General features: G+C 71.9%; 209 protein-coding genes and 4 pseudogenes (2 of these 213 only partly in view). 104 read left to right on the top strand and 109 right to left on the bottom strand.

Annotation, left to right across the window (positions count from 1 at the left end):
• On the bottom strand, positions 1-227 hold the start of the coding sequence (locus ACFPLC_RS28080) for an alpha/beta hydrolase (protein ID WP_378192910.1). Its footprint begins 1,006 nt before the window's first position; only the first 227 of its 1,233 coding nucleotides appear in the window; its start codon is at positions 225-227; its stop codon lies off the left edge, out of view.
• Positions 228-291: 64 nt separating this feature from the next.
• On the opposite strand from ACFPLC_RS28080, the gene ACFPLC_RS28085 reads away from it, so the two are divergent.
• Positions 292-1,686, top strand: coding sequence for a WS/DGAT/MGAT family O-acyltransferase (locus tag ACFPLC_RS28085; RefSeq protein WP_378192911.1), 1,395 nt, complete (start codon positions 292-294; stop codon positions 1,684-1,686).
• Here ACFPLC_RS28085 and ACFPLC_RS28090 read toward each other — a convergent pair.
• Both ACFPLC_RS28090 and ACFPLC_RS28095 read right to left on the bottom strand, forming a co-directional pair.
• Positions 1,673-2,167, bottom strand: a complete 495-nt coding sequence (locus tag ACFPLC_RS28090) for a nitroreductase family deazaflavin-dependent oxidoreductase (protein WP_378192913.1) — start codon at positions 2,165-2,167, stop codon at positions 1,673-1,675. The two genes, ACFPLC_RS28085 and ACFPLC_RS28090, sit on opposite strands and share 14 nt — an antisense overlap.
• Complete coding sequence (locus ACFPLC_RS28095; protein WP_378192915.1) at positions 2,167-3,018, bottom strand: alpha/beta fold hydrolase; 852 nt, start codon at positions 3,016-3,018, stop codon at positions 2,167-2,169. The genes ACFPLC_RS28090 and ACFPLC_RS28095 overlap by 1 nt, the downstream gene beginning before the upstream one ends.
• 87 nt (positions 3,019-3,105) lie before the next feature.
• Between ACFPLC_RS28095 and ACFPLC_RS28100 the strand changes: the two genes are divergently transcribed.
• From ACFPLC_RS28100 to ACFPLC_RS28125, 6 genes are all read left to right on the top strand, one after another.
• Positions 3,106-4,155 carry an acyl-CoA dehydrogenase family protein gene (locus tag ACFPLC_RS28100; RefSeq protein WP_378192917.1) on the top strand — a complete coding sequence of 350 codons (1,050 nt, stop codon included), beginning with the start codon at positions 3,106-3,108 and terminating at the stop codon, positions 4,153-4,155.
• Between the two features lie 5 nt (positions 4,156-4,160).
• Positions 4,161-5,315: an acyl-CoA dehydrogenase family protein gene (locus ACFPLC_RS28105; protein ID WP_378192919.1), complete on the top strand. Its 1,155-nt coding sequence runs from the start codon at positions 4,161-4,163 to the stop codon at positions 5,313-5,315.
• Positions 5,312-6,220 carry a bifunctional MaoC family dehydratase N-terminal/OB-fold nucleic acid binding domain-containing protein gene (locus ACFPLC_RS28110; protein ID WP_191315799.1) on the top strand — a complete coding sequence of 303 codons (909 nt, stop codon included), beginning with the start codon at positions 5,312-5,314 and terminating at the stop codon, positions 6,218-6,220. Before ACFPLC_RS28105 ends, ACFPLC_RS28110 begins: the two co-directional genes overlap by 4 nt.
• Positions 6,217-6,603 (top strand): MaoC family dehydratase, encoded by a 387-nt coding sequence (locus ACFPLC_RS28115; protein ID WP_191315798.1) that lies wholly within the window; start codon positions 6,217-6,219, stop codon positions 6,601-6,603. Before ACFPLC_RS28110 ends, ACFPLC_RS28115 begins: the two co-directional genes overlap by 4 nt.
• Entirely contained in the window at positions 6,600-7,769 is a 1,170-nt protein-coding gene (locus ACFPLC_RS28120; RefSeq protein WP_378192921.1) for a lipid-transfer protein, read from the top strand. The genes ACFPLC_RS28115 and ACFPLC_RS28120 overlap by 4 nt, the downstream gene beginning before the upstream one ends.
• A gap of 80 nt (positions 7,770-7,849) precedes the next feature.
• The gene (locus ACFPLC_RS28125) at positions 7,850-8,392 is read left to right on the top strand and encodes a DUF5134 domain-containing protein (protein ID WP_378192923.1); all 543 of its coding nucleotides are present in this window, start codon (positions 7,850-7,852) and stop codon (positions 8,390-8,392) included.
• A gap of 101 nt (positions 8,393-8,493) precedes the next feature.
• On the opposite strand, the pseudogene ACFPLC_RS28130 reads toward ACFPLC_RS28125, so the two are convergent.
• The 6 genes and pseudogenes from ACFPLC_RS28130 to kstD all read right to left on the bottom strand — a co-directional run bounded on the left by ACFPLC_RS28130 (position 8,494) and on the right by kstD (position 13,914).
• Positions 8,494-8,949: pseudogene (locus tag ACFPLC_RS28130) on the bottom strand (riboflavin kinase).
• A 31-nt stretch (positions 8,950-8,980) separates the two neighbouring features.
• Positions 8,981-9,829: a MaoC/PaaZ C-terminal domain-containing protein gene (locus tag ACFPLC_RS28135; protein WP_378192924.1), complete on the bottom strand. Its 849-nt coding sequence runs from the start codon at positions 9,827-9,829 to the stop codon at positions 8,981-8,983.
• Positions 9,830-9,838: 9 nt separating this feature from the next.
• Entirely contained in the window at positions 9,839-10,870 is a 1,032-nt protein-coding gene (locus ACFPLC_RS28140; protein ID WP_378192926.1) for a 2Fe-2S iron-sulfur cluster-binding protein, read from the bottom strand.
• A complete protein-coding gene (locus ACFPLC_RS28145; protein WP_378192928.1) occupies positions 10,863-11,120 on the bottom strand; it encodes a hypothetical protein in 258 nt (85 codons plus the stop codon). The genes ACFPLC_RS28140 and ACFPLC_RS28145 overlap by 8 nt, the downstream gene beginning before the upstream one ends.
• Positions 11,117-12,253 carry a Rieske 2Fe-2S domain-containing protein gene (locus ACFPLC_RS28150; protein ID WP_378192930.1) on the bottom strand — a complete coding sequence of 379 codons (1,137 nt, stop codon included), beginning with the start codon at positions 12,251-12,253 and terminating at the stop codon, positions 11,117-11,119. Before ACFPLC_RS28150 ends, ACFPLC_RS28145 begins: the two co-directional genes overlap by 4 nt.
• Positions 12,250-13,914: a 3-oxosteroid 1-dehydrogenase gene (gene kstD, locus ACFPLC_RS28155; RefSeq protein ID WP_378192932.1), complete on the bottom strand. Its 1,665-nt coding sequence runs from the start codon at positions 13,912-13,914 to the stop codon at positions 12,250-12,252. Before kstD ends, ACFPLC_RS28150 begins: the two co-directional genes overlap by 4 nt.
• A 100-nt stretch (positions 13,915-14,014) precedes the next feature.
• Here kstD and ACFPLC_RS28160 point away from each other — a divergent pair, with 100 nt between their 5' ends.
• The 6 genes from ACFPLC_RS28160 to ACFPLC_RS28185 all read left to right on the top strand — a co-directional run bounded on the left by ACFPLC_RS28160 (position 14,015) and on the right by ACFPLC_RS28185 (position 19,832).
• Complete coding sequence (locus tag ACFPLC_RS28160; protein WP_378192934.1) at positions 14,015-15,616, top strand: FAD-binding protein; 1,602 nt, start codon at positions 14,015-14,017, stop codon at positions 15,614-15,616.
• 34 nt (positions 15,617-15,650) lie between these two features.
• A complete protein-coding gene (hsaA, locus tag ACFPLC_RS28165) occupies positions 15,651-16,814 on the top strand; it encodes a 3-hydroxy-9,10-secoandrosta-1,3,5(10)-triene-9,17-dione monooxygenase oxygenase subunit (RefSeq protein ID WP_378192936.1) in 1,164 nt (387 codons plus the stop codon).
• Entirely contained in the window at positions 16,814-17,656 is an 843-nt protein-coding gene (gene hsaD / locus ACFPLC_RS28170; RefSeq protein WP_378192938.1) for a 4,5:9,10-diseco-3-hydroxy-5,9,17-trioxoandrosta-1(10),2-diene-4-oate hydrolase, read from the top strand. The genes hsaA and hsaD overlap by 1 nt, the downstream gene beginning before the upstream one ends.
• A complete protein-coding gene (gene hsaC, locus ACFPLC_RS28175) occupies positions 17,656-18,567 on the top strand; it encodes an iron-dependent extradiol dioxygenase HsaC (RefSeq protein ID WP_378192939.1) in 912 nt (303 codons plus the stop codon). The genes hsaD and hsaC overlap by 1 nt, the downstream gene beginning before the upstream one ends.
• On the top strand, positions 18,564-19,103 hold the full coding sequence (hsaB, locus tag ACFPLC_RS28180; protein WP_191315785.1) for a 3-hydroxy-9,10-secoandrosta-1,3,5(10)-triene-9,17-dione monooxygenase reductase subunit: 540 nt from the start codon (positions 18,564-18,566) through the stop codon (positions 19,101-19,103). The genes hsaC and hsaB overlap by 4 nt, the downstream gene beginning before the upstream one ends.
• 129 nt (positions 19,104-19,232) lie before the next feature.
• Complete coding sequence (locus tag ACFPLC_RS28185; protein WP_378192941.1) at positions 19,233-19,832, top strand: Rv1733c family protein; 600 nt, start codon at positions 19,233-19,235, stop codon at positions 19,830-19,832.
• 1 nt (position 19,833) lies between these two features.
• Here ACFPLC_RS28185 and ACFPLC_RS28190 read toward each other — a convergent pair whose 3' ends face one another.
• From ACFPLC_RS28190 to ACFPLC_RS28240, 11 genes are all read right to left on the bottom strand, one after another.
• Positions 19,834-20,088: a Smr/MutS family protein gene (locus tag ACFPLC_RS28190; protein WP_378192943.1), complete on the bottom strand. Its 255-nt coding sequence runs from the start codon at positions 20,086-20,088 to the stop codon at positions 19,834-19,836.
• A complete protein-coding gene (locus ACFPLC_RS28195; RefSeq protein WP_378192945.1) occupies positions 20,085-20,264 on the bottom strand; it encodes a hypothetical protein in 180 nt (59 codons plus the stop codon). Before ACFPLC_RS28195 ends, ACFPLC_RS28190 begins: the two co-directional genes overlap by 4 nt.
• Positions 20,219-20,524: a hypothetical protein gene (locus tag ACFPLC_RS28200; RefSeq protein WP_378192947.1), complete on the bottom strand. Its 306-nt coding sequence runs from the start codon at positions 20,522-20,524 to the stop codon at positions 20,219-20,221. The genes ACFPLC_RS28195 and ACFPLC_RS28200 overlap by 46 nt, the downstream gene beginning before the upstream one ends.
• A complete protein-coding gene (locus ACFPLC_RS28205; protein ID WP_378192949.1) occupies positions 20,509-21,570 on the bottom strand; it encodes an MBL fold metallo-hydrolase in 1,062 nt (353 codons plus the stop codon). Before ACFPLC_RS28205 ends, ACFPLC_RS28200 begins: the two co-directional genes overlap by 16 nt.
• Before the next feature lie 9 nt (positions 21,571-21,579).
• Complete coding sequence (locus ACFPLC_RS28210; RefSeq protein WP_378192951.1) at positions 21,580-22,596, bottom strand: fatty acid desaturase family protein; 1,017 nt, start codon at positions 22,594-22,596, stop codon at positions 21,580-21,582.
• Between the two features lie 165 nt (positions 22,597-22,761).
• On the bottom strand, positions 22,762-25,119 hold the full coding sequence (locus ACFPLC_RS28215; protein ID WP_378192952.1) for an ATP-binding cassette domain-containing protein: 2,358 nt from the start codon (positions 25,117-25,119) through the stop codon (positions 22,762-22,764).
• Positions 25,116-25,355, bottom strand: coding sequence for an AraC family transcriptional regulator (locus ACFPLC_RS28220; RefSeq protein WP_378192954.1), 240 nt, complete (start codon positions 25,353-25,355; stop codon positions 25,116-25,118). Before ACFPLC_RS28220 ends, ACFPLC_RS28215 begins: the two co-directional genes overlap by 4 nt.
• A complete protein-coding gene (locus ACFPLC_RS28225; RefSeq protein WP_378192956.1) occupies positions 25,340-26,545 on the bottom strand; it encodes an MFS transporter in 1,206 nt (401 codons plus the stop codon). Before ACFPLC_RS28225 ends, ACFPLC_RS28220 begins: the two co-directional genes overlap by 16 nt.
• Positions 26,546-26,577: 32 nt before the next feature.
• Positions 26,578-26,988, bottom strand: a complete 411-nt coding sequence (locus tag ACFPLC_RS28230; RefSeq protein WP_191315778.1) for a VOC family protein — start codon at positions 26,986-26,988, stop codon at positions 26,578-26,580.
• A gap of 10 nt (positions 26,989-26,998) precedes the next feature.
• A complete protein-coding gene (locus ACFPLC_RS28235; RefSeq protein ID WP_086844191.1) occupies positions 26,999-27,442 on the bottom strand; it encodes a helix-turn-helix transcriptional regulator in 444 nt (147 codons plus the stop codon).
• 110 nt (positions 27,443-27,552) lie between these two features.
• The gene (locus ACFPLC_RS28240; protein ID WP_378192959.1) at positions 27,553-28,443 is read right to left on the bottom strand and encodes a LysR family transcriptional regulator; all 891 of its coding nucleotides are present in this window, start codon (positions 28,441-28,443) and stop codon (positions 27,553-27,555) included.
• A 132-nt stretch (positions 28,444-28,575) separates the two neighbouring features.
• Between ACFPLC_RS28240 and ACFPLC_RS28245 the strand changes: the two genes are divergently transcribed.
• Positions 28,576-29,982 (top strand): MFS transporter, encoded by a 1,407-nt coding sequence (locus ACFPLC_RS28245; protein WP_378193164.1) that lies wholly within the window; start codon positions 28,576-28,578, stop codon positions 29,980-29,982.
• Between the two features lie 531 nt (positions 29,983-30,513).
• Here ACFPLC_RS28245 and ACFPLC_RS28250 read toward each other — a convergent pair.
• The 5 genes from ACFPLC_RS28250 to ACFPLC_RS28270 are packed head-to-tail and all read right to left on the bottom strand — an operon-like array spanning position 30,514 to position 34,180.
• Positions 30,514-31,956 (bottom strand): NAD(P)/FAD-dependent oxidoreductase, encoded by a 1,443-nt coding sequence (locus tag ACFPLC_RS28250; RefSeq protein WP_191315776.1) that lies wholly within the window; start codon positions 31,954-31,956, stop codon positions 30,514-30,516.
• A complete protein-coding gene (locus ACFPLC_RS28255) occupies positions 31,949-32,179 on the bottom strand; it encodes a ferredoxin (RefSeq protein ID WP_013224408.1) in 231 nt (76 codons plus the stop codon). Before ACFPLC_RS28255 ends, ACFPLC_RS28250 begins: the two co-directional genes overlap by 8 nt.
• Position 32,180: 1 nt before the next feature.
• Complete coding sequence (locus tag ACFPLC_RS28260) at positions 32,181-32,798, bottom strand: ferric reductase-like transmembrane domain-containing protein (RefSeq protein WP_378192962.1); 618 nt, start codon at positions 32,796-32,798, stop codon at positions 32,181-32,183.
• Positions 32,791-33,591: a DUF4142 domain-containing protein gene (locus tag ACFPLC_RS28265; protein WP_191315774.1), complete on the bottom strand. Its 801-nt coding sequence runs from the start codon at positions 33,589-33,591 to the stop codon at positions 32,791-32,793. The genes ACFPLC_RS28260 and ACFPLC_RS28265 overlap by 8 nt, the downstream gene beginning before the upstream one ends.
• A complete protein-coding gene (locus ACFPLC_RS28270) occupies positions 33,575-34,180 on the bottom strand; it encodes a hypothetical protein (protein ID WP_378192964.1) in 606 nt (201 codons plus the stop codon). Before ACFPLC_RS28270 ends, ACFPLC_RS28265 begins: the two co-directional genes overlap by 17 nt.
• 239 nt (positions 34,181-34,419) lie before the next feature.
• On the opposite strand from ACFPLC_RS28270, the gene ACFPLC_RS28275 reads away from it, so the two are divergent.
• From ACFPLC_RS28275 to ACFPLC_RS28290, 4 genes are all read left to right on the top strand, one after another.
• Positions 34,420-34,980 (top strand): sigma-70 family RNA polymerase sigma factor, encoded by a 561-nt coding sequence (locus tag ACFPLC_RS28275; RefSeq protein WP_378192966.1) that lies wholly within the window; start codon positions 34,420-34,422, stop codon positions 34,978-34,980.
• A gap of 7 nt (positions 34,981-34,987) precedes the next feature.
• Positions 34,988-35,776, top strand: coding sequence for a zf-HC2 domain-containing protein (locus ACFPLC_RS28280; protein ID WP_378235956.1), 789 nt, complete (start codon positions 34,988-34,990; stop codon positions 35,774-35,776).
• Between the two features lie 272 nt (positions 35,777-36,048).
• A complete protein-coding gene (locus tag ACFPLC_RS28285) occupies positions 36,049-37,428 on the top strand; it encodes a DUF1996 domain-containing protein (protein ID WP_378192970.1) in 1,380 nt (459 codons plus the stop codon).
• Between the two features lie 31 nt (positions 37,429-37,459).
• Positions 37,460-38,371: an SCO0930 family lipoprotein gene (locus ACFPLC_RS28290; protein WP_378192972.1), complete on the top strand. Its 912-nt coding sequence runs from the start codon at positions 37,460-37,462 to the stop codon at positions 38,369-38,371.
• Positions 38,372-39,059: 688 nt separating this feature from the next.
• Here ACFPLC_RS28290 and ACFPLC_RS28295 read toward each other — a convergent pair.
• Positions 39,060-40,118 carry an Lrp/AsnC family transcriptional regulator gene (locus ACFPLC_RS28295; RefSeq protein WP_378192974.1) on the bottom strand — a complete coding sequence of 353 codons (1,059 nt, stop codon included), beginning with the start codon at positions 40,116-40,118 and terminating at the stop codon, positions 39,060-39,062.
• Positions 40,119-40,186: 68 nt separating this feature from the next.
• Here ACFPLC_RS28295 and ACFPLC_RS28300 point away from each other — a divergent pair, with 68 nt between their 5' ends.
• Genes ACFPLC_RS28300 through ACFPLC_RS28315 form a run of 4 tightly spaced genes read left to right on the top strand, consistent with a single transcriptional unit; the run spans position 40,187 to position 44,197 of the window.
• Complete coding sequence (locus tag ACFPLC_RS28300; protein WP_378192976.1) at positions 40,187-41,383, top strand: M20 metallopeptidase family protein; 1,197 nt, start codon at positions 40,187-40,189, stop codon at positions 41,381-41,383.
• A 5-nt stretch (positions 41,384-41,388) separates the two neighbouring features.
• On the top strand, positions 41,389-41,586 hold the full coding sequence (locus tag ACFPLC_RS28305) for a hypothetical protein (protein WP_378192978.1): 198 nt from the start codon (positions 41,389-41,391) through the stop codon (positions 41,584-41,586).
• Positions 41,583-42,998 (top strand): sodium:solute symporter family protein, encoded by a 1,416-nt coding sequence (locus ACFPLC_RS28310; protein ID WP_378235957.1) that lies wholly within the window; start codon positions 41,583-41,585, stop codon positions 42,996-42,998. Before ACFPLC_RS28305 ends, ACFPLC_RS28310 begins: the two co-directional genes overlap by 4 nt.
• Positions 42,995-44,197, top strand: a complete 1,203-nt coding sequence (locus ACFPLC_RS28315; protein ID WP_378192982.1) for a metal-dependent hydrolase family protein — start codon at positions 42,995-42,997, stop codon at positions 44,195-44,197. The genes ACFPLC_RS28310 and ACFPLC_RS28315 overlap by 4 nt, the downstream gene beginning before the upstream one ends.
• Before the next feature lie 13 nt (positions 44,198-44,210).
• Here ACFPLC_RS28315 and ACFPLC_RS28320 read toward each other — a convergent pair whose 3' ends face one another.
• A complete protein-coding gene (locus tag ACFPLC_RS28320) occupies positions 44,211-45,008 on the bottom strand; it encodes an alpha/beta fold hydrolase (RefSeq protein ID WP_378192984.1) in 798 nt (265 codons plus the stop codon).
• A gap of 50 nt (positions 45,009-45,058) precedes the next feature.
• Positions 45,059-46,216 carry a steroid 3-ketoacyl-CoA thiolase gene (locus tag ACFPLC_RS28325; RefSeq protein ID WP_378192986.1) on the bottom strand — a complete coding sequence of 386 codons (1,158 nt, stop codon included), beginning with the start codon at positions 46,214-46,216 and terminating at the stop codon, positions 45,059-45,061.
• 231 nt (positions 46,217-46,447) lie between these two features.
• Between ACFPLC_RS28325 and ACFPLC_RS28330 the strand changes: the two genes are divergently transcribed.
• Positions 46,448-47,674: a cytochrome P450 gene (locus ACFPLC_RS28330; protein ID WP_378192988.1), complete on the top strand. Its 1,227-nt coding sequence runs from the start codon at positions 46,448-46,450 to the stop codon at positions 47,672-47,674.
• Here the strand turns inward: ACFPLC_RS28330 and ACFPLC_RS28335 are convergent.
• The gene (locus ACFPLC_RS28335; protein ID WP_378235958.1) at positions 47,646-48,227 is read right to left on the bottom strand and encodes a dienelactone hydrolase family protein; all 582 of its coding nucleotides are present in this window, start codon (positions 48,225-48,227) and stop codon (positions 47,646-47,648) included. The genes ACFPLC_RS28330 and ACFPLC_RS28335 overlap by 29 nt on opposite strands.
• A 35-nt stretch (positions 48,228-48,262) precedes the next feature.
• On the opposite strand from ACFPLC_RS28335, the gene ACFPLC_RS28340 reads away from it, so the two are divergent.
• Together ACFPLC_RS28340 and ACFPLC_RS28345 are read left to right on the top strand one after the other, a co-directional pair.
• Positions 48,263-49,054, top strand: a complete 792-nt coding sequence (locus ACFPLC_RS28340) for a transglutaminase-like domain-containing protein (RefSeq protein ID WP_378192992.1) — start codon at positions 48,263-48,265, stop codon at positions 49,052-49,054.
• Between the two features lie 49 nt (positions 49,055-49,103).
• Positions 49,104-50,123 (top strand): YhjD/YihY/BrkB family envelope integrity protein, encoded by a 1,020-nt coding sequence (locus tag ACFPLC_RS28345; protein WP_378192994.1) that lies wholly within the window; start codon positions 49,104-49,106, stop codon positions 50,121-50,123.
• A 67-nt stretch (positions 50,124-50,190) separates the two neighbouring features.
• On the opposite strand, the gene ACFPLC_RS28350 is transcribed toward ACFPLC_RS28345, so the two are convergent.
• From ACFPLC_RS28350 to ACFPLC_RS28365, 4 genes are all read right to left on the bottom strand, one after another.
• Positions 50,191-51,354: a thiolase domain-containing protein gene (locus ACFPLC_RS28350; protein ID WP_378192996.1), complete on the bottom strand. Its 1,164-nt coding sequence runs from the start codon at positions 51,352-51,354 to the stop codon at positions 50,191-50,193.
• The gene (locus tag ACFPLC_RS28355; RefSeq protein WP_378192998.1) at positions 51,351-52,364 is read right to left on the bottom strand and encodes a thiolase domain-containing protein; all 1,014 of its coding nucleotides are present in this window, start codon (positions 52,362-52,364) and stop codon (positions 51,351-51,353) included. Before ACFPLC_RS28355 ends, ACFPLC_RS28350 begins: the two co-directional genes overlap by 4 nt.
• A gap of 7 nt (positions 52,365-52,371) precedes the next feature.
• Positions 52,372-53,349, bottom strand: a complete 978-nt coding sequence (locus tag ACFPLC_RS28360; RefSeq protein ID WP_378193000.1) for a Zn-ribbon domain-containing OB-fold protein — start codon at positions 53,347-53,349, stop codon at positions 52,372-52,374.
• 81 nt (positions 53,350-53,430) lie between these two features.
• Positions 53,431-54,219: a crotonase/enoyl-CoA hydratase family protein gene (locus ACFPLC_RS28365; protein WP_378193002.1), complete on the bottom strand. Its 789-nt coding sequence runs from the start codon at positions 54,217-54,219 to the stop codon at positions 53,431-53,433.
• A gap of 62 nt (positions 54,220-54,281) precedes the next feature.
• Here ACFPLC_RS28365 and ACFPLC_RS28370 point away from each other — a divergent pair, with 62 nt between their 5' ends.
• Both ACFPLC_RS28370 and ACFPLC_RS28375 read left to right on the top strand, forming a co-directional pair.
• On the top strand, positions 54,282-55,901 hold the full coding sequence (locus tag ACFPLC_RS28370; RefSeq protein WP_378193004.1) for an acyl-CoA synthetase: 1,620 nt from the start codon (positions 54,282-54,284) through the stop codon (positions 55,899-55,901).
• Between the two features lie 69 nt (positions 55,902-55,970).
• Positions 55,971-57,071, top strand: coding sequence for an NAD(P)H-dependent flavin oxidoreductase (locus ACFPLC_RS28375; protein ID WP_378193006.1), 1,101 nt, complete (start codon positions 55,971-55,973; stop codon positions 57,069-57,071).
• Between the two features lie 53 nt (positions 57,072-57,124).
• Here ACFPLC_RS28375 and ACFPLC_RS28380 read toward each other — a convergent pair whose 3' ends face one another.
• Entirely contained in the window at positions 57,125-57,931 is an 807-nt protein-coding gene (locus ACFPLC_RS28380; protein ID WP_378193008.1) for a S1 family peptidase, read from the bottom strand.
• Between the two features lie 125 nt (positions 57,932-58,056).
• The gene (locus ACFPLC_RS28385; RefSeq protein WP_378193010.1) at positions 58,057-59,268 is read right to left on the bottom strand and encodes an APC family permease; all 1,212 of its coding nucleotides are present in this window, start codon (positions 59,266-59,268) and stop codon (positions 58,057-58,059) included.
• A gap of 80 nt (positions 59,269-59,348) precedes the next feature.
• Between ACFPLC_RS28385 and ACFPLC_RS28390 the strand changes: the two genes are divergently transcribed.
• The 4 genes from ACFPLC_RS28390 to ACFPLC_RS28405 all read left to right on the top strand — a co-directional run bounded on the left by ACFPLC_RS28390 (position 59,349) and on the right by ACFPLC_RS28405 (position 62,104).
• Positions 59,349-60,101, top strand: a complete 753-nt coding sequence (locus ACFPLC_RS28390; RefSeq protein ID WP_378193012.1) for a GntR family transcriptional regulator — start codon at positions 59,349-59,351, stop codon at positions 60,099-60,101.
• A gap of 45 nt (positions 60,102-60,146) precedes the next feature.
• A complete protein-coding gene (locus tag ACFPLC_RS28395) occupies positions 60,147-60,656 on the top strand; it encodes a hypothetical protein (RefSeq protein ID WP_378193014.1) in 510 nt (169 codons plus the stop codon).
• 74 nt (positions 60,657-60,730) lie between these two features.
• Positions 60,731-61,246 carry a hypothetical protein gene (locus tag ACFPLC_RS28400; RefSeq protein ID WP_446681636.1) on the top strand — a complete coding sequence of 172 codons (516 nt, stop codon included), beginning with the start codon at positions 60,731-60,733 and terminating at the stop codon, positions 61,244-61,246.
• A 192-nt stretch (positions 61,247-61,438) separates the two neighbouring features.
• Positions 61,439-62,104, top strand: coding sequence for an RlpA-like double-psi beta-barrel domain-containing protein (locus tag ACFPLC_RS28405; protein ID WP_378193016.1), 666 nt, complete (start codon positions 61,439-61,441; stop codon positions 62,102-62,104).
• Between the two features lie 52 nt (positions 62,105-62,156).
• Here the strand turns inward: ACFPLC_RS28405 and ACFPLC_RS28410 are convergent, their stop codons facing one another.
• From ACFPLC_RS28410 to ACFPLC_RS28425, 4 genes are all read right to left on the bottom strand, one after another.
• The gene (locus tag ACFPLC_RS28410) at positions 62,157-63,809 is read right to left on the bottom strand and encodes a fumarate hydratase (RefSeq protein ID WP_191316887.1); all 1,653 of its coding nucleotides are present in this window, start codon (positions 63,807-63,809) and stop codon (positions 62,157-62,159) included.
• Positions 63,810-64,545: 736 nt separating this feature from the next.
• Positions 64,546-65,580, bottom strand: coding sequence for a sigma-70 family RNA polymerase sigma factor (locus tag ACFPLC_RS28415; RefSeq protein WP_378193018.1), 1,035 nt, complete (start codon positions 65,578-65,580; stop codon positions 64,546-64,548).
• A 288-nt stretch (positions 65,581-65,868) separates the two neighbouring features.
• On the bottom strand, positions 65,869-66,294 hold the full coding sequence (dtd, locus tag ACFPLC_RS28420) for a D-aminoacyl-tRNA deacylase (RefSeq protein WP_378193020.1): 426 nt from the start codon (positions 66,292-66,294) through the stop codon (positions 65,869-65,871).
• On the bottom strand, positions 66,291-67,793 hold the full coding sequence (locus tag ACFPLC_RS28425) for a DUF7782 domain-containing protein (RefSeq protein WP_378193022.1): 1,503 nt from the start codon (positions 67,791-67,793) through the stop codon (positions 66,291-66,293). Before ACFPLC_RS28425 ends, dtd begins: the two co-directional genes overlap by 4 nt.
• A 28-nt stretch (positions 67,794-67,821) precedes the next feature.
• On the opposite strand from ACFPLC_RS28425, the gene ACFPLC_RS28430 reads away from it, so the two are divergent.
• Entirely contained in the window at positions 67,822-69,087 is a 1,266-nt protein-coding gene (locus ACFPLC_RS28430) for an amidohydrolase (protein ID WP_378193024.1), read from the top strand.
• A 38-nt stretch (positions 69,088-69,125) separates the two neighbouring features.
• Positions 69,126-69,440: a DUF3099 domain-containing protein gene (locus tag ACFPLC_RS28435; RefSeq protein ID WP_378193027.1), complete on the top strand. Its 315-nt coding sequence runs from the start codon at positions 69,126-69,128 to the stop codon at positions 69,438-69,440.
• A gap of 81 nt (positions 69,441-69,521) precedes the next feature.
• On the opposite strand, the gene ACFPLC_RS28440 is transcribed toward ACFPLC_RS28435, so the two are convergent.
• Genes ACFPLC_RS28440 through ACFPLC_RS28455 form a run of 4 tightly spaced genes read right to left on the bottom strand, consistent with a single transcriptional unit; the run spans position 69,522 to position 72,708 of the window.
• Entirely contained in the window at positions 69,522-70,394 is an 873-nt protein-coding gene (locus ACFPLC_RS28440) for a carbohydrate kinase family protein (protein ID WP_378193030.1), read from the bottom strand.
• Positions 70,391-71,296 (bottom strand): pseudouridine-5'-phosphate glycosidase, encoded by a 906-nt coding sequence (locus tag ACFPLC_RS28445; protein ID WP_378193033.1) that lies wholly within the window; start codon positions 71,294-71,296, stop codon positions 70,391-70,393. Before ACFPLC_RS28445 ends, ACFPLC_RS28440 begins: the two co-directional genes overlap by 4 nt.
• A 9-nt stretch (positions 71,297-71,305) precedes the next feature.
• Complete coding sequence (locus ACFPLC_RS28450) at positions 71,306-71,923, bottom strand: HD domain-containing protein (RefSeq protein WP_378193036.1); 618 nt, start codon at positions 71,921-71,923, stop codon at positions 71,306-71,308.
• On the bottom strand, positions 71,923-72,708 hold the full coding sequence (locus ACFPLC_RS28455; protein ID WP_378193039.1) for a sporulation protein: 786 nt from the start codon (positions 72,706-72,708) through the stop codon (positions 71,923-71,925). Before ACFPLC_RS28455 ends, ACFPLC_RS28450 begins: the two co-directional genes overlap by 1 nt.
• 58 nt (positions 72,709-72,766) lie before the next feature.
• Here ACFPLC_RS28455 and ACFPLC_RS28460 point away from each other — a divergent pair, with 58 nt between their 5' ends.
• Entirely contained in the window at positions 72,767-73,009 is a 243-nt protein-coding gene (locus ACFPLC_RS28460; RefSeq protein ID WP_176176076.1) for a DUF3039 domain-containing protein, read from the top strand.
• A 167-nt stretch (positions 73,010-73,176) separates the two neighbouring features.
• The gene (locus ACFPLC_RS28465) at positions 73,177-74,016 is read left to right on the top strand and encodes a hypothetical protein (RefSeq protein WP_378193042.1); all 840 of its coding nucleotides are present in this window, start codon (positions 73,177-73,179) and stop codon (positions 74,014-74,016) included.
• A gap of 145 nt (positions 74,017-74,161) precedes the next feature.
• Here the strand turns inward: ACFPLC_RS28465 and ACFPLC_RS28470 are convergent, their stop codons facing one another.
• Both ACFPLC_RS28470 and ACFPLC_RS28475 read right to left on the bottom strand, forming a co-directional pair.
• Positions 74,162-77,302 carry an efflux RND transporter permease subunit gene (locus ACFPLC_RS28470; RefSeq protein WP_378193045.1) on the bottom strand — a complete coding sequence of 1,047 codons (3,141 nt, stop codon included), beginning with the start codon at positions 77,300-77,302 and terminating at the stop codon, positions 74,162-74,164.
• An 89-nt stretch (positions 77,303-77,391) separates the two neighbouring features.
• Positions 77,392-78,543 (bottom strand): YihY/virulence factor BrkB family protein, encoded by a 1,152-nt coding sequence (locus tag ACFPLC_RS28475; RefSeq protein ID WP_378193048.1) that lies wholly within the window; start codon positions 78,541-78,543, stop codon positions 77,392-77,394.
• Between the two features lie 227 nt (positions 78,544-78,770).
• Here ACFPLC_RS28475 and ACFPLC_RS28480 point away from each other — a divergent pair, with 227 nt between their 5' ends.
• The 5 genes from ACFPLC_RS28480 (at position 78,771) to ACFPLC_RS28500 (ending at position 85,731) form a co-directional block, all read left to right on the top strand.
• On the top strand, positions 78,771-80,507 hold the full coding sequence (locus ACFPLC_RS28480; RefSeq protein WP_191316875.1) for a DEAD/DEAH box helicase: 1,737 nt from the start codon (positions 78,771-78,773) through the stop codon (positions 80,505-80,507).
• Between the two features lie 543 nt (positions 80,508-81,050).
• Positions 81,051-82,190, top strand: a complete 1,140-nt coding sequence (locus ACFPLC_RS28485) for a sugar ABC transporter substrate-binding protein (protein WP_191316874.1) — start codon at positions 81,051-81,053, stop codon at positions 82,188-82,190.
• 90 nt (positions 82,191-82,280) lie between these two features.
• Positions 82,281-83,054, top strand: a complete 774-nt coding sequence (locus tag ACFPLC_RS28490; RefSeq protein WP_043783645.1) for an ATP-binding cassette domain-containing protein — start codon at positions 82,281-82,283, stop codon at positions 83,052-83,054.
• Between the two features lie 20 nt (positions 83,055-83,074).
• On the top strand, positions 83,075-84,538 hold the full coding sequence (locus ACFPLC_RS28495; RefSeq protein ID WP_378193053.1) for a sugar ABC transporter permease: 1,464 nt from the start codon (positions 83,075-83,077) through the stop codon (positions 84,536-84,538).
• Between the two features lie 11 nt (positions 84,539-84,549).
• Positions 84,550-85,731, top strand: a complete 1,182-nt coding sequence (locus tag ACFPLC_RS28500) for an ROK family protein (RefSeq protein ID WP_378193056.1) — start codon at positions 84,550-84,552, stop codon at positions 85,729-85,731.
• Positions 85,732-85,859: 128 nt separating this feature from the next.
• Here the strand turns inward: ACFPLC_RS28500 and ACFPLC_RS28505 are convergent, their stop codons facing one another.
• On the bottom strand, positions 85,860-86,039 hold the full coding sequence (locus ACFPLC_RS28505) for a DUF7455 domain-containing protein (RefSeq protein ID WP_191316871.1): 180 nt from the start codon (positions 86,037-86,039) through the stop codon (positions 85,860-85,862).
• 341 nt (positions 86,040-86,380) lie between these two features.
• Here ACFPLC_RS28505 and ACFPLC_RS28510 point away from each other — a divergent pair, with 341 nt between their 5' ends.
• From ACFPLC_RS28510 to ACFPLC_RS28520, 3 genes and pseudogenes are all read left to right on the top strand, one after another.
• The gene (locus ACFPLC_RS28510; protein ID WP_378193169.1) at positions 86,381-87,184 is read left to right on the top strand and encodes an EamA family transporter; all 804 of its coding nucleotides are present in this window, start codon (positions 86,381-86,383) and stop codon (positions 87,182-87,184) included.
• Positions 87,185-87,505: 321 nt separating this feature from the next.
• Positions 87,506-88,846: pseudogene (locus ACFPLC_RS28515) on the top strand (type I glutamate--ammonia ligase); the annotation flags it as partial.
• 18 nt (positions 88,847-88,864) lie between these two features.
• Positions 88,865-89,647 (top strand): DUF6885 family protein, encoded by a 783-nt coding sequence (locus tag ACFPLC_RS28520; protein WP_378193172.1) that lies wholly within the window; start codon positions 88,865-88,867, stop codon positions 89,645-89,647.
• Here the strand turns inward: ACFPLC_RS28520 and ACFPLC_RS28525 are convergent.
• Genes ACFPLC_RS28525 through ACFPLC_RS28535 form a run of 3 tightly spaced genes read right to left on the bottom strand, consistent with a single transcriptional unit; the run spans position 89,625 to position 92,934 of the window.
• Complete coding sequence (locus ACFPLC_RS28525) at positions 89,625-91,046, bottom strand: amino acid permease (protein ID WP_446681637.1); 1,422 nt, start codon at positions 91,044-91,046, stop codon at positions 89,625-89,627. The genes ACFPLC_RS28520 and ACFPLC_RS28525 overlap by 23 nt on opposite strands.
• Before the next feature lie 41 nt (positions 91,047-91,087).
• Positions 91,088-91,768, bottom strand: a complete 681-nt coding sequence (locus ACFPLC_RS28530) for a response regulator (protein WP_378193061.1) — start codon at positions 91,766-91,768, stop codon at positions 91,088-91,090.
• The gene (locus ACFPLC_RS28535; protein ID WP_378193064.1) at positions 91,765-92,934 is read right to left on the bottom strand and encodes a sensor histidine kinase; all 1,170 of its coding nucleotides are present in this window, start codon (positions 92,932-92,934) and stop codon (positions 91,765-91,767) included. Before ACFPLC_RS28535 ends, ACFPLC_RS28530 begins: the two co-directional genes overlap by 4 nt.
• A gap of 117 nt (positions 92,935-93,051) precedes the next feature.
• Here ACFPLC_RS28535 and ACFPLC_RS28540 point away from each other — a divergent pair, with 117 nt between their 5' ends.
• The 12 genes from ACFPLC_RS28540 to ACFPLC_RS28595 all read left to right on the top strand — a co-directional run bounded on the left by ACFPLC_RS28540 (position 93,052) and on the right by ACFPLC_RS28595 (position 112,519).
• Positions 93,052-93,615, top strand: a complete 564-nt coding sequence (locus tag ACFPLC_RS28540; RefSeq protein WP_378193067.1) for a hypothetical protein — start codon at positions 93,052-93,054, stop codon at positions 93,613-93,615.
• Complete coding sequence (locus tag ACFPLC_RS28545; protein WP_378193070.1) at positions 93,612-93,806, top strand: hypothetical protein; 195 nt, start codon at positions 93,612-93,614, stop codon at positions 93,804-93,806. Before ACFPLC_RS28540 ends, ACFPLC_RS28545 begins: the two co-directional genes overlap by 4 nt.
• Positions 93,807-93,900: 94 nt before the next feature.
• Positions 93,901-95,883 carry a 4-alpha-glucanotransferase gene (gene malQ / locus ACFPLC_RS28550; protein WP_378193072.1) on the top strand — a complete coding sequence of 661 codons (1,983 nt, stop codon included), beginning with the start codon at positions 93,901-93,903 and terminating at the stop codon, positions 95,881-95,883.
• A gap of 69 nt (positions 95,884-95,952) precedes the next feature.
• Complete coding sequence (glgX, locus tag ACFPLC_RS28555; protein ID WP_378193075.1) at positions 95,953-98,079, top strand: glycogen debranching protein GlgX; 2,127 nt, start codon at positions 95,953-95,955, stop codon at positions 98,077-98,079.
• Positions 98,076-100,352, top strand: coding sequence for a malto-oligosyltrehalose synthase (gene treY, locus ACFPLC_RS28560; RefSeq protein ID WP_378193078.1), 2,277 nt, complete (start codon positions 98,076-98,078; stop codon positions 100,350-100,352). The genes glgX (ACFPLC_RS28555) and treY overlap by 4 nt, the downstream gene beginning before the upstream one ends.
• Positions 100,349-102,085 carry a malto-oligosyltrehalose trehalohydrolase gene (treZ, locus tag ACFPLC_RS28565; RefSeq protein ID WP_378193081.1) on the top strand — a complete coding sequence of 579 codons (1,737 nt, stop codon included), beginning with the start codon at positions 100,349-100,351 and terminating at the stop codon, positions 102,083-102,085. Before treY ends, treZ begins: the two co-directional genes overlap by 4 nt.
• Before the next feature lie 51 nt (positions 102,086-102,136).
• The gene (gene glgX, locus ACFPLC_RS28570) at positions 102,137-104,284 is read left to right on the top strand and encodes a glycogen debranching protein GlgX (RefSeq protein ID WP_378193084.1); all 2,148 of its coding nucleotides are present in this window, start codon (positions 102,137-102,139) and stop codon (positions 104,282-104,284) included.
• 243 nt (positions 104,285-104,527) lie between these two features.
• Positions 104,528-106,510, top strand: a complete 1,983-nt coding sequence (locus ACFPLC_RS28575; RefSeq protein WP_378193086.1) for a maltotransferase domain-containing protein — start codon at positions 104,528-104,530, stop codon at positions 106,508-106,510.
• Positions 106,511-106,551: 41 nt separating this feature from the next.
• Positions 106,552-108,360, top strand: coding sequence for a maltose alpha-D-glucosyltransferase (gene treS / locus ACFPLC_RS28580; RefSeq protein ID WP_378193089.1), 1,809 nt, complete (start codon positions 106,552-106,554; stop codon positions 108,358-108,360).
• A gap of 5 nt (positions 108,361-108,365) precedes the next feature.
• Entirely contained in the window at positions 108,366-109,745 is a 1,380-nt protein-coding gene (locus ACFPLC_RS28585; protein ID WP_378193092.1) for a maltokinase N-terminal cap-like domain-containing protein, read from the top strand.
• Entirely contained in the window at positions 109,742-111,949 is a 2,208-nt protein-coding gene (gene glgB / locus ACFPLC_RS28590; protein ID WP_378193095.1) for a 1,4-alpha-glucan branching protein GlgB, read from the top strand. The genes ACFPLC_RS28585 and glgB overlap by 4 nt, the downstream gene beginning before the upstream one ends.
• A gap of 177 nt (positions 111,950-112,126) precedes the next feature.
• Positions 112,127-112,519: a hypothetical protein gene (locus ACFPLC_RS28595; protein ID WP_191315708.1), complete on the top strand. Its 393-nt coding sequence runs from the start codon at positions 112,127-112,129 to the stop codon at positions 112,517-112,519.
• 54 nt (positions 112,520-112,573) lie between these two features.
• Here ACFPLC_RS28595 and ACFPLC_RS28600 read toward each other — a convergent pair whose 3' ends face one another.
• Together ACFPLC_RS28600 and ppgK are read right to left on the bottom strand one after the other, a co-directional pair.
• On the bottom strand, positions 112,574-113,974 hold the full coding sequence (locus ACFPLC_RS28600) for an RNA polymerase sigma factor (protein ID WP_378193098.1): 1,401 nt from the start codon (positions 113,972-113,974) through the stop codon (positions 112,574-112,576).
• Positions 113,975-114,147: 173 nt separating this feature from the next.
• Complete coding sequence (ppgK, locus tag ACFPLC_RS28605; RefSeq protein ID WP_373309196.1) at positions 114,148-114,915, bottom strand: polyphosphate--glucose phosphotransferase; 768 nt, start codon at positions 114,913-114,915, stop codon at positions 114,148-114,150.
• 64 nt (positions 114,916-114,979) lie between these two features.
• On the opposite strand from ppgK, the gene ACFPLC_RS28610 reads away from it, so the two are divergent.
• The gene (locus tag ACFPLC_RS28610) at positions 114,980-115,798 is read left to right on the top strand and encodes an inositol monophosphatase family protein (RefSeq protein WP_378193100.1); all 819 of its coding nucleotides are present in this window, start codon (positions 114,980-114,982) and stop codon (positions 115,796-115,798) included.
• 206 nt (positions 115,799-116,004) lie between these two features.
• On the opposite strand, the gene cei is transcribed toward ACFPLC_RS28610, so the two are convergent.
• Positions 116,005-116,688 (bottom strand): envelope integrity protein Cei, encoded by a 684-nt coding sequence (cei, locus tag ACFPLC_RS28615; protein ID WP_378193102.1) that lies wholly within the window; start codon positions 116,686-116,688, stop codon positions 116,005-116,007.
• Positions 116,689-117,248: 560 nt separating this feature from the next.
• Here cei and ACFPLC_RS28620 point away from each other — a divergent pair.
• Entirely contained in the window at positions 117,249-117,557 is a 309-nt protein-coding gene (locus ACFPLC_RS28620) for a DUF4193 domain-containing protein (RefSeq protein ID WP_013224476.1), read from the top strand.
• 137 nt (positions 117,558-117,694) lie between these two features.
• Here the strand turns inward: ACFPLC_RS28620 and ACFPLC_RS28625 are convergent, their stop codons facing one another.
• Positions 117,695-118,177 carry a DUF3093 domain-containing protein gene (locus tag ACFPLC_RS28625; protein ID WP_378193105.1) on the bottom strand — a complete coding sequence of 161 codons (483 nt, stop codon included), beginning with the start codon at positions 118,175-118,177 and terminating at the stop codon, positions 117,695-117,697.
• A gap of 24 nt (positions 118,178-118,201) precedes the next feature.
• Between ACFPLC_RS28625 and dut the strand changes: the two genes are divergently transcribed.
• Together dut and ACFPLC_RS28635 are read left to right on the top strand one after the other, a co-directional pair.
• A complete protein-coding gene (gene dut, locus ACFPLC_RS28630) occupies positions 118,202-118,705 on the top strand; it encodes a dUTP diphosphatase (RefSeq protein ID WP_191315713.1) in 504 nt (167 codons plus the stop codon).
• Entirely contained in the window at positions 118,705-119,367 is a 663-nt protein-coding gene (locus ACFPLC_RS28635; RefSeq protein ID WP_191315714.1) for a DUF3710 domain-containing protein, read from the top strand. The genes dut and ACFPLC_RS28635 overlap by 1 nt, the downstream gene beginning before the upstream one ends.
• Before the next feature lie 39 nt (positions 119,368-119,406).
• Here the strand turns inward: ACFPLC_RS28635 and ACFPLC_RS28640 are convergent, their stop codons facing one another.
• Entirely contained in the window at positions 119,407-120,120 is a 714-nt protein-coding gene (locus tag ACFPLC_RS28640; protein WP_378193109.1) for an alpha/beta fold hydrolase, read from the bottom strand.
• Positions 120,121-120,226: 106 nt separating this feature from the next.
• Between ACFPLC_RS28640 and ACFPLC_RS28645 the strand changes: the two genes are divergently transcribed.
• Together ACFPLC_RS28645 and ACFPLC_RS28650 are read left to right on the top strand one after the other, a co-directional pair.
• A complete protein-coding gene (locus ACFPLC_RS28645) occupies positions 120,227-120,607 on the top strand; it encodes an OB-fold nucleic acid binding domain-containing protein (RefSeq protein WP_013224481.1) in 381 nt (126 codons plus the stop codon).
• A gap of 9 nt (positions 120,608-120,616) precedes the next feature.
• Positions 120,617-121,336: a DUF3159 domain-containing protein gene (locus ACFPLC_RS28650; RefSeq protein ID WP_378193112.1), complete on the top strand. Its 720-nt coding sequence runs from the start codon at positions 120,617-120,619 to the stop codon at positions 121,334-121,336.
• 599 nt (positions 121,337-121,935) lie between these two features.
• On the opposite strand, the gene ACFPLC_RS28655 is transcribed toward ACFPLC_RS28650, so the two are convergent.
• Both ACFPLC_RS28655 and ACFPLC_RS28660 read right to left on the bottom strand, forming a co-directional pair.
• Positions 121,936-122,592: a potassium channel family protein gene (locus ACFPLC_RS28655; RefSeq protein WP_003067924.1), complete on the bottom strand. Its 657-nt coding sequence runs from the start codon at positions 122,590-122,592 to the stop codon at positions 121,936-121,938.
• The gene (locus tag ACFPLC_RS28660) at positions 122,589-123,254 is read right to left on the bottom strand and encodes a potassium channel family protein (RefSeq protein ID WP_229903068.1); all 666 of its coding nucleotides are present in this window, start codon (positions 123,252-123,254) and stop codon (positions 122,589-122,591) included. Before ACFPLC_RS28660 ends, ACFPLC_RS28655 begins: the two co-directional genes overlap by 4 nt.
• Positions 123,255-123,346: 92 nt before the next feature.
• Here ACFPLC_RS28660 and ACFPLC_RS28665 point away from each other — a divergent pair, with 92 nt between their 5' ends.
• Genes ACFPLC_RS28665 through ACFPLC_RS28675 form a run of 3 tightly spaced genes read left to right on the top strand, consistent with a single transcriptional unit; the run spans position 123,347 to position 127,152 of the window.
• The gene (locus tag ACFPLC_RS28665) at positions 123,347-125,380 is read left to right on the top strand and encodes an APC family permease (RefSeq protein ID WP_378193116.1); all 2,034 of its coding nucleotides are present in this window, start codon (positions 123,347-123,349) and stop codon (positions 125,378-125,380) included.
• Entirely contained in the window at positions 125,377-126,564 is a 1,188-nt protein-coding gene (locus tag ACFPLC_RS28670; RefSeq protein WP_378193119.1) for a class I SAM-dependent RNA methyltransferase, read from the top strand. The genes ACFPLC_RS28665 and ACFPLC_RS28670 overlap by 4 nt, the downstream gene beginning before the upstream one ends.
• A 33-nt stretch (positions 126,565-126,597) precedes the next feature.
• Positions 126,598-127,152 (top strand): maleylpyruvate isomerase N-terminal domain-containing protein, encoded by a 555-nt coding sequence (locus ACFPLC_RS28675; protein WP_378193122.1) that lies wholly within the window; start codon positions 126,598-126,600, stop codon positions 127,150-127,152.
• A 75-nt stretch (positions 127,153-127,227) separates the two neighbouring features.
• On the opposite strand, the gene ACFPLC_RS28680 is transcribed toward ACFPLC_RS28675, so the two are convergent.
• Both ACFPLC_RS28680 and ACFPLC_RS28685 read right to left on the bottom strand, forming a co-directional pair.
• Positions 127,228-127,659, bottom strand: coding sequence for a hypothetical protein (locus ACFPLC_RS28680; protein WP_378193125.1), 432 nt, complete (start codon positions 127,657-127,659; stop codon positions 127,228-127,230).
• Between the two features lie 44 nt (positions 127,660-127,703).
• A complete protein-coding gene (locus ACFPLC_RS28685; protein ID WP_378193128.1) occupies positions 127,704-129,173 on the bottom strand; it encodes an aldehyde dehydrogenase family protein in 1,470 nt (489 codons plus the stop codon).
• Positions 129,174-129,348: 175 nt separating this feature from the next.
• On the opposite strand from ACFPLC_RS28685, the gene dxs reads away from it, so the two are divergent.
• Complete coding sequence (dxs, locus tag ACFPLC_RS28690) at positions 129,349-131,265, top strand: 1-deoxy-D-xylulose-5-phosphate synthase (RefSeq protein WP_378193131.1); 1,917 nt, start codon at positions 129,349-129,351, stop codon at positions 131,263-131,265.
• Positions 131,266-131,363: 98 nt separating this feature from the next.
• Here the strand turns inward: dxs and ACFPLC_RS28695 are convergent, their stop codons facing one another.
• From ACFPLC_RS28695 to ACFPLC_RS28715, 5 genes are read right to left on the bottom strand one after another with little or no spacing between them, the layout of a single operon-like run.
• The gene (locus tag ACFPLC_RS28695) at positions 131,364-132,812 is read right to left on the bottom strand and encodes a purine-cytosine permease family protein (RefSeq protein ID WP_378193134.1); all 1,449 of its coding nucleotides are present in this window, start codon (positions 132,810-132,812) and stop codon (positions 131,364-131,366) included.
• A complete protein-coding gene (locus ACFPLC_RS28700; RefSeq protein WP_378193137.1) occupies positions 132,809-134,167 on the bottom strand; it encodes an aminobutyraldehyde dehydrogenase in 1,359 nt (452 codons plus the stop codon). The genes ACFPLC_RS28695 and ACFPLC_RS28700 overlap by 4 nt, the downstream gene beginning before the upstream one ends.
• Entirely contained in the window at positions 134,164-135,810 is a 1,647-nt protein-coding gene (locus tag ACFPLC_RS28705) for a thiamine pyrophosphate-binding protein (RefSeq protein WP_378193140.1), read from the bottom strand. The genes ACFPLC_RS28700 and ACFPLC_RS28705 overlap by 4 nt, the downstream gene beginning before the upstream one ends.
• Positions 135,807-136,751, bottom strand: coding sequence for an agmatinase (gene speB / locus ACFPLC_RS28710; protein ID WP_378193142.1), 945 nt, complete (start codon positions 136,749-136,751; stop codon positions 135,807-135,809). The genes ACFPLC_RS28705 and speB overlap by 4 nt, the downstream gene beginning before the upstream one ends.
• Positions 136,744-138,189, bottom strand: a complete 1,446-nt coding sequence (locus ACFPLC_RS28715; RefSeq protein ID WP_378193145.1) for a sodium:solute symporter family protein — start codon at positions 138,187-138,189, stop codon at positions 136,744-136,746. Before ACFPLC_RS28715 ends, speB begins: the two co-directional genes overlap by 8 nt.
• A 96-nt stretch (positions 138,190-138,285) precedes the next feature.
• Here ACFPLC_RS28715 and ACFPLC_RS28720 point away from each other — a divergent pair, with 96 nt between their 5' ends.
• The 3 genes from ACFPLC_RS28720 to ACFPLC_RS28730 are packed head-to-tail and all read left to right on the top strand — an operon-like array spanning position 138,286 to position 141,625.
• Entirely contained in the window at positions 138,286-139,788 is a 1,503-nt protein-coding gene (locus ACFPLC_RS28720; RefSeq protein ID WP_378193148.1) for a PucR family transcriptional regulator, read from the top strand.
• A gap of 35 nt (positions 139,789-139,823) precedes the next feature.
• The gene (locus ACFPLC_RS28725) at positions 139,824-140,504 is read left to right on the top strand and encodes a response regulator transcription factor (RefSeq protein WP_191315728.1); all 681 of its coding nucleotides are present in this window, start codon (positions 139,824-139,826) and stop codon (positions 140,502-140,504) included.
• Positions 140,501-141,625 (top strand): sensor histidine kinase, encoded by a 1,125-nt coding sequence (locus tag ACFPLC_RS28730; RefSeq protein ID WP_378193151.1) that lies wholly within the window; start codon positions 140,501-140,503, stop codon positions 141,623-141,625. The genes ACFPLC_RS28725 and ACFPLC_RS28730 overlap by 4 nt, the downstream gene beginning before the upstream one ends.
• Before the next feature lie 48 nt (positions 141,626-141,673).
• Here the strand turns inward: ACFPLC_RS28730 and ACFPLC_RS28735 are convergent, their stop codons facing one another.
• Complete coding sequence (locus tag ACFPLC_RS28735; RefSeq protein WP_378235762.1) at positions 141,674-142,537, bottom strand: IS5 family transposase; 864 nt, start codon at positions 142,535-142,537, stop codon at positions 141,674-141,676.
• Positions 142,538-142,649: 112 nt separating this feature from the next.
• Positions 142,650-143,348: an alpha/beta hydrolase fold domain-containing protein gene (locus tag ACFPLC_RS28740; RefSeq protein WP_378207608.1), complete on the bottom strand. Its 699-nt coding sequence runs from the start codon at positions 143,346-143,348 to the stop codon at positions 142,650-142,652.
• Between the two features lie 98 nt (positions 143,349-143,446).
• On the opposite strand from ACFPLC_RS28740, the gene ACFPLC_RS28745 reads away from it, so the two are divergent.
• Both ACFPLC_RS28745 and ACFPLC_RS28750 read left to right on the top strand, forming a co-directional pair.
• Entirely contained in the window at positions 143,447-143,773 is a 327-nt protein-coding gene (locus ACFPLC_RS28745; RefSeq protein ID WP_378235959.1) for a hypothetical protein, read from the top strand.
• Between the two features lie 8 nt (positions 143,774-143,781).
• Positions 143,782-144,210, top strand: a complete 429-nt coding sequence (locus tag ACFPLC_RS28750) for a hypothetical protein (protein ID WP_378207611.1) — start codon at positions 143,782-143,784, stop codon at positions 144,208-144,210.
• On the opposite strand, the gene ACFPLC_RS28755 is transcribed toward ACFPLC_RS28750, so the two are convergent.
• The 3 genes from ACFPLC_RS28755 to ACFPLC_RS28765 form a co-directional block, all read right to left on the bottom strand.
• On the bottom strand, positions 144,207-146,318 hold the full coding sequence (locus ACFPLC_RS28755; RefSeq protein WP_378207614.1) for a 3-hydroxyacyl-CoA dehydrogenase NAD-binding domain-containing protein: 2,112 nt from the start codon (positions 146,316-146,318) through the stop codon (positions 144,207-144,209). The two genes, ACFPLC_RS28750 and ACFPLC_RS28755, sit on opposite strands and share 4 nt — an antisense overlap.
• On the bottom strand, positions 146,319-147,509 hold the full coding sequence (locus ACFPLC_RS28760; protein ID WP_378207653.1) for a thiolase family protein: 1,191 nt from the start codon (positions 147,507-147,509) through the stop codon (positions 146,319-146,321).
• 184 nt (positions 147,510-147,693) lie between these two features.
• Complete coding sequence (locus ACFPLC_RS28765; protein ID WP_378207617.1) at positions 147,694-148,323, bottom strand: DUF998 domain-containing protein; 630 nt, start codon at positions 148,321-148,323, stop codon at positions 147,694-147,696.
• Between the two features lie 227 nt (positions 148,324-148,550).
• On the opposite strand from ACFPLC_RS28765, the gene ACFPLC_RS28770 reads away from it, so the two are divergent.
• On the top strand, positions 148,551-149,780 hold the full coding sequence (locus tag ACFPLC_RS28770; RefSeq protein ID WP_378207619.1) for a dTDP-4-dehydro-6-deoxyglucose aminotransferase: 1,230 nt from the start codon (positions 148,551-148,553) through the stop codon (positions 149,778-149,780).
• Between the two features lie 7 nt (positions 149,781-149,787).
• On the opposite strand, the gene ACFPLC_RS28775 is transcribed toward ACFPLC_RS28770, so the two are convergent.
• Genes ACFPLC_RS28775 through ACFPLC_RS28795 form a run of 5 tightly spaced genes read right to left on the bottom strand, consistent with a single transcriptional unit; the run spans position 149,788 to position 157,863 of the window.
• Complete coding sequence (locus ACFPLC_RS28775; RefSeq protein ID WP_378207622.1) at positions 149,788-151,389, bottom strand: allophanate hydrolase; 1,602 nt, start codon at positions 151,387-151,389, stop codon at positions 149,788-149,790.
• Positions 151,386-154,919 (bottom strand): urea carboxylase, encoded by a 3,534-nt coding sequence (gene uca / locus ACFPLC_RS28780; protein ID WP_378207625.1) that lies wholly within the window; start codon positions 154,917-154,919, stop codon positions 151,386-151,388. The genes ACFPLC_RS28775 and uca overlap by 4 nt, the downstream gene beginning before the upstream one ends.
• A complete protein-coding gene (locus ACFPLC_RS28785) occupies positions 154,916-155,551 on the bottom strand; it encodes an urea amidolyase associated protein UAAP2 (RefSeq protein WP_378207628.1) in 636 nt (211 codons plus the stop codon). The genes uca and ACFPLC_RS28785 overlap by 4 nt, the downstream gene beginning before the upstream one ends.
• A complete protein-coding gene (locus tag ACFPLC_RS28790) occupies positions 155,548-156,381 on the bottom strand; it encodes an urea amidolyase associated protein UAAP1 (protein WP_378207631.1) in 834 nt (277 codons plus the stop codon). The genes ACFPLC_RS28785 and ACFPLC_RS28790 overlap by 4 nt, the downstream gene beginning before the upstream one ends.
• Before the next feature lie 12 nt (positions 156,382-156,393).
• Positions 156,394-157,863, bottom strand: a complete 1,470-nt coding sequence (locus ACFPLC_RS28795; RefSeq protein ID WP_378207634.1) for an amino acid permease — start codon at positions 157,861-157,863, stop codon at positions 156,394-156,396.
• A gap of 177 nt (positions 157,864-158,040) precedes the next feature.
• Between ACFPLC_RS28795 and ACFPLC_RS28800 the strand changes: the two genes are divergently transcribed.
• On the top strand, positions 158,041-158,703 hold the full coding sequence (locus ACFPLC_RS28800) for a TetR/AcrR family transcriptional regulator (RefSeq protein WP_378207637.1): 663 nt from the start codon (positions 158,041-158,043) through the stop codon (positions 158,701-158,703).
• 183 nt (positions 158,704-158,886) lie between these two features.
• A complete protein-coding gene (locus ACFPLC_RS28805) occupies positions 158,887-160,368 on the top strand; it encodes a hypothetical protein (RefSeq protein ID WP_378207640.1) in 1,482 nt (493 codons plus the stop codon).
• A 69-nt stretch (positions 160,369-160,437) separates the two neighbouring features.
• On the opposite strand, the gene ACFPLC_RS28810 is transcribed toward ACFPLC_RS28805, so the two are convergent.
• From ACFPLC_RS28810 to ACFPLC_RS28820, 3 genes are all read right to left on the bottom strand, one after another.
• A complete protein-coding gene (locus tag ACFPLC_RS28810) occupies positions 160,438-161,661 on the bottom strand; it encodes an HRDC domain-containing protein (RefSeq protein WP_378207654.1) in 1,224 nt (407 codons plus the stop codon).
• 98 nt (positions 161,662-161,759) lie between these two features.
• A complete protein-coding gene (locus ACFPLC_RS28815) occupies positions 161,760-162,476 on the bottom strand; it encodes a response regulator (protein WP_033261886.1) in 717 nt (238 codons plus the stop codon).
• A 784-nt stretch (positions 162,477-163,260) separates the two neighbouring features.
• Complete coding sequence (locus tag ACFPLC_RS28820) at positions 163,261-163,824, bottom strand: DUF3000 domain-containing protein (protein ID WP_191315740.1); 564 nt, start codon at positions 163,822-163,824, stop codon at positions 163,261-163,263.
• 88 nt (positions 163,825-163,912) lie between these two features.
• Here ACFPLC_RS28820 and hemE point away from each other — a divergent pair, with 88 nt between their 5' ends.
• The 4 genes from hemE to ACFPLC_RS28840 are packed head-to-tail and all read left to right on the top strand — an operon-like array spanning position 163,913 to position 168,487.
• Positions 163,913-165,001 carry a uroporphyrinogen decarboxylase gene (hemE, locus tag ACFPLC_RS28825; RefSeq protein WP_378207644.1) on the top strand — a complete coding sequence of 363 codons (1,089 nt, stop codon included), beginning with the start codon at positions 163,913-163,915 and terminating at the stop codon, positions 164,999-165,001.
• Positions 164,998-166,398, top strand: coding sequence for a protoporphyrinogen oxidase (hemG, locus tag ACFPLC_RS28830; protein WP_378235960.1), 1,401 nt, complete (start codon positions 164,998-165,000; stop codon positions 166,396-166,398). Before hemE ends, hemG begins: the two co-directional genes overlap by 4 nt.
• A gap of 56 nt (positions 166,399-166,454) precedes the next feature.
• The gene (hemQ, locus tag ACFPLC_RS28835) at positions 166,455-167,147 is read left to right on the top strand and encodes a hydrogen peroxide-dependent heme synthase (protein ID WP_191315743.1); all 693 of its coding nucleotides are present in this window, start codon (positions 166,455-166,457) and stop codon (positions 167,145-167,147) included.
• On the top strand, positions 167,147-168,487 hold the full coding sequence (locus tag ACFPLC_RS28840) for a CoA transferase (protein WP_378207650.1): 1,341 nt from the start codon (positions 167,147-167,149) through the stop codon (positions 168,485-168,487). Before hemQ ends, ACFPLC_RS28840 begins: the two co-directional genes overlap by 1 nt.
• 705 nt (positions 168,488-169,192) lie before the next feature.
• Here ACFPLC_RS28840 and ACFPLC_RS28845 read toward each other — a convergent pair.
• The 8 genes from ACFPLC_RS28845 to ACFPLC_RS28880 form a co-directional block, all read right to left on the bottom strand.
• Positions 169,193-169,531 (bottom strand): SCO6045 C-terminal-like domain-containing protein, encoded by a 339-nt coding sequence (locus ACFPLC_RS28845; RefSeq protein ID WP_378205719.1) that lies wholly within the window; start codon positions 169,529-169,531, stop codon positions 169,193-169,195.
• On the bottom strand, positions 169,528-170,328 hold the full coding sequence (locus ACFPLC_RS28850; protein ID WP_378205722.1) for an MbnB/TglH/ChrH family RiPP precursor modification enzyme: 801 nt from the start codon (positions 170,326-170,328) through the stop codon (positions 169,528-169,530). The genes ACFPLC_RS28845 and ACFPLC_RS28850 overlap by 4 nt, the downstream gene beginning before the upstream one ends.
• Positions 170,321-171,232, bottom strand: coding sequence for a TIGR04222 domain-containing membrane protein (locus ACFPLC_RS28855; protein WP_378205724.1), 912 nt, complete (start codon positions 171,230-171,232; stop codon positions 170,321-170,323). Before ACFPLC_RS28855 ends, ACFPLC_RS28850 begins: the two co-directional genes overlap by 8 nt.
• Positions 171,233-171,298: 66 nt before the next feature.
• Entirely contained in the window at positions 171,299-172,201 is a 903-nt protein-coding gene (locus ACFPLC_RS28860; RefSeq protein WP_378205727.1) for a TIGR04222 domain-containing membrane protein, read from the bottom strand.
• Positions 172,202-172,275: 74 nt separating this feature from the next.
• A complete protein-coding gene (gene msrB, locus ACFPLC_RS28865; protein ID WP_191317304.1) occupies positions 172,276-172,698 on the bottom strand; it encodes a peptide-methionine (R)-S-oxide reductase MsrB in 423 nt (140 codons plus the stop codon).
• Between the two features lie 19 nt (positions 172,699-172,717).
• Positions 172,718-173,023: a hypothetical protein gene (locus ACFPLC_RS28870; protein ID WP_378205730.1), complete on the bottom strand. Its 306-nt coding sequence runs from the start codon at positions 173,021-173,023 to the stop codon at positions 172,718-172,720.
• Positions 173,024-173,076: 53 nt separating this feature from the next.
• Positions 173,077-174,702 carry a serine/threonine-protein kinase gene (locus tag ACFPLC_RS28875; RefSeq protein WP_378205733.1) on the bottom strand — a complete coding sequence of 542 codons (1,626 nt, stop codon included), beginning with the start codon at positions 174,700-174,702 and terminating at the stop codon, positions 173,077-173,079.
• A 166-nt stretch (positions 174,703-174,868) separates the two neighbouring features.
• Positions 174,869-175,531 carry a TVP38/TMEM64 family protein gene (locus tag ACFPLC_RS28880; RefSeq protein WP_378205736.1) on the bottom strand — a complete coding sequence of 221 codons (663 nt, stop codon included), beginning with the start codon at positions 175,529-175,531 and terminating at the stop codon, positions 174,869-174,871.
• Between the two features lie 160 nt (positions 175,532-175,691).
• Here ACFPLC_RS28880 and ACFPLC_RS28885 point away from each other — a divergent pair, with 160 nt between their 5' ends.
• Positions 175,692-176,708 (top strand): DNA polymerase domain-containing protein, encoded by a 1,017-nt coding sequence (locus tag ACFPLC_RS28885; protein WP_378205739.1) that lies wholly within the window; start codon positions 175,692-175,694, stop codon positions 176,706-176,708.
• Positions 176,709-176,712: 4 nt separating this feature from the next.
• Here the strand turns inward: ACFPLC_RS28885 and ACFPLC_RS28890 are convergent, their stop codons facing one another.
• Positions 176,713-177,336, bottom strand: coding sequence for a hypothetical protein (locus ACFPLC_RS28890; protein WP_378205742.1), 624 nt, complete (start codon positions 177,334-177,336; stop codon positions 176,713-176,715).
• 337 nt (positions 177,337-177,673) lie between these two features.
• Here ACFPLC_RS28890 and ACFPLC_RS28895 point away from each other — a divergent pair, with 337 nt between their 5' ends.
• Positions 177,674-178,066 (top strand): DUF6221 family protein, encoded by a 393-nt coding sequence (locus ACFPLC_RS28895; RefSeq protein WP_191316262.1) that lies wholly within the window; start codon positions 177,674-177,676, stop codon positions 178,064-178,066.
• A gap of 36 nt (positions 178,067-178,102) precedes the next feature.
• Positions 178,103-179,098, top strand: coding sequence for an LLM class flavin-dependent oxidoreductase (locus tag ACFPLC_RS28900; RefSeq protein WP_378235961.1), 996 nt, complete (start codon positions 178,103-178,105; stop codon positions 179,096-179,098).
• 67 nt (positions 179,099-179,165) lie between these two features.
• Here ACFPLC_RS28900 and ACFPLC_RS28905 read toward each other — a convergent pair whose 3' ends face one another.
• Genes ACFPLC_RS28905 through ACFPLC_RS28915 form a run of 3 tightly spaced genes read right to left on the bottom strand, consistent with a single transcriptional unit; the run spans position 179,166 to position 181,898 of the window.
• Positions 179,166-179,672: an AAA family ATPase gene (locus tag ACFPLC_RS28905; protein WP_378205748.1), complete on the bottom strand. Its 507-nt coding sequence runs from the start codon at positions 179,670-179,672 to the stop codon at positions 179,166-179,168.
• Positions 179,669-180,325 carry a maleylpyruvate isomerase N-terminal domain-containing protein gene (locus ACFPLC_RS28910; protein ID WP_378205751.1) on the bottom strand — a complete coding sequence of 219 codons (657 nt, stop codon included), beginning with the start codon at positions 180,323-180,325 and terminating at the stop codon, positions 179,669-179,671. The genes ACFPLC_RS28905 and ACFPLC_RS28910 overlap by 4 nt, the downstream gene beginning before the upstream one ends.
• 19 nt (positions 180,326-180,344) lie before the next feature.
• Complete coding sequence (locus ACFPLC_RS28915; RefSeq protein ID WP_378205754.1) at positions 180,345-181,898, bottom strand: PucR family transcriptional regulator; 1,554 nt, start codon at positions 181,896-181,898, stop codon at positions 180,345-180,347.
• A 118-nt stretch (positions 181,899-182,016) separates the two neighbouring features.
• On the opposite strand from ACFPLC_RS28915, the gene pruA reads away from it, so the two are divergent.
• Positions 182,017-183,645: an L-glutamate gamma-semialdehyde dehydrogenase gene (gene pruA, locus ACFPLC_RS28920; protein WP_191316266.1), complete on the top strand. Its 1,629-nt coding sequence runs from the start codon at positions 182,017-182,019 to the stop codon at positions 183,643-183,645.
• Between the two features lie 13 nt (positions 183,646-183,658).
• The gene (locus tag ACFPLC_RS28925) at positions 183,659-184,588 is read left to right on the top strand and encodes a proline dehydrogenase family protein (protein WP_378205757.1); all 930 of its coding nucleotides are present in this window, start codon (positions 183,659-183,661) and stop codon (positions 184,586-184,588) included.
• 52 nt (positions 184,589-184,640) lie between these two features.
• Here ACFPLC_RS28925 and trxA read toward each other — a convergent pair whose 3' ends face one another.
• Entirely contained in the window at positions 184,641-185,012 is a 372-nt protein-coding gene (gene trxA, locus ACFPLC_RS28930) for a thioredoxin (protein ID WP_378205760.1), read from the bottom strand.
• A gap of 86 nt (positions 185,013-185,098) precedes the next feature.
• Here trxA and ACFPLC_RS28935 point away from each other — a divergent pair, with 86 nt between their 5' ends.
• The 3 genes from ACFPLC_RS28935 (at position 185,099) to ACFPLC_RS28945 (ending at position 187,035) form a co-directional block, all read left to right on the top strand.
• Positions 185,099-185,341 (top strand): DUF2630 family protein, encoded by a 243-nt coding sequence (locus ACFPLC_RS28935; RefSeq protein WP_191316269.1) that lies wholly within the window; start codon positions 185,099-185,101, stop codon positions 185,339-185,341.
• A 105-nt stretch (positions 185,342-185,446) separates the two neighbouring features.
• A complete protein-coding gene (locus tag ACFPLC_RS28940; RefSeq protein WP_378205763.1) occupies positions 185,447-185,857 on the top strand; it encodes a YciI family protein in 411 nt (136 codons plus the stop codon).
• Positions 185,858-185,892: 35 nt separating this feature from the next.
• Positions 185,893-187,035: an RNA polymerase sigma factor gene (locus ACFPLC_RS28945; RefSeq protein ID WP_378235962.1), complete on the top strand. Its 1,143-nt coding sequence runs from the start codon at positions 185,893-185,895 to the stop codon at positions 187,033-187,035.
• Between the two features lie 165 nt (positions 187,036-187,200).
• On the opposite strand, the gene ACFPLC_RS28950 is transcribed toward ACFPLC_RS28945, so the two are convergent.
• The 10 genes from ACFPLC_RS28950 to ACFPLC_RS28995 all read right to left on the bottom strand — a co-directional run bounded on the left by ACFPLC_RS28950 (position 187,201) and on the right by ACFPLC_RS28995 (position 193,908).
• Entirely contained in the window at positions 187,201-188,748 is a 1,548-nt protein-coding gene (locus ACFPLC_RS28950) for an alpha/beta hydrolase (RefSeq protein WP_378235963.1), read from the bottom strand.
• A 72-nt stretch (positions 188,749-188,820) separates the two neighbouring features.
• Positions 188,821-189,900 carry an ATP-dependent DNA ligase gene (locus tag ACFPLC_RS28955; protein WP_378205775.1) on the bottom strand — a complete coding sequence of 360 codons (1,080 nt, stop codon included), beginning with the start codon at positions 189,898-189,900 and terminating at the stop codon, positions 188,821-188,823.
• Between the two features lie 27 nt (positions 189,901-189,927).
• Positions 189,928-190,527: an alkaline shock response membrane anchor protein AmaP gene (locus tag ACFPLC_RS28960; protein WP_378205777.1), complete on the bottom strand. Its 600-nt coding sequence runs from the start codon at positions 190,525-190,527 to the stop codon at positions 189,928-189,930.
• A complete protein-coding gene (locus ACFPLC_RS28965; RefSeq protein WP_378205780.1) occupies positions 190,524-191,060 on the bottom strand; it encodes a DUF6286 domain-containing protein in 537 nt (178 codons plus the stop codon). Before ACFPLC_RS28965 ends, ACFPLC_RS28960 begins: the two co-directional genes overlap by 4 nt.
• Positions 191,061-191,062: 2 nt before the next feature.
• Positions 191,063-191,413, bottom strand: coding sequence for an Asp23/Gls24 family envelope stress response protein (locus ACFPLC_RS28970; protein ID WP_378205783.1), 351 nt, complete (start codon positions 191,411-191,413; stop codon positions 191,063-191,065).
• Complete coding sequence (locus ACFPLC_RS28975; protein WP_013224542.1) at positions 191,410-191,586, bottom strand: hypothetical protein; 177 nt, start codon at positions 191,584-191,586, stop codon at positions 191,410-191,412. The genes ACFPLC_RS28970 and ACFPLC_RS28975 overlap by 4 nt, the downstream gene beginning before the upstream one ends.
• A 93-nt stretch (positions 191,587-191,679) precedes the next feature.
• Entirely contained in the window at positions 191,680-192,117 is a 438-nt protein-coding gene (locus tag ACFPLC_RS28980) for an Asp23/Gls24 family envelope stress response protein (RefSeq protein ID WP_378205786.1), read from the bottom strand.
• A gap of 86 nt (positions 192,118-192,203) precedes the next feature.
• Positions 192,204-192,617 carry a hypothetical protein gene (locus ACFPLC_RS28985; protein ID WP_378205789.1) on the bottom strand — a complete coding sequence of 138 codons (414 nt, stop codon included), beginning with the start codon at positions 192,615-192,617 and terminating at the stop codon, positions 192,204-192,206.
• Positions 192,617-193,171: an RNA polymerase sigma factor gene (locus ACFPLC_RS28990; RefSeq protein ID WP_378205792.1), complete on the bottom strand. Its 555-nt coding sequence runs from the start codon at positions 193,169-193,171 to the stop codon at positions 192,617-192,619. The genes ACFPLC_RS28985 and ACFPLC_RS28990 overlap by 1 nt, the downstream gene beginning before the upstream one ends.
• Positions 193,168-193,908 (bottom strand): pyrimidine reductase family protein, encoded by a 741-nt coding sequence (locus tag ACFPLC_RS28995; protein WP_378205795.1) that lies wholly within the window; start codon positions 193,906-193,908, stop codon positions 193,168-193,170. Before ACFPLC_RS28995 ends, ACFPLC_RS28990 begins: the two co-directional genes overlap by 4 nt.
• An 89-nt stretch (positions 193,909-193,997) precedes the next feature.
• Between ACFPLC_RS28995 and zapE the strand changes: the two genes are divergently transcribed.
• Positions 193,998-195,017 (top strand): cell division protein ZapE, encoded by a 1,020-nt coding sequence (gene zapE / locus ACFPLC_RS29000; protein WP_378205798.1) that lies wholly within the window; start codon positions 193,998-194,000, stop codon positions 195,015-195,017.
• On the opposite strand, the gene ACFPLC_RS29005 is transcribed toward zapE, so the two are convergent.
• Entirely contained in the window at positions 194,971-195,528 is a 558-nt protein-coding gene (locus ACFPLC_RS29005) for a phosphatase PAP2 family protein (protein WP_378205801.1), read from the bottom strand. The genes zapE and ACFPLC_RS29005 overlap by 47 nt on opposite strands.
• A 63-nt stretch (positions 195,529-195,591) precedes the next feature.
• Between ACFPLC_RS29005 and ACFPLC_RS29010 the strand changes: the two genes are divergently transcribed.
• Positions 195,592-196,473 (top strand): FAD-dependent oxidoreductase, encoded by an 882-nt coding sequence (locus ACFPLC_RS29010; protein WP_378205804.1) that lies wholly within the window; start codon positions 195,592-195,594, stop codon positions 196,471-196,473.
• Between the two features lie 49 nt (positions 196,474-196,522).
• Here ACFPLC_RS29010 and ACFPLC_RS29015 read toward each other — a convergent pair.
• A pseudogene (locus ACFPLC_RS29015) lies at positions 196,523-197,874 on the bottom strand (DUF2252 domain-containing protein).
• Positions 197,875-197,972: 98 nt separating this feature from the next.
• Positions 197,973-199,205 carry an ornithine--oxo-acid transaminase gene (gene rocD / locus ACFPLC_RS29020; protein ID WP_378205807.1) on the bottom strand — a complete coding sequence of 411 codons (1,233 nt, stop codon included), beginning with the start codon at positions 199,203-199,205 and terminating at the stop codon, positions 197,973-197,975.
• A 144-nt stretch (positions 199,206-199,349) separates the two neighbouring features.
• Between rocD and ACFPLC_RS29025 the strand changes: the two genes are divergently transcribed.
• Positions 199,350-199,670 carry an ArsR/SmtB family transcription factor gene (locus ACFPLC_RS29025; RefSeq protein ID WP_378205810.1) on the top strand — a complete coding sequence of 107 codons (321 nt, stop codon included), beginning with the start codon at positions 199,350-199,352 and terminating at the stop codon, positions 199,668-199,670.
• Here the strand turns inward: ACFPLC_RS29025 and ACFPLC_RS29030 are convergent.
• Positions 199,665-199,721 (bottom strand): annotated as a pseudogene (locus tag ACFPLC_RS29030) (hypothetical protein); the annotation flags it as partial. The gene ACFPLC_RS29025 and the pseudogene ACFPLC_RS29030 overlap by 6 nt on opposite strands.
• Between ACFPLC_RS29030 and ACFPLC_RS29035 the strand changes: the two are divergent.
• Genes ACFPLC_RS29035 through ACFPLC_RS29050 form a run of 4 tightly spaced genes read left to right on the top strand, consistent with a single transcriptional unit; the run spans position 199,721 to position 204,115 of the window.
• Complete coding sequence (locus ACFPLC_RS29035; RefSeq protein ID WP_378205813.1) at positions 199,721-200,191, top strand: SRPBCC family protein; 471 nt, start codon at positions 199,721-199,723, stop codon at positions 200,189-200,191. The pseudogene ACFPLC_RS29030 and the gene ACFPLC_RS29035 overlap by 1 nt on opposite strands.
• Positions 200,192-200,208: 17 nt before the next feature.
• Positions 200,209-201,048 (top strand): PPK2 family polyphosphate kinase, encoded by an 840-nt coding sequence (locus ACFPLC_RS29040; RefSeq protein ID WP_378205816.1) that lies wholly within the window; start codon positions 200,209-200,211, stop codon positions 201,046-201,048.
• A 20-nt stretch (positions 201,049-201,068) separates the two neighbouring features.
• Complete coding sequence (locus tag ACFPLC_RS29045) at positions 201,069-203,168, top strand: S9 family peptidase (RefSeq protein WP_378205819.1); 2,100 nt, start codon at positions 201,069-201,071, stop codon at positions 203,166-203,168.
• Entirely contained in the window at positions 203,165-204,115 is a 951-nt protein-coding gene (locus ACFPLC_RS29050; RefSeq protein WP_378205822.1) for an LLM class F420-dependent oxidoreductase, read from the top strand. Before ACFPLC_RS29045 ends, ACFPLC_RS29050 begins: the two co-directional genes overlap by 4 nt.
• A 156-nt stretch (positions 204,116-204,271) precedes the next feature.
• Here the strand turns inward: ACFPLC_RS29050 and crcB are convergent, their stop codons facing one another.
• From crcB to ACFPLC_RS29065, 3 genes are read right to left on the bottom strand one after another with little or no spacing between them, the layout of a single operon-like run.
• The gene (gene crcB / locus ACFPLC_RS29055; RefSeq protein ID WP_378205825.1) at positions 204,272-204,646 is read right to left on the bottom strand and encodes a fluoride efflux transporter CrcB; all 375 of its coding nucleotides are present in this window, start codon (positions 204,644-204,646) and stop codon (positions 204,272-204,274) included.
• Positions 204,643-204,975: a DUF190 domain-containing protein gene (locus ACFPLC_RS29060; RefSeq protein WP_378205828.1), complete on the bottom strand. Its 333-nt coding sequence runs from the start codon at positions 204,973-204,975 to the stop codon at positions 204,643-204,645. Before ACFPLC_RS29060 ends, crcB begins: the two co-directional genes overlap by 4 nt.
• Positions 204,975-205,376 carry a fluoride efflux transporter FluC gene (locus ACFPLC_RS29065; RefSeq protein WP_378205830.1) on the bottom strand — a complete coding sequence of 134 codons (402 nt, stop codon included), beginning with the start codon at positions 205,374-205,376 and terminating at the stop codon, positions 204,975-204,977. Before ACFPLC_RS29065 ends, ACFPLC_RS29060 begins: the two co-directional genes overlap by 1 nt.
• Positions 205,377-205,515: 139 nt before the next feature.
• Between ACFPLC_RS29065 and ACFPLC_RS29070 the strand changes: the two genes are divergently transcribed.
• The 11 genes from ACFPLC_RS29070 to ACFPLC_RS29120 all read left to right on the top strand — a co-directional run bounded on the left by ACFPLC_RS29070 (position 205,516) and on the right by ACFPLC_RS29120 (position 221,497).
• Complete coding sequence (locus ACFPLC_RS29070; protein ID WP_378205832.1) at positions 205,516-207,120, top strand: pyridoxal phosphate-dependent decarboxylase family protein; 1,605 nt, start codon at positions 205,516-205,518, stop codon at positions 207,118-207,120.
• Entirely contained in the window at positions 207,117-208,394 is a 1,278-nt protein-coding gene (locus ACFPLC_RS29075) for a lysine N(6)-hydroxylase/L-ornithine N(5)-oxygenase family protein (protein ID WP_378205835.1), read from the top strand. The genes ACFPLC_RS29070 and ACFPLC_RS29075 overlap by 4 nt, the downstream gene beginning before the upstream one ends.
• Positions 208,391-210,121, top strand: a complete 1,731-nt coding sequence (locus ACFPLC_RS29080; RefSeq protein ID WP_378205838.1) for an IucA/IucC family protein — start codon at positions 208,391-208,393, stop codon at positions 210,119-210,121. Before ACFPLC_RS29075 ends, ACFPLC_RS29080 begins: the two co-directional genes overlap by 4 nt.
• Positions 210,118-211,425, top strand: a complete 1,308-nt coding sequence (locus ACFPLC_RS29085; protein WP_378205856.1) for a type I glutamate--ammonia ligase — start codon at positions 210,118-210,120, stop codon at positions 211,423-211,425. The genes ACFPLC_RS29080 and ACFPLC_RS29085 overlap by 4 nt, the downstream gene beginning before the upstream one ends.
• A gap of 96 nt (positions 211,426-211,521) precedes the next feature.
• A complete protein-coding gene (sthA, locus tag ACFPLC_RS29090) occupies positions 211,522-212,934 on the top strand; it encodes a Si-specific NAD(P)(+) transhydrogenase (protein ID WP_378205841.1) in 1,413 nt (470 codons plus the stop codon).
• Positions 212,935-213,152: 218 nt separating this feature from the next.
• Entirely contained in the window at positions 213,153-215,042 is a 1,890-nt protein-coding gene (locus ACFPLC_RS29095) for an intein-containing Rv2578c family radical SAM protein (RefSeq protein WP_378205844.1), read from the top strand.
• A 156-nt stretch (positions 215,043-215,198) separates the two neighbouring features.
• Positions 215,199-215,801 carry an organomercurial lyase gene (gene merB / locus ACFPLC_RS29100; RefSeq protein WP_191316296.1) on the top strand — a complete coding sequence of 201 codons (603 nt, stop codon included), beginning with the start codon at positions 215,199-215,201 and terminating at the stop codon, positions 215,799-215,801.
• A gap of 141 nt (positions 215,802-215,942) precedes the next feature.
• Positions 215,943-217,718 (top strand): aspartate--tRNA ligase, encoded by a 1,776-nt coding sequence (gene aspS / locus ACFPLC_RS29105; protein ID WP_378205847.1) that lies wholly within the window; start codon positions 215,943-215,945, stop codon positions 217,716-217,718.
• Entirely contained in the window at positions 217,718-218,665 is a 948-nt protein-coding gene (locus ACFPLC_RS29110; RefSeq protein WP_378205850.1) for a DUF389 domain-containing protein, read from the top strand. The genes aspS and ACFPLC_RS29110 overlap by 1 nt, the downstream gene beginning before the upstream one ends.
• 79 nt (positions 218,666-218,744) lie before the next feature.
• The gene (locus tag ACFPLC_RS29115) at positions 218,745-219,926 is read left to right on the top strand and encodes a phosphotransferase (RefSeq protein WP_378205853.1); all 1,182 of its coding nucleotides are present in this window, start codon (positions 218,745-218,747) and stop codon (positions 219,924-219,926) included.
• Between the two features lie 740 nt (positions 219,927-220,666).
• Positions 220,667-221,497: an SGNH/GDSL hydrolase family protein gene (locus ACFPLC_RS29120; RefSeq protein ID WP_378208096.1), complete on the top strand. Its 831-nt coding sequence runs from the start codon at positions 220,667-220,669 to the stop codon at positions 221,495-221,497.
• On the opposite strand, the gene ACFPLC_RS29125 is transcribed toward ACFPLC_RS29120, so the two are convergent.
• The 3 genes from ACFPLC_RS29125 to ACFPLC_RS29135 all read right to left on the bottom strand — a co-directional run bounded on the left by ACFPLC_RS29125 (position 221,469) and on the right by ACFPLC_RS29135 (position 224,196).
• Positions 221,469-222,197: a metallophosphoesterase family protein gene (locus tag ACFPLC_RS29125; protein WP_378208099.1), complete on the bottom strand. Its 729-nt coding sequence runs from the start codon at positions 222,195-222,197 to the stop codon at positions 221,469-221,471. The two genes, ACFPLC_RS29120 and ACFPLC_RS29125, sit on opposite strands and share 29 nt — an antisense overlap.
• Before the next feature lie 62 nt (positions 222,198-222,259).
• The gene (locus tag ACFPLC_RS29130; protein WP_378208101.1) at positions 222,260-223,468 is read right to left on the bottom strand and encodes a cytochrome P450; all 1,209 of its coding nucleotides are present in this window, start codon (positions 223,466-223,468) and stop codon (positions 222,260-222,262) included.
• A 32-nt stretch (positions 223,469-223,500) separates the two neighbouring features.
• Positions 223,501-224,196: a TetR/AcrR family transcriptional regulator gene (locus ACFPLC_RS29135; RefSeq protein ID WP_378208104.1), complete on the bottom strand. Its 696-nt coding sequence runs from the start codon at positions 224,194-224,196 to the stop codon at positions 223,501-223,503.
• 141 nt (positions 224,197-224,337) lie between these two features.
• Between ACFPLC_RS29135 and ACFPLC_RS29140 the strand changes: the two genes are divergently transcribed.
• On the top strand, positions 224,338-225,642 hold the 5' portion of the coding sequence (locus tag ACFPLC_RS29140) for a replication-associated recombination protein A (RefSeq protein WP_378208107.1). 72 nt of this gene lie beyond the right edge of the window; only the first 1,305 of its 1,377 coding nucleotides appear in the window; the start codon lies at positions 224,338-224,340; its stop codon lies beyond the right edge, outside the window.

Genomic DNA, 225,642 nt, shown 5'->3' on the forward strand with positions numbered 1-225,642 from the left:
GCCGCCATCGTCAGGCCTGCCTTCGTCGACCGGTCGCGAACACCGTGGCGGGCCACGTGGAGCAGAGAATCCGCGGCCGTCAGCGCCAGGAACTGGGGCGCCAGCTCCCCGGTCAGCCACCCGGCGAAGAACACCGGGATCGTCGTGGAGCGCGCCCGCAGCGGGCGGAGCGCGTTGGCGGTGAGACCGAGCTGGACCGCGCGACGGATCAGGAAATTCGGCTGCACCACCGCGATGATACCGGCGAGTAGGGTGACGCGCCGCTCACCGGACGTGGCCTACCCTTGGTCCATGCAGAGACTGAGCGGCCTCGACGCGAGCTTCCTCTACCTCGAGACGTCGTCGCAGGTCCTGCACGTCTGCGGGCTGCTCATCCTCGACGGCTCCACCGTCCCCGGTGGCTACACCTTCGCCAAGCTGCAGGAAAAGCTCGAAGAACGCGTCCGGAAGATCCCGGCCTTCCGCCGCAAACTGCACAATCCGCTCTGGAACCTCAGCCATCCCGTGTGGATCGAAGACGAGGAGTTCGACCTCGACCACCACGTGCACCGCATCGGCGTGCCCGCGCCCGGCGACCGCGCCGAGCTGGCCGGGTTGTGCGCCCACATCGCCGGGCAGCAGCTCGACCGCGCGCACCCGCTGTGGCAGCTGTACGTCATCGAAGGCCTCGCCGACGGCCGGCTCGCCGTGCTGCTCAAGATGCACCACGCGAGCGTCGACGGGGTCAGCGGCGCCAGCCTGATCACCTACCTGGCCGGCCTCGAACCGGACGGGCCGATGCCGGTGGTCGAGGAGCCCCGGAACGCCGGGATGCCGTCGCCCCTCGACCTGATCCGGTCCGGGGTGGAGAGCGTCGTGAAGCGCCCGGCCGAGGTCGCGCGGCTGCTGCCCGACCTGCTGGGGCTGATGCCGCGGTGGGTCGGCCGGGCGTTGCGCGGCAAGGGGATGCCGATCCCGTTCACCGCGCCGAGGACGTCGCTCAACGGCACCATCACCGGGCACCGCAGCGTCGCCTTCGCCCAGCTCGACCTCGACGACATCAAGGACGTCAAGAACGCCTTCGGGGTCACGGTGAACGACGTCGTGCTCGCGCTCGTCGCCGGCGCGCTGCGGGAGTTCCTCTCCGCCCGCGGCGAGCTGCCGGAAGACCCGCTGGTGGCGACCGTCCCGGTCTCGGTGCACGACCGGACCGAACGCGAGCACGGCAGCAACAAGGTTTCGGCGTTCTTCGCCTCCCTGCCGACGCACCTGGCCGACCCGGGCGCGCGGGTTTTCTTCCTCGCCGAGGCCAACCGGCGGTCGAAGGACCACCACCACGACATCGACGCCGACATGCTGCAGGACTGGGCGCAGTTCTCGGTCGCGACGGCGTTCGGCCTCGCCGTGCGCGCGTATTCGGCGCTGCGCCTGGCCGAGAAGCATCCGGTGGTGCACAACCTGGTCGTCTCGAACGTGCCCGGCCCGCCGATGCCGCTGTACTTCCTGGGCGCCCGGATCACCGGCTTCTACCCACTCGGCCCGGTCTTCCACGGCGCCGGGCTCAACGTCACGGTGCTGTCCAACGCGGGGAAGGTGCACGTCGGCCTGCTCGGCGCGCGCGAGCTGGTCAAGGACCTGTGGCCGCTCGCCGACGCGCTCCCGGACGCACTGGCCGAGCTGCTGAAGGCCGCGCCTACCGGGGGCTGAGCACCACGACCGGGATCTCCCGCTCGGTCCACGCCTGGTACTTCGCGAAGTCCGCGTACAGCTCGACGAGCCGCGGCCACAGTTCCGCGCGTTCCGAAGGCCCGGCGACGCGGGCCGTGACCGGGACACCACGCCGGCCCTTGAGGTCGATGCGGGTTTCGGGATGCGCCAGCAGGTTGAAGTACCACTGCGGGTGCCGCGGCAGCCCGCCCTGCGAGCCGACGATGACGAAGTCGTCGCCGGAGCGCAGGTAGAGCAGCGGGGTGGTGAACAGCCGCCTGGACTTGCGGCCGCGGTGCTCCAGCAGCAGTGTCGGCACCGGCTTGCGGAACCCCGCCCCGATCCGCCACGTGCCGCCGACGCGGCCACCGGTCAACCGGAAGACCGCCACCTGCGCCTTCGCCGCGTACTTCATGACCTTGGCGGTCACCGGCGAGTCGAGGCCATCGGGCTTGGAGTCGGGCAGGCTGAAGCGTCCCATCAGGGATTCCTTCCTCGGAGGGAGTGGACCGCGGCGAGCAGGGCGGGCACCCAGCGGTCGGCGGCCAGCACGCAGGCGGCGTGCCCGGCCGCGACCTCGTAGGTGGCCGCGCCGGAGATCCGGCGGGCCAGCGACCGCTGGTGGGCGGGGGCGATGAACCGGTCCCGGGCGGTCACCACGACCGCGGCCGGCAGCCGCAGCGTGTGCAGCCACGGCCGCGAGTCGAACCGGCCGATCTCGTCGACGGCGACCGCGATCTCCCACGGCCGGGTCGACCGGAACTCCCGCAGTCCCCACCGGTGGTCGGCGAGGGGTTCGCGGGGGAGCGCGGCGGGCACGACCGGCGGTGGCACGCGCTCGCGCAGCCGCCGCAGCGTCCGGCCGAAGACCTCGAGGGCGGCGCGCTGCCGCAGCCCGCGGCCGAAGTGCTCCGCGGTCGAGCACAGCACCAGCCCGGTAACACGTTCTGGTTCGGCGCGCGCCACGAGCTGCGCGACGAGCCCGCCCATCGAGTACCCGGCGATCGCGAACCGGCCGACGCCGAGCGCGTCCGCGACGGCGGTGACGTCTTCCGCGCAGTCGGCGAGCCGGAACTCCGGCGAGCGGATGCCCCGGCCGTGCCAGCGCTGGTCGAACACGACGACGCGGTGGTGCCGTGCCAGCCGGGGGAGGGCTGGATACCAGGTCAGCAGGCCCGTGCAGGCCACCGAATGCAGCAGAAAGAGGGCGGGTGCGTCCCGCGGTCCGACGTCGGTGACCACGGTGCGGCCGCGGCCCGGCAGCTCCACGGGGACCGGCTCGGGCACACCCGCGGTCGGCGGCACGGTGATCCGCCGCCGTGTCCCCGCCATTGCGCCACCCCCGGGGGTTGCCGTGCCCGCCCTTTCCGGTTAATACTAGAACAGGTTTCAATATTGCGCCCGATCCGGAGGACAGGCGTGGACTTCGCCCTTGACGATACGCAGACCGAGATCGCCGCCCTCGCCGCGAAAGTGCTGGGGTCGCCAGACGATCCCTGGCGCGCGCTCGCCTCGTCGGGCCTGCTCGCCCTGGCGCTGCCCCCGGAGCTGGAAGGCGACGGCCTGGGCGTCGCGGAGGTCGCGCAGGTCCTGACGGAGGTCGGCCGGGTCGCCGCCCCGGTGCCCGCGTACGCCGCGCTCGCACTGGGCGTCCTGCCGATCGAGTCGCTCGGCACCCCCGCCCAGCGCGCGGAGCTGCTGCCGGCGGTCGCGGCCGGGGACGCGCTGCTCACCGCGGCCCTGCACGAGCCGTCCGCGCCGCTGGTCGCCGAGCCCGCCGTGACCGCGCGGGCCGGAGAGGGGAAGTGGCTGATCAGCGGCGTCAAGACCGCTGTCCCGTACGCCGCCGAAGCCACCCGGATCCTCACACCGGTGACCACCCCCCACGGCAGCGCCGTCTACCTCGTCGACCCGCGGGCCGACGGCGTCACGCTCGTCCCGACGCCCACCTCGGCCGGGACCCCCGAGTACACCGTCCGGCTCGACGACGTCGCCGTCGCGGAAACGGACCTCCTGTTCGACCGCGGCGCGGTCGCGGCGCTGCACCGGTTCGCGCTGGCCGGCGCCCTCGCGTTCGGCGACGGCCTCCTGGCCGGCGCGCTGGCGCTGACCGTCAAGCACGTCGGCGAGCGGACCCAGTTCGGCCGGCCCCTCTCCGCCTTTCAGGCCGTGGCCGGCCAGATCGCCGACGTCTACGTGGCCGCGCGGACCGTGCACCTCGCCGCGACCTCCGCGGTGTGGCGGCTGGCTTCAGGGCTCGACGCGGACGCCGAACTGGACGTCGCCGCCTACTGGTTCGCTTCGCAGGCACCGGTCGCGCTGGCGACCTGCCACCACCTGCACGGCGGGATCGGCGTCGACGAAACCTACCCGCTGCACCGGTATTCGTCGGCGGTCAAGGATCTCGGCCGGGCGCTCGGCGGCGCCGCGCACCGGCTCGGCAGGCTCGGCGAACGAGTGGCGGGGTGAGCGGGATGCACGTCGAACTGACCGCGGCGCAACGGCAGTTGCGCGCCGAACTGCGCGAATACTTCGCCGGGCTGATCAGCCCCGACGAGCGCCGGGCGATGCGGCGCGAGCGGCACGGGCCGGTGTTCCGCGAGATCGTCCGCCGGATGGGCCGCGACGGCCGGCTCGGCGTCGGCTGGCCGGTCGAATACGGCGGCCAGGGCTTCGGCGGGATCGAACAGCACCTGTTCGTCGACGAGGCCGCACGCGCCGACGTCCAGCTGCCCTCGGTCACGCTGCAGACGGTCGGGCCGACGCTGCAGGAGTTCGGCACGGACGAGCAGAAGTCCTTCTTCCTGCCGAAGATCCTGGCGGGGGAGATCCACTTCGCGATCGGGTACAGCGAACCGGAAGCGGGCACCGACCTCGCGTCGCTGCGGACGACGGCGGTGCGCGACGGCGACTCCTACGTCGTCAACGGCCAGAAGATCTTCACCACCGGCGGCCACGACGCCGACTACGTCTGGCTGGCCGTGCGGACCGCGCCGGACGCGCCGAAGCACAAAGGCATCTCGATCCTCATCGTCGACACGAGCGACCCCGGCTACTCCTGGACGCCGATCATCACCTGCGACGGCGCCCACCACGTCAACGCGACGTACTATTCGGACGTCCGCGTGCCGGCGAACCGCTTGGTGGGTAACGAAAACGCGGGCTGGCGGCTGATCACGACCCAGCTCAACCACGAACGCGTCATGCTCGGGCCCGCCGGCCGGATCGGCGGCCTGTACGACCGCGTCCGCGCCTGGGCGAGCGCGCACGGCCTGCTGGACCTGGCCGACGTGCGCGCCGTGCTCGCCGAGGCACTGGCCGTGACGCGGGTGAACGAACTGCTGAACTGGCAGGTCGCGGTGTCCTCGGCGAGCGCGCCGGTGGGTGTGGCCGACGCGTCGGCGACCAAGGTGTTCAGTTCCGAGGCCATCCAGCGGATCGGCCGGAACCTCGAAGAAGTCGTCGGGCGGCACGGCGACCTGTCCGATCCGGACACCGCCGAGCTCGCCGAATGGCTCGACCTCACCGCGAAACGCAACATCGTGCTGACGTTCGGCGGCGGTGTCAGCGAAATCCAACGGGAGCTGATCGCCTCGATCGGCCTGGGCCTGCCGAGGGTGCCACGATGAACATCGAAGAGGCCGCCGCGGCGATCGCGGCACGCGGGGAGTGCGCGCCGCGCCTGGCGCGCGATCCGGTCAACCAGGCCATGGTCAACAACTGGGTCGAGGCGATCGGGGACCGCAACCCCGTCTACACCGACCCCGAGTACGCCGCCACCAGCGTCCACAAGGGACTCGTCGCGCCGCCCGCGATGGCGCAGGTGTGGACGATGGGCGGCCTGAACGTCCCGCGCGGCTCCGACGACCCCTTGGGCCTGATGATGGAGCTGCTCGACGAAGCCGGGTTCACGTCCGTCGTCGCGACGAACTCCGAGCAGACCTACCACCGCTACCTGCGGCCGGGAGAACAGGTCGAGGCGCGGACGCGGCTGGAGAACGTCGTCGGGCCGAAGAAGACCGCCCTGGGCGAAGGCTGGTTCGTCACCACGCGGATGACCTGGTACGTCGGCGATGAGGCCGTCGCCGAAATGATGTTCCGGGTGCTCAAGTTCCGCCCGCCCGCCCCGAAGCCGCCGCCGGCGCCGGTGCTGCGGCCGGTGATCAGCCGGGACACCGAGTTCTTCTGGGACGGCCTGCGGGAAGGCGAGCTGAGGATCCAGCGCTGGGGCGAGACACTGCGGCACCCGCCCGGGCCGATGCCGCCCGACGGCTCGCTGGACACGAAACCCGACTACGTCGTCGCCAGTGGCCGCGGGACCGTGTACTCCTATGTCGTGCACCACCACCCGGCGGTGCCGGGCAAGCAGCTGCCGTTCGTGGTGGCCTTGGTGGAACTCGAAGAGGGGGTCCGCGTGATGGCCGAGCTCCTGGACGCCTCGCCGGAGGAAGTCCACATCGGACTGCCGGTGGTCGCGGCGTTCGTCGAGGTGGACGCCGAGCTGACCCTGCCCGCGTGGAAGGTGGCCCGATGACCGTCGCCGAAGGGACCGAACTGCCGCCGCTGACGATCGAGGCGACGCCGACGTTCGTGGTCAGCACGGCGCTGGCCACCCGGGACTTCCAGGACGTCCACCACGACCGCGACTCGGCGGTGGCCCGCGGCTCGAAGGACATCTTCCTCAACATCCTCACCGACACCGGCCTGGTCCAGCGGTTCGTCTCCGAGTGGGCCGGGCCCGAGGCGCTGATCCGGTCGATCAAGATCCGGCTCGGCGTGCCGTGCTACGCCTACGACACGCTGACGTTCACCGGCCGCGTGGTTTCCTGCTCCGGTCGGGACGTCGTGGTTTCGGTGTCCGGTGTGGACAGTCTCGGCGAGCACGTCGCCGGGACGGTGGAGGTGACCCTGCCGTGACGCTCTCGGGTAAGGCGGCGATCGCCGGGATCGGCGCGACGGAGTTCTCCAAGGACTCCGGGCGCAGCGAACTGCGGCTGGCGGCCGAATGCATCTCCCACGCACTCGCCGATGCCGGGATTCATCCGTCCGATGTGGACGGACTCGTGTCGTTCACCATGGACGGCAACGCGGAGATCGCGGTCGCGCGCGAACTGGGCATCCCCGAGCTGAAGTTCTTCAGCCGGATCCACTACGGCGGCGGGGCCGCGGCGGCGACCGTGCAGCAGGCGGCGATGGCGGTGGCGACCGGCGTCGCGGACGTCGTCGTCGCGTACCGGGCGTTCAACGAGCGCTCCGGGCACCGCTTCGGCCAGGTGTCCTCCGCGGCGGCCGGTCAGGTGAACTCCTCGGGCGTGGACAACGCGTTCCACTACCCGATGGGCATCGCGACCCCGGCGGCGACGGTGGCCATGGTGGCGCGGCGTTACCTGCACGACTACGGCGCGACGAGCGAGGACTTCGGGCGCGTCGCGGTGGTCGACCGCAAGCACGCGGCGACCAACCCGAACGCGTGGTTCCACGGGCGGCCCATCACCCTGGCGGAGCACCAGGCGTCGCGCTGGGTGGCCGAACCGCTGCACCTGCTCGACTGCTGCCAGGAGAGCGACGGCGGAGTGGCGCTGGTCGTCACGAGTATCGAGCGGGCGCGCGATCTGGCGCGGCCGCCGGCGGTGATCGCCGCGGCGGCGCAGGGGAGCGGGCCGGACCAGTACGTGATGACCAGCTACTACCGCGACGACCTGGCCGCGCTGCCGGAGATGGGCGTCGTGGGCAGGCAGCTGTGGGCGCAGTCCGGGCTCGTTCCGTCCGATGTGGACGTTGCCGTGCTGTACGACCACTTCACGCCGTATGTGCTGATGCAGCTGGAGGAACTGGGTTTCTGCGGCCGCGGCGAGGCGAAGGACTTCATCGCCGACGGGGCGCTGGAGCTCGACGGCGCGCTGCCGCTCAACCCGCACGGCGGCCAGCTCGGCGAGGCCTACATCCACGGCATGAACGGCATCGCGGAGGGCGTCCGCCAGATCCGTGGCACGGCGGCCAACCAGGTCGCGAGCGCGTCCCGGGTGCTGGTCACGGCGGGGACGGGCGTGCCGACCAGTGGACTCATCCTGACGGGTGACTGAGTGTCACCTCAATGACGGCTGGTGCCCGGCCGGCGTGGGTGTCACGGTGGAGACACCACCCACGACGGAGAGTGAGGCCGATGGCGGTCGACTGGGCTTTGACGGCGCTGTTCGCGGCGCTGGTGCTGCCCTGCGTGCTGCGCCTGGTCCGCCTCGACTACGCGCGGCTGGGTGCCGGGGTGCGCCACGGCGACCTGGCGGAGCTGCTGCTGGTGGTGGCCATGGTGGCGATGGTGTCGCCGGTCGGCGGCCCGATCCCGGCGGCGGGCTGGCAGGCGGTGCTGGTCCTGACGACGGGCTGGTTCGCGGTGGCCTGGTGGCGCCGCCGGACGTGCGCGCACCACGCCCTCTCGGCGGCGGCGATGCTGTACATGGTGACGGCGATGCCGCACGGGGGGATGGACCACGGGCCATGGCTGACGATGCCGGGCATGGACGCCCGGCTGGCGCTGCCGCTGATCGCGGTGCTGGCGGCGGGCTATTTCGTGGTCGACGCGGCTTGGTCGGGGGTGCTGGTGGTGCGCGGCTCGGCGGGGGCGGACTCGGGCCACGCGTCGCGGGCGGTGTGCCGGGCGGCGATGGGGGCCGGGATGGGGTACATGCTGCTGGCCTCGGCTTTGTGAGCCCGGCGCCTGATCCGCACAGCCCCTCGCCCCGCATGGGGTCGTGAGTGTTTAGGCGGGTTAGAACCCGCCTAAACACTCACGACCGGCTGCGGGAGACCTCAGCCCGCGACCCGCCGCACCTCGCCCGGCTCGCTTTCCCCGGGCTCGGGAAGCGAAGCCGCGGGGTTCTCCGCCGTCCACTGGGCCGCCGCCGCGATGTCCTTCTTGAGCGCCGTGATCAAATCCTCCGCCGAGGCGTACTTCTCCTGGTTGCGCAGGTGGGACCCCAGCCACACCACCAGCGTCTCGCCGTACAAGTCACCCGAGAAGTCGAGGACGTGGGCCTCCAGCAGCCGGTAGCCGTCCGCGCCGTAGTACGTCGGGCGGCGGCCTACCGAAATCGCCGCCGGCAGGCGGTAACCGTCCGCCCGGCCGATCTAACCCGCCCACACCCCGTCGCCCAGCGAGCCGGCCTGGTCGCTCAAGGCGATGTTCGCCGTGGGAAAGCCCAGCTCACGGCCACGCTTGTCGCCTGACTCGACCGTTCCCCGCACCACGAAGTATTCCGAAGTCACCCCTCCACGGTAGCGGGCGCGCGACCGGCGTTCAGGGAGTGGACACCAGCACCGTGTCCGCCAGCACCGGCGCGTCGTCCCGCTCGACCGCCGACGTCGTCACCAGGAGCTCGCTGCCGGACCGCCACCCCCGGATCCGCAGCGTCTCGCCCGGGAACACCACGCCGGCGAACTTCGTCGCGAACGACGCCACCCGGGCCGGGTCGCCGTCCAGGAACTCGTTCACCAATACCCGCGCGACGATCCCGTACGTGCACAGCCCGTGCAGGATCGGCCGGTCGAACCCCGCCGCCCGGGCGAACGCCGGGTCCGCGTGCAGCGGGTTCCGGTCGCCGCACAGCCGGTACAGCAGCGCCTGCTGCGGCAACGTCGGCGTCTCGAAGACGAAGTCCGGCTCCCGCGACGGATAGGAAACCCGATCCGAAGGCCCGCGCGAGCCACCGAACCCGCCCTCACCGCGGGCGAAGATGCTCGACCGGGCCGTCCACAGTGGATCGCCCGACGACGAGGTGACCGAGACCTCCTGGACGACCACCGCCGCCTTGCCCTTGTCGTACACGTCCGCGATCCGCGACCGCGCCACCGCCTTGCCGGACGTCGGGATCGGCTGGTGCAGCGTGATTTCCTGCTTGCCGTGCAGCACCTTCGCCAGGTCGATCTCCACCCCGGGGAACGACACCGCGGGTGGGTCGAACACGCGCAGGTTGGCCGCGACCGTCGCGAACGTCGGCAGCACCACCAGGTCCTGCTCGTAGGTGTACCGTAGCTCGTCCGGGCCCGCGCCGAGCGCGAGGTGGTACAGCAGCACGTCCGACGACGTCCAGGCGAAGTTCACTTCGCCGATCTCGGCACCGATGGCGACCGCGGGGTCGATGGGCACGGAAGCTCCCTATTCGTAGCTGATCGAGACCTCGTCGGTGACCGGCAGCGACTGGCAGGCCAGCACGATGCCGTCCGCCATGTCCTCGGCGTCGAGGACCTCGTTGTGCAGCATCTTCACCTCGCCGGACACCACCCGGCAAGCGCACGCGCTGCACTGCCCCTCCCGGCACGAATAGGGCGCGTCCAGGCCCGCGTCCAGCAGGTGGTCGAGGAGCTTCCGCTGCCGCGGCCACCCCATCGACCGCGTCTCCCCGTCGAGGGTCACCGTCAGCGACGCCGGTGCTTCGTCCGAAGGCTCCTCGACGATCTCGACGGGCTCTTCGAACGGGTTCCCGGTCAGCGACGTGAACTTCTCGACGTGCACCCGCTCCCGTGGCACCCCGAGCTGCCCGAGCGCCTCCCGCACGGCCGCCATGAACGGCGCCGGCCCGCACAGGAAAGCCTCGTGCGAGGTGTACGCCGAGGCCAGCCCGCGCAGCTGCGAGACGTCCGGCAGGCCCTGCACGCTTTCCAGCCAGTGCACGACCACCAGCCGGTCGCCGTACCGCTTGGCCAGCGCCGACAGCTCGCCCGCGAAGATCACCGAGCGCTCGTCGCGGTTGGCGTAGACCAGCACGACCCGGCCGGAACCGGTCTCCAGTGCCGTCTTGAGGATCGCCATCACCGGCGTGATGCCACTGCCGCCGGCGAAGAGCAGGAAGTCCTCGTCCACCGAGGCCGGGCAGAACACCCCGGCCGGCGCCAGCACGTCGACCTGCATCCCCGGCCGCAACGACGAGCAGATCCAGCTCGACCCGTACCCGCCGTCGGTCCGCTTGACCGTCACCTGCACGCGGTTCTCGTGCGGCGCGCTCGACAGCGAGTAACACCGTGCCACCGAGCCGGTCTGCTCGCTGGGGATCTTCAAGGTCAGGAACTGTCCCGCCGAATAAGCAAAAGCGGAAGCGTGCTCGGGCGGGATCTCGAAGACCACCGACCGCGCGTCCGGCGTTTCGACGACGACGTCGGCGACGGTCAGCGTGTAGACCCGCTCAGCCATCGGCCACCGCCAGCGTGCCTTCGCGCACGGCGTCGGCGATGCTGTCGGACAGCTTTGGGCACGTGTCGAGCAACGCCGACGGGCCGTCGGCGTCCGCGAACACCGGGCAGGTGTCGGCGGGCCGGCTGGTCCACTGGATGCTCGTGTGCTGGATGCTGTTCTTCTTCACCAGCACGCACGTCCCGCAGCTGCGGCACTCGTGCGGTCGCAGGCCGCCCGAGAGGAACTCGGTCTGTTCGGCGGTGGTCACACTTCCGCCTCGGTCTTCTGCCGCGCCAGGTTCTCCGCGACCTCCGCCGCCCACGCCTCGTTCGCCTTCGAAGTGTCCACTTCGAACTCGAAGCGCCGGGTCATGTCCTCGGTGACGTCGGTGGCGTCGACGTAGAACTGCTGGTACCACCGGCGGAGCTGGTAGACCGGACCGTCCTCTTCGCACAGCAGGGGGTTGTCGATCTGGGTCTTGTGCTTCCAGATCTCGACGTCCTGCAGGAACCCCGCGCCGATCCCGCGCGCCAGCTTGGCGGCGATCTTGTCCGCGTGCTCGTCGGAGATGCCCGGCGGCTTCCGCACCTTCATGCCGTACTGCAGCACGAACGACGTCGGCGTGACGGGGTAGTGGCAGTTGATGAGCACGCTCTCGATTTCGTAGCCCTGGAACGAGTTCACCAGTTTGTTGATCATGTACGACGGCCCGAAGTACGACGCCTCCGACCGCAGCAGGTTCTCCTCGCCGCCGTAGTTCGACGCCATCCCCATGTCCGGGCGGCCCTTGGTGTTGAGGTACTGCGTGGCGATGTGGCCTTCGAACACGTTCTTGAAGTACGTCGGGTAGGCGTAGTGGATGTAGAAGAAGTGGGCCATGTCCACGACGTTGTCGATGATCTCGCGGCAGTTGGAGCCGTCGATGAAGATCTCGTCCCAGGTCCAGTTGCTCCACTCGTCGCTGTGGGCGGCCTCGATCCGCGGGATCGCCAGCTCCGCGGGCGGCGGGTTGCCTTCCGGGTCGTGCCAGACGAGCAGCTGCCCGTTCTGCACCTCCGACGTCCACGACCGCGTCCGCGCGCGCAGCGGAACCCGCTTGGCGTAGGGGATCGAGACGCACTTGCCCTTGCCGTTCCAGCGCCAGTCGTGGAACGGGCAGGCGACCTCGTCGCCCTTCACCGTGCCCTGGGTGAGGTCGCCGCCCATGTGCCGGCAGTAGCCGTCGAGCACGTGCAGCTCGCCCGCCGAGTCCGCCCACACCACCAGCTTCGTGCCGAACGCGGTGATCGCGTGGGGTTTCCCGTCGCGGAAGGTCTCCGCCAGGCCGAGGCAGTGCCAGCCGCGGGCGAACCGGGTCGGCGGCTCACCGGCGTAGATGGTGCGTACCGATTCCTGCGTCATCGCTGCCCTCCCGTGGTCCCCTGATCTTCGTTCGCCAGCCGCGTCGCCGCAAGGTAGCCGAACACCATGGCGGGGCCGATGGTCGCGCCGGGCCCGGCGTACGTCCGGCCCATGACGGCCGCGCTGGCGTTGCCCGCGGCGAACAGCCCCGGTACGGCCGAGCCGTCCTCGCGCAGGACCTGCGCGTGTTCGTCGGTGCGCAGCCCGCCCTTGGTGCCCAGGTCGCCCGGCACGATCTTCACCGCGTAGAACGGCGCCTTGTCGAGCGGGCCGAGGCTGGGGTTGGGTTTGTTGCGCGGGTCGCCGTAGTAGTGGTCGTACTTGCTGACTCCGCGGTGGAAGTCCTCGTCGACGCCTCGCCGCGCGAAGCCGTTGAAGCGCTCGAGGGTGGCTTCCAGTGCGGACGCCGGGACGTCGATCTTCGCCGCCAGCCCGGCCAGTGTCGACGACTTCGCCGCGATCCCGGCCTTGAACCAGCGGCCGGGCAGCGGCTGGCGCGGCCCGATGCCGGTGAACATGTACCGGTCCTTGTAGCGCTGGTCGAACAGGAGCCAGGTCGGGATGTGCTGCCCCGGCCCGTCGCCGGGGCCGTACATCGCGTGCACGGCCTCGACGTACGGCGCCGACTCGTTGACGAACCGCTCGCCGCGCGCGTCGACCATGATGCTGCGCGGCCGCGACCGCTCGGCCAGCGCGAACCACGGCCCGCCGGTGAGCGGCAGCGACGGCCCCCACCAGGCGTCGTCCATCAGGTCGAGGGCCGCGCCGAGCTTGAGGCCGGCGGTGATGCCGTCGCCGGTGTTGGCCTCCGCGCCGACGGTCCAGTCGACGCCGATCGGCGCGCGCTGGTACTTCTCGCGCATCTCCAGGTTCCGCTCGAAGCCGCCGCTGCCGAGGATCACGCCCCGCCGGGCGCCGATGACCCCCTGCGAAGTGACGACGCCGGTCACCCGGTCGTCGTCGACCTGGAGGTCGACCAGGGGCGTGTTCAGCCGGACCTCGACCCCGGCCCGGGCGAGCCCGACCCGGAGCCCGGCCGCCAGCGCTTGCCCCATGCTCAGCAGCTGCTGCCCGCGGAGCTTGCCGACGAGCCACTGCCCGCCCAGCGACAGCAGGCGGACGGCGCCGCGCGGGTGCCTCGCGAGCAGGCTCAGCCAGCGGTAGTCGGCCTGGGTGATCGGCACGCCGAGCGGGGGAGCGCTGTACGGCGGTTCGAGGTGGGCCAGCTCGGCGCCGAGCAGCTTGCCGTCGAGGGCGACGGGCTCGACCGACCGCCCGCCGGGCCGCCCGCCGGGCGCTTCGGGGTGGTAGTCGCTGTAGTCGCGGACCCACCGGAACTTCAGCGGCGTGTGGTCGCAGACGAACTTCAGCACCTCGGGGCCGTGCGCGAGGAACGTGTCGCGCCGGACGGCCGGGACGACGTCCCCGACGATCGAGGCGAGGTACTCGCGCGCCCGTTCGGGGGGTTCGTCGATCCCGGCGGCCCGCAGCGCGTGGTTGCCCGGGATCCAGACGCCGCCGCCGGACCGCGCCGTCGAGCCGCCGAAGCAGGCCGCCTTTTCCAGGACGACGACGCTCAAGCCGTGGTGGGCCGCAGCCAGCGCGGCGGTCATCCCGGCGGCGCCGCTGCCGACCACGACGACGTCGAACTGCTCGCTCATACCACCTCACCTGTAACGTGTTCCACGACAGAAGTATCCAGTTGGGAGCGCCTTTCGGCCACGATAGACGAGAACGTGTTTCAGTTCTAGGGTAGCCACCATGGACGCACTCGTCGCGGACGTGGTCATCGTGGGATTCGGGGCGGCCGGCGCCTGTGCCGCCCTCGAAGCGGCCGACGCGGGCGCCGACGTCGTCATCGTCGAGCGCTTCGCCGGCGGAGGGGCCAGCGCGGTCAGCGGTGGCGTCGTCTACGCCGGTGGCGGCACCAGCCAGCAGCTCGACGCGGGTGTCGACGATTCCGTCGACGCGATGTACGCCTACCTGCGGCTGGAAACCGGGGACGTCGTCTCGGCGCGGACGCTGCGGCGGTTCTGCGAGGGCAGCCGCGAGATGATCACCTGGCTGGAGGGCAACGGCGTGCCGTTCGAAGGCAGCCTCTGCCCCTACAAGACGTCGTACCCGAGCGACCGGTACTACCTCTACTACTCCGGCAGCGAGGCCGCCGGCGGGTTCCGCGACGCGGCGAAACCGGCGCCCCGCGGCCACCGCGTCAAGGGGCCCGGGACCTCGGGGAAGATGCTGATGGCGCGGCTCAAGGCGGCCGTGCGCGCCCGCGGGATCCGGGTGCTGACCCAGACGACCGCCCGAAGCCTGATCCGCGACGGCGCGGGCCGCGTCACCGGGCTCGTCGCCGACACCCTGAGCGACGCGCCCGCGTCGGTGCGGGCGCGGCACCAGCGCCTCGCGCAGTACGCGGCGAAACCCGGGATCTACGTGCCGTCGCTGCGCAAGTCGCTCCACCGCCGGGTCGAGCGCTTCGAGCGGGCGCACGGCCGTGAGCTGCGGATTTCCGCCCGGCGCGGGATCGTGCTCGCCGCCGGTGGCTTCATCGCCGACCGCGAGATGGTGCGCGAGCACGCCCCGGCCTACCGCGGCGGGCTCGCGCTCGGCACGTCCGCCGACAACGGGTCGGGCATCCGGATGGGGGTCGAGGCCGGCGGGGCGACCGGGGAGCTGGACCGGATCTCCGCGTGGCGGTTCGTCACCCCGCCGAGCGCGTTCCTCGGCGGGATCATCGTCGACGCCGCGGGCCGGCGGGTCATCGACGAATCCCGCTACGGCGCCGCGGTCGGCGAAAAGCTCATCGAGGACCACGGGAGCAAGGGCTGGCTGCTGGTCGACGCGCCGATCGTGGCCGAGGCGCGCCGGGACGGCCGCCGGCAGAGCCAGTGGTTCCAGTGGCTCCAGCTGCGGTACCTGCTGCGCCGGGGCCGGGTCGTGGGGCAGACGGTCGAAGAGGTGGCGCGCAAGGCCGGCGTCGACCCGCAGGGGCTGCGCGCGAGCGTCGAGGCCTACCACGGCGACCGGGATCCGGTGGGCAAGCCGACCGAGTTCGTGCGGCGGCTGGACAACCCGCCGTACTCGCTGATCGACATCTCGGTGCGGCCCAACCTCGGGTACCCCACGCCGATGCTGACCCTCGGCGGCCTGGTCGTCGACGAGGACACCGGCGCGGTGCGGAGCACGGCGGGTGCGCCGATCCCCGGGCTGTACGCCGCCGGCCGCACCGCCGTGGGAATCTGTTCCAGGTCCTACGTGAGCGGCCTGTCCCTGGCCGACTGCGTGTTTTCCGGCCGCAGAGCGGGGATCAACAGCGCCCTGGCGCAGGGCGTTCTCGACAAAAACGAGAACGTGTTCTAGTCTCTCAGGTGAGCGAAACGAGAGAGGAACGCGCATGAGCGAGCAGGTGATCGCCGGGGTCCGGGACCTCCTGCCGGTCCTGCGGGAACGGGCCCAGGACACCGAGGACGCGCGCCGCGTCCCCGAGGAGTCCGTCAAGGCCCTGCAGGAGACCGGGTTCTTCAAGCTGCTGCAGCCGAAGCTCCACGGGGGCTTCGAAGCCGACCCGGTGAGCTTCTACACCGCGGTCAAGCTGATCGCGAGCGCGTGCGGGTCCACCGGCTGGGTCGCCTCCATCCTCGGCGTCCACCCGTGGCACGTGGCCCTGTTCGACGCGCAGGCGCAGCAGGAGGTCTGGGGCGATGACCAGGACGTGCGGATCTCGTCGTCGTACGCGCCGATGGGCAAGGCCGAGGTCGTCGAGGGCGGCTACCGCCTCTCGGGCCGGTGGAGCTTCTCGTCCGGGTCCGACCACTGCACGTGGGTGCTGCTCGGGGGACCCGCGTTCAAAGACGGCAAGCCGGTCGACTTCTGCACCTACCTGCTGCCGATCGCCGACTACACGATCGTGGACGTCTGGGACACGATCGGCCTGCGCGGCACCGGCTCGAACGACATCGTCGTCGAGGACGTCTTCGTGCCGCAGCACCGGGCGCTGAGCTTCATCGCGACGTCGAAGTGCAAGGTGCCGGGCCAGGCCGTCAACCCGGGGCCGCTGTACCGGCTCCCATACGGCTCGGTGCACCCGACCACGATCACCGCGCCGATCATCGGCATGGCCCAGGGTGCCTACGACGCGCACGTCGAGCACCAGCGCAAGCGCGTCCGGGCCGCGTACGCGGGCGAACAGTCCAAAGAGGACCCGTTCGCCAAAGTGCGGATCGCCGAGGCGGCCAGCGAAATCGACGCCGCCTGGCTGCAGCTGACCCGCAACATCGAGGAGCTGTACGAGCTGGCCAAGCGCGAGGAGCGGCTGCCGAGCGACCTGCGGCTGCGCGTCCGGCGCGACCAGGTGCGCGGCACCGAGCGCGCGATCGCCGCGATCGACCGGCTCTTCGAAAACTCCGGCGGCCGCGCGATCCAGCGCGGCACGCCGATCCAGCGCTTCTGGCGCGACGCGCACGCGGGCCGCGTCCACGCGGCCAACGACGCCGAGCGCGCGTACGTCATGTATGGCACCGGCGCCTTCGGGCTCCCCGTCGAGAACGCGATGTACTGATGGCTCCTGAGGGAAAGTACGTCCAGGCCGGGTCGCTCAAGCTGCACTACCACGAAGCCGGTGCGGAGCACGCCGAGACGGTGATCCTGCTGCACGGCGGCGGGCCCGGCGCGTCGGCGTGGAGCAACTTCGGGCGCAACCTGCCGGAGTTCGCCAAGCACTACCGGACGATCGCCGTCGACCAGCCCGGGTTCGGGCGGTCGGACAAGCCGACCGAGCACCCGCAGTACTTCCGGCACAGCGCGGACGCCGTCGCCGGGCTGATGGACACGCTCGGCATCGAGCGCGCCCACTTCGTCGGCAACTCCCTCGGCGGGGGTGCGGCGGTGCGGTTCGCGCTGAACCACGGCAAGCGCGCCGGGCGGCTGGTGCTGATGGGGCCGGGCGGGCTGAGCGTCAACCTGTTCGCGCCCGACCCGACCGAGGGTGTCAAGAACCTCGGCCGGTTCGCCGCGAAGCCTTCTCGTGAGCGCATGGAAGCGTTCCTGCGCATCATGGTCCACGACCAGGCGCTGATCACCGACGAGCTGATCGACGAACGCTTCGCCGCCGCGAACACGCCCGAGTCCCTGGCCGCGATGCGGGCGATGGGGATGTCGTTCGCGCAGCCGGACACCTATGAAGAGGGCCTGCTCTGGCGTGAGGCCCACCGCCTGCGCCAGCGCGTACTCTTGGTCTGGGGACGCGAGGACCGCGTCAACCCGCTGGACGGCGCGCTGGTGGCACTCAAGACGATTCCGCGCGCGCAGCTGCACGTGTTCGGCGGCTGCGGGCACTGGGCCCAGCTGGAGAAGTTCGACGAGTTCAACCGGCTGGCCCTCGACTTCCTCGGGAGTTCCTGATGGGCATCCGGTCACTGGGCTACCTCCGCATCGAAGCCACCGACATGGCGGCCTGGCGCGAGTACGGCCTCAAGGTGCTCGGCATGGTGGAAGGCAGCGGCACCGACCCGGACGCGCTCTACCTGCGCATGGACGACTTCCCGGCGCGCCTGGTGATCTCGCCGGGCTCCGCGGATCGCCTCGCGGTCACCGGCTGGGAGGTTGCGCACGCGGCGGAGCTGGCCGAGCTGCGGTCGCGGCTGGACGCCGCTTCGGTGCCGTACAAGGAAGGCACGCCCGACGAGCTGGCCGACCGGCGCGTCGACGAGCTGATCAGCTTCGACGACCCGTCCGGCAACACCCAGGAGGTGTTCCACGGCGTCGCGCTGCAGCACCGGCGGGTGGTGAGCCCGTACGGCCACAAGTTCGTCACCGGCGAGCAGGGCCTCGGCCACGTCGTCTTGTCCACAAAGGACGATGAGGCGTCGCTGCGGTTCTACCGGGACGTCCTCGGCTTCCGGCTGCGCGATTCGATGCGCCTGCCGCCGCAGCTGGTCGGCAGGCACGCCGACGGCCCGCCCGCGTGGCTGCGGTTCTTCGGCTGCAACCCGCGCCACCACAGCCTGGCGTTCCTGCCGATGCCGACGCCGTCCGGGATCGTGCACCTGATGGTCGAGGTGGAGAACACCGACGACGTCGGCCTCTGCCTCGACCGCGCGATCCGGCGGAAGGTGCCGATGTCGGCCACGCTCGGCCGGCACGTCAACGACCTGATGCTGTCGTTCTACATGAAGACCCCGGGCGGCTTCGACGTCGAATTCGGCTGCGAAGGCCGTCAGGTCGACGACGACAATTGGATCGCCCGCGAGAGCACCGCGGTGTCGCTGTGGGGCCACGACTTCTCGGTCGGCGCGCGGCCCCCGGGCGCATGACCTCCGTGGCGGTCGACCAGACCGAGTTCCGCAGCGTGCTCGGGCACTTCTGCACGGGCGTCACGGTCGTCACCGGCCGTGACGGCGACACGCTCGCCGGGTTCGCCTGCCAGTCGTTCGCGGCGCTGTCGCTCGACCCGCCGCTGGTGCTGTTCTGCCCGGCTCGCACGTCGCGGACCTGGCCGGTGCTGGCGGCGGCGGGGCGGTTCGCGGTCAACGTGCTGGCCGAGGACCAGCAGGAGGTCAGCGCGGTGTTCGGCGCCCGCGGCGAGGACAAGTTCGCCCGGTTCGGCTGGACCCCCGCGCCGTCCGGCGCGCCCCTGCTCGACGGCGCGCTGACTTGGATCGACTGCGCCCTCGAAGCCGTGCACGAAGCGGGTGACCACTACGTCGTGATCGGCCGCGTGACGGCACTGGGCGCGCCGTCGGACGCCCGCCCGCTGCTGTTCCACCGCGGCCGGTACGCGGTCACCGAGCCGGCCCGCGACGCGCTCGCGGCCATGCTGCCCTGGCCGCGTCCGGACGACTGGCTGTAACCGCGCTCGCTCCACCGGGTGGTTGTGCACGGTTTCACAGGTGGGCCGCGTCCCATTCACAAGAGAAAGCCGAGCCCGGCGCGCACACTGTTACCGAGAAGACACCTTCCCGGGAGGAGTGAGTCGCGCATGCGCGGGCCCAGCGGACGAATCGCCCGGTTCGGGCGGCGGCTGCGTCCCGGCCGCAACCCCGTGGCCCGGGCAGGCGACCGCGTCGAAGCCCTCCTCCTGCTCTTGGCCGTCGTCGGCGCGTTCCTCGCGATCCCGTTCGCGGCGGCGTTCGGTTCGGAGACGTACGCGGCGCAGAACGCCCGCGCGGCCCAGGAGCGCACCACGCGCCACCCGGCAACGGCGGTTTCCCTCGCGGCGGCGTCCGGCCAGCCGTACAGCACCGACGGCGCCGGCGCGCCGGCCGCCCAGACGACGGTCCCGGCGGCCTGGTTCGACACGCGCGGCGCCCGCCACACCGGCGACGTCCTCACCGATCCGGGCAGCCCGGCGGGCACCCGCGTGCCGGTCTGGCTGGACCAGCGCGGCGAGCTGGCCGGCGAGCCGCTGTCGGCCGCGACCTCGGCGGCGGACGGCGTGTTCGCGGCGATCCTGCTGTGGGTAGCGATCACCGGCGCCCTGGCGGGGTTGTACGGCATCGCCCGGTTCGTCCTGACCCGCTTCCACGCGGCGGCGTGGGACCGGGCGTGGGCCCAGGCCCGCCACGACAGCCGGTTCTGAGTCACTTCCAGCGGAAGTGCACGAACACCCTGCCGAAGTTGTCCTTGTCCTTCTCGACCCGGTGGTAGAGCGCCTTGACGTCCTTGCGCTCGAGGAACCGCAGGACGTGCTTCTTCAGCTGCCCCGAGCCCTTGCCGGGGATGATCTCGACCAGCGGCGCCTTCTTGGCGACGGCTTCGTCGATGATCGCGCGTAGCGCGCGGTCGATCTCCCCGCTCCGGTTGTAGATGTCGTGCAGGTCCAGCTTCAGCTTCACACGCCCTCCCGGGCTCGAAGGGCCGCTGCCCGCACCCGGCGGGTGCGGCCCTGCTCGGCCAGCACGGCGAGCGCGGCCGGAGCCGCGGGCTCGGCGCACGCCCGCCGCTGCAGCCAGTCGGACGCGCTCGTCAGCTCGCCCTCCAGCCAGCCCTCGTCGCGCGCAGCAGCACCCACTCCCTCAGCCGCCGGGCCGGGAAGCGGTGGTCCGCCACCAGCGCGCCCATCCGGGCCGCCCATGCCGGGAAGCCGGGGCCGGTCAGCAGGGCTGCCGCACGCAGGTCGAGGTGGCGCACGATCGCCGACTCCGCCATCACCCGGTCTGGGTCGGTGAGCACCGTGCGGACCAGGTCCGGCTCGCCGTCGTCGGAAACGTTCGCGAACTCGAGCAGTGAACGCGCGTACCGCTCGTGCTCGCCAGTCACAGCGACTGCCACCAGCCGTCCACCGGTGGCGGCTCGGCTGCGTCGATGCGCTCGCCCGGGCGGGGGATCGCCAGCGGGAGGTCGGCCTCCTTCGCCTCGCTCCACACGCGGTCGGCCGGCTCGCCCCACGGGTGCATCGCCAGCTGGAACGTCGCCCAGTGCACCGGGACCAGCAGCTTCGCCCGGACGTCGAGGCCTGCCGCGACGCCTTCCTCCGGGGTCATGTGGATGTCCGGCCACTGCGGGGCGTACGCGCCGATCTGGATCAGGGCCGCGTCGAACGGGCCGTGCTCGGCGCCGATGGCCGCGAAACCGTCGAAGTACCCCGTGTCGCCGCTGTAGAACACCCGGTGTGCCGGGCCCAGCAGCGCCCACGACGTCCACAGTGTGTCGTCGTTCGTGATGCCGCGGCCGGAGAAGTGCTGGGCCGGCGTCGCCACGAAGCGGACGCCCGCCACCGTCGCCTCTTCGTTCCAGTCGAGCTCGATGATCCGGGCGGCCGGGACGTGCCAGCGTTCCAGGTGCGCGCCGACGCCGAGGGGCACCAGGAAGGGGGCGTCGGAGGAGCCGACGAGCGCGCGGACCGTCGCCAGGTCCAGGTGGTCGTAATGGTCGTGCGAGATCACCACGGCGTCGATCCGGCCGAGCCCGGACAGCGGCACCGGCGGCTCGTGCAGCCGCCGCGGGCCGGCGAACGTGGCGGGGGAGACCCGGTCGCTCCACACCGGGTCGAGCAGCACGCGGGCGCCGTCGAGCTCGACCAGCGCCGAGGCGTGGCCGTACCAGGTCAGGTGCAGGCCGTCCGCCGATTCGACCGGCGCCCCCGCGACCAGCGGCACCGCGCCGGCCGGTTTGCGCAGCTCACGGTGCTCGCCGAAGAACATCTCGCGGAAGATCGTGCGCATCGAGGCCGCGGTCATCGGGTGCCGCGGCGCCGCGTTGCGGAACACCTTGCCGTCGAACTGCGGCGACGAGCGGACCCGCTCGGCCCGGGCGCCGGTGGCCTTCGCGCCGAACGCCGCGGGCAGGTCCCGGATGGCCGCGATCGTCTTCCTCATGCCCCGAGTCTACGAACGCTTCCTGAGAGGGGCCCCAGCTTCATGCAGGTGGGTGAGGGCCTGCCGGTAGGACTCGACCAGGCTCGTCTGCAGGTAGGGAAGGCCCAGCTCGGCGCAGTAGGCCTGGACGATCGGCTGCGCCCGCCGCAGGTGCGGCGACGGCATGCTCGGGAACAGGTGGTGCTCGATCTGGTAGTTGAGGCCGCCGAGAGCGACGTCGGTGACCACGCCGCCGCGGACGTTGCGGGACGTGAGGACCTGCTTGCGGAGGAAGTCGAGCTCGGTGCGCCCGGTCAGCGTCGGCATGCCCTTGTGGTTGGGCGCGAAGATCGATCCCATGTAGACATCCCACAGTCCCTGGTGGACGGCGAAGAACAGCAGCGCCATGCCCGGGCTGAGCACCGTGAACAGCGCGGTGAAGTAGAGGACGAAGTGCCCGGCGAGCAACGCGGCTTCGGCCGTCCGGTGGCGCAGCCCCGGCTTGCGGACCGCGCGGATGCCGGACCAGTGCAGGTTCAGGCCTTCGAGGGTGAGCAGCGGGAAGAACAGGAAGGCCTGGTACCGCCCGATGAACCGGGGGACGCCGCGGCTGGCGCGGGCCTGGTCCTTCGACCAGACGAGGATGTCCGGGTCGACGTCGGGGTCGAGCTCCTCGTGGTTCGGGTTGGCGTGGTGACGGGTGTGCTTGTCCATCCACCAGCCGTAGCTCATCCCGATGCCGAGGTTCCCGGCGACCATCCCGGCGACCTCGGTGGGCCGCCTGCGCCGGAACACCTGCTTGTGCGCGAGATCGTGGGAGAGCAGGGCGATCTGCCCGAACATCACGGCCATGAAGGCCGCGACGGCGAGCTGCCACCAGGAGTTCCCCAGCAGCGCGAAGGCCACCCACCCGGCGGCGAACAACCCGGTGACGACGGCGATCCGTGCGGTGTAGTAGCCGGGACGGCGGTTCATCAGGCCGGCGGCGGAGATGCGGTGGCTCAGCCGGGCGAAGTCGCTCCCGACGCTGTTCTCGGTGGTGGTCACCCACCCGAGTCTTCGCGGTGGGGGGCCGTGCCGGAATGCGGTGCGCTCGAAGGACTTTCCGGGGGCCAGCCCTACCGCCCACGCTGGTATGGGGGCCCGCCCGATGCAGTGAATGACTCATTCCTGGCATCGGACGCCAGGAATGAGTCATTCACTGCGGTCCGGTCAGCCCACGTACTCCGCGAGGTGCTTCCCGGTCAACGTCTTCTTCCGCGCCTTCACCAGCTGTGCCGGGGTTCCCTCGAACACGATCCGGCCGCCGTCGTGACCCGCGCCCGGTCCGAGGTCGATGATCCAGTCCGCGTGGGCCATCACCGCCTGGTGGTGCTCGATGACGATCACCGACTTGCCCGCGTCCACCAGGCGGTCCAGCAGGCCCAGCAGCTGCTCGACGTCCGCCAGGTGCAGGCCGGCCGTCGGCTCGTCCAGGACGTACACCCCGCCCTGCTCCGCCATGTGCGTCGCCAGCTTGATCCGCTGCCGCTCACCCCCCGAAAGCGTCGTCAGGGGCTGCCCCAGCGTCAGGTAGCCGAGGCCGACGTCGGACAGGTGCGTGAGGATCTTGTGCGCCGCGGGCAGCGCCGCGTCGCCGGAAGCGAAGAACTCCAGCGCCGAAGACACCGACATCCCGAGCACCTCGCTGATGTCGCGGCCGCCGAAGGTGTACTCCAGGACGTCGGCGTTGAACCGCTTGCCCTCGCACACCTCGCACGGCGTCGCGGTGCCCGCCATGATCCCCAGGTCCGTGTAGACCACGCCGGCGCCGTTGCAGTTCGGGCAGGCGCCTTCGGAGTTCGCGCTGAACAACGCCGGCTTGACGCCGTTGGCCTTGGCGAACGCCTTGCGGATCGGCTCCAGCAGGCCCGTGTAGGTCGCCGGGTTGCTGCGGCGCGAGCCGCGGATCCCGGTCTGGTCGACCGTCACCACCCCTTCGCCGCCGGACACCGAGCCGTGGATCAGCGAGCTCTTGCCCGAGCCCGCCACCCCGGTCACCACGACCAGCACGCCGAGCGGGATGTCGACGTCGACGTCCTGCAGGTTGTGCGTCGAGGCCCCGCGCACCTCCAGGAAGCTCGACGGCGTGCGCACCGACGGCTTCAGCGACGCGCGGTCGTCCAGGTGCCGCCCGGTCAGCGTCTTGCTCTTCCGCAGACCGTCCACAGTGCCCTCGAAGACGATCTCGCCGCCTTCGGTGCCGGCGCGCGGGCCGAGGTCGACGACGTGGTCGGCGATCGCGATCGCCTCCGGCTTGTGCTCGACGACCAGCACCGTATTGCCCTTGTCGCGCAGCTGCAGCAGCAGGTCGTTCATGCGCCGGATGTCGTGCGGGTGCAGGCCGATCGTCGGCTCGTCGAAGACGTAGGTGACGTCGGTCAGCGACGACCCGAGGTGGCGGATCATCTTGGTGCGCTGGGCTTCCCCGCCGGAAAGCGTCCCGGATGGACGGTCCAGCGAGAGGTAGCCGAGCCCGATCTCGACGAACGAGTCGAGCGTGTGCTTCAGCGCGTCCAGCAGCGGCGCGACCGACGGCTCGGACAGCTTTCCCACCCACGCGGCGAGGTCGCTGATCTGCATCGCGCACGCGTCGGCGATGCTGATGCCGTCGATCTTCGACGACCGCGCCTCCTCCGACAGCCGCGTGCCGTCGCAGTCCGGGCAGGTCTGGAAGGTCACCGCCCGCTCGACGAACGCGCGGATGTGCGGCTGCATCGCGTCGACGTCCTTGGACAGGAAGGACTTCTGGATCGCCGGGACCAGCCCCGAGTAGGTCAGGTTGATGCCCTCGACCTTGATCTTCGTCGGTTCCTTGTAGACCAGGTCGTTGAACTGCTTCTTGGTGTACTTCTTGATCGGCTTGTCCGGGTCGAAGAAGCCGGAGCCGCGGAAGATGCGGCCGTACCAGCCCTCCATGCTGTAGCCCGGGATGGTGATCGCGCCTTCGTTGAGGGACTTGTTCTCGTCGAACAGCGCGGTGAGGTCGATGTCGTTGACCTTGCCGCGGCCCTCGCAGCGCGGGCACATGCCGCCGGTGATGCTGAAGCTGCGCCGCTCCTTGATCTGCCGGCCACCCTTTTCGATGGTGACCGCGCCGGCGCCGCTGATCGAGGCGACGTTGAACGAGAACGCCTGCGGGGAGCCGATGTGCGGCGTCCCGAGCCTGCTGAAGAGGATGCGCAGCATCGCGTTCGCGTCGGTGGCGGTGCCGACGGTGGAGTGCGGGTTGGCGCCCATCCGCTCCTGGTCGACGATGATCGCGGTGGTGATGCCGTCGAGCACGTCGACGTCGGGGCGGGCCAGCGTCGGCATGAACCCCTGCACGAAGGTGCTGTAGGTCTCGTTGATCAGCCGCTGCGACTCGGCGGCGATCGTGCTGAACACCAGCGAGCTCTTGCCCGACCCGGAGACCCCGGTGAACACCGTCAGCCGCCGCTTCGGCAGCTCGACGCTGATGTCCTTGAGGTTGTTCACGCGCGCGCCGTGGACGCGGATGAGGTCGTGGCTGTCGGCGGCGTGCTTGCTCATCGGGTACTCCAGTTTCCGGTCCGGGCTTCGGCGGCTTGCCGGTATTCGTGCGGGGAAAGGCCGTAGGCGTCGCGGAAACGGCGAACGAATTGCGCGACGGGCAGGCCCGCTGTTCCCGCGAGCGTTTCGACGTCGAGGGGAGCCGCGCATTCACGGTCGATGCGGTCGCGGACGCGGCGCAACACCACCAATTCACGCAAGTGATGGTGCGCGGCGGCTTTCAGGCTGAGGCACACGGGGAAATCCCTTCGGGAATGCGCCCGAGCACCGCCCGGGCCGCGATCGGGAGCAGCAGGAGCGTCAGCACGCCGGACAGCACGAGCCCGCCCGTGCTGCCGGCCAGTTCGATCAGCGGGCCGCCCAGGGCGAGCCCGAGCGGGGCGGCCACGGTGGCGCCGGTCGTCCAGAGCGTGACGATCTGCTGCTGCTCCCCGGGCGCGAGCCCGGACTGCAGGAAGCTGTACGCGACCGGGGTGAACGGCGCGTACACCAGGCCGCCCAGGCCGAAGACGAGCAGGGCCACGGTGAGGTCGCCGGTGACGGCGAGCGCGATCGGGCACAGCGCCCACAGGCCGATGATCGCGACCAGCAGCGGCCGCTGCGGCAGGTTCCGCAGCCGGCTGACGAGGGCGGCGCCGAGGAACGCGCCGACCCCGAGCGCACCCCACAGCACCCCCAGCCCGGACGCGCCGGCGTGCAGCGTCCCGCTCACATACAGCGGGAGCGCGACTTCGACCGGCATGTACAGGAAGTTGAAGAAGAACTCGACCACCAGCAGCCGCGCGGCGACCGGACGGCGGCGCAGGATCCGCCAGCCCGACTCGGGGGTGCCTTCCTCGCGCAGCGCGTCCCGGTCCCCGGCCTCGCGGGGAACGCAGGCCAGCAGGATCAGCGCTCCGGCGGCGTCGACGAAGAGCGCGAAACCCGCACCGGCGGTCGCCACGACGACCCCGCCCAGCACCGGCCCGGCGATGTAGAGGGCGAACGTCGTGTTGAGGCCCAGCAGGCCGTTGACCGAGAACCGGCCGGCCTCTCCGGCGGCGGACGTCGCCAGCAGGCGGCGGCTGCTCGAGCCGGCCAGCCGGAACGTCGCGCCGAAGAGGAGCCCCGCGACCAGCACCGGCAGGGTGAGCAGGCCGGTGACGGCCAGGACGCCGAGGGCGGCGAAGGTGGCCGACCGCAGCACGCAGTCGGCGACGAGCAGCGTGCGCGGCGGCACCCGCACCCGGCCGAGGCCGACGGCCAGGGCCAGCACGGTGGACAGGACGAACGGCGCGGCCTCGACGAGCCCGATGGCGATGGCCTTCGGGACGCTGCCGTGCAGGGAGAGCGTCTGCACGGGCATGGCCACCAGGAGCATGCCGGTGCCGACGTTGGCCAGGAGGTCCCCCAGCAGGAGCCCGGCGATCCGCCGGTCGCGCAGCACCTCGCGGTAGCCGTGCGCGGGGGCGGTCGTGGTCAGCGCAGCTCCTGGATGCGCAGGAGGTTGCCTGCCGGGTCGCGGAACGAGCAGTCGCGGATGCCGTAGGGCTGCTCGACCGGCTCCTGGACGACTTCGGCGTTGCCGGCCTCGAGCTTCGCGAACAGGGCGTCGAGGTCCTTGGTGGCGAGGTTGACCCCGGCGTAGGTGCCCTTGGCCATCATCTCGTTGATCATGCGGCGCTCGTCGTCGGTCAGGCCGGGCGTCGCGGCCACCGGCGTCAGCACGATCGCGGTGTCCGGCTGGTTCGGCGGGCCGACGGTGATCCACTGCATGTCGCCGTACTTGACGTTCTGGCGGACCTCGAAGCCGAGGAGGTCGCGGTAGAAGGCGAGCGAGGCTTCCGGATCGGTGTGGGGGAGGAAGCTCGAGTGAATGGTGACGTCCATGGTGGTCACCCTAGGTGGCCGCCGAGGGCCGCGCTTCTCGATTCCTGATCGGTCTGGTGACCTGTTTGGCGACGCACGGCGGCATCCCGACGGTGGCCTCGGCCTGCTGCTCGCGGTACACGCTCGGAGGCATCCCGACCAGCTCGGCGAACCGGGTGCTGAAGGTGCCCAGCGACGAGAAGCCGACGGTGAAGCACACCTCGGTGACGCTCAGCTCGCCCTTCCGCAGCAGGGCCATCGCCCGCTCGATCCGCCGCGTCATGAGGTACGAATACGGTGACTCTCCGTAGGCTCGCCGAAACTGCCGGCTGAGGTGCCCGGCGGACATGTTCACGCCACGGGCCAGCGCCTCGACGTCCAGCGGCTGCGCGTACTCCCGGTCGATCCGGTCCCGCACGCGCCGCAGCAACGCGAGGTCACGCAGGTACTGCGCCGTGGCGGCCGAGCTGGTCACCCCTGAATCCTGCCACGCGCACGGCCTCTCGCGTGTCCGAATCCGCGTTTCGCGTGATCAGGAGCGGATCTCGCGTGGTCAGGGGCGGATCTCGCGTGCTCGGGGACAGGTCAGGGGAGGGCGTCGCGCAGGGTGGTGCGGAGCCATTGCTGGGCCGGGTCCGCGTCCAGGCGGGCGTGCCAGGACAAGCGCACGTCGAGCTCCGGCAGGTCCGCCGGGACCGGGAACCAGCGCAGGCCGAGCGCGCCCGCGTACTGCTCGGCGAGGCGCTGCGGCAGCAGTCCCACGTACGGGCTCGACGCGATCACCAGGGCGGCCACCGCGGCCGTCGGCACGACCGCGGCGACGTGCCGGTGCAGGCCGGCCGCGGCAAGCACGTCGTCCAGCGGCCCGCGGGCGAGACCGCGGCGGGAGGCCGAGACGTGCGGGTGGTGGCACAGCTGCGCCAGGGTCGGCCGCCGGTGTCGTCCCAGCGGGCTGTCCGCGCGCACCGCGGCCACCAGGCGTTCGCGGTACAGCACCGTGCTGCGGATGTCGGGCGCCGGGTGCGTGCCCACGCCGATGTCCAGGTCGATCGAACCGTCGCGGAGGGCCTCGGCGCTCTCGCTGCCTTCGGCCACGAACCGCAGGGTGACGCCCGGAGCGGCGGCCGCCGTGGCTTCGGCCGCCGCCGTCGCCAGCGTCGCGGCCACGCCGTCGTTGATGCGGATCGTGAACGTCCGGTCGAGGGCGGCGAGCGAAAACTCGGTGTTGACCAGCGACGCCGCTTCCTCCAACAGCGAGCGGACCCGGGGCGCGGTGTGCAGCGCGAACGGCGTCGGCGCCAGCCCGCGGCCGGCGCGGACCAGGATCGGGTCGCCCATCGCCCGCCGCAGCCGGCCCAGCGCCCGGCTGGTCGCCGGGATGGACAGGTGGAGGCGCTCGGCCGCCGCCGTCACGCTCCCGTCCCGCAGGAGCGCGTCGAACACGCGCAGGAGGTTCAGGTCGAGCTGCTCGGACACAGTTGCAGCATACGCAAAGCACTCTTGTCGAAGTTGCGTCGCGCGCAGTGGTCGATCGTCCCTAGCGTCGGGTTCATGTCCACTTCCCTTTCCCTGCGCGCCCCGGTGTCCCACCGTGGGCTGCTCACGCTCATGTGCGCCGCTGTGGTGCTCGTCGTCGGGATGGTCGCCGCGATCAACCTCGCGGTCCCGCCGCTCGCCGCGAGCGGGCTGCACCCGTCCGCGCCGGCGCTGGTCTGGATCGTCGACACCTACGTGATCGTGTTCGCCTGCCTGGTGATCCCCGCCGGTGCCGCCGGCGACCGGTTCGGCCGCAAGGGCGTCCTGCTGACCGGCCTCGGGCTGTTCGCCGCGGGCACGCTGCTGTCGGCTCTGGCACCGGACGTCGCCGTGCTGCTCGCGGGCCGGGCGCTCACCGGGGTCGGCGCGGCCGCGGTGCTGCCCAACTCGCTGGCCGTCCTGCTGCACGCCGTGCCCGCCGGCCGCCGGGCGGGCACGATCGCCACCTGGGCGTCGATGACCGGCATCGGCGGCGTCGCCGGCAACGTCGGCGGCGGCCTGGTCCTGACGGCCGGCTCGTGGCGCTGGCTGTTCACCGCCGCCGCGGCGGTCTCGCTGGGGCTGGGCGTGCTGGCCGCCCGGTACGCGCCGGTGTCGTCGCGCCACGACCGGCCGCTCGGCGCCGGGTCCGCGACGCTGCTGACCGGCGCGTCGGTCGCGCTGCTGCTCGCGATCGTCCAGGGCCCGGAGGCGGGCTGGGGCAGCGTGGTCGTCGTGGGCGGCTTCGCCACGGCCGCCGTGCTGTTCACGGCCTGGGTGTTCGCCGGGCTGCGGTCCGCGCACCCGCTGCTGGACCCCCGGCTGTTCCGGGACCCGCGCCTGCGCAGCGCGTGCCTCGGGCTCACCGCGATCTTCTTCGGCATGTTCGCGCTGTTCTACGTCAACGCGTCGTTCCTGCAGTACGCCAAGGGGTTCGGCGTGCTGGCGACCGGGCTGGGGATCGTCCCGCTGACCGTGCCGGTCATCCTCGGCGGGCCGCACGTGGGCCGGCTGACCGGGCGGATCGGGCTCGACGCGACCATCGCTTGCGCATTCGCGTTCGTCGGCGGTGGTCTGCTGGGATTGTCCACAAGCGACGCCCACACGCCGTACGGCGTCTATGCCGCATGGCTCGTGGTCGCCGGGATCGGGGTGACGCTGGCGTTGCCGGCCCTGTCGGGCGTGATCGCGGGTGCGCTGCCGCCGGCCCAGGCCGGGGTCGGCACCGGGCTGCAGGCCACGACCCGGGAGTTCGGCAGCGCGCTCGGCGTCGCCGTGATCGGCACGGTGTCCACCGCGCGGTTCGCCGCCGCGCTGCCGCCGGACGCCCGCGGGGCGCACACCGTGGCCGAAGCCCTGACCCGGACGTCTCGCCCGGCCGACGTCGTCACGGCGTTCGTCTCGGGGGCGGACGCCGGGCTGCGCGTCACCGGGGTGGCGGTGCTCGTCCTCGGCGCGCTCGTCGTGGGGGAGTCGTGGTGGTCGCGGCGCCGCGCGTGACGGGGAAGGCATCACACGTGATTGGAAGGGCATCTCGCGTGATTGGGAGGGCATCACACGTGATTAGAGGGGCATCACGCGTGATCAGAGGGTCGACTTGCGAACCTCGGGGGTCGGGTTGCGTGCCTGGAGGGTCGGGTTGCGTAGCTGGAGGGTCGGGTGGTGGGGCCGTCCCGGGAGTTCCCGTGCTCCCGGGACGGCCGTGCACCGGTGCTGCTTGACCGTGGCGTTCCTTCCGGCGGCATACCCTTCCGCCGGAACGACCGCCACGGCCCGTGCGCCCCGGCGGAGTGACCCGCCGCGGCGCCTCGACCCCGGGCCCCCGCCCGGTGCGCCGGAAGAAGGCCACCCCGGGGGCGTCGGGTTCCCTCGGGATGGCCCTCTCCTGGCCCGCCGGGCGCTTCGCTTGGCAACAGCGCGAGGCAGGCACGGGGACGCTGGGGCCGGCCACCACACCACCCAGCCGCGGAGGGAGTGTGGTGGCCGGCAAGGGGACGGAGACCGCCGCGCGCAGTTCCGTCCCGGCTTTCTCTACCTCCCCATCGGGATGGCCATGGTCGGCAGCGCCGCCCCCGGCTGCGCGGCGAACGCCGTGGTCGGCGGGGCCGGCAGCGACTGCGCGGGGAACGCCGTCGTGGGGATGTCGTTGGCGAACTCGCTTTCGAACTCGCGCTCGAAGGCCTGGTGGTCGAACCCGCTGTCGAACTCCGGCGGCACGTCGGCCGCCAGCGCGGCGAGCGACGGTTCGACGGTCGGGACCTCGGGGACCTCCGCGACGGGCGCGGGCTCCGGCTCGGGCACGTAGTCGGGTGCGGGCAGCCGGCGGTCGAGCTCGGCCATCCAGTCGAGCATCGCCCGCGGCTTGTCCCACGCGGAGATGCCGACGAGCCGCCCGTCGCGGATGAAGCCGGTGATGCCGTCGGCCAGCGACACGGTGTCCTCGGCCAGCGAAGGCATCCCGCACATCTGCAGGCGCGTGTCGTAGAGCGTCGACCACGCGCGGGGGAGCGGAGTGAACGGGATGGCGCTGGAGTGGCCCATCAGCAGGTTGTCCGCCGCGTGCCGGGCCGACTCGACGGCGTTGATCCAGTGCTCGACCCGCCGCGGGGTCTCGTCGAAGCGCAGGTTCGGCCAGCGCGCGATGTCGCCGGCGATGACGACGTCGGAGGCGCCCTCGGCGAACAGCTTCGAGTCGCAGAGGACGCCGTCGCTGATGTCGAGGCCGGAGCCGCGCATCCAGTCGACCGACGGGACACTGCCGATGGCGAGCACGACGACGCTGGCCACCAGCAGCTGGTTGTTCGTCAGGTGCAGCCCGACGGTGTCCTTCGTGCTGATCCAGTGCCGGACTTCGCTGCGCATGGCCAGGTTCGCGCGGTGCTCGTGGTGTGCCTCGACGATGCCGCTGGAGACGCGGTCGCCGAAGCGGTGCAGCGGCGCCTTCGCGTGCCCGATCAGGGTGACGTCCCGGCCGATGTGCCGCATGCTCGCGGCGAACTCGTTGCCGATCAGGCCGGCGCCGATCACGACGGCCGGCTTCTTGCTGGCGTTGAGGCAGCGCCGCACGGCCATCGAGTCCTCGACCGTGCGCAGGATCCGCACCCGCGGGTCGTGCCGCGGCGCCCCGGGCAGGTGCCGCGGGTAGACGCCGGTCGCGGCGATCAGGCCGTCGTACCAGAGGGATTCGCCGCCGGGCAGGTGCACGACCCGCTCGGTGGTGTCCAGGTGGGTGACCCGCGCGCCGAGCCGCCAGTGCACGTCGAGGTCGGGCAGGTAGTGCGAAAGGCCGACGTCGCTGGGCCGTTCGGTCCCCATCACCAGCGCCTTGGAGACCATCGGCCGGTGGTAGGGCCGCCGGGCCTCGTCGCCGATCAGCACGATCTCGCCGTCGAACTTCTGTTCCCGCAGGCGTTCCGCGGCGCGCAGCCCGGCGACGCCCGCACCGACGATGACGATCCGGTCGCCGTCAGCCATCGAGGTCCCCTCTCATCACGACCGCCTGCATCGGGCAGCAGCGGGCGGCCATCTTCGCCTGTTCGATAGTGGTTTCGTCCAGCAGTCGCGTGTGGAAGCGCAGCCGGCCGTCCTGGCCGAGGTCGAACACGTCCGGGGCCTCCATGGCGCAGATGCCGTAGAGCTCGCACCGGTCGTTGTCGACGCTGATCCGGGGCCCGCCGCCGGGCAAACGGAAGGGCATGTCAGGCCACCTGCTCTTCCACGAGGCCGATGCGCTCGAGCGTGCGGGCCGGCATGAACCGCAGCATCGACACCGTCACAGCCGGGACCAGCAGCGTGATGCCGCCCAGCCAGGTGACCGACAGGTGTCCGTTGGCGATGGCGCCGAACCAGGAGTGGATCGCGATCAGGCCCACCGCCGGGTACGCGCAGCGGTGCAGCCACAGCCAGCGCCGGTAGGAGGTGAAGCGCTGCAGGCCCGCGGTCAGGAAGATGGCGAACATGACCTCGAAGCCGACGATGCCCGCGATGTGGCGCGTCTCCTGGCCGGAGCCGAACGGGATGAACATGTAGCCGAAGCTGTACGGCTGGACCGTCAGGTAGGTGAAGCCCAGCGCGTGGACCAAGCCGAAGATGATCGTCGCGGTGGCCAGCACCATGTGCGTGCTGCGCAGGCCCTTCCGGCCGGTGACCGAGCGGATCCAGCCCGTCGCGGTGAGCACGCCCCAGGTGAGCGTCAGCATCGTCGCCGCGTAGGACGTCCGGGCGGCGAACGCGGCGAGGCCGCGGGCCGCCGGGTCGGTCTTCGGCTGGAACTGCTGGGTGAGGAAGATCGTCGCTTCGTGCCAGGTCTCAACCATGGCTACCCCCGGTTCTCGCAGCGGCCGGCCGGGACGTCCTGGCGCGGCCACGGTTGCTCTTGATCTGGCGCAGCACGTAGAACAGACCGCCGCCGACCAGCAGGAACAGCGCTCCCACCACGGCCATCTGGGACGTGTCGAGGCCCAGCTGGATGCCGGTGGGCGCGGCGGTCGTGGAGACGACCGGAGCCGGCAGCGCCGTGTAGTCGACCATCCCCGTGCTTTCGAGCATCGTCATGTGCCGCATCACGGCCTGGTTGCCGACGGTCGCGAAGGCCCGCACGTCGTCGTTGCGGGTACCGGCCCGCAGCTGCGCGAGGACGGCGAACACCTGGCCGTGCGCGGCGCGCAGCCGGTTGGCGAAGACGCGGTCGAACTCCGGGCCGGGGGAGGCGGCCATCTCTTCGGCGAGCCAGCCGCGCTGCTCCTCGGAGGGCTGGTCGGGGACCGGCGAGTTCAGCTTCTGCGAAAGCGCGCGGGTCGCGACGTCGAGGCGGCCGTGGTCCATCATGATCGCGAAGCCGACCTTCTGGACGATCGGGCTGCCCTTCTCCATCGCCATCATGCCCGACGGCATCTCCCACAGACCGGCCTGGCGGACCTTGGTCAGCAGCACCGCGTCGGTGTCGGAGACCGAGTTCACGGCGCCGGTCTGGGCGAGCGAGGCCGAGCCCGGCGCGAGCAGTGCCAGCACCAGTGCCACGACGAAGAGGATCCGGACCAGCGGGCGGGAACGCTCGAGAACCGACGCGGGTTCGCAGTCGAACCCGGCCAGCTCAGACGCCGAACGCATTTTGCCTCCACTCGTCCTGGGTCAGCGTGATCTTCTTGCCGTCCGGCGCAATCGGGTACCACGCCTGGTCGAGGCCCTGGCCGGAGGTGTCGGCCGGTTCCTCGTCGCCGGTGAAGTGGTAGAGGGGCCACCCGGCGAGGGTGAGCTGCTGGGAACCGTCGTCGCGGGTGATCTCGCCGATCAGCGACTGGTCGACGTCGATCGGGGCCAGGTTGCCGCCGGCCTTGACCGGGATCCACTTGGTCGCGCAGGCACCGGTGCAGTTCGACCGCGAGGGCTTGGGGGTGTCCCGGTCGTACCGGTAGATCGTGTACCCGGTGCCGTCGACGAGCAGGAGACCGAGGTCGAACGTCTTCGCGGCCCTGAGCTGGCTCTTCGCCGGGTTGTTCGGGTCGGCGGTGATGCCCTGCGGCATCGGCAGGACGACCTGTCCCTGCTGTTGCATGCCGGGCATCTGCATCCCGGCGGCACCGCCGGCGGCGTACCCGCCACCCGAGGTGGTGGCGGCACCGGCGGTACAGGCAGTGAGCAAGGCGAGTGCGGTGAGGCACACGGCGGCGGGGACCACCGGGCGGGGAATGCGGATCACTGCTCCTCCGTGGGGCATGACTACGCGCTGTTGCCGGTAGTGCAACGGAAAAGGGCGCGAAAGATCCACAGTGGACATTCGGTCCGGAGTGGATGCGGAGCGTTGCGGGGGACAACGCCTGGTCGGGGTCTTCGGTAGGGGATACGGACACGGTCCGGAAACGGTTCAAAAAAGTTTTGGGCCGGTTCGCGAGCCTGAAGTACTGGACTTGGGCCGTCCGGCCCACCAGGATGTCCCGCGTGGGACGGCACACCCGAGCGCTGAGGTCCGTCGGGGACCAAGAAGCCGTCGTCGAGCTCCGCGACGGTTCCGACGATCTGGCGAAGGCGCTCTACCAGGAGTTCGGCGGGGCCCTCATGGCGTTCGCGCTGCGGCTGACCGGCCACGACCGGCAGTGGGCCGAGGACGTCGTGCAGGAGACCCTGATCAAGGCGTGGCGGAACGCCGACAAGCTCGACCGCCAGCCCGAGATGCTGCGTGCCTGGTTGTTCACGGTGGCCCGGCGGACCGTCATCGACGGCTGGCGCAGCCGCAGCGTCCGGCCCCAGGAGCTCGAGGAGATCGAGTCCGACGCGATCGCGGTGTCCGACGAATCGGACCGGACGCTCGCCGCGATGATCGTTTACGAGGCGCTGCAGGGTCTTTCGCCCGAGCAGCGGGAGGCCATCCAGCAGACCTACCTGCGCGATCGCACGGTGAACGAGGTCGCGGCCACCCTCGGCGTCCCCCCGGGCACCGTCAAGTCCCGCATCCACCACGCCGTGCGCGCGCTGCGCCGGGCTCTGCGCGAGCGGGGGTGAACTGAGCGTGGCCGGATCACCGCACACCGACGTCGCCGCCTACGTCCTCGGCGTCCTCAGCGAGGCCGAGAACTCGCAGTTCGAAGCCCACCTGATGAACTGCCCGCACTGCCAGCTCGACCTGATCGAGCTCTACCAGCTGCCGGACGTGCTCGACCTGGTGAAGCGCAGCTGGCCGGAGCCCCCGATGCCGGCGCCCAGCCCGCGCACGCTGTCGCCCGGCCCGCGGGTGCTGCGCGGCCTCATGGAAGAGGCCGCCGTCAAGCGCCGCCGCCGTCGCCGGATCGGCATCCTCGCCGGGGCCGCGGCCGCGGCGGCCGTGATCGCCGGCCCGCTGGTGACCCTCGCGGTCCGGCCGGCCGACGCCGTCCCGCCCGCTTCGCTCGCCGCTCCGAGCAACAAGCAGCCACCGCCGGCCACGAGCGTGCCGGCGACGTCCACCGCGCCGCCCGGTGGCGCCCAGGGGCAGCCCGGCGGCGGCCAGACCTACGGCCGCGGCAGCGGCGGGTCCGCCGTCAGTGCCCTGGTCACCGTTTCGCCGGTGGAGTGGGGCAGCCGCGTCGAGCTCGAGCTGCGCGGGATCGTCGGGCCGGTGAAGTGCCAGCTGGTCGCCGTGCCGACGACCGGCGCCGAGCGGGTCGTCTCCAGCTGGTCGGTGCCGCCCAAGGGGTTCGGCATCCCCGGCTCCCCCGAACCGTTGCGGCTGCAGGGTTCGGTCTCCCTGGCGATGGACCAGATCAACCGGTTCGAGGTCCGCGGCGAAGACGGCACCGTTCTCGTCGTCATCCAGCGCTAAGCCTCTTTCTTTCGGTGAACCCTCGTGACCTGGCTTTTTGCCGACTGGTTGCTTGCTCGCAGATAACGAACAGATAACGGGCCGATCGCTTTTGAACCTCGGGGCACTCGGGTCCGTATCCCCCAATGCATCCCCCGATGCATCCCGACAGCCGGAACCGCAAGCATCCCCGACGGGTTCCGTGAGATCTCGAGCTCCATCAACGGTAGTTCTTGCCCGGGCCGCCGCGCTGCTGGCGCGCGCCCGGAAAAACGAACGAGGTGAACTAGTCTATGGCCCGGAATTCTCGGCCCCCCGTGACCGGCAAACACCGCGTCGCCCGCCGAACCAAGATCGCGATGGGCGCGATCGGCCTGGCGATCGCCGTCGGCGGCCTCGCCGTCGCGGTCACCGCGGGACGCACGGGCGAGGCCAGCGCGGACCCCGCGGACCCGTCGTTCTTCATCGACATCACCAAGGTTCCCGCCGGCAGCAACGTCAACGCGGCCTTGAAGAAGAAGGGCGCCCGGGGTTCCTTCACCGTCGACTGTGGAACGAACGCGGACGGTGCGCACCACAACCCGGACAACTTCATCGCCCAGCCCGGGATCAAGAACGGCGCCCAGCACCTGCACGACTACGTCGGCAACGTGACGACGGACGCCGACTCGAGCCTCAAGAGCCTGCTCGCCGGGGGGACCACCTGCAAGAACGGTGACAAGTCCGCCTACTTCTGGCCCGTCATCCGGGTCGACCGCGAAGACAAGGCCCAGGACCAGCAGAAGAACCAGAAGGCCAAGCAGGAGCAGCAGGGCAAGACCGGCGACGTCCAAGAGGACAAGAGCGCCCAGGACGCCAAGGACGCGCAGGATCAGCGCGCCGGCCAGGGCGGCGGTCAGTCGGGCCGGAGCGCGCGGCAGCAGCAGGGCGACCAGAACGACGGTCAGCAGCAGGACGGCCAGCGCCGCCAGCGCAACCAGCAGCAGGACCAGAACGGCCAGCAGCAGGACCAGAACAAGAACCAGCAGAACCAGCAGAACAAGAACCAGCAGCAGGGTCAGAACAAGGACCAGAACAAGGACCAGGGACAGCAGGAAGAGCTCGGCGGCCCGCAGGGCGCGAACGAAGAGGTCGGCGACAACGACGGCGAGATCATCGAGCCCGAGTCCGCGACGCTGAAGTTCATCGGCGGCGGCGCGCAGAACGTCGTCGCGATGCCGCTCGGCCTGAAGATCCTCTACGGTGACGCCAAGCAGAGCACCAACGGCCCGGCCAACGCGCGGCCGAGCTGGACCTGCACCGGGTTCGAGGACCGGCTGACCGACAAGTACCCGATCTGCCCGCAGGGCAGCAAGGTCGAGCGCATCCACGCGTTCCCCAACTGCTGGGACGGCAAGAACACCGACAGCGCGAACCACCGCACCCACATCGTGTTCGCCGACAAGCAGGGCAAGTGCCCGCAGGGGTTCAAGAACGTGCCCCAGCTCGAGGTCACCCTGGTGTACAACGTTCCGCAGGACGTCCAGCAGAACAAGGAGTACAAAGTGGACGCCTTTGCCCAGGAGGAGCACAACCCGAAGTCCGACCACGACGACTTCGCGAACGTGATGAACAAGCAGATCATGGGCCGCCTGGTCAACTGCATCAACTCCGGCAAGGTCTGCGCCGAATAGCGCTCTTCGCCAGCGGGAAGGAGAACTTCCGATGAACCGTGCTCGCCCGGCTGCCGCCGCACCGATCGCCTTAGCCGGACTCGCGCTGGTCGCGGCCTGCGGGACCAACCCGTACGCCACGTCCGGTGCCGTCCGACCGGTGGTGCTCGGGGCGCAGCAGCAGCCGGCGAGCGCGGTTCCGGCCGGCTCCGGCGTCCAGCTGATCTCGTCCACAGTGGACGGACTGGGCACGGTGCTGGCCGACGCCGAAGGGCACACGCTCTACCGCTACGCGAAGGACGCGGCCAAGCCGTCGAAGGCGACCTGCGCCGGTCCGTGCGCGATGACGTGGCCGCCGCTGGTCTCCGACGTCCCGGTGCCCGGCGCCGGGGTCGGCCTGGTCACCCGGCCCGACGGCCGCAAGCAGGTGACGGTCGGCGGCTGGCCGGTCTACCGGTACGCGAAGGACACCGGCCCGGGCGTCGCGCTCGGCCGGGAAGCCGGCGCGGACTGGGCGGCGATCACGCCGACGGGGGAGAAGGCGGGCAGCGAGCCGGCCACCCTCGGTACCACGGACGTCGACGGCCTCGGCCCGGTCCTCACCGACTCCGGCGGCCGCACGCTCTACCTCTTCACCCAGGACGGCAAGGGATCCGGAAAGTCCACTTGCGACGCAGCCTGCGCGCGGAAGTGGCCCCCGCTGCCGGCCGACGGCCGCATCACCGTCGCCGACGGGATCGACGCCGGACTGGTCGGCCGCATCCGCCGAGCGGACGGCACCAGCCAGGTGACGGTCGGCGGCTGGCCGGTGTACACCCACGCCCAGGACGGCGCGCCCGGAGAGGCGAGCGGCCACGGCGCGGGCGGCACCTGGTACGCACTGGAACCCAACGGCTGCAAGGCGGACCCGGCCCGACGGCCCGCGGTCCGGCAGGCAGTGGCGACATCCCCCGGCGGGTACTGACCCGCCCCTCGATCCCCGGCCCGGCGGACACTTCCCTCCACCTCACCCCCCTTGAGTCCGCCGGGCCGGTTGCTTCACCCCGAAGATCGCGGGAGGTTTTCTCCCGCACCCCGAGCCCCGGTCCGGTGGACGCTTCCCTCCACCTCACCCCCCTTAGTCCGCCGGGCCGGGATTCTTCACCCCACCGATCCGGCTCTGCCGGATCAGCGAAGGAGGAGAAGGCGGGAGTCGCTCCCGCCCGCGAGTTCCGGCCCGGTGGACGCTTCCCTCCACCTCACCCCCGTCCACCGCGCCGGAACCCCCCTTCCGACCCGACCCTCCACCTACGCAACCCGACCCTCCAGGTACGCACCCCGACCCTCCAGCGCGCGAGATGCCCGCCCAGTCACGCGTGATGCCCTTCCGATCACGCGAGATACCCCTCCAAGCACGCGAGATGCCCCTCCCGGCACGCGACTTCCGTCCCCAAGCACGCGACTTCCGTCCCCAATCACGCGAGATCCGCCCCTGATCACGCGACTTCCGTCCCGAGCCCCGCGAGTCCCGCCCGAAAGCCCCGGCGAGCCCCGCGAGTCCCGCCCCGAAGCCCCGGCCGGTGGCCGCCCCTCGGTCACCGAGCCGGACCTCCCGGCGGAGGCGTTACCCCACGAACCCCGGTCCCGGAGGATGCTTCCCTCCACCTCACCCCTCATCCCCCGGGCCGGTGAACGCTGCGGTCCCCGTGCTCCGGCACGGGGACCGCGGCCCAGAAGTCCAGCGGCACCCTTCCCGTCCCGCGGCCCGCGGCGTCGAGCACCCGGCCCATCAGCTTGACGCTCCGCAGCGTCACCGCCCGGCCGGTGATCTCCAGCCACGGCAGCTTCGCCGCCAGCTGGGCCTCCACGGAAACCACCTCGTACGACGAAGCCAGCCACAGCACCAGCATCAGGTTCGCCGCCCCGGTCAGGGCCGCGCACATGCGGACCTCCGGCACCATCGCCAGCGAGCGGGCCGTCGTCTCCAGCTTGTCCGGGGGCACGCGCAGCCACAGCGTCACCGTGACCGGCGCCGGCGACACCGACCGCGCGATCTCGCAGCGGACGCGGATCGCGCCGCGCCCCAGCAATCCGTCCAGCCGGCGGCGGACCGTCGTCGCCCCGATGCCGAGTGACTCCGCCAGCGCCGCCGCCGACGCACGGGGGTCCGTGCCCAGCGCCAGGATCAGGGCCCGGTCCGCCGCGTCGAACCGCAGCGGGGCGCGGTGGCGGGCCGGCTTCGCCGACAACGCCTCGCGCTGGCCCGGAGAGATCGCCCGCACCCGCCAGCGGCTGCCCTCGGTGAACATCCGCGGGGACAACGTCGTCCGCAGCCGCGTCACGCCGGGGACCGCCAAGGCCGCCACGTGCGCCCCCAGCTCTCGCAACGACGGCGCCACCACGTGCGCGAGCAGGTCGCACGACCCCGCCACCTGCTCGACCGTCGCCACGTGCACGTCCGAGGCCAGCTCGTAGGCGACGGACACCGCCGCGCCCGGCTCGCAGTCGATCGAGACGAACGCCAGCACCAGCTGCTCGATCAGCTCCCCGCCGGCGTAGGCGGTGAGCCAGGCGTCCCCACGCTCGACAAGCGCGTCCCAGCGGCGGGACACGGTCACCGCGCCGAGGCCGAGCGCGTCCCCGAGTGTCGACCACGACGCCCGCGGCGCCGCCTGGAGCGCGTCGGCCAGTTTGAGGTCCTGCTCGGACAACATGGCGGATTCTTCGCTCATCGGCCCTCGGATCGGTGGTTTCGTCGATTTTCCCCGGCCATTGTGCTCGACTCTCGCATGATCGGCGGATGACCCTGCGTTCCGATGCCGCCGCCCTGCTCGACGACCTGGTCACCCTCCGCCGCGACCTGCACCGCATCCCCGAGATCGGCCTGCACCTGCCGCGCACCCAGGAACGGGTCCTCGCCGCCCTGGACGGCCTGCCCCTCGAAATCACCCTCGGCAAAAACCTGTCGTCGATCACCGCCGTCCTGCGCGGTGGCGGCGGCAGCGGCGGCACCGTCCTGCTCCGCGGCGACATGGACGCGCTGCCGGTCACCGAGGCCAGCGGCGAGGAGTTCACCTCGACCCTCGACGGCGCCATGCACGCCTGCGGCCACGACCTCCACACCGCGGGCCTGGTCGGCGCGGCCCGGCTGCTCGCCGCCCGGAAAGACGACCTCCCCGGCGACGTCGTCTTCATGTTCCAGCCCGGCGAAGAGGGCTGGGACGGCGCCGGCCGCATGATCGACGAAGGCGTCCTGACCGCCTCCGGCAAGCCCGTCGACGCCGCCTACGGCCTGCACGTCTCGGCCGCGAGCTACGCCAAGGGGCAGTTCACCGCCCGGCCGGGCACGCTGATGGCGGCCTCGGGCGCGCTCGAAGTCCGGGTGATGGGCGACGGCGGCCACGGCTCCTCCCCGCACGACGCCCGCGACCCCATCCCGGCGGCCTGCGAGATGGTGACCGCCCTGCAGACGATGGTCACGCGCACCTTCGACGTCTTCGACCCGGTTGTCATCACCGTCGGCTCGTTCCACGCCGGCACCCGGCGCAACATCATCCCGGACGACGCCGTCTTCGAGGCCACGCTGCGGTCGTTCTCTCCGGAGGTCGCGGCCCGGGTCGGCGAGCGCGCGGTGCAGGTCTGCCGCGGCATCGCCCAGGCGCACGGCCTCGACATCGACGTCACCTACGAACCCGAGTACCCCGCGACGATCAACGACGCCGGCGCCTACGACTTCGTGGCCGACACGATCCGCGACGTCTTCGGCGAGGAACGCTTCACCGAGATGGCCGATCCGATCACCGGTTCGGAGGACTTTTCCCGTGTCCTGGACCGGGTTCCGGGCGCGTACCTCTTCCTCGGCGCGTGCCCGACGGACCCGGCGACCGCCCCGGACAACCATTCGCCCCGCGCCCGCTTCGACGACAGCGTGCTCGGCGACGGCGCCGCGCTGCTGGCCGAGCTCGCCGTCCGCCGCCTCGCGCTCCTGGCCGGGTGAAGTCCGTGCGCAGGTACCACTGGCCCCCGCTGCTGCCCGTCGTCGCGCTGGTCCTGATGCCGTTCCTGCCGTTCGTCAACACCACCGGCCTGTGGCTCGGCCTGCCGCGGATGATCGTGTGGGGCGCGTTCTGGTGCCTCATGTTCACCCCGGCGCTGCTGCTGTCCGAACGCCTGATGCGCGCTGAGGAGGACGACGGATGATCCTCGCCTTCACCCTCGCCGGCATCGTGCTGATCGGCGTCCTCGGGTTCATCGGGCGGCGCAAGCCCGTCGCGGATCTCGCCGAGTGGACCGTCGGCGGCCGCCGCTTCGGCGCCGTGACGATGTGGTTCCTGCAGGCCGGGGAGGTGTTCACCACCTTCACCTTCCTCGGCATGGCCGGCTTGGCGTTCTCCGGCGGCGTCGCCGCGATGTACGCGCTGCCGTACGTCCCGATCGCCTACGTCGTGCTGTTCTTCCTCGCGAAACGCCTGTGGACGATGGGGAAGGAGCGCGGCTACCTCACCCAGGGCGACTTCCTCGAGGATCGCTACCGCAGCCGGACGCTCGGGACGCTGTCCGCGGTGCTCGGCGTCGTGTTCGTGCTGCCCTACCTGCAGCTGCAGATCACCGGGCTCGGGCTGATCGTCCGGCTGGTCACCGGCGATACCGCGTCCGGGACGCTGAGCATGGTGACCGGCAGCGTGCTGGTGGTCGCGTTCGTGCTGTGGGCCGGGTTGCGCGGCGTCGCGGCGACGTCGTACTTCAAGGACGGCATCATGCTGGTCGCGCTGGTGGTGCTGATCATCGCGGTGCCGACGCACTTCGCCGGCGGCATCCCCGCGGTGTTCCACCGGATCGAACAGCTGCACCCCGAGAAGCTCATCGTCCACAGTGGAGCGAACGATCACGTCTGGTTCGTGACGAGCATGCTGGTCAGCGCGATCGGCGTCGGGCTGATGACGCTGCCGCACTCGTGGCCGGCGCTGATGTCGGCGCGCGACCCGAAGGTGCTGCGCCGCAACTACGCGTGGATGCCGGTGTACGAGCTGAGCCTGCTGCTGCCGATGGTGATCGGCTTCGCGGCGATCCTCGTGGTCCCGAAGGGAAGTGACCCGAACGGCGTATTGCTGACGCTGTCGAAGGACGCCTTGCCCGGGTGGGTGACCGGGATCGTCGTGGTCGCCGCGACCGCCACCGCGATGGTCCCGGCGGCCGGGATCCTGATCGGCATTTCGTCGCTGGTGGCGCGGAACATCGTGCGCGTCCGCAGCGGACGGCGGCAGTTCTGGATCAACCACGGCACGGTTGTCCTCGCGTGTACGCTGGCCCTCGTGCTCGGGATCTTCCGGCCGGACCTGCTGGCCAACCTGCTGCTGCTGACCTATTCGGGGTCGGTCCAGCTGGCCCCGGCCAACCTGCTGGGCTTCCTGCGGCGGGTGCCGGTCGGCAAGGGCCCGGTGCTGGCCGGGCTGGTCGCCGGCGAGCTGGTGGTGATCTGGCTGACCTTTGTGGACACTCATCTGGTGGGCACGGTGAACGTCGGCCTGGTCGGGCTCGGCGTCAACGTCGTCGTGCTCGCACTGGCCGCGGTGGTGGCGCCGCGCCGGACGGCTCTCGTGGAGGCGGCGTGACGCGCACGGTGTTCACCGGCGGCTCGGTCTTCGACGGCACCGGCGCGGACCCGGCGCCGGCCGACGTCGTCGTCGAGCACGGCCGGATCGTCGACGTCGGGACCGGCCTCGACGGCGACGAGGGTGTCGACTGCACCGGCACGGTGCTCCTGCCGGGGCTCTTCGACTGCCACGTGCACGTGACGGTCTCGGACATCGGGCTGCTGTCCCGGGTGCAGAAGCCGTTCTCCTACCAGTTCTACGAGGCGGCGCGGAACCTGTGGGCCACGCTGGGACTGGGCATCACGACGGTCCGCGACGCGGCGGGCGCGGACCTCGGCATCAAGCAGGCGGTGGACGACGGCCTGATCCCGGGCCCGCGGCTGCAGATCTCCATCGGGCTGATCAGCCCGACCGGCGGCCACGGCGACGCCTGGCACCCGTCCGGGTTGTGCGTCCCGCTGATGGTGCCGCACCCGGGCCGTCCGGAGACCACGGTCGACGGCCCCGACGAGATGCGCCGGGTGGCCCGGACGCTGCTGCGCGCGGGCGCCGACGTGCTCAAGGTGTGCACGACCGGCGGCGTGCTGTCCCCGCGCGACGACCCGCGGCACTCCCAGTTCACCCCGGAGGAACTGGACGTCCTGGTGACGGAGGCGGCGATGCAGGGCCGCCCGGTGATGGCGCACGCCCAGGGCGCGGCGGGCATCAAGAACGCCGTCCGCGCGGGCGCGCGGTCGATCGAGCACGGCATCTACCTGGACGACGAAGCGATCGAGCTGATGCTCGGGCACGGAACCTGGCTGGTCCCGACCCTGATCGCCCCGGTCAACGTGGTCCGCGCGGCCGACGCGGGCGTCGACCTCCCGGCGGCGGTGGTGGCGAAGGCGCGCGAAGTGGTGGAGGCGCACCGGGACTCCGTCCGCCGCGCGTACGCGGCGGGGGTCCGGATCGCGATGGGCACGGACAGCGGAGTGGGCCCGCACGGGACGAACCTCGAGGAACTGGCGTTGATGGCGGCGTGCGGAATGCCACCGGGAGACGTCCTGGAGGCGACGACCTCCTCGGCGGCCCGCCTGATGGGCCTGGACGGCGAGCTCGGCCGGCTGGAGCCGGGCCTGCGCGCGGACGTCGTGGTGGTGGCGGGGGATCCGTACGACTTCCCGGCGCTGGCGTCGAACGTCCGGGAGGTCTGGAAGGACGGCATCCGGGTCGTCTGACGCCGGTCGTCCGTCAGGACTCCGGGCTCAACAGGTCCTTCAGCGCCGCGGCGAACTTCGCCGGGTTACGTTGCGGCGCCAGGTGCGCCCCCGGCAGCTCCGTGAACGGCAACCCGAGCTCCAGCGCCAGGATCTTCGCCGGCTGGTAGTGGTAGCGGCCGCGGCTGCCCTCGCCCGCCACCGGGAAGATCTCCGTGCTCGCCTTCCGCAGCGCCCGCAGATCGGGCAGGTAGTCGAAGAACTCCGTCAGCTCGCGGTCGAACAGCCGGAGCCAGTCGGCTTCGTGGGGGAGGCGGAGGTTCGGCAGGTCCGGCAGCGCCGCGCCGGCGATCGCGTCCGCGAAGCGCGTCACCGCGGTCATCAGCTCACCCGAACGGGCCAGCCGGACCTGTTCGGCCGCCGCTTCGAGCCAGCCGCCCGCGTCCGGCATCAGGTGGACCGCCGGGGGTTCGTGCGCGACCAGCGTCGTGACGCGGTCCGGGTACCGGGCGACGAGGTCGAGGCCGATCAGCGCGCCCGCGCTCGAGCCGAACACCTGCGCCGGGCCGTCGGCCGCGTGGTCGAGGACCGCCAGTGCGTCGTCCGCCTGCAAGGAAACCGAGACCGGGCCGGTGGTGGTGTCCGTACTGCCGAAGTGGCCGCGGCGGTCGTAGGTGATCACGGTGTAGTCCGCGTACAGCTGCTTCGCCAGCGCGCGGTAGGCGTCGCCCGATCCGGTGCCGCCCGAGATCAGCAGCAGTGCCGGGCCCTCACCGCCGCGGCGGACGAGGAGCTCACCGTTTTCCACCGGGCAACGGCTTTCCGAGATCATGCCCCGAAGTGAAGCACAAGGCCCGCGAGCCAAGGTGCCCGCCCGCCGGGCTAGAGCCGTTCGATGATCGACGCCGTGGCCAGCGCGCCGCCCGCGCACATCGTCACCAGCGCTGTCGAGGCGTCCCGGCGCTCCAGCTCGTGCAACGCCGTCGTCAGCAAGCGCGCGCCCGTGCTGCCCACCGGGTGACCGAGGGCGATCGCGCCGCCGTTGACGTTGACCCGGGACGGGTCCGGCGACACCACCTGCTGCCACGACAACGCCACCGAAGCGAACGCCTCGTTGACCTCGAACAGGTCCACGTCACCCACGGTCATCCCTGTCCGGGCGAGCACGCGTTCGGTCGCGCGGATCGGGCCGTCCAGGTGGTAGTACGGCTCCGCACCGACCAGCGCCTGCGCGACGATCCGCGCGCGCGGGCGCAGGCCCAGCGCCGCCGCCCGGTCCGCGTCCATCAGGAGCAGGGCCGCCGCGCCGTCGGAGATCTGCGACGACGTGCCCGCCGTGTGGACGCCGTCCTCGACCACCGGCTTGAGCCGGGCCAGGCCTTCGACCGTCGTCTCGCGCAGGCCCTGGTCACGGGTGACCAAGCGCGTTTCGCCGGTCAACGCCCCGTCGGCCGCGAGGACCGGGGCCTTCACCGGCACCACCTCGCGGTCGAAGTGACCCGCCGCCCACGCGGCCGCCGCCTTCTGCTGGGACGCCGCGCCGAACCGGTCGACGTCCTCGCGGGTCAGCCCGCGGCGAACCGCGATCCGCTCGGCCGCGCCGTACTGGTTGGGCAGGTCGATCGACCACGACGACGGCCGTGGTGACGCGCCGGCCCGGTTCGTGCCCAGCGGTACCCGGCTCATCGCCTCGACCCCGCAGGAGACGCCGACGTCGATGGCGTCCGCCGCGATCAGGCCGGCGATGAGGTGGGTGGCCTGCTGCGCCGAGCCGCACTGGGCGTCGATCGTCGTCGCGCCCGCCGTTTCCGGGAGGCCCGCGTGCAGCCACGCCGTGCGCGTGACGTTGTTCGACTGCTCACCGGCCTGCGTGACGCAGCCGCCGATGAGCTGCTCGACGACGGCCGGGTCGATCCCGGCCCGGTCGAGCAGGGCGAGCTGCGCGGCACCCAGCAGCTCGGCCGCGTGCAGGCCGGCCAGCAGCCCGTTCCGCTTGCCGATCGGAGTTCGCACGGCTTCGACGATGACCGGCACGCCCATGTCGTCCCCTTCGTCGGGAAACACTGTTCACTGACCCAAAAACTAGAACAAGTTATTATTTTGTGCAAGTCTGCGCAGGCTCCGCCACTTCTTGATCTTCTCGGGGTGAGCGCGCGCTCACCTGGCCTCATCGGTTAAGTAAACGGGTATCACTTACGGTCTTCCCTTGGTTAACGCCGTATGCTTCAATCCAAGGTAGAACGTGTTACAAGCCGAACCGTGGGAGGCAACGTGGCCGCTCCGCTCATCCCCGCCGGGTTCGACTTCACCGATCCCGATCTCTTGGCCGAGCGACTTCCCGTCGCCGAGTTCGCCGAACTGCGGCGGACCGCCCCGGTGTGGTGGAACCCCCAGAAGCACAACACCGCCGGCTACCGCGACGACGGCTACTGGGTCGTCTCGCGCCACGCGGACGTCAAGGAGGTCTCCCGCGACAGCACGCTGTACTCGTCCCGGGAAAAGACCGCCATCATCCGCTTCGACGAGAACATGACCGAGGACAACCTCGAGGCGAACCGCCTGGTGCTGCTCAACATGGACGCCCCGCAGCACACGAAGCTGCGGCGGATCGTTTCGAAGGGCTTCACCCCGCGGTCCATCGCCAAGCTGGAGGACACGCTGCGCGACCGCGCCGAGCGGATCGTGCACGAGGCGCGGAAGAAGGGGTCGGGCGACTTCGTCACCGACGTCGCCTGCGAGCTGCCGCTGCAGGCGATCGCCGAGCTCATCGGCATCCCGCAGGACGACCGGCTCAAGATCTTCGACTGGTCCAACCAGATGGTCGCCTACGACGACCCCGAGTACGAGGTCGCGCCCCTGGAGGCGTCCGCCCAGCTCGTCGGGTACGCCTGGAACATGGCCGAGGACCGGCGCAAGTGCCCGATGGACGACATCGCCACCAAGCTCATCCAGGCCGATGTCGACGGGGAGTCACTCGGCTCCGACGAGTTCGGGTTCTTCGTCATCCTGCTCGCCGTCGCCGGCAACGAGACCACGCGCAACGCCATCACCCACGGCATGAAGGCGTTCCTGGACCACCCGGACGAATGGGCGCTGTTCAAGGAGCAGCGGCCGAAGACCGCACCCGACGAGATCGTCCGCTGGGCCACGCCGATCGTCGCCTTCCAGCGCACCGCCACCCGCGACACCGAGCTCGGCGGCGCGCAGATCAAAAAAGGCGACCGCGTCGGCATGTTCTACAGCTCGGCGAACTTCGACCACGAGGTCTTCGACAACCCGGAGAAGTTCGACATCCTCCGCGAGGACAACCCGCACGTCGGCTTCGGCGGCACGGGTTCGCACTACTGCATCGGTGCCAACCTGGCCCGGCTGGAGATCGACCTGATCTTCAACGCCATCGCCGACGTGATGCCGGACATCGCCGAGGCCGCACCCCCGGTGCGGCTGCGGTCGAGCTGGATCAACGGCATCAAGCACTACCCGGTGCACTACGGCTGAGGAACTCCTCGACGCGTTCCCAGGTGAGTCCGGCCGCGGCGGCGTCGTATTCGGGGCCGTCCGCGTCGGTGTAGAAGTGGCCGACGCCCGGGTAGGTGTACACCCGGGCGTCGGCGCCCGACCGCGCCGTGGCCTCGCGCCAGGCCGCGACCTGCGCCGGTGGTGCGATCGGATCGGGGTCGGCGACGTGGACCTGCACCGGCAGGCCCGCACGGACCCCGGCCGGGAGCGCCCCCAGTGCGTGCAGCAGCAGGACGCCGGCGGTGCCGAGCCGGTGCGGCAGCACTTCCTGGACGACGCCGGCCCCCATCGACACGCCCACCAGCACGGTCTCCGCGGGCAGGTCGCGCACGGCGTCGAGCGCTCGCCGGGTGATGGTCTCCCAGCCGACGGCGTCCTTCAGCGCGAAGCCTTCGTCGAGGGTCGACACCGTCCGGCCGGCGTACAGGTCGGGGGTGGTGACCCGGTGCCCCGCCGCTCGAAGCCGATCGGCGAAGCCGAGTTCGACGGGCCGCAGTCCCAGCACGGAGTGGAACACCACGAGGTCGGTCACCCGGCGATTCTGCCAGGGGGTGGCATCATGGGGCGATGGCCCCGCGAGCGACCGTGGACGTCGAGTTCGCCATCCGCGTCACCGAACCCGGGCCCGCGGCGATCTCGGTCGCCGCGGCGCACGCCGACACCGAGGAACTCCGCGTGTCCTGGCACGGGGACAGCCGGCCCGTCGAGTTCGAGCACGGCACCCGGGCCGAAGTGTTCGACCTCCCGGCCGGTGAACACCGCGTGACCTACCACGCCGAACGCGTCCTGGGCGAAGCGGAACCCGAGCCCGTCACGCTCGCCGACGTCGCCGTGTTCACCCGGCCGAGCCGGTACTGCCCGTCCGACCGTGTCGCCGGGCTCGTGCCACCGGAGCTTGTCAAGCTCAAGAACCCGCGCAGGCAAATCGAAGCGATCGTGCGGCACGTCCACGACCGACTGTCCTATGTGGTCGGTGCCAGCCGTCCCACCGACGACGCGGTCGACACGCTCTTGGCCGGCGAAGGCGTCTGCCGGGACTTCGCGCACGTCTGCATCACCCTGTGCCGGTTCCTCGACATCCCCGCGCGGTACGTCGGCGTGTACGCGCCCGGGCTCGCGCCGATGGACTTCCACGCCGTCTTCGAGGCCGCGGTCGAGGGCCACTGGTACGTCTTCGACGCCACCCGGCTCGCGCCACGCCAGACCATGCTGCGGATCTCGACCGGCCGCGACGCCGCCGACACCGCGTTCCTCGCCACGCTCGGCGGCGAACTCGACTTCCTGGGCAGCACCGTCTTCGCCACGACGGACGCCGCCCTGCCCGTCGACGACGGTACGGGATTGGTCGTTCTGGGCTGATCCGCGTGTTGCCTGCGCAAAGACGGCCCCGGCTGGGTAGACAGTCTTCGTGAAGAGTTCCCCCAAGGCGCCGAGCCCCTGGGCCCGGGCGCGCGCCCGGTACCGGTGGCTGGACCACCTCGCCCGCGCGACCAACCGCTACATCGACTCCGGCGGCTACCACTACGTCGCTTCGATCACCTACTTCAGCCTGCTGTCGCTGGTGCCGCTGCTGATGGTCGCCTCGTCGGTCGCCGGGTTCGTGCTGGCCACCCAGCCGCACCTGCTCGACACGCTGGTGCACGCGATCGTGTCCACGTTGCCCGGCGGGCTCGGCGACAAGGCCACGGAACTGCTCACCGGCTTCGTCGAGCAGCGGACCAGCGTCGGCGTGGTCGGCTTGGCCATCGGCCTCTACTCCGGCTGGAACTGGATGAACGCGCTGCGGGACTCGCTGACGGCGCTGTGGGGGCAGAACCGGTCGGACCAGTCGCTGCCGCGGCTGATCCTGGTCGACCTGCTCGCCCTGCTCGGCCTGACCGCGGCCCTGCTCGTGTCGTTCACGCTCACCATCTCCGGCACCGCGCTCGGCAGCTACCTGCTCCGGCTGGCCGGCCTCGACGACACGAGCTGGGGGCACCAGCTCGTCTCGGCGTCCTCGGTGCCGCTCTCGCTGGCCGCGGACTGGCTGGTGTTCCTCTGGGTGCTCACGCGGCTGCCGCGCCAGAAGGTCGGCGTGCGCAGCGCGGTCCGCGGCGCCGTCGCACTGGCCGTCGGGTTCGAGGTGCTCAAGCTGGCCGGCGGGTTCTACCTCCGGCTGATCGGCGACTCGCCGACCGGGATCGCCTTCGGCTCGATCATCGGTCTCATCTTCTTCATCTCGCTGGTGGCGCGGCTGCTCGTCTACGTCACGGCGTGGACGGCGACCGGCTCCGACGCACCCCCGAAGCCGGTCCAGCCACCGGCCCCGGTGGTGCTGGAGCCGACGGTCGTGGTGGACCCGCCGATCGCGGTGCCCGCCACGGTCGGCGTGGTCACCGGCGTCCTCGGCACCCTCCTGGCCCTCGCCTGGCGCCGCTCCCGCCGCTGACCCGCCACTTTCCCTAGGAAAGCTCCACTTTGCGCCGCAAAGCCACACTTTCATAGGGAAAGTGGCGTCAGGCGGGCTTGTCGGAGCCGACCAGCCACATCGAGAAGTACTGGGAGCCGCCGCCGTAGGCGTGGCCGAGCGCGCGGCGGGCGCCGTCCACCTGGTAGTCCCCGGCCCGGCCCATGACCTGCTTCGCCGCCTCGGAGAACCGCAGCATGCCGGACGCGCCGATCGGGTTGGAGGACAGCACCCCGCCCGACGGATTGCACGGCAGCCGTCCGCCGATCGCCGTCTCGCCCTTCTCGGTGACCTTCCAGCCCTCGCCTTCCGGCGCGAAACCCAGGTTCTCCAGCCACATCGGCTCGAACCACGAGAACGGCACGTAGATCTCCGCGACGTCCACTTCGGACATCGGGTCGGTGATCCCGGCCTCGGCCCACAACGCGGCCGCGGCCTCGCGCCCGGCCCGTGGGTTCACCTGGTCACGGCCGGCGAACGTGGTCGGCTCGGTGCGCATCGCCGTCGCGTGGATCCAGGCCGCGCCGCCCTCGACCGCGTCCCCGGCGGCCTCGTCGCCGAGCACCATCGCGCACGCGCCGTCCGACGACGGGCACGTCTCGTCGTAGCGGATCGGGTCCCACAGCATCTGCGACGCCCGCACCGACTCCACGGTGATGTCCGGCTGCCGCAGGTGCGCATAGGGGTTCAGCGCCCCGTTGCGCCGGTCCTTCGCCGCGACGATCGCCCCGACGTGCTCGGGCGCGCCCGAGCGGCGGATGTAGGAGCGTACGTGCGGCGCGAAGTAGCCGCCCGCGCCGGCCCCGACCGGCATCTGGAACGGCGGCAGGATCGACAGGCCCCACATCGCGTTCGACTCGGACTGCTTCTCGTAGGCCACCGTGAGCACGCGCCGGTGCACGCCCGCCTGGATGAGCGAAGCCGCCACCAGCGCGGTCGAGCCGCCCACCGACCCGGCGGTGTGCACGCGCAGCAGCGGCTTGCCGGTCGCGCCGAGCGAGTCGGCGAGGAACAGCTCGGGCATCATGACGCCCTCGAACAGGTCCGGGGCCTTACCCAGCACGACGGCGTCGATGTCGGCCCACTCCACCTGGGCGTCGAGCATGGCGCGGTCGATCGCCTCGCGCAGCAGGCCCGGCATCGAGACGTCCTGCCGCTTGGCGCGGTGGTGCGTCTGGCCGGTGCCGAGCACGGCGGTGAGCTGCTTGGTCATCGGGCCTCCAGCACGGTCACCAGGTTCTGTTGCAGGGCCGGCCCGCTCGTCGCGTGCGCCACGGCCTTGCGGGATTCGCCGCGGTGGATTCGGACCGCCGCTTCGCCGATCCGGGCGAGCCCCGCGGAGAACATCGGGTTCGCGGCCAGCGCCCCACCGGAGGGGTTGATCTGCACGCCGTCGCCGAGCCCCAGCGCGGTGCGCAGGATGAGCTCCTGGTGTGTGAAGGGCGCGTGCAGCTCGGCGAGGTCGACGCCGTCGAGGTCGAGCGCCTTCGCCGCCGCCTCGGTGGACGGCGAGCACGTCAGGTCGCGGGCGCCGAGCACGGGGGAGTCGACGCGGTGCTCGATTCCGGTGATCACCGCCGGCCGCTCGACGATCTCCCGCGCCCGTTCCACAGCGGACAGGATGACCACGGCAGCGCCGTCGGTGATCGGAGCGATGTCGTGCCTGCGCAACGGGTCGGCGTAGTACGGCGTGTCGAGCAGCTCGGCGACGTCCTTGCCCGTGCCGCGCGCGGCGACCTCGGCGAGGTCCTTTTCGGACCAGAGACCGGCCTCCAGGCCCAGCCGCGCCTGGATCCCGGCGATCGAGACCGAGTCCGGCCACAGCGGCGTGACGACGTACGGGTCGAGCTGCAGGGCGAGCACCCGGCGCAGCTGCCCGGCGCTGGACTTGCCGAAGCCGTAGACGAGCGCGGTCTCGACCTCGCCCATCTTGATCTTCAGCCACGCCTCGTAGAGCGCCCAGGCGGCGTCCATCTCGACGTGGGACTCGTGGATCGGCGGGAACGCGCCGATCGCGTCGACGGCGGCGATGAAGGAGAACGCGCGGCCGGCCAGGTAGTCCGACGACCCGGAGCACCAGAACCCGATGTCCTGTTTGGACAACCCGGTCTGCGCGAAGACCTCGGCGAAGATCGGGACGAGCATCTCCACGCCGTTGGTGGTACCCGGCGTTTCGCGGACGTTGGGGGCCTTCGCGAAGCCCGCGATCGCGACGTCTGGCATCAGGACCTCACAGGTGGTGGGCGAAGGTTTCGTAAGCCGCGTCCGGCTCGCCGGTCGGCTCGAAGTGGCTGATGTTCTCCAGCGACGTCCACCACTGATCGCGCGGCTTCCACGCGGCGCGTACGCGCATGCCCATCTTGACGTCTTCGGCGGCGCAGCCGAGGACGAGGTGCAGGAAGGCGATGTCGGCGCCGTCGAGCAGGATGTACGCGGCGACGTACGGCGGCTTGATCCGCTGCCCGAGGAACGGGACGTTGACGATGCAGAACGTGGTGACGATGCCGGTGTCGGGCAGCTCGACCTCTTCGGTGGTCGGCACGCCGTCGGTCGGGCAGGCGCCGCGCGGCGGGATGTAGACCTTGCCGCAGGCGGGACACCGCTGGCCGATCATCTTCCCCTCGGCGAGCCCGCGCAGGTACGTGCTTTCCTCGGGGGAGGCGGAGTGCATGTACTTCAGGTGCACCGGCGTGATGACGACGCTGATCGGCGCGCCCTCCTCGCGCTCGGCGACCGGGGGAGCGGGCTCGGTGGGCGTGGTGTCCTCGGCGTCCGCGGGCAGGAAGTAGGCGATGTCGCGGATGTGCCCGACGACCTCGTCGGCCCACCGCACGCGCACCCGCTGTCCACTGTGGATGTTCGACGGCGACCCGGCGTCGACGGCGTGCAGCATCGGGGTGTCGGCGCCGTCGAGCTGCACCAGCGCCCAGGCGAACGGCCGGCTCAGCGGCTGCCCGTCCAGCGGCTCCGGGCACCACGACCAGGAGACGACCGTGCCCTCTTCGCTCACCGGGACGAATTCACTGAGCTGTTCGGCGGTCACCGGGTCGTATTCGACCGGCGGGACGTGCACCCGGCCGTCGCTGCCGCGGATGCCTTCGATGCGGTGGTCGCGCAGCGCGGTGACGAACCGGCCGAGGACGGGCCCGGTCGAGCGGGTGTAGTCGAAGCCGACGTTCAGCGGTGCCGCAAGCGGTGTCTCGGTCACGTCCTTGAGTGAAACACGTTCTCGTTCTGCCGACAAGGTTCCTCCGCGAGCTGGTCCGGTGGGAAAAGAACGCGTTCTCGGTCAGCGGCCTTTGAAGTCCGGTTTCCGCTTCTCCGAGAACGCCCGCGGCCCCTCCTTGGCGTCCTCGGACGCGAACACCTCGATGCCGTACTGCGAGTCCAGTTTGAAGGCCTCTTCCTCGTGGAGCCCCTCCGTGTCGCGGATCGTCCGCAGGATGGCCCGCACCGCCAGCGGCCCGTTCGCGTTGATCAACGCGGCCAGCTCGAGGGCCTTCGTCAGCGCCTGGCCGTCCGGCACCACGTGGCCGATCAAGCCGATGGCCAGCGCCTCGTCGGCGGTGATGTGACGTCCGGTCAGCAGGATGTCCGCGGCCACCGTGTACGGGATCTGGCGGGGCAGCCGCACCGCCGACCCGCCCATCGGGAACAGGCCCCAGCGCGCCTCCGACACCCCGAAGCGAGCCGAAGAGCCCGCCACCCGGATGTCGGTCCCCTGCAGGATCTCGGTCCCGCCCGCGATCGCCGGGCCCTCGACCGCCGCGATCAGCGGTTTCGTCAGCCGACGCCCCTTCAAGAGGCCCGGAATGCGCGAAGGGTCGAACTTGCCGGAGGCGAACGACTCCGACGGCGAGTTCCGGGACATCGACTTCAGGTCCGCGCCCGCGCAGAAGGCCCCGCCCGCGCCGGTGAGGATGCAGCTGTGGATCGAGTCGTCGGAATCGACGCGGTCCCAGGCGTCGACCATGATCGACATCATCTCGCCGGTGATCGCGTTGCGCGCCTCGGGCCGGTTCATCGTGACGACGAGCGTCTGCCCCTCCTGCGTCACCAGCGCGTGCGGTTCACCCACGGAAGACCTCCTGAAGGAGCAGTGCCATTGCCCGGAACGATAACATGTTCTACTTTGAGGGCGTGGCACTCAACATCGCGGATCTTCTGGAGCACGCCGTCGACGCCGTGCCGGAGCGCGTCGCGGTCGTGTGCGGCGACCGGCAGGTCACCTTCGCCGAACTGGAGGCGCGGGCCAACCGGCTCGCCCACCACCTCGCCGCGCACGGCGTGGGACGCGGATCCCACATCGGGGTCTACTCCCGCAACTCGATCGAGGCCTTGGAGGCGATGATCGCGGCGTACAAGCTGCGCGCGATCGCCGTCAACGTCAACTACCGCTACGTGCACGGCGAACTCGTCTACCTCTTCAACGACGCCGAGATCGTCGCCCTCGTGCACGAACGCAACTACGCCGACCGGGTCGCCGCGGTGCTGCCGGAGGCGCCGAAACTGAAACACGTTGTCGTGATCGACGACGGCAGCGACGGCGACTACGAGAGCTACGGCGGCGTCGAGTACGAAGCCGCCCTCGCAGCGCAGAGCCCCGAGCGGGACTTCGGGGAGCGCAGCGGCGACGACCTCTACATCCTCTACACCGGCGGCACCACGGGCTACCCGAAGGGCGTCCTCTGGCGGCAGGAGGACGTCTGGCGCGCGCTCGGCGGCGGGATCAACTTCGTCACCGGCGAGTACGTCCCGGACGAATGGACGCTCGCCGAGCAGGGCAAGCTGGGCAGCCTGAGCCGGCTGCCCGCCGCGCCGCTGATCCACGGCGCCGCGCAGTGGGCCGCGTTCGGCGCGCTGTTCACCGGCAGCCCGGTGATCTTCGTGCCCCGCTTCGACCCCCACGAGATCTGGAAGGCCGTGCAGAAGCACAAGGTCCAGGTCCTCACGATCGTCGGCGACGCGATGGCGCGGCCGCTCATCGAGGCCTACTACGAGGGTGGCTACGACGCTTCGTCGATCGTCGCGGTCTCGAGCCACGCGGCGCTGTTCTCGCAGTCGGTGAAGCAGCAGTTCGTCGAGCTCGTGCCGCCCCACGCGCTGGTCACCGACGCGATCGGCGCGTCGGAGAGCGGCTTCACCGGCATCGGCGCGGTGGCCAAGGGGTCCGACCACAGCGCCGGCCCGCGGGTGAACTTCGGCCAGGACGCCGTCCTGCTGGACGAAGAGGGCAACATCGTCGAGAAGAAGCCCGGCGCAACCGGGCTGATCGGCCGCCGCGGGCACGTCCCGCTCGGCTACTACGGCGATCCCGAGAAGAGCAAGAAGATCTTCGTCGAGGTCGACGGCGTCCGGTACGTCGTCCCGGGCGACTACGCCCGCTACGAGGAGGACGGCACCGTCACGCTGCTCGGCCGCGGCTCGCAGTGCGTTAACACCGGCGGCGAGAAGGTCTACCCCGAAGAGGTGGAAGGGGCGCTCAAGTCGCACCCCGACGTCTTCGACGCGCTCGTCATCGGGGTCCCGGACGAGCGGCTCGGCCAGCGCGTGGCCGCCGTCGTCCAGCTCCGCGAGGGCGCTTCGCCGGACCTGGCGGCGATCGAGGAGCACGTCCGCGGCGAGATCGCCGGGTACAAGGTGCCGCGCACGATCTGGCTGGCCGATGAGATCGGCCGGTCGCCCAGCGGCAAGCCGGACTACCCGTGGGCCCAGCGCTACGCCGCCGAGCACGAACCGGCCACGGCCCAGCCCGTCTGAGCCTGCTGACTACTGATCCAGAAGCGTCACTTTCCCTATGAAAGTTGCGCTCGGAGGAGGGCTACTAGAGTGCGGACAGCTCTGTGCGACCGGCTCGGCATCGACCTGCCGATCGTCGGGTTCACCCCGTCGGAGCACGTCGCCGCGGCGCTCAGCCGCGCCGGCGGGCTCGGCGTGCTCGGCTGCGTGCGGTTCAACGACGCCGCCGAGCTCGACCGGGTGCTCACCTGGATGGACGAGAACACCGGCGGAAAACCGTACGGCGTCGACATCGTCATGCCGGCGAAGGTGCCCGCCGAGGGCACGCAGGTCGATCTGGCGAAGCTCATCCCGGACGGGCACCGCGCGTTCGTCGACCGCGTCCTGAAGGAGCTTTCGGTCCCGCCGCTGCCGGACGACACCGACGAGCGCGCGGGGGTGCTCGGCTGGCTGCACTCGGTCGCCCGGTCGCACGTCGAGGTCGCGCTCAACCACCCGATCAAGCTGATCGCCAACGCGCTCGGCTCGCCGCCGGTCGACGTGATCGGCCAGTGCCACGATCGCGGTGTGCCGGTGGCCGCGCTCGCCGGGAAGGCCGAGCACGCGGTGCGGCACGTCGAAAACGGCGTCGACTTCGTGGTGGCGCAGGGCTACGAAGCCGGCGGGCACACCGGCGAGATCGCGTCCATGGTGCTGGTGCCGGAGATCGTCGACGCGGTCGACGTGCCGGTGCTCGCCGCGGGCGGAATCGGTTCCGGCCGCCAGATGGCCGCCGCGCTCGCGCTCGGCGCGTCCGGCGTCTGGATGGGCTCCATGTGGCTGGCCACCGAGGAATACCTGCAGACGATGGGCGAATCGGTGGCGATGCAGCAGGCGCTCGTCGCGGCTTCGTCGTCGGACACCGTGCGGACGCGGATCTACACCGGCAAACCGGCCCGGCTGCTCAAGACCCGCTGGACCGAGGCGTGGGCCGCGCCGGACGCGCCCGAGCCGCTGCCGATGCCGCTGCAGAACCTGCTGGTTTCCCCGGCCCACAACCGGATCCACGCGGCGAACGACCCGAGCGTGGTGTCGATGCCGGTCGGGCAGATCGTCGGCCGGATGAACCGGGTGCGGCCGGTCGCCGACGTCGTCGCGGAGCTGGTGTCCGGCTACGAAGAAGCGTTGTCCCGCTTGGACAAGACGCGCTGAATCCGCGAGAAGGGCCCCCGCCGCGGCGGGGGCCCTTCGGCGTGCGGAAGTGGTTACAGCGTGGCAGCCGCAGCGGCGATCTTCGATGCGAACGTGCTCACCTCGGTGTAGACGCCGGGCGCGTGCGGGCGGGCGCAACCGTCACCCCAGGACACGATGCCGACCTGGATCCACGCGTTGTTGTTGTCCCGCCGGAACATCGGGCCGCCGGAGTCGCCCTGGCAGGTGTCGACGCCGCCGGAGGCGAGGTTGCCCGCGCAGATCTCGGCGCTCGGGATCAGGTCGGGGTAGCTGCCGCCCTGGGCGGCGCAGGTGGCGTCGTCGACGAACGGGACCGTCGCCTTGAGCAGGTACCGCTGCTGCGCGCCGCCTTCGCGGGCCGCGCCCCACCCGGCCACGGTGAACGTGCCGGTGTTGTACGCGCTGGTCGTCGCGATCGGCATGGTGGCCAGGCCGCTGACCGGGCTGGCGAGCTTGATCAGCGCCCAGTCGCCGCCGGTCGAGGTGCCGTAGGTGGGGGACTGGTAGACGTAGGTCGAGCGGATCTTCTGCGCGCTGGTGCTCTGGAGGTCGACGACGCCGACGGTCGCCGTGATCGAGGTGTTGGCCCCGGTCCGGCTGACGCAGTGCGCCGCGGTCAGGACGATCTGCTTGGTGTACAGCGCACCGCCGCAGCCCATGGAAAGCCGGACCATGAACGGGAATTCACCCTGGGCGGCCCGGGTGCCGCCGACGACGTCGGTGGACGGCGGCTGGGCGGCGGTGGCGATCGCCGGGGTGGCGAACGAGGCCGCGGCGGCGACCGCGGCGAGTGCGGTGGTGGCGTTTCTGAGCACGGTGAACCAGCGCTTGGGGGCCAAGGGGATCAGTCCTTCCAGTGTCCACAGTGGAAGCGATTGCCGTGAGCGGCCCCACGACTACACCAGGTGCGCACAGACCGGGACAACCGACTTTCTTCGGATCTTTCGGGCGGTTGGGTGATTTCTCACCGGCGGACCCGGCGAACGCCGTAGGCCAAACCGCCCAGTGACAACACCGCGCACCCGGCGAGCACCGACGGCAGCGGCAGGCTGAACGCGAGCACCACGCACCCGGTCAGCCCCAGGACGGCTCGCGCCTTCCCCTTCAGCGTGAGCGCGGCCGCGTTGGCGATCGCGTAGTAGGTCAGCACGGCGAAAGACGAGAAGCCGATGGCCGCGCGCAGGTCGATCGTCGCGGCGAGCACGGCGACGACGAGCCCGACGGCGAGCTCGGCCCGGTGCGGCACCCGGTAGCGCGGGTGCACGGCGGCGAGGAAGCGAGGCAGGTGGCCGTCGCGGCTCATCGCCAGCGTCGTGCGCGAGACGCCGAGGATGAGCGCGAGCAGCGAGCCGAGGGCGGCGATGGCCGCGCCCGCCCGGACCACCGGGGCGAGCCACCCCGGGACGGCCGCGGCGATCGGGTCCGGGCTCGCGGCGAGCGCGGCCGGGCCGAGCCGGACGAGGAGCAGCACCGCCAGCGCGGCGTAGACCACGAGGGTGACGCCGAGGGCGAGCGGGATGGCGCGGGGGATGGTGCGAGCCGGGTCGCGGACCTCCTCGCCGAGGGTGGCGAGCCGCGCGTACCCGGCGAAGGCGAAGAAGAGCAGCCCGGCCGCTTCGAGCACGCCCCCGCCACCCGGCCAGGCGACGAGCGGGCCGCCGCCGGACGGCCCGGCGGCCATCGCCACTCCCGCGACCGTGAGCACGAGCAGGGTGCACGACACGATCACTCGGGTGGCGAGCGCCGACCGGTGCACGCCGAAGTAGTTGACGGCGGTGAGCGCGGCGACCACCGCGACCGCGAGGAGGCTCCGCCACGGCTGCCCGAGCCCGGGCGCGGCGTAGGCGACGACGGTCAGCGTCATCGCGGCACAGCTCGCCGTCTTGCCGGTGACGAATCCCCAGCCGGCCAGGTATCCCCAGAATTCACCGAGCCTTTCCCGGCCGTAAACGTAGGTACCGCCGGATTCCGGGTGAATCGCGGCCAAGCGCGCCGAGGACATCGCATTGCAGTAGGCGACGACGGCCGCGAGGACCAACGCGATGAGCAATCCGGCCCCCGCCGCGCGCGCCGCCGGGGCGAACGCGGCGAACACACCGGCCCCGATCATCGAGCCCAGGCCGAGGAAAACGGCGTCGCCGAGGCCGAGCCTGCGGGTGAGGGAAGTCGGGGGCATCCGGGTGATCCTCCATGCGGCGGCAGTGGTTCGTGCCACAGCGAACCACGGCGCACCGGAAACCCAATAGGGTCGATTCCGTGCCCGCCCCCACGCGTCATTCCCGCCTGTCCGCCGACGGTCCCGTTCTCGACGGGATTCCCGAACACGGCCGTGTCCCGCGGTACTACGCGGTCAAGGTCGAACTGCTGGCGGTGATCGCGGAACTCGGCGAAGGCGCGGTGCTGCCCACGGAACGGGAATTGTGCGAACGCTTCGAAGTGTCGAGGGCGACCGTACGGCAAGCGGTCGGCGAGCTGGTGCTCGAGGGCAGGCTCAGCCGCCGCCAGGGCAGCGGCACCTACATCGCCGGCCCGAAGCTCGTCCAGCCGCTGGCCACGGAGAGCCGGCGCCCGGGCATCCGGCCGGGCCGCCGCGCGATCACCCTGGAGCGGCGCGTGGCCGGCCGCGCACTGGCCGCCGACCTCCAGGTGACGTCGGACACCGAAGTGTTCCACCTCGAGCGGGTCCTGCTGGCCGGCGACGAGCGCGTCGGGCTCGAGTCGACATATCTCCCGGCGGCGCGGTGCCCGGACCTGCTCGACGTGTTCACCCCCGAGCAGCCGTTGAGCGAGCAGCTCGGCATGGAGCCCGCCGGGGCGGAGGAGCGGGTCGAGACGGTGCTGGCGACACCGCGCGAGGCCATGCTGATCGGGACGAACCCGGCGCTGCCCATGCTGCTGACCCACCGGATCTCGTGGGGCCCGGACGGAGTGCCGTTCGAGCGGGTGCGGTCGCTGTACCGGGGTGACCGGCTCAGCTTCACGACCCGCCTCGGGCGGCCCGCCGGCTGAGCGGCCCCGATGCAACCCCGGGCGCGTCCGCTCCGTCTGGCAGGTATGCGTACCACGGTGAAACTGCTGGGCGCGGGCCTGCTGCTGCTCACGGCGACGGCCTGCGCCGCGAATTCCGGGGCCGGCGCCCCGGCGGCGGGTCCGGGTTCGGAGCCCGGCACGCCCACGACCTCGACGAGCGCGCCGGGGACGGTGACCCCCACGGTCGGCCCGCCGCCCTCCCCGACGGTCGGGCGGCCGACGCAGGGCATCGCGCCGGGTGACGACGTCGTCGCCGAGTCCCAGGTCGACGCCCGCGAGCTGCCCGAGGGGTATCCGCGCAGCCTCACCCGCAGCCTCGACGGCCGGACGGTGATCCTGCAGGCCGAGGAGGGCGGCTGCCGCCGCATCTCGGCCCACGTCGGCGAGCAGACGGCGCAGCAGGTGGTCGTGCTGGTCGCCGTCGGGACGGCGCCGAAGGGCCAGATGTGCCCGGACTACATCAAGGAGATCAAGATCCCGCTCGCCCTCACGGCACCGCTGGGAACGCGCACGGTCGTCCTCCGCCGGGGCTGACCGCCGTCGACGCCGGGAGGCAATCCGGACGATTCCGGTGCAACCCCCGGCCACCCCCGTTCCGTCCTGACGGCATGAGGTACTCAGCGAAGGTGGTCGGAACAGGCGCGCTCCTGTTGATGGTGACGGCCTGCGCCGGCCAGGACATGCCCACCAGCCAGCCTGCGGGATCGACCGGCAGCGTGTCGGTCCCCGCACCGGCGTCGCCGTCACCGAGCGAGTCCGTGCTGCCGGCGCCGCCGGAGCCGAACCCGCCGGGCAAGCCCCGCCTGACCGTGCCCGAGGGCAGCATCCAGGTCCCGGCGGACAAGATCGACGCGTCCGCGCTGCCCGCCGGGTTCCCCCGCGAGGTGTGGACGGCCGACGGCGGCACCGTGCTCAACATCCGCGCCCAGGAAGGCGGCTGCGGGCACGCGCTCGGCGAGGCGGCCGAGCAGGCGGGCGACCACGTCGTCGTGAACCTGAGCGAGACGAAGGCCCAGACCAATCAGATGTGCACGATGGACATCCGGTACCCGGTCGTCTCGGTCACCCTGGCCGCGCCGCTGGACCAGCGCACGGTGGTGCTGAAGTCCACCCCGCCGAAGTAGGCCAGGGCACTTTCACGTGAAAGTGCCCCCCTGCGGGCGGCACTTTCATACTGAAAGTGCCGTGGTCCGGACCACGGGCTGCGCGTGGTCCGCTCATCGTCGAAGTTGTCGAAAATTGTCAGGGCTCCCGCTGAACCGCCACCGTGACCGGCCCGTGTCCCGGGTGAGGTGGCGATCAGAGAGGAGGGGCCCATGCCCCGGTTGAGCAGTGGCCGGCACCGCAAGAAGGCGACCGTCGGGTTGGCGGCGTTGCTGGGTGTTTCCGGTATCACCGCGACCGCCATCGCGCTGAGCAGTCCCGCGGGCAACGCGGCCGAAGCGCCCAAGGAGAACTGCGGCGGGCTCGACACCGCCCTGCAGAACAACCTGAACTTCATCGCGGGCCAGCAGGCGAACCCGGACGCGCAGTCGGCCGCGCGGATCGCCAACCGCCAGGCGGTGGTGGACCTGATCCAGCAGCGGCGGCAAGTTGCGGGCTGCACGGCGAACGTCGCGGCGAACAACGGTCAGGCCGCGGCGGCGCCGGGCAACTCCGGCAACGCCCCGGGCAAGGCGCAGGCGCCCGGGCAGCAGAAGAAGCAGGAGCAGCCGGGCGCCGGCGGTGCGGTGGGCGAAGTCGTCTGCGCCGGTTCGACCGTGACGCTCTCCGGCGAGGGCGGCGCACCGGCCGCGTCGAGCAACCAGTTCCCGGCCGGGACGAAGCTGAAGGTGACCAACCTGGACAACTCGAAGTCCACGACGGTCGAGGTGACGTCGGTGTCGGGCAGCTGCACGCTGCTCAACAACGCGGCCTTCGAACAGGTCCGGGAGCCCGGCAAGTTCCTCATCCGGCGCGCGCGGATCGAGCGCGTCGGCTGAGCGAAGGAAAAAGGGGACACCGGCGGCGGGCCGGTGTCCCCTTTTCCGTGCGTCAGCGGAAGCTGATCTGCAGCACCGGATCGCCGGTGCTGGCGAAGAAGTCGTTGCCCTTGTCGTCGATGACGATGAACGCCGGGAAGTCCTCGACCTCGATCTTCCAGACGGCTTCCATGCCGAGCTCGGCGTACTCGAGGACGTCGACCTGCTTGATGCAGTCCTGCGCGAGCCGCGCCGCCGGGCCGCCGATCGAGCCGAGGTAGAAGCCGCCGTGCGCCTGGCACGCGTTCGTCACCTGCTTCGAGCGGTTACCCTTGGCCAGCATGACGAGCGAGCCGCCGGCGGCCTGGAACTGCTCGACGTAGGAGTCCATCCGCCCGGCCGTCGTCGGGCCGAACGAGCCGGACGCGTAGCCCTCGGGCGTCTTCGCCGGGCCCGCGTAGTACACCGGGTGGTTCTTCAGGTAGTCCGGCATCTCCTCGCCGGCGTCGAGGCGCTCGGCGATCTTGGCGTGCGCGATGTCCCGCGCGACGACCAGCGGCCCGGTGAGCGAAAGCCGCGTCTTGACCGGCAGCTGCGAGAGCTGGGCGCGGATCTCGGCCATCGGCCGGTTGAGGTCGACGGCGACGACGTCGTCGGAGAGGTCTTCTTCGGTGATGTCGGGCAGGAACCGGGCCGGGTCGCGCTCGAGCTGTTCGATGAACACACCGTCGGCGGTGATCTTCGCCTTGGCCTGGCGGTCGGCGGAGCAGGAGACGGCGACGCCGACCGGGCAGCTCGCGCCGTGGCGGGGGAGCCGGATGACGCGGACGTCGTGGCAGAAGTACTTGCCGCCGAACTGCGCGCCGATGCCGAACTGCCGGGTCATCTCCAGCACCTGCTGCTCGAGGTCGCGGTCGCGGAAGGCGTGACCCAGTTCGGAGCCCTCCTGCGGCAGGTTGTCGAGGTAGCGGGCGGAGGCGAGCTTCGCGACCTTCAGGTTGAACTCCGCGGACATCCCGCCGACGACGATCGCGAGGTGGTAGGGCGGGCAGGCCGCGGTGCCGAGGCTGCGCAGCTTCTCGTCGAGGAAGCGGGCCAGCCGCTTCGGGTTCAGGACGGCCTTGGTCTCCTGGTAGAGGAACGTCTTGTTGGCGCTGCCGCCGCCCTTGGCCATGAAGAGGAACTCGTACGTCGGGTCCCCTTCCTTGTGGTAGAGCTCGATCTGCGCGGGCAGGTTGGTGCCGGTGTTGCGCTCGTCCCAGAAGGTGACCGGCGCCATCTGCGAGTAGCGCAGGTTCAGCTGCTGGTAGGCGTCGAAGATGCCCTGCGAGAGGGCGCGCTCGTCGTCACCGCCGGTGAGCACGCCTTCGCCGCGCTTGCCGATGACAATGGCGGTCCCGGTGTCCTGGCACATGGGGAGCACGCCCCCGGCGGAGATGGCGGCGTTGCGCAGCAGGTCCATGGCGACGAACCGGTCGTTTCCGGATGCTTCGGGGTCGTCGACGATGGCGCGCAGCTGCTGCAGGTGTGACGTGCGCAACAGGTGTTGGATGTCGGTGATGGCGGTGCGCGCGAGGGTGGTGAGCGCTTCCGGGGCGATCTTCAGGAAGGTCCGCCCGGCGGCTTCGACGGTCTCGACGCCTTCGTCGGTGACCAGCCGGTATTCGGTGGTGGTGTCCTTGCCCAGCGGGAGGACTTCGGTGTGCTGAAACGTGGTGGACGGCACTGCCAGGCTCCTTTGCCAGCTCCGGGATCGGTCCACCTTATGCGGCGGGGAAGGGCACGCCGAAGAGGCATCCGGTCACTGTGGGCCACCCCACGCCCGTTCCTTTTCGGGCTGGGGCCCGCCACCCCGAAGCCCGATTGTGACGACGGACGGTGGTGCCGGGTCAAGGCGGGAAAGCGTGCCTTGACCCGGCACCACCGTCCGTGTTCTGGCTTCGGATCGGGGTGGCGGGGGAGGGCTGGGTGCGGTGCCGGTGGCGTTGCCGGGCCGCCGACCGTTCGGGTACGCAGTCCGACTGTCTGGGTACGCAGCCCGACCGTCTGGGTACGCGGGCCGACCGCCCGGGTGCGCGGCCGATCGGCTGGGCGAGTGCAGTGAATGACTCATTCCTTGCGTCGGACGTCAGGAATGAGTCATTCACTGCATCGGCGGGCAACGGCGGGAAGCTGGTCGGGAGGCCGGGTCCACCCCGACGGACCCGACCTCCCGGGGAAAGCTCCCGGATGCGTGCACACCCGGTTGCGAGGCCTGCGCCGGCACTTCGAGGCTGTCGTGACGCAGGTCATAAGTCAACGCCGCCGAACGGGTGCTGGCGGAGGGTTGCTACCCAGGCCCCCCAGCGGCGAAACCCGCTTTTCGTGGAAAATTTTCGTTCTCGGTCGAACGCCTGGTCAGCGCGGTGCGGAAACGACCGAGGGCGGGTGCACCCAGTGCACCCGCCCTCGGACAAAAGCGATCAGCTGGCGTACGCGCGGAGTCGGTCGGCCCGCTCGCCCTGGCGCAGCTTCGACATGACCTCGCGCTCGATCTGGCGGACGCGCTCGCGGGACAGCCCGAAGTGCTTGCCGATCTGGTCGAGCGTGCGCGGCTGGCCGTCGTCGAGGCCGTAGCGCAGGCGGATCACGTGCTGCTCGCGGTCGTCCAGCGTCGCCAGGACGCGGCGCAGATCGTCCTGCAGCAGGCCCGAGATCACGGCGCTCTCCGCGTCGGTCGCCTCCGAGTCCTCGATGAAGTCGCCCAGGGGGGCGTCTTCCTCGGTGCCGACCGGCATGTCCAGGCTTACCGGGTCACGCGAGTGGTCGAGCAGGTCCGAGATCTTGTGCGCCGGGATGCCCGACTCGGCCGCCAGCTCCTCGTGCGTCGCGTCGCGGCCGAGCTGCTGGTGCAGGTCGCGCTTGATGCGGGCCAGCTTGTTCACCTGTTCCACCAGGTGGACCGGCAGCCGGATGGTGCGGCCCTGGTCGGCCATGCCCCGGGTGATCGCCTGCCGGATCCACCAGGTGGCGTAGGTCGAGAACTTGAACCCCTTGGAGTAGTCGAACTTCTCCACCGCGCGGATGAGACCCAGGTTCCCCTCCTGGATCAGGTCGAGCAGCGGCATCCCCCGGCCGGTGTAGCGCTTGGCGAGCGAGACCACCAGGCGGAGGTTGGCCTCCAGCAGGTGGTTCTTGGCCACGTGGCCGTCGCGCACCAGCGCGGCCAGCTCGGTGCGGCGCTTGGCCGTGAGCTCCTCGGCGGTATCCAGCATGTGCTGGGCGAACACGCCGGCTTCGATGCGCTTCGCCAGCTCGACCTCGTCGGCCGCGGACAGCAGGGCCGTCTTGCCGATGCCGTTGAGGTAGACGCGGACGAGGTCGGCGGCGGGGCTCTGGGCGTCGAGGTCGGCGTCGGTGAGCGTCCCCACGCCCAGCGTCGTCGGCTCCTCGGTCGTCTGAGCCGGGATGCGCTCGCGAATCCCGCGCGACTCGCGTTCGAGAGTCTGGACTGACATTCTGCCTCCCCGGTCACGGGCTGAACGTGCTGCTGCGGTCGTCCACCGGGTGCGCACCCGCGGACCGGGGCCTGTGGATCCCGGTACGCCGGTCCGGCCGGCTTGGCTGGACATCTGGCACAACGCTCCGGGTTCCCAAAACGTTCCCGGCCCGTCATAGGAGAAGACGGATGCCGGAGCGATCCGGTTGCTCAACCAATGCTGAGCTTTTGCTGAGAACGTTCCGTGACCGGGGAACCTGAGAATTCCATATGAATCCGGTCAGAATGTGAACCAGATCCTAAAGGTCTAGACCTCTACGAGAACGGTGAACGGACCGTCGTTCACGCTCGACACTGCCATCATCGCCCCGAAACGACCGGTCGCCACGGTGGCGCCGCGGCCGCGCAGCTCGGCCACGACGGCGTCCACCAACGGCTCGGCGACCTCCGGCCGGGCCGCCTGCGTCCACGACGGCCGCCGTCCTTTCTTCGTGTCGCCGTAGAGCGTGAACTGGCTCACCACGAGCAGTGGCGCATTCGCCGTGGCGCATGATTCCTCGTCGCGCAGCACCCGCAGTTCGTGCAGTTTGCGGGCCATCGTGACGGCCTTCGCCGGATCGTCGCCGACGTGAATTCCCAGCAGCACAAGCAAACCCGGCTCGTCGATCGCGCCGACGACCTCGCCGCCCACCGTCACGTCGGCCCGCGTGACGCGGGCCGCGACCGCCCTCACCGGCCCGCGGGGACGAGCATGCCGTGCCGGACGAGCTCCCGGACGACGGGGAGCGCGGCGGCCGCCAGTTCCTCCGACGACAGGCCCTGCGCCGCCGCGAGGAGCTCGATCAGGTCCTCCAGGGGCAGAACACCGCGACAGCCCGCGAGCAGCCGCGTGGCCAGTTCGTCGACCTCGTGCTGCCAGCCCGGCCCGTCGGTGCGGTGCAGCCGCCGGACGGTCGTCGCCCAGCCCTCGTCACCGGGTTCTTCGACGCTTTCGAGCAACACCGTGTCCGGCACCACAAAACGGACATCCAGTAATGAATCACCCGATTCACGCAGCCATTCCACCCGGTCGAGCCAGCCGGCCGCTTCCGGGCCCAGCGGATCGTCGTAGGCCTGGCGCAGGTCCTCGCACACGACGGTCGGTGTCCGCCCGGACGCCCGCCGCAGCGTGACGAACCCGAAGCCGATGCCGCGGACGTCGTTGGCGGCGAACCAGTCGAGCCACGCCGCCGCCTTCGCCCGGCCTTCGGGCGAACGCGGGTCGAGGCCGGCGTCACGCAGCCATGTGCCGACGTAGAGCGCCGGATCGGCGACGTCGCGCTGCACGAACCAGGCGTCGGTCTCGGCGGGCAGCCAGCGGCTCACCCGATCGGCCCAGTCCTCCTTCCCGGTGTGCAGCCAGGACGCGAGCAGGTGCCCGGTGCCGCCGTCGGTGAGGAACCCCGGCAGCTGCCGCACGACCAGCGCGCTCGCGTCGTCGCCGGCCAGCCCGGAGTCGCGGTAGGTGTAGTCCACCCGCGCCGGGCCGACCACGAACGGCGGGTTGCACACGACCTGGTCGAACTTCCGCCGCGCGACCGGCGCGAACCACTCGCCGCGGACGAGTTCGACGTCCAGCTCATTCAGCCGGAAGGTCGCCGCGGCCAGGGCGAGGGCCCGCGAGGAGACATCGGTGGCGGTGACGCGCTGGGCGTGCCGGGTCGCGTGCAGCGCCTGCACGCCGTTGCCGGTGCCCAGGTCGAGCAGGGTGCCGACCGGGCGGCGGCTGGTCGCGCGGATCAGCGACAGCGACGCGTGGCCGACGCCGAGCACGTGGTCCTCGGGAACGGTGTGGCCCAGCAGGCCGGCGTCGAGGTCCGACACGACCCACCACGAGCCCTCTTCGTCACCGTGCGGCCGGATGTCGAGGGCGGCCCGGTAGCCGCCGTCGACGGCCGCCAGCACACCGGCGGCGACGGCGTCCTCGACCGCGAGCGGCGCGAGGGCGGCCTTGACCGCGGTCTCGGGTTCGGTGCCGCCCAGCAGGAACAGCCGGATCAGCGTGCCGAGGTCACCCGCGTCCCGGGTCGCGCGCTCGGCGGGCACCGGCTCGCCGCGGCCCAGCGCCGCGTGCGCGGCCCCGCCGAGGGCCGCCACCACGCCGTCGGCGTCGTAGGAGGTGCGCCGGAAGGCCTCGCGCAGCCGCGCGCAGACGTCGTCGGACAGGGCGGGCAACTCGCTTCGCGTGCTCACGGTGGGTAATGCTGCCACGATGGCCCCCGTGACCCTTGAACGCGTCCTCGCCCCGCTCGACGCGGCGCTGCCCGAACTCGAAGCGCTGTACATCGACTTCCACCGGCACCCGGAGCTCTCCTTCGCCGAGACCCGGACGGCGGCCGAGCTGGCCCGGCGGCTGGAGGGCGACGGCTACGAGGTGCACACCGGTATCGCCGGCACCGGCGTGCTGGGCGTGCTGCGCAACGGCGAAGGGCCGGTGGTGCAGCTGCGGGCCGACATCGACGCGCTGCCGGTCGAGGAGAAGACCGGGCTGTCCTACGCCAGCACCGCCCGCGCCACCGACGAGCACGGCACCGACGTCCCCGTCATGCACGCCTGCGGCCACGACATGCACGCCACCTGGCTCTCCGGCGCCGCCGCGCTGCTCGCCGAGGGCCGTGACAGCTGGTCCGGGACGCTGCTGGTGGTGTTCCAGCCGGGGGAGGAAGGCGCGGGCGGCGCGGCGGCGATGGTCCGCGACGGGCTCTTCGACATCGCGGGCAAGCCGGACGTCGTCTTCGGCCAGCACCTGGTCCCCGGCCCGGCCGGCTGGGTGCTCACCCGGCCCGGCGTGATCATGGCCGCCACCGACACGCTGCGCGTCACCCTGCACGGCCGCGGCGGGCACGGCTCGCGCCCGGAGACCACCGTCGACCCGGCCGTGCTGGCCGCCTCCGTGGTGCTCAAGCTGCAGACGATCGTCTCGCGGGAGATCGCCGCCACCGACTCGGCCGTGGTCACGGTCGGTTCGCTGCACGTGGGCACCGCGGCCAACGTGATCGCCGACGACGCCGTGCTGGAGGTCAACGTCCGGTCGTTCGACCAGGCCGTGCGCGAGCGGGTGCTGGCGGCGGTCGAGCGGATCGTCCACGGCGAGGCCGCCACGGCCGGCGCGCCGAAGCCGCCCGAGATCGAGCGGTCCGGCGCCTATCCGGTCACCGAGAACGACGAGGCCGCCAACGAGGCCCTCACCGAGGTCTTCCGCGGCCACTTCGGCGCCGACGTCGTGCTGCCGGCGCCGCTGATCACCGGCAGTGAAGACTTCAGCGAGTTCGGCCGGGCGGCGGGTGTGCCGTCGGTGTTCTGGCTGGTCGGCGGCTTCGACCCGCAGACGGTCATCACGGCGATGACCGAGGGCCGGTTCGAGCGCGACATCCCGTCCAACCACTCGCCGCGGTTCGCGCCGATCCTGCACCCGACGCTGCGGACCGGCATCGAAACCCTCGTGGTGGCCGCGTTGAGCAAGATGCGTCACCCCGGTGTCGGATGAACCGCGCAAGTGGGACGATGGAAGGCGGAGGTGGTGCAGTGACCATGCCCGCCAACGACTCGGACCCGGTGCTGATCACCGGGGCGGCCCCGTCGTACGAAGAGCAGTTCGCCGCGCGCAAGCGCAAGTACGTCATCATGATGTGCTGCCGCATCCCGTGCCTGATCGCGGCCGGGCTGACCTACCACGTGTGGTGGCTGGCGCTGGGCTTCCTGGCGATTTCGGTGCCGCTGCCGTGGATCGCGGTGCTGATCGCCAACGACCGCCCGCCCCGCAAGACCGAGCAGATCTCGCGGTACGAGCGCGAGGCGAAGGCGATCGAAAGCACCAGCCACCGCGTCATCGACGGCTGAGCGGGTCCCGCGATGCAGTGAATGACTCATTCCTTGCGTCCGACGCCAGGAATGAGTCATTCACTGCAACCGGGGGATGCGTCAGACCGGCTGGGGGCCCACCTTGCCGACGGCCAGCGCGCCCAGCCGGGTGCCGTGGCATAGGACGTCCACAGTGGACTCCCCGGCCAGCCAGCCGGTGAGCACGCCCGCGTCGAAGGCGTCGCCCGCACCGGTCGAGTCGATGCACTCCGCTTCGACCGCGGGCACGCTCGTGACGCCGCCCGCGTCGACCCAGCTGGCCCCGTCGAGGCCCGCCGTGACCACGACCGCGCCGACCGTGCCGAGCAGTTCCTTCGCCGACGCCGGATCCGCCGAGCCGGTCAGCGCGACCAGCTCTTCGGTGTTCGGCATCAGCAGGTCGACCCCGCGGACGTCGGCCAGGAACGCGGCCGGGTCGGTGATGTGCGCGGCGGCCTGCGGGTCGACCGACGTCGTCAACCCCGCTTCGCGAGCCGCGGCCAGCGCGGCGAGGCCGGCCGCGCGCGACGGCGGGTCGAGCAGCACGTACCCGGACAGGTGCAGGTGGCTCGCGCCTGCCAGGGCCTCGGGGGTGACGTCCTCGGGCACGAACCGCTGGTTCGCGCCGCGGTCGGCCAGCATGCTGCGCTGCCCGGACCCGTCGACCATCACCACCACGCAGCAGGTCGGCGCCTCGGGGTCGACGGCGAACGCGCACCGCACACCGGCGGCCTCCAGCTCGGCCCGGATCAGCCGGCCGCCCGGGTCGTCGCCGATCCGCGCCAGCAGCGTCGTCTCCGCGCCCAGGTGCCGCAGCCACAGCGCCGTGTTGGCGCCCGCGCCGCCGCCCGTGAACCGGATCTTCGCGCGAGCGTCGCCGCCGTGCGGCAACGGCTTGTCGTGCCGGGCGATCACGTCGAGAGCGGCGTCGCCGACCACCACGATCCCGCTCATGCCAGCGCCACCGCGACCTCGGTGGCCAGCTTCGCGTTGTTCAGCACCAGCGCCTCGTTCGCGTCGATGCTCACCCCGCCGCTCGCGGTGTGGAAGTGCTCGAGCAGCACCGGCGTGACGTCGGCGCCGTGCACGCCCTGCTCCTCGACGAGCGCGAGGCCCTCGGCGAGCAGCCGGTCGTGCAGCTCTTTGTCCATTTCGGACGCTTCGGGAATCGGGTTCGCCAGCAGGACACCGGAATTCGCGTACGCGCGGTGTGCGTCGATGACGGCGGCGGCCTGCTTCGGGTCGTCGACCCGCCAGCCGACCTGGTGCCCCGACGAGCGAAGGTAGAACGCCGGGAAGTCGTCGGTGCGGTAGCCCAGCACCGGCACCGAGTTCGTCTCCAGGACTTCCAGGGTGGCCGGGATGTCGAGCACCGACTTCACGCCGGAGCAGACGACCACGGTCGGCACCTTCGCCAGCACGCCGAGGTCGGCCGAGACGTCCCAGGACTGCGCGGCCCCGACGTGCACGCCGCCGAGCCCGCCGGTGGCGAACATCCCGATCCCGGCCGCGGCGGCCAGCGCCGACGTGCTCGCCACCGTCGTCGCGCCCGAGCGGCCGAGGCCGACGGCCGGGCCGAGGTCGCGCAGCGAGAGCTTGTCCAGGCCGGCGTCCGGCGCGCAGACGCGCTCGAGCTCGGCGGGGGAGAGGCCGACGACGACCCGCCCGTCGAGCACCGCGATCGTGGCCGGGACGGCGCCGCCGTCGCGGACCACGCCTTCGAGGCGGCGGGCGACGTCGAGGTTGCGGCCCGGCGGCAGGCCGTGGGACAGGATGGTGCTCTCCAGCGCGACGACGGGGTGCCCGTCACGCAGCGCCGAGGCGACCTCTTCGTGCAGCGAGAGTGCGGTAGTCACGAGGGACCATCATCGGTGATCGGTTCGCTCGCCGCGCCAGTGGGTCAGCTCGGTGGTGAGGTTGCTTTCGGCGGCGTTCGCCCAGCGTGTCCGGGCGGCTTCGCTGCGGTAGAGCGGCCGGGACAGCAGGCGCTCGAGGACGGCGATTCGGCCTTCGCGCCAGACGTCGTCGGGGTACTTCGCGTACTCCTGGCGGACCCCGTCCGCATACGCCGCGTACTGGTCCGGCGGCGCGCCGAGAACGGCGAGGTCGGCGTCGAGGAGGGCGGTGGCCAGCGGGTCGTCCGGTGGGGCGTCGTGTCCGATGGTGGTGAGGATCAGGCCTTCGACGCGCTCGACGTGCGCTTCGGCCACGCCTTCGAGCGCGTCGCGGGCCCAGGCGGCGCTGGCTCGTTCGTCTTCGCCGGGCTTCGCGTCGTACACGACGTCGTGTGTCCAGGCCGCGACGGCGACGATGGCGCGGTCGGTGTCGCCGAGGCCTTCGGCCAGCCAGGCGGAGTCGCGCGCGACGGCGGCCGCGTGCGTGAGCGTGTGGTAGCGGCGGTGCGGCTCGGCGTACCGGGCCCGCAGCCGCGGCCAGGCGTCGGACGTGCCGCCGAGCACCGCGACCGCTTCGGACCACTGCATCAGTCGAAGATCCCGCGTGGCCGCGCGAGGAGGTCGAGCCAGTCCTCGAGCTGCTTTTCCCAGTTGACGTCCGGCTTCATGGTGAACATCCCGAGGAAGTCCTGGCCGCGGCCGCCGAAGCCGCCGGTCTTGCTCACCCGGACCCGCTTGGTGACCTCCAGCACGACGTCGGTGCGTTCGGCCGAGGTCAGGAAGGTGACCGCGACCTGGGAGAAGATGCTCGCGAAGCGCGGCGAAGGCGTGAAGCGGATCTCCTGGAAGAACGGCAGCTGCTGGCGGGCGCCGTCGACCCGGCCCTGTTCGAGGACCGCCTCGCGGAAGGTGAAGCCGAGCCGGCTGAGCGCGTCGAGGATCCGCTTCTGCGCCGGAAGCGGCTCGATCGCGACGGCGTCGGCGTCGAAGGGGTCGCTGACCGCGGCGGCCAGGTCGAGCTCGGCCCGGACGCCGACCGCCATTCCCGTCAGCGGCTTGGCGTAGACGCTGGTCACCGGCGTCTCCCAGGGCAGCGGCACCTCGAACGGCACCCGGATCTGCTGGCCGGCCCGGATGACTTCGCTGCCGACCAGGTGCTGGGAGCCGAACGGGAGGTCTTCGGTCCGGCCGCCGGGCACCTGGACGCGGGCCAGCAGCGTCACGCCCAGCCCCTTGATCTCCTGGTCGACCTCGCCGCCGAGCAGCAGCACCTCGCCGTGGAGCGGGCGGCCGGGGGCGGCGGTGCGGTCGAGCAGGCGGGCATCGATCCGCGCCCCGCCCGAGCCGAACGTCGCGAGCACCTTCTGGAACATGCCGGGGATCCTGCCAGGCCGGAGACCTCCCGCGCGGGGACTCGGGCACAATGGCCGGGTGAGCACCGAGACGCTGACGAAGCCGGAAACCACGCCCGAGGGCACGGACACCACCGACGACGACTCGCCGAAGATGTTCCACTACGTGAAGAAGAACAAGATCGCCGAGAGCGCGGTCATGGGCACTCACGTGGTGGCGCTGTGCGGCGAGGTCTTCCCGGTGACGAAGTCGCCGAAGCCCGGGTCGCCGGTCTGCCCGGCCTGCAAGGAGATCTACGACAGTCTCCGCCCGGGCAACTGAGCCGGGCCGGGAGTCCCCGGCGGGGTGCCCCCGCCGGGGTTTTCTGCTGTCCGGAATGAGACAACTCGTCGAACAAACGTGAAAAACCTTCATTCGGCGGGTGTGCCGGGTGCCCGGGGCCTGGTAAATCCAGCGGGCCAGGTCCCTCTCACCCACCGGAGTCGCACATGCGCAGAACCGGGATCGTGCTCACCCTCGCCGCCCTGCTCGCCGTGGTCTCGCCCGCGCTGGCCCAGGCCGTCACGGGCTGGACGGAGGTCGGCTCCGACAACGCCCGCGCCCTCGACGAGAGCCAGGGCCTCGCGACGATCGTGCGTCCTTCGGGGACGACGATCCGCTACACCGGGATCGGCACGATCCCGGCCGACCTGAACGCCCAGGGCTGGAACCACGTCGGCGACCCGGGCTCGGCCCAGGGCTGGTACGTCGAGCCGTACCAGCGTGACGACCGCGGCGCGAAGCTCTTCCGCGTCCAGGCCCCGGACGGTTCGTGGGCCAACTACAAGCACAACCTCGAGTCGTGGGAGGCGAACAACAACTCCTTCGCCGCGGTGTCGCCGGACGCGCGCTGGCTGGTGGCGGGGGAGTGGGGCACGATGGACCGGCTCCTGGTCCACCCGATGCCCGGCGTGGTGGCCACGAACCCGGCGCAAAACCTGCCGCTGGCCGGGGCGATCCGCTTGGACCACGCGGTCCGCGACGTCCAGGGCTGCGACTTCCAGACCGCGACCCGCCTGCTCTGCGCGTCCGACGACCCGGACGGCAGCCTCTTCGGCACGACGAAGCCGCTCCTCCAGGTCGACCTGGCTTCGTCGTTGAACGGCTCGGACGTCACCGCCCACGTCACGTCCCTGGGCCAGCTCCCGCTCCGCAGCGGCTGCTCGGGCTCGTTCGAGGTCGAAGGCATCGACTTCGACGAACGCGACAACACCCTCCGCGTGGTGGTCATGGCCCCGAGCATCTGCATCCTCTGGGACAGCAAGACCTACCGCTTCCAGCAGCGCTGACCCCGTGATCGAAGGGGCGACACGCGTGATTGCGGAGTCGACACGCGTGATTGAAGCGACGACACGCCGGGCCCGCCTTGGACCCGGCGTGTCGTCCGTCTGATCACGCGTGTCGACCCTCAAATCACGCGTGTCGGCGTTCCGATCACGCGGGTTCGGGGTTGAGGGACTCCGAGTCGGGGGCCTGGGACGGGGTTCGGCGAGCTTCGCGGCGGGCGCGGCGGCGTTCCTTGCGGGTCTCGACCATCGTGTAGAGGGTCGGGACCAGGACCAGGGTCAGCAGGGTGGAGCTGACCAGGCCGCCGATCACCACGATCGCCAGGGGCTGGCCGATGAACCCGCCCTGGCCGGTGATGCCCAGGGCCATCGGGACCAGGGCGAAGATCGTCGCTGCCGCGGTCATCAGGATCGGGCGCAGCCGGCGCCGGCCGCCTTCGGTGACGGCGTCGGCGACGCTCATGCCTTCCGCCCGGTACTGGTTGATCAGGTCGATCAGCACGATCGCGTTGGTCACCACGATCCCGACCAGCATCAGCATCCCGATCAGCGCCGGCAAGCCGAGCGCGGTGCCGGTGGCCAGCAGCAGCCCGATCGCGCCGGTCGCCGCGAACGGGATCGACACGAGCAGGATCAACGGCTGAATCAGGCTGCGGAACGTCGCCACCATGATCAGGAACACGATCGCGATGGCCGCCAGCAGGGCCAGGAACAGGTTCGAGAACGCCTCCTGCTGGTCCTGGCTGACGCCGCCGAGCGAGTACGCCGCACCGCCGGTGAACGTCAGTCCGTCCAGTTTGGACTTGATGTCCGCGGTGGTCTTGCTCAGGTCGTCCCCGGTGTTCTTCGCGGTCACCGTGGTGCTCAGGTCGCCGCCGGTGCGCCGCACCGACGCCGGTCCGTCCACAGTGGACACGCGAGCCACCTCGTCGAGCCGGACGACGCCGCCCGGGCCCGGGATCGGCAGCCCGCGCACCTGGTCCACCGTGGCCGGAGCCGTGCCGGCCCGCAGCACGATGTCCGTGCGCTGCCCGCCGACCGGCAGCTGGGTCACCGTGCGCCCGGCGATCGCCTGGTTGGCGATCTGCCCGATGGTGCTCGCCGACAGCCCGCGCGCGGCGGCCGCGGCGTCGTCCACCTCGACCTGCACCCGCGGCGAGCCGACGCTCAGGTCGCTCGACACCTCGGTCAGCCCGGCCACCCCGCGCAGCGCCTGCACCACCTGGTCGGACGCCGGCTTCAGCGCGGCCTCCGACGGTGCGGTCACCGTCACCGAGACCTGGTCGGAGTTGAACCCGGACGCGTCCGCGCCGATCTTGATCTCGCCCAGCTCGGGCCGGGACGTCAGCTTCGACCGCAGCCGGTCCGACAGCGCGTCGAGGTCGGTGTCCTTGGCCACGGTGACGGAGATGCTCGTGTTGGTCCCGCCGCCGAAGCCGAACGTCCCGCCGCCGCCGATGCTGACCTGGTAGGTCTGCACCGCGGACTCGGCCGCGAGGGCCTGCTCGACGGCCGTGGCCGCCTTCTCCTTCGCCTCGACGCTGGTGCCGGCGGGCAGCTTCTGCGTCATGTTCAGCGTGGTGCCGCCGGACTGGTCGAGGAAGTTCGTGTTCAGCCGCGTCGCGAGCCCGACCGTGCCCGCGAAGATCAGCAGGGCCAGCAGGACGACGGTCAGCCGCCGCCGCGTCGCGAACCGGATCACCGGCAGGTAGGCGCGCTGCAGGACGCTGCGACGCTCCTTCTCGACGGCGGCTTCGCGCGCCCGCTCGGCCTCGACGGGGTCCGCCGGGACGGCGGGCCGCTTCAGGAACCAGTACGCCAGCACCGGAACCACGGTCAGCGAGACGAGCAGCGACGCCAGCAGCGCCACCGTCACCGTGATCGCGAAGGGCGAGAACAGTTCGCCGACGAACCCGCCGACGAACGCGATCGGCAGGAACACCGCGACGGTCGTCAGCGTGGACGAAGTGACCGCGCCGGCCACCTCGCGGACGCCGTCGAGCACCGCCCGGTCCTTTTCCTCGCCGTACGCGAGGTGCCGTTTGATGTTCTCCAGCACGACGATCGAGTCGTCGACCACCCGGCCGATCGCGATGGTCAGCGCGCCGAGGGTGAGCAGGTTCAGCGACAGGTCGCCGGTCCACAGCGCCAGCAGCGCGACGACCACCGACAGCGGGATCGAGACCGCGGTCACCAGCGTCGAGCGCACCGAGAGCAGGAACAGCAGGATGACGACGACGGCGAACGCCAGGCCCAGCAGGCCTTCGGTGGTCAGGCCGCTGATCGCGTCCTTGACCGGGGTGCCCTGGTCGAACACGACGTTCATCTCGGCGCCGGTCTTCTTCGCCAGGTCCGGCAGCTTGTCGCGCACCGCCTGGGAGATCGCGACGGCGTTCCCGTTGTCCACCATGGTGATCGAGAGGCCGAGGCTGGGCTTGCCGTTGGTGCGCGTGATCGACGTCGGCGGCGCGAACCCGGGCTGGACGTCGGCGACGTCACCCAGCTTCACCGGACCGCGCGCCGGAGTACCCGGGCGCGCCGCCGAAGCACCCGGCGTCAGGTACAGGTTGCGCAACGTGTCCACAGTGGTCTGTCCGCCGCCGACCTGCACCGACAGCGTCTTGCCGTTTTCGGTCAGCGTCCCGGCCGGCACCGCGGCGCCCGCGGTCTGCAGCGTGGTCGCGACCGAGGCCGGGTCCACCCCGGCCGCCGCGAGCTTCGCGTAGTCGAGCGTGATCGTGACCCGCGGCTGCTGCACGCCGGTGACGGTCACCGTGCGGACCCCGTCGATCTTCCGCAGCTCCGGCGCGACCTGGTCGGTCAGCGCGGGCGCGAGGGCCTGCGGGTCGCCGGTGGTGCCCGCGGCGACCAGCACCACCGGCAGGTCGTCGGTGCTGCCGGCGGACACGGCGGGCTCGGTGTTCTGCGGCAGCCGCGGCCGGACCTGGTTCACCACCTGCTGGATCTGCGAGACGGCGGCGTCGATGTCCGTGCCGAACTCGAACTGCGCGACGACGCGCGAGACGCCGTCCGACGACGTCGAAGTGATCTGCTCGAGGCCCTTCAGCCCCTGGAGGCCGCCTTCCAGGGGCTCGGAGACCTGCCGGTCGACCGCGTCCGGCGACGCGCCCGGGTACGCGGTGACGATCTGCGCCTGCGGGAACTGCAGTGACGGGAAGAGCTGCTGCTTGAGCTGCGGCAGCGCGAAGGCGCCGAAGCCGACGACGACCAGCGCGAGCAGGCCGATCAGGCTCCGGTTGCGCAGGCTCAGTCTGGCCAGCACGGACATGACTCGGAAAACCCCCTCGGGAACGACGCGGCGACCGACGCCTGCGTCAGTGACGGGGGAAGCGTCCCATGTCCGACCTGAGGAGCGACTCAGTCTGGGGGTGGATTCCGGGTCCCCCCTTCGGTGGACCCCCGACCCTGAGCCGCACTGGGTGCCGGTTCCGGTGCGCTCGGTGACGAGGTGTCCTCTTCGGACGGCTCCGGCTCGCCGCCGCCGGGGGAGACGTCCTCGGCGCGCGGGCGCCGCAGCGGCGTGGTCGAGCGGTCCCACAGCTTGCGGCCCTCTTCCGAGCGCAGCCGCTCGGAGGCGCGTTCCATCTCCAGCCGCCGCCACTTGCGCCGCTGCCGCCGGGTCGCCTTCGCCGGCCACAGCTCCTGGATCGCGCTGTTGAAGTACGCGCCGCCGACCACGGCCAGTCCGATGAAGAACATCAGCAGCAGGAACGCGATCGGCGCGGCCAGCGCGCCGTAGGTGTAGCCGGTCTTGGTGATCCAGTTCAGGTAGACGCGCAAGCCGACCGAGGACAGCAGGAACACGACCATGGCGAGCACCGCGCCGGGCAGCCCGCGATGCCACGGCAGCTTCCGCGGCAGGGCGAGCTTGTACAACGTGGTCAGGGCGAGGGTGATCATCGCGCCGAGGGCGGGGAAGTACAGCGCGCTCACCCACGACGTGACGGTCGGGCGCCAGGCCGCCGGGAAGAACTCCGGCAGCAGGTCGGGGCCGATCGCCAGCAGCGGCAGCCCGACCACCAGGATCACCAGGCCGCACAGGTACAGCAGCAGCGCGAAGATCCGCTGCCAGACGTCGTTGCGGACGCCGTACTGGTCGTGCGCGACGGTGATCGCGTCCACGAACGACGACATCGCCGACGAGCCCGCCCACAGCGAGATGAGGAAACCGACCGAGACGATCTCGCCCTTGCCGACGGTGAGGATGCTGTTCACGGTCGGTTCGATGATGTCGTGGACGGCGTTCTGGCTGAACACCGTCCGGCAGAACCCGATGATGCGGTCGTGGACCGCGCCGACGACCCCTTGGCCGAACCATTCGCCGACGAAGCCCAGGCTGCCGAGCAGCCCCAGCAGCAGGGGCGGGAGCGACAGCGTCTGCCAGAAAGCCGCCTCCGCGGCCTCGGAGAAGATGTTGCCCTCCCAGGCCTTGGCGAAGGTGCGCGTGACGAGCCGCCACGGCCCCTTGCGGGCCACCTTCGTCGCTGCGGACGGCTGCACCTCACCCATGACGTGTCCAGCATGGTCCATCCGTGCTGATTTGGCTCGTCACGCCCCCTGCGGCCGGGCGTGTCGGGGGACATCACCCGTGCCGGTGCCCGGAACTGTCGGACCCGGCCGGTAGACTCGGTCCAGTGCCCTCACCGCAGTCGCCGACGGAAGCAGTGCAGCAGAAGTCGGTACCACAGTGAGGGTTTTCGCACGTCACAGCACTTAAGCGAGGGGGAGGACCGGCGATGACGGAGACGCAGCTCGGGGCGCCTCCCGCGGAGAAGGACTCGACCGCGCGCCCGCTGCGGGCGTGGCAGCGGCGGGCGCTCACCAAGTACCTGACGCAGAAGCCGAAGGACTTCCTCGCGGTGGCGACACCCGGCGCCGGCAAGACGGTGTTCGGCCTGCGGATCGCCGCAGAGCTGCTCAGCGACCGCACGGTCGAGGCGATCACCATCGTCACCCCGACCGAGCACCTGAAGCACCAGTGGGCGGCCTCGGCCGCGGCGGCCGGCATCGCCATCGACTCGAACTTCCGCAACACCACCGGCGTCACCTCGTCCGACTACAACGGCGTCGCGCTGACGTACGCGCAGGTCGCGGCGCACCCCACGCTGCACCGGGTGCGCACGGAGAACCGCAAGACCCTGGTCATCCTCGACGAGATCCACCACGGCGGCGACGCGAAGAGCTGGGGTGACGCGATCCGCGAGGCGTTCACCCCGGCCGTCCGGCGGCTGTGCCTGACCGGGACGCCGTTCCGGTCGGACGACTCGCCCATCCCGTTCGTCACGTACGAGCCGGACGCGGGCGGTTTCCAGCGCAGCAAGGCCGACCACGCGTACGGCTACGCGGACGCGCTGGCCGACGGCGTGGTCCGGCCGGTCGTCTTCCTGGCCTACTCGGGCGAGGCCTCCTGGCGCACGAGCGCGGGGGAGGAGTTCACCGCCCGGCTCGGCGAGCCGCTGACGGCGGAGCAGAACGCCCGGGCGTGGCGCACGGCGCTCGACCCGGCCGGCGAGTGGATCCCGGCGGTGCTGCAGGCCGCCGACACGCGGTTGTCGCAGGTCCGCCAGAGCGTGCCGGACGCGGGTGGCCTGGTCATCGCGACGGACCAGGAGTCGGCGCGGGCGTACGCGAAGATCCTGGAGCGCATCTCCGGGGAAATGCCGACGCTGGTGCTCTCGGACGACCCGAAGGCCTCGGGACGGATCAAGGAGTTCTCCGAGACGAACGAGCGCTGGATCGTGGCGGTCCGGATGGTCTCCGAAGGCGTCGACGTCCCCCGCCTGGCGGTGGGCGTGTACGCGACGAGCGCGTCGACGCCGCTGTTCTTCGCCCAGGCGATCGGCCGGTACGTGCGAGCGCGGAAGAAGGGCGAGACGGCGAGCGTGTTCCTGCCGTCGGTCCCGGTGCTGCTGGAGCTGGCCAGCGAGCTGGAGGCCCAGCGCGACCACGTGCTGGGCAAGCCGCACCGCGAGAAGGAAGGCTGGGAGGACGAGCTCCTCGCCCAGGCCAACCGCACCGAGGACGAGCCGGGCGAGGAGGAGAAGGCGTTCACCTCGCTGGGCGCCTCGGCCGAGCTCGACCAGGTCATCTACGACGGCAACTCGTTCGGCACGGCGGTGTTCTCGGGGTCGGACGAGGAACAGGAGTACCTGGGGCTGCCGGGCCTGCTGGAGCCGGACCAGGTGCGGGCGCTGCTGCGGAAGCGGCAGGAAGAGCAGATCGCCGACGAGAAGCGCCGCAAGCCGGCCAAGGAGGAAGCCCCGCCGGCGGCGGCCCGCCCGCAGTCGGTGAGCGAGCGGCTCGGCGCGTTGCGCAAGGAGCTGAACGCGCTGGTCGGCATGTACCACCACCGCACGAAGAAGCCGCACGGCGCGATCCACAACGAGCTGCGGCGGGTCTGCGGCGGCCCGGTGACCGCGATGGCGACCGTCGAGCAGCTCGAAGAGCGGATCGTGACACTGCGGTCCTGGTGAGGTGCCGGATCCCGGGCGCTGTCGCCCGGGAGGCTGAAGTTCCGGCGGTCACCGTCCGTTCCCGGCGGGGCGGGATCACCGCACCGCCGGGCTTGTGACGCTGCGTATCACGTTGTCACCGGCGGGCCGCCCGTCCGTCCCCCGCCGAGTGGCCTTCCGGGCACTTCCCCGCCCGAACTCCGCAAGTCGGCGACGGGTCACGCCGCCATCCCGTGGATTCGCCACGGGTTGCGCTCGGTGCACACGACCGGCCCAACGTCACGGCTCGATGAAACCCCGATGTAACTAACGGTGAGTGCTGGCGATCACATCGTCAGCGGATCTACTCTTTCCGGGCGAGGTTCAGCCTGTGTTGCCGAACCGTGTCCAATTGGTGTCATTTAATCGATCCAGCTATCTTCCCCGCAGCCGCTCAGCGGCATATGTTGTCGCCCACAACATATGCGCGACGGTGCGCCGGGCCTCCCGGATCGCCGCCTCGCTGGCCCGACGCACACGCCGACGGCCGCTCGTCACCACTGCTTGGATCCGGAAGGAACGAGGATGCGCAGCAAAACCCTTACCCTCCTCGCCGCCACGGTGAGCGTCGGCCTCGCGCTGACCGCCTGCGGCAACAACAGTTCGAACAGCGGGGGCACGGGGAGCAACTCCGCTTCCTCGTCGGCCCCGGCCGCCGGGGGCGGCGCCAACGGCAAGGTCGGCGTCATCCTGCCGGAGACCGCCAGCTCGGCCCGCTGGGAAGCCTTCGACAAGCCGATGCTGCAGGCCGCCCTCGCGGCGCAGGGCTTCGAGGCCGACGTCCAGAACGCCCAGGGCGACGCCCAGAAGTTCTCGACCCTGGCCGACGGCTTCATCAGCGCCGGCGTCAAGGCCCTGATCATCGCCCCGTCCGACCCGGCCGTCGGTGCCGCCGTCGAGAACAAGGCGAAGAACGCGGGCATCCCGGTCATCGATTACGACCGCCCGAGCCTCGGCGGGTCCGCCGAGTACTACGTCTCGTTCGACAACGAGAAGGTCGGCCAGCTCCAGGGCCAGGCCATGGCCGACGCGCTGAAGGACAAGGCCGGCGCGGGTGTCGTCCAGATCGAGGGCGCCCCGACCGACAACAACGCCACGCTGTTCACCAACGGCCAGGACTCGGTGCTCGAGCCGCTGTTCTCGGCGGGCAAGCTGAAGCGGATCCAGAAGCAGCCGATCAACGACTGGGACAACCAGCTCGGCGGCACGACGTTCGAGCAGATCTTCCAGGCCAACGGCGGCAAGGTCGACGGCGTCGTCGCGGCGAACGACGGCCTGGCCGGCGCGGTCATCACCATCCTCAAGAAGAACGGCCTCAACGGCAAGGTCCCGGTCACCGGCCAGGACGCCACCGCCGACGGCCTGATGGCGGTCATGCGCGGTGACCAGTACATGACGGTCTTCAAGCCGATCAAGGAAGAGGCCGAGGCGACCGCGAAGCTGGCTGCCGCCCTGGCCAAGGGCGACAAGGCCGCGGCCGACGCCATCGCGACCGGCAAGCTGCACGACCCGAAGAACAACCGCGACATCAAGTCCGTGCTGCTGACCCCGACGACGATCCTGGCGAAGGACATCAAGACCGTCGTGACCCAGGGCTACGTGAAGGCGAGCGAGATCTGCGGTGGCGACCTCGCCGCCAAGTGCACCGAGCTCGGCATCTCCTGAGCCCCGGCAACACCCCATGAACAGCCGGGCCGGGACGCGCACCCCGACGGCGCGTCCCGGCCCGGTCCCCACCCAGGAGAAAGCCCATCCATGAGTGAGCCCATTCTCGAGATCAAGGGCCTGAACAAGAGCTTCGGGCCGGTCCACGTCCTCCACGACGTGGACTTCGACGTGCGTGCGGGCGAAGTCACCGCACTGGTCGGCGACAACGGCGCCGGCAAGTCGACGCTCGTCAAGTGCATCGCCGGCATCCACCCGTACGACTCGGGGGCCGTGCGGTTCAACGGCGAGGACGCCCACATCCGCGGCCCGAAGGACGCGGCGGAACTCGGCATCGAGGTCGTCTACCAGGACCTCGCGCTGGCCGACAACCTCGACATCGTCCAGAACATGTTCCTCGGCCGCGAACGCGGCAGTTCCTGGAAGCTCGACGAAGCCAGCATGGAGAAGGCCGCCCGCGAGACGCTGGCCTCCCTGTCGGTCCGGACCGTGAAGTCGGTCCGCACGCCGGTCTCCTCGCTGTCCGGTGGCCAGCGGCAGACCGTCGCCATCGCGAAGTCGGTGCTGTGGAACAGCAAGGTCGTCGTGCTCGACGAGCCGACCGCCGCCCTCGGTGTCGCGCAGACCCGGCAGGTGCTCGACCTGGTCCGCCGCCTGGCCGAGCAGGGCCTTGGCGTCGTGCTCATCAGCCACAACATGGCCGACGTGTTCGAGGTCGCCGACCGCATCGCCGTGCTCTACCTCGGCCGGCTGGTCGCCGAGGTGCACACGAAGGACGTCACCCACGGCCAGGTCGTGGAACTGATCACCGCCGGTCGCTCCGGTGACCTCGGCCTGGCCCGGCCCGAAGCCGTGGTCCTGTGAGCGGGAAGAAAGAACCGGAAATGACTGAAACCCCTGCCAAGCACGAGGTCGGCGCTTCCGCCGACGCGCTCGCGCAGACCCAGGCCCCGACCGGGGCGATCTCCGACTTCGGCATCGACACGACATCGATGTCAACGGGCGAAGCGGTCCGCGACTACTTCGCCCGCCTGCGGGCCGGTGAACTCGGCGCGCTGCCGTCGCTGTTCGGCCTGCTCGTGCTGGTCATCCTGTTCAGCGCGCTGTCGGACAACTTCTTCACGCTGGCCAACATCGCCAACGTGTTCCCGCAGGGCGCGGGCGTGATCATCATCGCGATGGGCATCGTCTTCGTGCTGCTGCTCGGCGAGATCGACCTCGCCGCCGGTGTGGCTTCCGGCACCGCCGCGTCCGTGATGGCCCTGCACTACGTGCACGCCGGGAACCTGCTGGGCTCCCTGGGGACCGGCGTGTTCGTCACGTTCATCGCGGTCCTCGCCGTGGCCATGCTGCTGTCGGCCTACCAGCGGATCTGGGCGGGCGCCGCGCTGTCGCTCATCGGCCTGCTGATCGTCGCGATCGGTGTCCCGGCCAACGCCTGGCTCGAGATCCTGCTGGCGATCTGCGTCGGCACCGCGATCGGCTGCATCACGGGGTTCCTCGTGTCGAAGATCGGCATGCCCTCCTTCGTCGTGACGCTGGCGCTGTTTATCGTGTGGCAGGGTGTCCTGCTGCAGTTCATCGGTGAGGGCGGCACGATCGGCATCAGCAACTCCGACATCCTGTACAAGATCGCCAACGGCAACCTGAACATCCTGGGCAGCTGGATCTTCTTCCTCGTCGCGGCCGGCGGGTTCGCGGTGATCACGCTGACCAGCCACTTCAAGCGGCTCAAGCGCGGCCTCGTCGTCCAGCCCACGGCGCTGGTGATGGTCAAGGTCGGCGCGCTCGTCGTGCTGTCGGCGCTGGGCACCTGGCTGCTGACGATCAACCGCTCGCCGAACAAGGCGGTCGTCACGATCGAGGGCGTCCCGTACGTCATCCCGATCATGCTGGCGCTGCTGGTGGCCGGGACCTACGTGCTCAACCGGACCAAGTACGGCCGGTACGTCTACGCGGTCGGCGGCAACAAGGAAGCCGCCCGCCGCGCCGGTATCGACGTGCCGAAGATCCGGGCGAGCGTGTTCGTCATCGGCTCGGCGATCGCGGCGATCGGCGGCATCGTCGCCGCGTCGAAGGTCGGTTCGGTCAGCCCGCAGTCCGGTGGCCTCAACACGCTGCTGTTCGCGGTCGGTTCGGCCGTCATCGGCGGCACGTCGCTGTTCGGCGGCAAGGGCCGGGTGTCCGACGCCGTGGTCGGTGGCCTCGTGATCGCCGTCGTGATCAACGGCCTCGGCCTGCTCAAGCAGCCGGCCGCGGTGGTCAACATCATCACCGGTCTGGTCCTGCTCCTCGCCGCCACGGTCGACGCGCTGTCCCGGCGCCGCGCGGCTGCGTCGACGCGCTGAACCAGCATGGGATGATAAAGCCCGTGACCAGCACGCCCGTTGCACGACCGGACGAGGTGCGCCGGCACAACCGCACGACCCTGCTCCGCCTGCTGCACGTCGGCGGGCCGAGCACCCGGGCGACCCTGGCCGCCGAGCTGGGGCTCAACCGGAGCACGATCAAGACCCTCGTCGACGGGCTCGCCGAAGCCGGCGTCGTCGAGGAGAAGGTGCCGAGGCCGGGACGAGGGGCGGGCCGCCCCTCGCTCCTGGTCCTGCCCCAGCCGCACGCGGCGGTCGTGCTCGCGGTCGACCTGCAGGTCGAGCACGTGGCGATCGCGCTGGTCGGGCTCGGCGGGCAGATCCTGGGCCGCAACAGCTGGAACCTGCGCGGCCGGATGGGGCAGCCCGGCGAGGTCATCACCCACGTCGTCGAGTCGACGGCCATCCTGGCCGGCGACCTCGGCGTGACCCCGGTGGCGGCCGGGGTGTCGGTGCCCGGCGTCGTGCGGCGCGCGGACGGGCACGTGCACGAGGCCCCGAACCTGCGCTGGACCGACGTCGCGCTCGGCGACCGGCTCGGCGGGGTGCTGCAGATCCCGATCCTCGTCGGCAACGACGCGGAGTTCGGCGCGGTCGCCGAGCACCTGCGCGGCGCGGCCCGCGGGGCGTCCGACGTGGTGTACATCTCGGCGGACGTCGGGGTCGGCGGCGGCGTCATCGCCGAAGGCTCGGCGCTGCGCGGCGGCTCGGGCTACGTCGGCGAGATCGGGCACATGGTCATCCGGCCGGACGGGCGGCCCTGCTACTGCGGCAGCAGTGGCTGCTGGGAGACCGAGGTCGGCGAGGCGGCGCTGTGCCGGGCGCTCGGGCTGCCCGAGGACACCCCGCGCGGGGCGATCCTCTTCGAGCTGCGCGAGCTGGGCCGCGACCCCGAGGCGTCGATGACGCGGCTTGCGGAGTTCGCGGAGTGGCTGACGCTGGGGCTGATCAACATCGTCAACCTGCTCGGGCCGCAGCTGGTGATCCTCGGCGACCTGCTGACGGTGCTGCCGGAGGCGGTGCTGCGGCACGTCGGCGCCGAGGTGCGCCGGCGCAGCCTGGTGAGCCGCGCGGTCGGTGGCACCCGGATCGTCAGCTCGGCTCTGGGGGCCGACGGAAGGCTGCTCGGCGCCGCGGAAGTGGCGTTCGAAGTGGTCTTGGATTCTGTCTGATTTCTTGTCCGGTTCCGTGTCCGGAATACACACGGTTCGGGACTGAATCGTGATTTCCGACACGCAATCTGCAAGATGCAGAAAGGCGGCCGGTGCCTGTGCACACCGGCCGCCTTTCGCTCGTCTGGTTACCGCTGGATGTCGGCGGACAGTTCCTTGAGCTTGGCCTCGTGCTCGCGGGCGTGGTGCCCGCAGAAGAGCAGTTCGCCGCCTCCGGAGAGGACGGCACGTACCTGAGCTGCTGCTCCGCACCGGTCACAGCGGTCGGCGGCGGTCAGTTCGGGGCGGGTGAGCGTCGGCGATGTCATGGGGGTCTCCCTCCGTCCCGGCACCGGTCGCCCGGTGCCATCGATCCAGCTACGCCCACTTCGGGACTGATGCCGGTGGCGGCGATCGCCTCCGGCTCCGCGTGTTCGTGCTTCCACTGTTCCAGACGTTTCGCGGCTCGCAAGTGTTCCCGCGCCGGTGGGACCTGAGTCACGTCGATTTACCCCGGATGCCGTAGCGGCCTCCCGCATTCCAGGAGACGATTACCCGGAGAGTTACGTTTTCCGTGGTCAGGCACCATGGGCTGGTGAGTACGGTGACTTCCCCGCGACGGCTTTCCGCGGTGCCCGCTCCGCTCTTGTTCGTTCTCAGCGGAATTTCGATGTACGCCGGAGCGGCAGTGGCGGTCGACCTTTTCGGCCACGCATCCCCCGCGGGGGTGGCCTGGCTCCGCTGCCTGGGGGCGGCGGTGGTCCTGCTGGCCTGGCGCCGCCCGGGCCGAGCTGCCTGGCGCGGCCGCCGTCTCCTGCTGGCGGTGGTGTTCGGCGTGGTGACGGCGGGCATGAACGTCCTGTTCTACGAGGCGATCGCCCGCCTGCCGCTCGGGACGGCGGTGGCGATGGAGTTCGCCGGCCCGGTGGTGGTGGCGGCTCTGGGGTCCCGCACCGTGCGCGACGTCGCGGCGCTGGTGCTGGTGGCGGCGGGCGTGGTGGCGATCGCGGACGTCCGGATCGGCGGGAGCTTTTGGGGCGTGGTGTTCGCGCTGGGAGCGGCCGCGGCCTGGGCGGGGTACATCTTGCTGGGCAAGAGGGTGGCGGTGGGTGGGGACGGCATCGACAGCCTGGCGATCGGCTTCTTCGCCGGGACGGTGGTGTTGTCCCCGCTCGCGCTGGGCACGGGGCCGGTGTGGTCTTCGCCACGGTTGCTGCTGCTGGGAGTCGGGGTGGGGGTGCTGTCGACGGTGGTGCCGTACGCGCTGGACCAGGTGGTGCTGCGGCGAGTGGGACAGGCGCGGTTCGCGACGCTGCTGGCGCTGCTGCCGGTGACGGCGGGGGTGATGGGGTTCGCGTTGCTCGGTCAGGTGCCCTCGGTGCCCGAGGCGGTGGGGACGCTGGCGGTGGTCGCGGGAGTGGCGCTGCGGAGCCGGGACGGGGCTGGGGAAGGCACGGCCGAGCCCCCGGGCTGAGGGTGGGCGGTTCGGCACCACGCACCGGCGGCGCTCGAACACCTGCGACGGGTTGTCCACAACCTGCCCAGCGTGTGGACAACCGGCCCTCGGCAGGCACTTTGCGGCCGTTTTCCGTCAGCCGCCCTCGATAAGCTGAAGCGGGGCGGATCCCCCAGGGAGGGTGGGCCTGCGCTGGTGAGCCTGGGCTGAGGAAAGCCGAGCGCGGGCACGCTGAGCCAGTGGCCGAGCCTTGGCCCTTCCGGCGCCCGGTCCGGTTCGTGATGGCCCTCACCACACGCACCCGGGATACTTACCCCGGGCGGCAGGAAGCGGGTGGCCATGACCAAAGCGGCGTCGGCCGCGGCGAAGGACTTCGCCGCCGCCGGAGTGGGTGGGGTTCACCTGGCCTGGGCCGACAACAACGGCATCCCGCGCTCGCGGATCGTGCCCGTCGCCGGTCTCGCCGATGCCGCCACGCGCGGGGTCGGAGCGACCTCGCTCTTCGCCGTCTTCGACAGCCATGACTCCATCACCTACCGGCACGAAGGCCTGGCCACGCCCTCCGGGGACATCCGGCTCGTGCCCGTCGTCGAGCGGCTGCGGCGGCTCGCCGGGCAGCCCGCGCTCGCCTGGGCGCCCGTCCGGCAGCTCACCCGCGACGGTGACCCCTGGCCCTACTGCCAGCGCGCCGTCCTCGAAGCCCAGGTTGCGGAGGCCGCCCGGCGAGGGCTCGAATTCCGGGCCGGCTACGAGCTCGAGTTCGCCGTCGCCCCCGCCGGCAGCCCCGACATCCTCCTCACCCCCGGACACCCGGGGCCCGCCTACAGCCCGCACGCCCTCGTCCCGCTCGACGGCTTCGTCGGCGCCCTCCTGCACGACTTCGCCGCCAACGGCCTGCGGATCGGCCAGCTGCACGCCGAGTACGGCGTCGCGCAGCTCGAGCTCTCCCTCGCCCCCGCCGATCCCGTCTCCGCCGCCGACGACCAGCTGCTCGCCCGGCAGACCATCCACGCCGCCGCGCGGGTGCACGGGCTCGCCGTCAGCTTCGCGCCCCTCGTCGGCCTCGGCGCCGCCGGCAACGGGTGGCACCTGCACACCTCGGTGCGCCGCGGGGGCCGTCACCTGCTCGACGGAGACGGCCGTCCGGACGGCGAGGGTGCCGGGTACCTCGCCGGGCTGCTGCGCGACTTGCCCGCCCTGACCGCGATCACCGCGCCCAGCGTCCCGTCGACGCTGCGGCTGCGGCCCGGCTCCTTCGCCGGCGCGTACGCGTTCTGGGGCGTCGAGAACCGGGAGGCGCCGCTGCGGTACGTCCCGGGCTCGGCGCTGCTGGGCGACGGCCACGCGAACGTCGAGCTCAAGACGTCCGACGCCTCGGCCAACCCGTACCTCGCGCTGGCCGCCGTGCTCGCCGCCGGGATGGCCGGCATCGAGGACACGCCCGCGCTGCCCGAGCCGATCGGCGAAGACCCGGGCGGCTGGACCGACGATGACCGGGCGGCTCGCGGGGTGCACCCGCTGCCCGCGAACCCCGCCGAACAGGACGCCGCGCTCGTGGCGTCGCCGCGGATCGCCGGGGTGCTCGGTGCCGAGCTGCTGGGTGCCTTCCGCGCCGTCCGGGCCTCCGACGCGGCGTGGGCCGCCGATCGCACGGTGGACGAGATCATCGCTGCTCATCTTTGCGTTATTAAGGAGACCATGTCTTCGGGGATCGACGGGGGACAGCTCGACCTGTCCGGGGTGCGGTGGCTGCCGGGCGGGGCCCGGCTGGCCGCGGTGGCCCAGGCGGAGCTGCCCCAGAAGGACGGCCTGGCCGCGGCCTTCTGCGGGCTCGCCGCGTTGCGGGCGGCCGGGCTCGACGTGGCCGACCAGGACGCCGTCGCGGCGGCCGCGGGCACGGTCCGCGGGCCGGCCGTGCGCCCGCCCGGCGAGCCGGGCCGGCGCGACTTCCGGCTGCCGCTGCCGGTCGTCGACGACCCGGCCGCGGCCGGCACCCGGGTCTCCGTGCTGGCGGCGGCGATCGGGTCGCTGTCGCGAGGCGCCCTCTCGGCCGTGCCGGTGACGGGGGAGTGGACCACCGAGGCCCTGTTCGACCTCCTCGTCGGCTTGTGGGACGTCCCGCGCGTCGCGGTGCTGGCCCGGATCGACGCCGCCGAGCTCGGCGCGCACGACACCCCGGAACGCGCGCTGCTCGACTACCTCGACACCGGCGTCCCGCCACTGTGGACATCCCGCTGGCGCCCGCCCGGCGGCCACTTCGTGCTCTTGGCGGGCATCCGCATCGGCGCCGAGGGCACCCTGCTGTCCGTTGTGGACACTTATCCGTCGCTCGGCGACCACGGCCGCCACGACCAGCCGGTCGAATGGGTGACGGCGGCGCTGGCCGGGCTCGGCGTCCTCGTGGTCGTCGACGCCGACCAGGCGGCCGGGGTGCGGAGAGCGGCCGCCGACGCCGGGCTCACTCCGTCCTATTGGGACTGAAACGCGAGTGGCGGCGGCCGTAGGCGAAGTAGATCACCAGGCCGATCACCAGCCACGCGGCGAACCGGATCCACGTCAGCACGTTGAGGTTGAGCATGAGGTACAGGCACGCCAGCGCGGCCACGACCGGGACCGCCGGGGAGAACGGCACCTTGAACGGCCGGTCGAGGTCGGGACGGCGGCGGCGCAGCACCGGGACCGCCACGGCCACGATGATCATCGCCGACAGCGCGCCGATGCTCACCATGTCGGCCAGCTCGGAAATCGGGATGAACGCGGCCAGCACGGCGATGAGCGCCGCGCCGCCGATGGTCATCCGGTGCGGAGTGCCCCAGCGCGGGTGCGCGGTGCCGAGCGCCTTCGGCAGCAGGCCGTCGCGGCCCATCGCGAACCCGATCCGCCCGATCGTGACCAGCTCGACCATCATCACCGACGTCAGCCCGGTCACCGCGCCGAGCGAGATCAGCGCGCCCACCCAGTGCTGGCCCACCCGGTCGAACGCGTCGGCCAGCGGCGCGCCCGTGTCGATGTCGGTGAACGGGACCATGCCGGTCAGCACGATCGAGACGCCGATGTAGAGCAGCGCGCACACGCCCAGCGCGCCGAGAATGCCGACGCGCAGGTCCTTGCGCGGGTTCAGCGTCTCCTCGCCGAGGTTCGCGAGCGCTTCGAACCCGGTGTAGGCGAAGAACACCACGGCCGCCGCGGTGATCATCCCGGCGATGCCGTAGACCGACTGCTCCAGCCCCAGCACCGCCTGGACCGCCGGCTGTTCCAGCACCGTCGTGCCGGCTTCGGGCGCCTTGGCCGGCGGGATGAACGGCGTCAGGTTCGCGCTCTTGACGAAGAACAGCCCGACCCCGAGCACCAGCACGCAGACCGCGACCTTGACGCACACCAGCAGGTTGGTCAGCCAGGCCGATTCCTTGATGCCCAGCACGGCGACCACGGTCAGCACGGCGATGATCAGCACCGCGCCGATGTTGACCTTCGCGTCTTCGCCGAACCACTCCGGCGACAGCCCGAGCAGGTTCGCCAGGTACCCCGACCAGCCCCGCGACACCACCGCGGCGCCGAGCGCGAACTCCAGCAGCAGGTCCCAGCCGATGATCCAGGCGAACACCTCGCCGAGGGTGGCGAAAGCGTAGGTGTAAGCACTTCCGGCCGTCGGGACGCTGGAGGCGAGCTCGGCGTAGCACAGGGCCGCGAGCCCGGCGACGACCGCGCCGAGCACGAACGACAGCGTCACCGCGGGCCCCGCGTGGGTCTTCGCCTCGACCCCCGCCAAGGTGAAGATGCCGGTGCCGATGATGATCCCGACGCCGAACCCGACCAGGTCGCGTCCGCGCAGCCGCCGTTTGAGCTCCCCGGAGTCCTGCCGTTCCAGGACCTCGTCCACGTTCAGCGTTCGCCGCTCACCCATGAGGAGAAGTTAGAAGGTCACGGGTCTTTCCGCAGATCGACGCCGGAGTCGGGCAAGGTGAGGCCGGCCTCCTGGGCGAGGATCGCGGCCTGCACCCGCGAGCGCAGGCCGAGCTTGGCGAGCACGCGCGAGACGTGCGTCTTCACCGTCGCTTCGCCGATGTACAGCCGGGCACCGATCTGGGCGTTGGACAGGCCCTCGCCGAGGCAGCCGAGCACCTCGCGCTCGCGGTCGGTGAGGTCGCCGAGGCCGTGCGGGAGGGCTGCCCGGTCCGGGGCCGACGCGGCGAACGCGGTGATCAGCCGCCGGGTGACCTGCGGGGCGAGCACGCCGTCGCCGGCCGCGACGAGCTTCACCGCTTCGATCAGCCGGGGCGCTTCGACCGATTTGAGCAGGAAGCCGGCGGCCCCGGCCCGCAGCGCCCCGTGCACGTACTCGTCGAGGTCGAAGGTGGTCAGCACGAGCACCTGGGTCAGGCCCGCGGACACCAGTTCCCGGGTGGCGGCGATGCCGTCGGTGCCGGGCATCCGGACGTCCATCAGGGTGACGTCCGGCCGCAGCGCCCGCGCCTGGCGGACGGCGGCGGCGCCGTCGGCGGCCTCGCCGACGACCTCGATGCCGTCGGCGTGGCCGAGGATGGTGGTGAGGCCGAACCGGACGGCGCTGTGGTCGTCGGCGACCAAGACTCGGACGCTCACCGCGGTGTGCCTACCGGGAGTTCCGCGCGGACCAGCCAACCGCCGCCCGCCGGGCCCGCGGTGAGCTCGCCGCCCACCGCGTCCGCGCGTTCACGCATGTTCAGCAGGCCCGTCCCGCCGCCGGGAGCCGGGAGCGGACCGGGGACGTCGTTGCGCACCTCGACCGCGAGAACGCCGTCGAGGCAGTGGACGGCGACGTCCACCCGTGCGCCCGGGGCGTGCTTGACGGCGTTGGTCAGCGCCTCCTGCGCGATCCGGTACGCGGTCAGGTCGACCGCCGCCGGCAGCGGCACGTCGGCGTCCACAGTGGACTCGATGTGCACCTCCAGCCCGCTGGCCCTGGCCGACTCCGCCAGCTTGGCCAGGTCCGCCAGCCGGGCGGGCGCGGTCGTCTCCGCGTCCCCGCCGTCGGCTCTGAGCAGTCCGATCATCGCGCGCATCTCCTCCAGGGCGCTGACGCTGTTCTCCCGCACCGACTCCAGCACCGCCTTCGCCAGTTTCGGGTCCGGCAGCGACAGCGCCGCCTCCGACTGGATGGCAATGGCCGAGAGGTGCCCCGCGATCACGTCGTGCAGGTCGCGGGCCATCCGCCCGCGTTCGGCGGCGACCGCGGCCCGCCGGTCCAGCTCCGCGATCTTCGCCAGCTGCGCGGCGTTGGCGCGTTCGGCCTCGGCGACGTCGCGTTGCTGGCGGATGTTGGCCGCCCACCACACCGGCGTGATGACGAAGGGCAGCACGCCGACCGCGGCCAGCACCGCCGCCCGCCACTGCTGGGCGAAGACCAGCACCGCGGCGAGCACGCCCACCACGGTGAACGCGGCGAGGCCGATCATCACCCGGCTGGTGCGCCGGGAGCCGTAGAGCGTCGCCGCGTACAGGAAGTCGGTGTAGATGATCAGCACCGGCAGCGACGGGCCGAGCCCGACGTCCACCGCGACCACCGCCGTGGCCAGGACGAGGGCGAGGGGCACCCGCCGGCGCAGCAGCTCGAGCCCGCACAACGCGGACAGCTCCAGCAGCCGCACCGCCAGCGGCCCGTGGTCGTACGCCGCGACGAGCCGGTGGATCCCGGTCGCGTAGACGAGGAACCCGAGCAGCCAGGTGGCCAGCGCGATCAGGCCGTCCTGCTGCCACACCGGGAGCGAGCGCAGGCGGGGCAGGGGCACCCGGTCATCCCAGCACACCGCGCGCCGGCCCGCGTCCGACGAAGTGATGACCCCGGGTCCGCCGCTTCGCCGACGCGGCCGGCCGCGAGGGCGCGCGAGCGTGGCGGGGTGGACGAGATGGGGAAGTTCTTCGCGGAGAACCCGATGGCCGCCGTCATCGCGGCGGGCGAGATCGGGTTCTGGGTGTTCATCGCGGCGGGGCTGGCGGTGCGGTACCTGCTGCGCGCGCGGCGCGTGTCGGCGGTGCTGCTGGCCATGGTGCCGCTGGTCGACGTCGTGGTGCTGGTGGCGACCGTGCTCGACCTGTCCGGCGGGGGCCGGCCGGGGTTCACGCACGGCCTCGCGGCGGTCTACCTCGGCTTCAGCGTGGTGTTCGGGCCGAGCATGGTCCGGTGGGCGGACGAGCGGTTTGCCCATCGTTTTGCCGGCGGGCCGCCGCCACCGCCGAAGCGGCAGGGGCGGGAGCGGGCCCGGTACGAGTGGCGTGAGTGGGGCAAGTGCCTGCTGGCTTGCGGGCTCGCCGCGGTGGCACTGCTCGCGGCGATCTTCGCGATCGGCGAGCCCGACCGGGTGGCGCCGCTGTGGGAGTGGTTCCCGCGGCTGGGGACCGTCTCGGCGGTCTGGCTGTTCGCCGGGCCGGTGTGGCAGGAGCTGTTCGGCCGGGAGGAGGTGCGGCCGTGAGGGAGCTGCTCGGGATCCTGCTGGTCGTCCAGGGCGGCGGCGGGCTGCTCAACCGCCTGCTCGGGGCGCGCTCGCCGAGCTGGTTCGTCCAGTTGCACCTGCTGCCGGCGTCGTGGCACGTCGTCGCCAGCGCGGTGATGGTGCTCGCGGGGGTGGCGGTGCTGGCCGGCGGCAGGAGGCGCCGGGGTTGACGGGTGGCGACGCAGTGAATGACTCATTCCTGGCGTCCGACGCCAGGAATGAGTCATTCAAGACGCCGGAGCCGGGGTGACGTAGGCCGCGCAGATGGCGGGAACGGCCGGGCACCGGAATGCTGGTCCCGTGCCCGAACAGATCCCCGCCCTGCACGAGCTCGCCGACTCCTACGGTGTCGCGACCCGGTACGAGAACGCCGACCGGGTCTGGGTCGACGTCGACGACGACGTCGTCATCGCCGTCCTCGGCCAGTTCGGCGTCGATGCCACCAGTGACGAGGCCATCGCCGCGGCGCTGGCCGCCGTGCGCGAAGCCCCGGCCGCCCTGCCGCCGACCATCGTCGTCCGGGAGGGCACCGGCAGGACGCTGGGTGTCGACGCCGAAGTCGTCCTCGAAGACGGGACGCGGCGGCGGGCCGACGGGGAACTGCCCGCGGACCTGCCGCTCGGGTGGCACCGGGTGGTCACCGCCGACCAGGACGTCGTGCTGGCCGTGGTGCCGGCGAAGCTGCCGCGGGTGCGGCCCGCCTGGGGCTGGATGCTGCAGCTCTACGCCCTGCACTCGGCCGGGTCCTGGGGCATCGGCGACTACGCCGACCTCGCCACCTTCGCCGCCCGGTCGGCCGCCGAACTGGACGCCGGCGTCCTGCTGGTGAACCCGGTGCAGGCGATCAGCCCGGCCCACCCGATCGAACGCTCGCCGTACTCGCCGGCGAGCCGCCGGTTCGCCAACCCGGTCTACCTGCGCGTCACGGCCACCGAGACCTTCCGGCAGGCCGACGCCGCGACGCAGGAGGCCGTCGAGTCCCTGGCCCCGGACCGCGAAGGCGAGCTGGTCGACTACGACGCCGTCTGGACGGCCAAGCGCGCCGCCCTCGAGCTGCTGTGGCCCCACCGGGTCGAGGAGCTGCCCGAGGACGCCGACCTGCTGGACTTCGCCCTCTTCTGCGCCCTCGCCGAGCGGCACGGCGGTGACTGGCGCGACTGGCCGGAAGACCTGCGCGACCCGGCCGGACCGGCGGCGGCGAAGGCGCGCGAGGAGCTCGAGGACCGCGTCGCCTTCCACGCGTGGTTGCAGCACCTCTGCCGGGTCCAGCTGGAAGCGGCGCGGACCGCCGCGCGCGAGGCCGGGATGACCGTCGGGATCGTGCACGACCTGCCGGTCGGGGTGCACCCCGGTGGGGCCGACACGTGGGCGCTCGAAGACGTCTTCGCCGCCGACGTGCGGGTCGGCGCGCCGCCGGACGCCTTCAACCAGCAGGGGCAGGACTGGAACCTGCCGCCGTGGCGGCCGGACAAGCTGGCGGAGGCCGGGTACGCGCCGTTCCGGGACGTCATCCGGGGTGTCCTGCGCTTCGCCGACGGCATCCGCGTCGACCACATCGCGGGCCTGTGGCGGCTGTGGTGGATCCCGCCGGGCGAGCCCGCGCACCGCGGCACGTACGTCCACTACGACGCCGAGGCCATGGTCGGCGTGCTCGCGCTCGAGGCGCACCGGGCCGGCGCCGTCGTCGTGGGGGAGGACCTCGGCACCGTCGAGGAGGTCGTCACCGACACGATGCACGATCGGGGGATGCTCAGCTCGGCCGTGCTGTGGTTCGAGCGCGACTGGGACGCGCCGGGCCAGCCGTTCACCCGACCGGAAAGCTGGGACCCGGACGCGATGGCCAGCATCTCCACGCACGACCTGCCGACGGTGCCGGGCTGGCTGAAGAGCGAGCACGTCCGGGTCCGGGCCGAGCTGGGCCTGCTGGACCGCGGGGTCGAGGCCGAAGAGGAAGCCGCCGCCGGTGAACGCCAGGCGTTGCTGGAACTCGTTGCGCGGGAAGGCATCCCGGACGACGACCCGGTCGTCGCGCTGCACACCCTGCTCGCGAAGGCCGCGTCACGGCTCGTGCTGACCTCGCCGGCCGACGTCGCGGGCCAGGTGCGGCAGCCGAATCTGCCCGGAACCGTCGACCAGTACCCTAACTGGCGGATTCGCCTGCCCGTCAGCGTGGACGGCTTCTTCACCGCGCAGGGGGTCCGCGCCGCGGTCGCACCGCTGGCGGCGGCCCGGCCGCTGCCCCGGTAACGACCACCCCGGCGCGCGCGACCCCCGGTGATACGGCACCGGTACGACCCAAGCTCGAGGAGACACCCAGTGCGGCCCTGGCCCGGAACGCCCTACCCGCTCGGCGCCACCTACGACGGAGTCGGGACGAACTTCGCCCTGTTCTCCGAGGTGGCCGAGCGCGTCGAACTGTGCCTGTTCGACGCCGAGGGCAAGGAGACGCGCTACGCGCTCGAAGAGGTCGACGGCTTCGTCCACCACGGCTACCTGCTCAACGTCGGCCCCGGGCAGCGCTACGGGTTCCGCGTGCACGGCCCGTACGACCCGAAGCGCGGCCTGCGCTGCAACCCGAACAAGCTGCTCATCGACCCGTACGCGAAGGCCGTCTCGCACGGCGTGAAGTGGGACGAGTCGCTGTTCGGCTACCAGTTCGACAACCCGGCCGAGCGCAACGACGACGACTCCGCCGGCCACGTGCCGTATTCGCTGGTGGCGAACCCGTTCTTCGACTGGGGCAACGACCGGCAGCCGAAGCGGCCGTACAACGAGACGGTCATCTACGAGGCCCACGTCAAGGGCATGACCGTGAACCACCCGTTCGTGCCGGAACAGCTGCGGGGCACCTACGCCGGCCTCGCGCACCCCGCCGTCGTCGAGCACCTGCAGAAACTCGGCGTCACCGCGGTGGAACTGCTGCCGGTGCACCAGTTCGTCACCGACCACGGTCTCGCACAGAAGGGCCTGACGAACTACTGGGGCTACAACACGATCGGGTACTTCGCGCCCCACGACTCCTACGCGGCGATGCCCGGCGAGGGCGGCCAGGTCCAGGAGTTCAAGGGCATGGTCAAGGCGTTCCACGAAGCCGGGATCGAAGTGATCCTCGACGTGGTTTACAACCACACGGCCGAGGGAAACCATCTCGGGCCGACGCTGTCGATGCGGGGCATCGACAACGAGGCCTACTACCGGCTGGTGGAGGGGGAGCCCGAGTACTACATGGACTACACCGGCACCGGGAACTCCCTCAACGTCCGCAACCCGCACACCCTGCAGCTGATCATGGACTCGCTGCGCTACTGGGTGACGGAGATGCACGTCGACGGCTTCCGGTTCGACCTCGCCTCGGCGCTGGCGCGCGAGTTCTACGACGTCGACCGGCTGTCGACGTTCTTCGACCTGGTCCAGCAGGACCCGATCGTCAGCCAGGTGAAGCTGATCGCCGAGCCGTGGGACGTCGGGCCCGGTGGCTACCAGGTCGGCAACTTCCCGCCGCTGTGGACGGAGTGGAACGGGCAGTTCCGCGACACCGTCCGCGACTTCTGGCGCGGCGAGCCGTCCACGCTGGGTGAGTTCGCGAGCCGGATCACCGGCTCGTCGGACCTCTACCAGGACGACGGCCGCCGCCCGTTCGCCTCGATCAACTTCGTCACCGCGCACGACGGCTTCACGCTGCGGGACCTGGTGTCCTACAACGAAAAGCACAACGAGGCCAACGGCGAGGACGGCCGCGACGGCGCCGACGACAACCGCTCGTGGAACTGCGGGGTCGAGGGCGAGACCGACGATCCCGAGGTGCTCGCCCTGCGGGCGCGGCAGCAGCGGAACATGCTGGCCACGCTGATGCTGTCCCAGGGTGTGCCGATGATCCTGCACGGCGACGAGTTCGGCCGCACCCAGCAGGGCAACAACAACGTCTACTGCCAGGACTCCGAACTGTCCTGGATGGACTGGGAACTGGCCAAGGAGAACGCCGACCTGGTCAAGTTCACCGCCGGGCTGGGCGCGTTCCGGCACCGGCACCCGGTGTTCCGCCGCCGCCGCTTCTTCCAGGGCGGCCCGGTCGGCAAGGGCGCGAAGCTCGGCGACATCGCCTGGTTCACCCCGGCCGGCGAGGAGATGACCGAGCAGAACTGGGACGACGGCTTCGGCAAGGCGGTCGTCGTCTTCCTCAACGGCAAGGCGATCCCCGACCTCGACCAGCGCGGGATGCACGTCGAGGACAACTCGTTCCTGCTCGCCTTCAACGCCCACTACGAGGACATCGACACCACGCTCCCGGGCAACGGCTACGGGGAGAGCTGGACCGTCGTGGTCGACACCGCGACCGGGGAGGTCGAGCCCGCCGACACCAAGCCCATCGAAGGCGGCGGACGGCTCACCCTCCCCGCCCGGTCCCTGATCGTGCTGCAACGGACGGAAACGGAAGCCGAATGACGGTGCCGGAGTCGACCTACCGGGTGCAGCTGCGCCCGGAGTTCACCTTCGCCGACGCGGCCGGCATCGCCGGCTACCTGCGCGACCTCGGCATCGGGGCGCTGTACGCGTCGCCGGTGCTGGACGCGGCCCCCGGGTCGACGCACGGCTACGACGTCGTCGACCCGACGCAGGCGCGGCCCGCGCTCGGCGGCGAGGCGGCGCGGCAGGAGCTGTCCGCGCTGCTGAAGGAGCTCGGCCTGGGCCTGGTGGTCGACATCGTGCCCAACCACATGTCGGTCGAGGTGCCGAAGGTCAACCGCTGGTGGTGGGACGTCCTGAAGCACGGCCGCGACTCGGAGTACGCGGCCTTCTTCGACGTCGACTGGGAGCGCGGCCCGCTGCTGCTGCCGGTCCTCGGCGACGACGACGCCGTCGGCGAGCTGACGGTCGAAGGCGACGAGCTGGTCTACTACGACCACCGCTTCCCGATCGCCCCCGGCACGGAAACCGGGACACCGCAAGAGGTCCACGAGCGCCAGCACTACCGCCTGATCGGGTGGCGCCGCGGCAACGCGGAGCTGACCTACCGCCGGTTCTTCGACATCACGACGCTGGCGGCGGTCCGCGTCGAGGACCCGAAGGTGTTCGCCGAGACGCACGGCGAGGTGCTGCGCTGGGTCGCCGACGGCGACGTCACCGGCCTGCGCATCGATCACCCGGACGGCTTGGCCGACCCGGGCGGCTACTTCCGGCGGCTGCGCGAGAACGCGCCGGACGCGTGGATCGTGGCCGAGAAGATCCTGCACCCGGGCGAGCCGCTGCCGCAGAGCTGGCCGGTCGACGGCACCACCGGCTACGACGCCCTGCGCGAGATCGCCGGCGTCTTCGTCGACCCGGACGGCGAGCCGGGCTTCACCGAGCTGGCGACCGAGCTGGGCGTGCAGACCGGCTACCACCGCGTCGAGGCCGAGGCCCGGCGCCTGGTCACCGACCGCATCCTGGTCGCCGAGGTGCGGCGGATCGCCGCGCTGCTGCCGGACGTCGACCCGGAGCAGGCCCGGCAGGCGGTGGCCGAGACCATGATCGCCTTCCCCGTCTACCGCTCCTACCTGCCCGAGGGTGCTTCGCACTGGGCGGCCGCGATCGCCGGGGCCCGTGAAACCCGGCCCGACCTCGCCGACGCGCTGGCCCGCCTCGACACCGCGGTGCGCGAGAACCCGGAGAGCGAGCTGGCCACCCGGCTGCAGCAGACGTCCGGCATGGTCGTGGCCAAGGGCACCGAGGACACGACGTTCTATCGCTACACGCGCTTCGCCGCGCTGAACGAGGTCGGCGGCAACCCGGACCGGTTCGGGCTCGGCGTCGAGGAGTTCCACCGGCTGGCCGCCGAGCGCGAGGCCGGTTACCCCGCGGCGATGACCACCCTGACCACGCACGACACCAAGCGCTCGGAGGACACCCGCGCGCGGATGGCGGTGCTGGCCGAGGTGCCGGGCGAGTTCGCCGAGGCCGTCCGGCGGTGGACCGCGCGGCGGGGGATCGACGAGCCGTCGCTGAACCTGCTGGCCTGGCAGACGCTCGTGTCGACCTGGCCGATCGAGCCGTCCCGGCTGCGGGACTACCTCGACAAGGCGGCCAAGGAGGCCAAGCTCCGGACCAGCTGGACCGACCACGACGAGGCCTTCGAGGCCGATGTCGCCGCGTGGCCTGAAGACGTCATGAACAACGCCGAACTGGCCGCGGACGTCGAGGCGTTCGTCAAGCGCATCGAGGGGCCCGGGTACGCGAACTCGCTCGGCCAGAAGCTCGTCCAGCTGACCGCGCCCGGCGTCCCGGACGTCTACCAGGGCACCGAGCTGTGGGACTTCTCCCTGGTCGACCCGGACAACCGCCGCCCGGTCGACTACGTGGCCCGCCGGGAGATCCTCGCCCGGATCACCGACGGCGAGCTGCCGGAGATCGACGCGTCGGGCGCGGCGAAGCTGCTGGTCGTGCACAAGGCGCTGCGGCTGCGGCGCGAGCACCCGGCGCTGTTCCGCGGCTACCGGCCGCTGCGGGCCGAGGGCCCGGCCGCGGCCCACTGCCTGGCCTACACGCGCAGCCCGGACCTCGCCGTGGCGGTGACCCGGCTCCCGGTCGGTCTCGAAGCCGGCGGCGGGTGGCGCGACACGGTGCTGCCGCTGCCCGCCGGCGTGTGGACCGACGTCCTGACCGGCCGCGAGGTCACCGGCGACCTGGCCACCCTGTTCGACCGTTACCCCGTCGCGTTGCTGGTGCGAGGAGACGTATGAGGTTCAGCGTGTGGGCCCCTTCGGCCCGCCGGGTCCGGGTGAGCGTCGACGAAGGCGTGCACGAGATGACCGAAGGCGACGGCGGCTGGTGGCACGCCGACGCCGACGGCGTCAACTACGCCTTCCACCTGGACGACGACGAGAAGCCGCTGCCCGATCCGCGGTCGCGGTGGCAGCCGCACGGCGTCCACGCGGAGTCGCGCGTCTACGACCACGCCGAGTTCGCCTGGACCGACGACGCGTGGCACGGCCGCCAGCTGCCCGGCGCCGTCCTCTACGAGCTCCACATCGGCACCTTCACCGAGGGCGGCACCTTCGACGCGGCGATCGACCGGCTCGACCACCTCGTCGAGCTCGGCATCACGCACGTCGAGCTGCTGCCGGTCAACGCCTTCGACGGCACCGCGGGCTGGGGCTACGACGGCGTTCTCTGGGGCGCGGTCCACGAGCCCTACGGCGGGCCGGACGGGCTCAAGCGGTTCGTCGACGCCGCCCACGCGCGCGGCTTGGCCGTCGTGCTCGACGTCGTCTACAACCACCTCGGGCCCTCGGGCGCCTACCTCGACAAGTTCGGCCCGTACTTCGCCGGGCAGAACGACTGGGGGCCGGGTCTCAACCTCGACGGCGCCGGCTCCGACGAGGTCCGCCGGTACGTCATCGACAACGCGCTGAGCTGGTTCCGCGACTTCCACATCGACGCCCTGCGCCTGGACGCCGTGCACGCGCTGCTCGACCGGCGCGCGGTCCACCTGCTCGAACAGCTCGCCACCGAGGTCGACGGCTTGTCGGCGGCGCTGAACCGGCCGCTGACGCTGATCGCCGAGTCCGACCTCAACGACCCACGCCTGGTCACGCCCCGTGAGCGCGGCGGCTTCGGCCTGCACGCGCAGTGGTCGGACGACTTCCACCACGCCCTGCACGTCAAGCTGACCGGCGAGACGACCGGGTACTACACCGACTTCGCCGCGCCGGACGCCGTCGAGCGGGTCCTGCGCGAGGTGTTCTTCCACGCGGACACCTGGTCGTCCTTCCGCGAGCGGACCCACGGCCGCCCGGTCGACACGCGGACCGTGCCCGGCCACCGCTTCCTCGGCTACCTGCAGAACCACGACCAGATCGGCAACCGCGCCACCGGCGACCGGCTTTCGGCGACGGTCTCCCGCGACCGGCTGGCCTGCGGCGCGGCGATCCTGTTCTGCTCGCCGTACACGCCGATGGTGTTCATGGGGGAGGAGTGGGCGGCGAGCACGCCGTGGCAGTTCTTCGCGTCCTTCCCGGACCCGGAGCTGGCCGAGGCCGTCCGCACGGGCCGCCGTCGCGAGTTCTCCCGGCACGGCTGGGGCGAGTCCGACGTACCGGACCCGATGGACGCGGCCACGGTCGAGCGCTCGCGGCTCGACTGGGCCGAGCCGGAGCGTCCCGGTCACCGGGACGTGCTCGAGCTGTACCGCGCGCTGATCCGGCTGCGCCGCGAGCGGCCCGAGCTGGCCGACCCGTGGGTCGCGGACCTGCGCGTCGACTCCGCGCCCGACGGCTCCTGGCTGGTGCTGCACCGCGGCGGGCTGCGGCTGGCCGTCAACTTCGGCGCCGGCCCGGTCACGCTGCCCCTCGGGGCCACCGGGTCGCTGCTGGCCTGGGGAGAGGCCACCGTGGACGGTGGGGCCGCCCACCTGCTGCCGGACACCTTCGTCATCGCCGAAACGACCACCCCGCCGGCGGTTGCCGCCGGGTAACTCATCGGTAATGGCGCGCACGGACCACCTCCGATCTGGGACGATTCAGGAATGGCCACACGACCCTCCGCCGACCACGTCCTCGCCGGCCGCCCCTTCCCCCTCGGAGCCCACCCCGAGGCCGGGGGAGTGCGGTTCGCGATCACGTCCGCCGTCGCGGACGCCGTCGAGCTGTGCCTGATCGACGCCGACGGTTCGGAACGCCGGATCGCGCTGACCGAGCGCACCTTCGGCGTCTGGCACGGCCTGGTCCCCGGGGTCACGCCGGGGCAGCGGTACGGCTACCGGATCCACGGCCCGTACGACCCGGCCCGCGGCCTGCGGTGCAACCCGCACAAGCTGCTCGTCGACCCGTACGCCCGGCAGATCACCGGCGGGCTCACCGACCTGGCCGCGGCGCAGGGCTTCACCGGCGACCCGGAGCGCGGGCCGATGTCCACTGTGGACTCCCTGGGCAGCGTGCCGCTGTCTGTGGTCACCTCGCCCGGCGGGCCGGACACCGGGATCAAGCCGGAGGTGCCGTTCGAGGAGGCGGTGGTCTACGAACTGCACGTCAAGGGCTTCACGCAGCAGCACCCGTTCATCCCGGAGGCGCTGCGCGGCACCTACCTCGGCCTGGCCCACCCGGTGGCGATCGAGTACCTGACCCGGCTCGGCGTCACCTCGGTCGAGCTGCTGCCGGTGCACGCGTTCCTCGACGAGCCGTCCCTCATCCGGGCCGGGCGCCACAACTACTGGGGCTACTCGCCGCTGGGCTTCTTCGCCCCGCACGCCGCCTACGCCAGCGAGCCCGGCCACGAGGTCGAGGAGTTCCGGCTGATGGTGGCCGCCCTGCACGCGGCCGGCATCGAGGTGATCCTCGACGTCGTGTTCAACCACACCTGCGAGGGCGGGCCGGACGGGCCGACGCTGAGCTTCCGCGGGCTGAACGCGCCGGTGTACTACCTGCACACCGAGCGCGGGCACATGGCCGACATCACCGGCTGCGGCAACACCCTCGAGGCCGGCTCGCCGACCGTGGTCCGGCTGGTCACCGACTCGCTGCGGTACTGGACGCAGGAGATGGGCGTCGACGGCTTCCGGTTCGACCTCGCCAGCACGCTGGGGCGCCCTCGCGGCGGTGCGTTCGACCCGGCGTCGACGCTGCTCACCGCGATCACCACCGACCCGGTGCTTTCGCGGTGCAAGCTGATCGCCGAGCCGTGGGACGCGACCGGCGAGGGCTACCGCGTCGGCGGCTTCGGCGCCCAGTGGGCGGAGTGGAACGGCCGCTACCGCGACACCGTGCGTGACTTCTGGCGCGGCGCGACCGGCGTCCGCGACCTCGCCTACCGGCTGTCCGGCTCGTCGGACCTGTACGACCACAACCTGCGGCGGCCGTGGCAGTCGATCAACTTCGTCACCGCGCACGACGGCTTCACGCTGCGGGATCTGGTGTCCTACAACGAAAAGCACAACGAGGGCAACGGCGAGGACAACCGCGACGGCACCAACGACAACCGCTCGTGGAACCACGGCGCCGAGGGCGACACGGCCGACCCGGCGATCCGGGAGCTGCGCGCCCGGCAGGCCCGCAACCTGTTCGCGACGCTGCTGCTGTCCACCGGCACCCCGATGCTGACCGCGGGTGACGAGTTCTGGCGGACCCAGGGCGGCAACAACAACGCGTACTGCCTCGACGACGAGACGTCGTGGTTCGACTGGACCCCGGACGACCCCGCGGCCGAGGCCATGCTCGCGTTCGCCCGCCGGGTCGTCCGGCTGCGCGCGAACAGCCCGGCGCTGCGGCAGCCGGAGTTCTTCGAAGGCCGGACCACCCCGACCGGCAAGCCGGACCTGGTCTGGTTCCGCCCGGACGGCGAGGAGTTCGGCGAGAGCGACTGGTTCGAGGACCGCCACACGCTCGGCATGTGGATCGACGGCTCGAACAGCCAGGCCCGCAACCGCGAGGGCGCGCTGGTGCCCGACCACTCGTGGCTGCTCTGGCTGCACGCCGGCGACGCCCCGGCCGAGGTGATCCTCCCGGGCCGCGAGTACGGCGAGACGTTCAAGCCGACCCTCGACACGAGCACCGCCGACGGCAGCCCGGCCCACCCGGGCGTGCTGGAGGCGAAGAGCCGGTTGACGCTGCAGTCCCGCTCCCTACTCCTGCTGCGGGCCCCGCGGCTGGCCGCAGAGCCGCACCCCGAACCCTACTGACCCGTATCTCGCCGGAAGGGCACTTTCACGTGAAAGTGCCGGAGTGCGCCGGGGCGGTGGTGGGGCTGGGGGGAGCGGGCGGGCGTAACCTGCCGGACACGCGCCCGGAACTCGTTGCCCCGAAAGTGTTTCGGTTGATCCGTTTTGGGTACAGGGATAGAGAACCCTGCCTCGTGGGCGCTTGATCGAGTCAGGCAGACTGTCGCCGTCTGCGTCCAACCGACACATCGAAGGGCGTTGCCCATGACCGGCCGGCTCGGCATCGACGACGTCTCCCCCAGCGTGAGCTGCGGCCGGTATCCGGCCAAAGCCGTTGTGGGGGAACACATCCCGGTCTTCGCGACCGTCTGGCGCGAGGGCCACGACGCCGTCGCGGCGACCGTCGCGTGGCGCGGTCCGGAAGACCGGCTGACCCGCCAGACGCGGATGGTGCCGCGCGGCCCCGATCACCCGGACGAGTTCGCCGCGGTGATCGCCCCGGACACCACCGGGATGTGGACGTTCCGGGTCGACGCGTGGGGCGACCCGTGGGCGACGTGGGAGCACGCCGTCGAGGTGAAGGTCGCCGCCGGGCAGGGCCCCGAGGACCTCGCCAACGACCTCGAGAACGGCGCCCGCCTGATCGAGCGCGTCTCCCGCCGCCCCGACCGGCGGGGCGAGAAAGCGCTCCTCACCGGCGCGGTGAAGGCCCTGCGCGACGAAGAGCGCAGCCTCGCCGAGCGGGTCGGGCCCGCGCTCTCGCCCGAGGTCCGCCAGGTCATGCACGAGTTCCCGGTGCGGGAGCTGATCACCAAGGGCAAGCCGCAGAAGATCTGGGTCGACCGCCGCCGCGCCGCGTACGGCTCCTGGTACGAGCTGTTCCCCCGCTCGACCGGCGGCCTCGACGCCGAGGGCAAGCCGGTGCACGGCACCTTCGCCACCGCCGCGACCGCCCTGGACCGCGTCGCCAAGATGGGCTTCGACGTCGTCTACCTGCCGCCCATCCACCCGATCGGGCGGGTGAACCGCAAGGGCCCGAACAACACCCTCGACGCCAAGCCGGAGGACGTCGGCTCGCCGTGGGCCATCGGCGCCGACGAGGGCGGCCACGACTCGATCCACCCCGAGCTGGGCACCTTCGACGACTTCGACGCCTTCGTGGCCCGCGCGGAAGAGCTCGGCATGGAGGTCGCGCTCGACTTCGCGCTGCAGGCCGCGCCCGACCACCCGTGGGTCCTCAAGCACCCCGAGTTCTTCACGACCCGGCCGGACGGCTCGATCGCGTACGCGGAGAACCCGCCGAAGAAGTACCAGGACATCTACCCGATCAACTTCGACAACGACCCCAAGGCCGTCTACGAAGAGATGCTGCGGGTGATCACCGTCTGGATCGACCACGGGGTGAAGATCTTCCGGGTCGACAACCCGCACACCAAGCCACCGGACTTCTGGGCCTGGCTGATCCAGTCGGTCAAGGACGCCCACCCGGACGTGCTGTTCCTGGCCGAGGCGTTCACCCGCCCGGCGCGCCTGTGGGGCCTGGCCCGGCTCGGCTTCACCCAGAGCTACACCTACTTCACCTGGCGCACCGGCAAGCAGGAGCTGATCGACTTCGCCATCGACCTGCGGGAACACTGGAACGAGGGCCGGCCGAACCTGTTCGTCAACACCCCGGACATCCTCCACGAGTCGCTGCAGCGCGGCGGCCCGGGCATGTTCGCGCTGCGGGCCGCGCTGGCGGCGACGATCTCGCCGACGTGGGGCGTCTACTCCGGTTACGAGCTGTTCGAGCACGTCCCGGTCCGCGAAGGCAGCGAGGAGTACCTCGACTCCGAGAAGTACCAGCTGCGCCCCCGCGACTTCGAGCGCGCGCTCGCCGAAGGGCGCTCGCTCGAGCCGTGGCTGGCGAAGCTCAACGCCGTCCGCAAAGCGCACCCCGCGCTGCAGCAGATGCGCACCCTGCACTTCCACCACATCGACAACGACGCGCTGCTGGCGTACTCCAAACAGGACCCGGCCACCGGCGACACCGTGGTCACGGTCGTCACCCTCGACCCGTACGGGCCCCAAGAGGGCACGCTCTGGCTCGACACCGGCGCACTCGGTTTCGAAGCGCACGAACGGCTGATCGCCCACGACGAGGTCACCGGCGACACCTGGGACTGGGGCCCGGCGAACTACGTCCGGCTCGAGCCCTGGCGGGCGGTCGCGCACGTCGTGTCGGTGAGACGGCGGCTGGCCGGCTGAGAAGGGGAAGGACAGGAATCCGAGAGACTGAGGTGGAACACATGGCGGATGAATCCCGGCCCGACGCGGCGTTGGGGCTGGAGGGCGTGCCGCACACCGGCGAGGCGATGACCGCCGACGGCATGCTCGTGGAACCGCAGGCCGGCGACTTCCGGTCGGCGCAGCAGGCGCCGAGCAACCCGGAGTGGTTCAAGGGCGCGGTGTTCTACGAAGTGCTGGTGCGCGCGTTCGCCGACTCCAACGGCGACGGCACCGGCGACCTGCGCGGCCTGGCCGGGAGACTCGACTACCTGGCCTGGCTGGGCATCGACTGCCTGTGGCTGCCGCCGTTCTACGCCTCGCCGCTGCGCGACGGCGGGTACGACATCAGCGACTTCCGCGCGGTGCTGCCGGAGTTCGGCAGCGTCGAGGACTTCGTCTTCCTGCTCAACGAGGCGCACCGGCGCGGCATCCGGGTGATCACCGACCTGGTGCTCAACCACACCTCGGACGCGCACCCGTGGTTCCAGCAGTCCCGCAGCGAGCCCGACGGCCCGTACGGCGACTACTACGTCTGGAGCGACGACGACTCCCGCTACGCCGACGCGCGGATCATCTTCGTCGACACCGAGACGTCGAACTGGACCTACGACCCGGTCCGCGGCCAGTTCTACTGGCACCGGTTCTTCTCCCACCAGCCCGACCTGAACTACGAAAACGTCGACGTCCAGAACGCGATGATCGACGTCCTGCGGTTCTGGCTCGACCTGGGCATCGACGGGTTCCGCCTGGACGCCGTGCCGTACCTGTTCGAGCAGGAGGGCACCAACTGCGAGAACCTGCCGCGCACGCACGAGTTCCTCAAGCGCTGCCGCAAGGTCGTCGACGACGAGTACCCGGGCCGGATCCTGCTCGCCGAGGCCAACCAGTGGCCCTCGGACGTCGTCGAGTACTTCGGCGACCCGGCCGTCGGCGGCGACGAGTGCCACATGGCCTTCCACTTCCCGCTGATGCCGCGGATCTTCATGGCCGTCCGGCGCGAGTCCCGGTTCCCGATCTCGGAGATCCTCACCCAGACCCCGGAGATCCCCAGCGGCACGCAGTGGGGCATCTTCCTGCGCAACCACGACGAGCTGACCCTCGAGATGGTCACCGACGAAGAGCGCGACTACATGTACGCGGAGTACGCCAAGGACCCGCGCATGAAGGCCAACATCGGCATCCGCCGCCGGCTGGCCCCGCTGCTGGACAACGACCGCAACCAGCAGGAGCTGTTCACGGCGATGCTGCTGTCCCTCCCCGGTTCGCCCGTTCTGTACTACGGTGACGAGATCGGCATGGGAGACAACATCTGGCTCGGCGACCGCGACGCGGTGCGCACACCCATGCAGTGGACCCCGGACCGCAACGCCGGGTTCTCCTCCTGCGACCCGGGCCGCATCTACCTGCCGGTGATCATGGACCCGGTGTACGGGTACCAGGGCCTGAACGTCGAGGCGCAATCGAACAACGCGTCCTCGCTGCTCAACTGGACCCGGCGGATGATCGAGGTGCGCAAGCAGCACCACGCGTTCGCCGAGGGCGAGTTCGTCGACCTCGGCGGGTCCAACCCGAGCGTGCTGGCCTACAAGCGCCAGTGGCGGCGCCCGGACGGCGGCGAAGACGTCGTGCTCTGCGTGAACAACCTCTCCCGGTTCCCGCAGCCGGTGGAGCTGGACCTGTCGGCGCACCGCGGGTGCACACCGGTGGAGCTCACCGGTGGCGTGCGGTTCCCCAGCATCGGGGACCTGTCGTACCTGCTGACGCTGCCCGGGCACGGCTTCTACTGGTTCCAGCTGACCAACCCGGGAGACGAAGGCGAAGCGAGGTGAGTTCCTTGTCCGACCCGCGTGAGCTGGTCGACGACCTGACCGAGGACCTGAAGCGCTGGCTGCCGGAGCAGCGCTGGTTCGCCGGCAAGGACCGGCCGGTGACCGGCGTCCGGCCGCTCGGCGTGACCGAGCTGGTGTCCGGCGATCCGCAGCTGCTGCACGTGGTCGTCGAGGTTGCCCAGGACGACCGGCGCGAGCCCTACCAGCTGCTGGTGGGCCGGCGGACGCACCCGCCGGAGATCGCCTCGACCAGCTGGATCGGCGCCGTCGGCGACCTCAACGCCTACGAGGCGTCCGGCGACCTGGACGTCACCGGCGTGCTGCTGGACCTGATGGCCCGCGAAGAGACCGTGGGCTCGCTGGTCTTCGAGCACGAGCCCGGGGTGGAGCTGGAAACCGGCCTGCGGGCCCGGCCGATCACCTCGGAGCAGAGCAACACGTCCCTGGTCTACGGCGGGCAGTACATCCTCAAGCTGTTCCGCAAGCTGACGCCGGGCAAGAACAAGGACCTGCTGCTGCACCGCGCGCTGCAGGGTGTGGGCAGCAAGCACATCGCGGTCCCGCTCGGCTCGATCACCGGCGACCTGGACGGCGAGCCGACCACGGTCGGCATGCTCCAGCAGTTCGTCTCGGACGCGGTCGACGGCTGGGCGATGGCCACCACCAGCGTCCGCGACCTGATGGCGGCGCCGGAACTGCACGCCGGGGAGGTCGGCGGCGACTTCGCCGGCGAGGCCGAGCGGCTCGGGCGCGCGGTCGCCGAGGTGCACGCCGACCTGGCCGAGGCCCTCGGCACCGAGCCGGTCGACGCCGAAGAGCTGGAACGCTCGGCGAAGGCGATGCTCGACCGCCTCGACACGATCGCCGCCCGGGTACCGGAGCTGGCCGAGCACGCTCCGAAGCTGCGGGCGGCGTTCGAGAAGCTGCGTGCGCTGCCGCTGGACGCGGTGACCATGCAGTACATCCACGGCGACCTGCACCTCGGCCAGGTGCTGCGGACGGTCGGCGGCTGGCTGCTGATCGACTTCGAGGGCGAGCCCGCGGCCCCGGTCGAGGAACGCCACGCGCTGCGGTCGCCGTTGCGCGATGTGGCGGGCATGCTGAGGTCGTTCGACTACGCGGCCCAGCAGATGCTGGTCGGCCAGCCGGACGAGCCGGCGCTGGCCGAGCGCGCCCACGAATGGTCGGAGCGCAACCGGGCGGCGTTCTGCGAGGGCTACGCCGCGGTCGCGGCCGACCCGCGCGAGCAGGGCGAGCTGCTGCGCGCCTTCGAACTGGACAAGGCGGTCTACGAAGTGGGTTACGAGCACGCGAACCGGCCGGACTGGCTGGGCGTGCCGCTCGCCTCGATCGCCCGGATCACCAACGGAGGGACGACACCGTGAACGCGGTTCCCGAAGACCTCCCGGCCGCGGCCCCGCCGGCCGCGGACATCGACCGGCTGCTCGCCGGCTCCCACCACGACCCGCACTCGGTGCTGGGCGTGCACGCGGTGGGCAAGGGCTTCGCGGCCCGGGCCCTGCTGCCCGGCGCGAAAGCCGTCACGCTGTGCGCGGGCGGCGAGAAGTACCCCATGGAACCGGTGATCGACGCGCTGTTCGCCGTCGCCGTCCCCGAGCACCCGGGGGACTACCGGCTGGAAGTCGATTACGACGGGCACACCGCGACGGCCGACGACCCGTACCGCTGGCTGCCCACGGTCGGCGAGCTGGACCTGCACCTGATCGGCGAGGGACGGCACGAACGGCTGTGGGAGGCGCTGGGCGCGCACGTCCGGTCGTACGAGACCCCGGGTGGGGTCGTCGAAGGGACGTCGTTCGCGGTCTGGGCGCCGAACGCGCGCGGCATCCGCGTGATCGGCGACTTCAACGGCTGGGACGGGCGCGGCCACCCCATGCGCTCGCTCGGCGGGTCCGGGGTGTGGGAGCTGTTCGTGCCGGGTGTCGGCGCGGGCACCTGCTACAAGTTCCGGATCCTCGGCGCCGACGGCAACTGGCACGAGAAGGCCGACCCGCTGGCGTTCGCCACCGAGCAGCCGCCCGCGACGGCGTCGGTCGTCACGCAGTCGGCCCACCTGTGGGAAGACGACGAGTGGGTCGCCCAGCGCGAGGCGACCCAGTGGGCCGCGGCGCCGATGAGCGTCTACGAGGTCCACCTCGGCTCGTGGCGGCCCGGGCTCGACTACCGCGAGCTGGCCGACCAGCTGGGCGACTACCTCGTCGAAACCGGTTTCACGCACGTCGAGCTGCTTCCGGTGTCGGAGCACCCGTTCGGCGGCTCGTGGGGCTACCAGGTGACGTCGTACTACGCGCCGACGTCCCGCTTCGGCTCGCCGGACGACTTCCGCTACTTCGTCGACCGCCTGCACCAGCGGGGGATCGGCGTGCTGGTGGACTGGGTGCCGGCGCACTTCCCGCGCGACAGCTGGGCGCTGGCCCGCTTCGACGGCACGCCGCTGTACGAGCACGCGGACCCGCGCCGCGGCGAGCAGCCCGACTGGGGCACGCTCGTGTTCGACTTCGGCCGCAACGAGGTCCGCAACTTCCTGGTCGCCAACGCGTTGTTCTGGCTCGACGAGTTCCACCTCGACGGCCTGCGCGTGGACGCCGTCGCGTCGATGCTGTACCTCGACTACTCCCGCAAGGAAGGGGAGTGGCTGCCGAACCAGTACGGCGGGCGGGAAAACCTCGACGCGGTGCGGTTCCTGCAGGAGCTGAACGCGACCGTCTACAAGCGACACCCGGGTGTCGTGATGGTCGCCGAGGAGTCCACGGCCTGGCCGGGCGTCACGCGCCCGACCCATCTCGGCGGGCTCGGGTTCGGCTTCAAGTGGAACATGGGCTGGATGCACGACACGCTCCGGTACCTTTCGCACGAGCCGATCCACCGCGCGTACCACCACAACGAGATGACGTTCTCGCTCGTGTACGCGTGGAGCGAGAACTTCGTCCTGCCGCTGTCGCACGACGAAGTGGTGCACGGCAAGGGATCCCTGTGGGGCCGGATGCCGGGCGACGCCTGGAACAAGGCGGCCGGGCTGCGGTCGCTGCTGGCGTTCATGTGGGCGCACCCGGGCAAGCAGCTGCTGTTCATGGGCGGCGAGTTCGGCCAGCCGGGGGAGTGGTCGGAGTCGAAGTCGCTCGACTGGCACCTCATGGACGAGCCACTGCACCTCGGGGTGTGGGAGCTGCTGCGGTCGCTGAACACGGTGTACCGGTCGTCGCCGGCGTTGTACAGCCAGGACACCTCGCCGGACGGCTTCCGCTGGATCGACGCGAACGACTCGAGCGGCAACGTGCTGAGCTTCCTGCGCATCGGCGCCGACGGCTCGCGGCTGGCCTGCGTGGCCAACTTCGCCGGGGTCCCGCACCACGACTACCGGGTGGGCCTCCCGGCGGCGGGCCGCTGGCTGGAGGTCGTCAACACCGACGCCGAGGCGTACGGCGGCTCCGGCGTCGGCAACATGGGCGCGGTGGAGGCGACGGAAGAGCCGTGGCACGGCCAGCCGGCCTCCGCGGTCCTCCAGCTCCCGCCCGCCGGCGTCCTCTGGCTCGTCGAAGAAACCCCGGAGACCCCCGAACTCCCGTGACTGAAGGGTCGACACGCGTGATCAGGAGGTCGACACGCGTGATTGCGGGGACGACACGGCGACGGACTTCGTGTCGACCCTCCAATCACGCGAGTCGACTCTCCAATCACGCGTGCTGACCCTTCAATCACGCGAAAGGCCTCCGCGGGGTGGGCCTGGCGGGCTTACCATCGGGGGATGGGCGGCAGTGGTGGCGTCCTTGCGAACCTGATCCTCTTCGCCGTGGTGTGTCTCGCTCCCACGGTGTTGTTCTGGTGCGCGCTGCGCGTGCCCAAGCTGGTCGGCTGGGTGCGGGAGAAGCGGGCGCAGCCGCAGCCCGAAGGGCCGCCGATCGAACGCGTCGCCGCGGACCTGCGCCGGGTGCACCGGCTGCTGGCCGGCTACCCGTCCGGGACGCCGGCCGCGCGCCGCCTCGGCACCCGGCAGGCGTACGACGAACTCCTCACCGTGGCCTGCCGCCAGGTCGGCGTCCCGCACCGGCTCGGGGAGCTGCCCGAGGGGATGGACCGCGAGATCGAACGGCTGCGGGTCGAGCAGTCGCTGCGGGAGCGCGGCCTGGCCGTGCCCTGAACGCGGAAAACCCCGCCACCGAAGTGACGGGGTTTCCGTTGTGCCGTAACGAACTCAGTCCAGGTAGTCGCGCAGGACCTGGGACCGCGACGGGTGACGCAGCTTCGACATCGTCTTCGACTCGATCTGCCGGATGCGCTCCCGGGTGACCCCGTACACCTGGCCGATCTCGTCGAGCGTGCGCGGCTGGCCGTCCGTGAGGCCGAAGCGCAGCCGGACCACGCCGGCCTCGCGCTCGGACAGCGTCTGCAGCACCGACTGGAGCTGGTCCTGCAGCAGCGTGAACGACACCGCGTCGACCGCGACGACCGCTTCGGAGTCCTCGATGAAGTCGCCGAGCTGGCTGTCGCCCTCGTCGCCGATCGTCTGGTCGAGCGAGATCGGCTCCCGCGCGTACTGCTGGATCTCCAGGACCTTCTCCGGGGAGATGTCCATTTCCTTCGCGAGCTCTTCCGGGGTCGGCTCGCGGCCGAGGTCCTGGAGCAGTTCGCGCTGGATGCGGCCCAGCTTGTTGATGACCTCGACCATGTGCACCGGGATGCGGATGGTGCGGGCCTGGTCGGCCATCGCGCGGGTGATCGCCTGGCGGATCCACCACGTGGCGTACGTCGAGAACTTGTAGCCCTTGGTGTAGTCGAACTTCTCCACCGCGCGGATCAGGCCGAGGTTGCCCTCCTGGATCAGGTCCAGGAACGCCATGCCGCGGCCGGTGTAGCGCTTGGCCAGCGAGACGACCAGCCGGAGGTTCGCCTCCAGCAGGTGGTTCTTGGCGCGCTCGCCGTCACGCACGATCCACTTGAGATCGCGGCGCATCTGGGTGACGAGCTTCTCGCCCTCCTCCTCGGCGGTGCGCACGCGCTCGGCGGCGTAGAGCCCGGCCTCGATCCGCTTGGCCAGCTCCACCTCCTCCTCGGCGTTCAGCAGCGCGACCTTGCCGATCTGCTTGAGGTAGGCACGCACGGAGTCGGCGGACGCGGTGAGCTCGGCGTCCTTGCGCGCCTGGCGCAGCGCCTCGGACTCCTCCTCGTCCCAGACGAAGTCCGGGTTGTCGGAGCCGCCCTTCGACTTGTCGGCCGCGGCGCCCCGGCGGCGGGCCGCCGGGGTCTCCTCGTCGGCTTCCTCGTCGTCATCGTCGTCGTCGGCCGAGTCGGTGTCCGGCTCGTCGTTGACCGTTTCGTCGACGACGTCGACCTCGACCTCTTCCAGGTCCGACAGGTCGGGTGCGCCCAGTTCGTCGTCCTCGAGCTCGCCGGGACCGTCCGGCTCGCCGTCTTCGGTCTTGACGCCCTTGGTCACGGCCTTCTTCGCCGGTGCCTTCTTGGCCGGCGCCTTCTTGGCGGTGGTGGTCTTGCGGGCCGCCGGCTTCGCCGTCCCGGTGGCTGCCTCTTCGGCCGGCTCGCCGGCTGCGGTCGCGGTCTTCGTCCCGCCTCGGGTTGCGGTTCTTGCGGCTGCCACTTACGCCCTTTCGCAGCGGTCGATCACGACGAGCAACGGCACGGGTGCCACTGCTGCCTCACATTCGGGGATCACGCCTCGGCCTGCGGTTTTGCCCTCCGCAGCCGTGGGCCGTGTTCCATTGTAACGACGGTACGCGCATGCGGTGCGAAGCGATCACCCTCAGAGCCGAATCAGTGCTGAATGCCCTCCGCCGCGGCGGCCGCGGCGCCGACGATCCCGGCGTTGTTCTGCAGGCTCGCCACCAGCACCGGAGTGCGGATGTCCAGCAGCGGCACCCATTTCTCCGACTTCTTGCTGACCCCGCCGCCGACGATGAACAGGTCGGGCCAGATCAGGTTCTCGAGCACGGTCAGATAACGGTGCACGCGCTTGGCCCATTCGGGGTAGGAGAGCCCCTCGTTGTCCTTGACCGAGGCGGCCGCGCGCTTCTCGGCGTCGTGACCGTCGATCTCGAGGTGGCCGAATTCGGTGTTGGGGACGAGCTTGCCGTCCTGGAACACCGCGCTGCCGATGCCGGTGCCGAAGGTGAGCAGCGCGGTCACGCCCTTGCGGGCGACCGGGTCGCCGAAGCGGATCTCGGCCATGCCCGCCGCGTCGGCGTCGTTGAGCATCGCGATCTGGTCGACGCTCCGGCCGAGCCGCTTGGCGAACAACGCGTCGGCGTCGGTGCCGATCCACTGCTTGTCGATGTTCGCCGCGGTGTGCGCGACGCCCTTCTTCACGACGGCCGGGAGCGTCACGCCGACCGGGCCGTCCCAGCCCGCCTGCGTGACGATGTCGTGGACGACGTCCGCCACCGCCGACGGCGTGGACGGCTTCGGCGTCTCGATCCGGATGCGGTCGCCGATGAGCTGCCCCTTGTCCAGGTCGACCAAGGCGCCCTTGATCCCGCTGCCGCCGATGTCGATGCCGAAACCTCGGCGGGTCGCCTCCACCACGGACGTGGTCCCTTCTCGCACGATTCAGAAGCCTGCCTCGGAGACTTTAACCGGATGTGGTGACATGTCGGACGTGGGAGTTGACGAGTCGTTGCTGAAAAGCGTCGCGGTGCAGGTCGCGACGGAGGCATCCGCCCTGGTCCGCGAGGCCTGGGAGGGCATGGCGGCCGGGCGTTCGGTGGCCGTGGGCACCAAGTCCGGCGCCACCGACGTGGTCACCGCGGTGGATCACGAGTCGGAGCGGCTCGTGCGGTCGCGGCTGGCTTCGCTGCGGCCGGGGGAGCCGGTGCTGGGCGAGGAAGGCGGCGGCGCCGCGGGCGACGGCGTGACCTGGGTGGTGGACCCGATCGACGGGACGGTCAACTTCCTGTACGGGCTGCCGTGGTTCGCGGTGTCGGTGGCCGCGCAGGTCGGCGGGGTGTCGGTGGCCGGCGCGGTGGTCGAGCCGGCGAGCGGCCGCGTGTGGTCGGCGGCCCGCGGGCAGGGCGCCTACCTCGACGGACGGCGGCTGGCCGTGTCGGCGCCTTCGAGTCTCGAGGTGACGCTGGTCGGAACCGGTTTCGCGTACTCGCCTGAGCGGCGGACGCGGCAGTCGAAGTTCGCGGCCGGGCTCTTGGGGCGGGTGCGGGACATCCGCCGCAACGGGGCGGCGTCGCTGGACCTGTGCGCGGTGGCGGCGGGCTGGCTGGACGCGTACGTGGAGCACGGCCTCAACCGCTGGGACTGGGCGGCGGGGGCGCTGATCGCGGCGGAGGCGGGCGCGGAGGTGTCACTGCCGGGATCGGCCCCGGAGCTGGGCGCGGACGCGACGTACGCGGCGGCGCCGTCGATCGCGGACCCGCTCCGGAAGGTCCTGGCGGAGTGCGGCGCGGCAGAGGTCTGACCGGGTTGCGAGCGGCCCTTTCGCGCTCGGCTCGTGCTGTCTTGAATGACTCATTCAGGGCGCCGGAGGTCTTGAATGAGTCATTCAAGACGTGCGGGGACCCGGGGCCGGGGCGGCGGGGCTGCGGCGGGCGACCGGAATTGTCGGTGCCGTCCGGTAGCGTGGAAAACGGGGGGCGCCCCCGCGGGCGGGGTGATCGGCGCAGGTCAGCAGGCCACGTCGCGGGCCGAGGCCAGCAGGGTCTGGTCGACCACCGGGGCCTTCGCGCCCGCGGACTGCTCGTCGCCGCCGCCGCCCTGGTGGGTCTTCGACCAGTCGGCGAGCTGGGTGATGATCTGGCGGGCTTCGGCGCGGGGCCGGAGGTCGCCGAACAACGTGCCCGTGACCACGTCGACGCTCGCGTCCTTGCGGTTGTCCTGGACCAGCTCGGCGCACGGCACCACGAGGCTGATCGTCCGGGCCGCGGTGACCCCGTTTTCGCCGAAGCGGATCTGGCCGCGGCACTTGGCCTCGCGGTTTTCGTACGCCGGGTCGTTGGCCGGCTCGGCGCCGCTGGTGAACCCGAGCTCCTTCAGCGCGGTCGTGGTGATGCCGCCCTGGCCGCGGCTGCCCGAGGCGTTGAGGACCCGGTAGGCGACCTTGTCCGGCGGGATGGGCGCGCGGTCGTCGAGCGCGTTGTGGGGCAGGCTGCTGAAGGTCACGCCCGGCGGCGGGCTCGCGGGCGGGTCGCACTTGACGGCTTCGTCGACATCGCCCTTGCCGATGGCGGCGTTCACCCAGACGACGATCGCGCCCACGGCGAGCACGCCGATCACGATCAGCGCGGGCAGCGGCTTGTGCTTGCGATACGGCCGCGTCCCACGGTCCCCGATGCCGTTCCCCGACGCCACCTGCCCGTCCCTTCCCCAACACGAAACCGACCGTGCGTTCCGGCCACCGCCGTGTCCGCTCAGCCTAGGCGCTGCACCCGGCGCGCGTGGTCCCGGGTCACCCCGGAGCACACGGGCCCGGAGGCCCCGCCACCCGGACCCCGGAAGACCTGGTCGTTCCCGTGCCGATCCTGCGGTACCGGGCCCCGACCGGGCCGATCCCCGTGGCACCGATCGCACCACGCCGGGGCGGCGCCGGGCAAGCGGACACCGGCCGCGCGTGAAGTTCTCCACCCCCGCGCAACCCGAACGGACGACAACGCGTCTTACCTGCGGGTTCCCCCTGTCGGGTGACGATTCCCCGGCAATGTCTGACTCGTTGCAGAACCCGGACAGCGGTGAGCTACCCTTCCCGGGCTCCGGCCGCAGGAAGAGGCCCGAAAAGAAGAGACCTCGGTCACTTCGGCCGTCGGGCACAAACGAGGGCCCTGGGACGTTGACCAGCGGCACGGCGGACTCACGGGCGCATCCCGGGGTCCGGGAAAACGACTACACAAGCTGATCGCAGGGGTGAGGGACACATGGCTACCGACTACGACGCTCCGCGCCGCAGCGAAGCCGACGAGCTGGCCGAAGACTCGTTGGAGGAGCTCAAGGCCCGGCGGAACGAGAACCAGTCCGGCGTCGTCGACGTCGACGAGGACGCGACCGCCGAGAACTTCGAGCTGCCGGGTGCCGACCTCTCCGGGCTTTCCGGTGAGGACATGACCGTGAAGGTGGTGCCGAAGCAGGCGGACGAGTTCACCTGCTCCGTGTGCTTCCTGGTGCACCACCGCAGCCGGCTGGCCGAGGACAACGGCGGACGCCTGATCTGCCGCGACTGCGCCTGAGCAGCGCGGAGGGGTTCTCGGACACAGGGGACGAACAGACGCGGCGGAGAGCCTCGAGGGAACGGGGGAGGCTCGAAGCGCGCTGGGGACAAGGGGGCCGGCCGGCAGGCCGGCCCCCTTCCATGTCCAGAAGAGTTTCAGGCGCCTTTGAGCAGCTCGGCGACCTTTTCCGGGTGCCGGGTGCTGAACAGCCAGTACGGCGTCGGGTCGTTCGCGTCGGTCAGGTGCACCTTCACGACCGGGCCGACCCAGCCGCGGTGCAGCACGTAGGCGGCCGGGTCACCGTCGCGGCCGAGGGCCTTGCGCTTGGCTTCCTTGTCGAAGATCTCCACCTCGCCGGCGTACCGCAGCGGCAGGTGGGCGTCGCCGACCCACAGCTCCGGCTCGTCTCCGCCGGTGATCCGGACCTTCGACCGGCCCAGCGACAGCAGCAGTGCCACGACGACCGGCAGCGCGATCACGTACGGCAGCCACGCCCGGATCCCCGGGTAGCCGAGGTCGATCTCGGCCGCGAGCAGGACCGCCCCCAGCACCGGCAGCGGCCAGCCCCACCACGGGACGTACAGCCGTTCGGAGTGCCGGACCGCGGCGTTCGCGGCCGTCTTCGCTGATTCACCCACGGGTAGAGAGTAATCTCGCCGCCCGTGTCCAGCGTTCAGGTACTCCTCTCCCGGCTCGATCCGGAAGTCCCGCTGCCCGCCTACGCCCGACCGGGCGACGCGGGCGCCGATCTCGTCACCACCTCGGATATCGTGCTCGGACCCGGGGAACGCGGCGTCGTCGGCACCGGCGTCGCGATCGCGCTCCCGCCCGGGTACGCGGGGTTCGTCCACCCGCGGTCCGGGCTGGCCGCCCGGGCGGGCCTCTCGGTGGTGAACACCCCCGGCACGATCGACTCGGGCTACCGCGGCGAGATCAAGGTCTGCCTGATCAACCACGACCCGGTGCACCCGCTGGAGCTGACCCGCGGCGACCGCATCGCCCAGCTGGTCGTGCAGCGGGTCGAGCACGCCGAGTTCGTCGAGGTCGACGCGCTCGACGCGACCGAGCGGGGCGACGGAGGCTACGGATCGACGGGCGGACACGCCACACTGGGAGCACCGGCGCTCGCCGCGAGCGCCGCCACGGGGGAAGGAACGGAGAAGTAGTGGGGATTTTCGGACGCAAGCGGCGGACCGAGGGCGGGTCCGCCGGACGGCACGCCGCGCCCGAGGCCGACGACACGATCGAGGACGAGGCGTACGACGAGGAATCGGAGCTTTCGGACGTCTCCGACGGCCCGTACGACGTCGCCGACTTCGAAGACGACGGCATCCCGCGGATCGACCTCGGCTCGGTGAAGGTGCCGGTGCCCGACGGTTCCCAGGTCCAGGTCGAGATGGACCCGGAGGCCGGGGGCGTGCGCGCCGTGCACGTCGTCACCGAGCAGGGCCAGATCACGGTCAGCGCGTACGCCGCGCCGCGCTCGGGCGGGCTGTGGCGGGAGGTCAGCTCGGAGCTGGCCGACCAGCTGCGGTCCGACGGCGCCAAGGTCAGCATCGGCCGCGGCGTCTGGGGCCTGGAGATCTCGGCCATCATCGGCGACGTCGCCCTGCGCTTCGTCGGCGTCGACCGGCCCCGCTGGATGCTGCGCGGCGTCATCGCCGGGCCCCAGTCGGAGGCCGCGGCGGCGGTCGAGGTGCTGCGCGAGATCGTCCGCCGGACGATCGTCGACCGCGGCGACGCGCCCATGCCGGTCCGGACCCCGCTGACCATCACGCTGCCCGAAGCGGTGGCCGAGCACATCGCGGCCCAGCAGCAGCAGGGCTGACCCGCTCCCGAAGGGCGTCCTCGCCGTCGAGGGCGCCCTTCAGCGCGTCTTCAGGGCCTTCAGGAAGGCGAGGACGGTCGCCCGGCCGAGGGACTCGCGGTCCGCGCCCAGCGCCGTGAGCGTCGTCTCGCCGAGGGCCGCGCGGGGGAGTGCGGCCGCCCACTCCGCTGCGACTTTCGTCGGGTGCACCGGGTCGTCGGTGCACGTGCCGATTCCGGCCGGGACGGCCAGCGCCGCCAGCTCGGCGAGCGTGGGGGAGGGACGGCCGGCCGCGGCGCGCAGGCTGCCCGCCAGCCCGTCCCCGTGCCGCCGCCACGCCCGGGCCAGCTCCGCCCGCAGCCAGTCCGGGCTGCCCTCGGTCTGCGCCAGGGCCGCGTCGACGCCGTGGCGGGCCACCAGATCGGCCGTGAGCGTCGCGGCCAGCGAGGCGGGTGCCGGGCCCGGCGCGCCGTTCCAGGCCGGGAGCGCGGCCATTAGGCCGCCGCAACGGCCCGGGTTGCGCACCGCCCACTCCGCCGCCAGGTGGGCGCCGAACGAAATGCCCCCTACGAGCAGTTCGCCGTGTTCGTCCGCCAGCGCGTCCAGCGTGGCCAGGTAGCCGTCGGCGAGCGCCGCGCCCGGGGGCGGGGGTGGCGCGATGAGCGGGACACCGAGGGCGCGCAGGGGCCGCTCGAAGACGGCCCGGACGAACACCTCGTCCGAGCCGGTGCCGGGCAGCAGCACCACGGGGGGAACTCTGATTGCGGACGTCACGTTGCAATCCTTGCGCAAAGGCGTTTCCCTGACGGGGACCGCAGCTACGCTGGAAATCGCACGGGCCGCATGCACACGTCGGGGGCCCCGGAGCACAGGAGTACCTATGTCCGCCAAAGACGGCGGCTACTTCAGCCGGTTGGTTCGCAAGCTGACCAGCGACGTCGAGGAGCTCGACGCCGACGAGATGTCGATGAGGTCCGGCGCCGAAGGGGCGCAGCGGGCGTGTGACTGCCGCTCCGGCGAAGAGGTCACCGTGATGGGCCGGCTCCGCAGCGTCGAGCTCTGCCCGACCAACGAGGCCGCCACGCTGGAGGCCGAGCTGTTCGACGGAACACAGGGCGTGACGCTAATCTGGCTCGGCCGCCGCCGGATCCCGGGCATCGAGCCTGGCCGGACGATCAAGGTGCGCGGCCGGATGGCCGAGCGCGATGGCCAGAAGGTGCTGTACAACCCCTATTACGAGCTCCAGAGCCCAGTGAGTTGATCACCCATCGTGACTGAACCCGCCCCGAGCGAGAAGAAGACCGACGGCGAAGAGCCGCAGCCGACCCTGCTCGAGCAGATGGGCGGGGTGTCCGGCCTGATCTACTCGTCGGTGCCGGTGATCGTGTTCGTGCTGGCGAACTCGTTCTTCGGCCTGACCGCGGCCATCTGGACGTCGATCGGCAGCGCGGTGGCCATCACCGTGCTGCGGCTGGTCCGCAAGGAGCCCCTGCAGCCGGCGATCTCCGGCTTCTTCGGCGTCGCGATCGCGGCGTTCATCGCCTACCGCACGGGGTCGGCGAAGGGCTTCTTCCTGTTCGGGATCTACGCGAGCCTGATCTACTGCGGCATCTTCGTGCTGTCGGTGGTCGTGCGCTGGCCGATCGCGGGCGTGGTCTGGAACATGCTCAACGGCACGGGCCAGGCGTGGCGGCGCGACAAGCCGTCCCGCTACGGCTACGACATCGCGACCCTGGCCATGGCGGCGATCTTCGCGGCCCGGTTCGTGGTGCAGCGCTGGCTCTACCAGGAGGACTACACCGGCTGGCTGGCCTTCGCGAAGATCGCGATGGGCTACCCGCTGTACGCGCTGGGCCTGCTGGTGGTCGTGTGGGCGGTCCGCCGCTCGGACAAGCGCCTGAAGGCCCTGGCGGAGTCCGAGCCGGCCCCGGAGACGGACGCCGAGGTCGAGGCCCGGCTCCGCGAGAAATACGCAACCCCGGAAGCCTGAGCCCCGCAACCCGCGCGCGAGGGGGACCCCCCGGTTCCAACGTTACCGGCAAGCACCGACAGTTTTCGGCGTACCGACCGCCTGATCAGGCGAGATGCCCCGCCAATCACGGATGATGCCCCGCTGATCACGCGAGACGCCCCTCCCGGCACGTGAGATCCGGCTCCAATCACGCGAGATCCGATCCCAATCACGCGAGGCCGGATCCCAATCACGCGAGTTCCGCCTCTGATCACGCGAGCCCCCGCGGCGCAGGACGACTGCGGCACTCGGAAAAAAACCCCGGCAGCAAACAAACCGGACGACATCCAGACCCCCCCGCAACCCCGATCCGAAGCCCCAACACGGCCGACAGCGCCGGGTCAAGGCACGCTTTCCCGCCTTGACGCGGCGCTGTCGGCCGTAGTCACAATCGCGGCTTCGGGGTGGCGGAGAAGACCCCAGACGAGACCGCAAAGCGCGAGAGCCCCCGAGTACGCAACCCGCGCGCGTAGGGGCGCCCCCCGTTTTCCACACTACCGGCAACCACCGACATTTCCGGTCCCCCACCACCCGCGAAAAGACCCCCGGCGAACTCACCGGGGGCCCAACGCACAGCCTCAATACCCCAAAGCCGTCCGGATCTCCGGCTCCACATCCGCAGTCGCAACGAACAACAACTCATCCCCCGGCTCCAGCGGATCCTCCGGCTGCGGCACGATCACCCGGTCCCCCCGCAGGATCGTCACCAGCGCCGCGTCCCGCGGCAGCGTCAGCTCGCTCACCGGCTTCCCGGCCAGCGGCGTCTCCGCCGGCAGCGTCAGCTCGACGAGGTTCGCGTTGCTCTGCCGGAACGTCATCAGCCGCACCAGGTCGCCGACGCTGACCGCCTCCTCGACCATCGCCGCCAGCATGCGCGGGGTCGAGACCGCCACGTCGACGCCCCAGGCGTCGGTGAACAGCCACTCGTTGGCCGGGTTGTTCACCCGGGCCACCACGCGCCGCACCGCGAACTCCGTCTTGGCCAGCAGCGACACCACCAGGTTGGCCTTGTCGTCGCCCGTCGCGGCGATGACGACGTCGCACTGCTCGATCCCGGACTCCTCCAGGATCGACACCTCGCACGCGTCGCCCAGCACCCAGTCGGCCTGCTCGACGGCGTGCGGCTCGAACTGGTCGGCCTCACGCTCGATCAGCATCACCTGGTGCCTGCCGTCGATCAGCTCGGCGGCGATGGAACGGCCGACCGCCCCGGCGCCCGCAATCGCGACCCTCATGCCTCGTCCTCCGGTTCGCGGTGGGCCACACTGGTCACGTCGGTGACGGTGCCGGACCGCGCCGCCACCCACACGACGTCGTCGGCCTGCAGCACCGTCTTCGTGTCGGGCAGCACCCCGGTGCCGAAGCGCATGATGAACGCCACCCGCGCGCCGGTCGCCTCCTGCAGCGACTTCACCGAGTGCCCGACCCAGCCCTCGTGCAGCGGCAGCTGCAGGAGCGCCACGTTGCCCGACGGGTCCCGCCACGCCGACGCGACGCCGTCCGGCAGGAGGGTGCGCAGGAACCGGTCGGTCGTCCACGGCACGGTCGCGACCGTCGGGATGCCCAGCCGCTCGTACACGGCCGCGCGCTTGTGGTCGTAGATCCGCGCGACGACGTGCTCGACGCCGAAGTTCTCGCGCGCGACCCGGGCCGAGATGATGTTCGAGTTGTCGCCGCTGGACACCGCCGCGAACGCGCCGGCCCGCTCGATGCCGGCCTCGATCAGCACCCGGCGGTCGAACCCGACGCCGACGACCTGCTGGCCGTGGAAGTCGCTGCCGAGCCGGCGGAACGCCTGCTGGTTCTTGTCGATGACGGCCACCTCGTGGCCGAGCCGCTCCAGCGCAGCGGCCAGGGACGCGCCGACCCGGCCGCATCCCATGATCACCACGTGCACGCCCTGCCTCCTCCTCGGCGGTTTACCCGTCCGTCGTACCCCCGACATACCAGCGCCGAACCTACCGTGCCCGGTACAGCTACGCTTTCGTGGTGTCGAAGTTCCCGACCGTGCTGAAACGCCTGGTCCTCGGACGTCCGTTCCGCAGTGACCGGCTGTCCCACACGCTGCTGCCCAAGCGCATCGCGCTGCCGATCTTCGCCTCGGACGCGCTCTCCAGCGTCGCCTACGCCCCCGAGGAAATCTTCCTGACGCTGAGCGTGGCGGGTCTGTCGGCGTACGCCCTGGCGCCCTGGATCGGCGTCATGGTCGCCCTGGTCATGCTGGTCGTCGTCGCCTCCTACCGGCAGAACGTGCACGCCTATCCGAGCGGCGGCGGCGACTACGAGGTCGCCAACACGAACCTCGGCGGCAAGTTCGGGCTCACGGTGGCCAGCGCCCTGCTGGTGGACTACGTGCTGACGGTCGCGGTGTCCACTTCGTCCGGTGTGGCCAACATCGGCTCGGCGGTCCCGTGGGTCGCGCAGCACAAGGTGCTGGCGTCCATCGTCATCGTGGTCGTCTTGACGTCGCTGAACCTGCGCGGCATCCGCGAGTCGGGCAAGGCCTTCGCCATCCCGACCTACGGGTTCATCATCGGCATCCTCGCCATGGTCGTCTGGGGACTGGTGCAGGCGGCCACCGGCACCGAGATGAAGGCCGAAAGCGCCGGCTTCACGCTGAACGCCGAAGGCACTTTCGCCGGCGTCGCGTACGCCTTCCTGGTGCTGCGGGCGTTCTCCTCCGGCGCGGCGGCGTTGACCGGGGTCGAGGCCATCAGCAACGGCGTCCCGGCGTTCCAGAAGCCGAAGTCGAAGAACGCGGCCACCACGCTGCTGATGATGGGCGTGCTCGCGGTCACCATGCTGGTCGGCATCATCACGCTGGCCACGATCACCGACGTCAAGTTCGCCGAGGACCCGGCGACGCAGCTCGCCGGGGCGCCCGCGGGCTACGAGCAGAAGACGATCGTCGCGCAGATCGCGCACGCGGTGTTCGCCGACTTCCCGCCGGCGTTCTACTACATCTCCTTCTCCACCGGCATCATCCTGCTGCTGGCCGCGAACACCGCGTTCAACGGCTTCCCGGTGCTGGGCTCGATCCTGGCGCAGGACCGCTACCTGCCCCGGCAGCTGCACACCCGCGGCGACCGGCTGGCCTTCTCCAACGGCATCCTGTTCCTCGCCGCCTTCGCGCTGGTCCTGATCATCGCCTTCGACGCCGAGGTGACCCGGCTCATCCAGCTCTACATCGTGGGTGTGTTCGTGTCGTTCACGGTGAGCCAGGCCGGCATGATCCGGCACTGGAACCGGTTGCTGGCCAGGGAAACCGACCCGGGCGCGCGGCGGCGGATGCGGCGCTCGCAGACGGTCAACGCGATCGGCCTGACCATGACCGCGACCGTGCTGGTGATCGTCCTGATCACGAAGTTCCTGCTCGGCGCCTGGATCGCGATCGCCGCGATGGTCGCGATCTTCGTGCTGATGACGGCGATCCGGCGGCACTACGACCGGGTCGCCGACGAGCTGAAGGACCTCGGCGACACCCCGACCGTGCTGCCTTCGCGCAACCACGCCATCGTCCTGGTGTCCAAACTGCACCGGCCGACGCTGCGGGCGCTGGCCTACGCCAAGGCGATGCGCCCGGACGTCCTCGAAGCCGTGACGGTCAATGTGGACGATGCCGACACCCGCAAGCTCACCGCCGAGTGGGACGCGCACAACTTCAAGGTGCCGCTGAAGGTCGTCGAATCGCCCTACCGCGAGATCACGAAACCCGTTCTCGACTACGTGAAGCGCGTGCGCGGTGACAATCCGCGCAACGTGGTCACCGTGTTCATCCCCGAATACGTGGTCGGGCACTGGTGGGAGCAGGTGCTGCACAACCAGAGCGCGCTGCGGCTCAAGGGCCGCCTGTTGTTCCAGTCTGGGGTCATCGTGGCGAGCGTGCCGTGGCAGCTCGAGTCGTCGGCGAAGGCGGCCGCGCGCGTCCGGAACGAGTGGCCGGCGGCGGGCGACGTCCGCCGCGGGTTCTCGCCCGACGCCAAGCCGGCCGTCGCGCCGAAGCCCAAGGAGCCTGCCGAATGACGAGCTGGCTGGGCCGCGTCCTCGAGGTCGAGGTCGGCGCGGTGGCGCACGGCGGCCACTGCGTCGCCCGCGCGGACGGGCGGGTCGTGTTCGTCCGGCACGCGCTGCCGGGCGAACGGGTCCGCGTCGAGATCACCGAGGACAACGGCGGCTCGTTCTGCCGCGGCGACGCGATCGAGGTGCTGTCGGCGTCCCCGCACCGGGTTCCGCCGCCGTGCCCGCTGGCCGTGCCGGGCGGCTGCGGCGGCTGCGACTGGCAGCACGCTTCGCCGGACTACCAGCGTTCGCTCAAGGCGTCGGTCGTGGCGGAGCAGCTGCAGCGGCTGGCCGGGATCGAGCGCGAAGTCGTCGTGGAGGCCCTCGACGGCGGACCGCTGGACTGGCGCAGCCGGGTCCGGCTGGTCGCCGGCCGCGACGGGCGCGCCGGGCTGCGGGCGCACCACAGCCACCGCGTGGTGGCCCTGGACGACTGCCCGATCGCCGTCCCCGGCGAGCTCGACGACGTCCTGGCGCGGCGCTGGCGGCCGGGCAGCGAGCTGGAGATCACGACCGACGGCGACGGTGAAGTGCACGTCCGGGAGCTGTCGACGGTCCGCGGCAAGGTCCGGGCCCGGCAGCTGACCGGCGGCGTCGCGGTCCAACACGCGGCCGGCCGCGACTGGCGCCTCGACGCGCACGGGTTCTGGCAGGTCCACCCGGCGGCGGCGTCGACGCTGGCCGCCGTCGTGGGGGAGTGGGCGGAGGCGCCGTCCGGCGGCACGGCCTGGGACCTCTACGCGGGGGTCGGGCTGTTCGCGTCGGTGCTGGCCGCGCAGGTCGGCGCGGCGGGGCACGTGCTGGCGGTCGAGTCGGGACGGCGAGCGGTGGCCGACGGGGAGAAGAACCTGGCGGACCTGCCCCAGGTGTCCTGGCAGGCCGGGCGCGTCGAGCACGTGCTGGCGTCGGCGGCCAAGCCGGTCGACGTGGTCGTGCTGGACCCGCCGCGCAAAGGCGCGGGCAAGGCGGTCGTGGAGTCGATCGTGGCGGGTTCACCCGATCGGATTGTCTACGTGGCGTGCGACCCGGCGGCCCTGGCTCGTGACCTGGCGTTCTTCGGGACGCACGGGTACTCGCTGACCGACCTGCGGGCGTTCGACGCGTTCCCGATGACCCACCACGTGGAGTGCGTGGCGCTGCTGTCGTGAGGTTTTGTCGGTGGTGGTCGCCACACTGTCCGCATGACGGCTCTCGACGACTTCGACCTCGCAGCTTCGACGGTGATCGGCCTGGTCACCGCGGTCCGTGCCGACCAGTGGGCGCTGCCCACGGCGTGCGTGGACTGGGACGTGCGCGCGGTGGTGAACCACCTGGCCCACGGCAACGCCAAGGTGGCGTTCTGGGCGGGCACGGGCCCACCGGCGCCGGACGGTGATCACCTGGGTGCTTCGCCGGTCTCGGCCTTCGCCGCGTCGGTGGCGGCGGCCCGGGCGGTGCTGGCCGAGCCCGGGCTGTTCTCGCGGCAGGTGACGACGCCGCTCGGGGAGGTACCCGGGGTGTTCCTGGTGCACATGCGGGTCAACGAGTACCTGGCCCACGGCTGGACATCGCGGACGCGACGGGGCAGCCGACGGACTGGGCGCCCGAGCTGGCGGCGCGGGCGCTGGAGCAGTGGCGGTCCCGGTTCGGAGCGGCGCCACGGCAGCCGGGCGGGCCGTTCGGCCCGGAGCTCCCCGCGCCACCGGAAGCCACGGCGGCCGACCGGCTGGCGGCCTTCCTGGGGCGGAAGGGGGTGAACGGCTAGTTCGAGTCGGCAGAGAAGCTGCTCGGTGGGTTCGGCGATCGCCTGTGCTTCGGCACGGGGCGGCTGCTCACCCTGCCCGGCGCACCGCGAACGCCGCGGCGAGCCCCGTCGCCGTCATCGCCACGCCCGACACCAACAGCACCCACGCGCCCGCTCCCGGGACCACCCGCGCCGCCGGCTGGATGCGCGTCACTCCGGGCAGCGTCACCACCAGGTGCCGGAGGATCACCCCCGTCACCACGATCCCCGGCAGGCACGCCATGGCCAGCGGCTCGTCCTGGCGGCGGGCGAACGTCAGGTACGCCAGCGTCACCGCGATCAGCACCGCCGCCGCGCACACCAGGCGCAGGCCCAGGTCCAGTTCCGGGTCCGGCGTCCCCGGCGGCAGCATCCCCGGGTACTCGGCCGTCCGGAGGGTCAGCCCGGCGAGCACGCCCAGGGCCGCCGCCCCCACCAGCACGGCCCGCGGGCCTCGGAGACGCTTGCGCCGCTCGTCCACTCCGGCCTCCCCTGCGTCGCCGTGGACGCAGCATAAGGCGGCCGTCAGCCGGAGAACCAGCGTTGCGGCGCCGGCCGCAGGTTCTGGTACACGTGCTTGACCTCGGTGTACTCGGCCAGCCCCGTCGGGCCCAGCTCGCGGCCGAACCCGGACTGCTTGTAGCCGCCCCACTCGGCCTGGGGCAGGTACGGGTGGAAGTCGTTGATCCACACCGTTCCGTGGCGCAGCCGCCCGGCCACCCGCTGCGCCCGCGAAGCGTCGTTCGTGAACACCGCGCCGGCCAGGCCGTAGTGCGTGTCGTTGGCGATGCGGACCGCGTCGTCCTCGTCGGTGAACGTCTCGACCGTCAGCACCGGGCCGAACGACTCGTCGACCACCGCCGACGAGCCCTGCTTCACCTCGTCGAGGATGGTCGGCAGGTAGTAGAAGCCGTCGGCCAGGGCCGGGTCGTCCGGACGGCGGCCGCCCGTGCGCAGCACCGCCCCCTCGGCCAGCGCGGCGGCCACGTACGCCTCGACCTTCTCGCGGTGCGCCGCCGAGATCAGCGGGCCGGTCTCCGCCTGCTCGTCGAACGGGCCGCCCAGGCGGATCCGCTCGGCGCGGCGCACCAGCTCGCCGACGAACTCGTCGTGCCACTCGCGCTGCACGATCAGCCGCGCGCCCGCCGAGCACACCTGGCCGGAGTGCAGGAACACCGCCGTCAGCGCGTAGTCGACCGCGGTCTCGAAGTCGGCGTCGGCGAACACCACGTTCGGGTTCTTGCCGCCCAGCTCCAGCGCCACCTTTTTGACCGTGGCCGCGGCCGCCGCCGCGATCACCTTGCCGGTGGCCAGGCCGCCGGTGAACGACACGAGGTCGACGTCCGGGTGCGACGCCAGCGGCGCGCCGGCCTCGGCGCCCGCGCCCAGCACCAGGTTGCCCACGCCCGGCGGCAGGCCCGCCTCGGTGAGCAGCTTGAGGAACCGGATCGCGGTGTGCGGGGTGAGTTCGCTGGGCTTGAGCACGAACGTGTTGCCCGCGGCCAGCGCCGGCGCGATCTTCCACACTGTCTGCAGCAGCGGGTAGTTCCACGGCGTGATCAGCCCGCAGACGCCGACCGGCTCGTGCACGATCCGGCTGATCGCGTCCGGGTTGCCGGTGTCCACGACGCGCCCGGCGTCCTGGCCCGCGAGCTTGCCGAAGTAGCGCAGGCAGGCGGCGATGTCGGCCATGTCGTACCGGCTCTCGACCAGGCGTTTCCCGGTATCGAGCGACTCGGCGCGGGCGAACGCCTCCGCGTCGCGGTCCAGCAGCTCCGCCGCCCGCACCAGCAGGTCGCCGCGCAGCTGGGCGGGGGTGCCAGGCCACGGGCCGGTGTCGAACGCCCGGCGCGCCGCCGCGATGGCGGCCTCGGTGTCCTTGGCGGTGCCCTCGGCGACCGTCGCGACCAGGGAGCCGTCGGCCGGGCAGCGGATCTCCCGCCGGCCGCCGTCCACCGCGTCCACCCATTCGCCGCCGATGAAGAAGTCCGCCATGCGACCCATTCTCGTGGCCACGCCGCGTGACCGCCACAGCGACGCCGGGAGACGAGGTTCACCCCGGGTGCTGACCCGCGGTCGCGCTCCGGTTGTGATGCCGGACGCGGCCTGCGGTGCCGCTCTGGCGGGTCTCCGTAGACTGGCCGGAACCGAGCGAGTGAGGTGGAGACGAGTGACGATGCTGGAGTCCGTGAGCGGACCGGCGGACCTGAAGCGCATGAGTGTCGAGGACCTCGGCGAACTGGCCGCCGAGATCCGGGACTTCCTCGTCGACAAGGTCCGGCGGGCGGGCGGCCACCTGGGGCCGAACCTCGGCGTCGTCGAGCTGACCCTGGCGCTGCACCGTGTGTTCGACTCGCCGCGCGACGCGATCGTGTGGGACGTCGGTCACCAGGCGTACGTCCACAAGCTCGTCACCGGCCGCGCGGCCGGGTTCGACCTGCTGCGCCAGACCGGCGGGGTCACCGGGTACCCGTCGCGCGCGGAGAGTGAGCACGACTGGGTGGAGAGCAGCCACGCGTCGTCCGGACTGTCCTATGTGGATGGCTTGGCGAAGGCGTTCGAGCTGGCCGGCGGCGGGCGCCACGCGATCGCCGTCGTCGGCGACGGCGCGCTCACCGGCGGCATGTGCTGGGAGGCGCTCAACAACATCGCCGCGCACAAGGACCGTCCGGTCGTCATCGTGATCAACGACAACGGCCGGTCGTACTCGCCGACCATCGGCGGCCTGGCCGACCACCTCGCGGCACTGCGCCTGCAGCCGGGTTACGAGCGGCTCCTCGACGGCGGCCGCGAGATCCTCAGGCACACCCCGGTCGTCGGCAAGCCCATCTACGCCGCGCTCCACGCCGCCAAAGCCGGCCTGAAGGACGCGCTGAGCCCGCAGGCGATGTTCTCCGACCTCGGCCTGAAGTACCTCGGCCCGGTCGACGGCCACGACCAGGTGGCGCTGGAGAAGGCCCTGCACAGCGCGCGCTCCTTCGGCGGCGCCGTCATCGTGCACGTGGTCACCGAGAAGGGCCACGGCTACGCGCCGGCGGTCAACAACCAGCACGACCAGATGCACCAGACCGACCCGATCGACCCGGAGACCGGCCTGCCGCCGGTGAAGGGCCCGAGCTGGACCGGCGTGTTCGGCGACGAGCTGGCGGCGATCGGCGCCGAGCGTGAAGACGTCGTCGCGATCACGGCGGCGATGCTGCGCTCGACCGGGCTGGACAAGTTCGCCGAGGCCTTCCCGGACCGCTGGTACGACGTCGGGATCGCCGAGCAGCACGCGGTCACCTCGGCCGCGGGGCTGGCCATGGGCGGGCTGCACCCGGTGGTGGCGATCTACTCGACATTTCTGAACCGGGCGTTCGACCAGGTGCTGATGGACGTCGCGCTGCACCGGCTGCCGGTGACGCTGGTGCTCGACCGGGCCGGGATCACCGGGCCGGACGGCCCGTCGCACCACGGTATGTGGGACCTGTCGCTGCTCGGGATGGTGCCGGGGATGCGGGTGGCCGCTCCCCGTGACCCGGGGACCCTGCGCGAGGAACTGCGGGAAGCCGTCGCGGTGTCCGACGGGCCGACGGCGCTGCGCTTCTCGAAGGGCAAGGTCGGCACCGATGTGGCCGCCGTCGAGCGGATCGGCACGGTCGACGTGCTGCGGCGCCCGGCCGAAGGTGCCGACGTGCTGCTGGTGACGGTCGGCTCGTTCGCCACGCTGGGGCTGGCGGCGGCGGATCGGCTGGCTGATCAGGGGATCGGCGTGACCGTCGTGGATCCCCGGTGGGTGCTGCCGGTTCCTGCCGAGCTGGTTGCGCTGGCGTCTCAGCACAAGCTCGTGGTGACGGTGGAGGACAGCGGCCGCCACGGTGGCTTCGGCTCGGCGCTGGCGGCGCTGTTCCGCGACGCGGAGTGCGATGTCCCGCTGCGTGACTTGGCGGTGCCGCAGTCGTTCCACGACCACGGCAGCCGTGACGAGGTGCTGGGACGGATCGGCCTGACGGCTCAGGACGTGGCCCGGCGGGTGACGGAGTGGGCCTCGGGACGGCTCGGTACTTCGGAAGAGGAACCGGCGAAGAAGAACGCCGACCGCAGCTGAGCGAACGCCCCCGCTCTGCGGGGGCGTTCGCGGCCGAAACTGTCGGTGGTCACCGGTAGAGTGGAAAACGGGGGGCGCCCCCGCGCGGGGGGGTCGGCTCAGGCTTCGGCGGGGAGGGCGTCCGCCACCGGCCGGGGCGCCGAAGCGAAGACCTCCGGCGGTTCCGGGAACAGCTTCACCAGCACCGGGTACGCCACCGCAGCGGTCGCCAGCGTCACCAGCAAGCTCACGTCCACTCCGCCGGCCACCTCCCGCCACGGCCCCGCGATCATGGGGGTGTTCGCGCACAGCAGCCCCAACGTCGTCGCCGGGATCCAGGCCGCCATGGCTCGCCAGTTCACGCCCCGGGCGAACCAGTAGCGCCCGCCCTTGCGGCCTTCGTTGAACACCTGCAGGTCCGCCACGTCGTAGTACCCCCGCCGCTGGACGAAGCCGATCATCATGATCACCATCCAGGGTGAGGTGCACAGGACGATCAGCGTGGCGAAGGCGTTGATGCTCGACACCATGTCCAGCACGAAATTGCCGACGAAGATGAACGCCACGCTCAACGTCCCGATCAGCAGCGTCGCCTGGACCCGGGACAGCTTCGGGAAGATCGAACTGAAGTCCAGGCCCGTTCCGTACAGCGACGTCGTTCCGGTCGACAGGCCGCCGATCAACGCCACCACGATCAGCGGGATGGCGTACCACAGCGGGGAAATCGCCGTCAGGCCGGTAATGTAGTCGGCCGGGTTCGCCACCAGCGTCGCCGTCGCGATGCCGAAGCCGAACGGCAGCAGCGTCGCCACCTGGGCCAGGAACGGCGCGGCCAGCAGGGAACGCTTGCTGTGCGACGCGGGGATGTAGCGGGCCCAGTCGCCGAGAAAGGCGCCGAAGGAGATCGGGTTGGCCAGGGCCGTCAGTGCCGCCAACGTGAACGTCGGCCAGAACGTGCCCAGCGCGTACGTTCCCGTGCCCGCGTAGCCCGGGTCGAACGTCCCGCCGTAGGCGAACACGCCCAGCAGCATGATCGCCGTGCCGAGGGCCACCGCGATCCGGTTGACCAGCAGCATGAACCGGTAGCCGTAGATGCACACCACCAGCGTGGCGATCGCGATCACGCCGTACGCGAAACCGCGCAGCACGGGACCGCCGTCGAAGCCGAACAGCCGTTGAGCCGCCCCGGCCACCGCGTCGCCGCTCACCCACACCGAGATAGCGAAGAACGTGATCGCCGTCAGCAGCGACAGGAACGAGCCCACGCAGCGGCCGACCACGCCGAAGTGCGCGCCCGACGACACCGCGTTGTTCGTGCGCGTGCGCGGGCCGAACAACGCCATCGGGGCCAGCACCGAGCCACCCACCACGACGCCGAGGGCGGTGGCCAGGACCGCGTCGCGGAAGCTCAGTCCGTACGCGATCGGCAACGTGCCCAGGATGATCGTGGCGAAGGTGTTCGCGCCGCCGAACGCCATGCGGAACAGGTCGCGCGGGCGCGAGGTCTGCTCCTCCGGCGGGATCGGGGCGATGCCGTGCTGCTCGACCTCGGTGATCTTCTCGCTCATGCGAACCTCGTCATCACGTGCTTGACCCGCGTGTACTCGGCGAAGGCGTACGCCGAGAGGTCCTTTCCGTGGCCGGAGTGGCCGAAGCCGCCGTGGGGCATCTCGGCGACCAGCGGCCCGTGCGTGTTCACCCACACGCAGCCGAAGTCCAGCTCGGCCGACACCCGGGCGGCGACGGCGAGGTCGCGGGTCCAGACCGAGGAGGCCAGCCCGTACGGGACACCGTTGGCCAGGGACACCGCCGTGGCTTCGTCCGAAAAGGACTGGACGGTGAGCACCGGGCCGAAGATCTCCTCCTGGACGATCTCGTCGTCCTGGCGCACTCCCGAGATCACCGTGGGGGAGAAGTAGAACCCGCGCGTACCGAACCGGGTCCCGCCGGTTTCGAGGTGGGCGTGTGCGGGCAGCCGCGCGATGAGGCCTTCGACGCGCGAGAACTGCGCCGCGCTGTTCAACGGCCCGTAGTCGACGCCCGGGGTCTGCTCCGCAGCGGCCTTCGCCAGCGAAGCGACGAAGTCGTCGTGGATCGACTCGTGGACCAGGACCCGGCTGCCCGCCGTACAGTCCTGGCCCGCGTTGTAGCACGCCGCGCCCACGATGCCCTCGACCGTCGACGCGAGGTCCGCGTCCGGGAAGACCAGCAGTGGTGCGTTGCCGCCCAGTTCCAGGTGGGTGCGCTTGAGGTCCGCGGCCGCCACGGTGGCGACGTCGATGCCCGCGCGCGTCGAGCCGGTGATCGAGACGAGTGCGGTGATCGGGTGCCTGACCAGGGCGCGGCCGGTGTCGCGGTCGCCGGTCAGGACCGTGAACGCCCCCGCGGGCAGGTACTCCGCCGCGACGCGGGCCAGCAGCACCGCCGTCGACGGGGTCGTCTCCGCCGGCTTGAGGACCACCGTGTTGCCCGCCGCCAGGGCCGGGGCGATCTTCCAGACCGCCATCATCAGCGGGTAGTTCCACGGCGCGATCTGCGCGCAGACGCCGACCGGCTCGCGGCGGATCACCGACGTGTGACCCGGCGCGTACTCCCCGGCCGCGGTGCCCTCCAGTTGCCGCGCGGCGCCGGCGAAGAACCGCAGCGCGCTCACGCACTCCGGGATCTCCTCTTCGAGCACCACCGACCGGATCTTGCCGGTTTCCCGCACTTCGAGGTCGGCGAACTCGGCCGCCCGGGCCTCGAGGGCGTCGGCGATCTTCAACAGGGCCAGCTGCCGCTGCGCCGGAGTACTGCGGCGCCAGGTCGCAAACGCTTGCGCGGCCGATTCGAGCGCCGCGTCCACCTCGGACTCGGAGGCGACGGGGCTGGTGCCGAAGACCTCGCCGGTCGCCGGGTCGGTCAGGTCGAGGGTGCGGGTCATGCCTTCTCCAGGTGGGTCGGCGCGAACAGCTTCAGCAGGGCGGGGAGGACGACGACGGACGGCCCGGGCGTGCGCAGCGCTTCGGCGAGGTCCGCGCCCACTGTGTCCAAAGAGGACACCCGGGCGGGCACGCCGAACGAAGACGCCAGTGCGGCGAAGTCGGGCCGGGCCAGCTCGGTGGCCGTCGTCCGGCCGAAGGCGCCGGTGAGGTATTCGCGCAGGACGCCGTAGCCGCCGTCGTCGACGATCAGCCACGTGACGTCGAGGCCGTGCTGCACCGCCGTGGCCAGCTCGGCGACGCCGTACATGGCGCCGCCGTCCCCGGACACCGCGAGCGTGGGACCACCACCGGCCGCGGCGCCGCCGAGCGCGCCCGGCAGGCCGTAGCCCAGCCCGCCCGCGCCCTGCGCGGTGTGGATCGGCGCGCCCTCGGGGTTCCACGCCGACCAGGCCCAGTACGCCGCGATCGTCATGTCCCAGAACGTCTGGGTGCCGTCGGGCAGCGCCGCGCGGATGTCGTCGATCAGCTTCCGTTCGGTGGCCAGGTCCTGACTGTCCAACCGGGACTCCACGGCGGACAGCAGCCCCGACACCGCCTTCTCGGCCCGTCCGTCGGACGCCCGCATCGGCACCCACTCCAGCAGGGCCTGCAGCGTGAGCCGCACGTCGGCGTGGATGCCCAGGCCGGGGTAGTTCGACTCCAGCTTCCCGAGGTCGGCCTCGACCTGGATCACCCGGCCGCGCGGGGCGAACTCGCGGTAGTTGCTCGACAGCTCGCCGAGGCCGGAGCCGAGCACGAGCAGCACGTCGGCGCCGGCGAGGAACTCCGTGGTGTGCCAGTCCTCCAGCCACGACCGCCCGGACAGCTCGTGGTCCCAGCCGAAGACGCCCTTGCCGCCGAACGTCGAGATCACCGGCGCGCGCAACGCCTCGGCCAGCGCCGTCAGCTCGGCGGAAGCACCCGACCGCAACGCCCCGCCGCCGGCGAGGATGACCGGGTTGGCCGCCGCGCCCAGCAGCTCCGCCGCCGCGGTGACCAGCTCTGGCAGGGGTTCCAGGGCCGCGGGGGTGGCCGACACCGACGTGATCGGCGGGAGCCCGGCCGGGCCGAGCAGCACGTCCTGGGGGATCTCGACCCACAGCGGGCCGTAGGGCGCGGTCGCCGCCGACGTCCACGCCTCGCGCAGCGCCGTCGGGAGCTGGCTCGCCCGCCGCACGACGTGCACCGACTTCACGACGTCCCGGAAGCTCGCCTGCTGGTCGGGCAGTTCGTGCAGGTAACCGTGCCGCCCGCCGCCGAGCCCGGCGACCGGGACCTGGCTGGAGATGCCGAGCACCGGCACCGAGGCCGCGCGCGATTCCTGCAGCGAAGCCAGCGTCAGCAACGCACCCGGCCCGGTCGACACGACCAGCGGCGTCACCGGCACCGGCCCGTCCGGGTCCGCCGCGAGCCGCGCGCGGGCGAACCCGTCGGCGGCGAAGGCGAGGTTGTTCTCGACGCGCCCGCTGATCACCCGCAGGTCGTCGGCGCGCCGCAGTGCCTCGAACAGGCCGAGCGCGTGCTGGCCCGGCAGGCCGAACACCGTGTCGGCACCCAGCGCCCGCAGGGTTTCGACGACGACGTCGCCGCCGATGCGGGTCATGCGCCCTTCCCCAGCGCCAGCAGGCTCACCAGGTCGTAGGCGACGTGGGAGGCCGCGATGGCGGTGATCTCGGCGTGGTCGTAGGCCGGGGCCAGCTCGACGACGTCCGCGCCGACCAGGTTGAGGTCGTGCAGCCCGCGCAGGATCTCCAGGAGCTCGCGGCTGGTCATGCCGCCCGCTTCCGGCGTGCCCGTGCCGGGCGCGTGGGCCGGGTCGAGGACGTCGATGTCGACCGAGACGTACAGCGGCCGGTCGCCGATGCGCTGCCGCAGCGCGTCGACCGTCTCGGCGACGCCGCGGCGCAGGACGTCGCCGGAGGTGACGATGCCGAAGCCGAGGCGGCGGTCCTCTTCCAGGTCGCGCTTGCCGTACAGCGGCCCGCGTGTGCCGACGTGCGACAGCGCGCTCGTGTCGAGGATGCCTTCCTCCGACGCCCGCCGGAACGGGGTGCCGTGGGTGTACGGCTCGCCGAAGTAGGTGTCCCACGTGTCGAGGTGCGCGTCGAAGTGCAGCAGCGCAACGGGTCCGTGCTTCTTCGCCGCGGCGCGCAGCAGCGGCAGTGCGATCGTGTGGTCGCCGCCGACGGTCACCAGCCGCGTCCCGTCCGCTTGCAGTGCTTCGGCTTCCTGCTGCAGCGTCTCGATCGCTTCGCCGATGTTGAACGGGTTGACCGCGATGTCGCCCGCGTCGACGACCTGCTTCTCTTCGAACGGCGAGACGTCCAGCTCCGGGTGGTACGGCCGCAGCAGCCGGCTCGCCTCGCGGACGGCCGCCGGGCCGAACCGCGCGCCCGGCCGGTAGGAGACTCCGGAGTCGAAGGGCACCCCGACGACGGCGACGTCGGCGCGCTCGACCTGGTCGATCCGCGGCAGCCGCGCGAAGGTCGCGAAGCCGGCGAACCGGGGGACGCGCGACGAGTCGAGGGGTCCGATGTTAGGCACTGGTGGGCTCCTGTTCCCGGTTCTCGATGGGGGTTTCCGCGCCGCTCAAGCGGCGGGTCCAGACGGAGAGGATGGTGTCGGAAGTGCGGGGCGTGGCCAGGCTGACCGCCAGGTAGACCACCAGGCTCGCACCGAGGCCCCAGTAGATCGGGGTGTTGGCGTCGACGCCGTCGATGATCATGAAGGCGATGACCGAGATCGTGCCGGCCACCATCGACGCGTACGCGCCCTGCCGGGTGCCGCGCTTCCAGAACAGCGCGCCGACGATCGCGACCAGCAGGCCGCCGACCAGGATGTCGTAGGCGATGGTGAGCGCGTTGACGACGTCGTCGACGACCATGGCGATGCCGATCGCCAGCAGGCCGAGCAGCAGCGTGGCGAGCCGGTTGCGGCTGACCTCGCCGCCCTTCTTCAGGCCCAGCTTGGTGAGCAGGTCGGACGTCGTCGTGGTGGAGCAGGCGATCAGCGCGCCGCTGGCCGTCGACATCATCGCCGACAGCGCGGCGGCCAGGACCAGGCCGCGAACGCCGGTCGGCAGCAGCCGCTCGACGATGGTCGCGAAGGCGTCCTGCGCGCTGGCGATGTCCGGGTACAGCGCGTGGGCCGCGGTGCCGATCAGGGCGCCGGCCAGGCCGTAGACCAGGCAGTAGACGCCGGACGTGATGCCCCCGGACGTCGCGATCGCGGGCGTGCGGGCGGTGAACACGCGCTGCCAGATGTCCTGGCCGATCAGCAGGCCGAAGGTGTAGATGACGAAGTAGGTGATGATCGTGTCGGTGCCGATCGAGGTGAAGCTGAAGAAGCTCGCGTCGAGCTTGGCGCTCATGCCGTCGAAGCCGCCGGCCGAGCTGATCGCCACCGGCAGCAGGATGGCCAGGATGCCGATGGTCTTGATGACGAACTGGGCGATGTCGGTGAGCGTGATCGACCACATGCCGCCGAGCACCGAGTAGAGGACGACGATCGAGCCGCCGATCGCGATCCCGGCCCAGTTCGGCAGGTCGAACAGCACCTTGAAGATGGTCGCGAAGGCCAGCGTCGAAGTCACCGTGAGCATCAGCGTGTAGCCCCACATGACGACGCCGGACACCGCGCTGGTGCGGCCACCGTAGCGCAGGTCGAGCATCTCGCCGACGGTGTAGACCTTCAGCCGGACCAGCCGCCGCGCGAACAGGGCGTGCAGCACCAGGATGCCGACGCCGATGCTGACCACCAGCCACATGCCGGAGATGCCGTAGGTGTAGCCGAGCTTCACGCCGCCGACGGTCGACGCGCCGCCGAGGACGACGGCCGACATCGTGCCGGAGTACATGAACCAGCCCAGCCGCCGCCCGGCGACGAGGTAGTCGGACTTCGTCTTCGCGAGCCGGAGGCCGTACCAGCCGACCCCGAGCATGCCCGCGATGTACAGCGCGATCACCGCGTAGTCGCCGGTCACGGTGTCCTCCTCACGTCGTTTCGGGTCACCGTAGGTTCGCCCGGCACCTCCCCGGCATGGGATGATTCGTCCCCAGTCGACTTCGATAGGGACGAAATGACCGCGAACACGGATCCGCTGTCCACGGAGGTGAATGTCCCGTTACGGGACGTGGTCGGCAACCGGGAGCTCGCGCTCGAGGTCGTCCCGGAAACCCTGCGGCCGGGTGCGCTGGACACCCCGGTGCGCTGGGCGCACGTGAGCGAGCTGCAGGATCCCGCGCCCTACCTGCTGGGCGGCGAGCTGATCCTCACCGCCGGGGTCGACCTGCCCGAGCGGATCGACCGGTACGTGCGCGGGCTGCGGGACGCCGGCGTGACGGCGCTGGGCTTCGGGCTCACCCCGAACGTGCACGAAACCCTGCCGGAGGCCCTGCGCCGGGCCTGCGCGCGCCACGGGCTGCCGCTGCTGGTGGTGCCGCCGCGGACGCCGTTCCTGGCGATCAACCGGGCCGTTTCGGTCGCGCTGACCGAGGCCGGACAGCGGGAGCAGCGGCGGATCACGGCGGCGCGCGAGACGCTGACCCGCGCCGCGGGCGGCGGGCTCGGCGAGCTGACGTCGGCGCTCGCGGCGGTGCTGCGGTGCTGGGTCGCCCTGGTCGGCGCCGGGGACGTGCTGGCCGCGGCGCACGACGCGCCCGTGCCGCTGCCGCCGTCGGTGCGGGAGTTGATGGCGACCGTGCGCGCGGGCAGCGGGATCCGGAGCGCGACGACCGAGACCGGCGGCGGCTTCGTCGTCGTCCAGCCGGTGTACCCGCAGGCCACGGCGTCGCACCTGGTGGTGGTCGGCCGGTCCCGGCGGCTCGACGGCGCCGAGCGGACGATCCTCGCCGTCGGCGCGGCCCTGCTCGGCCTGGTCGGCCGCGCGGGCTCGGACGCGGCCGAGCTGGGCGCGGCGGCCACCGGCCTGCTGCTCGGCCGGACGTCGCCCGGGGAGGTCGCCCGGGCCCTGCTGGGGTCGGAGGTCGTCCGGCTGGTCGCCGGGACGGCGTACCGGCGCGGCCCGGACGAGGTGGCCCAGCGCCCGGACTGGCTGCGGGCGCGGCTGGACACGCCCCTGGTTTCGGTGTCGCCCGGGCGGTTCGTCGCGATCGCCGAGTCCGCCCCGCCCGTCCCCGTGTTGGAGGACCTGCGTGCGCACGGCTGGCTGGCGGCCGTGGGCACGCCGTCGCCCGCTTCCCGGGCGGCTTCGGCCGGGGCGGAGCTGGAGGTGCTGCTTTCGCGGGCTTCCGCGCTCGGCCGTCCGGTCGTGGCGGGGGATTCACCGCTGGATTTCGACGCGCTGCTGGACCCGGGCGCGTCCCGCGGATTCGCGTCGAAGGCGTTGGAGCCGCTGGTGGCGCTGGACCGCGCGGGCGACCGGGCGCTGGTGCCGACGCTGCGGACGTGGCTGGCCCACCACGGCGGCTGGGAGCCGACGGCCGCGGAACTGGGCGTGCACCGCAACAGCGTCCGGCACCGGATCGCGCAGGTGGAGAAGGCACTGGGCGTGGACTTGGCGGACCCGGAGACCCGGATGCGGCTGTGGTTCGCGCTCCGCTGGATCGCCCCTGATCCTTAAAGGGCACTCTCAGGAAAATATGGGATTGTGGGTTCGTGCGAGTTTTGGTAGTCGAGGACGAAGAACCCCTGGCCGACGCGATCGCCCGCGGGCTGCGCCGGGAGGGGATGGCGGTGGACGTCGCGCTCACCGGGGACGACGGGCACGAGAAGGCCGCCGTCACGCGGTACGACGTCGTGCTGCTGGACCGCGACCTGCCCGGGATGTCCGGCGACGAGCTGTGCCGGGAGATCGTCGCGTCCGGGGAGCTGACCCGGGTGCTGATGCTCACCGCGAGCAGCTCGGTGTCCGACCGCGTGGACGGGCTGTCGCTGGGCGCCGACGACTACCTCGCCAAGCCGTTCGCCTTCCCCGAGCTGGTCGCGCGGGTGCGGGCGCTGGGCCGCCGGGCCACGCCGGCCGCGCCGCCGCTGCTCACCGCCGGGGACGTCGAGCTGGACCCGGCCAAGCGGACGGTCCGGCGCTCGAGCGGGCCGGTCGAGCTGACGCGCAAGGAGTTCGGCGTCCTCGAGGTTCTGCTGCAGGCCGCCGGATCCGTGGTCAGCAGCGAGGAGCTGCTGGAGCGCGTCTGGGACGAGAACGCCGACCCGTTCACCACGACCGTCCGGGTCACCGTGATGACGCTGCGCAAGAAGCTCGGCGAGCCGGGGATCATCGAGACCGTCGTCGGTTCCGGGTACCGGGTGCCGGAGCCCGGCACACCGCAGCGCGCGTGAACCTGCCGGGCACCCGCACCCTCCGCGCCCGGATCACCCTGCTGGCGACCGTGCTGGTCGCCGCGGTCAGCCTGCTGCTGCTCTGGCTGGCCTGGACGCTGGTGCGGGACTCGCTCGACACCGTCCCGCAGATGCCGCCGGGCAGCGTGGTGGTCGTCGACGGCGTCCAGGTCGACGCGTCGGCGCTGGCGGAGCACCTGCGGGTGCACGCCCGCGACCGGATGCTGCTGTTCGGCTCGATCGCGTTCCTGCTGGTGGTGGCGGCCGCGGCGATCCTCGCCTGGACGTTCACCTCGCGGGTGCTGCTGCCGCTGCGCGAAATCACCGGCACCGCGCGGCGGCTGTCGGTCGAGTCGCTGGGGGAGCGGATCGGCGAGATCCGCTCCCGCGACGAGCTGGCCGAGCTGGCGAGCACGTTCGACGACATGCTCGACCGGCTCCAGGCCGCGTTCGACGCGCAACGCCACTTCGTCGCCAACGCGAGCCACGAGCTGCGGACGCCGTTGTCGGTGATCCGCACGGAACTGGACGTCACCCTCGCCGACGACAACGCCGACGAAGCCGAGCTTCGCCGGATGGGCGGCGTGGTCCGGGACGCCACCGAGCGGGCCGGGCAGCTGGTCAACTCGCTGCTGCTGCTGGCCCGCACCGACGGCGCCGGGCTGGGCGTGCACGAGCCGGTGGACCTCGCGGTGGTCGTCGACCGGGCGTGGCGCGCGGTTCAGCGCGAAGCCTCGCAACGCGGCATCCGGGCGACGTTCTCCGTGGTGTCGGCGTCCGCGTTCGGCGACCCGGCGCTGCTGGAGCGGATCGCGGGGAACCTGCTGGAGAACGCGGTCCGCCACAACGTCGACGGCGGCTGGCTGGAGGTGGTGACGCAACCGGGGCCGCGGTGGTCGATGCTGCGCGTCCGGTCCTCGGGCGGCCTGGTCGACCCGGCGGCGGTGCCGGAGCTGTTCGAGCCGTTCCGCCGGGCCGGCGTGGCCCGCACGGCCCGCTCGGGCGCGGGCCTGGGGTTGTCGATCGTCCGCGCCGCGGTGGCCGCCCACGGCGGAACGGTCACGGCGGAACCCATCGTGGGCGGCGGCCTGGGCGTGACGGTCCACCTCCCGGTCCACTGAAAGCCCTCGTGAGTGAGAAACAGTGTTAGAGCCTGTCTTGGATCTTGGTTAGGTGGTCCTGGCCCGCTGTTTCTGGCGGGTCAGGCGCCTGGTCATGATAGTGATCATGGAGAGGTTGATGAAGGCTGCGGAGTGCTCGGGCAGGCGTTCGTAGTCGCGGACGTTGCGGCGGGCTTGGGTGATCCAGGAAAAGGTGCGTTCGACCACCCAGCGCCGGGGCAGGATGACGAAGGTTTTCTGACCGACGATTTTCTTGACGATGTCGAGTGTCATCCGCAGGGTTTTCCTGGCCCAGTCGACGAGGTCGGCGCTGGTGTAGCCGCCGTCGGCCCACACCCATCGCACGCCGCGGTGGGCGGCGTGCAGCGCGGGCAGCAGCAACCGGGCGGCAGTGCGGTCTTGCAGGTTGGCCGCGGTGACCAGCACGACCAGCAGCAATCCTTGGGTGTCGGTGGCGATGTGGCGTTTGCGGCCGTCGATCTTCTTCCCGCCGTCATAACCCCGGCCGGCGCGGGCGACGGTCTCGGCGGCCTTGACCGACTGGGAGTCGATCACCGCCGCGCTCGGGGCGGGATTGCGTCCCGCTTTCACCCGGATCCTCTCCCGCAGCCGGTCCCGGATCCGCTCGAACACCCCGGCCTTGGACCAGCGGGTGAAGAACCCATGCACCGTCTGCCACGGCGGGAAGTCCGGCGGCAACGCCCGCCATTTGATGCCGTTGTCGGTGACATAACGCAAGGCGTCGACGATCGCGCGGCGGGGATGTTTCTCCGGACGGCCACCTGCCGCGGTCTCGCACGCGGGCGTGGGCAGCAGCGACTCCAGCAGCGCCCACTCGGCATCGCTGGTGTCGGAGGGGTAGCGACGCGGACGACAGCCCGCTGACGTGGCCTTACCGGCGGCAGGGTACAAAGAAGACCGGGCCTCTGCTGGTCGTGATCATGATGTGGTGTCAAGATCATTAGCAGAGGCCCGACCCATACCCACAGACGGCATCAAAAACAGGCTCTTAGAACACTGTTTCTCACTCACGAGGGCCGCGGGAGAGGGCGAGGGCGGCGCGGAGGACTCCGGCTGCGTGGACCATCGCCGCGCGGGCGTCCGGGTCTATGCCCACTCGGTTGGCGAAGCCGTGGAGCTGGCCTTCGTGACGGCGGTGGACCACGGGGACTCCCGCCGCAGCGAGGCGGGCCGCGTAGGCCTCGCCTTCGTCGCGGAGGAGGTCGAAGCCGCACGTGGCCACGAACGTCGGGGGCAGGCCGTCGAGGCTGTCGTCGTACAGGACCGAGGCGCGCGGGTCGCGGTAGCGGGCCGGGTCGCGGACGTACTGGTCCCGGTACCAGGCCCATTCGTCCCGGTCGAGGCGGAAGCCCGAGCCGAACTGCCGGTGCGATTCCGACGTGCCGAGCGCGTCCGTCGCCGGGGTGAGCAGGAGGCTGAACGCCGGGCGGGGCAGCTCGCCGCGGGCCGCCGCGTGGGCGACCACCGCCGCCAGGTTGCCGCCGCTGCTGTCGCCGCCCACCGCCAGGCGGGCCGGGTCGATGCCGAACTCCGCCGCGTGCTCGTAGACGAAAGCGAACGCCGCGACCGCGTCCGAAGCCGCCGCCGGGAACGGGTGTTCCGGGGCGAGCCGCCGTGGAAGTACACGATCGCCGGGCCGGGCGCCGGGACGCCGGCCGGTGCGTAGAGCCGCAGCGGCAGCGGGCCGGCCGGCCCGGGCCACGAGAGGTCCCGGGTCCGCACGCCGGGGCAGATGCCGGCGCCGGCCAGCGCCCCCGCCAGGTCCAGTTCGGCCCGGGTTCGCACGAGGCTGCCGTTGCGGTGCGGCGCGTCGAACGGCGCGAACCGCGAAACCCGCATGAGCACCTGGGCGGTGAGGACTGGCTGACGGCCGTCCACCAGCACCGGACGGCCCGCGATCACCCGCAGCACGGGCGAAGGCAGCCGCAGCAGGAAGCGCAACCCGGCCATGATCGACCGCACGAGCAGCCGGCGGGACAGTCCGTTCAGCACAGGTCCACGAAAATCGGCTTCGCGTCCCGCCACAAGTCCTCGAACGGGTTCGCCTGCCCGATGCGGTGTGGTCACCGGCGGACGCTGGGCCGCCGGGGTGAACGGGCGGTGTTCCGGCGGCCGGCTGTGCTGTGATCTCCGGTGTGGAGGAGAACCGCCTGACCCGGGTGCTGCCGCCGGTGATCGCGCTGGCCGCGGCCGCCGGAGTGGGGCTCGCGTTCTTCATCGATGCGCTGGTCCGCCCACCCGAGCTGCCGATCGACACAAATCCGGCGCCCCTGGAAGGGCACACGCTGTGCGCGGCGGTAGTCGTGACGTATGCGTCCGAAGAGGACATGCGGGCCGCGCTGCCGGTGCTGCGCGACGATCCGAAGGCCCGGCGGGTGTTCGTGGACCCGCCCTCGGTCGACCTGCTCGCCGTCCCGGGCACCGACCTCAAGGCGTGGGCGCTCCAGCTGCACGCCCGCTACCGGACCGCCGAGCGGGTCACGGTGATCGACTCCGACGCGACGGCGGCGCAGCTGAAACTCACTGCGCCGCCGCCGAAGTGCCCTCGCGAGGGCGAGTACTAGGCCGTCGGGACCGAGGCCACACCCGGGGCGAGGAAAGGCTTGCCGTTCACGCGCTCGGACACGCCGGAGCGGTCCAGGTACGGCGTGATGCCGCCGTTCCAGAACGGCCAGCCCGCGCCCAGGATCAGGCACAGGTCGATGTCCTGCGCCTCGGCGACCACGCCCTCGTCGAGCATGATCCGGATCTCCTCGGCGATGGCCGACAGCGCCCGGTCGCGCACCTCCTCGGAGGTGGACGGCTTGTCACCCTGCGTCCAGAGCTCGACGACCTCGGGGTCGGCCGACTGGTTGCCCTGCGCGTCCCAGATCCAGACGCCCTTCTTGCCCGCCTTGACGAACTTCGCGAGGTTCTCGGACAGGGTGAACCGGTCCGGGAAGGCCTCGTGCAGCGTCTCGCCGACGTGCAGCGCGATGGCCGGGCCGACGAGCTGCATCAGCGTCAGCGGCGTCATCGGCAGGCCCAGCGGCTCCAGTGCCTTGTCGGCGACCTCGAACGGCGTGCCCTCGTCGACGGTGACCAGCACCTCGCCGAGGAAGCGCAGCAGAAGCCGGTTGACGACGAACGCCGACGCGTCCTTCACCAGCACGCTCGACTTCTTCAGCTGCTTGCCGACCGAGAACGCCGTCGCCAGGGCAGCGTCGTCGGTCTTCTCGCCGCGGACGATCTCCAGCAGCGGCAGCACGGCGACCGGGTTGAAGAAGTGGAAGCCGACGACCCGCTCGGGGTGCTGCAGCTTCGACGCCATCGCGGTGATCGACAGCGACGAGGTGTTCGTCGCCAGGATCGCCTCGGGCTTGACGTGCTGCTCCAGCTCGGCGAACACCTGCTGCTTGACGCCGAGTTCCTCGAAGACCGCTTCGATGACGAAGTCGGCGTCGGCGAACGCGGCCTTGTCGAGCGAGCCGGTGACGAGCGCCTTGAGCCGGTTCGCGCCGTCCGGGGACAGGCGCTTCTTGCCCAGCAGCTTGTCGATCTCGGCGTGGACGTAGCCGACGCCCTTGTCGACGCGCTCCTGGTCGACGTCGGTCAGCACGACCGGCACCTTCAGGCGGCGCACGAACAGCAGCGCGAGCTGGCTGGCCATCAGGCCGGCGCCGACGATGCCGACCTTGTTCACCTTGCGCGCCAGGGACTTGTCCGGCGCGCCGGCCGGGCGCTTGGCGCGCTTGTTCACCAGGTTGAACGAGTACAGCCCGGCGCGCAGGACGTCGGACATGAGCAGCTCGGCGAGGCCTTCGGTCTCGGCCGCGTACCCGCGGTCGAGGTCGTTTTCCTTCGCGAGTTCGAGCAGCTCCACGGCCTTGGTGGCGCCCGGCGACGCACCGTGCGTCCGACCGTCCACGATGGACTTGGCCCGCGCGATGGCCGCGTCCCAGGCCGAACCGCGGTCGATCTCGCGGCGCTCCGGCGTGATCTCGCCGTTGACCACCTTCGCCAGCCACAGCAGCGACTGCTCGAGGTAGTCGGCCGAGCCGAAGACCGCGTCGACGATGCCGAGCTCGGCCGCCTGCTTGACGTTGAGCATCTTGTTCTGCGCCAGGGCGTTCTCGATGATCACCGTGACGGCCGCGTCCGCGCCGATCAGGTTCGGCAGCAGCTGCGTGCCGCCCCAGCCCGGGAACAGGCCGAGGAAGACCTCGGGGAACGCGATCGCGGCGGTGTTCTCCGACAGCGTCCGGTAGTGGCAGGAGAGCGCCAGCTCCAGGCCGCCGCCCATGACCGCGCCGTTGACGAACCCGAACGTCGGGATCTTCGACTCGGTGAGGCGGCGGAACACGTCGTGCCCGGTCTGGGCGATTTCGCGCGCCAGCTTCGGGTCGCTCACGGCCTCGACGCCGGAGAGGTCGGCGCCGACGGCGAAGATGAACGGCTTGCCGGTGACGGCGATCGCGGCCGGCTCGGCCTCGAAGGCGACATCGAGCGCGGCGTTCAGGGAGACGAGCCCCTGCGGGCCGAAGGTGTTCGGCCGGGTGTGGTCGTGGCCGTTGTCGAGCGTGATCAGCGCGACGGGCTTCTCGAGCCCGGGCACCTTCACCAGGCGCGTCACGGCGTGCGTGACGACCTCGTCCGGGAAAGCGGCCTTCGCTTCTTCAGCGGTGAACGTCATTTACTTCGCCCCCTCGAAGGCCGGGTTCTCCCAGATCACGGTGCCGCCCATGCCGATACCGATGCACATCGTGGTCATGCCGTACCGGACGTCGGGCCGCTCGGCGAACTGGCGGGCCAGCTGCGTCATGAGCCGGACGCCGGACGAGGCCAGCGGGTGGCCGCACGCGATCGCGCCGCCCCACTGGTTGACGCGCGGGTCTTCGTCGTCGATGCCGAAGTGGTCGAGGAAGGCCAGCACCTGCACGGCGAAGGCCTCGTTGATCTCGAACAGGCCGATGTCGTCGATGGACAGGCCGGTGCGCTTGAACAGCTTCTCGGTGGCCGGCACCGGGCCGATGCCCATGACCTCCGGCTCGACGCCGGCGAAGGAGTAGCCGACCAGCCGCATGGCGACCGGCAGGCCCAGCTCGCGGGCGGTCTCCTCGTCGGCGAGGATCGAGGCGGTGGCACCGTCGTTGAGGCCGGCCGCGTTGCCCGCGGTGACCCGGCCGAACGGCCGGAACGGCGTCTTGAGGTTCGCCAGCTGCTCGACCGTGGTGCCCGGCCGCGGCGGCTCGTCCTCGGTGGCCAGGCCCCAGCCGAGTTCCTTGGAGCGGGTGGCGACGGGGACCAGCTCGGGGCCGATCTTGCCGGTCTTGACGGCTTCGGCGTACTTCTCCTGGCTGCGCGCGGCGTAGGCGTCGGTGCGCTGCTTGGTGATGGCCGGGAAGCGGTCGTGCAGGTTCTCGGCGGTCTGGCCCATGACCAGGGCGGTCGGGTCGACGAGCTTGTCGGCGATGATCCGCGGGTTCGGGTCGACGCCTTCGCCCATCGGGTGACGGCCCATGTGCTCGACGCCGCCGGCGATGGCGATGTCGTAGGCGCCGAAGCCGATGCCGGACGCGGCGGTCGTCACGGCCGTCATGGCGCCGGCGCACATGCGGTCGATGGCGAAGCCGGGGACGGACTTGGGCAGCCCGGCCAGCAGCGCGGCGGTGCGGCCGATGGTCAGGCCCTGGTCACCGGTCTGGGTGGTGGCGGCGATGGCCACCTCGTCGACGCGCTCGGGCGGCAGCTCGGGGTGCCGCCGCAGCAGCTCGCGGATGGCGTTGACGACGAGGTCGTCGGCCCGGGTCCCGGCGTACATGCCCTTGTCGCCGGCCTTGCCGAAGGGGGTGCGGACCCCCTCGACGAAGGCGACGGTGCGCACGCCTCGCGCGGTCGGCGCGAGCGGCGTTGCTGGTGCGGCCACTGAAGCTCCATGAAGTAGACAGGTCTTCTTGCGGGGGTCCGGGTGGCGGAGCCCCCGGCCGGGGCGGAGCCCCGGTTGTCACTGTCCGCACGATAGCCCTTGTTACCCACCGGTAACCAGTGGTGTGGCCCGGTCGAGTGGGCTACGGCACACTCCGGGGCTCCAGCGACCGTCCTTTCACGAGCCACGCGACCCCGAACGCCTCCACCGCGATCGCCTCCAGCCACAGCGCCGGGTGCAGCGATGGCGCGAGGGCGAGGTACTTGGCCAGGGCGATCAGCACCAGGCAGGCGAGGATCACGGCCCCGCAGACCCGGTAGAGCGCGCCGAACCGCTCCGGCTGCTCGCCGTCGTGGGGGAACAACCTCAGGCAGAAGTAGGCGAGGGAGAGGAAGAACACGGCCGCGAACGCGAGGTGCAGGACGCCCGCGGTCTTGTCCCAGGCCGTCACGTCGTGGTCCGGGGTGGTCGGGAACAGCGCGAGCCCGATCGCGCCCAGCCCGGCGACGGTGCTCACGATGTTGTCGACGTAGTCGTGGCCGTAGTAGGCGAGGAGGAACACCCCGACCGCGCACATCGCGCCGACGAGCACGTCGCGCAGGTCGGTGTAGTAGTAGCCGCTCAGCGAGCCGAGGAGGTCGCCGCCCTGGACGAGCTGCTTGCCGAGGATCAGCACGACCGGCAGGGCCAGGCCGATGAGGCCGATGGCGCGCCGGAGGAACAGGTACGAGTGGACGAGGGTGTTCTGCGGGGATGTGGTCGCCGTGGTCATGGCCGCCTCCGGGGGTTCACTGAGGTGGATCGGCGTCCAAGTGCCCAGGGATGAGGCTTGTTACCCCGGAGTTGTCCAAGTCCTCGGCTGATCGTTACTGGGGAAAGTCCCACACAAGCCCGGCATCCGGCCGGGATCGGCGCCGCGCCGCCCTATGTTGGGGGACACCTTCAGCCGAGACAGCATCAGCGTGCCGCCGGCGATGAGAAGCATTCCCGGGAGACAAGTTGAAACGTTCGGTAAGCGATCTCGCCGTGTTCGGCGGACGCCCGGAGTTCCTGAATCCGATCCTCGTCGGTCAGCCGAACAATATCGATCGCCGTCGGTTTTTCGACCGGATGAACTGGGCGTTGGACAACCAATGGCTGTCCAACGGCGGTCCGCTCGTCCAGGAGTTCGAAGAGCGCGTCGCCGATCTCGCAGGGGTGCGCAACTGCGTGGCGACCTGCAACGCCACCGCCGCCCTGCAGCTCTACGCGCGGGCGGCGCGGCTCACCGGTGAGATCGTCATGCCGTCGATGACCTTCGTGGCCACCGCGCACGCCATGCGGTGGCTCGGCCTGAAACCGGTGTTCTGCGACGTCGACCCGGACACCGGCTGCATCGGCGTTCCGCAGGTCGAAGCGGTGCTGACCGAACGCACCGCGGCGATCCTCGGGGTCCACCTCTGGGGGCGCGCGTGTCCGGTCGACGAGCTGGAAAAGGTGGCGGCCGACCGGGGGATCCCGCTGTTCTTCGATGCCGCCCACGCGATCGGGTGCAGCACGTCCGGCCGCCCGGTGGGCGGGTTCGGCGCGGTCGAGGTGTTCTCCTTCCACGCCACGAAGGTCGTCAGCGCCTTCGAGGGCGGCGCGGTCGTCACCGACGACGACGAACTCGCCGGGCAGATCCGGGCCTTGCACAACTTCGGCATCGGGCCGTACGGGCACGAGGCGGGCGGGACGAACGCGAAGCTCAGCGAGGCGGGGGCAGCCATGGGACTGACGTCCCTGGACGCCCTTCCCGAGGCCACGCGGCGGAACGAGGAGAACTACGACCTCTACCGCGCGGAGCTGGACGAGCTGCCCGGGGTGAGCCTGGTGGAGTTCGATCGCCGCGAGCGCAACAACTACCAGTACGTCATCGTGAAGATCGACGAGAGCGTCACCGGCATCGGGCGGGACCTCCTGCAGGAGCTGCTCGCGGCCGAGAAGATCGTGACCAAGCGCTACTTCTCGCCCGCGTGCCACGAGCTGGCGCCCTACGCCACCGAGAACCCGGTCGAGCTGCCCCACACCGAGAACCTGGCCAGGAGCGTGCTGGCCGTTCCCACCGGCACGAGGACCACCGCCGAAGACATCCGGCGCGTCTGCGGCGTGATCCGCCTGGCCGTCACCGAGGGCCGGACCGTCCGCGAGCGCTGGCGGCGCCGGGAGAACGCCGAGCACGCCTTGGCGGACCCCGGCCGGGTGGTGTGACGACCGTTCACCGGACGCCGAGGTGCGCCAGCCAGCCGCCCTTCGCCGAGATGTCCTCCGCTCCCTCCGCGGCCACCGGTTCGCAGAGGAAGCCGGACACCGAGCGGCCGTCGGCCAGTTCGAGCTTGCCGATGGCCAGGGGGGCCGGGATGCCGGCCACGAACTCGCCGAACCCCTTCGGGGGCAGTTCCCAGACCTCAGCGGCCACCGCCACCCCGCCGGAGGCGACCCGCACCAGGCCGGGTTTCGGCGGCACCGTGTCCAACGCGTACAGCCGGTACGCGGCCGCCGTCGAAACCGCGGACACGAACCGGCCGCCGCGGGAGGTCAGCTCGTGGTTCAGCGGCTGGCCGTGCAGGTGCGCGCCGACCACCACGATCGGGATGCCGGGCGCGCGCAACCCCGCCAGTGCCGCCAGCTTCAGGTCGTCGTGCGGGGCGCCGAGGAACATCACGCCGAACGGGCGCCCGGCCACCGAGCCCGCGGGGACGGCCAGCGCCGAGAGCCCGAACAGGTTGGTGGAGTTGGTGAACCGGCCCAGGCGGGCGTTGACCGCCACCGGGTCCGCCGCCACCTCCGCCAGGGTCGGGTGCTCGGTCGTCGTCGGGACCAGCAGCGCGTCGACACCGGCCAGCGCGGCCAGTGCCTCCGCCCGCAGGCCCGCCAGGGTCACCTGGTCGGCGAACAGCCGGTGCGCGGGGATGTCCCGCGCCGGGCCGATGATCGAGCGCACGACCGGGTCGACGGCGCCGGGGTGGGTGTCGATGAACTCGCCGACCGCGGTGTACCGCTCGGCGACGAACGCGCCGCCGTAGAGCAGCTGCGCCGCCTCCAGGAACGCCGAGATGTCCACAGTGGTCACTTCGGCCCCCGCCGCGGCGTAGTCCGCCACCGCCGCGTCGAAGGCCTCGGCCCAGCCGGGCGCCAGCGGGCCCAGCTGCTCCGGGGACGGCACGCCGAGCCGGAACCGTCCCGTGTGGACCTGTGCGGGCTCGGCCAGGCAGGTCAGCGCGAACGACGCTTCCTCGACCGTCCGCGCGAACAGCGACACGCAGTCGATGCTCGCGCAGGCCGGGACGACTCCTTCGGTGGGCAGCAGACCCGGGGTGGGTTTGAGCCCGACGATCCCGTTGAACGCCGCGGGCACCCGGCCGGACCCGGCCGTGTCCGTGCCCAGGGCCAGGTCGGCGATGCCCAGCGCGACCGCCACCGCCGAACCCGAGCTCGAACCGCCCGAGACGAACGCCGGGTCGACCGCGTTGCGCACCGCGCCGTACGGGCTGCGCGTCCCGACCAGCCCGGTCGCGAACTGGTCCAGGTTCGTCGTGCCCAGCACCAGCGCCCCGGCCGCCCGCAGCCGCGCCACCACCGGGGCGTCGGCCTCCGGCTGGTACGCGTAGTCCGGGCAGCCCGCGGTCGTCGGCAGCCCGGCGACGTCGATGTTGCCCTTGACCGCGACGAGCTTGCCGCGCAGAGGCAGGCCGGTTCGCTCCAGCGCCGCGGCCTCGGCGAGGACGTCGGCCTCCGGCCGGAGGCCGATCCAGATCTCCGGCCGGTCGACCTGCTCGATCCGCCGGTAGGCCGCCCGCACCCGCTCCACCGGGCTCATCCGAGCACCACCAGCGGCGTGCCGGGGGCCACCTGATCGCCGGGCGACACGAGCACCTCGAGCACCTCTCCGTTCGCCGGGGCGGGGATCCGCGCCTCGGTCTTCATCGCTTCGAGCGTCACCAGCGACTGCGTGTTCTCGACGCGCTCGCCCGCGGTGACGTCGACCCGCCACACCGTCGCGGCGAACGGCGCCTCCACGACGTGCCCGCCCGGCGGGGCCTCGACCCGCGCGGGCGGCCGGGTGACCGGCTCCGGTTTCGGGTCGAACTCGCCCGCCGCGGCCCACGCCCGCCGCTCCGCCTCGAACGCCGCCGCCTGCGTCGCCCGGAACCCGGCGATGCTCTCGGCGTTGTCCGCCAGGAACTGCTGGTAATCCGCCAGGGCGAAGGTGCCTTCGGTGGTGTCGAGCTCCAGCGTTCCGGACGCGCTCTGCGCCCGCAGTTCGAGGAGTTCCCCGGCGGACACCGGGTACCAGGAGATCCGGTCGAAGAACCGCAGGTTCCACGGCTGCTCGCCGTCGCGCCAGCTGTTCCACACCTGGACCGTGCGCCCGACGAACTGGTAGCCGCCCGGGCCCTCCATGCCGTAGATGCAGAGGTAGGCGCCGCCGATGCCGACGGAGTTCTCCGCCGTCCACGTCCGCGCCGGGTTGTACTTCGTCGTCACCAGGCGGTGGCGGGGGTCCAGCGGCGTCGCCACCGGCGCGCCGAGGTAGACGTCGCCGAGGCCGAGCACGAGGTACTCCGCGTCGAACACCGTCCGGTAGACGTCGTCCACACTGGACAGCCCGTTGACGCGCCGGATGAACTCGATGTTCCACGGGCACCACGGGGCGTCGTCGCGGACGCCGGTCATGTACCGCTCGATCGCCTCGCGGGTGGCCGGGTCGTCCCATGACAGCGGCAGCCGGACACTGCGGCTCGGCACCACGAGGTCGTGCGTCGGCGGCAGGTCCCGTTCCAGTTCGCGCACCAGCCCGAGCGCCTTGCCGACCGGCAGCGCGTCCGGGTCGACGTGCACCTGGAGCGACCGGATGCCCGGTGTCAGGTCCACGATCCCCGGCACGCCTTCGGCTTCCAGGCGCTCGGCGAGGGCGTGCACCCGCATCCGCAGGGCGAGGTCGAGCTTCATTTCGCCGTACTCGACGAGCAGGTTGTCGTCGCCGCTGCGGCGGTAGGTGACCGACGGCTCGTCATCCGAAGAGGACAGTCGCGTGAGGACGCCGCCGTCGTCGCGCGCGGGACGGCTCGGCTCGACCGCCGACGCCGGCCGCGTCCGCAGCGCCGCCGCGTGATCGGCGTCGATCGGCACGAACCGCACGGTGTCGCCGGGCCGCAGCTGCCCGAGCTTCCAGCGCTCGCCGGTGGCGACCGTGGCCGGGCAGACGAACCCGCCCAGGCTGGGCCCGTCCGGGCCGAGCAGGATCGGCAGGTCGCCGGTGTAGTCGACGGCGCCGATCGCGTACGGCGTGTCGTGGATGTTCGACGGGTGCAAGCCCGCCTCGCCGCCGTCCGGCCGCGCCCACTCCGGCCGCGGGCCGACGAGCCGGACGCCGGTGCGCGCCGAGTTGAAGTGCACCTGCCAGTCGGTGGCGTAGAACGTGTCGACGTCCTCGGGCGTGAAGAACTCCGGGGCCGCGTGCGGGCCTTCGAGCGCGCCGATCGTCCACTGCGCGGCGATGGCCGGCCGATCCGGCTCGGCGACCGGCCCGACGACCGGGTCCGCCGGAGCCGGCCCCGGCCGCAGCACGTCCCCGGCGGCCAGGGCGCGGCCGCCGTGCCCGCCGAACTTGCCCAGCGTGAACGTCGCCGCGCTGCCGAGGAACGCCGGCACGTCGACGCCGCCGCGCACCAGGACGTAGCTGCGCAGCCCGGCCGTGCACGCCCGCACGTCCAGCGTCGCGCCCGCGGGCACCTTGATGGGTGTCCACAGGGGAACCTCGGTGCCGTCGACGAGCACGGTCGTCGGCGCGCCGGTGACGCAGACCTCGGTGGCGTGCGAGAACCGCAGCGCGACGCCGTCCACCGTGCACTCCAGGCCGGGTGCCCCCTCCGGGTTGCCGAGCGCGAGGTTGCCCCGGCGCAGCGAGAGGTCGTCCATCGGCCCGCTCGGCGGCACCCCGACGGCCCAGTACCCGGTGCGGCCCGGCCAGTCCTGCACGGTCGTCATGGTCCCGCCGCGGACCACGTCGATCCGCGGTTCCGCGTCGCCGATCCCGTCCAACGTGGACGTGTCGTGTCCGGCGGTGCCGAAGGCCGTGTCGGCGGCCGCCGCCCGCAGCTGCCCGAGGTTGGTCTGGACGCCGTCGAAGCGGGTCGCGGCGAGCGCCTCCCGAAGGTGCGCCAGCGCCTCGGCGCGGTCGGCGCCGGTGCAGACGACCTTGGCCAGCAACGGGTCGTAGTGCGTGGTGACCGCCGTGCCCGGCTCGACCCACGTGTCCACGCGGGTGCCCTCCGGCAGCGTGACGCGGGTGACGAGGCCCGCGCTCGGCCGGTGCCCGGCGGCCGGGTCCTCGGCGTACACGCGCGCTTCGACGGCGTGCCCACGCGCGACCGGCACCGCGCGGAACATCGCGCGATCGCCTTGGGTCAGCCGCAGCATCCAGGCGACCAGGTCGACGCCGTAGACCGCCTCGGTGACCGGGTGCTCGACCTGCAGCCGCGTGTTGACCTCGAGGAACGCCGCTTCGCCGCGCTCGGCGTCGTAGACGTATTCGACGGTACCGGCGGACCGGTACCGCACGGATGAGCACAGTGCGACGGCCGACTCGACCAGGTGCTTGCGGACGGCCTCGGGCAGGTCCGGCGCCGGGCACTCCTCGACGACCTTCTGGTTGCGCCGCTGCAGCGAGCAGTCACGCGTGCCCAAGGCCAGGACCTCGCCGAAGCCGTCACCGAACACCTGGACCTCGACGTGCCGGGCGCGGGTCACCAGGCGTTCGAGGAAGACGCCGGAGCTGGCGAAGCTCTTGGCCGCGACACTGCGCACGGTGTCCCAGGCGGCGCGCAGCTCGTCCGGCGACGCGCACGCGCGCATCCCGATCCCGCCTCCGCCGCCGGTCGCCTTGAGCATCACCGGGTAGCCGATGTCCTCCGCGCGCGCCAGTGCTTCGTCCACATCGGACAGGAGGCCGGTGCCGGCGAGCAAGGGAACGCCCGCCGCGATCGCCGCCTCGCGCGCGGTGTGCTTGCTGCCGAACACCTCCAGGTGCTCAGGGGACGGCCCGGCGAACGCGATCCCGGCGTCTTCGCAGGCCCTGGCGAACGCCGCGTCCTCCGAGAGGAAACCGTAGCCGGGGTGGATCGCGTCGCAGCTGGTGTCGAGCGCGGCCTGGATGATCGCCTCGGCCCGCAGGTAGCTCTCCGCCGCGGGCGCCGGGCCGAGCCGGACGGCCCGGTCGGCGAGCCGCACGTGCGGGGCGAGGCGGTCGGCGTCGGAGTGGACCGCGACGGTCTCGAGGCCCAATTCCTTGGCGCTGCGCAGGATCCGGACGGCGATCTCGCCGCGGTTGGCGACCAGCAGCCTCACGCGCCGACTCCCGGGGAGATGACGACCATCCGCACCGGCGTGGGGTCGAACCCGTTGCACGGGTTGTTGATCTGCGGGCAGTTCGATACGAGGACCAGCACGTCGGTCTCCGCACGCAGCCGGACTTCCAGGCCCGGAGCGGAGATGCCGTCGACGATACCGAGCGTGCCGTCTTCTTCGACCGGGACGTTCATGTACCAGTTGACGTTGCTGACCAGGTCGCGCTTGCCCAGGCCCCACTTGGCGCCCTCGATGAGGAAGTTCTCGACGCAGGCGTGCTGGTGGCGGGTGTGCTGGCCGTAGCGGAGGCTGTTGGACTCCTTGCTGCACGCGCCGCCGAGGGTGTCGTGGCGGCCGCAGGTGTCGGCCACGACGGTGAGCAGTGGCGCGCCTTCCTGGGTGCGCAGGACGCTGCCGGTGGTGAGGAAGATGTTGCGCTGCGCGGCGATGGTCGCGGCCGCGCTGTAGCGCTTCGACGTGTCGTTCGCGTCGTAGCAGAGGAAGTCGACGGCCTGGTTGCCGCCGAGGTCGATGATCGCCAGCTCCTGACCCTGCTGCAGCACCGTCGAATACGGCGCTCGCGCGGGAACGTCGACGCTGACTTCCAGCTGGGATTCGTAGGCCGTGCTCATGCGATCCCCCGGGCGGTGAGGTAGTCGGCGGTGTTCTCGAACGCGCGCTGCGCCTCCGGCGTGTGTGTCCACTCCGGACTGTCCGGGGTGGTCGGCCGGTCCCGCCAGGCAAGGACTTCGAGCTTGCTCACCGTGTACTCCGGGCGCGGGTCGACCGGGTGGGCGACGTTGGCGATCAGCACGATCGACGGGATTTCGATCCGCAGGTCGACGGTCTTGCCCGGGCCGGCGGAGCCGGTGAACTCCAGCCCGCCCTCCGGCTGGACCCGCACGCCCTGGAAGAAGGACAGGCTGGGCGGCAGGTCCCGCGGGCCGAGGCCGTTCTTCGCCGCGGCGAGGGTGAACAGGCCCAGCCCGGCGGGGGAGGGGCCCTGCGGGGAGCCGTCGCCGTACCGCTCGGTGTTGCCGTCCACAGTGGACGTCCCGCACAGCGCGTCGTGGCGCCCGCCGGAGTCCGCGACGATCGTGGCCAGCACCCGCCCCTGGTCCGAAAGCAGGGCCACGGATTCACCCAGGTAGGCGTTCCACTGCACCTTGACCGTGTCGGCGACGTTCAGCCGCTCCCACGGCTGGTCGGCGTTGTACAGCAGCACGTGCGCGCAGGCGTCGCCGTCGACGTCGGTCAGCCGCAGCCGCGTGCCCCGGGCCAGCACCTTGTGCGTGTACCCGCCGCCGGCCACGGTTTCGGCCCAGGTCAGCGCCTCGGGGGCGACGTCGGCCGGTGGGGAGGGCCAGGTGCTCGCCGGGATCGACGGCATCGTGTCGACCACGGTGCCGGCCTGGGCGCGGGCGTGGTCGCGCGCTCCGTAGGTCGTCGCGGTGGTGCTCATGGTCGTCCTCTCTCAGGTCGCGGGTTCGAGGGCGGGAGCGGGGCGCAGCCGCAGCCAGCAGAGCCAGCCGATCACCAGTGCGCCGCCGACGAACTCTATCGGGAACAAGAGCATCAAGGGGGAGCCCGAACCGGCGAGATCGTAAATCTCCGCACGCGGCCAGCCGATGTTCACGATCATGGCAATTCCGTACAGGACGGCTGCGCCATTCAGCGGTACACCCCAGCGGCCGAGGGAAAACCGGCCCGGCTCGGCGGGGAATTGCCCGCGGAGCCGTTTCACCAGCAAAGGTCCGGTTACCAGCAGGTAGGCCAGATAAACGACCACCACCGAGGTCCCGGTGATCGTGCTGAACAGCGTCGGGTTGCCGACGTTGAGCAACAGCAGGCCGATGGCGAGCGCGCCGGACAGCAGCGCGGGCGCGACCGGCGTCCCGGTGCGCGGGCTGACCCCGGCGAGCCGGGTGGACACGGGGAGCGCGCCGTCGCGAGCCATCGCGAAGATCAGCCGCACGGTGCCGGTCTGGATGGTCAGGGTGCAGACGACGACGGCGACGGCGACATCGGCGAGGAAGACCCGGCCGAGGGTGTCACCGAAGACGGCGGTGATCACGTACGGCAGGCCCTTGCCGGCGAGCTGCCCGTCGGTGAGGCTCGGCGCGGCCATCAGCGCGGTGACGACCACCGCGAGCCCGCCGATCCCGGAGACCAGCACAGCGCGCAGCACCGCCCGCGGCGCCGTCCTGCGCGCGTCCTTCGTTTCTTCGGCGACCGAAGCGGCGGTGTCGAAGCCGTAGAGGACGTACGCGGCCATGAGCGCCGAAGCGAGCACGCCGCCGATTCCGGCGCTGGTGCCGGGTGCGTCGTGCAGCACGACCTGCGGGCCGCGGACGGCGAACAGGAGCAGCCCCGTGACGAGGACGACGACGCCGAGGAGCTCGGCCGCGACGCCGACGTCGTTGATCCGCGCCATCAGCCGCACCCCGCCGGCGTTGACCGCGGTGGTGAAGACGAGCAGCACGGTGCCGAGCAGGACGGCGTTGGCCGCGCCGGTCGGCGACGTCACCGACGGGTCGCCGCCGACGAACTGGAAACCGTCCCACACCGACGGGAGCACGACCTGCAGCGCGATCGCCGCGGCGGCCAAGGCGACGATGCAGCCGATCAGCATCATCCAGCCGGCGAGCCAGCCGAGAAAGCCCTTGCTGAGCTGTTTCGCCCACTGGTACACGGATCCGGCCAGCGGGTAGCGCGCGGCGAGCTCGGCGAAGTTGAGGGCGACGAGCAATTGGCCGGCGAGCACGACCGGCCACGTCCAGAAGAAGAGCGGGCCGCCGAAGGTGTAGCCGAAACCGAAGAGCTGGAAAACGGTGGTGAGGATGGAAACGAAGGAAAAGCCGGCGGCGAAGGCGGAGAACCCGCCCAGCGACCGGCGAAGCTCTTGGCGGTAACCGAAGGAGGCGAGTTCGTCGGGTGGCGTCATGCGGGGTCTCCTTGTTTCGATCGCATGACAGAAATTAGATTTCCGCCGCGACGCGATGATCTCCGCCGTGTTAGTAGTCCGTTAACGCCAGGATCGACACGGCGTCAATGACGACATCCGGGCGTAACCGCACCTCCGTGCGCGTAATGCGGCCGGAGACCTGGCAAGATCACGTCCGTGGTCAAAGGGTCGGGAGTCGGCAGGCCGAGGGCGAGCGGAGCGGCGGCGAGCCGCCCGGACGCGCGCCAGGCGGTGCTGGAGGCGGCGGGCGAGCTGTTCACCGGAGCCGGGTACGCGGCCACGACGACGAGGGCGATCGCCGAACGCGCGGGCTTGCGCCAGGCGTCGCTGTACTACCACTTCCCGGCGAAGGAAGACATCCTCGCGGCGCTGCTGGCCGAGACGGTCCGCCCGTCATTGGCCCTGGCGGCCCGGCTGGTGGCCGGCGACGCCCCGGCGGCGGTCCGGTTGTGGGCACTGGCGTACGCGGACATCGGCCTGCTGGGCGGCGCCCGGCACAACCTGGGCGCGTTGTACCTGCTGCCCGAGGTCGGGTCGCCCAACCTGGCCCGCTTCCGCATCGAGCGAGCCGAGCTGAAGGCGGCCTACGGCCGTCTGGTGGCGGCTTCGGGCGTGGAACCGGCGGCCGTCGCCATCCGGACGGATCTGGTGTTCGGGTTGGTGGAGAGCATCGCGGTGATCCGCCGCGACGACCCGGCGCTGGACGTCGAGGCCCATGTGCGCGAGGGCGCCGATGGCGTGGTCCGGCTGGTGGGGACCGAGCCGGTGGACGCCTTCCGCGCGGAGGCGCACGAACTGCTGGCGACCCTCACCGACTGACCCGAACAGCACGGGTCTCGGGCCGGACAGCGCCGGCTCACCGGCCGATCACCGCACCCCGCGCTGCTGCACAGGCAACGGTGGGGAGCCCGATCGGCGCACCGAAGCCACCCGGACGGCCGTCACGTACCGCGGTCGAACGTACTAGCGTCGAGGTGAACGGCGTCCTGAGGGAGTGTGGACATGCGGCCGTTCGACGAGCTCCGGAGCACCGGGACCCGGCAGCCCCCGGTTCCCCGGCCGAGTGGTGACGCGGCCCGATTCGCCGGCACCCCCGCCGGCCGCCTGCTCTGGCTCCAGCGCGCGGCGGGCAACCGCGCCACCGCGAACGCCCTGCGGGGAACCGACCCCCGTGTCCTGCAGCGGCTCATCGGCTTCGAGTTCGAAACCCCGTGGATGCTCAAGGGGCCCGGCGGCACGCTGGGCTCCGACGAGGCCGCCGTGGAGGGCCTTGCGCCCGCCGCGGCGAGGGACCGGCGCGAGTCGGCCGAGGAGCGCAAGGCCCGGCGGCGCTGGCACGTCTCCCCGGACATGCGACCACCGCCCTTCAAAGCCGGGAAATGGCACGAAGATTTCATGCCCCGCCGTGAGGAGACCCGCTGGGCTCCCTGGCTCCGCGCGCTCAGCCCCGTCGAGACGGTCGTTCACCCACCCAAGTACAGCGGGTACGGCAACGTCGAGTTCATCACCAAAGCGGTCGAGGAGACCCCCGAGGGTGGCGAGGAGATCCACGAGATCGTCACCGCGATCGAGCAGGCCGTCGAGTGGATCGGCCGGGCCCGGCCCGCCGACGCCGTGCCCCTGCACGGCCTGCTGCCTGCTATGCCTTCCGTCGAGTTAGGCCCCCACCTGCGCGAGCACCCCCGGCGGCACGACGTCGTCGTCGACCGCACCGCGGTCGACCTGGCCTCCTTCGGTGGGGCCATGCAGATGACCGCGGGCGTCAAGCTGGAGCAGATCGCCACGCTGGTCGAGGAACTGGCCCGCCGGCCGCAGGACGGCACCGGTGTGCGCGGCCGGCTGATCACCCGCTTCGCCGACGACGAGCGCAATCAGTGGCACCGAGACGGCTTCGCCGCGGCGTTGCCGGCGGCGAAGAAGGCGCTGGCCGGCGATTTGATGTTCAAGTGGATGGCGACCGAGGTCGAGCAGCGGCGACTCGTGGGCGCGCTCGCCACGTTCGTCTCGATCCTGTCCGCCGCCGAGCACAGCACCGACGGGGATTCTCCCGGCTCGTTCCGCCCGAAGTACACCTCGGCGCTGCTCAGCCGTACCGACCTGGGCAGGTATCAAACCTGCATTGCCCTCATCGGCGCGGACGCCTTCGTTCGGCTCGCTTTGGAAGCGGCCGGTTGCGCTCCGGACCGGCCGCTGTTCCCCGCGCTCGCCCCACAGCACCACCCCAGCTTGGTCAAGTGGACCGCACGGGATTGGCTGACGGCGATCGCGCGGAACGGCACGGACCCGATCGACTGGGGCCAGGACAAGGCGGACCCGCGGTGGCAGCCGCAACAAGTCGGTCTGCCTGGCGAACGGGCGCTCGGCCACGTGTTCGAGCTGCGCGCACTACCCGGCAACCTGCCGTACCGCGAGTGGGCGCGCACCGCCCGCGACTACCACCGCTACGTCAGGCTGATCAACTCGGACCGCCTCCACCGGCTTTGACCGAAGGCGCTCACCCCACTGCGCAACCGGCACCGGATCCGCGCTCGTTTCCAGGAGCCGCCTCGGTCCTCAGGACGCGGTGGCCTGCAGGGCCTTGCTCAGCGCCGCGACGGTCAGCTCGATCTGCCAGGGCCGCGCCCCGCCCGCGCGCAGGACCTCCGCCACCGCGTCCTCGTCCGTCTCCGCCGGCGGGCGCCAGCACGTGCGGCGGACCAGGTCCGGCAGCAGCAGGTTCTCCACCGGGAGCCGGCGGTCCTCCGCGATCGCCGTCAGCGCCGCGCGGGCCGCCGACAAGCGGGCCGCCGCGTCCGGGTCCTTGTCCGCCCAGCGGTTCACCGGGGGCGGGCCGTCCGTCGGCTGGGACGGCGACGGGAGCTCCGAAGCCGGCAGCGCCTTCGCCGCCTGCAGGTGACGCAGCCAGTTCGCCGTGTACTTGCGCTGGACGCGGCCGCTGAACACCGGCAGCGCCTGCAGCTCCTCGACCGTCTTCGGGTCGGCCGTGACGGCGTTGACGATGGCGCTGTCCGGCAGGATCCGGCTCGGGGCGCGGTCGCGCTTGCGGGCCAGCTCGTCGCGGGCCTGCCACAGCTCGCGGACCGCCGCCAGCCCCCGCGGGCTGCGGATCTTGTGCACCCCGGACGTCCGGCGCCACGGCTCGGCGCGCGGGGGCGGCGGCGGGGCCGTCCGCACGTTCTCGAACTCCTGCCGCGCCCACTCCAGCTTGCCCTGGGCGCCCAGCTCCGCTTCCAGCTTTTCGCGCAGCTGGACGAGCAGCTCGACGTCGAGGGCGGCGTAGTTCAGCCAGTCGACCGGCAGCGGCCGCTTCGACCAGTCGGCCGCACTGTGGCCCTTCTCGAGGGTGTACCCCAGCAGCAGCTCGACGAGCGTTCCCAGCGCGACGCGTTCGTAGCCCGCCAGCCGGCCGGCCAGCTCGGTGTCGAACAGTGCCGCCGGGCGCAGGCCCAGCTCGGCGAGGCAGGGGAGGTCCTGGGAGGCGGCGTGCAGCACCCACTCCAGGTCGTTGAGGACGTCGCGCAGCGGCTGGAGGTCGTCGGCCAGTGCGATCGGGTCGATCAGCACCGTGCCGGAACCCTCGCGGCGCAGCTGCACGAGGTAGGCCTTGGGCCAGTAGCGGTAGCCGGACGCGCGTTCGGTGTCGACGGCGACCGCGCCGGTGCCCGCCGCGAGCTTCGCGCAGGCGTCGGCCAGCGCGGCGGGGTCGGTGATCACCGGGGGCGTGCCCTCGGCGGGTTCGCGTAGCAGCACGGGGCCGCCCGTGGACTCGATCTCCATCCCGGTGTCCTCGGCCTCTGTGCTTCCCATGGTTGACGACCCTACGGGACGGGCATACCGCGCCTGGTCTGCCCGCCCCGCAGGGCTGTTCGCTTGCGTCAGCGGATCACGCCGGCTCGCATGGCCAGCGCCACCATCTGGGCCCGGTCGCCCGTGCCGAGCTTGCGCCCGATCCGGGACAGGTGGGACTTGACGGTGAGGGCGGAGAGCGAAAGCTCCTCGCCGATCTCCTTGTTGGACTGCCCGTCGGCGACCAGCTGGAGCACCTCCACCTCACGAGCGGACAGCTCGCGCGGGGTGTTGTCGGTGCCCGCGACGCGGGTCCCGGTGGCCAGCACCGGAGCCACGCTCGGGTCGGCGTAGACGCCGCCCTCGAGCACGCGCCGCACGCCGTCGGTCACCACGACCGGCGACGCGGACTTCAGCAGGTACGCCTGGGCCCCGGCCTGGAAGGCCGAGCGGACCGCGTACGGGTCGTCCGAGGATGCGAGGACCACCACGCGCGGCCAGCCGTGGCTACGGAGTTCCGTGACCAGCTCGATGCCGCTGCCGTCCGGCAGTCCGAGATCGAGGATCGCCAGGTCACAAGGCCCGGTGGCCTGTGCTCGCGCCCTCGCCTCGGCCACCGTGGCGGCTTCGTGGACGGTGCCCGCACCCATCTGTGCGAGTCTTGCTGCGATTGCCTCCCTCAACAGCGGGTGGTCATCGACCACCAGTACCGAAAAGAGCTCTTCCCGCGGGTGCGGAACCATGCTCGCCGGCAACGCGCCGGCTGGCGTGGATCGGACGGCCTGAGAAATGCCGACGGTAGCCACGTCACTACCTCCCTGGAGTCGGTCGTGCCCCCCGACCGGCACCGGGACCTTCGGCCGTTCAGCCGCGCCAGCTTTAGACCGAAAGTGGTGTCGTCGAAGGCACTGTAGCCGTCCTGAGGCCGTTGCGGGGGGATCGAATGGGTATCTATCTCAAACGAACAGTCACTCAGTGGGTTCGTAGTAACACGATCGGGCTAGTACACGGCCGGTTGCTAACGGATAGCCCAGCGAACACGATGCAAAGGAGTTACCGGCGCCCAAATGGCCGTGCAGATGAGGCGTGCAGCTTCCGGTGCGCCTAGTGACGAGGGGCCGGATGGGCTCCCCCGAGCCGTGGAATGTGGCTCCGGCCGGGGCGTGGATCAACTCCACCACGAGGCGCCGCGGGCGCCTGTCCGAGCCACGAACTGTGACTGTCCGTGTCCGTTCGGGAGTGATCGCGGCAGCCGGACCAGTGTTTTGATCTTGTCGCGGTGCGTGACCGGCCGGGGTCACGAACGAGGAGACGTGAAACGGCCTCACGGACCCGAGCGGCCTTTCGTCGGTCCCAGGTGGTCCTCCGGGCTGTTCCGGGCCTCTGGCGGCCACTCAGGGCTCGATAGCCAGGTGAACGGCGTTCAGCGGACGTGAATTTTGCTCACATCCGTACAAGCCGAGGTCCCGGAACGCCCGCGCGCGGGCCGTCGTTGCCGATTCGTTGCCGAAGATTGCCCAGACAGCCGCTCGCCCTCGTGAGTGGTAAGGCGGGTTAGAACCCGCCTTACCACTCACGAGGGGCGTGGGGTCAGGAGCCTTGGCGTTGTTCGAAGAGGGTCACGCCGACCGGCGGCAGGCCGACGACGCTTGCCATCACCTGGCAGAAGGCCTGCCCGTGGGGCAGCAGGCCCGCGTCCGTCGGCGTCCACGACGCCCGCAGCTCCAGGTCGTCGGTCCGGGCCGGCCCGGAGATGTCGCCGAAGCGGGCCGACGACGTCTCCGTCACCGTGCCGCCGAGGGCCGTCCAGCTCGCGCCGGACACCTCCAGCGCGTCGGTGAGCCACGACCAGCCGACCGCCGGCAGGAACGGGTCGGTCGCCAGTTCCCGGTCGAGCTCCGCGCGCACGTACATGACGAGGCGCAGCACGCCGTCCCAGCCGTCCTGGCCGTCCGGGTCGTGCAGCAGGACCAGCCGTCCCGAGGCGAGCACGTCGGCGGGCCCGGACACCTCGCAGCTGACCGCGTACGACCACGGCGCGAGCCGCTGCGGAGCGCGCATCGGCTCCAGCAGCACCTCCCGGCGGGGCCGGACGGACTGCAGCGCCGCGACTGCTTCGCGGAAGAGTTCGGGCACTGGCGTCATCGCGGTCACGCTTCGACTTTAGGGCGGGCACGGCCCGTTGCGGGCGCAGGCGCGCCGAGGGAACGGCCTGCTCGGGCTCGTGGCACGATTGACGGCGATGTCTCAGACCACGCCCCTGCCGCGCCAGTCCGCCCCGTCCGGCCGCCGCGAGCTGCCCGAAGCCCCGTTCCTGGCCGCCGCGCGCGGCGAACGCCCGGCCCGCACGCCCGTCTGGTTCATGCGCCAGGCCGGCCGCTCGCTGCCCGAGTACCGCGCGCTGCGCGAGGGCGTGCCGATGCTCGACGCCTGCTTCGACCCGGAAATGCTCGCCGAGATCACGCTGCAGCCGGTGCGTCGCCACGGCGTCGACGCGGCGATCCTCTTCAGCGACATCGTGGTGCCGCTGAAGGCGGCCGGGGTGGACATCGACATCGTGCCCGGCACCGGCCCGGTGGCCGCCGCGCCGGTGCGCGACCTCGCCGCCGTGAAGGCGCTGCCGGAGCTCGAGCCCGAGCAGGTCTCGAAGGTCGCCGACGGCGTCCGGCTGCTGGTCGAGCGGCTCGGCGAGACCCCGCTGATCGGCTTCGCGGGTGCGCCGTTCACGCTGGCCAGCTACCTCATCGAGGGCGGCCCGAGCCGCAACCACGAGCACACCAAGGCGCTCATGCACTCCGAGCCCGAGCTGTGGCACCAGCTGGCCGGTCGGCTGGCCGACGTCGCCCTGACGTTCCTGCGCGCCCAGCTCGACGCCGGCGTCGACGCGGTCCAGCTGTTCGACTCCTGGGCCGGCGCGCTGTCCGAGCGGGACTACCGCGAGTTCGTCCTGCCGCACTCGGCGAAGGTCCTCGCCGGTGTCGCGGACCACGGCGTGCCGCGGATCCACTTCGGCGTCGGCACCGGCGAGCTGCTGGCCGCGATGCGCGACGCGGGCGCCGACGTCGTCGGCGTCGACTGGCGGATCCCCCTCGACGAAGCCGTGCGGCGCCTGGGCCACAGTGGGCGTGCACCCGAGAAAATCGCTGTGCAGGGCAACCTGGACCCGGCGCTGCTGCACGCCTCCTGGCCGGTGCTCGAGGCCGAGGTCCGCCGGATCGTCGAAGAGGGCAAGGCGGCCGACGGCCACATCTTCAACCTCGGCCACGGCGTGCTGCCCGGTGTCGACCCCGACGTGCTGACCCGGGTGGTCGGGCTGGTGCACGAGCTGTGAAGCGCGTCGCGGTCGTCGGCGGCGGTGTCTCCGGGCTGACCGCGGCGTACCGGCTGCGGCGGCTGCTCGGGGCGGACGCCGGGATCACCGTCTTCGAGAAGACGACGGCGCCGGGCGGGAAGCTCCGCACCGCCGAGCTCGCCGGGGTGCCCTACGACGTCGGCGCCGAGGCGTTCCTCGTCCGCCGCCCCGAGATGCTCGCGCTGGTCCGCGAACTCGGGCTCGACGTCGTGCATCCCACGAAAGCCCGCGCGAAGATCCACGCGGGCGGCGCCGTCACCGGCCTGCCGCCCGGCACGGTGATGGGTGTTCCGGCGTCCGCGGAGTCGGTGGCCGGGGTGCTTTCCGAGGCGGGGCGGCAGGCCGTCGAGGCCGAGCCGTCGCTGCCCGAGCTGCGGCTGCCCGGCGGGGACGTGCCGCTGGGGCCGCTGCTGCGCGAGCGCTTCGGCGACGAGCTGGTGGATCGGCTGGTCGACCCGCTGCTCGGCGGCGTCTACGCGGGCGGGGCCGACGGCCTCGGCCTGCGCGCGACCATGCCCGGCCTGGCCGCCGCGCTGGCGTCCGGCGCGGGCTCGCTGACCGCGGCGGCCGCCGCCCAGCTGCCGGCGAACCCGTCGGCGGCGCCGGTCTTCGGCACCGTCCCGGGTGGCCTCGGCGCGGTGATCGACCGGCTCACCACGGCGTCCGGCGCCGAGCTGCGGACCGGCCTGCCGGTGTGCGAGATCGGACGGCACGGCACCGGCTGGCGGCTGCGCATCGGCGCGGCGCCGACCGCGCACGCGCCGGCGGACAACACCTTCGAAGCCGACGCGGTGGTGCTCGCCGTGCCCGCGCCCTCGGCCCGCCGGCTCCTGGCCGACCTCGTCCCGGCCGCTTCGGCGGCCTTCGGCGAGGTCGAACTGGCGTCGATGGCCGTGGTCGCGCTGGCGCTGCCGCCCGGCACCGCGCTGCCCGAGGCGTCGGGGATCCTGATCGGCGCCGGCGAAAGCGACGCTTCGGGCAAGCCGTACGCGTCGAAGGCGTTCACGTTCTCTTCGCGCAAGTGGGCGCACTACGGCACCGGACCGGTCCTGGTCCGCGGCTCGGTCGGCCGGTTCGGCGAGCCGGGTGCGCTGCAGTTCGACGACGTCGAGCTGGTCCGCGTGGTCCGCGACGACCTCGCCCGGCTGACGGGGGTGACGGCGGCGCCGGTGGAGACGCTGGTGACGCGGTGGGGCGGCGGGCTGCCGCAGTACGGCACCGGGCACCTGGAGCGGGTCGAGCGGATCGAGAAGGCCGTGGCGGCGGTGCCGGGCCTGGCGATCGCCGGGGCGACCCTGCACGGCGTCGGGCTGCCGGCCTGCGTGGCCACCGCGGAAGCGGCGGCCCAGCGGATCGCGGCCCACCTCACCGCGTGAGTGCTCTCACCTGACCCGTGGCGGCAGCTCGTCCGCCGCGGTGACAGGATGGACCCATGGCGCGGGTCAACTACAACGAGCTCAACGACACCATCCGCTACACCACCTGGTCGGTCTTCCGGATCGAGCCGGGCAGGCTGGGCGAGGACCGCGGGACCGCCGGCCGCGAGACCGCGGAGTACCTGGACGGCCTGGAGGCCAAGGGCGTCACCGTCCGCGGTGTCTACGACCTCTCCGCGCTGCGCGCCGACGCCGATTTCATGATCTGGTGGCACGCCGAGGAGATCGAGCAGGTCCAGGCCGCCTACGCCGGGTTCCGCCGGACGCCGCTCGGCCGCGCGTCGACGCCGGTCTGGAGCCAGACCGCGCTGCACCGGCCCGCCGAGTTCAACAAGAGCCACATCCCGGCCTTCCTGGCCGGCGAAGAGGCGCGCAAGTACATCTGCGTCTACCCGTTCGTGCGGTCCTACGAGTGGTACCTGCTGCCGGACGCCGACCGCCGCAAGATGCTCGCCGACCACGGCAAGGAAGCCCGCGACTACCCGGACGTCCGCGCGAACACCGTCGCGTCGTTCGCGCTGGGCGACTACGAGTGGATCCTCGCCTTCGAGGCCGACGAGCTGCACCGGATCGTCGACCTCATGCGGCACCTGCGCGGCACCGAGGCGCGGCTGCACGTGCGCGAAGAGATCCCGTTCTACACCGGCACCCGCGTGCCGCCCGCCGAGCTCGTCGCGGCGCTTCCCTAGTGCGCGACATCGTTTCGGGTGTCTGGGACGCCCTTACGGAGTCTTCGCCGGGACCCTTCGAGCTGACCGGCACCGAGGACGTCCTGCCGGGCCCGTACCGGGTGGCGGCGGCGGCCACCGCGTCGATCGCGGCGGCGACCCTGGCGGCCGCGGAGATGCTCCGGGTGCGGGACATCGAGCCGGGCGTGGTCACGGCGGACACGCGGCACGCGGCGGCGGCGTTCCGGAGCGAGCAGCTGCTGCGCGTGGACGGCGTCGGCGCGGAGTCCGTCTGGGCACCGCTGTCGGGCGACTACCGAGCGGCCGACGGCTGGGTGCGCCTGCACTGCAACTACCCGCGTCACGAAGCGGCGGTGTGCTGGGGACTGGGCGTGCCGGGGGCGCGCGAGGCCGTCGAGAAGGCGGTCGCCGGGCGTCCGGCGCGCGAGGTGGAGCACGCCGTGGTCACCGCCGGCGGAGCGGCCGCCGAGCTGCGGTCGCCGTCGGACTGGGCGGCGCATCCGCAGGGCGCGGCGGTGGTGTCGTTGCCGCTGGTCTCGCTTTCGCCGATCGCGGACGCGCCGAAGCGGACGTTGTTTTACTCGGACCGGCCGCTGGGCGGCATCCGGGTCCTGGAGCTGACCCACGTGCTGGCGGGCCCGGTGGCCGGCCGGGTGCTGGCGGCGCACGGGGCGGACGTCCTGCACATCGGGGCGGCGCACCTGCCGCGGGTCGAGGCACTGGTGCGCGACACGAACCAGGGCAAGCGTTCGGCGTTCGTGGCGCTGGACACCGAGGGCGGGCGCGCGCGGCTGAAGAAGCTGATCAGCCGGGCCGACGTGCTGGTGCAGTCGTTCCGGCCGGGGGCGCTGGAGCGCATTGGTTTCGGGCCTGAGGAGCTGGCTTCGCTGCGGCCGGGGCTGGTGATCGCGGACCTGAGCGCGTACGGCTGGGAGGGCCCGTGGGCTCGGCGGCGGGGGTTCGACAGCCTGGTGCAGATGTCGAGCGGTTTGGCTTTCGGCTCGGATGAGCCGTCGCCGTTGCCGGTCCAGGCTCTGGACCATGCGACCGGCTGGCTCACGGCGGCGGCGGTGATGACCGCCCTGCGTCGGCAGGTGACCGATGGTGGGACGTGGCGGGCGCGGCTTTCTCTGGCGGGGACTGGCCACTGGCTGGATTCCTTGGGACGCAAGGATCCTGCGGCTGTCGACGTTGACTTCGGGGATTTGCTGGAGGAAGTGGACAGCGGGTATGGCCGGTTGACTCGGGTCCGGATGGCGGGCGGGTTGCCGGGTGCGGAGCCTTATTGGGAGTTCGGGACTCGGGTGCCGGGTGTCGACAAACCGACCTGGACGCCTTGACGCTGGACCCGGTTGCCGGGGCTGGGGGTTGGTTCTGACGCGGGACCTGGTTGTCGGGACTTGGGGTCCTTCCTGACTCAGGCCCGTCCTCCCTGGGCGCCGGTCCGGTGGTCATCTGCCGGGGCGTCCGATGAAAGCTCTGGTCAGAGCTCGGTTTCCACACCTCGCCGCCCCCGACACAGGACCCGCCCTCCCTCTGGGGGCCGGTCCCAGTTCCAGTCTACCGGTGGTGGCCGACGAAATTGCTGGTCAGAGGCTGGTTGTCCACACCGTGGGGAGATTGTGGGTGACCGGCAGTTGCGGCCGTGGGGACCAGCCGTTGGCAACTCGCCTTGGCCTGCCGGTGGCTCGGGTGCCCGCCACCCCGAAGCCGCGATTGTGACTACGGCCGGCAGTACCGCGTCAAGGCGGGAAAGCGTGCCTTGACCCGGCACTGCCGGCCGTGTGCTGGCTTCGGATCGGGGTGGCGGGGGAGGTCTGGGTGGGGTGCAGGTTCGGCGTGAGCGTCCCGTTCGCGCCGGGTGAGGCACCCGAGAGGCGTCCCACCCCTCCGACACAGAACCCGCCCACCCCAGGGGGCCGGGCCCAGTTCCAGTCTACCGGCGGCCGCCGATAAAACCGCTGCTCAGAGCCTGGTTGTCCACACCCCGCCAAGCTTGTGGACGACCAGCAGCCTCAGCCGCGAGCGACCAACCGAACCCCGGCTCACCGACGCCGCAAGCGGTCTACCAACCGGCGCTTCGGCTTCGGCAAATGCCCACCCTCGATCAGCCAAGCCGCAAACTCGTCGGCATACGCCCCCGACCGCTCCGCCGCCTTCTTCGGCCGCCCGGCGCTGAACTCCGCGAACAGCGGTCCGTACCGCTCGCCCAGTGCCTCCGCCAGCTCAGGTCGCTGGTAGGCCAGCACCCGGCCGTGCTTCCGCCGCAGCACGGTCGCCTCCACCCGCAACCGGGCCGGGTCGAAGCCCGCCGGTGCCGGGCCGTCGGCGAGCAATGCGTGCAGCAGCTGTGCCTGGCGCGCGGCCAGGTCCTCCCGGCTCACGTCGTCACCGCCGCCCGCAGCGCCGAAAGCTCCGCCGCCAGCTCGGCGTCCGTCGGGTAGTCGTCGTCGCGCTCCAGCAGCACGCCCGGTGGGTCGGTGCGGCGGCGCAACTCCGTCAACAACGCCAGCACCTCCGGCAGCACCGGGTGCGCGTGCGTGTCGTGGTAGACGCCGTCGCGCTCGATGCCGCCCGCCATGTGGACGTACGCCAGCCTCTCCCAGGGGATGCCGTCCAGGAACGCCACCGGGTCCGTGCCGATGTTGCGCGCGTTGGCGTACAGGTTCGCCACGTCGATGATCAGCCGGCAGTCCGTCCGCTCGGTCAGCTCGGTGAGGAACTGCTCCTCGGTCAGCTCGGCGTCCGGCCAGTCGAGCACCGCGGCGATGTTCTCCAGCGCCAGCGGCACGTCCACGATGGACTGGGCCAGCCGGACGTTCGCCACCAGCACGTCCAGGGCCTCCCGGGTGCGGGGGAGGGGCGTCAGGTGGCCCGAGTCGAGCCCGCCCGCGCGCACGAAGCACACGTGGTCGCTGACCAGCGGCGCGTCCAGGGCCCGCGCGATCTCCGCGAGGTGCTGGACGCGGCCGGTGTCCAGGGGTTCGGCGCCGCCGAGGGACAGCGAGACCGCGTGCGGCAGCACCGGCAGGCCCCGCTTGCGCAGCGCCACCAGCGTCTCCGGCAGGTGGTCGGCGTGCAGGTTCTCGGCCACGACCTCGACCCAGTCCACGCCCGGCAGCCGCGCGATGGACAGGTCGAGCTCGTGCCGCCAGCCGATCCCGATCCCGAGCTCACCCACCGCAACCCCCGCCGCCGCACGACGAACCGCACGAAGACCCGCTGCTGCACGACGAACTCGAGCACGACGAGCCGCTGCTGCACGACGATCCGGACGAGCCCCCGCCCCCGTAGGACGTCACCGGTGGCGTCAGCGCCGCGCTGATCTCCTCGTCCGGGTACATCGCCCAGCCGCCCAGCGCGACCGCGGCCGCCGCCCCGCCGAGCAGGACGCCGCCCGCCAGCATCCCGGCCGGGACCGGTCCACTCGCCGCCGCCCGGGCCTGGCCGAGCACGCGGTGCCCCGCGGCCGACGGCTGCCGGGCGCCCGTCTTCGACCGGCGGACCGCCGCCACGATCGCCAGCACCGCCGCGACGATCACCAGGAAGACCAGGATCCCGACCGGACGGCCGAGGGAGATGCCGTTGACCAGCCGGACCACGCCGACGGCCAGCACGGCCAGCTGCAGGAGGAGCCCGAACGTCCGCGCCTGCCGCTTGGCGGCCGCCGACGCCAGCAGCCCGCGCCACTCGAGCCCCTCCTCCAGGGCCCGCATCGCCGCGGAGCCGCGGACGGACGCCCGGATCGTCGCGGTCGTCTTCAGGTGCGCCACGTCGTAGACCGCCTGCTCCAGCGGCTCGGCCGGCCGTGCCGCGGTCCGGCTGATCTGCTGGTGGCTGTTGACGCGCAGCTGCCCGCGCTCGACCAGGGCCGCGATCGCCGCGTCGACGGCCCGGTCGGGGCCGCCGGCGAGGAAGGCGAGCTGGTAGACGGTCGGCGGCGGGCCGGGCGCGACGGCGTCCGCCCGCATCGCCCGGCTGTTCACGATCCCGGACACGACGACCCTGACGAGCAGGACGGCGCCGAGCAACGCGATGTACAGGACCACGAAATCCGGTCCGGAGATGCCCCACGGGTCGGTCATCGCCCGTCTCCCCTCAGTGTGTCGCGGTTACCGTAGCTGTGAGACGCACGCGCGCGCGTCGGCGTTTCAACCGCCGCAGCCCCCGCCGCCACCGCCGCCGCAGCCCCCACCCCCGCCACCGCAGGAGCTGCTGCCCCCGCTGCACGAGCTGCCACCCCAGTAGCCGACGGCGGTGCCGCCGCCGGCGCCCGCGAACCGGGCCCGGCGCCGGGTCCGCGCGGCCGCCTGCTGCGTGGCGCGGCTGACGGCCAGCCGGACGTCCTTCTCGGGGTGCCCCTCGAAGCCGCCCGCCGCGACCGCCCCGGCGGGGCCCGTGACGAGGGTGCCGGCGCGGCGCGCCTCGGCGGCCGCCGCCCGTCCGGCCGCGGTGGCCTTGACCGCCGGTGCGTTCCGGGCCTTGACCGTCACGACGATCGCCGCGGCCACCCCGGCCGCGAGCAGGGCGAGCAGGTAGCCCACCGGGTGCCCGGTGCTCGCCCCGGCGATCAGCCGGACCACGCCGAAGACCACCAGGAGCCAGTACGCCACCGCGGCGAACACCCAGGTCGAGCGCACCTTCCGCGCGTCGGCGAGCAGGCCCCGGCCGATCAGCCCGGCTTCCAGCTCCCGCATCGCGGGGTGGTCGGCGACCGTCGCCCGGACCCGGTCGATCGAAGTGCCGTGCTTGCCGACCTTCAGCAGGGCCGCGCGGCCCAGGTCGTCGGACGCCGAGCCCTTGACGCGCGAAAGCCTGCCGGTGCCGTCGAGCCGGACGACCTGCTGCTCCAGCAGGCGCGCGACGACGAATTCCGCCGCCCGCGCCCGCCCGCCGGTCAGCAGCGCGAGCTGTTCGCCCCGCTCGGGCGCGCCGCCGGCGCGGCCCCGCCCGAGCAGCACGCGGCCGATCAGCAAGGCCAGCGCCGGCAGGAGCAGCAGGCCCCCGTAGAGCCCCGCGAACACCGGTCCGGGAACACCCCAGGTGTCGGTCATGAGTCCGCCCTCCCTCGTCCGTGTGCGGAGACTACGTTCGAGGAAGGGCGGCGGGTTGTCGGCTTAAGGGAGATTTAGGACTCGGGCACCAGCTTGAGCGAGATCGAGTTGATGCAGTAGCGCTGGTCGGTCGGGGTCGGGTAGCCCTCGCCCTCGAAGACGTGCCCGAGGTGGCTGTGGCAGGAGCCGCAGAGGACCTCGATCCGCTTCATGCCCATGGTGCGGTCTTCGCGCAACAGCACCGCGTCGGAGTCGGCCGGGTCGTAGAACGACGGCCAGCCGCAGTGGCTCTCGAACTTCGTGTCGCTGCGGAACAGCTCGGCACCGCAGGCGCGGCACTCGTAGACGCCGGTGGTCTTGGTGTCGGTGTACTCACCGGTGAACGGCCGTTCGGTCCCCGCCTGGCGGAGCACGGCGTACTCGTCGGGGCTGAGCTGCGCCCGCCATTCCTGCTCGGACTTCACGACGCGCGGGGTCGCGCCGACAACGGGTTTCATACCTTTCACCCGATCCACGTTACGCCGCGAGCCAGGCGAGGGCGTGCACCACGATGTCCCATGCGGCCACGATCACGCCGAGCACGATGAGGACCACGATCAGGGCGGACACCCAGTAGCGCAGCCCGCCGAGCCGGTTGCTGGAGTCGGCGAAGTCGGCCACGCCGTCGAGGGCCGCTTCGATGGTGAAGTTGGGGCCGCACCGTTCGATGCGGTCGAGGTGCTCGGCGAACGCGCGCGCCTCCGGGTCGTACGGGTCCAGGCCGACCAGGTCCTCGTGGAAGCGAGGATTCTGGCCCGGCAGCGCAGCTCCGTCGTCGGCCATGCCACCACGGTAGGCCATCCGGCCCGCTCAGCCCACCGGACGCGCGTTACGTCTCACTGGTTCGCGATGGCAGGCGCATCGAGCCTGGTGTTGCTGTCGATCAGCATTTGCCCACCGACCATCACGATGTGGTACGGCCGGCGAACACCGTTCAGGTCCATCGAAAGGTTCAGCGAACCGTCGCTGCCAGGGCTGCCCTCGGCACGCGCCTGCTTGTAGCCCTTGATGTTGCCCGCTTGCTCCGCCCAGTACGACTGGTAGTCCTGCTGCGAGCCGTAAACGGCCTGCGCCGCGGGGGTCAGCAGGTTCCAGCCGTTCTCGGGGTTGGGGTAGAAGTTGTCGGTGAGCAGCCTGCCGGCGGAACCGTAATCGGAGATCTTGCCCTCGGACGGGGTCTTCCCCAGGTCGGCGGGCGCGGCCGACTTGCTCGGGGTGCTGGGCTTGGTCGAGCTGTGGCCCGTGGTCGGCTGGTTGCCCGGCGTCTGGGCGGTCTGGTTGCCACCCGAACCGCCGTTGCCGGAGTTCAGGACCAGGAACACGATGACCGCGACCACCACGACGGCCGCGCCGGCCCCGGCGAACAGCGCGTACTTGCGCTTGTTGTCCGGCTTCGCGGCGGCCTGCGAGTACTGGGGCGCCCTGGCCGACGGCGCGGCCGCGGGCATCGGTCTGGGCGGGGTGTTCGGCGGCGCGTCCGGGGACCGCATCGGCATGAACGCCGCGGTGGGGCGCGGCGGGTTCGACGGTGCCTTGTTCGCGGCCTTGTTCGCCGGCACCGGCGTGCCGACCGGCGGCGACGACGGCGCCGCGCCTGCCGTGCGCTGCCACGGCGGCCGCTCGCCGTCGTTCGCGGAGGCGGGGCCCGCGGGCTTGCGGCCCGCGCCGCCGGAGAGCAGCGGCGGCGACGCCGTCATGCCACCCGGCTCGGTGCGGGCCAGCGCGGCCAGCCGCTCACGGGCCTCGGCCATGCTCGGCCGCTCGCCCGGCTCGCTGCGCAGCAGGCTCATCAGCAGCGCGGTGGCCCCGCCCGCCTGCACCGGCGGGTTGATCTGGCCGTTCGCCGCCGCGTAGAGCAGCGCGAGCTGGTTGGTCGTGTTGCCGTACGGCGTGGTGCCCTCGATCGCCTGGTAGAGGGTCGCGCCGAGGGCGAAGACGTCGGAGCTGGGCACCGGGTCGGCGCCGCGGGCCAGCTCGGGCGCCAGATACGCGGGCGTGCCGCCGATCAGGCCGGTGGCGGTCAGCGTCATGTCGCCGGCCGCGCGGGAGATGCCGAAGTCGGTGATCTTCGCCGTGCCGGTCTGGTCGATGAGGATGTTGCCCGGCTTGACGTCGCGGTGCACGATCCCGGCGCGGTGGGCGGCCACCAGCGCGGACGCGACCTGCTCGCCGATCCGGGCGACCCGCCCGAGCGGGAGGGTGCCCTCCTCGGCGAGGATCGTGGAGAGGCTGGGCCCGTCGAGGTACTCCATCACCAGGCACGGATCGCCGTTGTGCTCGGCGATGTCGAACACGACGATGGCGTTCGGGTGCTGGAACCGGGCCGCGTTCTTCGCCTCGCGCATCGCGCGCTGGCGCATGTTGTCGCGTTCGGTCTCGGAGACACCCGGCTGCGGGAGGATCTGCTTGATCGCGACGGTGCGTTCGAGGCGCACGTCGGTGGCGCGCCACACGACACCCATGGCACCGCTACCAATGTGCTCGACGAGGCGGTAGTGCCCCGCGATCAGCTGACCGGTGTCGATGGCGACTGCTCCTGACGAAATTCCCGGTGGTGGTGGCCCTGCTCAGCGCGTTACCGCTTCGCGCACCCGATCGAGTGTAGCGGGCGGGCCTGTGCTGTTCTCGTCAGCCAGCCGGTGCGGCGGGCTGCGGTTCGGCCGGTGCCCGCTTCTTGAACACCTTGACCAGCCCGATCGCTCCGGCCAGCGCGAACACGCCGTAACAGGCGAGCAGCGCGGGCGGCGTGTCGCCGGTCAGGGCGTCGCCGAGGACGACCACGGCGACCGTGCCGGGCACGCTCCCGAGCAGCGTACCGGCCAGGTACGGGGCGAGCCGCACCGAGGACACCCCGCAGAGGTAGCTGAAGGGCGCGAACGGCACCACCGGGATCAGCCGCAGCGACGTGACGGCGAGGACGCCGCCGCCGGACAGGCGGTCGTCGACCGTTTTCACCGCGGACCGGTGCAGGTGCCGGGTGACCAGGTCGCGGCCGAGCAGGCGGGCCAGCCCGAAGGAGAGACCGGCCGCGACGGTGGTGGCGACCAGGCCGATCGCGATCCCGGCCGCGGTGCCGACGAGCAGGCCGGCGGCGAGGTTGAACACCGTCCGCGGGATGGGCACCACGGTGAGCAGCGAGTACGCGACGAACAGCACGAGCGGGGTGGCGGGGCCGGTGGCGGCGGCCCAGGCCCGCAGTTCGGCCGGACCGGGGATCGGCAGCAGCACCGCGGCCGCCGCGAAGACGGCGAGCACGGCGAGCGCGACGATCAGCTTGGTGCGGCCGGACACCGTTCGAGCCTACCGGCCGTGCCGACCTGCTTCCGGGGCCGGTCCGGGCGCAGTGAATGACTCATTCCTGGCGCCGGACGCAGTGAATGAGTCATTCACGGCATCCGGGTGGGCGGTTTCGCGGGCGCCGCGGAGACGCGATCACCGCTAGCGTGGCCGCATGCCCAAGCACGGAGACCCGGTGGAGTACGAGGTGGGCGGGCGCACGGTCCGCGTCTCGAGCCCGGACAAGGTGTACTTCCCCCAGCGCGGCATCACGAAGCGGCAGGTGGTCGAGCACTACATCACGGTCGGCGGGCCGCTGCTGCGCGCGATCGGCGAGCGCCCGACGACGCTGAAGCGCTACGTCGACGGCGTCGAGGGCGACTGGTTCTACGCCAAGCGCGTGCCGAGGGGCGCGCCTTCGTGGGTCGACACCGCCGAGATCACGTTCCCGTCGGGCCGCAAGGCGGACGAGGTGTGCCCGACCGAGCCGGCGGTGTTCGCGTGGGCGGCCAACCTGGGCACGTTCGACTTCCACCCGTGGCCGGTCCGCCGCCCGGACGTCGACCACCCGGACGAGCTCCGGATCGACGTCGACCCGCCGGACCGGGCGGGCTTCGCGGACGCGGTCGAGGTGGCCATGGTGGTCCGCGAGGTCCTGGCGGACGCGGGCCTGACGGGCTGGCCGAAGACCTCGGGCGGCCGCGGGGTGCACGTGCTGGTCAGGATCCGGCCGGAGTGGGACTTCGTGGCGGTCCGCCACGCGGTGATCGCGCTGGGCCGCGAAGTGGAGCGCCGCCTCCCGGCCAAGGCGACGATCTCCTGGTGGAAGGAGGAGCGCGGCGGCCGGGTGTTCCTCGACTACAACCAGGCGGCCCGCGACCGCACGGTGGCCTCGGCGTGGTCGGTCCGCGGCACCCCGCGCGCGACGGTGTCGACCCCGCTGACGTGGGACCTGCTGGGCGAGGTGGACGCGGACGACTTCGACGTGCTGACGATCCCGGCGTTCCTGAAGGAGCACGGGGACCTGCACGCGGGGATGGACGAGGAAGCGTTCGGCCTGGAGACGGCGCTGGAGTGGTACGAGCGGGACCTGCGTGACCACGGGCTGGGGGATCTGCCGTACCCGCCGGACTACCCGAAGATGCCGGGGGAGCCGAAGCGGGTTCAGCCGAGCAAGGCCCGTCCCGGGTGAGACTTCATGGCTTGCGGCAACTGACCGCCGTCACGGTCGCCTTCGGAACGACCTTGGTGCTCTTGGTGGTCATGATCGTGCGATCGACGCGGTAGGAGGTGCCGCCTTGGGCGTAGGCGGTCTCGATGAGGTCGCCGGACTCGTCGCCCGAGATGCTGTAGGTGATGTCGCACTCCCAGAGCAGGGTGCTCGCGCCGAGGAAGCTGAGCTTCGGCTCGACGACCACGTTGCACCCCGCCGAACCGAAGCACTGCTTGGACTGAACGGCCAGGTCGACCGAGTAGTCCTTTGCCGTGGGCTCGGGCAGGAGCGGCTCCGTCGTGGTCGGAACGGCGAACGCGGGGACCGACGGACTGGTGGTGGCGGGCGCGGCGGCATCACGCGGCCGGGCGGCGCCGTCGGCGGAGATCCACGTGCCGCCGGGGCCGACGCACGGGGCGTGCTGTGACTTGTCCTGGCAGGGACTGGTCGAGACCTTGCTGTACGCGAGCGCCAGCACGACGCCGCCCGCCAAGGCGGGCAGCACGGCCAGCGCGCCCACCACCCACGGCCACTTCCTGCGCCGGCGTTGCGGGGCGACCGGCGGGAAGTACGGCATCTGCGGGCCGGGTGAAGCCGGAACGGACATGACCACCTCCGTAACTGTGCTGCGGGGACAGACGCGGCGGCGAAACCCGGCGTTACGGAGCGACACGAACGAGATCGTCATCCGGCACGAACTGTAATCACGGCCACAGCAGTGGCGGTCATCACCGGATCTCCCGATAGCTGGGAAATGGTCCTCCTCCAAAGGAACCAACCGGAACGCCGAGTGATCACGCAAGCGCCCGCTGTCGCCTTTCGGGTCACAAAAGTTGCACGGCCGATCACGATGTCACGATCTTGGTCTCCGACGGCGTAACGTGCGGTCCCGAATCGACGACTCCCCGGACCATCGGGGAGCGGGTTCGAGGAAGGAGGCCGTCGTGGACGACCTGATCGCTTTCCTCGCGGCGCGCGTGGGCGCGCGGCAGGCGTTGATCATGCAGGCCGTCAACAAGGCGAAGGCCGGCGAGGCGATGAACCGCGGCGAGACCAAGGTCGCCGTGGAGCAGAAGATCCGCGGGCTCACCGACCTGGAGCTCGACGTGGTCAACCAGATGATCAACGAGATCGAGGCGACCCGGCGGATCCTGCTCGCCCACCGCACCACGGTGTCGGAGAAGGTGCCCGGTTTTCCGCTCTACGGCAGCGAATACTGGTGTGACACCTGCCACGTGCCCGCCGACGAGGCCGGCTCCAACTGGTGCCTCACGCTGCGCCTGCTGGCCCTGCCCTACGCCGACCACCCGGAGTACAGCGAGCGCTGGCGGCCCTGACGGGAATCCCGCCGGACGCCGGGCGTTGCACCCGGCGTGAGGTTTTCCGTGCTCGACCGCTCGCCCGTGCGGCGCGATCGCGGGCCCGCGCAGGCGCTGCGGGACACCGTCGCCTTCGCCGCCGGCATCGAACGGCTGGGCTACCACCGGTTCTGGGTGTCCGAACACCACGGCGTGCCGGGCGTCGCCGGGTCCGCGCCGACCGTGCTGGCCGCCGCCGTCGCCGGGGCGACGGCGCGGATCCGGGTCGGCACCGGGGGCGTGATGCTGCCGAACCACCGGCCGCTGGTCGTCGCCGAGCAGTTCGGCGTCCTGGAAGCGCTTCACCCCGGCCGGATCGACATGGGGCTCGGCCGGTCCGTCGGCTTCACCGGCGGCGTCCGATCGGCGCTGGGGCACGGCAAAGAGGCCGCCGACGACTTCGGCGCGCAGGTCCGCGAGCTGCTCGGGTTCTTCACCGGGGAACACGCCTACCCCGGCGTGCACGCCTACCCCGCCGAGGGGCTGCGCGTGCCGCCGTTCCTGCTGGCCACCGGCTCCGGCGCGGACCTCGCCGCGGAACTCGGGCTGCCGCTGGTGATCGCGCCGGTGCGTGGTGAACGGGCGCTGGCCGACGCCGTGACGCGCTACCGGGACGGGTTTCAGCCGTCCGAGTGGGCCCGCGAGCCGTACGTGGTGGTCTCGACGGCGATCGCGGTGGCGGACTCGGCGGCGGACGCGCGCCGCCTGCTCGTCTCGGAGGCCTGGGCCACGGTGTATTCGCGCTCCCACGGCGTCTTCCCGCCGCTGGACCTGCCCGGCGCCGTCCTCGCCGCGCCGATGACCGAGCGCGAGCGTGGGCGGCTCGAGGAGACTTTGGACAGTCAGATCTGGGGGACGCCCTCCGATGTCGAGGACCGGCTGGGTCGGTTGGCCGCGGTCACGGGCGCCGACGAAATCCTCGCGACGACCGCCGCGTACGACCAATCCGCGCGGCTGGATTCTTTCGCCGCGCTGGCCGAGCTGGCGGGATTGCGCGTTGCCGTGTCGTGAATTGTCGTCCCGGTGTCGGGTAATCGTGTCGGTTATTGAATGCCGGACAGCTCGAACACCCCGTCGGTCAATTGCGGATGCGTCCGGCAATCCCGCGCGCCACTTCGGCCGGCGTCCGCCCGTCCGTGGGCACCAGCGTCGCCGACCGGCGCAGCCACGGCAGGGCGTCGCCGTAGCGGTCGACGTGGTCGAGCCGCCACTGCCGGGCCACGGTGTCGGCCGACTCTTCGATCCGGCGGCGCAGCTCGGCCGGCTCGGCGTGCAGCACGAAGTGGGCGACGGGGGCGCCGCGCTCGGCCAGGCCGTCGAAGATTTCCCGCGCGTACGCCTCCACCAGGAGGGTCTGGGGGACGACGAGCGTGCCGGCGTGTTCGTGCACGCGAGCCGTGTTCTCGACGACGAGCGGCCGCCACAGCGGCAGGTGCTGGAAGTCCCCCTGGTGCTCCGGGAACGCCGTGCGCAGCAGGTAGCCGACGAACTCGGTATCGAACGTGCGGGCGCCCAGCAGGCCCGCCAGCTCGGCCGCGGTCGTCGTCTTGCCCGCGCCGAACGTGCCGTTCAGCCAGACGATCACCCGAGCACCAGCGGCAGCCGCGCGGCCAGGTCGCCCAGCGCCGCCGTCTCGGCCTCCGTTGCCGCCCGCCGACCGGTCCCCACCAGCAGGACGTCGGCGTCCGAGAACGACGCCGGGAACTCCGCTCCCGCGATCTTCTCCAGCATCACCCGCGCTCGCGCCAACCCTTCCGCCGGCGGCCCCGCCACCGAGGACACGTGCGCCACCAGATCCAAGTGGTGCAGCGTCCACTCCAGCACGTACGCCGACAGGTAGTCGCCCGCGGTCAGGACCATCTCCTGCGTCGACACCCGCTCGCCCGGGTCCACCAGGTCCGCCGCGCGGCCCGCCGCCGCGCCCACGTCGTCCAGGTGGAACTTCAGCAGCTCCGGGTCTTCGTACGCCGCTGCCAGGCGGACGATCAGCGCCGAGAGCGGGTCTTCGCCCGAAGGGAGCGCGGAAGACACCGCCCAGTACGTGATCGCGTCGTGCGTCAACGCCGAGGACGCCGGCGTCGCGAGGGTGATCAGCACGTCCTGCGCGTCGATCACCAGGTGGCACACCAGGTCCCGGACCAGCCACCCGCGGCAGCCCGAGGGCCGGGAAAACTCCGCCGGGGGAAGGGAAGCGACCGCGGCGCGCAACGCCGCCCACGTGCGCGAGAAGAGATCCACGCGCGCGAAGCTAGCAGCTTCACAACCGCAACTGCAGCTGAGTTAGCAGCCGCTGCGCCGGGTCGTCGAAGTCGACTCCGGACACCTCGGCCGCCCGCCGGACGCGATACCGCACCGTGTTCGGGTGGATGTTCAGCACCCGGGCCGCCGCCCTGACGTCGCCGAATGCGTTCAACCAGGCCAGGACCGCCGGGACCAGGATGCCGCCGTGCTCGGTGTCGTGCTCCACGAGCGAAACCAGCCGCGGGTCGCGGATGCGCGGCTGCGAGCCCAGATAGGCCAGCACCTCCGACAGCAGCACCTCGGCGCGGACGTCGGCCAGCGAGGCGACGTCCGCCGCCCAGCGGCCGCGGGTCATCGCCGCCAGGACGCGGTCCGCGTCGCCGCGGGAGGCCGCCGCCTCCGACAGCCGGGGGACCACGCCGCCGAGGGCCGCGCGGACCGGGACGTCCAGGTGACGGCGGGCCGTCGCGGTGATTTCGCGGGCCAGCGCCAGCACCGCCGCGTCGGAGTGCTCGGGCAGGTCCGGCAGCAGCGCGTAGACGCGGCCGCCGATCACGCTCACCAGCGCGCTGCGCCGGTAGGCCGCCGTGTGGACGGCGATCAGGTGCACCAGCTCGGCCCGCCGGAGCTGCCGGTTGTCCGAACGCTCCAGCGAGAACGCCAGCACCTGCGCCGGCCGCGCCGGGTCGGCGCCGATGTCGTCGGCGACGGACTCCGCGTCGAGCCGCCCTTCCAGCAGGCTCGCCAGGAGGTCTTCGCGCAGCCGTAGCTCCGGGCTCGGCAGCGTGCGCGCCCGGATCAGCTGCGGCGCCAGGGTGCGGCTCGCCCCGAGCAGCGCCGTCTCGGCCCGTTCGGTGAGCGGCTGCGCGCCCTCCTGGACCCAGATCGTGCCGAGCGGCTGCTGGCCCGCGTGGATGCCGGCCGCGATCCGCCGCCGGATGCCCAGCTCGGGCCGCTCGTCGATCCGGACGATCCCTTCCCCGGCGCGCAGCCGCTGGTAGACGCCCCATTCGCGGAGCATCGCGAGGTAGCGCTCCGGGCCTTCGCGGCCGAGGATCGACAGCCGGCGCAGCTCGTCGACCTCGTCGCCCGCCCGCGAATACGCCAGCACGCGGTTCGCCGTGTCCTCGATGCTGACCAGGCCGCCGGTGAGCGTCGCGATCGTCTGGGCCAGCGCGAACAGGTCGCCGAGCACCTCGCCGCTGGCCGCCTCGCCGCCCGCGCGGGCCGCCTCGACGACGCCGCGGGCCAGCGCTTCCACCTGTTCCCAGCGCGCCTCCGCGCCGACGGTGAGCAGCGCGACGCCCGCGTCGGCGGCGACGTCCGCACCGGTCGCGCCCTTGACCGCCACCGCGGCCGCCCCGCCGCGCCCGGCCGCGCGGATGGCCGGCGCCGCCGCCCGGCCGCGCGCGCCGATCACCAGGACCAGGTCACCGGGGGAGGCCTCCAGGGGGTCCTCGGGGTCGAGGATCACGACGTCGGTGACGTCGACGCCGAGGCCGCGCGGCGCCACGACGACCTCGACGAGCGGCTCGCCGAGGGTCGCCAGGACATGGCGCAGCGACGTCACGAGAGCCTTATTCGATCGGCCAAGATCATACGGGCGATTTTAGCCGATCGGACAAGCCGTCGGAGCGTGTCCGGAGTTACCGTTCGGGGCATCTGGACTAGAGAGCAGAGGAGCCGCCGTGGACGCCGTGACCCAGACCCCCGCCCCGACGAACGAGCCGGTGCTGACCTACGCACCCGGCAGCGCCGAGCGCGCCGAGCTCGAGGGTGCGCTGCGTGAGCTGGGCCAGGCGGAACCGGTCGACCTGACCGTCACCATCGGCGGCGAGCAGCGCCCCGGCGGCGGCGAGAAGATCGACGTCGTCCAGCCGCACAACCACAAGCACGTGCTGGGCACCATCCACAGCGCCACCCAGCAGGACGCGACCGACGCCATCGCGGCCGCCGCGAAGGCCGCGCCGGAGTGGCGCGCGCTGTCCTACGACGACCGCGCCGCCATCCTGCTGCGCGCCGCCGACCTGCTCACCGGCAAGTGGCGGGCCACGCTCAACGCGGCCACCATGCTCGGCCAGTCGAAGACCGCGACCCAGGCCGAGATCGACTCCGCCTGCGAGCTCGCCGACTTCTGGCGCTTCAACGTCGAGTTCGGCCGCCGCATCCTCGCCGAGCAGCCGATCAGCTCGCCGGGCGTGTGGAACCGGATGGAGCACCGGCCCCTGGAAGGGTTCGTCTACGCGATCACGCCGTTCAACTTCACCGCGATCGCCGGCAACCTGCCGACCGCGCCCGCGCTGATGGGCAACACCGTGCTGTGGAAGCCGTCGCCGACGCAGTCGTTCGCCGCCCACCTCACCATGCGGCTGCTCGAAGAGGCGGGCATGCCGCCGGGCGTGATCAACCTGCTGCCGGGCGACGGCAAGGCCGTCTCCGAGGTCGCCCTGACCCACCGCGATCTGGCCGGCATCCACTTCACCGGCTCGACCGCCACGTTCCAGCACCTGTGGGGCACGGTCGGCGCGAACATCGCGGGCTACCGCGGCTACCCGCGGCTGGTCGGCGAGACCGGCGGCAAGGACTTCGTGCTCGCGCACGCCTCCGCCGACATCGACGTCCTGCGCACGGCGCTGGTCCGCGGCGCCTTCGAATACCAGGGCCAGAAGTGCTCCGCCGCTTCGCGCGCGTACATCCCGCGCAGCGTCTGGAACGAGCTGAAGGACGGCCTGGTCGCCGAGACCGAGGCGCTGACCTACGGCGACGTCACCGACCTGTCGCACTTCGGCGGCGCGGTGATCGACCGGCGCGCGTTCACGAAGCACTCCGACCTGTTCGACCGCGTGCGGGGCGACGCCTCGGTGGAGATCCTCACCGGCGGCACGGCCGACGACAGCGTCGGCTACTTCGTGCAGCCGACGATCCTCGTCTCGGACAACCCGAAGCACGAGATCTTCTCGACCGAGTACTTCGGCCCGATCCTCTCGGTGCACGTCTACGAGGACGGCGGCTTCGACGACGTCCTGAAGCTGATCGACTCCTCCGCGGCCTACGCGCTGACCGGCGCGGTCATCGCGAACGACCGCACCGCCGTCGCGAAGGCGTCCGAGGCGCTGAAGTTCTCGGCGGGCAACTTCTACGTCAACGACAAGCCGACCGGCGCCGTCGTCGGCCAGCAGCCGTTCGGCGGCGCGCGGGCCTCGGGCACCAACGACAAGGCCGGCTCGATCTTCAACCTGCTCCGCTGGACGAGCCCCCGCTCGGTCAAGGAGACGTTCGTGCCGCCGACCAGCGTCCGTTACCCGCACCAGGGCTGAGGAGGGAACCGTCATGCTGCGTGCCCCGTTGCTCGCCGCCGCCCGGTCCAAGGGCATCCGGCGGCTCGTGGAGGCCGTGCCCGCCACGCGGTCCGTGGTGCGCCGGTTCGTGGCCGGGTCCGAAACCGCCGACGCCGTCCGCGTGGCCAGGGAACTGGCCGCGGACGGCCGCCGGATCACCCTCGACCACCTGGGCGAGGACACCACCGACGCGGCGCAGGCGGCGGCGACCGTCCGCGCCTACGAGGCCGTGCTGTCGGCGCTGGCCGCGGAAGGCCTGGCCGAGGGCGCGGACGTCTCGGTGAAGCTGTCGGCGGTGGGCCAGTTCCTGCCGTCGAACGGCGAGGACGTCGCCTTGGAGAACGCGCGGAAGATCTGCGCGGCGGCCGAGGCGGTCGGGGCCACCGTGACGCTCGACATGGAGGACCACACCACCACGGATTCGACGCTCGGCATCCTGCGCGAGCTGCGCGGCGAGTACCCGTGGGTGGGCGCGGTGCTGCAGGCCTACCTGCGCCGCACCGAGCAGGACTGCCGGGAGCTGTCCGGGCCGGGGTCGCGGGTGCGGCTGTGCAAGGGCGCGTACGCCGAGCCGGAGTCCGTGGCGTTCCAGGACAAGTCCGAAGTGGACAAGTCGTACGTCCGCTGCCTGCGCGTTCTCATGGCGGGCCAGGGCTACCCGATGGTGGCCTCGCACGACCCGCGGATGATCGAGATCGCCGCCGCGCTGGCCGAGGAGAACGGCCGCAAGGACGACGACCACGAGTTCCAGATGCTCTACGGCATCCGGCCGGAGGAGCAGGCGCGGATCGCGGCTTCGGGCGCGCGCATGCGCGTCTACGTGCCCTACGGCGACGAGTGGTACGGCTACTTCATGCGGCGGCTGGCCGAGCGCCCGGCGAACCTGGCGTTCTTCCTGCGCGGGCTCGCGACGAAGTCCTGAAGACATGACGAAGGCCGCCCCCGCGGGGGCGGCCTTCGTCATGTGGTGGTGGTCAGGCCTGGTCGGCCTCGGCTTCGGCGGCCTTGCGCTTGACCTCGTCCATGTCGACGTCGCGGGCCTGCTTGATGAGGTCCTCGAGCGCGGCTTCGGGCAGCGCACCCGGCTGGGCGTAGATCAGCGTCTTGTCCCGGATGATGGCCAGCGTCGGGATCGAGCGGACGTCGAAGGCCGCGGCGAGCTGCTGCTGCGCTTCGGTGTCGACGCTCGCGAAGACGATGTCGTCGTGCTTCTCGGAGGCCTTCTCGTAGACCGGCGCGAACTGGCGGCACGGCCCGCACCAGCTCGCCCAGAAGTCGATCAGGACGAACTCGTTGTCGGTTACCGTCTGGTCGAAGTTCTCGGCGGTCAGCTCAACGGTGCTCATGCCCTGGTCAACGATCCGCACCCGGCGGGAATTCCCGGGGGCGGGGTAGCGTCTGGAGCGAGCGCACCCTTGACGAGGAGGAACAAATGGCCGACGGCGAAATCCTGGGCCGGATCGACGAGCTGATCGCGGAGGAGCACGAGCTCCGGTCGCGCTCGGTCGGCGTGGGGCTGAGCGGCGGCGACAAGGAGCGCCTCACCGCGGTCGAGCAGCAGCTCGACCAGTGCTGGGACCTGCTGCGGCAGCGGCGCGCGAAGACGGAGTTCCACGAGAACCCCGACGACGCCGCGGCCCGTCCGGTGTCCGAGGTGGAGTCCTACCGCCAGTAGGTCCCCGAAATTTCTTCGGCGGCGATGTCGAAACGCCGGGATCGGCTCCGTCCCCGGGGTGCGAGCGGCCAGAATGGGGCCGCCACACACCGAGGGAGCACCACGATGGCCAAGTACCTGCTGCTCAAGCACTACCGCGGCGCGCCGGCCCCGGCGAACTGCGACACGACCATCGACCAGTGGACGCCGGAGGAGATCTCGGCGCACATCCAGTACATGCGGGACTTCGGGGACAAGCTCGTCGCCACCGGCGAGTTCGTCGAGCACCAGGCGCTCGCCCCGGAAGGCACGTTCGTCCGCTACGACGGCGAGGGGCGGCCGCCGGTCACCGACGGCCCGTTCCCCGAGACCAAGGACCTCATCGCCGGCTGGACGGTGATCGACGTCGACAGCTACGAGCGCGCCCTCGAACTGGCCGCGGAGCTGTCGGCGGCGCCCGGCCCGAACGGGGAGCCGATCCACGAGTGGCTCGAGCTGCGCCCGTTCCTGGCCGCGCCGCCGACCATCACCGAATGACGGGGAACGCCAGGGGCGAGGGAGACGGCTGAGCCGTGGACGAAGCCCTGCTCCGGAGCCTCACCCCGGGGGTGCTGGCCGTCCTCGTCCGCCGCGGAGCCGAGTTCGCGGCGGCCGAGGACGCCGTCCAGGAAGCGCTCGTCGAAGCGCTGCGCGTGTGGCCGGCCGACCCGCCGCGGGACCCGAAGGGCTGGCTGGTCACCGTGGCCTGGCGCAAGTTCCTCGACGCGACCCGGGCGGACGCCGCTCGCCGCAAGCGCGAGGACGTCGTCGACGCCGAGGTGGCGCCCGGGCCCGCGGCGGCCGTGGACGACACGCTGCAGCTGTACTTCCTGTGCGCGCACCCGTCGCTGACGCCGTCGTCGGCGGTCGCGCTCACGCTGCGGGCCGTCGGCGGGCTCACCACGCGTCAGATCGCGCAGGCGTACCTGGTGCCCGAGGCGACCATGGCGCAGCGGATCAGCCGCGCGAAGCGCACGGTGTCGGGCGTGCGGTTCGACCAGCCCGGCGACGTCGCCACCGTGCTGCGCGTCCTTTACCTGGTCTTCAACGAGGGCTACTCCGGCGACGTCGACCTCGCCGCCGAGGCCATCCGGCTGACCCGGCAGCTCGCGGCGGCGATCGACCACCCCGAGGTCGCGGGGCTGCTCGCGCTCATGCTGCTGCACCACGCGCGGCGCGCCTCCCGGACGACCGACGGCGGCAGCCTGGTCCCGCTGGCCGAGCAGGACCGGGCCCGCTGGGACACCGCGCTGATCACCGAGGGCGTCGCGCTCCTGCAGCGGGCGCTGTCGCGTGACCGGCTGGGCGAGTTCCAGGCCCAAGCGGCCATCGCGGCCCTGCACGCCGACGCGCAGGACGCCGCGGAGACCGACTGGGTGCAGATCGTCGAGTGGTACGACGAGCTCGTCCGCCTCACCGGCAGCCCGGTCGTGCGGCTCAACCGCGCGGTGGCCGTCGGTGAAGCGGACGGCCCGCGTGCGGGCCTGGCGGCACTCGCGGAGGTGGACCCCACGGTCCCGCGCTACACGGCGGTCTCGGCCTACCTCCACGAGCGCGACGGCGACCTGGAAACGGCGGCCGAGCTGTACGCCGAGGCCGCGGCGAAGGCCACCAGCCTCGCCGAAGTCGACCACCTCACCCGCCAGGCCGCCCGCCTCAACACCCGCCGCGCGTGACCGGAGGGGTCTCTCGCGTGTCCGGAGGGGCATCACGCGTGTCTGGAGGGGCATTTCGCGTGATTGGACGGGCATCACGCTGATGCCCGCTCAATCACGCGTGATGCCCCGCCGATCACGAGTGTGTCCCTTCTGATCACGCGAGATACCCCTTCGAACACGGGGTCAGGCGGGGCAGAGGGTGCCGTCGGTGGGGATTTTGCCGTCGACGAGGAAGGCGCGGGCCGCCTCGGTGACGCAGGGGGAGACGCCGAGGGCGCCGTGGCCCGCGCCCTGCCAGGTGATCGTCACCGCGGACGGCATCTGGTCGGCCGCGCGGGTGCTGCCGACCTGGGGGGTGACCGGGTCGGTCGCGGTGGCCGCGACCAGGATCGGCGGGGCGCCGGGCGCGCCCGGCGCCGGCAGCGGCTCGGTGCGCACCGGCCACGGGCCGCACCAGGCCAGCTGCTGGGCGAGGACCGCGCCGAACTGCGGGTACTTGCCGCGCATCCCGGCCACGACCTGGTCGAGCTGGTCGGCCGAGAGCCGGGTCTGGCTGTCGTTGCAGCGGGTCGCGATGGTGGCGTCGATCCGCGACGGCTGGGCCCGCGAGTCGTTCAGCACCGGCGCCGCGAACGCGGCCAGCGGCGCGATGTTCCCGGCGCGCGCGGCGGTGATCGCGTCGGCCAGCTCCGGCCACCGCGCGCGCTGGGTCAGTCCCGTGTAGACGGCGAACATCGCGACGCCCGGGCCGAACGCGACGTCCTCCTCGGTCGACGCCGGAGTGCTCCGCAGCTGGTCGGCGAGGGCGGCCAGCGCCGCCTTGGAGTCGCCGAGGGCGCAGTGCCGCGACGCGCAGTCCGCCGCGAAGGCGTCCAATGTGGACTGTGCGCCGGCGGCGACCGCGTCGAGGACCGCCGCGGTGTCGGCACCCGGGTCGGGGACGCCGTCGAGGACCATGCGCCCGACCTGGCCGGGGAAGCGCACCGCGTATTCGGCCAGCACCTTCGAGCCGTCGCCGTGGCCGAGTGCGTCGAGCCGCTCCATGCCCAGCTGCTTGCGCAGCTCGTCGAGGTCGCCCGCGCCGCGCCAGCTGTCCAGCGCGGTCTGGGAGTCGTCCAGCTCGATGGCGCACTGCTGGCCGGCCTTGCGGGCCGCGTCCAGCACGTCGCCAAGGCCGCCCTGCGCCGGGTCCGCGTCGACGAGGTCGTGCCGGATGTCGGCGGGGACGCACTGGGCGGCGCCCGACAGCCCGGTGCCGCGCCGGTCCAAGCCGATCAGCGAAAACTTCTCCAGGAACGCGGGCGGCAGCGTCGCGGCCAGCCGCGCGGCGTACACCGTGCCCGGGTCGCCGTCGACGTCGTTGACCACGACCAGCGGCACCGGGCCGCTGCCGACCTTCAGCGCCAGCAGCCGCACCACCGAGCGCCGCGGCTCGCCGGGGGCGTCGAGCGGCGCGGTGACGCGGGCGCAGCTGAAGTGCAGCCCGTCCGGGACGCCGGGGGCGCCGATGCGCTGGCGGGTGTCCTCGTCGCAGTCGGCCCACTTCAGCGTGGCCGACTGCGGCTCGCCCAGCGGCGGCAGCGGGACCCCGGGGGTCCGCGACGGCGCGGCGCCGGTCGTCTTCCCGTCGTTCTCGACCAGCGCCGGGCGGACCGACGGCCCCGCGGCGCAGCCCGCGGCGGCGGTCAGGGCGAGCAGCGCGGCCAGGAGACGGGTACGGCGGCGGCGCACGGGCGGGGTCCTCACGTCGAACGTCGATCAAGGGGGCAGGCCGAGCTTCGCACGGCCGGTGTGGGACGCGGGTTAGCGGGTGCGCACCACCTGGCCGCGGAAGACGGCGTCGAGGTCGTAGCGGGCCGGCTCGTCGAGCTGGCCGTAGTCGCACGACGCGGGTTCGCGGTCCGGCCGCCACCGCACGAACCGCGCGTTGTGCCGGAACCGCGACGGCATCCCGCCTTCGGTGTTCTCGTAGGCGACCTCGACGACGCGCTCGGGCCGCAGCGGCACCCATTCGTGCTCGGTGGCGCGCCAGCGGGTGGTCCCGCCCGGGATGCGCTGCGCCTCGCCGGTGGCCCGGCCGCCCCAGGGGTGGTCCTCGCCGTCGGTGATCAGGGGCGCCAGCTCTTCGGCGAGCTCGCGGCGGCGGTCCTTCGGGAACGACCCGACGGTCCCGACGTGGTGCAGCACGCCGTGGTCGTCGTGCAGGCCGAGCAGGAACGAGCCGACGAGCTCGCCGGGGCCGCCGTCGACGTGCCAGCGCAGCCCGGCGAGCACGCAGTCGGCGGTGCGCAGGTGCTTGTACTTGAGCATCGCGCGCTTGCCCGGGGTGTAGGGCTCGTCGAGGGGCTTGCCGATGACGCCGTCGAGACCGGCGCCCTCGAACAGCTCGAACCAGTGCCGTGCGGTGTCCGGATCGGTGGTCGCCGGGGTGAGCGGGAACCGGTCACCGGCCAGGTCCGCCAGGCGTTCCCGGCGCACGGAGGTCGGCTCGTCGAGCAGCAGGTCGCCGTCGAGCGCGAGGACGTCGAAGGCGACGAACTCGGCGGGCTGCTCGGCCGACAGCAGCTGGATCCGGCTTTCGGCGGGGTGGATGCGTTCGGTGAGGGCGTCGAAGTTCAGCCGCCCGTCCCGCGCGACGACCAGCTCACCGTCGAGCACCACCCGCGGCGGCAGGATGTCCAGCAGCCGGGCGACGGCCTCCGGGAAGTACCGGTTGAGCGGCTTTTCCGCGCGCGACTGCAGGTACAGCTCGTCGCCGTCGCGGAAGACGATGCAGCGGAAACCGTCCCACTTGGGCTCGAACAGCAGGCCCCCGGAGTCCGGAATGGCCTTGGCGGGCTTGGCGAGCATCGGCTTCAGCGGCGGCTGCAGCGGTAGGGGCATGCCCCGCATTCTGCGGAAAACCCCGGCTCAGCGCACGCGTTTGGCGGGGCTCGTGTCGAGCTCCATACGGACCGCGGTGGGCAGCGACGCCAGCCCGAGCGATTCGCGGGCCCTGGTCAGCACCCGCGCGTCCAAATCCGACCACACCGCCTTCAGGTCCGTGCCTTCGTGCAGCCACACCGTGATGCGCAACGCCGGGGAGGTCCGCGAGCCGACCGCCCGGACGCGGGCCCGGCTGACGCCGTCGAGCTGCGCCGCGTCCGCCTCGACCGCACCCGCGATCGCGGCCGCCGTGACCACCAGTTCCGCGCCCTCCGTGCGGTCCAGATCCAGGTCGGGCCGGGGTTCCGGGCGCAGCGAACGCACCACCCACCGCAGGCCCAGCACGAACAGCAGCACCCCGAGCACGATCGCCGCGATGCGGGCCGGGGTCGCGTGCGAACCGAGCCACTCGAGCGCGATCGGGTCCAGCAGCGGGCGGCGGCCGCGGAACTCGCCGAGCCCGCCGAAGCCGACCACCAGGGCCAGTGCCCCGCCGAGGAACGCGAGCAGGCCGACCAGGAATGTCAGGGTGCGCTCGCCGGTGTACGACCGGGAAAGGGCCTTCGTGGCGACTGAGCGGCTCATCGGCGGTCCTTAGGCGAGTCGACGACGACCGTGACTTTCGGCCGCCGCACCAGCGGGATCTCGTCGAGCAGCGCGGACACCGTCGCGAGCAGCCGCGGCCGCAGCTCGGCTTCGGCCTCGAGGGTGCTCTTCGCCCGGACGCGGATGCGGCGGGCGCTCGCGGTGACCGACGCGCCCGCGACGTTGTCCTGCGCGCGCACGGTCATGCCGACCAGCCGGGCCAGCGAGCGCGGGGACGTCGAGACGCTGACGTCGGCGGCCGGGTCGGTCAGCCGCACCGCGCGGTTGCCGGCGGCGAGCGCGCACCCCACCAGGATCAGCCCCGCCGCGGCCAGCACCCCGGCGCCGACGCGCACCGCGTAGGCGTCCCAGCCCAGCGACGCCAGGCCGGCCTGCCAGCGCGGCCACGGCACCACCAGCGGCGCCGAACCCGGGCGCCACCAGTGCCAGCCGACCTCCAGGGCCAGCAGTGCGCCGGCCACCGCGAAGGCCAGGCCCAGCAGGGTGGCGAGGATGCGGACGAACGGGCGCACGGCTACCGCACCCTCGGTGCGACGGCCGGGAGCAGCGCGGACACCGTCACGGCCATGCTCCGCACGCGGTAGCCGGTGATCAGCTCGACCTCTTCGGTGACCTTCTCGCGCACGTCACCGACGACCGCGCGGACCGCCGCCGGGTAGTGCAGGGCCAGGTCGAGCGCGAGGTCGACGTCGTTGTCGTGGCCGCCGACCTTCGCCTTCGGGCCCTTCTTGCCGTCGCGGGTGGTGCCGGGCACCCGGCCGGCCGCGTGCTGGGCGACCTTGCGGACCACGGCGTGCCCGATGGTGAGGGTGCCGCGCTCGGCCGGTTCGGCGAGCTCCCGCGGCACGTCCAGGGCCGGGCTCACTTGTCGCGGCCCTTGCCGAACAGCTCGCCGAGGTCGAGTTCGCCGTCGAGGACCCGGCCGGCGACCAGGCCGATGATCCCGACGGCCAGGGTCACCAGGAACGCCGTGAACCCCTGGGTCGCGGCGAGGCCGAGGATCAGCCCGGCCAGGAGCCCGGTCTGCGTTGCGTTCACATGTCCTCCTTGGACGGGGGTGGCTGGGACGCAGTGAATGACTCATTCCTGGCGTCGGACGTCATGAATGAGTCATTCATGGCGCCGCAGCGGTCATTCGACGCGCGTCGATTCGGGTTCTTCCTCGCCCGGCAGGTAGATGTCGTTGACGGCGATGTTCACCTCGATCACCTCGAGGCCGGTGATCTGCTCGACCGCGGTGATCACGTTGCGCCGCACCGCGCGGGCGACGTCGGTGATGCGCGCGCCGTACTCGACGACGACGTCCAGGTCGATCGCGGTCTGCTTCTCGCCGACCTCCACCGACACGCCGGTCGTCGTCACCGTGCCGGAGCCGGGGATCCGCTCGCGCAGCGCGCCGATCGCCCGGGACACCCCGCCGCCGCCCAGCGTGTGCACGCCGGCGACTTCGCGGGTGGCCAGGCCGGCGATCTTCTGCACGACCAGTGACGAGATGGTGGTGCGGCCGGCGGCGCCCTCCTCGTTGAGCGGTGTCACCGTGCCGGGGCTTTCGGTCCGTTCCGGATGCATGCGTACGGGCTCCTCTCGGCTGTTCACGCCCTTACGATGCCCGGGGGCGCCAAACCCTCACGCAAGGTCCCCCGAACGGGGTAATCTCACCCCGGGTGGACGTCCACGACGTGCACGTTCACCACCGCGGCGATCCCCAGGTGCCGGGACAGCCCGGCGGCGATTTCCCGCCGGAGCGCTTCGGCGGCCGCGTCGGCGATCAGGCCGAACCGGACCGACACCAGCACCTGCACGACGCCGCCCTCGACGGCGACGGCCGAGATCCGCACGCCGAACGGGGCCCGGTCCGCGGCGATCGTCCGGGCCAGCCGGTCGACCACGCCTTCGGCGACCCGCAGCCCGCCCGCTTCGCCGGGCACCTCCACCGCCGTCCGGCGGCCGCGCGCGACGGCCCGCAGCACCCGTTCGACCAGGCCCGGCGGGGTCGGCACCCGGTGCCGGGCGGCGGCGCGCACGGCGTCCCAGCGGGGGTCCCGCTCGGGATCCGCTCCTTCGGCCATCACCGCTCCCTCAGCTCGGCGAGCAGCGCCACCCTGGCCCGGTGCAGCCGGGAACGCAAGGCGGTCACGTTCACGTCGAGCACTTCGGCGACCTCTTCGTAGCTGAGCCCCTCCAGTTCACGCAGCACGAGCGGGACGCGCTGGGACACCTCCAGCCTGCCGACCGCCCGCAGCACGGCGTCGACCTCTTCGGCCCGCACGACGCGGCCTTCGGGGCCGGGCACGGCCGCGGCCAGCAGCGCGCTGTCCACAGTGGACTGCGGCGCGGGGTCGTCGAGCGAGACCGTCGGACGGCGGCGGCGCAGCACGGCGAGCGCGCTGTTGGTGACGACCCGGTAGAGCCACGTCGACACCGCCGACTCCCGCCGGAACCCGGCCAGTGACCGCCACGCGGCGAGCCACGCCTCCTGCACGACGTCCTCGGCCTCGGCCGCGCTGCCGGTGATCCGCAGGGCCACCCGGTACATCCGGGGCGTGTGCTCCCGCACCAGCGCCCCGAACGCGGTGGCGTCGCCGTCCGCGGCCCGGGCGAGCAGCTCGGTGTCGTCGCTCACCCGGCGTCCCGGCGGTAGCGAAGGAGCGTGAAGCCGTCCTCGACGAGGATCGACGCCAGCGCGAGCCGGCGCGGCACGGCGGGCGTGGCGCCCGCGGCGATCCGGCCCGCGGTCCCGGCCACCAGCAGCGGGGCGACGGTCAGGCACAGCTGGTCCACCAGGTCGGCGGCGACGAGCCGGGCGAACAGGCCGGGGCCGCCTTCGCAGTCGATCCGGCGCAGGCCGCGGGCGGCCAGCAGGTCGAGGGCCCGGGCGAGGTCGACGTCGTCGCCGCCCGCCCGCAGGACCTCGGCCCCGGCGGCTTCGAGGGCGCGCGTGTCCGCGGTGTCCGTGGTGACGACGATCGGGGGCACGGCGGTTTCGGTGAACAGCCGGGAGGCGGGGTCGAGATCCGCCGTCCGGGTCACGACGGCGATCGGCGGGACACCGGTGAAGCCGAGCCGTCGCCGGCGCTCCAGGCGTTTCGCGCCCGCGACCACCCCGCGGTAGTTCTCGGCGCGGACTGTCCCGGCACCGACCAGGATGACGTCGGCGAGGTCGCGGCCCAGCAGGAAGACCTTCCGGTCGGCGGCGTGCGAGAGCCCCGCGGACGTCGTGTCGATCTCGACGGCACCGTCGGCGGACGCGACGAAGTTCACCTGCACCCAGGGCCGGTCCAGGTTTTCGGGGTAGGCGTAGACCGCTTCGAGGTCCGAACCGCTCAGCTCGCCCGTCCGATCGGGCCACACACTCTGCACCCGATCATCCCAACACGAGCGTGAATCACGTCTCTACCGGGGGATATCCCCGCTGATCGGTACCCGGGGCGCGGATAGGCTCTGCGACCATGCCCGCGCACCTGACCGATCGCCGTCCCGAGCTGTCCGCCGACGAGCTGATCGGCGCGCTGGTTCCGCCGCCGCGCTTCGGCGCCGTCCGGTTCGAGACGTACCTCCCGAACCCGGACGAGCCCAGCCAGGCCGCTGCGGTCGAGGCGTGCTCGGCGTTCGCCGCCAAGATCGGGGCGCGCAAGGAGAAGAAGCGGTTCAAGCTGTTCGGCGGGTCGCCGGAGCCGTCGGGGCCGATGGGGCTCTACCTCGACGGCGGCTTCGGCGTCGGCAAGACCCACCTGCTCGCTTCGACGTGGCACGCGGCGCCGTCGCCCAAGGCGTACGGCACGTTCGTCGAGCTGACCCACCTGGTGGGCGCGCTGGGCTTCGCCGAGGCCGTCCGGCGGCTGTCGGCGCACCGGATCCTGGCCATCGACGAGTTCGAGCTGGACGACCCGGGTGACACCACCCTGGTCACCCGGCTGCTGCAGGAGCTGATGGACGCCGGGGTGTTCATCGCGGCGACGTCGAACACGCTGCCGGAGAAGCTGGGCGAGGGCCGGTTCGCCGCCGAAGACTTCCTGCGCGAGATCCAGACGCTGTCGGCGCGCTTCGGCGTGGTCCGCGTCGACGGCCCGGACTACCGCCACCGCGGCCTGCCGGACGCGCCGCCGCCGGTTTCGCCGGAGGAGCTGGCCGCGTCGGCCGCGGCGCACGAAGGGTCCACTGTGGACGACTTCGACGCGTTGTGCGCGCACCTCGCCCAGCTGCACCCGTCCCGCTACGGGCGGCTGCTCGACGACGTCGGCCGCGTGCACCTGCGCGGCATCCACCCGGCGCCGGACCAGAACGTGGCGCTGCGGCTGGTCGCCTTCGCCGACCGGCTCTACGACCGGGCCATCCCGCTGGTCGTGTCGGGCGAGCCGCTGCCGTCGCTGTTCACTGAGGAGATGGTCGAAGGCGGGTACCGCAAGAAGTACCTGCGCGCGGTCAGCCGGTTGACGGCGCTGGCTCGTGACGCCGTGCCGGCCAGCTGACCAACACGACCGCGACGGCGAACAGCGTCCCGCCGACGACGTCGGTCAGGTAGTGGTAGCCCAGGCCGACCAGCCCGGCGGCCGCGGCGAGCAGCGCCACCGCGGACAGCACCACCACGACGACCCGGCGGGTGACCAGGACGAGCACGGTGAGCACCGCCACCAGGCTCACCGTGTGGCCGCTCGGGTAGACGAGGGTGCTGTTCTTCCACCGGTCGTACAGGGGCTTGAGCAGCCAGCTCGTCAGCAGGATCGCCAGCACCGGGACGGCCAGCGCGAGCCCGGCCTCCAGCCGCCGTCCGGCGCGCAGGCACAGGAAGACCGCGAGCAGGCCCAGCGCGAGCACGACGTACGGCTCGGTCGGGAGGACCAGCGCCCGCAGCACGCCGGGGCTCAGGTGCGCGACGGCCCCGGCCGCGGCGGCGTCGACCGCGCCGGGCGTGGTCCCGCCGGCGAACGGCAGGCCCAGCAGCAGCGCGAGCAGGCCGCAGACGGCGGCGATCGTCCTCACCCGCGCGAGGGTAGCCGGGCCCCCGGGACGACGCCGGGGCCGCGGGTGCGTCACGATGCGGGGATGCGAGTGACAGTCGCCGGGGCCGGGATCATCGGGCTCAGCAGCGCGTACCGGCTGGCGGAAGCGGGATGCGAGGTCACGGTGGTGGCGTCGGCCCCGCCGCGGGAGTCGACGTCGGCGGTCGCGGGCGGAGTGCTCTACCCGCCGGGGAGGCGCCTGGACGAGCGCGTGGTGCGGTGGACCGAGGCGAGCCTGGCGGTGTTCCGCGGCGGGGACGCGCCCGGCGTGCGCTTCCGCCGCGGCCGGGTCCTGCTGGCGCCGGGAGCGCCGGACCCGCAGTGGCTCCGGGCGGTGGACGGCGTCCGCGAGGGCGACGCGGTGGAGTTCACGACGGCGGTGGTCGACACGCCGGTGTACCTGGAGTGGCTGCTCGCCGGGGTGCGCGCGCTGGGCGTGCGGGTGGAGTACCGGACGCTGACGTCACTGGCGGACCCGGCCGCGGACATCGTGGTCAACGCGGCGGGCCTGGGCGCGGGCGCGCTGGCGGGCGACGACGACACGATGGTCCCGGTCGGCGGCCAGGTCGTGCACGTGCCCGACCCGGGCCTGCCGGAGTTCGTGGTCGACGAGACGGGCCCGGGCGTCGCGTACGTGATCCCGCACGGCACCCACGTGGTCTGCGGCGGAACGGTGGAGCCGGGCCGGGCGGACACCGACCCGAACCCGGCGGTGACGGCGGACATCCTGCGCCGCTGCCGCGAGCTGGAGCCCCGCTTGGCCGGCGCGGAGGTGCTGCGGTCGCGGGTGGGCCTGCGCCCGTCGCGGCGGGAGGTGCGGGTGGAGCGGGTGGGGGAGGTCGTGCACTGCTACGGGCACGGGGGCGCGGGGATCACCCTGGCCTGGGGCTGCGCGGCGGACGTCGCGAAGCTGGTCACCGGCTGATTGCCTGCTGCTTCGGGTGGCCGGCGTTCGACCTGCCGCCCGTCCCCGGTCAGCTCCGGGAGAAGGCGGCGTGGTCGGCCTCCGTCCGGTCGGCGTACCGCACCGCATACGCACCCATCGCCTCGTCCAGTTCCGAGTCGTCGGCGAAGTAGCCCGCGAGCAGCTTCGGGTGCAGCGATCGCGTGTGGGCGCGGGCGAGCAGCGCCCCGGCGAGCCTGCCGTAGTCGTCCAGGTGGTCCTTCTCCAGTTCCGCCGGGTCGATGTCGCCGTTGAGGTTGCGGAACTGCCGGACGATGAACGGGGGACGCCGTCGATCGTGGTCCAGCCGAGCAGGATGTCGGTCTCCGCCTGCACCAGCCGGGCGCCGTCGACGATGCGTTGCCCTTCGTGCGCCGCCGGTGGCAGGTTCAGGTACGGCGCGAGTGCCGGCCGCTGGGCCTGTTTCACCTGGAGGATCAGGTCTTCGTCGTCGTTGCCGTGCAGCAGGGCGACGTAGCTGCGCAGGCCGACGCTGCCCGTGCCGACCACGCGGAAGGCGACGTCGGCGAGCCGGTACCGCGCGATCAGCGTGCGCCGCGACTCGCGCAGGGTGTCCACATAGGACACGAGGCCGGCGGCGACGGCTTCGGCGGTCTGCGCGTCGACGTGCGTCAGCACCGGCGGGTCCGCGACGAACCGGTGGCGGGCCAGGCCGGTCTCGTGGTCGTCGACGCGCTCGGTCCACTTCGCGGAAACCTTCGCGCTGTCGTTCCTGCGGGCTTTCTCGGCGGCGTCGGCGAAGTCGTCGATCAGCTCGTCGGCGCGGGCCTTGGACCGCACCGACGAATCCGGCAGGGCGTTCCAGGACCGCAGGAACGGCAGCTCGGCCAGCGCGCGGACGGTCCGGCGGTAGGACTTCACGGCGTCTTCGGCGGCTTCGCGGCAGCCGGACTCGCCGATCCCGCCCTCGCGGCCGGCGAGCACGAGGCTGGCGGCGAGCCGCTTGAGGTCCCACTCCCACGGGCCCGGCACGGTCTCGTCGAAGTCGTTGATGTCCATCACGATCTGGCCCTCGGGCGTGCCGTAAAGCCCGAAGTTCGCCGCGTGCGCGTCACCGCACAGCTGCGCGGTGAGGCCCGAGGCCGGTGTCCCGGCGAGGTCGGCGCCCATCAGTCCTGCCGCGCCGCGGAAGAACGTGAACGGCGAGGCGAGCATGCGTTCGCGCCGCAATTCCACCAGTTCCGGCAGCCGTCCGGCGTTGGTGGCCTCGAAGTACTCCCGCGGCGACGGCCGGTCCTTCGCCGCGGCCTCGTGGTCGTGCGCGGTGACCGGAGTTTTCTCCCGGAGCCGCTTCCCCTGCTCGTACAGCTCGGCCGGTGTCACGCATCCGGTGCCCACCAGCGGGCGTTCCCCTGCTCCCATACCGGGCACAACGTCCGAAGGGGACCTTCTTCTCCCGGGAGCTTGTGCTCCCGGACGCCGCCGGGGCGGGAGGCTCACCCGGCGGCGTCCGGGTGGTTTCAGGGGCGGATGACCTCGGCGATCGCGTCGATGCCGCGGTCCAGCTCCGCGCGGGTGATCACCAGCGGCGGGGCGACGCGCAGGGTGCGCTCGTGCGTCTCCTTGCACAGCACGCCGCGCGCGACCAGCGCCTCCGACGCCGCCCGGCCCGACGGACCGCCCGGAGCGATGTCGATGCCCGCCCACAGCCCGCGGCCGCGGACCTCCGACAGGCCCTGCCCGATCAGCTCGTTCAGCCTCGTGTGCAGGTGGGCGCCCAGTTCGGTGGCCCGCTGCTGGAACTCGCCGGTGTTCAGCAGGCGGACGACCGCGCGCCCGACCGCGCAGGCCAGCGGGTTGCCGCCGAAGGTCGAGCCGTGCTCGCCCGGCTTCAGCACGCCGAGCACGTCCCGGCGGCCGGCCACCGCGGACACCGGCAGGATGCCGCCGCCGAGGGCCTTGCCGAGGGTGTAGACGTCCGCGCGGACGCCTTCGTGGTCCAGCGCCAGCACGGTGCCGGTGCGGGCCAGCCCGGACTGGATCTCGTCGGCGATCAGCAGCACGCCGTGCTCATCACACGCCTGCCGGACGTCGGCGAAGTAGCCCTCCGGCGGCACGATCACGCCGGCCTCGCCCTGCACCGGCTCCAGCAGCACCGCGGCGGTGCGCGGGGTGATCGCGTCGCGCAGCGCGGCCGCGTCGCCGTACTTCACCGTGACGAAGCCCGGCGTGAAGGGGCCGAAGTCGGCGCGCGCGGTCTCGTCGGTGGAGAAGGACACGATCGTGGTGGTGCGGCCGTGGAAGTTCGAACCGGCGACGATGATCTCCGCCGTGCCGTCCGGGACGCCCTTGACCCGGTGCGCCCACTTGCGGGCGATCTTGACCGCGGACTCGACGGCCTCGGCGCCGGAGTTCATCGGCAGCACCAGCTCGGTGCCGGTCAGCTCGGCCAGCTCGCGGCAGAACAGCCCGAGCTGGTCGTGGTGGAACGCGCGCGAGGTCAGCGTGACGCGCCCGAGCTGCTCGACGGCGGCCGCGACCAGGTCCGGGTGGCGGTGGCCGAAGTTCAGCGCCGAGTAGCCGGAGAGGAAGTCGAGGTAGGACCGGCCCTCGACGTCGGTCACCGAGGCGCCGGAGGCTTCGGCGATCACGACGGGCAGCGGGTGGTAGTTGTGCGTGCTCCATTGCTCGTCGAGCGCGATGAAGCTCGCGGCGGTGGGGGCGGCGGTCTCCCGGCCGGCGAACGTCGTCATGTGTTCAGGTTAGAGGCAGAACACGCAGAGTTCAGCCGGGAATCGTTGCTTGAACCAGGTATTCGTTGCGCAATACCGCGTTCACACCCCCGAAACAGTGTGCACCCGTTGACGCCCCTATCGGTAAGCCGTAACTTACGGTTCGTGGCGACTTACGGAAGCGACCAGCTGGCCGCGCTGGCCGACCCGTCGCGGCGCGCGATCTTCGAAGCGCTGCGGGACGGGCCGCGCGCGGTCGGCGAGCTGGCCGCGGACCTGCCGATCAGCCGCCCGGCCGTGTCCCAGCACCTCAAGGTGCTCAAGGCGGCCGGCCTGGTCACCGACCGGGCCGTCGGCACCCGGCGGCTCTACCGGCTGGAACCGGCCGGGATCGCCGCCCTGCGCGCCTGGCTCGACGGGATGTGGTCGGACGCGCTGAAGGCCTTCGCCGAACTGGCGGAATCCACCGAAGAGGAGCAGTCATGAATGAGCAGCGGCGCGCAGCGCCTCCGTTGAGGGCGGCGGCGGGGGCATGGATGGACACCCTGGAACCCATCCGCAAGACGATCACCGTCGCCTGCTCGCGGGAGCACGCGTTCAAGACCTACACCGAGGCCTTCGACAGCTGGTGGCCGCGGCAGCACCACATCGGCGCGGGCGAGCTCGCCGAAGCCGTCCTCGAGCCGAAGGAAGGCGGGCGCTGGTACGAGCGCACGGTCGACGGCGCCGAGTGCGAATGGGGTGAGGTGCTCGTGTGGGAGCCACCCGCCCGGGTGGTGCTGTCCTGGCGCATCGACGGCGACTGGAAGATCGACCCCGACCCGGCCCGCGCCAGCGAGATCGAGGTCCGGTTCGTCGAAGAGGGGCCGCGGTCGACCCGCGTCGAGCTGGAGCATCGCGGCTTCGAACGGCACGGCGAGACCGGCGTGAAGGTCCGTGAAGGCGTCTCCGGCGAGGGCGGGCACGGCGCCCTGCTGAACCTCTTCGCCGAGAAAGCCGCCGCCTGAACGGGTAGTTTCGGTGGATGGCGAAGAAGCACGACGGAAGCCGGGTCCGGGACGCGCTGCGCGTCGACGGCGCACTGCCGGACCCGGGGGCGACCCCGGTCGGCCCCGGCAAGAAGGCGAAGGCCCTCGCCGGGCTGGAGAGCGCCGGCGAGCGGCTGTCGGCCCTGCAGGAGGCGCTCTACGCCGAGGGGGTCGGCGGGGGCACCCGCCGGGTGCTGCTCGTGCTGCAGGGCATGGACACCTCGGGCAAGGGCGGCACGGTCTCGCACGTGCTCGGCCTGGTGAACCCGATGGGTGTCCGGTATGCGGCGTTCAAGAAGCCGACCGTGGCCGAGCGGCGCCACGAGTACCTCTGGCGGATCCGCAAGCAGCTGCCCGGGCCCGGCCAGATCGGCGTCTTCGACCGCTCGCACTACGAGGACATCCTCGTCCCGCAGGTGTCCGGCCTGCTCACCGCGGCCGAGCGGCGCCGCCGGTACGCCGAGATCAACGCGTTCGAGGCGGAGCTGGCCGAGGCCGGCACCACGGTGCTCAAGGTGTTCCTGCACATCTCCCCGGAGGAGCAGCTCAAGCGGCTCAAGGCCCGGCTCGTCACGCCCGAGAAGCGCTGGAAGTACAACCCGGGTGACCTGGAGGCCCGGTCGCACTGGCCCGCCTACCAAGAGGCCTACGCCGGCATCTTCGAGAAGACGCCGACCTGGTACGCGGTGCCTGCCGACCACAAGTGGTACCGCAACTGGGCCGTCGCCGAGCTGCTTATCGAGACCCTGGCCGACCTGAAGCCGCGGTTCCCGGCGCCGGACTACGACGTCGACGCGGAGCTGGCCAAGCTGAAGGGTGTTGGCGTCCCGTCGTGACCGTCTGGAAGAGTGCGGGCGTGACCGATGTCGACGACCTCCCGTTCCTCCGCAAGCAGGCCCGGACCCAGCGCTTCACCCTCGGCGCGCCCAAGGAGTTCCGGGTCGACCCGGACGGCTCCCGCGTGCTGTTCCTGCGCTCGGAGTCGGGCACCGACCCCCGGCACAGCCTGTGGTCGGCCGACCTGGCGACCGGCGCCGAGACCAAGCTCGTCGACGCCGCGGAGCTGCTGCCCGGCGAAGAGGAGCTGCCCGCCGAAGAGCGTGCGCGGCGCGAGCGGGCCCGGGAGACCGGCGGCGGCGTCGTGCACTACGGCGTCGACACGGCCTTCACCGTCGCGGTGTTCTCGCTGTCGGGCAAGCTCTACACCTTGGACCTCGCTTCGGGCGAGGTGACGCTGCGCGTCGACGGCGCGGTCATCGACCCGCGGCCGAACCCGGCCGGCACCCACGTCGCCTACGTGCAGAACCGGCGGCTGCACGTGCTCGAGCTGGCCACCGGCGACGACCGGGTGCTGGTCGAGGAGGACGGCGAGGACATCGCCTGGGGCCTCGCCGAGTTCATCGCCGCCGAGGAGATGGACCGCACCCGCGGCTACTGGTGGGCCCCCGACGGCCGCAGCATCCTCGCCGAACGCTCCGACCGCGGCCCGGTGCCGCGCTGGACCATCGCCGACCCGGCCAACCCGCAGCACCCGGCCAACGTCGTCGCCTACCCGGCCGCGGGCACCACGAACGCCCTCGTTTCGCTGGCGATCCTCGGCCTGGACGGCTCGCGCGTCGACGTGGCGCCGGGCGACTGGGAGTACCTGGCCTCGGTGCACTGGTCGGCAGGCGGCGCACCGCTGCTCGCCGTCCAGCCGCGCGACCAGACGCGGATGGACGTCCTCGCGGTGGACGTCACCGACGGCTCGACGTCGGTGGTGCACAGCGCTTCGGACCAGCACTGGATCGACATCGTCGGCGGCGTGCCGGCGTGGACGCCCGACGGCCGCCTGGTCGTCGAGGGCATGGTCGACGGCGACCACCGGCTGTTCGTCGGCGGCGAGGCCGTCACCCCGGCCGGGCTGCAGCTGCGGGCCGTGCTCGACGTCGGCGACGAGATCCTGTTCAGCGCGTCGGAGGACGACCCGACGCAGATCCACGTCTTCCGGACCGAGGGCTCGTCGGTGCGTCGCCTGTCCACTGTGGACGGCGTGCACGTCGGTGCCGGGTCCGCCGCGGTCACCGTGCTGTCGTCGTGGAGCCTGGAGCACAGCGGCCCGCGTGTGTCGGTGCTGCGCGACGGCGCGCCGGTCGCGACCATCTCCTCGTCCACTGTGGACCCGGACATCGTGCCCAACCTGACCTGGCTGACGCTGGGGGAGCGGAACCTGCGGGCGGCGCTGCTGCTGCCGCGCGGGTACGAGCCGAGCGAGGGCAGGCTGCCGGTGCTGCTCGACCCGTACGGCGGCCCGCACGCGCAACGCGTCCTGCAGAGCCGCAACGCCTTCCTGACCTCGCAGTGGCTGGCGGACCAGGGCTTCGCGGTGCTGGTCGCCGACGGCCGCGGCACGCCGGGCCGCGGCGCGGTGTGGGAGCGCGAAATCCACGGGCGCCTCGCCGACGTGACCTTGCAGGACCAGGTCGACGCGCTGCAGGCGGCGGCCGCTCGGTTCCCCGAGCTCGACCTGGAGCGGGTGGCGATCCGCGGCTGGTCCTACGGCGGGTACCTGTCGGCGCTGGCGGTGCTGCGGCGTCCGGACGTCTTCCACGCGGCGGTCGCGGGCGCGCCGGTCACCGACTGGTCGCTGTACGACACGCACTACACCGAGCGCTACCTCGGGAAGCCGCAGGACGAAGCCGAGAGCTACGCGCACAACTCGCTGATCGAGAGCGCGGGCGAGCTGAGCCGGGCGCTGCTGATCGTGCACGGGCTGGCCGACGACAACGTGTTCGTCGCGCACGCGCTGCGGCTGTCGTCGGCGTTGCTGGCGAAGGGGCGGCCGCACGTCTTCCTGCCGCTGGCGGGCGCGACCCACATGACGCCGCAGGCCGAAGAGGTCGCGGAGAACCTGATGCGCACGCAGGTCGATTGGCTGCTGCGCGAGCTGTCCGCCGTCGAGAAGGAGACTGCATGAGCCGCTGGGGCCTGACGATTCCGCTGACCGGGGTGCCGCTGACGGCGCACAAGGAACTGGTCGAGCAGCTGCCGGACCTGGGCTACACCGACGCGTGGACGGCCGAGACGGCGGGCACCGACGCGTTCACGCCGCTGGTGCTGGCCTCGCAGTGGGCCCCGCAGCTGCGGCTGGGCACGGCGATCGTCCCGGTGTACACGCGCGGCCCCGGCCTGCTGGCGATGCAGGCGGCGACGGTCGCGGAGCTGGCACCGGGCCGGTTCGTCCTCGGCATCGGCGCGTCGTCCCCGGTGATCGTCTCGGCGTGGAACGCGGCTGACTTCTCGGAACCCTTCGCCCGCTCTCGCGACACGCTGCGCTTCCTGCGGACGGCGCTGGCGGGGGAGAAGGTCAGCGAGAAGTACGAGACGTTCGCGGTGTCGAAGTTCCGCCTGGAGCGCCCGGCCGACCCGCCGCCGTCGATCATGCTGGCGGCCCTGCGCCCGGGCATGCTCCGCCTGGCCGCGCGCGAAGCGGATGGTGCGATCACGAACTGGCTCGCTGCTTCCGATGTCCCGAAGGTGCGTTCGGTCGTCGGTCCGGACGTCGAGCTGGCGGCCCGGATCTTCGTCTGCCCCACGGAGGACGCCGACGCGGCGCGCGGTCTGGGGCGGATGCTGATCTCGAGCTACCTGACGGTCCCGGTGTACGCGGCGTTCCACGAGTGGCTGGGCCGCGGCGAGGCACTGGCCCCGATGCACGAAGCCTGGGCGGCGGGGGATCGGCAGAAGGCGAACCAGGTGATCCCGGATTCGGTGGTGGACGAGCTGGTGATCCACGGCAGTGTCGAGTCGTGCCGCGAGCAGGTGCGGGCCTATGTGGACAATGGACTGACGACGCCGATCATCGCGCTGCTGCCGACCGGGGAGGACCCGTTCGAGCAGGTGCGCGGGCTGGCGCCGCGCTGACCCTGATCCCAAGCGCCCAAGGCGGCCTTGGTTGCGTCTGACGCACCGAAGGCCGCCTTGGGTGCGCCTGAATCGGCACTGCGGTGCGGAGCGCCTCCGTTGAGGGTGGTGGCGGGGCATGGGTGGAGCACCGAAGGCCACATTAAGGCGCTTGGGTCAGGACCAGATCGCTGTGGCGAGCAGCAGGCCGAGCGCTCCCGAGGCCAGGCCCGCGGCCACCGTCACCACCACGTTGAGCACCGCGTACAACCGCGTCTTCTCCAGGAACAACCGGACCGTCTCGTAACCGAACGTCGAGAACGTCGTCAGCCCGCCGCAGAACCCCACCGCCACCAGCGCGCGCACCGACGACGGCTCCGCGCCGTGCAAGAGCCAGCCGCTCAGGAAGCCGAGGATGAACGAGCCCGCGATGTTCACCGTCAGCGTCCCGAACGGGAACGGCGAGTCGCGCCACTGCTGGACTTTCCGGTCGGTCAGGTAGCGCAGGATCGAGCCCGCCGCGCCGCCGAGGGCCACCAGGACCACGGTCACTCCGTGCGCCCCACGTAGCGGACCACCTCGACCTGGTCGAGCGTCACCAGCCCTTCGCCGATCAACTCGTCGAGCTGGGGCAGGAACGCGCGCAGCTTCGCCTCTTCGTCGATGATCACGATCACCACGGGCAGGTCCTCCGACAGCGACAGGATCCGCGTCGTGTGGATCAGCGAGGAGGCGCCATAGCCCTCGACGCCGCGAAGCACCGAAGCGCCGGCGAGGCCCGCGTCGCGCGCCCGGCGGACGATCTCGTGGTAGAGCGGCTTGTGGTGCCAGTGGTCGTCTTCGCCGAGGTAGATCGTCAGGCGGGTGGCAGGTCCTTCCATCAGCGTCCCTTTCGCACCGCGCGCGTCGCCGCCAGGCCGGCCGCGACCGCCGTCAGGCACAGCAGCAGTGACGCGGCCACGTACGCCAAGGATCCCACGAGACGCCCGGTCGTGGCCGCGTCGAGGGTGTCGGTCACGAACGTGGAGAACGTCGTGAAACCGCCGAGGCACCCCACGCCGAGGAACGGGCGGAGGAGGTGGTGCGGGCGCGCGGTCGTCGTGAGGACGGCCATCAGGACGCCGATGAGCAGGCAGCCGAGCGCGTTGGTGAGGAGCGTCGCGACGGCGAACTCGCCGCGCGCGTGCGGGATCGCCACCGACAGGCCGTAGCGGGCGAGGCTGCCGAGCGCGCCGCCCGCGCCGATGGCGAGCAGGACGTCCCACCGGGGCACGTCGATCACCTCCTGGCGGTGAACCTACTCCCGATGGCCGACGCGTCGCCGCCACCCGGTCGAGCATGCTGGACGGGGATGACAGGCAGCCGCCGGTCGCCGTACTGTTGCTCAGCGTAGGCAAGGCAACCCTAAGGAAGGCGGGCACATGCGGGCAGACGGGCTGGCCGGGGGCCACGGCGGCGCGGACCGGCTCGGCGAGCTGATCCCGGTGGCCCTGCGCGGAATGGCGGCGGGTGTCGCCGAGCGCGGCGGCCCGGTCCCGGCGGGCGGCCCGGCCGCGGTCGCGGCGGCGCTGGTCGCGGAGGGTGGCGACCTCGGACAGGTGACCGGGGACACCGACGCGGAGACGGGCGCGGGCGCCGCGGCACCCGGCGAGCAGCACTTCGCCTCTGCGCCCGACCCGACGGCAGCCGCCGCGCTGCGTGGCACCGTGCCTGCCGCCGCGCTGGCGGGCGCGCAGTCCCCCACGCCGGCCGCCGCCGGAACGGGTGCCCTGCCCCGCCGCGGCATCGGGGCCGAAGCCGCGCTCGAACAGCTCAGCCGGCTCCTCGCCGCCGGGTCCGCGGATCCCGCCGATCCCGCCTGCGCCGCCCACCTGCACTGCCCGCCGCTCGCCGTCTCCGTGGCCGCCGATGTCGTCGCCGGTGCCCTCAACCCCTCCATGGACTCCTGGGACCAAGCCCCCGTCGCCAGCGAGCTCGAACGCGAATTCACCGCCGGGATCGCCCGGTTGTGCTATCCCGAAGCCGGCAATCCCGACGCCGTCGTCACCACCGGTGGCACCGAATCCAACCTCCTCGGCCTCCTCCTCGCCCGGGAAAACGGCATCGTCCAGCCGGTTTGCGGGGCCAACGCCCACCACAGCGTCGCCCGCGCCGCCTGGCTGCTCGGCCTGCCCGCCCCGATCGTCGTCCCGTGCGAGGGCGACCGGCTGCTCCCCGAAGCGCTCGACGAGATCCTGACCCCCGGCTGCGTCGTCGTCACCACCGCCGGGACCACCAACACCGGCACCCTCGACCCGCTGCCCGAAATCGCCAGGATCTGCCGACGGCACAACGCCCGGCTGCACGTCGACGCGGCCTACGGCGGCATGGCGCTCTGCAGCGACACCCTCAAAACCAAGCTCGCCGGGCTCGACCAAGCCGACTCCGTCGCCCTCGACCTGCACAAGTTCGGCTGGCAACCGGTCGCCGCCGGGCTCTTCGCCGCCCGCGAGGCCGCCGATCTCGGGGCGCTCACCGTCCGCGCCGAGTACCTCAACGCCGACGACGACACCGAAGCCGGCCTGCCGGACCTGCTCGGGCGGTCGATCCGGACGTCACGGCGGCCGGACGCCTTCCGGATGGCCGTCACCGTGCACGCGCTCGGCACCGACGGCCTCGGCGCGCTCGTGGAACGCTGCTGCGCCACCGCCGCCGAGGTCGCCCGGCACGTCGAGGAGCACCCCGGCCTGCGGCTCTGGGGCCCGCCCGAACTGTCCACAGTGGTCCTGCGGCCGGTCGTGGCCGACGAGCGCGGCGGCGACGAACTCGTCGCGCGCGTCCGCCGGGCCCTCCTGGAAGCGGGTACCGCCGTCATCGGCCGGGCCGCGCTGCCGACCGCGCCCGGCGGCGGGAACCAGCTGTGGCTCAAGCTGACGCTGCTGCACCCGCACACCACCGCCGCCGACTACCTCCCGCTGCTCGACCGCATCGTCGCCACGGCAGGCGCCGAGCTCGTGGCCGGCCGGGAAAGCCCGGTCGCTTCGTGAGGCGCCACCACCTCGCCGGCGTCGGGATCGGGCCGTTCAACCTCTCGCTCGCGGCGCTGGCCTCCGGCGTCGACAGCCTCGACGCCGTCTTCTTCGACACGCGCCCGGAGTTCCGCTGGCACCCCGGCCTGCTCGTCGAGGGCGCGACGCTGCAGGTGCCGTTCCTGGCCGACCTGGTGACGCTGGTCGACCCGACGAACCCGTTTTCCTTCCTCAACTACCTCCGCGACCGCGGCCGCCTGCTGCCGTTCTACTTCGCCGAGCGGTTCCACCCGCTGCGCGCCGAATACGACGACTACGGCCGCTGGGCCGCCGCCCGCCTGCCGTCGTGCCGCTTCGGGCACGAGGTGACCGGCATCCGCTGGGCCGGCGACGCCTTCGAGCTCACCATCGACGGCCGGGAACCGGTGCTCGCCGACCACGTCGTGCTCGGCGTCGGCTCGGTCCCTTCGGTGCCGGAGCCGCTGCGAGGCCTGGTCGCCGACCCCGGCGTCCTCGCGCTGCATTCGGCCGATTACCTGACGTACCGGGACGAACTGCTCGCCGCCGAGAGCGTCACGGTCGTCGGCTCCGGGCAGTCGGGCGCCGAAGTCGTGCTCGACCTGCTGCGGCACCGATCCACTGTGGACGGACTGCGCTGGTTCGCCCGGACGCCGGCGTTCGCGCCGATGGAGTACTCGAAGCTCGGTCTCGAGCAGTTCACGCCGGACTACACCGCGTACTTCCACGGCCTGCCCGAGTCCGTCCGCGACCGGCTGCTGCCGACGCAGTGGCAGCTCTACAAGGGCATCGACACCGAAACGATCGGCGCGATCCACGACGAGCTCTACCGCCGCAGCGTCACCGGCCCGCCGGGCGCCGTGCTGACCCCCGGCGTCGAGGTCGTCGGAGCGTCCACAGTCGACAAAGAGATCGAACTGGTCGTGCGGCACGCGCAGCAGGGCCGCGGCGCGACCCTGCGCACCGCTGCCGTCGTCGCGGCCACCGGGTACGCGGAGGCGCCGGCCGGGCCGCTGCTGGCCGGACTCGGCGACGCCGTCCGCCGGGACCGGCGGGGGCGCCTCGAAGTCGGCGCGGACTACCGCGTCGCGCTCGACGTGCCCGGGTCGCTGTTCGTGCAGAACGCCGAACGGCACACCCACGGGCCCGGCGCCCCCGACCTCGGGCTCGGCGCGTGGCGGGCGGCCGTGATCCTCAACGCCGTGTGCGGCAAGACCGTGCACGAGCTGCCCGACCGCACCGCGTTCACCACGTTCGGCCTGGAGGACCTGTGACCCTGGACGATGCTGCCGCCTGGCGCGCGGCCGGCGCCCTGATCACGCACAAGATGGTCGGTGAGCTGTCCTACGAGCACATGCTGGAGCCGGTCGCCGACGGCGAGGTCCACCGGCTGGAGCTGCCCGGCGCCGGCTACACGTTCCGGGCGCGGCGGGGCGCGTTCGACTCCTGGACGGTCGAGCCCGGCAGCGCGCACCGCAACGGCGAACCGGTCACCGACCCGCGCACGCTCGTCGTCGACGCCCGTGAAGTCCTGGGCCTGAGCGGGCTGCGGCTGGCCGACGTGCTCGCCGAGCTGACCTCGACGGTCGCCAACGAGGCCGCCCGCCTGCGCCGCGCGCCGACCGCGGCCGAACTGTCCACCATGGACTACAACCTCGCGGACGGCCACCTCACCGGCCATCCCCGGCTCGTGCTCAACAAGGGCCGCGTCGGGTTCTCCGCGCGCGACCGGGCCCGGTACGCCCCCGAGGCGGGGGCGGACCTCCGGCTGCGCTGGTTCGCCGTCCACCCGGACCACGCCGAGTTCCGCTGCGTCGACGAGCTGAGCCGGGACGCGTTGCTGGCCGCCGAACTCGGCGGCCAGCGCGACGAGTTCGCCGCCAAGGCACCCGCGGACTACGTCTGGGTACCCGTGCACCCGTGGCAGGCCGACGAAATCCTCGGCACGCTCTACGCCGCCGAGCTCGCCACCGGCGTGGTGATCGAACTGGGGGAGAGCGCCGACGCCTACCGCCCGCACCAGACGGTCCGGACGCTGGCGAACGTGAGCACGCCCGGCCGCCACGACGTCAAGACCGCCGTGTCGGTGCGCAACACGCTCGTCTACCGCGGGCTCAACGCCGCGGCCACGCTCGCCGGGCCGTCGGTGACGACCTGGCTGCGGCAGGTCTCCGCGGGCGATCCGCTGCTGACGGAGGACTACCGGTTCGGGCTCCTCGGCGAGGTCGCGAGCGTGTCGGTGCAGCACCCGCTGTTCGGGCACCTCGAGGAACTGCCGTACCGGTTCCACGAAACCCTGGGCGCGCTGTGGCGCGAGCCCATCCGGCTCGCGGCCGGGGAGCGCGCGATCTCGTTCGCCGCGCTGCCCTACCGCGGGCCGGACGGTGTCTCGGTGCTCTCGCACCTGATCGGTGGCGGGGACGCGACAGCGTGGCTGACCCGGCTGTTCGACCTGGTGCTGACGCCGTTGCTGCAGTGGCTGCTGCGCCACGGCGTCGGCTTCTGCCCGCACGGCCAGAACCTGATCCTGGTCGTGGACGACGCCGGCTTCCCGCAACGGGTGCTGATCAAGGACTTCGCCCAGGGTGTCGACCTGCTCGACGAACAGCTGCCGAGCTACGCGTCGCTTCCGCCCGAGGCGGCCGCGGACATGCTGCGCTGGCCCGCGCACCTGCTCGCCCAGTCGCTGTTCAGCTCGGTGTTCTCCGGCCAGTTCCGGTTCTGGGCGGAGCTCCTGCTCGACGAGCTGGGCCTGCCGCGGGCGGCGTTCTGGGCGCCGGTGCGGGAGATCGCCGTCCGCTACCGCGACGAGAACCCCGACCTGGCCGCGCGCTTCGACGCCTGCCGCCTGTTCGCCCCGGACGTCGAGCGCGTGACGCTCAACCGGGAGCACTTCGCCGGCCAGGGCTTCGACAAGGTGGAGCGCGACGACGAGTTCGACGTCCGCTGGGGCCGGGTGCCGAACCCGCTGCACGCCCCGGATCCGGGCGGCGCGTGGTGACGCCGTTCGCGCGGCCGGCGGGCCCGCGGTCCCTCGCGGCCCGGCGCGCGGCGGCCGCCGAGGGCGAGGCGGTGCTGCGCGGCGTGCTGGCCGAGGACGACGCCCGGCTGCTCCTGCTGGTCCCCGACCCGCACGCCCGGTTCGCCGCGGTCGAGCTCGCCGCGCCGTTCGCCTCTTCGGTGCTCGAAGACGGCTACGGCGTGTGCAGCTACGTCTTCGCGTGGACGCCGTCACGGGAGCCGCTGCCGGCGTCCGGCGTGCTGGGCGGGTACCTCGAAGGGTTCGGCGACCTGCGGGTGCGGCCGGACGCGGCGTCGGCGATCCCGCTGGGTGACCGGACGTGGGCGGTGGTCGGCGACGTCGAATGGCCGTCCGGGGCGGCCGCCGAACTCGCGCCGCGGGAGGTGCTGCGTACCCAGCTCGCGGCGTTGGAGGGGCTCGGGCTGGTGCCGTCGGTGGGCATCGAGCACGAGGTCGTGTTCCGGGATTCCTCCGGGGTGCCGCTCACCGCGCACGGTGTCGATTACGCGGTCGGGGGCACGGAACGGCTGGCGCCGCTGCTGCGTGACCTGCGGACCGAGCTGGCCGACGCCGGGCTCGGCGTCGAGTCGGCCCGGGCGGAGTGCCATCCCGGGCAGTACGAGATCGTGCTGCGGCACCGGGACGCACTGGCGGCCTGTGACGACGTCCTGCTGCAGCAGCTGATCGTGCGCCGGGCTTGTGCCCGTCACGCGGTCGCTGCCGACTACCTGGCGGCTCCCGAGCCGGGGCAGGGGAACTCCGGGCACGTCCACCTGTCGCTGTCCGCTGTGGACGGTTCGGAGCCCGATCTGCTGGGCGGGTTCCTGGCCGGGGTCCTCCGGGATGCCCGGGCGTTGACGGCGGTGTGGGCGCCGACCTGGAACTCCTACGTCCGGCTTCGGACCGCGCCGTTCTCCCCACGGGAGGTGCGGTGGGGGTATGACGACCGGACCGCTGCGGTGCGCGTGGCCGGGGGAGCGTCGAGCCCGCGGCTGGAGTTCCGGTTCGCCGGGGCCGACGCCCAGCCGCACCTGGTCGTGGCCGCGCTCCTGGCGGCCGGGCGGTTCGGGCTGGAGGAGGGGCTGAAACCGCCCGAGCCGGGAGTGGTCGCCGGGTCGTTGGCGGGATCGCCGTGGGAGGCGTTGTCGCTGCTGGAGCGGGTCGGGGAGGTGCTCGGGGCCGATGTCGCCGCTCAGCTTTCCGCGTTGCTCGGTGAGGAGATCGACGCCGGGCTGGACTCCGTGACCGATTTCCAGCGGCTCCGGGGTGCGCTGCGGGCTTGATCGGGTGCCTGGCCGGGTGGGAGTCCGGCGGGTCGTGCGCGGATCTTCACCGCCTGGGGGTTGCGCCCGGCGCGCCGGGTGCGCAGGCTCGACGTCGTGAGCGAGCACGAGTACGACCTCATCGTCATCGGTTCGGGCCCCGGCGGGCAGAAGGCCGCGATCGCCGCGGCGAAGCTCGGCAAGAAGGTGGCGGTCGTCGACCGGCACGACATGGTCGGCGGGGTGTGCGTCAACACCGGCACGATCCCGTCCAAGACCCTGCGCGAAGCCGTGCTCTACCTGACCGGCATGAACCAGCGCGAGCTCTACGGCGCCAGCTACCGCGTCAAGCAGGACATCACCATCGCCGACCTGCTCGCGCGGACCCAGCACGTCGTCGGGCGCGAGGTCCAGGTCGTGCGCGCGCAGCTGATGCGCAACCACATCGACCTGATCGACGGCACCGCCTCCTTCGCCGACCCGCACACCGTGCTGGTCGAGGGCCGCCACCGCGGCGACCGGCGGACCCTGTCGGCCGACCACGTCGTGATCGCCACCGGCACCCGGCCCGCGCGGCCGAAGCAGGTCGACTTCGACGCCGCCCGCGTGCTCGACTCCGACGAGATCCTGCGGCTGGAGCAGATCCCGTCGTCGCTGGTCGTGGTGGGCGCCGGGGTGATCGGGATCGAGTACGCGTCGATGTTCGCCGCGCTCGGTTCGCGGGTCACCGTGGTCGAGCAGCGCGACCACATGCTCGACTTCTGCGACCCCGAGATCGTCGAGTCGCTCAAGTTCCAGCTGCGCGACCTCGGGGTGACCTTCCGGTTCGGCGAGAAGGTCGCGGACGTGGCGGTCTCCGACCACGCGACCATCACGACGCTGGTCAGCGGCAAGCGCATCCCGGCCGACGGCGTCATGTACTCCGCCGGCCGCCAGGGCATGACCGGCGAGCTCAACCTGGAGGCGGCGGGCCTGACCGCGGACGAGCGCGGCCGGCTGGTCGTCGACGAGAACTACCGCACGGCCGTGCCGCACATCTACGCGGTCGGCGACGTGATCGGCTTCCCGGCCCTGGCGGCGACGTCGATGGACCAGGGCAGGCTGGCGGCGTACCACGCGTTCGGCGAGCCGGCCCACGAGCTGGGCGCGCTGCAGCCGATCGGCATCTACACGATCCCGGAGATTTCGTACGTCGGCGCGACCGAGGCCCAGCTGACGTCGTCGGCGGTGCCGTACGAGGTCGGCATCGCCCGCTACCGCGAACTCGCCCGCGGCCAGATCACCGGCGACAGCTACGGGATGCTCAAGCTGCTGGTGTCCACGACGGACCGCAAGCTGCTGGGCGTCCACGTGTTCGGCACGGGCGCGACGGATCTGGTCCACATCGGACAGGCGGTGATGGGGTGCGGGGGCACGGTCGACTACCTGGTGGACGCGGTGTTCAACTACCCGACGCTCTCGGAGGCGTACAAGGTGGCGGCGCTGGACGCGACCAACAAGATCCGGGCGCTGGAGCGCTTCTCGTCCTGACGCGACGCGGGCCGGGACGCAGTGAATGACTCATTCCTGGCGTACGAGGTCAGGAATGAGTCATTCACTGCGCTGACGGCGGAGGGCGGGAGCGGAGGCGCGGCGACGTCATGAACGACGACCACCCCAAATCGTCCCATCAGTCACAGCAGCACCACCTGATCCACTCGTCCCGAACCGGTTTGACACTCGTCTAGAACATATGTTCGACTGGCGCCGTGCGATGGGATCGGCAGCGGACAGGGGAGGGTGAACCGGCACTGCCCGGGCTCGAGGGCCTGGTGCGCTCGGTGCGGTCACCGGAATTCGACGGCGTCACCTTTCACGAGGTGCACGCCCGGTCGGTGCTGAACAAGGTGCCCGCCGGCTCCGGCGTGCCCTTCGGCTGGACCGTCAACCCGTACCGCGGCTGCTCGCACGCCTGCACCTACTGCCTCGAAGGCGGCACCCGGATCCTGATGGCCGACGGCCGGACGAAGGCGCTGTCGGACCTGAAGGTCGGCGACGCGATCTACGGCACCCGCGGCCACGGTGCCTCCCGGCGGCTGGTGCCGACCACGGTCGAAGCGCACTGGACCACCCTGCGCGCCGCCTACCGCGTCACCCTCGAAGACGGCACCCGGCTCGTGGCAGGCGGTGATCACCGGTTCCTCACCAGCAAGGGCTGGAAGCACGTCACCGGCAGCAAGTTCGGCGCCGCGCAGCGGCCGCACCTGGAGCCCGGCGCCGAGCTGATCGGCGTCGGCCGGTTCGCGCCGACGCCGGACGAGACGCTCGGCTACCGGGCCGGCTACCTGTGCGGGATGCTGCGCTCCGGCGGGTTCGCCGCCGAGCCGGACGCCGCCGCGCGGGCGCTGCGCTACCTACCGGACTTCGGGGCGTCGGTCGGCTTCCTCAAGGTGCCGCCGGATCCGGACGCCCATTGGCAGCGCGGGTTCCTCGCCGGCGTCTTCGACATCGCGGGCGACTACGGCCGCGGTGTCCTCGCGGTGGCGCACGACGAACCCGAGATCGCCGAGGCCTTCACCGCCGCGCTCGCCCGCTTCGGCTTCACCCACCAGCTCGACGAGGTGCCGAAGTTCCCGACGCGCCAGGAAGTCCGGCTGCTCGGCGGAGTCGGCGAGGTGCTGCGGTTCTTCCACGTCAGCAACCCGGCTGTGACGTGGAAGCGGTCCCTCGAGGGCGCGGTGATCGGCGCGAGCCGCCGCCGCGTGGAGGCGATCGAGCCGCTGGGCCTGCAGCTGCCGCTGTTCGACATCACCACCGGCACCGGCGACTTCGTGGCCGACGGCATGGTGTCCCACAACTGCTTCGCCCGGAACACCCACACCTACCTCGACTTCGACGCCGGCCGCGACTTCGACACCCAGGTGGTCGTCAAGATCAACGCCCCGCAGGTGCTGGCCGCGCAGCTGAAGAAGCCGTCGTGGCGGCGCGAGCACGTCGCGATGGGCACCAACACCGACCCCTACCAGCGCGCCGAAGGCCGCTACCGGCTGATGCCCGGCATCATCACGGCACTGGCGCGCTCGGGCACACCGCTGTCGGTGCTGACCAAGGGCACCGTGCTGGCCCGCGACCTGCCGCTGCTGAAGGACGTCGCCCGCGACGTGCCGGTCGGGCTCGCGGTGTCGATCGCGCTGCTCGACGAAGAGCTGCAGCACCGCCTCGAACCCGGCACGCCGAGCCCGCGGGCGCGGCTGGAGCTGGTGCGCAAGGCGCGCGAGGCCGGGCTGCCGTGCTCGGTGCTGGTGGCGCCGGTGCTGCCGTGGCTGACCGACTCCGAGGAGGCACTGGACGCGCTGTTCGCCCGGCTCGCCGACGTCGGCGCGACGAGCGTCACCGCGTTCGCGCTGCACCTGCGGCCCGGGGCGCGCGAGTGGTTCGGCCGCTGGCTGGCGGGCACGCACCCGGAGCTCGTCCCGCGGTACCGGGAGCTGTACGCGCGGGGCAGCTACGTGCGGAAGGCCTACCGCGAGGGGCTCGCGGAGCGCGTCGGGCCGCTGCTGCGGCGGCACGGCCTGGACCGCAGGTCCGCGTTCGACGCGCGCGGTCCGGAGCTGCCGGCGGCCGAGGCCGCGCCCGCGGAGCAGCTGCGCCTGCTGTGAGGGTCCTCTGCGGATCCACCGGGTGACGTACTGGGCCGTTCGGGGCGTTCAGGGCCCGGTGTCTTCGGTTTGCGGCAAAATGTCCGGTCGTGTCGTTGTCGTCCCGCCGCACCGGCGCCTAACGTCGAAGGGATCGAGCCCGGAAGGAGCCGGACGATGACGACCTCGCAGACCGACCGCGTCGCGGCCGCCCGGCTCGCCTGGGCCGCACTGAAGCTGACGCGGGCCGGCCGCCACCCGGTGGGCGTCGACCGGCTCGCCGCGACCGTCGGCGTCACCCCGGCCGAGGCCCGGCGGCTGGTCGAACTGATCGGGTTCACGCTGCACCGCGACCTCGTCTCGACCGGCCCGGCGCCCCGCGGCGCCCACCACCGCCTCGAACCGGCCGAAGGCACCCTCGGCGCGGGCCCGGACGGCACGGTCGACATGTTCCTGCTGGCCATCGCGACCGGCGAGCGCGTCCACGCCGCGGCCGTCTGCCCGGTCACCGGGACGCACATCCGCATCGAGCTGATGCCGCAGGGCATCCTCCTGGTCGACCCGCCCGCGGCGGTGGTCGCGGCCGTCGACCTGGGCTTCGGGCTCGACGGCGTCGACCCGGTGGCCTGCGCGGGACAGCCGTTCTTCGCCTCGGCGTCCGCGGCCGCGAGCTGGCTGGTCGCGAACCCGGGCGGCCGCATCTACCAGGTGGCGGCCTACCTGGCCCAGGCCCACCGCCTGGTCGCCGCCCTGGAAACCCGCCCCAGATACGTCCTCTGACCAGCACCCGGGCGGGGAACTTTCATAGGGAAAGTGGCGGACCGTGGGCCGCCGTGAGGTGAGGCTGCCGAACTCGTAGGCTGGGTGGTTCGTTAGCCTTCTCAACAGGCGAACCACCCATGTCGAAGGAGAGCAGTCGCAGTGCTCCGCACCCACAACGCCGGCACCCTGCGTGCCGAGCAGGCCGGACAGACCGTCACCCTCACCGGATGGGTGGCCCGGCGGCGCGATCACGGCGGCGTCATCTTCATCGACCTCCGTGACGCCAGCGGCGTCGCCCAGGTCGTCTTCCGCGAAGGCGAGATGGCCGAGCGCGCCCACGCGCTGCGGTCGGAGTTCTGCGTGAAGATCGTCGGCGAGGTCGCCAAGCGTCCCGAGGGCAACGCCAACGCCGAGATCCCCACCGGCGAGATCGAGGTCCTCGCGACCCAGCTCGAGGTGCTCTCCGAGGCCGCGCCGCTGCCGTTCCCGATCGACGACCGCGTCGACGTCGGTGAAGAGGTCCGGCTCAAGCACCGCTACCTCGACCTGCGCCGCAGCGGCCCGGCCGCGGCCATGCGGCTGCGCAGCGAGGTCAGCCGCGCCGCGCGCGAGGTGCTGCACGCCCAGGACTTCGTCGAGATCGAGACCCCGACGATGACCCGCTCGACGCCCGAAGGCGCGCGCGACTTCCTGGTGCCCGCGCGGCTCAAGCCCGGCTCCTGGTACGCGCTGCCGCAGTCGCCGCAGCTGTTCAAGCAGCTGCTCATGGTCGGCGGCATGGAGCGGTACTACCAGATCGCCCGCTGCTACCGCGACGAAGACTTCCGCGCGGACCGCCAGCCCGAGTTCACCCAGCTCGACATCGAGATGAGCTTCGTCGAGCAGGACGACGTCATCAAGCTCGGCGAGGACATCGTCTCCGCGCTGTGGAAGCTGATCGGGCACGAGATCCCGCGGCCCATCCCGCGCATCACCTACCACGAGGCGATGGCCAAGTACGGCTCGGACAAGCCGGACCTGCGCTTCGACCTCGAGATCACCGACATGACGGAGTTCTTCGCCGACACGCCGTTCCGCGTGTTCCAGGCCCCGTACGTCGGCGCGGTCGTCATGGCGGGCGGCGCCGACCAGCCGCGGCGCCAGCTCGACGCGTGGCAGGAGTGGGCCAAGCAGCGCGGCGCCAAGGGCCTCGCGTACATCCTCGTGAACGAGGACGGCACGCTCGGCGGCCCGGTCGCGAAGAACCTGTCCGAGACCGAGCGCGAGAACGTCGCCGCGGCGGCGGGCGCGAAGCCGGGCGACTGCATCTTCTTCTCCGCGGGCAAGGCGTCGTCGACGCAGCCGCTGCTCGGCGCCGCGCGCGACGAGATCGGCAAGCGGCTCGGCCTGATCGACGAGAACGCCTGGTCGTTCGTGTGGGTCGTCGACGCGCCGCTGTTCGCGCCGGTCGAGGACATCGGCGACGACGTGGCCGTCGGCTCCGGCAAGTGGACCGCGGTGCACCACGCGTTCACCTCGCCCACCCCGGAGTGGATCGACAAGTTCGAGCAGGACCCGGGCAACGCGCTGGCCTACGCCTACGACATCGTCTGCAACGGCAACGAGATCGGCGGTGGCTCGATCCGTATCCACCGCGGCGACGTCCAGAAGCGCGTCTTCAACCTCATGGGCCTTGGCGAGGAGGAGGCGCAGGAGAAGTTCGGCTTCCTGCTCGACGCCTTCCAGTTCGGCCCCCCGCCGCACGGCGGCATCGCGTTCGGCTGGGACCGCATCGTCATGTTGCTGGCCAAGGCCGACTCGCTGCGTGACGTGATCGCGTTCCCGAAGACCGGCGGCGGCTACGACCCGCTGACCGCGGCGCCGGCACCGATCACCGCGCAGCAGCGCAAGGAGGCCGGGATCGACGCGAAGCCGGCCACCCCGCCGCAGAACTAGTGCTGCACCTCAGGGCCGTGTGCCCGCCGGACAAGACCGCCGAGGCGCTCGACATCCTGCGGGCCCACGCCGGCAGCGCGCACCTCGTCGTGCACCGCGGCGCCGCCGTCGAGCCCGCGGGCGACCTGATCGAGGCCGACATCGCCCGCGAGGCGGCGGACGAGATCATCGACGCGCTGTGCGGCCTCGGCCTCGACCACACCGGCGGGATCACGTTGGAAGCGCTCGACACCGCGCTGTCCGACGCCGCCGACCGGGCGGAAGAGGCCGCGCCGGGCGAAGCCGCGGACGCCGTCGTGTGGGAGGAGCTGGTCGCGCGCACCGGCGAGGAATCCCGGATGAACGCGACGTTCCTGGCCTTCCTCACCATCGCCTGCCTGCTCGCCGCGGCCGGCGTGCTCACGAACTCCGCGGTGACAATCGTCGGCGCGATGGTCGTCGGCCCGGAGTTCGGGCCGCTGGCCGCGTTCGCGGTCGGGCTCGTGCTGCGCCGCTGGGACCTCGTCCGCCGGGCGGCCGCCGCGCTGGGTGCGGGCTTCCCGCTGGCGATGGTCGTGACGCTGGGCGGCGCGCTGCTCGTGCGCGCGACCGACGTCTTCGGCGAAACGGCGTTCCGGCTGGAGAACAACCACGAGGTCGACTTCGTCTTCTCGGTTGGCGTGCCGTCGCTGGTCGTCGCGATGCTGGCCGGCGCCGCGGGGATGCTCGCGATGACGTCGGCGAAGTCGGCCGCGCTGGTGGGCGTGTTCATCTCCGTGACCACGGTGCCGGCCGCGGGCTACGCGGTCGTCGCGGCCGTGGCGGGGGAGTGGAGCCGGTGTCTCCAGTCCGTCGGTCAGCTGCTGGTCAACCTTCTCGGAATCGTTGCAGCTGCGGCCATTGTGTTGATCGTGCGCCGGAATGGGCAACGTTCACCGGTGGGAACGCGTCCGCTTTCACGCGGGTGATGCGTTTCCGGCCGGGATGCTCCTTCTTGTCCGGATGTCAGTAGTCATGGTTGCTCAGTCACGAGTAGGGTCGGTGACAATGACAGTCGACACCTCCTCCGCCGGCGACGCTGGAGTCGGGGCAGGAGCCGAGCAGCTCGCCATCGCCGCGGCGGTCGCGGCGGGCGAGTCCGTTCTCTCGCGCCGGTTCGGCAGCGCGATCACGTTGGTCGGGCCCGAGGACCTGGCGGGGAGCGGCCCGGCCACGGTGGTCCGCGCGCGGGTGGTGTCGTCGTTCGCGCTGCCGCGCACGCTCGTCATCAAGCACTATCCGGACCCGCCGGAGTCCGGCGCCGACCCGTTCGCCCAGGAGGCGGTCAGCTACCAGCTGTTCACGGCGCTGGCCCCGGACGAGCGGATGTGCCCGGAGCTGGTCGCCCACGACGGCCGCGACCGTGTGCTGGTGCTGGAGGACCTCGGCCGCACGCCGACGCTGGAGGACAAGCTCTACGCCCGCGACTCCCGCGCGGCCGAGCGGGCGCTGCTGTCCTGGGCCCGGTCGCTGGGCCGCCTGCACGCGAGCACGGCCGGCCGGGAAGCGGACTTCAACGCGTTGCTGCGGCGCCTCGGCGCCCCGGCGAAGGGCGACTCCGACGGCGTCGACGAGCTGTGTGCGCGGGTCCCACCGCTGATCCAGAAGCGACTGGGCATCCCGGTGCCGGACGAGGTGCGCACCCAGGTGACGACGGCGGTCGAGCACTCGCGGGCGGCGGGGTTCCGGGCGTTCAGCCCGGTCGAGCTGAGCCCGGACAACAACCTGGTGACGGGGCAGGGGGTCCGGTTCCTCGACTTCGAGAACGGCTGCGTGCGGTCGGCGCTGGTGGACGCGGCCCATCTGCGGTTGCCGTTCGCCGGCTGGCCGGACGCGCTCGCCCTCCCGGCGGGGATGAGCGAGGCGATGATCGCGGCGTGGCGGGCCGAGGTGGTCGGGGTGTGGCCCGCGTTCGCGGACGACGACGTCCTCGCGACGCACTTGACCGCCAGCGAGCTGTTGCGGGTCTGGCTGATCACGGGCGAGGAGCTGGGGTCGCTGAACCTGTCCCGCCACGCGGCGCCGGTCAGCCGGGAGGCGGCTTTCGTGACCTGGTGGCGGGATCTGGCGAAGCACGCCGGGTACGTTCGGATGACGGCGGTTTCGGAGTTCGCGGCTCGGGTGGCGGCTGCGCTCGCGGCGCGGCTGGGGCCGCATGCTGATCTGGCTTTTTATCCCGCGTTCCGGTGAGCGGGGGGGGGTTTGGCCGGGTGGCGGTTGGTTGCTCGCGGTTCCTGGTCATCCACAAGCTTGGCGGGGTGTGGACAATCCGGCTCTGATCAGCGGTTTTGTCGGAGGCCGCCGGTAGACTGGAACTGGGACCGGCCCCCTGGGGTGGGTGGGTTCTGCGTCGGGGAGGGGGCTGCAGCCTCAGGTGCTCGACCGGCGTGAACGGGACGCTGATGCTCAAACCCGCACCCACCCAGACCCCTCCCTGCACCCCGATACGAAGCCAGAACACGGCCGGCAGTGCCGGGTCAAGGCACGCTTTCCCGCCTTGACGCGGTGCTGCCGGCCGTAGTCACAATCGCGGCTTCGGGGTGGTGGGCACCGACCGGCGCTCTGCCGGGGTTTCTCTACCGGGGTTTCCCCGCCGGCCCGAACGCCGGATGTTCAACGGCCGCCAGGTTGTGTCAAGGCGGGAAAGCGTGCCTTGACACAATCTGGCGGCCGCTGAGGCGGCTGCGTATCGGGTCGGCAGGGGGTGTGGTTGGTGGGGCACCGCTGGTGTCGCTCGCTTCGCCTTGCGCCGCTCCTCGCGTCTTGAATGACTCATTCCTGGCTTGGGATGACATGAATGACTCATTCCTGGCGTTCGCGCCCGTTCCCGAACAGGACATATCCGGCTCCTGTGAGGTGCGCGTCAAGAATTAGGCGCGGTGTCGCAGGCGTGTTACCTCGTCCTCACCGGGTGTGAGCCTGGGTGGCCGATGGTCGTGCACGTGACCGTGATGAGCGTCGATGTCACCGCCCGGCCCGAGCCGCCCGAACCCTCGCTCAAACGAGCTCGGCGGCTGGCCGTCCTCGGGGACTCCACCGCCGTCGGCCTCGGGGATCCGCTGCCGCGGCGGGGTGGGTGGCGCGGGGTGGGCCCGTTGGTCGCGGCCGCTCTCGGTGTTGAAAACAGTGGCTACCTCAACCCCTCCTTCGCCGGGGCGCGGATGCGGTGCGTGCTCACCGAACAGCTTCCCGCCGCCGTTGCCCACCGGCCCGATGTCGCCCTGCTCGTCGCCGGCATGAACGACACGCTTCGGCCGGACTTCGACGCCGGCCGCGTTGCCGCCGATCTCGCCGAAGTCATCCAGCGCCTGCGGGCGACCGGGACCACCGTGGTGCCCGTCCGCTTCCACGACCACAGCAAGGTCTTCCGCCTGCCGCCGTCGCTCAAACGCGCTCTCAGCGCCCGCGTCGCCGAACTCAACTCGGCCATCGACGACGTCGTCGCCCGGGAACGCGTGCCCTGTCTCGACCTCGACCGGCTGCCCGGCGCCTACGACCTCGTGTCCTGGAGCGTCGATCGGCTGCACCCCTCCGAACTGGGCCACCGCATGCTCGCCGACGGCTTCACCGGACTGCTCGCCGAGGCCGGGTTCGCCGTGCCGGAACCGGTGAGCCTCACCTGCAGCGGCGGCGCCGAACCGAGCACCACCGGACACGTGGGCTGGCTGGTGCTCAAGGGAATCCCGTGGCTCTGGCGCCGCGGCCGCGAATTCCTGCCCTACGCCGCCGTCATCATGTGGAACTCGTTCCGCGCCCGCTGAACACCCGCAGCGCTTCCACGTCCGACGCCGGATGGCGGACGAAGTAATCCGCCCACTCCTCGATGCCGGGATAGCCCGACCGCGCAACGAGAAACCGGCACGCCGCCTCGACGTCGTACTCCGTGCGCCGCAACCGGACGCCGTCTCCGAGCAGCGCCCAGTGCGCACCCCTTGCCCCGTACGGCATTCCGACGCTGCCGGGGTTCACCACCAGCCGCCGGTCAACGAGCCGCACGAACGGCATGTGCGTGTGCCCGCAGACGATCGTCGGCTCGGCCACGCCCTCCAGGACCTCCGCCCAGCGCTCCGGGGACGAGTCGACGAGCACGATCTCCGTGTCGTTGCGCGGGGTTGCGTGGCAGAACAGCACGCCGTCCAAGGTCACCGTCAGCGGCAACGCGTCGAGCACCGGGAGATCCGCCGGACGCAGCTGCTTCGCCGCCCACGGGAAGATCGGGTCCGGGACGAACGTGCCGCCGGTGCGCGCCGATTCGGCCAGCTCGCGGTCGGCGTTGCCACGCACCCACACCGCGCGGTCGCCCAGTGCCTGGAGCCGCTCGAGGGTTTCCACCGGCATCGGCCCGGCGAGCAGGTCGCCGAGCAGCACGATCTTCTCCGCCGCCCGGACGTCCGGCTCCGCCAGGACCGCCTCCAGCGCGGGAAGGACCCCGTGGACGTCCGCCAGCACCGCCACCTGCACCGGTCCACGATGGGGCACGCCGAGCGCCCCGGGCGACCGATTTCGCCCAGGGCGCAACCGGCCTACTTCGTCGTGAGCGGCAGCTCACGCACCCCGGTCATGTTCGGGTTGACCTGGAACTTCGGCGGCTCGCCCGTGATCGTGCGCAGCACCGGGTAGCGGTCGAACAGGATGTCCAGCGCCACCCGGCCCTCCAGCCGCGCGAGCGGTGCGCCGATGCAGAAGTGGATCCCGCGGCCGAACGCCAGGTGCGGGTTCTCCGCGCGCAGCGGGTCGAACGTGTCCGGGTGCGGGAACACCCGCTCGTCGCGGTTGGCCGCCGCCACCCAGCAGAGCAGCATCTGGTCCGCCGGCACGGTGACGCCGCCGATTTCCGCCTCCCGCGTGGTCGTGCGGGCCACCGCCGCGAACGGCGTGAGGTACCGCAGCGACTCCTCGATCATCGGCGGCACCAGCGAGCGGTCCGCGCGCACCCGCTCGTCCCACTCCCGGTGCGTGTCCAGGCACAGCACCGCGTTGCCGAGCAGCATCGTCGTGGTGATGTGGCCGGCCAGCAGCAGGATGTTCGCGAAGTTGACGACGTCGGAGCGCGACAGCCGTTCGCCGTCCAGCTCGGCCTCGACCAGCTTCGTCAGCAGGTCTTCCCGCGGCTGCTTGCGCCGCTCGTCGACGTGCACGCCGAGGTAGTCGGCGAGCGCCTTCTGGCCTTCCATGGACGACCGGATGGCCGCGTCCTGGTTCTCGTCCTTCTTCACCAGCGAAACCTGGTTGGCGGACTCGAACATCTTGTCCACCCAGCCCTTGAACAGGGTCCGGTCGCCGGCCGGGACGCCCAGCAGCTCGGCGATCACGATCACCGGCAGCGGGTAGGCCAGGTGCTCGACCAGCTCCAGCCGGTCGCCCGCCGGGACGGCGTCCAGCAGCTCGTGGGTGATCGCGGCGATCCGCGGCTCGAGGTCCGCCACCACCTTGGGCGTGAACGCGCGGCTGACGAGCTTGCGCATTTTGTTGTGCAGCGGCGGGTCCAGCTGCAGGATGCTGCCCGTCGACATGTCGTAGTCGGGGTCCGGCATCAGGTCCTTCGGGATCAGCCGCGTGGTGTCGGACGAGAAGGTCGCCGGGTCGCGGAGGATCGTTTCGATCTCCGGGTGCCCGTAGACGTTCCACATCCCCAGTTCCTCGGCGAACTCGATCCGCCGCTCCGGTTGCTTCCCCCGCAGCCAGAACTGGGCCTCGTGGAGTCCCCAGGTGTCGGCCAGTGTGCTGGTCATTTCCGCCCCTTTCCCCGGTGTGGCCTCACGAATCAGCCGGAGGCCCTGGTGGGATCGTGTGCGTAGATCCCGTTGCGGTAGCCCGAGACGAGCTCCTCGAGCGTCGAACTCAGTTCCGCCGCCACTTCCCTGACCGCCGCGGGATCGGGCTCGCCGGGCGGTTCGAACGCGGCACGGATGACGTGCGCGAGGGCTTCCGCCCTCGCCTCCAGCGGGATGTCGTCGAACTCGTCGCTGATCGTTCCGCCGAAGTAGAAGCCGACCGAAGTGGCGTTGAGCGCGAAGGACAGGTTCGGCACGTCCGTCCGGACCAGGCCGTGCCGCAGCATCGTTTCCTCGAACTGCGCGCGCAGTTGGTCCTGCTGCTTCCGCAGGGCCAGATCGCCCATCGAGCCGAACATCTCGGCGTTGCCGCGCAGCATGGCCATCACCAGCGGACGGCGGTGGGTGGTGAGGAACGACGCCGAGATCATCCGGTGCGGGAGGATCATCGCCGGGTCGGCCTTGATCGCGCTCAGGATCTCGTCGGTGAGATCGGCCGATTCACGCAGCATCAGCGCCTGGAACAGCAGCTCCTTGTTGCGCCAGTGCAGGTAGACGGTGCCCTTGCCGATTCCGACCGCGCGCGCGATGTCGTCGATCGCCACCTTGCGGTAGCCCATGCGCAGCAGCAGCTCGCCCGCCGCGTCCAGGATCCGGTCGGCGCGCTCGCGGTTGGGATGGCTCATGCGTCTCCACCTGTGGTTTCGTTGAGCATTTGACCGGTTGACCCGAATCGCACTTTCGGTCAACCAGTCATTCAAACGGTACTGCCGATCCGGGGACCGGGGCAAGCGGTTCTGTCGGTGGGGTCGGTTAACGTCATCGGTGTGGCACAGGACGAGCTCTTCACCGTGAACGCCGACATCGCGCCTCCGCCGGAGCGCACGACGTCGAACACGGGCGCGGAAACGCAGGCCGATCCGGCCAGCTCACCGCTGGCCGTGCGGATGCGGCCGCGCTCGCTCGACGAGGTCGTCGGCCAGCAGCACCTGCTGCGCGAAGGCGCCCCGCTGCGGCGGCTGGTCGAGGGTGCCGCGCCGGCGTCCGTGCTGCTCTACGGGCCGCCCGGCACGGGCAAGACGACGCTGGCCAACCTCGTCTCGATCGCCACCGGCCGCCGGTTCGTCGCGATGTCCGCGCTTTCGGCCGGTGTCAAGGAGGTGCGCGGGGTCATCGAGGAGGCGCGGCGGCGCCGTCAGTACAACACCGAGAACACGGTGCTGTTCATCGACGAGGTGCACCGGTTCTCCAAGACCCAGCAGGACGCGCTGCTCGGCGCGGTCGAGGACCGCACGGTGCTGCTGGTCGCGGCGACGACCGAGAACCCGTCCTTCTCGGTCGTGTCGCCGCTGCTGTCGCGGTCGCTGGTGCTGCAGCTGCGCCCGCTGACCGACGCGGACATCACGGAGCTGATCGAGCGCGCGCTGGCCGACGAGCGCGGCCTCGGCGGCGAGCTGACCCTGACCGAGGACGCCCGCGCCCACCTCGTCCGGCTCGCAGGCGGGGACGCGCGCCGTGCGTTGACGGCGCTGGAGGCGGCCGCCGACGCGGCGTCGGCCACCGAGGCGAAGACGATCGACCTGGCCATCGTCGAGTCCACAGTGGACAAGGCGGCGGTGCGCTACGACCGCGACGGCGACCAGCACTACGACGTGATCAGCGCGTTCATCAAGTCGATCCGCGGGTCCGATGTGGACGCCGCCCTGCACTACCTGGCCCGGATGATCGAAGCCGGCGAGGACCCGCGGTTCCTCGCGCGGCGCCTGGTCGTGCACGCCAGCGAGGACATCGGGATGGCCGACCCGACGGCCCTGCAGTCGGCGGTCGCGGCGGCGCACGCGGTCCAGTTCATCGGCATGCCGGAGGGCAGGCTGGCGCTGGCGCAGGCCACCGTGCACCTGGCGACCGCGCCGAAGTCGAACGCGGTGATCAAGGGCATCGACGCGGCGCTGGCGGACGTCCGCGCGGGGCTGGCCGGAACGGTGCCCCCGCACCTGCGCGACGGGCACTACGCGGGGGCGAAGAAGCTGGGCAACGCCCAGGGGTACCGGTACCCCCACAACGTGCCCGAGGGGGTGCTGGCCCAGCAGTACCCGCCGGACGAACTGGTCGGCCGGGACTACTACGAGCCC

Source organism: Amycolatopsis plumensis, from assembly GCF_042652605.1.
In the GTDB taxonomy this organism is placed as follows: Bacteria; Actinomycetota; Actinomycetes; order Mycobacteriales; family Pseudonocardiaceae; genus Amycolatopsis; species Amycolatopsis plumensis.

Bases quoted from the DNA above. Each gene is read 5' to 3' on its own strand.
- ACFPLC_RS28475 (WP_378193048.1), bottom strand. From the start codon at position 78,543: ATGGGTGAGGTGCAGCCGTCCGCAGCGACGAAGGTGGCCCGCAAGGGG.
- ACFPLC_RS28440 (WP_378193030.1), bottom strand. From the start codon at position 70,394: ATGAGCGGGATCGTGGTGGTCGGCGACGCCGCTCTCGACGTGATCGCC.
- ACFPLC_RS28870 (WP_378205730.1), bottom strand. From the start codon at position 173,023: ATGGCCGACGACGGAGCTGCGCTGCCGGGCCAGAATCCTCGCTTCCAC.
- hemQ (WP_191315743.1), top strand. From the start codon at position 166,455: ATGGCGCGGGTCAACTACAACGAGCTCAACGACACCATCCGCTACACC.
- ACFPLC_RS28955 (WP_378205775.1), bottom strand. From the start codon at position 189,900: ATGCCCCTACCGCTGCAGCCGCCGCTGAAGCCGATGCTCGCCAAGCCC.
- ACFPLC_RS28250 (WP_191315776.1), bottom strand. From the start codon at position 31,956: ATGGCTGACGGCGACCGGATCGTCATCGTCGGTGCGGGCGTCGCCGGG.
- ACFPLC_RS28405 (WP_378193016.1), top strand. From the start codon at position 61,439: ATGCCCCGGTTGAGCAGTGGCCGGCACCGCAAGAAGGCGACCGTCGGG.
- ACFPLC_RS28260 (WP_378192962.1), bottom strand. From the start codon at position 32,798: ATGGTTGAGACCTGGCACGAAGCGACGATCTTCCTCACCCAGCAGTTC.
- ACFPLC_RS28350 (WP_378192996.1), bottom strand. From the start codon at position 51,354: ATGACCAAGCAGCTCACCGCCGTGCTCGGCACCGGCCAGACGCACCAC.
- ACFPLC_RS28090 (WP_378192913.1), bottom strand. From the start codon at position 2,167: ATGGGACGCTTCAGCCTGCCCGACTCCAAGCCCGATGGCCTCGACTCG.
- ACFPLC_RS28620 (WP_013224476.1), top strand. From the start codon at position 117,249: ATGGCTACCGACTACGACGCTCCGCGCCGCAGCGAAGCCGACGAGCTG.
- ACFPLC_RS28575 (WP_378193086.1), top strand. From the start codon at position 104,528: ATGACCGGCCGGCTCGGCATCGACGACGTCTCCCCCAGCGTGAGCTGC.
- ACFPLC_RS28085 (WP_378192911.1), top strand. From the start codon at position 292: ATGCAGAGACTGAGCGGCCTCGACGCGAGCTTCCTCTACCTCGAGACG.
- kstD (WP_378192932.1), bottom strand. From the start codon at position 13,914: ATGAGCGAGCAGTTCGACGTCGTCGTGGTCGGCAGCGGCGCCGCCGGG.
- ACFPLC_RS28105 (WP_378192919.1), top strand. From the start codon at position 4,161: ATGCACGTCGAACTGACCGCGGCGCAACGGCAGTTGCGCGCCGAACTG.
- ACFPLC_RS29120 (WP_378208096.1), top strand. From the start codon at position 220,667: ATGGTCGTGCACGTGACCGTGATGAGCGTCGATGTCACCGCCCGGCCC.
- ACFPLC_RS28980 (WP_378205786.1), bottom strand. From the start codon at position 192,117: ATGCATCCGGAACGGACCGAAAGCCCCGGCACGGTGACACCGCTCAAC.
- ACFPLC_RS28985 (WP_378205789.1), bottom strand. From the start codon at position 192,617: ATGGCCGAAGGAGCGGATCCCGAGCGGGACCCCCGCTGGGACGCCGTG.
- ACFPLC_RS28890 (WP_378205742.1), bottom strand. From the start codon at position 177,336: ATGTCCGTTCCGGCTTCACCCGGCCCGCAGATGCCGTACTTCCCGCCG.
- ACFPLC_RS28205 (WP_378192949.1), bottom strand. From the start codon at position 21,570: ATGAGGAAGACGATCGCGGCCATCCGGGACCTGCCCGCGGCGTTCGGC.
- ACFPLC_RS29050 (WP_378205822.1), top strand. From the start codon at position 203,165: ATGAGCCGCTGGGGCCTGACGATTCCGCTGACCGGGGTGCCGCTGACG.
- ACFPLC_RS28355 (WP_378192998.1), bottom strand. From the start codon at position 52,364: ATGCCAGACGTCGCGATCGCGGGCTTCGCGAAGGCCCCCAACGTCCGC.
- ACFPLC_RS28860 (WP_378205727.1), bottom strand. From the start codon at position 172,201: ATGACCGACACCTGGGGTGTTCCCGGACCGGTGTTCGCGGGGCTCTAC.
- ACFPLC_RS28960 (WP_378205777.1), bottom strand. From the start codon at position 190,527: ATGAGCCGCTCAGTCGCCACGAAGGCCCTTTCCCGGTCGTACACCGGC.
- ACFPLC_RS29135 (WP_378208104.1), bottom strand. From the start codon at position 224,196: ATGAGCCATCCCAACCGCGAGCGCGCCGACCGGATCCTGGACGCGGCG.
- hsaB (WP_191315785.1), top strand. From the start codon at position 18,564: ATGACCTCCGTGGCGGTCGACCAGACCGAGTTCCGCAGCGTGCTCGGG.
- ACFPLC_RS28810 (WP_378207654.1), bottom strand. From the start codon at position 161,661: ATGGAGATCGAGTCCACGGGCGGCCCCGTGCTGCTACGCGAACCCGCC.
- ACFPLC_RS28325 (WP_378192986.1), bottom strand. From the start codon at position 46,216: ATGGGCGTGCCGGTCATCGTCGAAGCCGTGCGAACTCCGATCGGCAAG.
- ACFPLC_RS28925 (WP_378205757.1), top strand. From the start codon at position 183,659: ATGCTGCGTGCCCCGTTGCTCGCCGCCGCCCGGTCCAAGGGCATCCGG.
- ACFPLC_RS28510 (WP_378193169.1), top strand. From the start codon at position 86,381: ATGTACGCCGGAGCGGCAGTGGCGGTCGACCTTTTCGGCCACGCATCC.
- ACFPLC_RS28290 (WP_378192972.1), top strand. From the start codon at position 37,460: ATGAACCGTGCTCGCCCGGCTGCCGCCGCACCGATCGCCTTAGCCGGA.
- hsaA (WP_378192936.1), top strand. From the start codon at position 15,651: ATGAGCGAGCAGGTGATCGCCGGGGTCCGGGACCTCCTGCCGGTCCTG.
- ACFPLC_RS28595 (WP_191315708.1), top strand. From the start codon at position 112,127: ATGGGCGGCAGTGGTGGCGTCCTTGCGAACCTGATCCTCTTCGCCGTG.
- msrB (WP_191317304.1), bottom strand. From the start codon at position 172,698: ATGAAACCCGTTGTCGGCGCGACCCCGCGCGTCGTGAAGTCCGAGCAG.
- ACFPLC_RS29115 (WP_378205853.1), top strand. From the start codon at position 218,745: ATGACAGTCGACACCTCCTCCGCCGGCGACGCTGGAGTCGGGGCAGGA.
- ACFPLC_RS28755 (WP_378207614.1), bottom strand. From the start codon at position 146,318: ATGACGTTCACCGCTGAAGAAGCGAAGGCCGCTTTCCCGGACGAGGTC.
- ACFPLC_RS28700 (WP_378193137.1), bottom strand. From the start codon at position 134,167: ATGACCCGCACCCTCGACCTGACCGACCCGGCGACCGGCGAGGTCTTC.
- glgX (WP_378193084.1), top strand. From the start codon at position 102,137: ATGGCCACACGACCCTCCGCCGACCACGTCCTCGCCGGCCGCCCCTTC.
- ACFPLC_RS28295 (WP_378192974.1), bottom strand. From the start codon at position 40,118: ATGAGCGAAGAATCCGCCATGTTGTCCGAGCAGGACCTCAAACTGGCC.
- ACFPLC_RS28095 (WP_378192915.1), bottom strand. From the start codon at position 3,018: ATGGCGGGGACACGGCGGCGGATCACCGTGCCGCCGACCGCGGGTGTG.
- ACFPLC_RS28125 (WP_378192923.1), top strand. From the start codon at position 7,850: ATGGCGGTCGACTGGGCTTTGACGGCGCTGTTCGCGGCGCTGGTGCTG.
- zapE (WP_378205798.1), top strand. From the start codon at position 193,998: ATGCCCGCGCACCTGACCGATCGCCGTCCCGAGCTGTCCGCCGACGAG.
- ACFPLC_RS28610 (WP_378193100.1), top strand. From the start codon at position 114,980: ATGTCGGACGTGGGAGTTGACGAGTCGTTGCTGAAAAGCGTCGCGGTG.
- treS (WP_378193089.1), top strand. From the start codon at position 106,552: ATGGCGGATGAATCCCGGCCCGACGCGGCGTTGGGGCTGGAGGGCGTG.
- ACFPLC_RS28470 (WP_378193045.1), bottom strand. From the start codon at position 77,302: ATGTCCGTGCTGGCCAGACTGAGCCTGCGCAACCGGAGCCTGATCGGC.
- ACFPLC_RS28670 (WP_378193119.1), top strand. From the start codon at position 125,377: ATGACGAGCTGGCTGGGCCGCGTCCTCGAGGTCGAGGTCGGCGCGGTG.
- ACFPLC_RS28465 (WP_378193042.1), top strand. From the start codon at position 73,177: ATGCGCAGAACCGGGATCGTGCTCACCCTCGCCGCCCTGCTCGCCGTG.
- ACFPLC_RS28310 (WP_378235957.1), top strand. From the start codon at position 41,583: ATGATCCTCGCCTTCACCCTCGCCGGCATCGTGCTGATCGGCGTCCTC.
- ACFPLC_RS28675 (WP_378193122.1), top strand. From the start codon at position 126,598: ATGACGGCTCTCGACGACTTCGACCTCGCAGCTTCGACGGTGATCGGC.
- ACFPLC_RS28765 (WP_378207617.1), bottom strand. From the start codon at position 148,323: ATGACCACGGCGACCACATCCCCGCAGAACACCCTCGTCCACTCGTAC.
- ACFPLC_RS28150 (WP_378192930.1), bottom strand. From the start codon at position 12,253: ATGACGCAGGAATCGGTACGCACCATCTACGCCGGTGAGCCGCCGACC.
- ACFPLC_RS28160 (WP_378192934.1), top strand. From the start codon at position 14,015: ATGGACGCACTCGTCGCGGACGTGGTCATCGTGGGATTCGGGGCGGCC.
- ACFPLC_RS29035 (WP_378205813.1), top strand. From the start codon at position 199,721: ATGGACACCCTGGAACCCATCCGCAAGACGATCACCGTCGCCTGCTCG.
- ACFPLC_RS28415 (WP_378193018.1), bottom strand. From the start codon at position 65,580: ATGTCAGTCCAGACTCTCGAACGCGAGTCGCGCGGGATTCGCGAGCGC.
- ACFPLC_RS28485 (WP_191316874.1), top strand. From the start codon at position 81,051: ATGCGCAGCAAAACCCTTACCCTCCTCGCCGCCACGGTGAGCGTCGGC.
- ACFPLC_RS28490 (WP_043783645.1), top strand. From the start codon at position 82,281: ATGAGTGAGCCCATTCTCGAGATCAAGGGCCTGAACAAGAGCTTCGGG.
- rocD (WP_378205807.1), bottom strand. From the start codon at position 199,205: ATGACGACGTTCGCCGGCCGGGAGACCGCCGCCCCCACCGCCGCGAGC.
- ACFPLC_RS28520 (WP_378193172.1), top strand. From the start codon at position 88,865: ATGTCTTCGGGGATCGACGGGGGACAGCTCGACCTGTCCGGGGTGCGG.
- ACFPLC_RS28110 (WP_191315799.1), top strand. From the start codon at position 5,312: ATGAACATCGAAGAGGCCGCCGCGGCGATCGCGGCACGCGGGGAGTGC.
- ACFPLC_RS28300 (WP_378192976.1), top strand. From the start codon at position 40,187: ATGACCCTGCGTTCCGATGCCGCCGCCCTGCTCGACGACCTGGTCACC.
- ACFPLC_RS28495 (WP_378193053.1), top strand. From the start codon at position 83,075: ATGACTGAAACCCCTGCCAAGCACGAGGTCGGCGCTTCCGCCGACGCG.
- ACFPLC_RS28655 (WP_003067924.1), bottom strand. From the start codon at position 122,592: ATGAGGGTCGCGATTGCGGGCGCCGGGGCGGTCGGCCGTTCCATCGCC.
- hemE (WP_378207644.1), top strand. From the start codon at position 163,913: ATGTCTCAGACCACGCCCCTGCCGCGCCAGTCCGCCCCGTCCGGCCGC.
- ACFPLC_RS28885 (WP_378205739.1), top strand. From the start codon at position 175,692: ATGCCCAAGCACGGAGACCCGGTGGAGTACGAGGTGGGCGGGCGCACG.
- ACFPLC_RS29040 (WP_378205816.1), top strand. From the start codon at position 200,209: ATGGCGAAGAAGCACGACGGAAGCCGGGTCCGGGACGCGCTGCGCGTC.
- ACFPLC_RS28705 (WP_378193140.1), bottom strand. From the start codon at position 135,810: ATGACCCGCATCGGCGGCGACGTCGTCGTCGAAACCCTGCGGGCGCTG.
- ACFPLC_RS28720 (WP_378193148.1), top strand. From the start codon at position 138,286: ATGACCGCGAACACGGATCCGCTGTCCACGGAGGTGAATGTCCCGTTA.
- ACFPLC_RS28285 (WP_378192970.1), top strand. From the start codon at position 36,049: ATGGCCCGGAATTCTCGGCCCCCCGTGACCGGCAAACACCGCGTCGCC.
- ACFPLC_RS28455 (WP_378193039.1), bottom strand. From the start codon at position 72,708: ATGTTCCAGAAGGTGCTCGCGACGTTCGGCTCGGGCGGGGCGCGGATC.
- ACFPLC_RS28685 (WP_378193128.1), bottom strand. From the start codon at position 129,173: ATGGCGGACTTCTTCATCGGCGGCGAATGGGTGGACGCGGTGGACGGC.
- ACFPLC_RS28940 (WP_378205763.1), top strand. From the start codon at position 185,447: ATGGCCAAGTACCTGCTGCTCAAGCACTACCGCGGCGCGCCGGCCCCG.
- ACFPLC_RS28320 (WP_378192984.1), bottom strand. From the start codon at position 45,008: ATGATCTCGGAAAGCCGTTGCCCGGTGGAAAACGGTGAGCTCCTCGTC.
- treZ (WP_378193081.1), top strand. From the start codon at position 100,349: ATGAGGTTCAGCGTGTGGGCCCCTTCGGCCCGCCGGGTCCGGGTGAGC.
- ACFPLC_RS29010 (WP_378205804.1), top strand. From the start codon at position 195,592: ATGCGAGTGACAGTCGCCGGGGCCGGGATCATCGGGCTCAGCAGCGCG.
- trxA (WP_378205760.1), bottom strand. From the start codon at position 185,012: ATGAGCACCGTTGAGCTGACCGCCGAGAACTTCGACCAGACGGTAACC.
- ACFPLC_RS28215 (WP_378192952.1), bottom strand. From the start codon at position 25,119: ATGAGCAAGCACGCCGCCGACAGCCACGACCTCATCCGCGTCCACGGC.
- hsaD (WP_378192938.1), top strand. From the start codon at position 16,814: ATGGCTCCTGAGGGAAAGTACGTCCAGGCCGGGTCGCTCAAGCTGCAC.
- treY (WP_378193078.1), top strand. From the start codon at position 98,076: ATGACGGTGCCGGAGTCGACCTACCGGGTGCAGCTGCGCCCGGAGTTC.
- ACFPLC_RS28340 (WP_378192992.1), top strand. From the start codon at position 48,263: ATGGCCCCGCGAGCGACCGTGGACGTCGAGTTCGCCATCCGCGTCACC.
- ACFPLC_RS28115 (WP_191315798.1), top strand. From the start codon at position 6,217: ATGACCGTCGCCGAAGGGACCGAACTGCCGCCGCTGACGATCGAGGCG.
- ACFPLC_RS28935 (WP_191316269.1), top strand. From the start codon at position 185,099: ATGGCCGACGGCGAAATCCTGGGCCGGATCGACGAGCTGATCGCGGAG.
- ACFPLC_RS29130 (WP_378208101.1), bottom strand. From the start codon at position 223,468: ATGACCAGCACACTGGCCGACACCTGGGGACTCCACGAGGCCCAGTTC.
- ACFPLC_RS28480 (WP_191316875.1), top strand. From the start codon at position 78,771: ATGACGGAGACGCAGCTCGGGGCGCCTCCCGCGGAGAAGGACTCGACC.
- ACFPLC_RS28875 (WP_378205733.1), bottom strand. From the start codon at position 174,702: ATGGGTGTCGTGTGGCGCGCCACCGACGTGCGCCTCGAACGCACCGTC.
- ACFPLC_RS28540 (WP_378193067.1), top strand. From the start codon at position 93,052: ATGGGGAAGTTCTTCGCGGAGAACCCGATGGCCGCCGTCATCGCGGCG.
- ACFPLC_RS29060 (WP_378205828.1), bottom strand. From the start codon at position 204,975: ATGGAAGGACCTGCCACCCGCCTGACGATCTACCTCGGCGAAGACGAC.
- ACFPLC_RS28805 (WP_378207640.1), top strand. From the start codon at position 158,887: ATGCGGCCGTTCGACGAGCTCCGGAGCACCGGGACCCGGCAGCCCCCG.
- ACFPLC_RS28185 (WP_378192941.1), top strand. From the start codon at position 19,233: ATGCGCGGGCCCAGCGGACGAATCGCCCGGTTCGGGCGGCGGCTGCGT.
- ACFPLC_RS28645 (WP_013224481.1), top strand. From the start codon at position 120,227: ATGTCCGCCAAAGACGGCGGCTACTTCAGCCGGTTGGTTCGCAAGCTG.
- ACFPLC_RS29070 (WP_378205832.1), top strand. From the start codon at position 205,516: ATGCGGGCAGACGGGCTGGCCGGGGGCCACGGCGGCGCGGACCGGCTC.
- ACFPLC_RS28245 (WP_378193164.1), top strand. From the start codon at position 28,576: ATGTGCGCCGCTGTGGTGCTCGTCGTCGGGATGGTCGCCGCGATCAAC.
- ACFPLC_RS28855 (WP_378205724.1), bottom strand. From the start codon at position 171,232: ATGACCGACCCGTGGGGCATCTCCGGACCGGATTTCGTGGTCCTGTAC.
- ACFPLC_RS28230 (WP_191315778.1), bottom strand. From the start codon at position 26,988: ATGGACGTCACCATTCACTCGAGCTTCCTCCCCCACACCGATCCGGAA.
- ACFPLC_RS28500 (WP_378193056.1), top strand. From the start codon at position 84,550: ATGATAAAGCCCGTGACCAGCACGCCCGTTGCACGACCGGACGAGGTG.
- merB (WP_191316296.1), top strand. From the start codon at position 215,199: ATGACGACCTCGCAGACCGACCGCGTCGCGGCCGCCCGGCTCGCCTGG.
- ACFPLC_RS28265 (WP_191315774.1), bottom strand. From the start codon at position 33,591: ATGCGTTCGGCGTCTGAGCTGGCCGGGTTCGACTGCGAACCCGCGTCG.
- ACFPLC_RS28140 (WP_378192926.1), bottom strand. From the start codon at position 10,870: ATGGCTGAGCGGGTCTACACGCTGACCGTCGCCGACGTCGTCGTCGAA.
- ACFPLC_RS28505 (WP_191316871.1), bottom strand. From the start codon at position 86,039: ATGACATCGCCGACGCTCACCCGCCCCGAACTGACCGCCGCCGACCGC.
- ACFPLC_RS28450 (WP_378193036.1), bottom strand. From the start codon at position 71,923: ATGCAGTGGTCCGAAGCGGTCGCGGTGCTCGGCGGCACGTCCGACGCC.
- ACFPLC_RS28400 (WP_446681636.1), top strand. From the start codon at position 60,731: ATGAGGTACTCAGCGAAGGTGGTCGGAACAGGCGCGCTCCTGTTGATG.
- ACFPLC_RS28785 (WP_378207628.1), bottom strand. From the start codon at position 155,551: ATGAGCACGGCCTACGAATCCCAGCTGGAAGTCAGCGTCGACGTTCCC.
- ACFPLC_RS28795 (WP_378207634.1), bottom strand. From the start codon at position 157,863: ATGACGCCACCCGACGAACTCGCCTCCTTCGGTTACCGCCAAGAGCTT.
- ACFPLC_RS28395 (WP_378193014.1), top strand. From the start codon at position 60,147: ATGCGTACCACGGTGAAACTGCTGGGCGCGGGCCTGCTGCTGCTCACG.
- ACFPLC_RS28255 (WP_013224408.1), bottom strand. From the start codon at position 32,179: ATGCCCTTCCGTTTGCCCGGCGGCGGGCCCCGGATCAGCGTCGACAAC.
- ACFPLC_RS28790 (WP_378207631.1), bottom strand. From the start codon at position 156,381: ATGAGCACCACCGCGACGACCTACGGAGCGCGCGACCACGCCCGCGCC.
- malQ (WP_378193072.1), top strand. From the start codon at position 93,901: ATGGCGGGAACGGCCGGGCACCGGAATGCTGGTCCCGTGCCCGAACAG.
- ACFPLC_RS28775 (WP_378207622.1), bottom strand. From the start codon at position 151,389: ATGAGCCCGGTGGAGCGGGTGCGGGCGGCCTACCGGCGGATCGAGCAG.
- hsaC (WP_378192939.1), top strand. From the start codon at position 17,656: ATGGGCATCCGGTCACTGGGCTACCTCCGCATCGAAGCCACCGACATG.
- ACFPLC_RS28695 (WP_378193134.1), bottom strand. From the start codon at position 132,812: ATGAGCGAGAAGATCACCGAGGTCGAGCAGCACGGCATCGCCCCGATC.
- ACFPLC_RS28385 (WP_378193010.1), bottom strand. From the start codon at position 59,268: ATGCCCCCGACTTCCCTCACCCGCAGGCTCGGCCTCGGCGACGCCGTT.